The sequence below is a fragment of the Dactylosporangium sp. CA-092794 genome, from assembly GCF_050948465.1.
Taxonomy (GTDB): Bacteria; Actinomycetota; Actinomycetes; order Mycobacteriales; family Micromonosporaceae; genus Dactylosporangium.
On record NZ_CP192044.1, the window covers coordinates 6,128,307 to 6,356,767 of the forward strand.

The 228,461-nt window shown below is 73.3% G+C and carries 204 protein-coding genes and 2 riboswitches (2 of these 206 cut by a window edge); of the genes, 123 read left to right on the top strand and 81 right to left on the bottom strand.

The window, feature by feature from the left end; translation table 11 throughout:
• The 3 genes in view from kdpB to kdpF are tightly spaced (each overlapping or abutting the next) and all read right to left on the bottom strand, a layout consistent with a single transcriptional unit that may run on beyond the window.
• Positions 1–1,574, bottom strand: the 5' portion of a protein-coding gene (kdpB, locus tag ACQPXD_RS25830; RefSeq protein ID WP_432842866.1) for a potassium-transporting ATPase subunit KdpB. The gene continues 463 nt to the left of window position 1, outside the view; 1,574 of the gene's 2,037 nt are visible here — the first part of the coding sequence; the start codon lies at positions 1,572–1,574; the stop codon falls past the left edge of the window.
• The gene (gene kdpA / locus ACQPXD_RS25835) at positions 1,571–3,232 is read right to left on the bottom strand and encodes a potassium-transporting ATPase subunit KdpA (RefSeq protein WP_432842868.1); all 1,662 of its coding nucleotides are present in this window, start codon (positions 3,230–3,232) and stop codon (positions 1,571–1,573) included. Before kdpA ends, kdpB begins: the two co-directional genes overlap by 4 nt.
• Positions 3,232–3,321, bottom strand: coding sequence for a K(+)-transporting ATPase subunit F (gene kdpF, locus ACQPXD_RS25840; RefSeq protein ID WP_432842870.1), 90 nt, complete (start codon positions 3,319–3,321; stop codon positions 3,232–3,234). Before kdpF ends, kdpA begins: the two co-directional genes overlap by 1 nt.
• A gap of 231 nt (positions 3,322–3,552) precedes the next feature.
• Here kdpF and ACQPXD_RS25845 point away from each other — a divergent pair, with 231 nt between their 5' ends.
• Complete coding sequence (locus tag ACQPXD_RS25845) at positions 3,553–3,813, top strand: hypothetical protein (protein ID WP_432842872.1); 261 nt, start codon at positions 3,553–3,555, stop codon at positions 3,811–3,813.
• Positions 3,814–4,373: 560 nt separating this feature from the next.
• Here the strand turns inward: ACQPXD_RS25845 and ACQPXD_RS25850 are convergent.
• The 3 genes from ACQPXD_RS25850 to ACQPXD_RS25860 are packed head-to-tail and all read right to left on the bottom strand — an operon-like array spanning position 4,374 to position 8,334.
• Complete coding sequence (locus tag ACQPXD_RS25850; protein ID WP_432842874.1) at positions 4,374–5,051, bottom strand: response regulator; 678 nt, start codon at positions 5,049–5,051, stop codon at positions 4,374–4,376.
• Positions 5,048–6,382 (bottom strand): sensor histidine kinase, encoded by a 1,335-nt coding sequence (locus ACQPXD_RS25855; protein ID WP_432842876.1) that lies wholly within the window; start codon positions 6,380–6,382, stop codon positions 5,048–5,050. Before ACQPXD_RS25855 ends, ACQPXD_RS25850 begins: the two co-directional genes overlap by 4 nt.
• Positions 6,379–8,334 carry an APC family permease gene (locus ACQPXD_RS25860; RefSeq protein ID WP_432842877.1) on the bottom strand — a complete coding sequence of 652 codons (1,956 nt, stop codon included), beginning with the start codon at positions 8,332–8,334 and terminating at the stop codon, positions 6,379–6,381. The genes ACQPXD_RS25855 and ACQPXD_RS25860 overlap by 4 nt, the downstream gene beginning before the upstream one ends.
• Before the next feature lie 139 nt (positions 8,335–8,473).
• On the opposite strand from ACQPXD_RS25860, the gene ACQPXD_RS25865 reads away from it, so the two are divergent.
• Entirely contained in the window at positions 8,474–9,865 is a 1,392-nt protein-coding gene (locus ACQPXD_RS25865; RefSeq protein WP_432842879.1) for a serine hydrolase, read from the top strand.
• A gap of 1,218 nt (positions 9,866–11,083) precedes the next feature.
• On the opposite strand, the gene ACQPXD_RS25870 is transcribed toward ACQPXD_RS25865, so the two are convergent.
• Entirely contained in the window at positions 11,084–11,713 is a 630-nt protein-coding gene (locus ACQPXD_RS25870; protein ID WP_432842881.1) for a hypothetical protein, read from the bottom strand.
• 460 nt (positions 11,714–12,173) lie between these two features.
• Between ACQPXD_RS25870 and ACQPXD_RS25875 the strand changes: the two genes are divergently transcribed.
• The 4 genes from ACQPXD_RS25875 to ACQPXD_RS25890 all read left to right on the top strand — a co-directional run bounded on the left by ACQPXD_RS25875 (position 12,174) and on the right by ACQPXD_RS25890 (position 16,412).
• Entirely contained in the window at positions 12,174–13,706 is a 1,533-nt protein-coding gene (locus tag ACQPXD_RS25875) for a Na+/H+ antiporter (protein ID WP_432842883.1), read from the top strand.
• A 31-nt stretch (positions 13,707–13,737) separates the two neighbouring features.
• Positions 13,738–14,271, top strand: a complete 534-nt coding sequence (locus ACQPXD_RS25880) for a SigE family RNA polymerase sigma factor (RefSeq protein ID WP_432842885.1) — start codon at positions 13,738–13,740, stop codon at positions 14,269–14,271.
• Positions 14,252–15,322 carry a hypothetical protein gene (locus ACQPXD_RS25885; RefSeq protein ID WP_432842887.1) on the top strand — a complete coding sequence of 357 codons (1,071 nt, stop codon included), beginning with the start codon at positions 14,252–14,254 and terminating at the stop codon, positions 15,320–15,322. Before ACQPXD_RS25880 ends, ACQPXD_RS25885 begins: the two co-directional genes overlap by 20 nt.
• Positions 15,323–15,431: 109 nt before the next feature.
• Positions 15,432–16,412 carry a D-2-hydroxyacid dehydrogenase family protein gene (locus ACQPXD_RS25890; protein ID WP_432842889.1) on the top strand — a complete coding sequence of 327 codons (981 nt, stop codon included), beginning with the start codon at positions 15,432–15,434 and terminating at the stop codon, positions 16,410–16,412.
• Here the strand turns inward: ACQPXD_RS25890 and ACQPXD_RS25895 are convergent.
• The 3 genes from ACQPXD_RS25895 to ACQPXD_RS25905 form a co-directional block, all read right to left on the bottom strand.
• Positions 16,381–16,932: a sensor histidine kinase gene (locus ACQPXD_RS25895; RefSeq protein ID WP_432842891.1), complete on the bottom strand. Its 552-nt coding sequence runs from the start codon at positions 16,930–16,932 to the stop codon at positions 16,381–16,383. The two genes, ACQPXD_RS25890 and ACQPXD_RS25895, sit on opposite strands and share 32 nt — an antisense overlap.
• A gap of 381 nt (positions 16,933–17,313) precedes the next feature.
• Positions 17,314–18,639, bottom strand: a complete 1,326-nt coding sequence (locus ACQPXD_RS25900; RefSeq protein ID WP_432842893.1) for a sodium:proton exchanger — start codon at positions 18,637–18,639, stop codon at positions 17,314–17,316.
• A 21-nt stretch (positions 18,640–18,660) separates the two neighbouring features.
• Positions 18,661–20,286: an FAD-binding dehydrogenase gene (locus ACQPXD_RS25905; RefSeq protein ID WP_432842895.1), complete on the bottom strand. Its 1,626-nt coding sequence runs from the start codon at positions 20,284–20,286 to the stop codon at positions 18,661–18,663.
• A gap of 69 nt (positions 20,287–20,355) precedes the next feature.
• Here ACQPXD_RS25905 and ACQPXD_RS25910 point away from each other — a divergent pair, with 69 nt between their 5' ends.
• The 7 genes from ACQPXD_RS25910 to ACQPXD_RS25940 all read left to right on the top strand — a co-directional run bounded on the left by ACQPXD_RS25910 (position 20,356) and on the right by ACQPXD_RS25940 (position 26,620).
• Positions 20,356–20,784 (top strand): MarR family winged helix-turn-helix transcriptional regulator, encoded by a 429-nt coding sequence (locus tag ACQPXD_RS25910; protein WP_432842897.1) that lies wholly within the window; start codon positions 20,356–20,358, stop codon positions 20,782–20,784.
• On the top strand, positions 20,781–22,202 hold the full coding sequence (locus ACQPXD_RS25915) for an MFS transporter (RefSeq protein WP_432842899.1): 1,422 nt from the start codon (positions 20,781–20,783) through the stop codon (positions 22,200–22,202). Before ACQPXD_RS25910 ends, ACQPXD_RS25915 begins: the two co-directional genes overlap by 4 nt.
• A 25-nt stretch (positions 22,203–22,227) precedes the next feature.
• Positions 22,228–22,791 (top strand): cysteine hydrolase family protein, encoded by a 564-nt coding sequence (locus tag ACQPXD_RS25920; protein ID WP_432842901.1) that lies wholly within the window; start codon positions 22,228–22,230, stop codon positions 22,789–22,791.
• A 742-nt stretch (positions 22,792–23,533) separates the two neighbouring features.
• Positions 23,534–23,962 (top strand): hypothetical protein, encoded by a 429-nt coding sequence (locus ACQPXD_RS25925; protein ID WP_432842903.1) that lies wholly within the window; start codon positions 23,534–23,536, stop codon positions 23,960–23,962.
• A gap of 53 nt (positions 23,963–24,015) precedes the next feature.
• On the top strand, positions 24,016–24,189 hold the full coding sequence (locus ACQPXD_RS25930; RefSeq protein ID WP_432843950.1) for a helix-turn-helix transcriptional regulator: 174 nt from the start codon (positions 24,016–24,018) through the stop codon (positions 24,187–24,189).
• On the top strand, positions 24,186–25,157 hold the full coding sequence (locus ACQPXD_RS25935) for an NAD(P)-dependent alcohol dehydrogenase (RefSeq protein WP_432842905.1): 972 nt from the start codon (positions 24,186–24,188) through the stop codon (positions 25,155–25,157). Before ACQPXD_RS25930 ends, ACQPXD_RS25935 begins: the two co-directional genes overlap by 4 nt.
• A gap of 68 nt (positions 25,158–25,225) precedes the next feature.
• On the top strand, positions 25,226–26,620 hold the full coding sequence (locus tag ACQPXD_RS25940; RefSeq protein WP_432842907.1) for a pyridoxal phosphate-dependent decarboxylase family protein: 1,395 nt from the start codon (positions 25,226–25,228) through the stop codon (positions 26,618–26,620).
• 112 nt (positions 26,621–26,732) lie between these two features.
• On the opposite strand, the gene ACQPXD_RS25945 is transcribed toward ACQPXD_RS25940, so the two are convergent.
• Positions 26,733–27,662, bottom strand: coding sequence for an NADP-dependent oxidoreductase (locus ACQPXD_RS25945; protein ID WP_432842909.1), 930 nt, complete (start codon positions 27,660–27,662; stop codon positions 26,733–26,735).
• Positions 27,655–28,167 carry a MarR family winged helix-turn-helix transcriptional regulator gene (locus tag ACQPXD_RS25950; protein ID WP_432842911.1) on the bottom strand — a complete coding sequence of 171 codons (513 nt, stop codon included), beginning with the start codon at positions 28,165–28,167 and terminating at the stop codon, positions 27,655–27,657. The genes ACQPXD_RS25945 and ACQPXD_RS25950 overlap by 8 nt, the downstream gene beginning before the upstream one ends.
• 162 nt (positions 28,168–28,329) lie before the next feature.
• Here ACQPXD_RS25950 and chvE point away from each other — a divergent pair, with 162 nt between their 5' ends.
• The 6 genes from chvE to ACQPXD_RS25980 all read left to right on the top strand — a co-directional run bounded on the left by chvE (position 28,330) and on the right by ACQPXD_RS25980 (position 34,449).
• Positions 28,330–29,448 (top strand): multiple monosaccharide ABC transporter substrate-binding protein, encoded by a 1,119-nt coding sequence (gene chvE, locus ACQPXD_RS25955; protein ID WP_432842913.1) that lies wholly within the window; start codon positions 28,330–28,332, stop codon positions 29,446–29,448.
• Between the two features lie 90 nt (positions 29,449–29,538).
• The gene (mmsA, locus tag ACQPXD_RS25960) at positions 29,539–31,092 is read left to right on the top strand and encodes a multiple monosaccharide ABC transporter ATP-binding protein (protein WP_432842915.1); all 1,554 of its coding nucleotides are present in this window, start codon (positions 29,539–29,541) and stop codon (positions 31,090–31,092) included.
• Positions 31,089–32,318 carry a multiple monosaccharide ABC transporter permease gene (gene mmsB / locus ACQPXD_RS25965; RefSeq protein WP_432842917.1) on the top strand — a complete coding sequence of 410 codons (1,230 nt, stop codon included), beginning with the start codon at positions 31,089–31,091 and terminating at the stop codon, positions 32,316–32,318. The genes mmsA and mmsB overlap by 4 nt, the downstream gene beginning before the upstream one ends.
• A 101-nt stretch (positions 32,319–32,419) precedes the next feature.
• On the top strand, positions 32,420–33,646 hold the full coding sequence (locus ACQPXD_RS25970; protein ID WP_432842919.1) for an endo-1,4-beta-xylanase: 1,227 nt from the start codon (positions 32,420–32,422) through the stop codon (positions 33,644–33,646).
• A 263-nt stretch (positions 33,647–33,909) separates the two neighbouring features.
• Entirely contained in the window at positions 33,910–34,275 is a 366-nt protein-coding gene (locus ACQPXD_RS25975) for a hypothetical protein (RefSeq protein ID WP_432842921.1), read from the top strand.
• Between the two features lie 18 nt (positions 34,276–34,293).
• Positions 34,294–34,449, top strand: coding sequence for a glycosyltransferase (locus ACQPXD_RS25980; RefSeq protein ID WP_432842923.1), 156 nt, complete (start codon positions 34,294–34,296; stop codon positions 34,447–34,449).
• Between the two features lie 63 nt (positions 34,450–34,512).
• Here the strand turns inward: ACQPXD_RS25980 and ACQPXD_RS25985 are convergent, their stop codons facing one another.
• The 6 genes from ACQPXD_RS25985 to ACQPXD_RS26010 all read right to left on the bottom strand — a co-directional run bounded on the left by ACQPXD_RS25985 (position 34,513) and on the right by ACQPXD_RS26010 (position 39,586).
• Positions 34,513–35,490 carry a hypothetical protein gene (locus ACQPXD_RS25985; protein ID WP_432842925.1) on the bottom strand — a complete coding sequence of 326 codons (978 nt, stop codon included), beginning with the start codon at positions 35,488–35,490 and terminating at the stop codon, positions 34,513–34,515.
• 66 nt (positions 35,491–35,556) lie between these two features.
• The gene (locus tag ACQPXD_RS25990; protein ID WP_432842927.1) at positions 35,557–35,931 is read right to left on the bottom strand and encodes a hypothetical protein; all 375 of its coding nucleotides are present in this window, start codon (positions 35,929–35,931) and stop codon (positions 35,557–35,559) included.
• 135 nt (positions 35,932–36,066) lie between these two features.
• Entirely contained in the window at positions 36,067–37,191 is a 1,125-nt protein-coding gene (locus tag ACQPXD_RS25995) for a glycosyltransferase (RefSeq protein WP_432842929.1), read from the bottom strand.
• Between the two features lie 73 nt (positions 37,192–37,264).
• Complete coding sequence (locus tag ACQPXD_RS26000) at positions 37,265–37,852, bottom strand: TetR/AcrR family transcriptional regulator (RefSeq protein WP_432842931.1); 588 nt, start codon at positions 37,850–37,852, stop codon at positions 37,265–37,267.
• A 297-nt stretch (positions 37,853–38,149) separates the two neighbouring features.
• Positions 38,150–38,989, bottom strand: a complete 840-nt coding sequence (locus ACQPXD_RS26005) for a fumarylacetoacetate hydrolase family protein (protein WP_432842933.1) — start codon at positions 38,987–38,989, stop codon at positions 38,150–38,152.
• A 33-nt stretch (positions 38,990–39,022) separates the two neighbouring features.
• Complete coding sequence (locus ACQPXD_RS26010; protein ID WP_432842935.1) at positions 39,023–39,586, bottom strand: TetR/AcrR family transcriptional regulator; 564 nt, start codon at positions 39,584–39,586, stop codon at positions 39,023–39,025.
• A gap of 127 nt (positions 39,587–39,713) precedes the next feature.
• Between ACQPXD_RS26010 and ACQPXD_RS26015 the strand changes: the two genes are divergently transcribed.
• Positions 39,714–41,285 (top strand): CocE/NonD family hydrolase, encoded by a 1,572-nt coding sequence (locus ACQPXD_RS26015; protein ID WP_432842937.1) that lies wholly within the window; start codon positions 39,714–39,716, stop codon positions 41,283–41,285.
• A 14-nt stretch (positions 41,286–41,299) separates the two neighbouring features.
• Here the strand turns inward: ACQPXD_RS26015 and ACQPXD_RS26020 are convergent, their stop codons facing one another.
• Complete coding sequence (locus tag ACQPXD_RS26020; protein ID WP_432842939.1) at positions 41,300–42,154, bottom strand: hypothetical protein; 855 nt, start codon at positions 42,152–42,154, stop codon at positions 41,300–41,302.
• Between the two features lie 86 nt (positions 42,155–42,240).
• Here ACQPXD_RS26020 and ACQPXD_RS26025 point away from each other — a divergent pair, with 86 nt between their 5' ends.
• Together ACQPXD_RS26025 and ACQPXD_RS26030 are read left to right on the top strand one after the other, a co-directional pair.
• Positions 42,241–42,735: a YcxB family protein gene (locus ACQPXD_RS26025; RefSeq protein ID WP_432842941.1), complete on the top strand. Its 495-nt coding sequence runs from the start codon at positions 42,241–42,243 to the stop codon at positions 42,733–42,735.
• A gap of 368 nt (positions 42,736–43,103) precedes the next feature.
• On the top strand, positions 43,104–43,817 hold the full coding sequence (locus ACQPXD_RS26030; RefSeq protein WP_432842943.1) for an alpha/beta fold hydrolase: 714 nt from the start codon (positions 43,104–43,106) through the stop codon (positions 43,815–43,817).
• Positions 43,818–43,858: 41 nt separating this feature from the next.
• Here the strand turns inward: ACQPXD_RS26030 and ACQPXD_RS26035 are convergent, their stop codons facing one another.
• The gene (locus tag ACQPXD_RS26035) at positions 43,859–45,331 is read right to left on the bottom strand and encodes a cellulase family glycosylhydrolase (RefSeq protein ID WP_432842945.1); all 1,473 of its coding nucleotides are present in this window, start codon (positions 45,329–45,331) and stop codon (positions 43,859–43,861) included.
• A gap of 240 nt (positions 45,332–45,571) precedes the next feature.
• Here ACQPXD_RS26035 and ACQPXD_RS26040 point away from each other — a divergent pair, with 240 nt between their 5' ends.
• Positions 45,572–46,039 (top strand): hypothetical protein, encoded by a 468-nt coding sequence (locus ACQPXD_RS26040; RefSeq protein WP_432842947.1) that lies wholly within the window; start codon positions 45,572–45,574, stop codon positions 46,037–46,039.
• A gap of 16 nt (positions 46,040–46,055) precedes the next feature.
• On the opposite strand, the gene ACQPXD_RS26045 is transcribed toward ACQPXD_RS26040, so the two are convergent.
• Both ACQPXD_RS26045 and ACQPXD_RS26050 read right to left on the bottom strand, forming a co-directional pair.
• Entirely contained in the window at positions 46,056–46,565 is a 510-nt protein-coding gene (locus ACQPXD_RS26045) for an N-acetyltransferase family protein (RefSeq protein ID WP_432842949.1), read from the bottom strand.
• Between the two features lie 56 nt (positions 46,566–46,621).
• Complete coding sequence (locus ACQPXD_RS26050; RefSeq protein ID WP_432842951.1) at positions 46,622–47,116, bottom strand: molybdenum cofactor biosysynthesis protein; 495 nt, start codon at positions 47,114–47,116, stop codon at positions 46,622–46,624.
• Positions 47,117–47,189: 73 nt separating this feature from the next.
• Here ACQPXD_RS26050 and ACQPXD_RS26055 point away from each other — a divergent pair, with 73 nt between their 5' ends.
• A complete protein-coding gene (locus tag ACQPXD_RS26055) occupies positions 47,190–48,107 on the top strand; it encodes a DMT family transporter (RefSeq protein ID WP_432842953.1) in 918 nt (305 codons plus the stop codon).
• Here the strand turns inward: ACQPXD_RS26055 and ACQPXD_RS26060 are convergent.
• The 5 genes from ACQPXD_RS26060 to ACQPXD_RS26080 form a co-directional block, all read right to left on the bottom strand.
• Positions 48,065–49,852, bottom strand: coding sequence for a hypothetical protein (locus ACQPXD_RS26060; protein WP_432842955.1), 1,788 nt, complete (start codon positions 49,850–49,852; stop codon positions 48,065–48,067). The two genes, ACQPXD_RS26055 and ACQPXD_RS26060, sit on opposite strands and share 43 nt — an antisense overlap.
• Positions 49,849–50,256 carry a hypothetical protein gene (locus tag ACQPXD_RS26065; RefSeq protein ID WP_432842957.1) on the bottom strand — a complete coding sequence of 136 codons (408 nt, stop codon included), beginning with the start codon at positions 50,254–50,256 and terminating at the stop codon, positions 49,849–49,851. The genes ACQPXD_RS26060 and ACQPXD_RS26065 overlap by 4 nt, the downstream gene beginning before the upstream one ends.
• Positions 50,253–50,627: a hypothetical protein gene (locus tag ACQPXD_RS26070; RefSeq protein ID WP_432842959.1), complete on the bottom strand. Its 375-nt coding sequence runs from the start codon at positions 50,625–50,627 to the stop codon at positions 50,253–50,255. The genes ACQPXD_RS26065 and ACQPXD_RS26070 overlap by 4 nt, the downstream gene beginning before the upstream one ends.
• A 67-nt stretch (positions 50,628–50,694) precedes the next feature.
• Positions 50,695–51,813 (bottom strand): glycosyltransferase, encoded by a 1,119-nt coding sequence (locus ACQPXD_RS26075; RefSeq protein WP_432842961.1) that lies wholly within the window; start codon positions 51,811–51,813, stop codon positions 50,695–50,697.
• Entirely contained in the window at positions 51,810–52,538 is a 729-nt protein-coding gene (locus ACQPXD_RS26080) for a DUF2334 domain-containing protein (protein ID WP_432842963.1), read from the bottom strand. The genes ACQPXD_RS26075 and ACQPXD_RS26080 overlap by 4 nt, the downstream gene beginning before the upstream one ends.
• Positions 52,539–52,854: 316 nt before the next feature.
• Here ACQPXD_RS26080 and ACQPXD_RS26085 point away from each other — a divergent pair, with 316 nt between their 5' ends.
• Positions 52,855–53,547, top strand: a complete 693-nt coding sequence (locus tag ACQPXD_RS26085; protein WP_432842965.1) for a FadR/GntR family transcriptional regulator — start codon at positions 52,855–52,857, stop codon at positions 53,545–53,547.
• Between the two features lie 163 nt (positions 53,548–53,710).
• Positions 53,711–55,036 (top strand): EAL and HDOD domain-containing protein, encoded by a 1,326-nt coding sequence (locus tag ACQPXD_RS26090; protein WP_432842967.1) that lies wholly within the window; start codon positions 53,711–53,713, stop codon positions 55,034–55,036.
• Here ACQPXD_RS26090 and ACQPXD_RS26095 read toward each other — a convergent pair.
• Positions 55,018–56,088 carry an alkene reductase gene (locus ACQPXD_RS26095; RefSeq protein WP_432842969.1) on the bottom strand — a complete coding sequence of 357 codons (1,071 nt, stop codon included), beginning with the start codon at positions 56,086–56,088 and terminating at the stop codon, positions 55,018–55,020. The genes ACQPXD_RS26090 and ACQPXD_RS26095 overlap by 19 nt on opposite strands.
• 109 nt (positions 56,089–56,197) lie before the next feature.
• Here ACQPXD_RS26095 and ACQPXD_RS26100 point away from each other — a divergent pair, with 109 nt between their 5' ends.
• Both ACQPXD_RS26100 and ACQPXD_RS26105 read left to right on the top strand, forming a co-directional pair.
• Complete coding sequence (locus ACQPXD_RS26100) at positions 56,198–56,722, top strand: MarR family winged helix-turn-helix transcriptional regulator (RefSeq protein WP_432842971.1); 525 nt, start codon at positions 56,198–56,200, stop codon at positions 56,720–56,722.
• Positions 56,719–57,180: a nitroreductase/quinone reductase family protein gene (locus ACQPXD_RS26105; protein ID WP_432842973.1), complete on the top strand. Its 462-nt coding sequence runs from the start codon at positions 56,719–56,721 to the stop codon at positions 57,178–57,180. The genes ACQPXD_RS26100 and ACQPXD_RS26105 overlap by 4 nt, the downstream gene beginning before the upstream one ends.
• Positions 57,181–57,183: 3 nt before the next feature.
• On the opposite strand, the gene ACQPXD_RS26110 is transcribed toward ACQPXD_RS26105, so the two are convergent.
• Together ACQPXD_RS26110 and ACQPXD_RS26115 are read right to left on the bottom strand one after the other, a co-directional pair.
• Positions 57,184–57,981 (bottom strand): hypothetical protein, encoded by a 798-nt coding sequence (locus tag ACQPXD_RS26110; protein WP_432842975.1) that lies wholly within the window; start codon positions 57,979–57,981, stop codon positions 57,184–57,186.
• A 166-nt stretch (positions 57,982–58,147) separates the two neighbouring features.
• Positions 58,148–58,291: riboswitch (cyclic di-AMP (ydaO/yuaA leader) on the bottom strand.
• A gap of 130 nt (positions 58,292–58,421) precedes the next feature.
• Positions 58,422–59,807 (bottom strand): diguanylate cyclase domain-containing protein, encoded by a 1,386-nt coding sequence (locus tag ACQPXD_RS26115; protein WP_432842977.1) that lies wholly within the window; start codon positions 59,805–59,807, stop codon positions 58,422–58,424.
• An 81-nt stretch (positions 59,808–59,888) separates the two neighbouring features.
• Here ACQPXD_RS26115 and ACQPXD_RS26120 point away from each other — a divergent pair, with 81 nt between their 5' ends.
• The 11 genes from ACQPXD_RS26120 to ACQPXD_RS26170 all read left to right on the top strand — a co-directional run bounded on the left by ACQPXD_RS26120 (position 59,889) and on the right by ACQPXD_RS26170 (position 73,750).
• A complete protein-coding gene (locus tag ACQPXD_RS26120; RefSeq protein WP_432842979.1) occupies positions 59,889–60,239 on the top strand; it encodes an ArsR/SmtB family transcription factor in 351 nt (116 codons plus the stop codon).
• A complete protein-coding gene (locus tag ACQPXD_RS26125) occupies positions 60,223–60,696 on the top strand; it encodes an SRPBCC family protein (RefSeq protein WP_432842981.1) in 474 nt (157 codons plus the stop codon). Before ACQPXD_RS26120 ends, ACQPXD_RS26125 begins: the two co-directional genes overlap by 17 nt.
• A gap of 152 nt (positions 60,697–60,848) precedes the next feature.
• Positions 60,849–61,418: an RNA polymerase sigma factor gene (locus ACQPXD_RS26130; RefSeq protein WP_432842983.1), complete on the top strand. Its 570-nt coding sequence runs from the start codon at positions 60,849–60,851 to the stop codon at positions 61,416–61,418.
• Entirely contained in the window at positions 61,411–62,160 is a 750-nt protein-coding gene (locus ACQPXD_RS26135; RefSeq protein ID WP_432842985.1) for a hypothetical protein, read from the top strand. The genes ACQPXD_RS26130 and ACQPXD_RS26135 overlap by 8 nt, the downstream gene beginning before the upstream one ends.
• Before the next feature lie 453 nt (positions 62,161–62,613).
• Positions 62,614–64,188, top strand: coding sequence for an aminotransferase class V-fold PLP-dependent enzyme (locus ACQPXD_RS26140; protein ID WP_432842987.1), 1,575 nt, complete (start codon positions 62,614–62,616; stop codon positions 64,186–64,188).
• A 15-nt stretch (positions 64,189–64,203) separates the two neighbouring features.
• Complete coding sequence (locus ACQPXD_RS26145; protein WP_432842992.1) at positions 64,204–66,138, top strand: protein kinase domain-containing protein; 1,935 nt, start codon at positions 64,204–64,206, stop codon at positions 66,136–66,138.
• A complete protein-coding gene (locus tag ACQPXD_RS26150; RefSeq protein WP_432842994.1) occupies positions 66,135–67,190 on the top strand; it encodes a hypothetical protein in 1,056 nt (351 codons plus the stop codon). Before ACQPXD_RS26145 ends, ACQPXD_RS26150 begins: the two co-directional genes overlap by 4 nt.
• On the top strand, positions 67,190–68,311 hold the full coding sequence (locus ACQPXD_RS26155) for a hypothetical protein (protein WP_432842996.1): 1,122 nt from the start codon (positions 67,190–67,192) through the stop codon (positions 68,309–68,311). Before ACQPXD_RS26150 ends, ACQPXD_RS26155 begins: the two co-directional genes overlap by 1 nt.
• Positions 68,308–70,248, top strand: a complete 1,941-nt coding sequence (locus ACQPXD_RS26160) for a hypothetical protein (RefSeq protein ID WP_432842998.1) — start codon at positions 68,308–68,310, stop codon at positions 70,246–70,248. The genes ACQPXD_RS26155 and ACQPXD_RS26160 overlap by 4 nt, the downstream gene beginning before the upstream one ends.
• Complete coding sequence (locus tag ACQPXD_RS26165) at positions 70,245–72,005, top strand: Hsp70 family protein (RefSeq protein WP_432843000.1); 1,761 nt, start codon at positions 70,245–70,247, stop codon at positions 72,003–72,005. Before ACQPXD_RS26160 ends, ACQPXD_RS26165 begins: the two co-directional genes overlap by 4 nt.
• A gap of 107 nt (positions 72,006–72,112) precedes the next feature.
• Positions 72,113–73,750 (top strand): methyl-accepting chemotaxis protein, encoded by a 1,638-nt coding sequence (locus ACQPXD_RS26170; protein WP_432843002.1) that lies wholly within the window; start codon positions 72,113–72,115, stop codon positions 73,748–73,750.
• Between the two features lie 71 nt (positions 73,751–73,821).
• Here ACQPXD_RS26170 and ACQPXD_RS26175 read toward each other — a convergent pair whose 3' ends face one another.
• Both ACQPXD_RS26175 and ACQPXD_RS26180 read right to left on the bottom strand, forming a co-directional pair.
• Positions 73,822–74,829, bottom strand: coding sequence for an NAD(P)-dependent alcohol dehydrogenase (locus ACQPXD_RS26175; protein WP_432843004.1), 1,008 nt, complete (start codon positions 74,827–74,829; stop codon positions 73,822–73,824).
• A 242-nt stretch (positions 74,830–75,071) separates the two neighbouring features.
• Positions 75,072–76,196, bottom strand: coding sequence for a sensor histidine kinase (locus tag ACQPXD_RS26180; protein WP_432843006.1), 1,125 nt, complete (start codon positions 76,194–76,196; stop codon positions 75,072–75,074).
• A 139-nt stretch (positions 76,197–76,335) separates the two neighbouring features.
• Here ACQPXD_RS26180 and ACQPXD_RS26185 point away from each other — a divergent pair, with 139 nt between their 5' ends.
• The 10 genes from ACQPXD_RS26185 (at position 76,336) to ACQPXD_RS26230 (ending at position 92,546) form a co-directional block, all read left to right on the top strand.
• Positions 76,336–78,570 carry a propanediol/glycerol family dehydratase large subunit gene (locus ACQPXD_RS26185; RefSeq protein ID WP_432843008.1) on the top strand — a complete coding sequence of 745 codons (2,235 nt, stop codon included), beginning with the start codon at positions 76,336–76,338 and terminating at the stop codon, positions 78,568–78,570.
• Entirely contained in the window at positions 78,567–78,923 is a 357-nt protein-coding gene (locus tag ACQPXD_RS26190) for a diol dehydratase small subunit (RefSeq protein ID WP_432843010.1), read from the top strand. Before ACQPXD_RS26185 ends, ACQPXD_RS26190 begins: the two co-directional genes overlap by 4 nt.
• Positions 78,920–81,205: a diol dehydratase reactivase ATPase-like domain-containing protein gene (locus ACQPXD_RS26195; protein WP_432843012.1), complete on the top strand. Its 2,286-nt coding sequence runs from the start codon at positions 78,920–78,922 to the stop codon at positions 81,203–81,205. Before ACQPXD_RS26190 ends, ACQPXD_RS26195 begins: the two co-directional genes overlap by 4 nt.
• 9 nt (positions 81,206–81,214) lie before the next feature.
• The gene (locus ACQPXD_RS26200; protein WP_432843014.1) at positions 81,215–84,103 is read left to right on the top strand and encodes an Hsp70 family protein; all 2,889 of its coding nucleotides are present in this window, start codon (positions 81,215–81,217) and stop codon (positions 84,101–84,103) included.
• Between the two features lie 424 nt (positions 84,104–84,527).
• Positions 84,528–85,505, top strand: coding sequence for a LacI family DNA-binding transcriptional regulator (locus ACQPXD_RS26205; protein WP_432843016.1), 978 nt, complete (start codon positions 84,528–84,530; stop codon positions 85,503–85,505).
• A gap of 77 nt (positions 85,506–85,582) precedes the next feature.
• A complete protein-coding gene (locus ACQPXD_RS26210; RefSeq protein WP_432843018.1) occupies positions 85,583–86,779 on the top strand; it encodes an ABC transporter substrate-binding protein in 1,197 nt (398 codons plus the stop codon).
• Entirely contained in the window at positions 86,776–87,642 is an 867-nt protein-coding gene (locus ACQPXD_RS26215) for a carbohydrate ABC transporter permease (RefSeq protein ID WP_432843020.1), read from the top strand. The genes ACQPXD_RS26210 and ACQPXD_RS26215 overlap by 4 nt, the downstream gene beginning before the upstream one ends.
• Positions 87,639–88,442 carry a carbohydrate ABC transporter permease gene (locus ACQPXD_RS26220; RefSeq protein ID WP_432843022.1) on the top strand — a complete coding sequence of 268 codons (804 nt, stop codon included), beginning with the start codon at positions 87,639–87,641 and terminating at the stop codon, positions 88,440–88,442. Before ACQPXD_RS26215 ends, ACQPXD_RS26220 begins: the two co-directional genes overlap by 4 nt.
• 19 nt (positions 88,443–88,461) lie before the next feature.
• On the top strand, positions 88,462–90,411 hold the full coding sequence (locus tag ACQPXD_RS26225) for a glycoside hydrolase family 31 protein (protein ID WP_432843024.1): 1,950 nt from the start codon (positions 88,462–88,464) through the stop codon (positions 90,409–90,411).
• Positions 90,411–92,546, top strand: a complete 2,136-nt coding sequence (locus tag ACQPXD_RS26230; RefSeq protein WP_432843026.1) for a hypothetical protein — start codon at positions 90,411–90,413, stop codon at positions 92,544–92,546. Before ACQPXD_RS26225 ends, ACQPXD_RS26230 begins: the two co-directional genes overlap by 1 nt.
• A 56-nt stretch (positions 92,547–92,602) precedes the next feature.
• On the opposite strand, the gene ACQPXD_RS26235 is transcribed toward ACQPXD_RS26230, so the two are convergent.
• The 5 genes from ACQPXD_RS26235 to ACQPXD_RS26255 form a co-directional block, all read right to left on the bottom strand.
• Complete coding sequence (locus tag ACQPXD_RS26235) at positions 92,603–92,821, bottom strand: hypothetical protein (RefSeq protein WP_432843028.1); 219 nt, start codon at positions 92,819–92,821, stop codon at positions 92,603–92,605.
• Positions 92,822–93,201: 380 nt separating this feature from the next.
• On the bottom strand, positions 93,202–93,981 hold the full coding sequence (locus tag ACQPXD_RS26240) for a GntR family transcriptional regulator (RefSeq protein WP_432843030.1): 780 nt from the start codon (positions 93,979–93,981) through the stop codon (positions 93,202–93,204).
• On the bottom strand, positions 93,978–94,736 hold the full coding sequence (gene fabG / locus ACQPXD_RS26245) for a 3-oxoacyl-ACP reductase FabG (protein ID WP_432843032.1): 759 nt from the start codon (positions 94,734–94,736) through the stop codon (positions 93,978–93,980). The genes ACQPXD_RS26240 and fabG overlap by 4 nt, the downstream gene beginning before the upstream one ends.
• A 10-nt stretch (positions 94,737–94,746) precedes the next feature.
• Positions 94,747–95,709, bottom strand: coding sequence for a phosphotransferase enzyme family protein (locus tag ACQPXD_RS26250; protein ID WP_432843034.1), 963 nt, complete (start codon positions 95,707–95,709; stop codon positions 94,747–94,749).
• The gene (locus ACQPXD_RS26255) at positions 95,706–97,001 is read right to left on the bottom strand and encodes an aspartate aminotransferase family protein (protein ID WP_432843036.1); all 1,296 of its coding nucleotides are present in this window, start codon (positions 96,999–97,001) and stop codon (positions 95,706–95,708) included. Before ACQPXD_RS26255 ends, ACQPXD_RS26250 begins: the two co-directional genes overlap by 4 nt.
• A 127-nt stretch (positions 97,002–97,128) precedes the next feature.
• Between ACQPXD_RS26255 and ACQPXD_RS26260 the strand changes: the two genes are divergently transcribed.
• Together ACQPXD_RS26260 and ACQPXD_RS26265 are read left to right on the top strand one after the other, a co-directional pair.
• Entirely contained in the window at positions 97,129–98,718 is a 1,590-nt protein-coding gene (locus ACQPXD_RS26260; protein WP_432843038.1) for an APC family permease, read from the top strand.
• A gap of 8 nt (positions 98,719–98,726) precedes the next feature.
• A complete protein-coding gene (locus ACQPXD_RS26265) occupies positions 98,727–99,734 on the top strand; it encodes an acetamidase/formamidase family protein (protein ID WP_432843040.1) in 1,008 nt (335 codons plus the stop codon).
• 48 nt (positions 99,735–99,782) lie between these two features.
• On the opposite strand, the gene bluB is transcribed toward ACQPXD_RS26265, so the two are convergent.
• Positions 99,783–100,403: a 5,6-dimethylbenzimidazole synthase gene (gene bluB, locus ACQPXD_RS26270; RefSeq protein ID WP_432843042.1), complete on the bottom strand. Its 621-nt coding sequence runs from the start codon at positions 100,401–100,403 to the stop codon at positions 99,783–99,785.
• Positions 100,404–100,453: 50 nt separating this feature from the next.
• Positions 100,454–100,640, bottom strand: a riboswitch (cobalamin riboswitch).
• Between the two features lie 647 nt (positions 100,641–101,287).
• Between bluB and ACQPXD_RS26275 the strand changes: the two genes are divergently transcribed.
• From ACQPXD_RS26275 to ACQPXD_RS26295, 5 genes are all read left to right on the top strand, one after another.
• Positions 101,288–101,986, top strand: a complete 699-nt coding sequence (locus tag ACQPXD_RS26275) for a GntR family transcriptional regulator (protein WP_432843044.1) — start codon at positions 101,288–101,290, stop codon at positions 101,984–101,986.
• A 131-nt stretch (positions 101,987–102,117) separates the two neighbouring features.
• Complete coding sequence (locus tag ACQPXD_RS26280) at positions 102,118–103,674, top strand: MFS transporter (protein ID WP_432843046.1); 1,557 nt, start codon at positions 102,118–102,120, stop codon at positions 103,672–103,674.
• Complete coding sequence (locus ACQPXD_RS26285; RefSeq protein WP_432843048.1) at positions 103,671–104,045, top strand: hypothetical protein; 375 nt, start codon at positions 103,671–103,673, stop codon at positions 104,043–104,045. The genes ACQPXD_RS26280 and ACQPXD_RS26285 overlap by 4 nt, the downstream gene beginning before the upstream one ends.
• The gene (locus tag ACQPXD_RS26290) at positions 104,042–105,826 is read left to right on the top strand and encodes a substrate-binding domain-containing protein (RefSeq protein WP_432843050.1); all 1,785 of its coding nucleotides are present in this window, start codon (positions 104,042–104,044) and stop codon (positions 105,824–105,826) included. The genes ACQPXD_RS26285 and ACQPXD_RS26290 overlap by 4 nt, the downstream gene beginning before the upstream one ends.
• Positions 105,826–106,404: a hypothetical protein gene (locus ACQPXD_RS26295; protein WP_432843052.1), complete on the top strand. Its 579-nt coding sequence runs from the start codon at positions 105,826–105,828 to the stop codon at positions 106,402–106,404. Before ACQPXD_RS26290 ends, ACQPXD_RS26295 begins: the two co-directional genes overlap by 1 nt.
• A gap of 40 nt (positions 106,405–106,444) precedes the next feature.
• On the opposite strand, the gene ACQPXD_RS26300 is transcribed toward ACQPXD_RS26295, so the two are convergent.
• From ACQPXD_RS26300 to ACQPXD_RS26310, 3 genes are all read right to left on the bottom strand, one after another.
• Positions 106,445–107,356 carry a hypothetical protein gene (locus ACQPXD_RS26300; protein ID WP_432843054.1) on the bottom strand — a complete coding sequence of 304 codons (912 nt, stop codon included), beginning with the start codon at positions 107,354–107,356 and terminating at the stop codon, positions 106,445–106,447.
• 331 nt (positions 107,357–107,687) lie between these two features.
• On the bottom strand, positions 107,688–108,722 hold the full coding sequence (locus ACQPXD_RS26305) for a hypothetical protein (RefSeq protein WP_432843056.1): 1,035 nt from the start codon (positions 108,720–108,722) through the stop codon (positions 107,688–107,690).
• Between the two features lie 116 nt (positions 108,723–108,838).
• Entirely contained in the window at positions 108,839–110,266 is a 1,428-nt protein-coding gene (locus tag ACQPXD_RS26310) for a hypothetical protein (RefSeq protein ID WP_432843058.1), read from the bottom strand.
• Positions 110,267–110,327: 61 nt separating this feature from the next.
• Between ACQPXD_RS26310 and ACQPXD_RS26315 the strand changes: the two genes are divergently transcribed.
• The 7 genes from ACQPXD_RS26315 (at position 110,328) to ACQPXD_RS26345 (ending at position 116,798) form a co-directional block, all read left to right on the top strand.
• Positions 110,328–110,762 (top strand): DUF6158 family protein, encoded by a 435-nt coding sequence (locus ACQPXD_RS26315; protein WP_432843060.1) that lies wholly within the window; start codon positions 110,328–110,330, stop codon positions 110,760–110,762.
• Between the two features lie 33 nt (positions 110,763–110,795).
• Positions 110,796–111,404, top strand: a complete 609-nt coding sequence (locus tag ACQPXD_RS26320) for a TetR/AcrR family transcriptional regulator (RefSeq protein ID WP_432843062.1) — start codon at positions 110,796–110,798, stop codon at positions 111,402–111,404.
• The gene (locus tag ACQPXD_RS26325) at positions 111,401–112,186 is read left to right on the top strand and encodes a maleylpyruvate isomerase family mycothiol-dependent enzyme (protein WP_432843064.1); all 786 of its coding nucleotides are present in this window, start codon (positions 111,401–111,403) and stop codon (positions 112,184–112,186) included. Before ACQPXD_RS26320 ends, ACQPXD_RS26325 begins: the two co-directional genes overlap by 4 nt.
• Before the next feature lie 84 nt (positions 112,187–112,270).
• Positions 112,271–112,561, top strand: a complete 291-nt coding sequence (locus ACQPXD_RS26330; protein ID WP_432843066.1) for a hypothetical protein — start codon at positions 112,271–112,273, stop codon at positions 112,559–112,561.
• 167 nt (positions 112,562–112,728) lie between these two features.
• Positions 112,729–114,393 (top strand): lectin, encoded by a 1,665-nt coding sequence (locus tag ACQPXD_RS26335; protein WP_432843068.1) that lies wholly within the window; start codon positions 112,729–112,731, stop codon positions 114,391–114,393.
• A gap of 129 nt (positions 114,394–114,522) precedes the next feature.
• Positions 114,523–116,046, top strand: coding sequence for an NCS1 family nucleobase:cation symporter-1 (locus ACQPXD_RS26340; protein ID WP_432843070.1), 1,524 nt, complete (start codon positions 114,523–114,525; stop codon positions 116,044–116,046).
• A 2-nt stretch (positions 116,047–116,048) separates the two neighbouring features.
• Positions 116,049–116,798: an aspartate/glutamate racemase family protein gene (locus ACQPXD_RS26345; protein ID WP_432843072.1), complete on the top strand. Its 750-nt coding sequence runs from the start codon at positions 116,049–116,051 to the stop codon at positions 116,796–116,798.
• A gap of 103 nt (positions 116,799–116,901) precedes the next feature.
• Here ACQPXD_RS26345 and ACQPXD_RS26350 read toward each other — a convergent pair whose 3' ends face one another.
• Positions 116,902–117,300: a hypothetical protein gene (locus ACQPXD_RS26350; RefSeq protein ID WP_432843074.1), complete on the bottom strand. Its 399-nt coding sequence runs from the start codon at positions 117,298–117,300 to the stop codon at positions 116,902–116,904.
• Positions 117,297–119,327: an Hsp70 family protein gene (locus ACQPXD_RS26355; protein WP_432843077.1), complete on the bottom strand. Its 2,031-nt coding sequence runs from the start codon at positions 119,325–119,327 to the stop codon at positions 117,297–117,299. Before ACQPXD_RS26355 ends, ACQPXD_RS26350 begins: the two co-directional genes overlap by 4 nt.
• Positions 119,328–119,505: 178 nt before the next feature.
• Between ACQPXD_RS26355 and ACQPXD_RS26360 the strand changes: the two genes are divergently transcribed.
• From ACQPXD_RS26360 to ACQPXD_RS26380, 5 genes are all read left to right on the top strand, one after another.
• Positions 119,506–120,051 carry a TetR/AcrR family transcriptional regulator gene (locus ACQPXD_RS26360; protein WP_432843079.1) on the top strand — a complete coding sequence of 182 codons (546 nt, stop codon included), beginning with the start codon at positions 119,506–119,508 and terminating at the stop codon, positions 120,049–120,051.
• Between the two features lie 56 nt (positions 120,052–120,107).
• On the top strand, positions 120,108–120,680 hold the full coding sequence (locus ACQPXD_RS26365; RefSeq protein WP_432843081.1) for a TetR/AcrR family transcriptional regulator: 573 nt from the start codon (positions 120,108–120,110) through the stop codon (positions 120,678–120,680).
• Positions 120,677–121,465: a maleylpyruvate isomerase family mycothiol-dependent enzyme gene (locus ACQPXD_RS26370; RefSeq protein ID WP_432843083.1), complete on the top strand. Its 789-nt coding sequence runs from the start codon at positions 120,677–120,679 to the stop codon at positions 121,463–121,465. The genes ACQPXD_RS26365 and ACQPXD_RS26370 overlap by 4 nt, the downstream gene beginning before the upstream one ends.
• A 217-nt stretch (positions 121,466–121,682) precedes the next feature.
• Entirely contained in the window at positions 121,683–122,567 is an 885-nt protein-coding gene (locus ACQPXD_RS26375) for a dioxygenase family protein (RefSeq protein ID WP_432843085.1), read from the top strand.
• Between the two features lie 271 nt (positions 122,568–122,838).
• The gene (locus ACQPXD_RS26380) at positions 122,839–123,552 is read left to right on the top strand and encodes a GntR family transcriptional regulator (protein ID WP_432843087.1); all 714 of its coding nucleotides are present in this window, start codon (positions 122,839–122,841) and stop codon (positions 123,550–123,552) included.
• A 138-nt stretch (positions 123,553–123,690) separates the two neighbouring features.
• On the opposite strand, the gene ACQPXD_RS26385 is transcribed toward ACQPXD_RS26380, so the two are convergent.
• Entirely contained in the window at positions 123,691–124,083 is a 393-nt protein-coding gene (locus tag ACQPXD_RS26385) for a hypothetical protein (RefSeq protein ID WP_432843089.1), read from the bottom strand.
• Positions 124,084–124,225: 142 nt separating this feature from the next.
• On the opposite strand from ACQPXD_RS26385, the gene ACQPXD_RS26390 reads away from it, so the two are divergent.
• Both ACQPXD_RS26390 and ACQPXD_RS26395 read left to right on the top strand, forming a co-directional pair.
• The gene (locus ACQPXD_RS26390; protein WP_432843091.1) at positions 124,226–125,119 is read left to right on the top strand and encodes an ADP-ribosylglycohydrolase family protein; all 894 of its coding nucleotides are present in this window, start codon (positions 124,226–124,228) and stop codon (positions 125,117–125,119) included.
• A gap of 367 nt (positions 125,120–125,486) precedes the next feature.
• Positions 125,487–130,952, top strand: a complete 5,466-nt coding sequence (locus ACQPXD_RS26395; protein WP_432843093.1) for a biotin carboxylase N-terminal domain-containing protein — start codon at positions 125,487–125,489, stop codon at positions 130,950–130,952.
• Positions 130,953–131,143: 191 nt separating this feature from the next.
• Here ACQPXD_RS26395 and ACQPXD_RS26400 read toward each other — a convergent pair whose 3' ends face one another.
• Both ACQPXD_RS26400 and ACQPXD_RS26405 read right to left on the bottom strand, forming a co-directional pair.
• A complete protein-coding gene (locus ACQPXD_RS26400) occupies positions 131,144–131,605 on the bottom strand; it encodes a PPOX class F420-dependent oxidoreductase (RefSeq protein WP_432843095.1) in 462 nt (153 codons plus the stop codon).
• An 85-nt stretch (positions 131,606–131,690) separates the two neighbouring features.
• Entirely contained in the window at positions 131,691–132,461 is a 771-nt protein-coding gene (locus ACQPXD_RS26405) for an SDR family oxidoreductase (protein WP_432843952.1), read from the bottom strand.
• Between the two features lie 62 nt (positions 132,462–132,523).
• Here ACQPXD_RS26405 and ACQPXD_RS26410 point away from each other — a divergent pair, with 62 nt between their 5' ends.
• The 4 genes from ACQPXD_RS26410 to ACQPXD_RS26425 are packed head-to-tail and all read left to right on the top strand — an operon-like array spanning position 132,524 to position 137,325.
• Complete coding sequence (locus ACQPXD_RS26410; protein ID WP_432843097.1) at positions 132,524–134,044, top strand: AMP-binding protein; 1,521 nt, start codon at positions 132,524–132,526, stop codon at positions 134,042–134,044.
• 12 nt (positions 134,045–134,056) lie between these two features.
• The gene (locus ACQPXD_RS26415) at positions 134,057–135,277 is read left to right on the top strand and encodes an acyl-CoA dehydrogenase family protein (RefSeq protein WP_432843099.1); all 1,221 of its coding nucleotides are present in this window, start codon (positions 134,057–134,059) and stop codon (positions 135,275–135,277) included.
• Positions 135,278–135,316: 39 nt separating this feature from the next.
• The gene (locus tag ACQPXD_RS26420; protein WP_432843101.1) at positions 135,317–136,516 is read left to right on the top strand and encodes an acetyl-CoA C-acyltransferase; all 1,200 of its coding nucleotides are present in this window, start codon (positions 135,317–135,319) and stop codon (positions 136,514–136,516) included.
• A gap of 11 nt (positions 136,517–136,527) precedes the next feature.
• Positions 136,528–137,325 carry an enoyl-CoA hydratase-related protein gene (locus tag ACQPXD_RS26425; protein ID WP_432843103.1) on the top strand — a complete coding sequence of 266 codons (798 nt, stop codon included), beginning with the start codon at positions 136,528–136,530 and terminating at the stop codon, positions 137,323–137,325.
• Positions 137,326–137,335: 10 nt separating this feature from the next.
• Here ACQPXD_RS26425 and ACQPXD_RS26430 read toward each other — a convergent pair whose 3' ends face one another.
• Entirely contained in the window at positions 137,336–138,490 is a 1,155-nt protein-coding gene (locus ACQPXD_RS26430) for a serine hydrolase domain-containing protein (protein ID WP_432843105.1), read from the bottom strand.
• Between the two features lie 152 nt (positions 138,491–138,642).
• On the opposite strand from ACQPXD_RS26430, the gene ACQPXD_RS26435 reads away from it, so the two are divergent.
• Together ACQPXD_RS26435 and ACQPXD_RS26440 are read left to right on the top strand one after the other, a co-directional pair.
• Positions 138,643–139,653, top strand: a complete 1,011-nt coding sequence (locus tag ACQPXD_RS26435) for an NADP-dependent oxidoreductase (protein ID WP_432843107.1) — start codon at positions 138,643–138,645, stop codon at positions 139,651–139,653.
• Positions 139,654–139,716: 63 nt separating this feature from the next.
• Complete coding sequence (locus ACQPXD_RS26440) at positions 139,717–140,376, top strand: TetR/AcrR family transcriptional regulator (RefSeq protein WP_432843109.1); 660 nt, start codon at positions 139,717–139,719, stop codon at positions 140,374–140,376.
• Here the strand turns inward: ACQPXD_RS26440 and ACQPXD_RS26445 are convergent.
• Positions 140,373–140,969 carry a QsdR family transcriptional regulator gene (locus ACQPXD_RS26445; RefSeq protein ID WP_432843111.1) on the bottom strand — a complete coding sequence of 199 codons (597 nt, stop codon included), beginning with the start codon at positions 140,967–140,969 and terminating at the stop codon, positions 140,373–140,375. The genes ACQPXD_RS26440 and ACQPXD_RS26445 overlap by 4 nt on opposite strands.
• A gap of 74 nt (positions 140,970–141,043) precedes the next feature.
• Between ACQPXD_RS26445 and ACQPXD_RS26450 the strand changes: the two genes are divergently transcribed.
• On the top strand, positions 141,044–142,846 hold the full coding sequence (locus ACQPXD_RS26450; protein WP_432843113.1) for an acyl-CoA dehydrogenase: 1,803 nt from the start codon (positions 141,044–141,046) through the stop codon (positions 142,844–142,846).
• Between the two features lie 37 nt (positions 142,847–142,883).
• Here ACQPXD_RS26450 and ACQPXD_RS26455 read toward each other — a convergent pair whose 3' ends face one another.
• The 3 genes from ACQPXD_RS26455 to ACQPXD_RS26465 form a co-directional block, all read right to left on the bottom strand.
• Positions 142,884–143,912: a medium chain dehydrogenase/reductase family protein gene (locus tag ACQPXD_RS26455; RefSeq protein WP_432843115.1), complete on the bottom strand. Its 1,029-nt coding sequence runs from the start codon at positions 143,910–143,912 to the stop codon at positions 142,884–142,886.
• A gap of 71 nt (positions 143,913–143,983) precedes the next feature.
• Positions 143,984–144,529: a TetR/AcrR family transcriptional regulator gene (locus ACQPXD_RS26460; RefSeq protein WP_432843117.1), complete on the bottom strand. Its 546-nt coding sequence runs from the start codon at positions 144,527–144,529 to the stop codon at positions 143,984–143,986.
• A gap of 67 nt (positions 144,530–144,596) precedes the next feature.
• Positions 144,597–145,334: a DUF427 domain-containing protein gene (locus ACQPXD_RS26465; protein ID WP_432843119.1), complete on the bottom strand. Its 738-nt coding sequence runs from the start codon at positions 145,332–145,334 to the stop codon at positions 144,597–144,599.
• Between the two features lie 114 nt (positions 145,335–145,448).
• Between ACQPXD_RS26465 and ACQPXD_RS26470 the strand changes: the two genes are divergently transcribed.
• Both ACQPXD_RS26470 and ACQPXD_RS26475 read left to right on the top strand, forming a co-directional pair.
• Entirely contained in the window at positions 145,449–147,716 is a 2,268-nt protein-coding gene (locus ACQPXD_RS26470; RefSeq protein WP_432843121.1) for a catalase, read from the top strand.
• Positions 147,717–147,718: 2 nt separating this feature from the next.
• Positions 147,719–149,521, top strand: a complete 1,803-nt coding sequence (locus tag ACQPXD_RS26475; protein WP_432843123.1) for a glycoside hydrolase family 15 protein — start codon at positions 147,719–147,721, stop codon at positions 149,519–149,521.
• Between the two features lie 951 nt (positions 149,522–150,472).
• Here the strand turns inward: ACQPXD_RS26475 and ACQPXD_RS26480 are convergent.
• Both ACQPXD_RS26480 and ACQPXD_RS26485 read right to left on the bottom strand, forming a co-directional pair.
• Entirely contained in the window at positions 150,473–151,342 is an 870-nt protein-coding gene (locus ACQPXD_RS26480) for an NAD(P)-dependent oxidoreductase (protein WP_432843125.1), read from the bottom strand.
• A 186-nt stretch (positions 151,343–151,528) separates the two neighbouring features.
• Positions 151,529–152,806, bottom strand: a complete 1,278-nt coding sequence (locus ACQPXD_RS26485; RefSeq protein WP_432843127.1) for a YbiU family protein — start codon at positions 152,804–152,806, stop codon at positions 151,529–151,531.
• 88 nt (positions 152,807–152,894) lie between these two features.
• Here ACQPXD_RS26485 and ACQPXD_RS26490 point away from each other — a divergent pair, with 88 nt between their 5' ends.
• Entirely contained in the window at positions 152,895–154,232 is a 1,338-nt protein-coding gene (locus ACQPXD_RS26490) for an ROK family protein (RefSeq protein WP_432843129.1), read from the top strand.
• A gap of 274 nt (positions 154,233–154,506) precedes the next feature.
• A complete protein-coding gene (locus ACQPXD_RS26495; protein ID WP_432843131.1) occupies positions 154,507–155,649 on the top strand; it encodes a glutathione-independent formaldehyde dehydrogenase in 1,143 nt (380 codons plus the stop codon).
• Positions 155,650–155,697: 48 nt separating this feature from the next.
• Here the strand turns inward: ACQPXD_RS26495 and ACQPXD_RS26500 are convergent, their stop codons facing one another.
• On the bottom strand, positions 155,698–156,159 hold the full coding sequence (locus tag ACQPXD_RS26500; protein WP_432843954.1) for a CoA-binding protein: 462 nt from the start codon (positions 156,157–156,159) through the stop codon (positions 155,698–155,700).
• Between the two features lie 144 nt (positions 156,160–156,303).
• Here ACQPXD_RS26500 and ACQPXD_RS26505 point away from each other — a divergent pair, with 144 nt between their 5' ends.
• Positions 156,304–157,164, top strand: a complete 861-nt coding sequence (locus ACQPXD_RS26505) for a universal stress protein (protein ID WP_432843133.1) — start codon at positions 156,304–156,306, stop codon at positions 157,162–157,164.
• A gap of 6 nt (positions 157,165–157,170) precedes the next feature.
• On the opposite strand, the gene ACQPXD_RS26510 is transcribed toward ACQPXD_RS26505, so the two are convergent.
• The gene (locus ACQPXD_RS26510; protein WP_432843135.1) at positions 157,171–158,679 is read right to left on the bottom strand and encodes a DUF1996 domain-containing protein; all 1,509 of its coding nucleotides are present in this window, start codon (positions 158,677–158,679) and stop codon (positions 157,171–157,173) included.
• Between the two features lie 132 nt (positions 158,680–158,811).
• Here ACQPXD_RS26510 and ACQPXD_RS26515 point away from each other — a divergent pair, with 132 nt between their 5' ends.
• From ACQPXD_RS26515 to ACQPXD_RS26530, 4 genes are all read left to right on the top strand, one after another.
• Positions 158,812–160,026: a sensor histidine kinase gene (locus ACQPXD_RS26515; RefSeq protein ID WP_432843137.1), complete on the top strand. Its 1,215-nt coding sequence runs from the start codon at positions 158,812–158,814 to the stop codon at positions 160,024–160,026.
• The gene (locus ACQPXD_RS26520) at positions 160,026–160,685 is read left to right on the top strand and encodes a LuxR C-terminal-related transcriptional regulator (protein WP_432843139.1); all 660 of its coding nucleotides are present in this window, start codon (positions 160,026–160,028) and stop codon (positions 160,683–160,685) included. Before ACQPXD_RS26515 ends, ACQPXD_RS26520 begins: the two co-directional genes overlap by 1 nt.
• Positions 160,682–161,245 carry a hypothetical protein gene (locus ACQPXD_RS26525; protein WP_432843141.1) on the top strand — a complete coding sequence of 188 codons (564 nt, stop codon included), beginning with the start codon at positions 160,682–160,684 and terminating at the stop codon, positions 161,243–161,245. Before ACQPXD_RS26520 ends, ACQPXD_RS26525 begins: the two co-directional genes overlap by 4 nt.
• 92 nt (positions 161,246–161,337) lie before the next feature.
• On the top strand, positions 161,338–162,837 hold the full coding sequence (locus tag ACQPXD_RS26530) for an endo alpha-1,4 polygalactosaminidase (RefSeq protein WP_432843143.1): 1,500 nt from the start codon (positions 161,338–161,340) through the stop codon (positions 162,835–162,837).
• 244 nt (positions 162,838–163,081) lie between these two features.
• Here the strand turns inward: ACQPXD_RS26530 and ACQPXD_RS26535 are convergent, their stop codons facing one another.
• Genes ACQPXD_RS26535 through ACQPXD_RS26545 form a run of 3 tightly spaced genes read right to left on the bottom strand, consistent with a single transcriptional unit; the run spans position 163,082 to position 166,474 of the window.
• Positions 163,082–164,017, bottom strand: coding sequence for an alpha/beta hydrolase (locus ACQPXD_RS26535; RefSeq protein ID WP_432843145.1), 936 nt, complete (start codon positions 164,015–164,017; stop codon positions 163,082–163,084).
• Between the two features lie 6 nt (positions 164,018–164,023).
• Positions 164,024–165,193 carry a glycoside hydrolase family 1 protein gene (locus tag ACQPXD_RS26540; protein WP_432843147.1) on the bottom strand — a complete coding sequence of 390 codons (1,170 nt, stop codon included), beginning with the start codon at positions 165,191–165,193 and terminating at the stop codon, positions 164,024–164,026.
• Positions 165,194–165,226: 33 nt separating this feature from the next.
• Entirely contained in the window at positions 165,227–166,474 is a 1,248-nt protein-coding gene (locus ACQPXD_RS26545) for an MFS transporter (RefSeq protein ID WP_432843149.1), read from the bottom strand.
• Between the two features lie 110 nt (positions 166,475–166,584).
• On the opposite strand from ACQPXD_RS26545, the gene ACQPXD_RS26550 reads away from it, so the two are divergent.
• The 3 genes from ACQPXD_RS26550 (at position 166,585) to ACQPXD_RS26560 (ending at position 169,174) form a co-directional block, all read left to right on the top strand.
• A complete protein-coding gene (locus ACQPXD_RS26550; RefSeq protein ID WP_432843151.1) occupies positions 166,585–167,166 on the top strand; it encodes a TetR/AcrR family transcriptional regulator in 582 nt (193 codons plus the stop codon).
• Between the two features lie 494 nt (positions 167,167–167,660).
• Complete coding sequence (locus ACQPXD_RS26555; RefSeq protein ID WP_432843153.1) at positions 167,661–168,137, top strand: hypothetical protein; 477 nt, start codon at positions 167,661–167,663, stop codon at positions 168,135–168,137.
• Between the two features lie 83 nt (positions 168,138–168,220).
• Positions 168,221–169,174 carry an aldo/keto reductase gene (locus tag ACQPXD_RS26560; RefSeq protein ID WP_432843155.1) on the top strand — a complete coding sequence of 318 codons (954 nt, stop codon included), beginning with the start codon at positions 168,221–168,223 and terminating at the stop codon, positions 169,172–169,174.
• An 85-nt stretch (positions 169,175–169,259) separates the two neighbouring features.
• Here the strand turns inward: ACQPXD_RS26560 and ACQPXD_RS26565 are convergent, their stop codons facing one another.
• The 7 genes from ACQPXD_RS26565 to ACQPXD_RS26595 are packed head-to-tail and all read right to left on the bottom strand — an operon-like array spanning position 169,260 to position 177,041.
• Positions 169,260–170,450 carry a mandelate racemase/muconate lactonizing enzyme family protein gene (locus tag ACQPXD_RS26565; protein ID WP_432843157.1) on the bottom strand — a complete coding sequence of 397 codons (1,191 nt, stop codon included), beginning with the start codon at positions 170,448–170,450 and terminating at the stop codon, positions 169,260–169,262.
• A complete protein-coding gene (locus tag ACQPXD_RS26570; protein ID WP_432843159.1) occupies positions 170,447–171,826 on the bottom strand; it encodes a GH1 family beta-glucosidase in 1,380 nt (459 codons plus the stop codon). The genes ACQPXD_RS26565 and ACQPXD_RS26570 overlap by 4 nt, the downstream gene beginning before the upstream one ends.
• Complete coding sequence (locus ACQPXD_RS26575; RefSeq protein ID WP_432843161.1) at positions 171,826–172,773, bottom strand: aldo/keto reductase; 948 nt, start codon at positions 172,771–172,773, stop codon at positions 171,826–171,828. Before ACQPXD_RS26575 ends, ACQPXD_RS26570 begins: the two co-directional genes overlap by 1 nt.
• Positions 172,770–174,281 carry an aldehyde dehydrogenase (NADP(+)) gene (locus ACQPXD_RS26580; RefSeq protein ID WP_432843163.1) on the bottom strand — a complete coding sequence of 504 codons (1,512 nt, stop codon included), beginning with the start codon at positions 174,279–174,281 and terminating at the stop codon, positions 172,770–172,772. The genes ACQPXD_RS26575 and ACQPXD_RS26580 overlap by 4 nt, the downstream gene beginning before the upstream one ends.
• On the bottom strand, positions 174,278–175,147 hold the full coding sequence (locus ACQPXD_RS26585; RefSeq protein WP_432843165.1) for a fumarylacetoacetate hydrolase family protein: 870 nt from the start codon (positions 175,145–175,147) through the stop codon (positions 174,278–174,280). Before ACQPXD_RS26585 ends, ACQPXD_RS26580 begins: the two co-directional genes overlap by 4 nt.
• A complete protein-coding gene (locus tag ACQPXD_RS26590) occupies positions 175,144–176,310 on the bottom strand; it encodes a mandelate racemase/muconate lactonizing enzyme family protein (protein ID WP_432843167.1) in 1,167 nt (388 codons plus the stop codon). The genes ACQPXD_RS26585 and ACQPXD_RS26590 overlap by 4 nt, the downstream gene beginning before the upstream one ends.
• Positions 176,307–177,041, bottom strand: a complete 735-nt coding sequence (locus ACQPXD_RS26595) for a hypothetical protein (protein ID WP_432843169.1) — start codon at positions 177,039–177,041, stop codon at positions 176,307–176,309. Before ACQPXD_RS26595 ends, ACQPXD_RS26590 begins: the two co-directional genes overlap by 4 nt.
• Positions 177,042–177,428: 387 nt before the next feature.
• Here ACQPXD_RS26595 and ACQPXD_RS26600 point away from each other — a divergent pair, with 387 nt between their 5' ends.
• Genes ACQPXD_RS26600 through ACQPXD_RS26615 form a run of 4 tightly spaced genes read left to right on the top strand, consistent with a single transcriptional unit; the run spans position 177,429 to position 182,976 of the window.
• On the top strand, positions 177,429–179,021 hold the full coding sequence (locus tag ACQPXD_RS26600) for an ABC transporter substrate-binding protein (RefSeq protein ID WP_432843171.1): 1,593 nt from the start codon (positions 177,429–177,431) through the stop codon (positions 179,019–179,021).
• A 39-nt stretch (positions 179,022–179,060) separates the two neighbouring features.
• On the top strand, positions 179,061–180,092 hold the full coding sequence (locus ACQPXD_RS26605) for an ABC transporter permease (protein WP_432843173.1): 1,032 nt from the start codon (positions 179,061–179,063) through the stop codon (positions 180,090–180,092).
• 2 nt (positions 180,093–180,094) lie between these two features.
• The gene (locus ACQPXD_RS26610; RefSeq protein WP_432843175.1) at positions 180,095–182,023 is read left to right on the top strand and encodes a dipeptide/oligopeptide/nickel ABC transporter permease/ATP-binding protein; all 1,929 of its coding nucleotides are present in this window, start codon (positions 180,095–180,097) and stop codon (positions 182,021–182,023) included.
• Entirely contained in the window at positions 182,020–182,976 is a 957-nt protein-coding gene (locus ACQPXD_RS26615) for an ABC transporter ATP-binding protein (RefSeq protein WP_432843177.1), read from the top strand. The genes ACQPXD_RS26610 and ACQPXD_RS26615 overlap by 4 nt, the downstream gene beginning before the upstream one ends.
• A 124-nt stretch (positions 182,977–183,100) precedes the next feature.
• Here the strand turns inward: ACQPXD_RS26615 and ACQPXD_RS26620 are convergent, their stop codons facing one another.
• A complete protein-coding gene (locus ACQPXD_RS26620; RefSeq protein ID WP_432843179.1) occupies positions 183,101–184,213 on the bottom strand; it encodes a LacI family DNA-binding transcriptional regulator in 1,113 nt (370 codons plus the stop codon).
• A 102-nt stretch (positions 184,214–184,315) separates the two neighbouring features.
• Between ACQPXD_RS26620 and ACQPXD_RS26625 the strand changes: the two genes are divergently transcribed.
• Genes ACQPXD_RS26625 through ACQPXD_RS26645 form a run of 5 tightly spaced genes read left to right on the top strand, consistent with a single transcriptional unit; the run spans position 184,316 to position 189,859 of the window.
• Positions 184,316–185,431: a zinc-binding dehydrogenase gene (locus ACQPXD_RS26625; protein WP_432843181.1), complete on the top strand. Its 1,116-nt coding sequence runs from the start codon at positions 184,316–184,318 to the stop codon at positions 185,429–185,431.
• Positions 185,428–186,195: an SDR family NAD(P)-dependent oxidoreductase gene (locus ACQPXD_RS26630; RefSeq protein ID WP_432843183.1), complete on the top strand. Its 768-nt coding sequence runs from the start codon at positions 185,428–185,430 to the stop codon at positions 186,193–186,195. Before ACQPXD_RS26625 ends, ACQPXD_RS26630 begins: the two co-directional genes overlap by 4 nt.
• Positions 186,192–187,925, top strand: a complete 1,734-nt coding sequence (locus ACQPXD_RS26635; RefSeq protein ID WP_432843185.1) for an IlvD/Edd family dehydratase — start codon at positions 186,192–186,194, stop codon at positions 187,923–187,925. The genes ACQPXD_RS26630 and ACQPXD_RS26635 overlap by 4 nt, the downstream gene beginning before the upstream one ends.
• A 12-nt stretch (positions 187,926–187,937) precedes the next feature.
• The gene (locus ACQPXD_RS26640) at positions 187,938–188,954 is read left to right on the top strand and encodes an NAD-dependent epimerase/dehydratase family protein (RefSeq protein ID WP_432843187.1); all 1,017 of its coding nucleotides are present in this window, start codon (positions 187,938–187,940) and stop codon (positions 188,952–188,954) included.
• The gene (locus tag ACQPXD_RS26645; protein WP_432843189.1) at positions 188,951–189,859 is read left to right on the top strand and encodes an SMP-30/gluconolactonase/LRE family protein; all 909 of its coding nucleotides are present in this window, start codon (positions 188,951–188,953) and stop codon (positions 189,857–189,859) included. The genes ACQPXD_RS26640 and ACQPXD_RS26645 overlap by 4 nt, the downstream gene beginning before the upstream one ends.
• A 694-nt stretch (positions 189,860–190,553) precedes the next feature.
• Here the strand turns inward: ACQPXD_RS26645 and ACQPXD_RS26650 are convergent.
• The 3 genes from ACQPXD_RS26650 to ACQPXD_RS26660 are packed head-to-tail and all read right to left on the bottom strand — an operon-like array spanning position 190,554 to position 193,490.
• On the bottom strand, positions 190,554–191,318 hold the full coding sequence (locus ACQPXD_RS26650; protein ID WP_432843191.1) for an enoyl-CoA hydratase/isomerase family protein: 765 nt from the start codon (positions 191,316–191,318) through the stop codon (positions 190,554–190,556).
• Between the two features lies 1 nt (position 191,319).
• Positions 191,320–192,339 (bottom strand): LLM class flavin-dependent oxidoreductase, encoded by a 1,020-nt coding sequence (locus ACQPXD_RS26655; RefSeq protein WP_432843193.1) that lies wholly within the window; start codon positions 192,337–192,339, stop codon positions 191,320–191,322.
• Between the two features lie 11 nt (positions 192,340–192,350).
• Complete coding sequence (locus tag ACQPXD_RS26660; protein WP_432843195.1) at positions 192,351–193,490, bottom strand: acyl-CoA dehydrogenase family protein; 1,140 nt, start codon at positions 193,488–193,490, stop codon at positions 192,351–192,353.
• Between the two features lie 71 nt (positions 193,491–193,561).
• On the opposite strand from ACQPXD_RS26660, the gene ACQPXD_RS26665 reads away from it, so the two are divergent.
• Positions 193,562–194,311, top strand: a complete 750-nt coding sequence (locus ACQPXD_RS26665) for an SDR family NAD(P)-dependent oxidoreductase (RefSeq protein WP_432843197.1) — start codon at positions 193,562–193,564, stop codon at positions 194,309–194,311.
• Here ACQPXD_RS26665 and ACQPXD_RS26670 read toward each other — a convergent pair.
• The 4 genes from ACQPXD_RS26670 to ACQPXD_RS26685 are packed head-to-tail and all read right to left on the bottom strand — an operon-like array spanning position 194,286 to position 199,191.
• On the bottom strand, positions 194,286–195,497 hold the full coding sequence (locus tag ACQPXD_RS26670; protein WP_432843199.1) for a CaiB/BaiF CoA transferase family protein: 1,212 nt from the start codon (positions 195,495–195,497) through the stop codon (positions 194,286–194,288). The two genes, ACQPXD_RS26665 and ACQPXD_RS26670, sit on opposite strands and share 26 nt — an antisense overlap.
• Positions 195,494–196,363 carry an HpcH/HpaI aldolase/citrate lyase family protein gene (locus tag ACQPXD_RS26675; protein WP_432843956.1) on the bottom strand — a complete coding sequence of 290 codons (870 nt, stop codon included), beginning with the start codon at positions 196,361–196,363 and terminating at the stop codon, positions 195,494–195,496. The genes ACQPXD_RS26670 and ACQPXD_RS26675 overlap by 4 nt, the downstream gene beginning before the upstream one ends.
• 2 nt (positions 196,364–196,365) lie before the next feature.
• Positions 196,366–198,006: an ATP-dependent acyl-CoA ligase gene (locus ACQPXD_RS26680; RefSeq protein ID WP_432843201.1), complete on the bottom strand. Its 1,641-nt coding sequence runs from the start codon at positions 198,004–198,006 to the stop codon at positions 196,366–196,368.
• 12 nt (positions 198,007–198,018) lie between these two features.
• Positions 198,019–199,191, bottom strand: coding sequence for an acyl-CoA dehydrogenase family protein (locus ACQPXD_RS26685; protein ID WP_432843203.1), 1,173 nt, complete (start codon positions 199,189–199,191; stop codon positions 198,019–198,021).
• A gap of 52 nt (positions 199,192–199,243) precedes the next feature.
• Here ACQPXD_RS26685 and ACQPXD_RS26690 point away from each other — a divergent pair, with 52 nt between their 5' ends.
• From ACQPXD_RS26690 to ACQPXD_RS26700, 3 genes are read left to right on the top strand one after another with little or no spacing between them, the layout of a single operon-like run.
• Entirely contained in the window at positions 199,244–200,419 is a 1,176-nt protein-coding gene (locus tag ACQPXD_RS26690) for a thiolase family protein (RefSeq protein ID WP_432843205.1), read from the top strand.
• A 13-nt stretch (positions 200,420–200,432) separates the two neighbouring features.
• Complete coding sequence (locus tag ACQPXD_RS26695) at positions 200,433–201,191, top strand: SDR family NAD(P)-dependent oxidoreductase (protein ID WP_432843207.1); 759 nt, start codon at positions 200,433–200,435, stop codon at positions 201,189–201,191.
• Entirely contained in the window at positions 201,188–201,955 is a 768-nt protein-coding gene (locus ACQPXD_RS26700) for a crotonase/enoyl-CoA hydratase family protein (protein ID WP_432843209.1), read from the top strand. The genes ACQPXD_RS26695 and ACQPXD_RS26700 overlap by 4 nt, the downstream gene beginning before the upstream one ends.
• Here the strand turns inward: ACQPXD_RS26700 and ACQPXD_RS26705 are convergent.
• Entirely contained in the window at positions 201,918–202,730 is an 813-nt protein-coding gene (locus ACQPXD_RS26705) for an amidohydrolase family protein (protein ID WP_432843211.1), read from the bottom strand. The two genes, ACQPXD_RS26700 and ACQPXD_RS26705, sit on opposite strands and share 38 nt — an antisense overlap.
• A 275-nt stretch (positions 202,731–203,005) precedes the next feature.
• Here ACQPXD_RS26705 and ACQPXD_RS26710 point away from each other — a divergent pair, with 275 nt between their 5' ends.
• Positions 203,006–203,239, top strand: a complete 234-nt coding sequence (locus ACQPXD_RS26710) for an FAD-dependent monooxygenase (protein ID WP_432843958.1) — start codon at positions 203,006–203,008, stop codon at positions 203,237–203,239.
• Positions 203,197–204,297: an FAD-dependent monooxygenase gene (locus tag ACQPXD_RS26715; RefSeq protein ID WP_432843213.1), complete on the top strand. Its 1,101-nt coding sequence runs from the start codon at positions 203,197–203,199 to the stop codon at positions 204,295–204,297. The genes ACQPXD_RS26710 and ACQPXD_RS26715 overlap by 43 nt, the downstream gene beginning before the upstream one ends.
• A 10-nt stretch (positions 204,298–204,307) precedes the next feature.
• Here ACQPXD_RS26715 and ACQPXD_RS26720 read toward each other — a convergent pair whose 3' ends face one another.
• The 4 genes from ACQPXD_RS26720 to ACQPXD_RS26735 form a co-directional block, all read right to left on the bottom strand.
• Complete coding sequence (locus ACQPXD_RS26720) at positions 204,308–205,507, bottom strand: pyridoxal phosphate-dependent aminotransferase (RefSeq protein ID WP_432843215.1); 1,200 nt, start codon at positions 205,505–205,507, stop codon at positions 204,308–204,310.
• A gap of 694 nt (positions 205,508–206,201) precedes the next feature.
• On the bottom strand, positions 206,202–207,743 hold the full coding sequence (gene aceB / locus ACQPXD_RS26725; protein WP_432843960.1) for a malate synthase A: 1,542 nt from the start codon (positions 207,741–207,743) through the stop codon (positions 206,202–206,204).
• Positions 207,744–207,843: 100 nt separating this feature from the next.
• Positions 207,844–208,578 carry an IclR family transcriptional regulator gene (locus ACQPXD_RS26730; RefSeq protein ID WP_432843217.1) on the bottom strand — a complete coding sequence of 245 codons (735 nt, stop codon included), beginning with the start codon at positions 208,576–208,578 and terminating at the stop codon, positions 207,844–207,846.
• Complete coding sequence (locus ACQPXD_RS26735; RefSeq protein WP_432843219.1) at positions 208,571–209,242, bottom strand: TetR/AcrR family transcriptional regulator; 672 nt, start codon at positions 209,240–209,242, stop codon at positions 208,571–208,573. Before ACQPXD_RS26735 ends, ACQPXD_RS26730 begins: the two co-directional genes overlap by 8 nt.
• Before the next feature lie 99 nt (positions 209,243–209,341).
• On the opposite strand from ACQPXD_RS26735, the gene ACQPXD_RS26740 reads away from it, so the two are divergent.
• The 19 genes from ACQPXD_RS26740 (at position 209,342) to ACQPXD_RS26830 (ending at position 226,614) form a co-directional block, all read left to right on the top strand.
• Complete coding sequence (locus ACQPXD_RS26740; protein ID WP_432843221.1) at positions 209,342–209,536, top strand: ferredoxin; 195 nt, start codon at positions 209,342–209,344, stop codon at positions 209,534–209,536.
• A 20-nt stretch (positions 209,537–209,556) separates the two neighbouring features.
• Entirely contained in the window at positions 209,557–210,816 is a 1,260-nt protein-coding gene (locus tag ACQPXD_RS26745; protein ID WP_432843223.1) for a cytochrome P450, read from the top strand.
• A 15-nt stretch (positions 210,817–210,831) separates the two neighbouring features.
• Complete coding sequence (locus ACQPXD_RS26750; protein ID WP_432843225.1) at positions 210,832–211,674, top strand: acetoacetate decarboxylase family protein; 843 nt, start codon at positions 210,832–210,834, stop codon at positions 211,672–211,674.
• Between the two features lie 92 nt (positions 211,675–211,766).
• On the top strand, positions 211,767–213,065 hold the full coding sequence (locus ACQPXD_RS26755) for a cytochrome P450 (protein ID WP_432843227.1): 1,299 nt from the start codon (positions 211,767–211,769) through the stop codon (positions 213,063–213,065).
• Between the two features lie 23 nt (positions 213,066–213,088).
• Entirely contained in the window at positions 213,089–214,279 is a 1,191-nt protein-coding gene (locus ACQPXD_RS26760; RefSeq protein WP_432843229.1) for a cytochrome P450, read from the top strand.
• Complete coding sequence (locus tag ACQPXD_RS26765; protein ID WP_432843231.1) at positions 214,276–215,475, top strand: NAD(P)/FAD-dependent oxidoreductase; 1,200 nt, start codon at positions 214,276–214,278, stop codon at positions 215,473–215,475. Before ACQPXD_RS26760 ends, ACQPXD_RS26765 begins: the two co-directional genes overlap by 4 nt.
• Positions 215,476–215,501: 26 nt before the next feature.
• Entirely contained in the window at positions 215,502–215,723 is a 222-nt protein-coding gene (locus ACQPXD_RS26770) for a ferredoxin (protein WP_432843233.1), read from the top strand.
• Entirely contained in the window at positions 215,720–216,556 is an 837-nt protein-coding gene (locus tag ACQPXD_RS26775) for an SDR family oxidoreductase (protein ID WP_432843235.1), read from the top strand. Before ACQPXD_RS26770 ends, ACQPXD_RS26775 begins: the two co-directional genes overlap by 4 nt.
• Before the next feature lie 7 nt (positions 216,557–216,563).
• Complete coding sequence (locus ACQPXD_RS26780; RefSeq protein WP_432843237.1) at positions 216,564–217,490, top strand: ketopantoate reductase family protein; 927 nt, start codon at positions 216,564–216,566, stop codon at positions 217,488–217,490.
• A gap of 201 nt (positions 217,491–217,691) precedes the next feature.
• Positions 217,692–218,531 (top strand): branched-chain amino acid ABC transporter permease, encoded by an 840-nt coding sequence (locus ACQPXD_RS26785; protein ID WP_432843239.1) that lies wholly within the window; start codon positions 217,692–217,694, stop codon positions 218,529–218,531.
• Positions 218,528–219,487: a branched-chain amino acid ABC transporter permease gene (locus tag ACQPXD_RS26790; RefSeq protein WP_432843241.1), complete on the top strand. Its 960-nt coding sequence runs from the start codon at positions 218,528–218,530 to the stop codon at positions 219,485–219,487. The genes ACQPXD_RS26785 and ACQPXD_RS26790 overlap by 4 nt, the downstream gene beginning before the upstream one ends.
• Before the next feature lie 5 nt (positions 219,488–219,492).
• Positions 219,493–220,323: an ABC transporter ATP-binding protein gene (locus ACQPXD_RS26795; protein WP_432843243.1), complete on the top strand. Its 831-nt coding sequence runs from the start codon at positions 219,493–219,495 to the stop codon at positions 220,321–220,323.
• Entirely contained in the window at positions 220,310–221,047 is a 738-nt protein-coding gene (locus ACQPXD_RS26800) for an ABC transporter ATP-binding protein (RefSeq protein WP_432843245.1), read from the top strand. The genes ACQPXD_RS26795 and ACQPXD_RS26800 overlap by 14 nt, the downstream gene beginning before the upstream one ends.
• A 293-nt stretch (positions 221,048–221,340) precedes the next feature.
• Entirely contained in the window at positions 221,341–222,372 is a 1,032-nt protein-coding gene (locus tag ACQPXD_RS26805; RefSeq protein ID WP_432843247.1) for an ABC transporter substrate-binding protein, read from the top strand.
• 86 nt (positions 222,373–222,458) lie between these two features.
• Positions 222,459–223,811, top strand: coding sequence for a phenylacetate--CoA ligase family protein (locus ACQPXD_RS26810; protein WP_432843249.1), 1,353 nt, complete (start codon positions 222,459–222,461; stop codon positions 223,809–223,811).
• Complete coding sequence (locus ACQPXD_RS26815) at positions 223,811–224,488, top strand: VOC family protein (RefSeq protein WP_432843251.1); 678 nt, start codon at positions 223,811–223,813, stop codon at positions 224,486–224,488. Before ACQPXD_RS26810 ends, ACQPXD_RS26815 begins: the two co-directional genes overlap by 1 nt.
• A 4-nt stretch (positions 224,489–224,492) precedes the next feature.
• The gene (locus ACQPXD_RS26820; protein ID WP_432843253.1) at positions 224,493–225,701 is read left to right on the top strand and encodes a CaiB/BaiF CoA transferase family protein; all 1,209 of its coding nucleotides are present in this window, start codon (positions 224,493–224,495) and stop codon (positions 225,699–225,701) included.
• Entirely contained in the window at positions 225,698–226,192 is a 495-nt protein-coding gene (locus ACQPXD_RS26825; RefSeq protein ID WP_432843255.1) for an FAS1-like dehydratase domain-containing protein, read from the top strand. Before ACQPXD_RS26820 ends, ACQPXD_RS26825 begins: the two co-directional genes overlap by 4 nt.
• Positions 226,189–226,614: a hypothetical protein gene (locus ACQPXD_RS26830; protein ID WP_432843257.1), complete on the top strand. Its 426-nt coding sequence runs from the start codon at positions 226,189–226,191 to the stop codon at positions 226,612–226,614. Before ACQPXD_RS26825 ends, ACQPXD_RS26830 begins: the two co-directional genes overlap by 4 nt.
• A 1-nt stretch (position 226,615) precedes the next feature.
• Here the strand turns inward: ACQPXD_RS26830 and ACQPXD_RS26835 are convergent, their stop codons facing one another.
• From ACQPXD_RS26835 to ACQPXD_RS26845, 3 genes are all read right to left on the bottom strand, one after another.
• Positions 226,616–227,371 (bottom strand): FadR/GntR family transcriptional regulator, encoded by a 756-nt coding sequence (locus tag ACQPXD_RS26835; RefSeq protein ID WP_432843259.1) that lies wholly within the window; start codon positions 227,369–227,371, stop codon positions 226,616–226,618.
• A 77-nt stretch (positions 227,372–227,448) separates the two neighbouring features.
• Positions 227,449–227,913: a nuclear transport factor 2 family protein gene (locus tag ACQPXD_RS26840; protein WP_432843261.1), complete on the bottom strand. Its 465-nt coding sequence runs from the start codon at positions 227,911–227,913 to the stop codon at positions 227,449–227,451.
• Between the two features lie 80 nt (positions 227,914–227,993).
• On the bottom strand, positions 227,994–228,461 hold the 3' portion of the coding sequence (locus tag ACQPXD_RS26845) for a MarR family winged helix-turn-helix transcriptional regulator (RefSeq protein WP_432843263.1). 3 nt of this gene lie beyond the right edge of the window; 468 of the gene's 471 nt are visible here — the last part of the coding sequence; the start codon falls outside the window, past its right edge; its stop codon occupies positions 227,994–227,996.

The window sequence follows — 228,461 nt, forward strand, 5'->3', positions numbered from 1 at the left end:
TCGGCCTGCGCCAATGCCGGGGCGTCATTGGTACCGTCGCCGGTCATCGCCACCAGCTTGCCGCCCTGCTGCTCCCGTTTGATGAGGGCCATCTTGTCCTCGGGCGTGGCCTCGGCGAGGAAGTCGTCGACGCCGGCCTCCTCGGCGATGGCCTTGGCGGTGAGCGGGTTGTCGCCGGTGATCATCACCGTGCGGATGCCCATCCGCCGCATGGCGTCGAAGCGCTCCCGCATGCCCCGCTTGACCACGTCCTTGAGGTGGATGACGCCCAGCGTGCGGGCCGGCTCGCCGTGGAGGTGCTCGGCCACGACCAGCGGGGTACCCCCGGCCGTGGAGACCGCGTCCACAATGGACCCGACCTCGGTCGTGGGGCGGCCGCCGTGGTTGCGGACCCACTTCATGACGGCGGTCGCCGCGCCCTTGCGGACCTCGCGGCCGTCGACGTCCACCCCCGACATGCGGGTCTGCGCGGTGAACGGCACCCAGCTGGCCCCGGACACCTGGCGCTCGCGCAGGCCGTGGTGCTCCTTGGCGTACACCACGATGGAGCGGCCCTCGGGGGTCTCGTCGGCGAGGCTGGACAGCTGTGCCGCCTCGGCGAGGTCGCCGGAGGTCACCCCCTCGACCGGCAGCAGGTCGCCGGCCTGCCGGTTGCCCAGCGTGATGGTGCCGGTCTTGTCCAGCAGCAGCGTGTTCACGTCCCCGGCGGCCTCGACGGCCCGGCCGGACATGGCCAGGACGTTGCGCTGCACCAGGCGGTCCATGCCGGCGATGCCGATCGCGGACAGCAGCGCCCCGATCGTGGTCGGGATCAGGCACACCAGCAGCGAGACCAGCACGATCCCGGTGACGCCGTCGGCGGTCAGCGCCGCGCTGTCCGGCGCGAACGCCTGCACCCCCTTGGAGTAGATGGCCAGGGGCTGCAACGTGGCCACGGCCAGCAGGAAGATGATGGTGAGCGAGGCGAGGAGGATGTTCAGCGCGATCTCGTTCGGGGTCTTCTGCCGGTTGGCCCCCTCGACCAGGCCGATCATCCGGTCGATGAACGACTCGCCGGGCCGCTGCGTGATCTTCACGACGATCCGGTCGGACAGCACCTTGGTGCCGCCGGTGACCGCCGACCGGTCGCCGCCGGACTCGCGGATGACCGGGGCCGACTCGCCGGTGATCGCCGACTCGTCGACCGAGGCGATGCCCTCGATCACGTCCCCGTCGCCGGGAATGATCTGCCCCGCCTCGACGATGGCGACGTCGCCCTGCTTGAGCTCCTCGGCCGGGACGGAGCTGCCGTCGGCGAGGTGGGCCATGGTGTCCTGCTTGGCCTTGCGCAGCGTCTCGGCCTGGGCCTTGCCCCGGCCCTCGGCGACCGCCTCGGCGAGGTTGGCGAACAGCACCGTCAGCCACAGCCACACGGTGATCGTCCAGGCGAACCCGGTGGGCCGCGCGACCGCGAGCACGGTGGTGAAGACCGCGCCGACCTCGACGATGAACATGACCGGACTGCGCCACAGTGTCGCCGGGCTGAGCTTGCGCAGCGCGTCCGGGGCGGCCCGCAGCAGGGCGGCGGGAGTCATCGCACGCCCTCCGCGAGCGGGCCGAGCGCGACGGCCGGCAGGTAGGTGAGCAGGACGACGATGACCGTGACGCCAACGACCATGCCGATGAAGAGGGGTTGGTACGTCTTGAGCGTCCCCGTCGACGCCGGCACCGGCTGCTGCCGCGCCAGGGAGCCGGCCAGGCCGAGCACGAAGATGATCGGCAGGAACCGGCCCAGCAGCATGCACAGCCCCAGCGCCGTGTTGTAGAAGTCCGTGTTCACGGAGATGCCGGCGAACGCGGAGCCGTTGTTGTTCGACGCCGACGTGAACGCGTACAGCACCTCGGACAGCCCGTGCGCGCCCGGGTTGGCCATCGACGCCCGCGCCGTGGCCGAGCCCATCGCGACCGCCGTGCCCACCAGCACCAACGCCGGGGTGGTCAGCAGGTACAGGGACGCGAACTTGATCTCCCGCGCGCCGATCTTCTTGCCCAGGTACTCCGGCGTCCGCCCGACCATCAGCCCGGCCACGAACACGGTGATGACGGCCAGGATGAGCATGCCGTACAGCCCGGAGCCGACCCCGCCGGGCGCGACCTCGCCGAGCATCATGTTCAGCATCGTGATCATGCCGCCCAGCGCGGTGTAGGAGTCGTGGAACGAGTCCACCGCCCCGGTCGACGTCAGCGTGGTGGCGGCGGCGAACGTCGCCGACTGCGGCACCCCGAACCTCGTCTCGGTGCCCTCCGTCGCCGCCCCGGCCGCGGTCGGCACGGTACCGGCGTGGTGGAGCTGCAGCGCGGTGATGGTGATGACGCTGCCGAGCGCGAGGATCGCCATGATCCCGGCGATGGCCAGGCCCTGGCGCTGGTCGCCGACCATCCGGCCGAACACCCGCGGCAGGCAGAACGGGATCAGCAGGATCAGGAGGATCTGCAGCCAGTTCGTCCACCCGGTCGGATTCTCGAACGGATGCGCGCTGTTGGCGTTGTAGAACCCGCCGCCGTTCGTGCCCAGCTCCTTGATCACCTCCTGGGAGGCGACCGGCCCGCCGGTGATGTGCTGGGTACCGCCGGCGAGGGTGGTCACGTCGGTGCCGCCGGAGAGGTTCTGCACCATGCCCGCGGCGATGAACACGATCGTGCCGAGCACGGCGACCGGCAGCAGGATCCGCACGCACACCCGGACCAGGTCGACCCAGAAGTTGCCGAGCCGGTCGGTCCGGGAGCGGGCGAAGCCGCGCACCAGCGCCATGGCGACGGCCACACCGACGGCGGCGGAGGCGAAGTTCTGCACCGCCAGGCCCGCCATCTGCACCAGGTGGCCCATCGTCGACTCGCCCGAGTACGACTGCCAGTTCGTGTTCGTCGCGAAGCTGACCGCCGTGTTCCACGCCTGGTCCGGCGCGACCGGGGCGAAGCCGAGGCTCAGCCACAGGTGGTTCTGGACCCGCTGGAACAGGTACAGGAACAGGATCGACACCGCCGAGAACGCCAGGACGCTGCGCGCGTACACGCTCCACGACTGCTCGCCGTCGGGGTTCACGCCGACGGCGCGGTAGAGCAGCCGCTCCGCGCGCAGGTGCCGCCCGGAGGTGATCGCCCGGTACATGTAGTTCCCGAACGGCCGGTGCAGCACCACCAGGACCACCACGAGCGAGACGATGAACAGCACCCCGGCTGCCGTGGTACTCATCAGAACCGCTCCGGGAACAGCAGGGCGGCGATCAGGAACGCGGTCAGCAGTACCGCGAGCACAAGACCGGCGAGATTCTCGGCGTTCACAGCCGTCCCACCGCCCGCACCGCCAGGCCGAGCACCACGAACGCCGCGATCGTCAGCAGCACGTACACCAGGTCAGCCACCGGGCATCTCCCTCCGGCTCTTCGGCCAGTCAAGGACGGACGCCGGTTACTGCCCAGCCACGTAGGCGAAATCCCCTCCTTTCTCGACGCGTTCTGCACGCCATCCGCCTGACCGTCCCGCCGGGTCCGGCTTGGTCTAGGCTGGTACGCCGTGTCCGGGTTCGATCGGGTGAGCGCCGTCGCGCTGCGCAGCCGTGCCCTGCGCCGGCTCCCCGCGGCGCCGCCGCCCGAGCCGGGAACGGTCCGCCAGGGCCACGACACGCGTGTGCTCTCGCACGGCGGTCGCCGTCCGCGATCGGTGTTGCTGCTGCACGGGTACACCCACATGCCGGCCCAGCTCGACCCGCTCGCGGAGCGCTTCTTCGCCCGCCGGTACAACGTCTACGTCCCCCCGCGCCCGGCCACGGCCTGACCGACGAGGCCGCGCACGCCACCGTCACCGCCGCCGGCCTCCTCGCTGCAGCTCGACACCCTGCCGGCCGACCTGGGCCTCGGGCACGACATCGTCTCGGCGCACCGACACTCTGACCGACCGCTACCTAGCCCTGTACGAGGGCGGCCCCCGCTGAGGACTCCGTCCCAACGCCCCGGCACGACACGCCGGGCGCCGCTCGGCGCGGGGACCGGAAGTCTCCGTGATCATGCGCCTCTGGTGCTGGCACCAACGGTTTTTCATGATCACGGAGCGCTGATGTACTCCCGTGTACCGCAAGTCTCCGGGATCATGGCAAACCCGTGGTGCGGCCGTTGCGGGCATCATGATCACGGAGACATTCGTCCGGCCGGGGCCGCGCGGATCGGATGCTGCGCCCGATCGGCGGGCGTTCTGACGTGCATTATCGGGATAAATCATGATATGTCCGATAAGTCGGGCGCGCCAGCGCCCGACTTATCGGATGGGGCCCTCGCCGCCGGTCGGACGGGACGTCACCGCCACGGCCGCAGTGGGCGTCACCGCCACGGCGACCGGGCTCACAGCTGCAGGCGGTAGCCGATGCCCGGCTCGGTGACCAGGTGGCGGGGGCGGGACGGGTCGGCCTCGAGCTTGCGGCGCAGGTTGGCGAAGTGGACGCGCAGGTAGTTGGTCTCCGTCTCGTACTGCGGGCCCCACACCTCGCGCAGCAGCCGCCGGTGTTCGACGAGCTTGCCGGGGTGGCGGGCGAGGACCTCCAGCAGGTGCCACTCCGTCGGGGTGAGCCGGACCGGGGCGCCGTCCGGGCCGGTGGCCTGCTTGGTGGACAGGTCCAGGCGGAACGAGCTCGCCTCGACGACCGGGGCGGCCTCGGGCGGGGCGGCGCGGCGCAGGGCGGCCCGCATGCGGGCCAGCAGCTCGTCCATGCCGAAGGGCTTGGTGACGTAGTCGTCGGCGCCGGCGTCCAGGGCGGCGACCTTCGTCGGGCCGGCGTGCCGGGCGGAGAGCACGATGATCGGCACGGCGCTGTAGCCGCGGATGCCGGCGACCACGTCCAGGCCGTCCAGGTCCGGCAGGCCCAGGTCGACGATGACCAGGTCGGGCGGGTGGTGGGCGGCGGCGGCCAGGCCGGCCGCGGCGCTGGTGGCGGTCAGCACCTGGTAGCCGCGGGCGGCGAAGTTCAGCCGCAGGGCCCGCAGCAGGGGCTCGTCGTCGTCGACGATCAACACCTTGGTCATGCTCGCGGTAGCTCCACCGTCATCGTCAGGCCGCCGCCGGGGGTCTCCGACGGGGTCACCGTGCCGCCCATCGCCTCGGTGAAGCCGCGCACGATGGCGAGGCCCAGACCGAGGCCGTGGCCGCCGTGGTCGCCGCGGCGCTGGAACGGCTCGAACATGCGGGCGCGGTCGGGCTCGGGCACGCCCGGGCCGTCGTCGGTGACCAGCAGGCGGACCCGGTCGCCGGCCGGCTCGCCGGTGATCCGGACCCGGCCGGCGGCGCTCAGCGCGTTGGCGACCAGGTTGGCCACCACCCGCTCCAGCAGGCCGGGGTCGGCCCGGGCCAGCGGCAGGTCGTCCGGCACGTCGACGGCGACGCGCGAACGGTCCGGCAGGTGGAGTACCACCTCCGCGGCAACGGCATCCAGGGCGGTCGGCTCCGGCGTCGCCGACAGCACGCCGGCCCGCAGGCGGCTCAGCGACAGCAGGTTCTCCACCAGTGCGGTCATCCGGTCGGTGGCGTCCTCGATGGTGGCCAGCAGGTCGGCCTGGTCCTCCGCGGAGAACTGTACGTCGGGGCTGCGCAGGCTGGAGGCGGCCGCCTTGATCCCGGCCAGTGGCGTGCGCAGGTCGTGGCTGACCGCGTCGAGCAGGGCGGTGCGCAGCCGGTCGACCTCGGCCAGCTCGCGGGCCCGCGCGGCCTCGTCGGCGAGCTGCCGCCGCTCGTGCAGGCGGGCCGCCGCGGCGGCGAGCCGGCCGAGGGTCTGCCGGTCCTCGGCGAACACGGCCGGGCCCCAGGCATCCAGGTGTACCCCCAACGCGGCCTCGACGCTCAACGCCGGATCGCCGCCGGGCACCGCGCCGACCACCGCGACCCGGGCGCCGTGGTCGACCAGCGCCACCGCGTCCATCCGGTAGGCGTCGCGAACCTGGGCCAGGATGCCCTCCAGCGCGTCACCGGCCGACGGCGCGGCGCTGAGCTGGGCGAGCAGGCCCGACTCGACCTCGCGCCGGGCGACCGCGGCCCGCTGCCGGGCGACCACGTCCACGGCGAGCGCTACGGCGGCCGCGACCAGCGCATAGACGACGAGCACGATGACGTTGTCCGTGCTGCCGACTCTCAGGGTGTGGTACGGCGGGACGAAGAGAAAATTGACCACCGCATCGGCGATGACGGCGGCGACGAGCGCGGGCCACAGCCCGCCCGCGGCCGCGGTGGCGGCGACGGGGACGAGGAACAGCAGCGCCACCGACGCGAGCGACAGGTGCCCGCGCAGCGGCTCGAGCGCGGCCGCCGCGACGGCCGGCCCGAGAACGGCCACCGCGACCCCGACGCCGCTGCGCTTGCTCACCCGGCCATTGTGGCAGCGGATGAGCTCGGTGCCGGGCTGGAATGCAGCTGCCACGGTACGCTGATCACCATGACCTGCGGCTGGAACAGCAGCCGCGCCTTGAGCCGCAGCGCGCTCTGGTTGTGCAGCAGGTTCTCCCACCAGCGGCCGACGACGTACTCGGGGATGTAGACGGCGACCGCGTCGCGGGGCGCGCCGGCGCGCAGCTCCGCGACGTACTGCAGGATCGGGCCGGTGATCTCGCGGTACGGCGAGTCCAGCACCGCCAGCGACACCGGGATGCCGCGCTCCGCCCAGCCCTGCTGCAGCGCCCGGGCCTCGTCGGGCGCGGTGGCCACGGTGACCGCGGTCAGCGTGTCGGGCCGGCCGGCCCGGGCGAACGCGAGCGCCCGCAGGGCCGGGCGGTGCAGCCGGGACACCAGCACGACCGCGTGCACCCGGGCGGGCAGCACCTCGCCGTGCGGCTCCGGTTCCAGCTCGGCGCTCACCCGGTCGTAGTGGCGGCGGATGGCGCTCATCATCAGGTACAGCACCGGCATGGCGATCACCACGAGGTAGGCGCCGTGGGTGAACTTGGTGGCCAGCACCACGGCGAGGACCAGGGCGGTGCATAGCGCGCCGACGCCGTTGATCGCCCGGGCGCGGTGCAGCCGCCGGCGCGCCACCCGGTCCCGCTCCCGGGCCAGCAGCTCGTTCCAGTGCCGGACCATGCCGGCCTGGCTGAGCGTGAACGAGGTGAAGACGCCCAGGATGTACAGCTGGATGAGCCGGGTCACCGAGCCCTCGAACGCCCAGATCAGCGCGCCGGCGACCAGCGCCAGCAGCAGGATCCCGTTGGAGTAGGCGAGCCGGTCGCCGCGGGTGTGCAGCTGCCGCGGCAGGAACCGCTCCTGGGCCAGGATCGCGCCGAGCAGCGGGAAGCCGTTGAACGCGGTGTTCGCGGCCAGGATGAGGATGAGCGCGGTGGTGGCCTGCACGAAGTAGAACCCGGCCGAGTGCGGCCCGCCGAAGACGGCGGCGGCGACCTGCGCGATGACGGTGCGCTGCGCCCCGCTCGCGCAGTCGCCGGGGAACCCGGCCAGGTCGCAGGCGTTCTCGGCGACGTGGACCCGGGAGATCAGCGCGACCGCGGTCAGCCCGGCGAACATGGTGATGGCCAGCGTGCCCATGGCGGCCAGCGTGCGGGCCGCGTTCTCGCTCTTCGGCGGCCGGAACGCGGGCACGCCGTTGGAGATCGCCTCCACGCCGGTGAGCGCGGTACACCCGGAGGCGAACGCGCGCAGCGCGAGCAGCAGCAGCGCGAGCCCGGTCAGCCCGGAGTGCTCCGCGCGCACCTGCCAGCCGGCCGACTCGGCGACCGGGGCGTGCCCGATCGCGGCCTCGACGAGCCCGGCGACGACCATGACCAGCACACCGGCGACGAAGAGATAGGTCGGTACGGCGAACGCCTTGCCCGACTCGCGCACCCCGCGCAGGTTCATCGCGGTGAGCACGGCCACGAACAGCAGGTTGAGCCCGACCCGGTAGGGGTTCAGCCCCGGCGCCGCGGAGATGATGTTGTCCACGCCGGCCGCCACCGACACCGCGACCGTCATCACGTAGTCGACCAGCAGCGCGGCGGCGACGACCAGGCCGGCGGAGCGCCCGAGGTTGCGGGAGGCGACCTCGTAGGAGCCACCGCCGCTGGGGTACGCCCGCACGACCTGCCGGTAGGACAGCGTCACGACGGCGAGCAGCACCGCGACGGCCAGGGCGATCCACGGCGTGAGGTACAAATACGCCAGGCCGCCGATCGCGAGCACGAGCAGGATCTCCTGCGTCGCGTACGCCACCGACGACAGCGGGTCACTGGCGAAGATCGGCAGGGCCAGCCGCTTGGGCAGCAGCGTCTCGCCGAGCCGGTCGCTGCGCAGGGGCCGGCCGACCACCAGCCGCTTGAGCCAGGTGAGCACGTCCGAATCCAAGCGCGGCGCCCGGCCCCGGCCCGGTGCCGATACGCGTCCTTAGCGCCGGCGGCCCGGATATTGTCGCGTTCTTAACGCCGGGCGGGCGGGGCCGCGCGGGAGCCGCGGGAGTGCGAGAATCGCGCGCATGTCTGCTGATCGCCGGCTGGGCCGGCGCGCCGTGCTCGGGGCCGGGTTCGCCGCGTCCGTGGCCGCGCTCGCCGGGTGCGGCCAGGACGCCCCGGCCGCGACGGACGGCACGCCGTCGCCCGGCGCGTCCGAGGGCGAGGCGCCGCTCGCCGCCGGCGGCGAGGACGGCGGGTCCGCCGGGCTGGCCGCGGGCTCGGCCGGCCCCAGCGCGTCGGGCGCGGCCGGGCAGGTGCTCTCCGCGCCGTATAGCGCCAAGCTCGTCGACGCGCTGAAGAAGTACCTCGTGCCGACCTCCGACAACCCGAAGCACCCCGGCTACGCGGGCGCCGTGGTCCTGGTCAACGCCGGCGGCAAGGTCGTCACCCACGCCGCCGTCGGCGACGCGCTGCGCTACGGCGCCGGCCCGGTCGAACTGCCGGCGAACAAGCGCGTCGCGATGCGCCCCGACTCCATTTTCGATGTGGCGTCGGTCACCAAGGTCTTCACCACCGTCCTCGCCCTGCAGCAGGTCGACCGGGGCAAACTGGACCTGTCCGCACCGGTCGCGCAGTATCTGCCGGCGTTCGACGGCCCCGGCAAGGCGGCCGTCACGGTGGGGATGCTGCTCACGCACACCAGCGGCCTGCCGGTCGGCCCGCCGATCCCGGAGACGTCGAAGAAGCCCGACGTCGCGGCCCGGTGGGAGTTCATCCTCTCGCTGCCGCTCGCCGACGGGGTGGCGCCGGGCAGCCTGTTCCGATACACCAGCCTCGGCCTGCTGCTCACCCAGCAGATCCTGGAGAAGCTCACCGGCAAGCCGCTCGACCAGCAGGTCAAGTCCGAGATCACCGGGCCGCTGGGCCTGCGCGACACCGGGTTCAAGCCGCTGGGCTGGCTCAGCGCCGCCGACAAGGCCAACCGCCTCGTCGCCACCGACGCCCGCACCTCCCGCGGCCTGCTGCGCGGCACCGTCCACGACGACATCTGCAACGTGCTGGGCGGCGTGGCCGGCTCGGCGGGCATCTTCACCACCGCGTCCGACCTGTCGGTCATCGGCCTGATGCTGCTCGGCGGCGGCCAGTACAACGGCAAGCGGATCCTCTCCGACGCCATCGTCAAGCAGGCCCTCACCAACCACAACGCCGGCCTCCCCGCGACCGACGTCGACCGGCCCAACCGCAGCTCGACCCACGGCCTGGGCCTGGAGCTGGACCAGCCCTGGTTCATGGGCCGCCTGGCCTCGCCGGGCTCGTTCGGCCACACCGGCTTCACCGGCTGCGAGCTGGTCGTCGACCCCCGCCGCAAGCTCGTGCTGGTGCTGCTCACCAACCGCGCCCACCCGAACTGGAACTGGGCCAACCCCGACCCCACCCGCGTGGCGATCGCCAACATCATCGCCGACGGCAGCTAACGCGTGTCTGGTACGTCGTCGGCCCGCCGATCGTTGGTCACGTCCGCCGGCGCGGTGGATGAGCCTGGCGTGTCCGCCACAGATCGGCACCGGCACACCCCCTGATGCGCCGCGTGCGGTCCGGGGTGGCCGGCCCGCAGCCGCCGCGCTCACCCGCACCCCGGCGCCGCCCAGGAACCGGCGCCGCCCGGAAACCGGCGCCGCCCGGAAACCGGCGCCGCCCGGAAACCGGCGCCGCCCGGAAACCGGCGCCGCCCGGAAACCGGCGCCGCCCGGAAACCGGCGCCGCCGGCCGCCATGCCCGCCGGCGACCAAGCGGTGGCCGCCCCAACACGCTCGGGGCGGGCGCGATCGCACCCGTCGTGCGCTACACGCCGCGCGGCATGGCGCCGCGACCGGAAGTCTCCGTGATCATGCGCACCCGGGCATCGACACCAAGGGTTTTTCATGATCGTGGAGTGCTGATGTACCCCTGTGTACCGCAAGTCTCCGGGATCATGACAAACCCGTGGTGCGGTCACCGCGGACATCATGATCACGGAGACATACGTCCGCCCCCGGCCGCACGGATCGCCGGTTGCGCCCGCCTGGTGCGACGTCCGCACCGCACCGCACCGCGCCGCCCCGGGGCCGGCGCTGACCGCTTGTGCCCCCACCGGTGGCCACCGATGCCCAGCCCGCGACGCGGCCGCCTGACGATCAACTAGCACGATCAGGGCACTTGCCTCATACACCACACCAGCGGACGTGACCCCGCCCGCCGCGGCGCCCCGCCGGCCCTGCGCCGCGCTCGGCCCGGTGGCAGGGCGTCGGCGTCGGCATCGGCTCGGTCCCCGTCCGCCACAGCGCACCGCCGGCCCTGCGCCGCGCTCGGCCCGGTGGCAGGGCGTCGGCATCGGCCCGGTCCCCGTCCGCCACAGCGCACCGCCGGCCCTGCGCCGCGCTCGGCCCGGCGGCAGAGCGTCGGCCGCGGCACCGGCTCGGTTCCCGCACCGCCGCAGCGCACCGCCGGCCCTGCGTCCCGGTTCGCGTGAGCCCGGGCAGGCGCGAGCGGACATCCTCGCGGAGTTGCCGGCGCTGGCCGCGGTGCCGTGGGGCGGGGCGAGATCGACGTGCGGGCCCGCGCCGTGCCCCCCGCCCGGATCTCGCCGGCGTGGACCGACCGGATCGTCCTCCGTGGCCTGAACCGCCGCCGGGCGGGCTGCGGGGCGGCCGGGGTCAGGTCAGGCCGGCGGAGACCAGGGGGCGGCGGGCGGCGACCGGCTCGGCGCGGCGTAACAGGGCGCGCAGGCGGGGGACGGAGAACACGGCCGGGTCGATGAGCGCGGCCAGCTCGCCGAGGCGTCGCCGCTGCGGCCAGGTGCAGGACAGCCGGGGCACGCGGCCGGTGCGGTCGCGGGCGGCGAGCAGCACGGCGGCGACGGCCGGCACCACGTCCGGAGCGGTCACCCGCAGCGTCGCCGCGCCCCAGGCGGCCTCGCCGCGCACGAACAACACACGCCCGGCAGCCGCTGCACGCACCACCGCCGGGCGCCCGCGGGCCGGTTCGAGCAGGACCGGCGGGTGGCCGGCGGGCTCGCCGCGCGCGGCCATCGGGCGGGCGGTGGCCTCACCGTGCGCGGGCATCGGGCGGGCGGTGGCCTCACCGCGCAGGACTGTTGGGCGGCCGGGGGCCGGTTCGTGCAGGACCGGCGGGCAGGCGGCGGACGGGCCGCCGGGGGTGACGATGAGGCGCAGCGCCCCGTCGGGGAGCTGGCCGTCGCCCAGGACGATCCACGGGGTCGGGGTGCCGGCCAGGCCGTCGAGCAGCCAGGCGGCCGCCGGGTCGAGCGTCACGGTGTTGTGCATGCCGGTCACGCTGCCACCGGCCGGGCGTCGGCGTCCCGGGGCTTGACAGGATCCATACGACGGCTCGCCCGTTCTTGACGGAGCCCTGACGCCGCAACGGCTCGCGCCTGCGGATCGCATCGGGGAACCCTGGCGGCGGCCCTGGGCGGTGCCGGCGTCGCCCGTCGCTGCCCGCCCGCGTGCCACCCCCTGCGGTGACGGCCACCGCGAACCCGGGCCGTGGCCACACTCCAGCGATGGGCACACGCGGCAGGGCGGTGGTGGGCCGGCCCGCGCGCTGAGGCGTCGAGCGAGGAGGACGGCCGAGCGGATCAGGGACGTGCGGGTGAGCAGAGCGCCGAGTTTCTTGAGCACGGCGGGGACGCTACCGCGGGGGTACGACAAAAACCGGATAGGCTGAGATCCGGTGCGCCGGGAAGTCTGGTCGGCATTCGTTGCGGGCTGGGCGGAGGCGGCTGGAGTGCGAAGCGTCGAGACTGTGCTGGCGTTGATGGCGCTGGCGACCGTCGTGGCCGTGTCGGCGCGCAGGCTGAGCGTGCCGGCGCCGTCGCTGCTCGTGGCCGCGGGGGTGGCGGTCGGCCTTCTGCCGTGGGTACCCCGGATATCCATAGACCCTCAGGTGGTCGCGCTGGTGGTGTTGCCGCCGCTGCTCTACGCCGCCGGTGAGGACCTGTCCTGGCGCGAGCTGCGCCGGGTGTGGCGGCCGGTGACGATCCTCGCGTTCGGGCTCGTGCTGGCCTCGGCGGCGGCGGTCGGAGTGGTGGCGGCGGCGGTCACCGGGCTGCCCGCGTCGATGGCGTTCGTCCTGGGGGCGATCCTGGCCAGCACCGACCCGGTGGCGGTCACCGCGCTCGGGCGGCGGCTGCCGCTGCCGGCCAGGGTGCACACGCTGCTGCAGGGCGAGAGCCTGTTCAACGACGCCACGAGCCTGGTGCTGTTCCGGGTCGCGGTGGGCGGTGCGGTGGCCGGCGGCGCGCTGTCGGCGCCGGTCGCGGTGGGGCAGTTCGTGCTGCTCGCGGGCGGGGGAGCGGCGGTCGGCGGGGCGGTCGCCGGGTGCGTGGCGATCGTGCGCCGGCGCACCGAGGACCCGGTGCTGGAGACGGTGATCGCGCTGCTCACACCGTATGTGGCCTATGTCGCCGCGGAGACCGCGCGGGTCTCCGGCGTGACCGCGGTCGTGGTCGCCGCCGTCATCCTCGGCGGGCTGTCCGAGCGGCTGACGAACCCGGGCATCCGGTTGCAGTTGCACGCGGTGTACGGCACCGTCGTCTTCCTGCTGGAATCCGTCGTGTTCGCGGTCATCGGGCTGATGCTGCCCGGCCTCGTGGCCGACGTCGCCGCCGATCCGGGGTGGCTGGCGGTGGAGGTCGTCGCGGTCGCGCTGACGCTGCTGGCGATCCGGTTCCTGTGGGTGCTGCCGCTGGCCGCGTTCCTGCCGTCGCCGCCCGGGCGGCGGCTGTCCTGGCGTACCGCCGCCGTCGTGTCCTGGGCCGGAGCCCGAGGCGTGCTGCCGCTGACCGCCGCGCTCTCGCTGCCGCTGGTGACCGGCGCGGGCGGCGCGCTGCCCGGGCGGGAACTGGTCGTCACCATCACCGCCGCGGTCGTCGTGCTCACCCTCATCGTGCAGGGTTTCACGCTCGGTCCCCTGGTCCGCCGCTCCGGCGTCGTGGCCGACGGCGCCGGCGTGCGGGCCGAGGAGGTCCTCGCCGACGTGCGCACGGCCCGGGCCGCCCTCGCGAGGCTTGATGAGTTGGCGGCGGTACCCCCGGAAGCCGCAACGGCACTCCGCCGCGCCCTGCAGCGGCGCATCGACGAGCATCCGGAGCCGGGCGAGGAGCACCTGTCCCTTCGTGCGGTGCGGCGCGAGCTCATCGAGGCCGAGCAGCGCGAGCTGCGGCGCCTGCACGAGCGCGGCGAGATCGGCGACGCCACCCGCCGCCGGGTGCAGCGCACCCTGGACCTGCGGGACTCCGCGCTGGGCGAGGAACAGTAACCGTGGAGGAGCCGCGCCCCGTCATACGTGTGTGAAGGACGATGAGGCCAAGTTCCGGGACTTCGTCGGCGTGCAGCTCGAACCGCTGCGCGGCCTGGCGTACCTGACCTGCGGCGACTGGCAGGCCGGCGAGGACGCGGTGCTCACCGTGCTCGCCCGGCTGTACGTCAAATGGCGCCACATCGACAACCCGATCGCCTACGCCCGCACCGCCGTGGTGCGGGCGGCGATCGACGAGACCCGGCGGCCCTGGTGGCGGCGCGAGGAGGCGGCCGGCGACGCGCTGCCCGACCGGCCGCTGCCCGACGACCTCACCGGCGAGGTGGACGAGCGGCTGCGCGTCCGGGCGGCGCTGCTGCGGCTGCCCGCCCGGCAGCGGGCCGTGCTGGTGCTGCGGTTCCTCGAGGGGCTCGGCGTCCAGCAGACCGCCGAGGCGCTGCGCTGCCCGGCGGGGACGGTCAAGGCGTACACCTCGCGGGGCCTCGACGGGCTGCGCCAGATCCTCGGCACCGACGTGTCCATCGACGACCAGACGGAGGGTCTTCATGAGGTCCGATCTAGCTGAGCTGCTGCGGGATGCGCGGTCCGCGGTCCCGCCGCCCCGCTTCGACGTCGAGGAAGCCGTCGCGGCCGGGCGCCGGCTGCGCGCGCGGCGCCGGGCCGGCTGGGCGGCCTCGGTCACCGTCGCCGTCGTGGCCCTGGGCATCGGGGTCGCGGTGAGCCTGCCGCGGGCCGGCGGGGTCACGGCGGAGACGCCCGGTTCGGTCGCGCCGCAGTTCGACTACCCGGCCGACCCGATGACCGGCAACATCGCGCCGTACCAGACCAACGGCGTCCTGGTCACCGGCACCCTCCACGTCACGCCCGGGTACCAGGCCGCCCAGGTGGTGCGCCCGGGCGACCTCGGCCCGCCCACGGGTGTCCTCGTGGTGTACCGCCCGGGCGCCTTCGACCCGTCCGGCTTCGGCCGCGGCGAGGCGGTCACGGTCGCCGGCCACCCCGGCCGCTTCATGCCCGTCACCACCCTCACCAGCACCGGGCGGTCCGGCCCCGCGCTGGCCTGGCAGTACGCCGACAAGGCCTGGGCGGTCGTCTCCTCCAACAACCCCGAGCGGGACCTGACCCGCGACGAGCTGCTCGCCGTCGCCGCCGGCCTGCGCTCCGGCCCGGCGCGGGTCCCCGCGGTGGGCTTCAGGCTGGGTTTCGTGCCCGCCGGCTTCACCGCGCAGGACGCCGGTCGGGCCGACGAGGGGCTCGGCTCGTCGGCGCCGGGGGAGTCGTTCGTCCGGCTGGTGCAGGGCGGCGGGGGGTACACGAAGCTGCAGCGGCCGGTGATCGACGCGCCCGTGGTGCACGGTGACAAGCTGCCGACGATCGACCTGAACCTATACCCGTCGTGGTGGTTGGCGCACCCCGGTACCCCCCGGAAATCCGTCTGCGCCGAGACGAGCGTCTGCTCGGTCGCCTCGCCCGACGGCGCGTGGGTGGTCCAGGCCCGCGGCGGCGGGACCGTGCCGGACGCGCAGCTGCTCAAGGTGCTCGACTCGGTCACCTTCGCCGACCCGAACCGGCAGACGACCTGGTTCCCGTTGGCCACGGCGGTGCCGCAATCCTGACGCCGCGTGGTTGACCGCGTACGGACGGTCCCGGGTCGGCGGCCCGGGACCGCTCGCGCCCGCCGGAGTGGTTTGATGCCAGAGGACACGCACTACCGACGGGACGGCCATGCGCATCGCGATCCTCGACGACTACTCCGACACGCTCCGCACCCTGCCCTGCTTCACGAAACTGGCCGGCCACGACGTCACCGTGTTCACCGACCACGTGCAGGACGCCGGCGCCCTGGCCGAGCGGCTGCGCGACATCGAGGCGCTAGTGCTGATCCGCGAGCGGACCAGGATCGAGGCGGCGCTGCTGGAGCGACTACCCGGGTTACGACTGATCAGTCAGTTCGGGGGGTACCCGCACATCGACGTCGCCGCCTGCACCCGCCACGGCGTCGTGGTGAGCTCCGAGCTGAGCGGCGGCGGGACGTCCCACGGCACCGCCGAGCTGACCTGGGGCCTGCTCATCGCCGCCGCCCGCCGCATCCCGCAGCAGATGGCCTCGCTGCGCGCCGGCGGCTGGCAGGAGAGCGTCGGCACCACCCTGCACGGCAAGACGCTGGGCATCCTCGGCTACGGCCGGATCGGGACCGCCGTGGCCGGCTACGCGACCGCCTTCGGCCTGCGGGTGGTGGTCTGGTCGGGGGAGGAGAGCCGGCGCCGGGCCGCGGCCGACGGGCACGCGGTCGCCGAGAGCCAGCGGGCGCTCTTCGCCGGCAGCGACGCCGTCAGCCTGCACGTCAAACTCACCGACGCCACCCGCGGCATCGTCACCGCCGCCGACCTGGCCGCGATGGCGCCGAGCGCGATCCTGGTCAACACCAGCCGGGCCGGGCTGATCGAGCCGGGCGCGCTGCCCGCCGCCCTGCGCGCCGGTCGCCCGGGCGTGGCCGCCGTCGACGTGTTCGACGCCGAGCCGCTGCACGACCCGCAGGACCCGCTGCTCAGCCTCGACAACGTGGTCGCCACGCCGCACATCGGCTACGTGACCCGGGAGGACTACGAGCGCCAGTTCGCCAGCGCCTTCGAGCAGATCGTCGCCTTCGCCGGCGGTGAGCCGATCAACGTCGTCAATCCGGAGGTGCTGGCGATGCGACAGTGACCGATGCCAGGCCCGGCTCGCCGTCGGTCACCGGCGGCGGCGCCGGGAGCGTGAAACAGATGCGGGCGCCCGAGGTGTAGGACGCGTCGAGCCAGATGCGGCCGCCGTGGTGCTCGACGATGCGCTTGCAGATGGCCAGCCCGATGCCGGTGCCCGGGTACACGTCGCGAGGGTGCAGCCGCTGGAAGATGACGAAGATCTTCTCCTCGAACTGCGGCTCGATGCTGATGCCGTTGTCCTGCACCGCGAAGCGCCACATCGCGCCGTTCGGCTCGGCGGTGATCTCGTTCCCGCTCGCGCCGCCCGCCCGCCCGCGCCGCCCGCCCGCCCGCGCCGCCCGCCCGCTCGCGCCGCCCGCTCGCTCGCGCCGCCCGCCCGCCCGCGCCGCCCGCCCGCGCGGCCCGCTCGCGCCGCCCGCCGGCGCGGCCCGCTCGCGCCGCCCGCCCGCCGGCGCGGCCCGCCCGCCCGCGTCGCACCCTGCGGTGCCCGCTGCGGTGCTCGCCGCGCCCCCGCGTCGCACCCTGCGGTGCTCGCCGCGCCGCTCCCTGTTGGTTGCGAGTCTGCTCGCGTCGAGTTGGCTGGCGGCCGCCCGTCAGTTGCCGCGGGTCCGGTCGCTGGTGCGGTCGCGGGCGGCGTTGCGGCAGAAAGTCTCCGCGATCATGCGCTGGTCGTCGCGGTTGCGCCTGTTTTTCATGATCGTGGAGTGTGAATGTACTGATAGGTACCATAAGTCTCCGTGATCATGAAAAACCCGTGGTGTCGAGGCGCTGAGTGCATGATCTCGGAGACTTTCTGCCGCGCCGCCGCCGCTGTCTGGCGCCTATCGCGTTAAATCGTGAAATGTCCGATAAGTCCGGTGACGGAGTCGTCGGACTTATCGTGATCGAGGGAACGGGCGGGGTTAGGCGTGGACCTTTGACTTCAGGCGTTCGCGTAGGCGGAGGCGGCCGCCGCCCGTGGTGGTGCAGTGCATGTCCTCGCCGAGGTGGGAGTACGGGGTCAGCAGGCCGTCGCGGAGCATCGGCAGTAGCTGGGCGCGGTGGCGGATCAGGGCCGCGACGGCGGCCAGCAGGTAGACGGCCGACAGTGCGAGCAGCTCGCGCTCGTGCCACGCTCTCGGGACGACGGCGCCCAGGGCGAACTGCACGAAGAACAGGCCGGCCAGCAGGGCGGCGGCGCGGACGCTCAGCGTGAGGCCCAGCAGCAGGGCGATGGCCAGCAGGGACTGGGAAGCCGTGAGCAGCAGCTCGCCGCGCTGGGCGGGGGCGATCGGCAGGCCCGACCAGCCGCCGCTGGAGGCGGCGAACACCGCCGGCAGCGTGCCGACCAGCAGGGTCCACTGGTTGACCTTCGAGGAGACCAGCGCGCCGAGGGCCTCCGTGGTGTGCAGGCGCCAGGCGTACAGGCCGGCGACGAGCAGCTCCGGGGCCTCCGAGGCCAGCGGCGCGACCCACTGCACCAGCAGGAACTGGCTCATGCCCAGCTCGGAGCCGGTGTCGACCAGGGCGTCGGCGAACGGCTCGGCGGAGAGCAGGATGACGACGGCGGCGACGATGAACAAGGTGGTGACCGTCAGCCGGCGAGGGACGCGGGGCATGGCGCCGACCCAGGCGGACGGGCCGATCAGGTCGGGCTCGCCGGCCGGGGCGCGCGACACGCGCCAGCTGTAGGCGACGAACACGGCGACCAGGACGGCGGTGTCCCACAGGGTGAGGGTGCGCTTGAAGGGCAGCAGCAGGCAGTAGAGCGACGCGATCGTCAGGAATGCCAGGGGTACCGCGTCCGCGCGGCCCAAGCGGATCCCGCGCGCCTTCGAGCGGTGCCAGGCGATGAGCACGACCAGGACCCAGCCGACGCCGACCAGGATGCGGTTCGCGCCGGTCATGTTGGCCAGGGCCAGCGAGCACGCGGGGGTCGGGTCGCCCGGTGGCGCGCAGGCGGCGCCGTGCTGCTGCGCGGCCGCGCCGCCGCGCCAGGTGAACACGAAGTCGACCGAGTACTCCGGCAGGACGGCGATCAGTGCGAGTACCGCCACCGCCAGACCGGCCGACACGTCGACCTGCGCCGCCTCGGCCGCCCACGCCAGGATGAAGGCGGCCCCGACGATCGCGCCGCCGAAGCAGAGCGCGGCCAGCGGGGCCGGGGGATCGACGCCGGCGATGGCGATGACCACGCCCGGCACCGTGGCCGCGAGGGCGAGCAGGCCGGAGACCGGCGGTCGTCGCATGTGCTGGGACTCTACCGGGCGCTACACCGCCGCGGCCGCGGCGCGCCCGGCGGTGCGGCCGGAGAACAGGCAGCCGCCCAGGAAGGTGCCTTCGAGGGAGTTGTACCCGTGCATGCCTCCGCCGCCGAAGCCCGCCACCTCGCCGGCCGCGTAGACGCCGGGTAGCGGGGTGCCGTCGGCGCGCAGCACGCGGGCGTCGAGGTCGGTCTGCAGGCCGCCGAGCGTCTTGCGGGTCAGGATGTTCAGCCGTACCGCGATCAGCGGGCCCGCCTGCGGATCGAGCAGCCGGTGCGGGGCGGCGACGCGCACCAGCCGGTCGCCCCGATAGGCCCGCGCGCCGCGGATCGCGGTGATCTGGGCGTCCTTGGCGAAGCCGTTGACCACCTCGCGGTCGCGGGCCTCGATGACCTCGCGAATCGCGGCGGCATCCAGGGGTACCTCCGGCTCGAGCCGCTGCATCCCGGCGACCAGATCGTCCAGGGTCGCCGCGACCACGAAGTCCTCGCCGTTGCGCTTGAACGCCTCGACCGGGCCGGGCGCGCCGGGGCGCACCCGCTGCAGCACCTGGCGGACGCTGCGGTTGGTGAGGTCGGGGTTCTGCTCGGAGCCCGACAGCGCGACCTCCTTCTCGATGATCTTCTGCGTGAGGACGAACCAGCTGTAGTCGTACCCCGTCGCCATGATGTGCCGCAGGGTGCTCAGCGTGTCGAAGCCCGGGAAGCACGGCGCCGGCAGCCGGCGGCCGGTCGCGTCCAGCCACAGTGACGACGGGCCGGGCAGGATCCGGATGCCGTGGTTCGGCCAGATCGGGTCCCAGTTGCGCAGGCCCTCGGTGTAGTGCCACATCCGGTCCGGGTTGATGACCCGGCCGCCGGCCGCCTCGGTGATGCCGAGCATCCGGCCGTCGACGTGGGCCGGCACGCCGGCGACCATCCGCCGCGGCGGGGTGCCCAGCCGGGCCGGCCACGCCTGGCGCACCAGGTCGTGGTCGCCGCCGATGCCGCCGGAGGTCACGATGACGGCCGAGGCGGACAGCTCGAACTCGCCGACCGCGACCCGCGAGCTCGTCTGTCCACGTTGGACATCGCTGGGCTCCAGGATCGTGCCGCGGACCGCGCCGCCGGGGAGCAGTTCGTCGACCCGGTGCCGGAAGCGCAGCTGCACGCGGTCGCTGGCGAGCACCCGGCGCGCGAACGGTTCCACGACGCCGGGGCCGGTGCCCCAGGTGATGTGGAAGCGCGGCACCGAGTTGCCGTGGCCGTCGGCCGGTCCGCCGCCGCGCTCGGCCCACCCGACCACGGGGAAGATCCGGTGCCCCATGGCGCGCAGCCAGGCACGCTTCTCGCCGGCGGCGAAGTGGACGTACGCCTCGGCCCAGCGCCGTGGCCATTCGTCCTCGGGCCGGTCGAACTGCGCGCTGCCCAGCCAGTCCTGCCAGGCCAGCTCCACCGAGTCGCGGACTCCCATCCGGCGCTGCTCCGGCGAGTCCACCAGGAACAGCCCGCCGAACGACCAGAACGCCTGCCCGCCGAGGGACTGCTGCGGCTCCTGGTCCAGCAGGATCACCCGTTTGCCCGCGTCGGCCACTTCGGCCGCGGCGACCAGCCCGGCCAGGCCGGCCCCGACGACGATCACATCCGCATCCACGTCGATGAGGCTAATCGCCGCGAGTACGTAGGCTTGTTACGTAGGAAACCTACGTAGTATGGTTACGTAGTGACTACCCCAGACGCGGCATCGACCGCCCGGGATCTGATCGTGGTGTTCCGCCGGCTGCGCGTCCGCCTGCGGCAGGTGTCGTCCGGCGGGCTGACGCCCTCCCAGGCGGCGGTGCTGATCCGCCTGAACCGCGACGGCCCGTCCTCGACCACCGTGCTGGCCCTCGCCGAGGGTGTCCGCTCCCAGTCGATGACCGCGACGCTGAACGCGCTGGAGGAGCTCGGCCTGATCGAGCGGGCCCCCGACCCCGAGGACGGCCGCCGGCAGATCATCACGCTCAGTGAGTCCGGCAAGCGGCGGGCGGTCGAGGAGAAGGCCGGGCGCAACGAGTGGCTGGTCCAGGAGATGGACCGGCGGTACACCCCGGCTCAGCTCGCCACCATCACCGAGGCGGTCGCCCTGCTCGGCGAGCTGGTGGAGGAGTGACGGCCGCGGCGCCGCCGGCCGGCGCCCGGTTCGACCGCAAGCTGATCGCCCCGATGATCCTGGGGTCGATCCTCAACCCGATCAACTCCTCGATCATCGCCGTCTCGCTCGTCCCGATCGGCAACGCGTTCGGCGCACCCACGTCGCAGACGGCATGGCTCGTGTCGGCGCTCTACCTGGCCACCGCGATCGGCCAGCCGGTGGTGGGGCGCCTGGTCGACCTGTTCGGCCCCAAGCGGCTGTTCCTGGCCGGCGCGGTGCTCACCGCCATCGCCGGGGTGCTCGGCACGCTCGCGCCGAGCCTGATCGTCCTCATTATCGCCCGGTTCATCCTGGGCCTGGGTACGTGCGCCGGATACCCGTCCTCGATGCTGCTGATCCGGCTCGAGTCGCAGCGCACCGGCCTGGCCAGCCCGGCCGGCGTGCTCACCGCACTCTCGGTGTCCAGCCAGACCATCGTCGTGATCGGCCCCACCCTCGGCGGGCTGCTGATCAACCTGGGCGGCTGGCGGACCACGTTCGCGATCAACGTCCCGCTGGCCGTGGCGAGCTTCGTCGTCGCCCTGGTGTACCTGCCCAGCTGGACCCGCCCCACGCCCGAGCGCACCTCGCGGGCCGCCTCGCTGGACTATCCCGGCATCGGACTGTTCGCGGTCACGATGGTGGCGCTGCTGCTGTTCCTGATGAACCCCGGCCTGAGCCACGCCTACCTGGCGGCGGTCACCGTCGCGGCCGCGACCGCGCTGGCCTGGTGGGAGCTGCGCACCGCGGAGCCGTTCATCGACCTGCGGCTGCTCGGCGGGAACAAGCCTCTCCTGGCCACCTACGCCCGCAACCTGCTGGCGTTCACCGTCAGCTATGCCTTCCTCTACGGGTTGACCCAGTGGATGGAGGACAGCCGCGGGCTCAGCGCGGCCGGCACCGGTCTGCTGCTGATCCCCATGTCCGTGGTGGCGATCGCGACCTCGGCGCTGACCGGGCGGCGCCCCGAGATCCGCGGCAAGCTCATCGTCGGCGCGGCGACCCAGCTGATCGGCTCCGCGCTGCTGCTCCTGCTCGACGGCGGCTCCCCGATCTGGCTGCTCGTGCTCACCGCCGTGGTCATCGGCATCCCGCAGGGCCTCAACAGCCTCGCCAACCAGAACGCCGTCTTCCACCAGGCAGACCCCGACCGCCTCGGCTCGTCGTCCGGGCTGTTGCGCACCTTCATGTACCTCGGCGCGATGGTCGCCGGCGCGGCCAACGGCGCGTTCTTCGGGCACGCCGCCGACACCCGTGGCCTGCACCGCATCGGCATGCTGCTGGTCGTCGTCGCCACCCTGTTCCTGGTGCTCACCGTCGTCGACCGTTCGCTGGCCCGGATCGGCCGGCCCGCCGAGCAACCCGAAACCGAACCCGGTCTCGCCCCCGCGCGCTGACCAGCCAACCGCAGAAAGGCACTCCGTGTCCGACTCCCGCACCGTACTGCTCGTCATGGACTTCCAGCACGGCATCGTCGAACGCCTCGGCGACCGGTCCGTCCTCGACGCCGCCGGCCGCGCGGTCACGGCCGCCCGCGCCGCGGCCGTCCCGGTCATGTTCGTCCGGGTCGCCTTCCGCCCCGGCTACCCGGAGGCGGCGGAGTCGAACCGGACCTTCGGCAGCATCCACCAGAACGGCCACGCGATGACCCAGGACCACCCGGCCACCCAGATCCACGCCGACCTCGAGCCCCGCGCCGACGAGCCGGTCATCGTCAAGCACCGCGTCAGCGCCTTCAGCGGCAGCGACCTCGACGTGCTGCTGCGCGGCGCCGGCGCCGACAGCCTCGTCCTGGCCGGCATCGCCACCAGCGGCGTGGTGCTCTCCACCCTCCGCCAGGCGGCCGACCTCGACTACCGGCTCACCGTGCTGGCCGACGCCTGCGCCGACGCCGACCCCGAGGTGCACCGCGTGCTGACCGAAAAGGTCTTCCCGCGCCAGGCCCTGGTCACCACCACCGACGAGTGGATCCAGACCCTCTCCTGAGCCCCGCGAGCGCCGGCCGTGGTCCGCCGCGGCCGGCGCGGACGTTCCGGCGGTCGCGGCCGTGGCGGGTGAAATGTCTCCGTGATCATGATGCCCGCGCTGGCCGCACCGCGGGTTTGCCATGATCCCGGAGACTTTCGGTACACAGGGGTACATCGACACTCCGTGATCACGAAAAACCGTTGGTGTCGGCAGCGGGTTCGGCATGATCGCGGAGACTTCCGGTCGCCGCGCTGTGCTCCGCGGCGTGCAGCGCCCGCCGCTCAGCAACCACCACGATCAAGCGCTCGCCACCGCGTAGACCGCGCCGCCGGACTGACCGAACCGCGCCGCGCCGCGCCGCGCCGCGCCGCGCTGGGCCGCGCCGCGCCGCGCTGGGCCGCGCCGCGCCGCGCTGGGCCGCGCCGCGCCGCGCTGGGCCGCGCCGCGCCGCGCCGCGCTGGGCCGCGCCGCGCCGCGCTGGGCCGCGCCGCGCCGCGCTGGGCCGCGCCGCGCCGCGCTGGGCCGCGCCGCGCCGCGCTGGGCCGCGCCGCGCCGCGCTGGGCCGCGCCGCGCCGCGCTGGGCCGCGCCGCGCCGCGCTGGGCCGCGCCGCGCCGCCGCGCAAACGCAGAGCTGTGGCGTGCCGGGTTGGCCGCGTTGGGTCACGGTGGGGCGCGTGGCGGTGTAAAGATTTCTAGACATGAGGTCAAAGATTTGCTACCTTCGGGATGTCAAAGATTGCTGACATCCGGAAGGTTCGTCATGACGCACGAAGAGAAACGCGCGTGGATCAGGCTGGTGGTCGCCGTGCTCGGCTACTGCGCATACGTGGCCGTCATCGCGAACCGCATCGATGGGCGGGCGCTGGTCGGCGTGCCGTATGCGGGCGTCCTGCTGTGGACGGTCGGCGGGGCCATCGTCGCGGCGATCGTGGCGGAGATCGGCGTGGCGATCGTCCAGCCGGGGGCGTCCCGGGTCAAGGACGAGCGGGACCGCGAGATCGGGCGGCTCGGCGACTACGTCGGCCAGTCGTTCGTCATCATCGGGGCGGTCGCCGCGATGCTCATGGCGATGGCCGGCTGGGACCGGTTCTGGATCGCCAACGTCATCTACCTCTGCTTCGTGCTGTCGGCGATCCTCGGCGGCATCACGAAGGTCATCGTCTACCGGCGAAGCTTCCCGCTGCTGTGAAGCCCACCCAAGTCACCAACAACATCCGCGCGCTGCGCTTCGCGCACGGTGAGATGACCCAGGCCGACCTCGCCGAGCGCATCGGCGTGACCCGGCAGACCCTCATCGCCATCGAACAGGGGCGCTACTCGCCGTCCCTGGAGATGGCCTTCCGGATCGCCCGCGTGTTCGGCGTACCCCTCGACGACGTGTTCCAGTATCCCGACTCCCCCGAGGAGCAGTCATGAAAGCGATCGTCCACGACGTGTACGGGCCGGCCGACGTGCTCCGCCTGCGCGAGGTCGACAAGCCCCCGATCGGCGACGACGAGGTGCTCGTCGAGGTGCGCGCGGCCGGCGTGGACCCGGGCGTGTGGATCTTCATGACCGGGCGGCCGATGGCCGTGCGGCTGGCGGTGGGGCTGCGCCGGCCGCGGGCGGCGGGGCTCGGGCGGGCCGTGGCCGGCACGGTGGTGGAGGTCGGCGCCGGGGTGAGCCGGCTGCGGCCCGGCGACGAGGTCTACGGCACCTGCCACAGCGGCTCGTTCGCCCAGTTCGCCACGGCCCGCCAGCACCGCCTGGCGGTCAAGCCGGTCAGCCTCACGTTCGAGCAGGCGGCGGCGATCCCGATCTCCGCGGTGACGGCGCTGCAGAGCATCCGCGACGCGCACGTGCGGGCCGGGCAACGGGTGCTGGTCACCGGCGCGGGCGGTGGCGTCGGGTCGTTCGTCGTGCAGCTGGCCACGGCGCGCGGGGCGAGCGTGACCGGCGTGTGCAGCACCTCGAAGCTCGAGCTGGTGCGTTCCCTCGGCGCCGAGCACGTCATCGACTACACCGAGCACGAGATCGACCACGACGGCATGCGGTACGACGTCATCATCGACACCGCGGGCAACCGCTCCGTGCCGTTGCTGCGCCGGGCGACCGCGCCCCGCGGCACGATCGCCCTCGTGGGCGGCGGCCACGCGACCGGCTGGCTGCTCGGCGGCTTCCAGCGCCAGATGGCCGCGCCGCTGCTGTCGCTGTTGGGCAGCCAGCGGGTGTGCGGCGTGACCGGGCGGGAGCGGCACGAGGACCTGGACGAGCTGACCGCCCTCATCGAGGCGGGCTCGCTCGCCCCGGTCATCGACCGTGCGTACCCTCTCGCCGCCGCGCCCGACGCCATGCGGCACCTCGCCCAGGGCCACCCCGCCGGGAAGATCGTCGTCACGGTGTAGCCCGCGGCCGGGAACGCGTCACCGTGAAAGCGCGTGAAGCCCCGGGCCGGCGGGCCTACGGTGTCGGCATGAGCGCACACAAGGATGCCTACGCCGAAGCGCTGGACACGGCGAGCGCGCACGCGCGGGCCTGGCTGGCGACCCTGGCCGACCGCGCGGTCCCGCCCCGGACCGGCGCGGACGAGCTCGCCGCCGCGGTCGGCGGGGAGTTACCGGACGGGCCGGACGACCCGGCCGAGGTGGTCGGCCTGCTGGCCCGCGCCGCCGAGCCCGGGCTGATGGCGATGCCGTCCGGGCGGTTCTACGGCTGGGTCATCGGCGGTACCCTGCCCGCCGCGCTCGGCGCCGACTGGCTGGTGAGCGCCTGGGACCAGAACGCCGCGATGCGGTTCCCGACCCCGGCGGTGGCGGCGCTGGAGGAGGCGGCCGGCGCCTGGGTGCTCGACCTGCTCGGCCTGCCCGCCGGCGCCGACGTCGGCTTCGCCACCGGCGCCACGATGGCCAACTTCACCGGGCTGGCCGCCGCCCGCCGCCAGGTGCTCGCCCGCCGCGGCTGGGACCTCGACCGCGACGGGCTCTGCGGAGCGCCGCGCGTCCGGGTCCTCGTCGGCGAGGAGCGTCACGACACGCTCGATCTCGGGCTGCGGTACCTCGGGCTGGGCGCCCCGACCCCGGTCGCCGCCGACGCGCAGGGCCGGATCCGGCTCGACGCGCTGGCCGCCGCGCTGGACGACGGCGGCGACGCGCCCACCATCGTCTGCCTGCAGGCCGGGAACGTCCACAGTGGAGCGTTCGACCCGATCGGCGAGGCGACCGACCTCGCCCACCGCCACGGCGCCTGGGTGCACGTCGACGGGGCGTTCGGGCTGTGGGCCGCGGCCGCGCCCGGGCTGCGGCACCTGCTGGCCGGCTTCGAGCGCGCCGACTCGTGGGCGACGGACGCGCACAAGACGCTGAACGTGCCGTACGACTGCGGGATCGTCATCGTCGCCGACCCGGCCGCCCTGCGCGCCGCGATGGGCGTGCGCGCGAGCTACCTCATCGAGCCGGCCGGACCCGGCGGCCCGGCGGACCCGCTGGAGAAGGTGCCGGAGCTGTCCCGCCGGGCCCGCGGCGTGCCGGTCTGGGCCGCGCTGCGCTCCCTCGGCCGCAGCGGCGTGGCCGACCTGGTGACCCGCCTGACCGGCCACGCCCGCACGCTGGCCGAGGGCATCGCCGCGCTGGACGGCGCCGAGGTCCTCAACGACGTGGTGTTCACGCAGGTGTGCGCCGCGTTCGGCGACGACGCCCGCACGGAGGCGGTGACCCGCGCCCTGCTGGCCGACGGCACGGCCTGGATGTCCGGCTCCCGCTGGCGCGACCGGGCCGTGCTGCGCGTCTCGGTCAGCAACTGGTCCACCGACGAGACCGACGTGGCCGCGTCGCTGGCCGCCGTCCGCCGCGCCGTCGCCGCCACGGGTTGACGACGGCCCGGTCGTCGCAAAAGGTCGCAACCGTCCGCCGCGCGGTCGCGGCGGCGGGTTGGCGGCGGCCGGGTCGTCGCGGAAAGGTCGCCGCCGCGGGCTGACTACGGCATTACGGCAGCAAGACTATCTTGCCGCGGGTGTGGCGGTGGTCGAGGACGTCGAAGGCGTCGGCGACGCGGTCGAGGGGGTAGGTGGCGGCGATCGGGATCTCGATGGTGCCCGCGGCGGCCAGGCCGGCCATGTGCTCCAGGACGTCCACTGTGGACGCGTCGCCGCTGCCCTCGGCCTTCACGCCCAGGCGGGCGGCGGCCTCGAAGGCGATGATGGTCTCGATGCGGTCCTTCGGTATGTCCAGGGCGAGGGCCAGGTCGACGTACTCCGGGCCGAACAGGTCGATGAAGGCGTCGATGCCGTCGGGGGCGGCGGCGCGCAACCGGTCGGCGAGGCCGTCGCCATAAGGGATCTGGGTGGCGCCGTGCGCGGCGAGCCAGTCGGCGTTGGCGTCCGACGCGATGCCCAGGACGCGCACGCCGAGGTGGTGCAGCAGTTGCACGGTGACCGTGCCGACGCCGCCGGCCGCGGCCGACACGGCGACCGTCTCGCCCGGCTTCGGCGCGATCGCGCGGACGGCGGCGTAGGCGGTGCAGCCCACGACGTAGAGCGCGCCGGCCTCCTCCCAGGACAGCTCGGCCGGCTTGCGGATGAGCTGGGTGACCGGGACCGCGGTGTGGGTGGCGTGGCTGGAGCGGGTCCAGGAGAAGCCGAGCACCTCGTCGCCGGGGGCGAACCCGGTCACGTCCGGGCCGGCGGCGGTGACCACGCCGGCCAGGTCGCTGCCCTCGCCGCACGGGAACGTGGTCTTGTACATCCGCTCCAGGGCGCCGCGGCGGATGCCGCTCTCGCCGGGGTTGATGCCCGCGGCGCGCACGGCGACCACGACCTCGCCCGGTCCGGGGGAGGGCATCGGGATGTCGGCCAGGTAGTAGACGTCTGTTCCGCCGAATTGGTCGAACCGCACGGCGCGGGCGGTCTCAGGCATGGTCGCCTCCAGGCTTGGACTGGGCCTCTGGTGTGGACTTGGCATCTGGTTTGGATTGGCCCGGCGCGCGGCGGCGGGCGACGCCGGCCGTGCGCAGGGTGGACAGGGTGCGGGCGAGGTTTCTCAGGGCGCTACCCGGTGCGGCCGGCCCGAACCACACCAGCAGATCCGCGTCGAACACCGCCTGGGCGGTGGCGAGCGCCTCGGCGCCGGCCGGGGTCAGCTCCACAATGGACGAACGGCGGTCGCCGGGGTTGGGCCGGCGCGCGCACAGCTCGCGCGCCGCCAGCCGGTCCACCGCCTGGCTGGCGCCGCCGATGGTGATCGACAGCGCGTCGGCGATGTCGTTGACCCGGCAGGCCGGGGTGCGCCCCACCACCCGCAGCACCTCCAGGCTGCCCAGCGACACCGCGCCGGCCTGCCGCAGCCGGGCGTCCACGCCGTTCCACAGGTCGGTCTCGAAGCGCACCAGGTCGTCGAAGAGCTGCCGCAGATCCACGCTCACCCGAAGTACATTAGCACTAATTACATTAGCGCTAAGGCAACACTGTAGCCGATGGTGTTACCGATCTGTTACGCCCGCTCCCGGCTCGGGACAGGTATGTTCGCGCCCATAACAAACCCCTGCGCGACGCACCCCATCCCGATACGAAAGGAGGCGTCGAGGATGTCCAAGACACTCAGGCTCCTGGCCGCCACCGCACTGGCCGCCCTGCTGGCCACCACGTCCGCGTGCAGCAAGACCCGCACCGAGACCGGCGGCGACTCGGCCGACAGTGGGCCCGCCCTGGTCGGCATCGCCATGCCGACCCGCAGCCTGGAGCGCTGGAACAACGACGGCTCGCACCTCGAGGACCTGCTGAAGAAGGCCGGCTACAAGACCTCGCTGCAGTATGCCGACAACAAGGTCGACCAGCAGATCACCCAGATCCAGAACATGATCAACGACAAGGCGAAGATCCTGGTCATCGCCTCGATCGACGGCACCGCGCTCGCCCCGGTGCTGCAGACGGCGGCGGACAAGAAGGTCAAGGTCATCGCCTACGACCGGCTGATCAACTCCACGCCCAACGTCGACTACTACGCGACCTTCGACAACTACAAGGTCGGCCAGTTGCAGGGCCAGTTCATCGTGTCCAAGCTGGGCCTCGACACGGGCAAGGGCCCGTTCAACCTGGAGCCCTTCGCCGGTTCGTCCGACGACAACAACGCCAAGTTCTTCTTCGCCGGCGCCTGGGACGTGCTCAAGCAGTACGTCGACAGCGGCAAGCTGGTGATCCCGTCGGGCAAGAAGCTGGCCAGCAACGACGACTGGAAGACGGTCTCGATCAACGGCTGGAAGACGGAGACGGCCCAGTCCGAGATGGACAACCGGCTCAACTCCTTCTACACCGGCGGCAAGAAGGTCGACGTCGTGCTCTCGCCGAACGACTCGCTGGCGCTGGGCATCGAGCAGTCGCTGGACTCGCACGGCTACAAGCCGGGCGGGGACTGGCCGATCATCACCGGGCAGGACGCCGACCTGGCCAACACCAAGAACATCCTGGCCGGCAAGCAGTCGATGACGGTCTGGAAGGACACCCGCACCCTCGGTGACCAGGTCGCCAAGATGGTCGACTCGATCTCCAAGGGCAGCACGGTTGAGACCAACGACACCAAGACGTACAACAACGGGGTGAAGGTCGTCCCGTCGTACCTGCTCCCGCCCGTCGTGGTGACCAAGGACGACGTCAAGTCGAAGCTGGTCGACTCCGGCTTCTACAAGGCCTCGGACCTGGGCCTGTAACTGCCCAGCCGCGCCCGGAGGGCCGGGTCCGCGCCGCCACGGCGCGGGCCCGGCCCCTCGTCGCGAGTCGCCACGAATCGAGGAACCCCCATGTCATCCCCGACCACCCCGATCCTGCAGATGATCGGCATCACCAAGTCGTTCCCCGGCGTGCGGGCGCTGCAGGACGTCACCATGAGCGTGGCGACCGGCGAGGTGCACGCGATCTGCGGTGAGAACGGCGCCGGAAAGTCGACGCTGATGAAGATCCTTTCCGGGGTGTACCCGCACAGCAGCTACGACGGCGAGATCGTGCTCGACGGCGAGCCGTGCCACTTCCGCTCCATCCGCGACTCCGAGCAGCGCGGCATCGTGATCATCCATCAGGAGCTGGCGCTCAGCCCGTACCTGTCGATCGCCGAGAACATCTTCCTGGGCAACGAGCGGGCCACCCGCGGCATCGTCAACTGGCCGCAGACCAACAAGCGCGCGGCGGAGCTGCTGGCGCGGGTCGGGCTGCGCGAGGCGCCGGACACCAAGATCCTCGACATCGGCGTCGGCAAGCAGCAGCTGGTCGAGATCGCCAAGGCGCTGTCCAAGCGGGTCCGGCTGCTCATTCTCGACGAGCCGACCGCGGCGCTCAACGACGCCGACTCCGCGCACCTGCTCGACCTGATCCGCCAGCTCAAGGGCCAGGGGATCACCTCGATCATCATCTCGCACAAGCTCAACGAGATCGCGGCGATCGCCGACACGACCACCGTCATCCGCGACGGCCGCACGGTCGCCACGTTCGACATGCACGGGCCCACGCCGGTCACCGAGGACCAGATCATCCGCGCGATGGTCGGCCGCGACCTGGCCCACCGGTTCCCCGACCACACCCCGCACATCGGCGACGAGGTGCTGCGGATCGAGGACTGGACCGTGCACCACCCGATCGACCGCGGCCGGGTCGTGGTCGACGGCGCGAACCTCAGCGTCCGGGCCGGGGAGATCGTGGGCATCTCCGGGCTGATGGGCGCCGGGCGCACCGAGCTCGCGATGAGCGTCTTCGGCCACAGCTACGGCACCGGCATCAGCGGCCGGCTGTTCCTGCACGGCAAGGAGGCGCGGGTGCGCAGCGTCGACGACGCGATCGCGCACGGCATCGCCTACGCCACCGAGGATCGCAAACGGTACGGCCTGAACCTCATCGAGGACATCAAGCGCAACATCACCGCCGCGAAGCTCAGCGCGGTGGCCCGCCTCGGGGTGGTCAACGCGGGCGAGGAGGTGGCCAAGGCCGAGCGGCTGCGCAAGGAGATGCGGGTGAAGGCGGACAGCGTCGCCGTGCTCGCCGGCAAGCTCTCCGGCGGCAACCAGCAGAAGGTCGTGCTGAGCAAGTGGCTGTTCACCGAGCCCGAGGTGCTCATCCTCGACGAGCCGACGCGCGGGATCGACGTCGGCGCGAAGTACGAAATCTACGAGATCATCAATACGCTGGCCGACGCCGGCAAGGCGGTCGTCGTCATCTCCTCCGAGCTGCCGGAGCTGCTGGGGATCTGCGACCGGATCTACGCGATGAGCCAGGGGCGGATCACCGGCGAGGTGCCCCGCGCCGAGGCGACCCAGGAGGGCCTGATGCGGTACATGACCATGGACAAGAGCGGAGTCTCGCGGTGAGCGCGCCCAGCACCCTCGACGCGGTCCAGCAGGACCCGAAGCCGACCGACACCTCGTCGCTGCGCGGCTACCTCGGGCAGAACCTGTGGCAGTACGGCATGCTGACGATCCTGCTCGCGATCGTCGTCACGTTCCAGATCCTCACCGACGGCCGGCTGCTCTACCCGGACAACGTCGCCTCGCTGGTCCAGCAGAACGCCTACGTGCTGATCCTCGCCATCGGCATGGTCATGGTCATCGTCGCCCAGCACATCGACCTGTCCGTCGGCTCGATCGTGGCGTTCATCGGCGGCTACTGCGCCCTCATGATCACCGAGTGGCACTGGCCCTGGCCGGTGGCGGTGCTCGCGTCGGTCGGCATGGGCATCGTCGTGGGCTGCTGGCAGGGCTTCTGGATCGCGTACGTCGGGATCCCCGCCTTCATCGTCACGCTCGGCGGCATGCTGCTCTTCCGCGGCCTGGCGGTGCTCGCGGTCAGCCAGACCGTGCCGGTGCAGGACAAGGGCTTCGGCGCCATCGCCGCCAAGTCGCTGCCCAACGCGCTGGGCTTCGTGGGCAACCTCGACGGCATGACGCTGCTGGTCGGCGTGATCGCGATCGGCGGGCTGGTCCTGTCGCAGGTGCGCTCCCGGCGCGAGCTGATCCGCTACGACCTGCGGCTGGAGCCCTCCGCGGCGTTCTACGCCAAGCTCGTGGTGTTCGTCGCGCTGACCGCCTTCATCACCTATCTGCTCGCGGAGAGCACCGACGGTACCCCCAATGTCCTCATCATCGTCGGCGCGCTCGTCGTGCTGTACACGTACATCATGGGAAACACGGTTTTCGGCCGGCACATCTATGCGATGGGCGGCAATCTCGCCGCGGCGAAGCTGTCGGGCGTGAAGACCCGCCGTGTAACGTTCCTCATCTTCGTCAACATGGGCATCCTCGCCGGTATCGCCGCGGTCGTCACCACCTCCCGCGCGGGCGCCGGTGTGGCGGGCGCGGGCACCAACTACGAATTGGACGCGATCGCCGCGGCGTTCATCGGCGGTACCGCGGTGACCGGCGGCATCGGCAAGATCACCGGGGCCGTGATCGGCGCGCTCATCATGGGCGTGCTCAACATGGGCCTGTCCATTCTCGGCGCCGACGCGGCCTGGCAGCAGGCCATCAAGGGCCTCGTGCTGATTGCCGCAGTGGCCTTCGACATCGTGAGCAAGCGCTTGTCGAACTCGTCCCAGTAATGTTTCGATAACGGCAAATTATTGACGTGGTTCTACGTGCGGAATAGCGTCGATGTCACGGCGAATCCTCCGTTGTTTCGAAACATTCAGGAGAAGCGCTCATGACATTACGCAGAATGGCCACGGCCGGCGTATTGGCGGCCGTGGTCGCCGCCACGCTCGGCGCCGTGTCCGCCTCCGCCGGCGGTCCCCGCCCGCCGGCCACGCAGGACCAGAGCCTGCGCGGGCTCGCCGCCCGCAACGGCCTGTACTTCGGCACCGCCGTCGACGCCGCCGCCTACGCCGGCGCGAGTGACCCGCAGTACACGTCGATGGTCGACAGCCAGTTCTCCACGGTCACCCCGGAGAACGTGATGAAGTGGGAGAGCCTCGAGCCGACCCGCGGCACCTACGACTGGACCGCCGCCGACACGTTCGTCGAGAACGCCGCCCGCAACCACCAGCTGGTCCGCGGCCACGTGCTGACCTGGTACAGCCAGCTGCCCGGCTGGCTCACCACCGGCATCCAGGACGGCTCGATCGACGGCCCGCAGCTGCGCGCCCTGCTGCACAAGCACATCACCGACGTGGTGGCCCACTTCCGCGGCAAGATCTGGCAGTGGGACGTGGTCAACGAGGCGGTCAGCGACCCCTGGGAGACGCCGCCGGCCATCCACCTCGGCGGCAACACCGGCTCCCTCAAGCAGAAGTTCGCCGACCTGCTCGGGCCCGGCTACGTCGCCGACGCGTTCCGCTGGGCCCGCGCCGCGGACCCGAAGGCGCTGCTGTTCTACAACGACTACAACATCGAGGCGTTCGGCGACGGCGGCCCGGGGGACAAGACGCAGTTCGTCTACGACCTGGTCAAGCGCCTGCGCGCGCAGGGCGTGCCGATCGACGGCGTGGGCAGCCAGGGCCACCTGAGCACGCAGTACGGCAACTACGACGTGCTCGCCGTGGCCGACGCGCTGCGGCGCTTCACCGACCTGGGCGTGGCCGTCGCGCTCACCGAGGTCGACGCCCGCAGCCTCACCAAGGACGCCGCCGACCCGGCGAAGGACGCGGCCGGCGCCGACCTCAACGCGCGCGATCAGGCCTCGGCCTACAACTACCACGTGCTGCTGCAGGCGTGCCTGCTCAACGCGCACTGCCTGTCCTTCACGGTGTGGGGCTTCACCGACAAGTACTCGTGGATCCCCAACTGGTTCAAGAACCCGCCCGAGGGCTCCGGCTGCCTGTGGGACGCCGCCTACCACCCGAAGAAGTCCCTGCGCACGGTCCAGGGCGACCTGGCCGCGGCCGGGCCGCCGCTGGTCCAGCCGCGCGTGCCGCAGAAGCCCCGCCGCTGACGCTTTCTTCCGGGATGGGGTATGGGGCGGGCGTCTGACCGGCGCCCGCCCCGTCGTCCCGCCTCAGTTCGCCGGGACCGGCTCCAGATCGCCCTGCCCGCCCACGACGCCGGGCTGACCGGCTGATTCGCAACCCGGCGCAGCCGTCTTTTCGGACAATTGCGGGGTATTCGTCGACTTGTTGCAAGCGCATGTCGTGAAAGCTACGATCACCGCAACGTATCGACGACGGCGATTTCGCCGACCGTACGAATGGTGGACTCATGAAGCTGAAAGCCATCGCCATGGCTGCCGTCGCCGCCGCCACGGCCGCGGTAGCCCCCGCCCCGGCCGCCATGGCGAGCCCCGCCGCCGCCTCCTGTTACGGCTTCTCCTACTCGTATTCGATCAGCAGCTCAGCGATCCAGGTCACCGCGACCAACGCGTGCCCCGGATCGAGCACCGCCTACCTGGTGCTGGAGCGCTACAACGGCGTGCCCGGCTATCCGTGGGCGTTCGTCGCGTCCGGCAACGGGTCGCTGACCTACATCTGCAACGGCAGCACGCCCAACACGTACCATGTCGGCCCGATCTTCACGCCGGGCAGCAGCGGCTACACGTGGTACCAGTTCACGGACAACTGCGGCTGAGGCACTCCGTTCGGTGGGATGCGGGTCCTGATCGCCGGTGCGGGGTCGCGCGGTGACGCGGCCCCCTACCTCGGCCTCGGGCAGCGCCTGCAGAGCGCGGGCTGCCGGGTGGCCAGCGCCACGCACGACGAGTTCGCGGACATGGTCCGCGCGATCGGGCTGGAGTGGCGGTAGCTGTCGGGCGACCCGCGGGCGCCGATCCGGGCGCGGATGCGGCCGGACACCGACCGGCGGCGGTCACACCTCGCCCTGGCCCACCTCGCCGGGGAGCCCGTAGCCCCCGAACTCGGAGAGCATCGTGTCGGGGGCCTCCTCGGTGGTCTCCGCGCGCACGACGTGCTCGGGGCCGTCGAGCACGGTCACCGTCGCGTCCGGGTACAGCGTCGTGAACGGCACGCTGCCCGTCGGCGCGCGGCCGGTCGCGAACCCCTGCCGCAGCGTCTCGGCGGTGGCCGCGGCATCGGCGCCCGAGCCCGTCGCGGCGCACAGGACCGCCCGTGGCTTCGCGCCGGCCGTGTCCGGGCGGCGGACCCCGGTCGCGGCCACCGCCAGGTAGCCGGGGCCCGCGAACCGGGCCCGCGCCGCCACGACGTCGCCGAGGCAGGCGGCCAGCGCGGCGATCACGGGCCGCACGGCGAGCGTCGGGCGGCCCGCCGGCACGGCGTCGGCGAGGTCGGCGGTCTGGCCGCCGACGAGGAGGTCGCCGCCGCTCGACCGGGCCTGACCCCCGGGCACCAGCCCGCCGTCGTTCGGCGGCGCCGGGGTCATGGGCATCGGCGGCGCCAGGAATCGGTCGCCGTCGGGCTTCCAGCCCAGCCGCCGCAGCCCCGCCGCGACCGTGGCGTCGTCCTGGCCGCCGGCGAACACGATCACGTGCCGCGGCTCGCGGCCCGCCGAGATCGCGTAGCCGGCGGCGTCGATGCGCAGCCCGGCCTCCAGCGGCAGCTTCGGGGAGATGCGCCGCGCGCCGGCATACCGGATGCCGGCCCAGCCCCCGCCGCCGAGGGCCCCGAGGGCGGCGACGTCGGAGAACTCGAACGCCGACCGGGTGGCGTCGGTGTCCGCGACGTGGGCGAGCGCCTCCAGCAGGCGCGTGCCCGGCGCCGCCGCGCCGGTCGCCGGCGCCGCGGTCGGGGCGGCCGTGGCGCACCCGGCGAGCAGCAGCACCGCGAGCGCGGGACCGAGCGCGAGCCGGCAGAGGGGGCGGGGAGGCATGGCCGGGAGCGTACCGGCGCCGCTGCGGCGCCGCTGCCCCTCCGGCTCGGCGCCGATCCGGGCCGGCTAACCCGGCGGCTGGTCCAGGCGGACGGTGACGCTCACCCGGCCCCGCTCGTCGCGGCGGGCGAGCGCGTGCCCGGTGCGGTCGGCGCCATCGAGGTGCAGGGTGATTGGGCCGCCCTCGCCGAGGAAGTTGCGCCACCACGCCTTCGCGTTGGCCGCCTGGACGCCGATCGTGACGGTGTCGCCGGCGCGCTTGTAGGCGACGGGGGTACTGAACGTCCGTCCCGAGCGGCGCCCGGTGTAGGTCACCACCGTCAGGTGCCGGCGCACCATCGGCCCGAAGCGGGGCGACGAGCGCAGCGACATCACCCACCCGTTGAAGCGATCGATCGCCGCCTTGGGCAGCGGCCCGGCAGAGCCCACGAAGACCTCCATCGTTTCCCGGATCCCGTCGCGGCGAACGTACCACGCTACATGGAAAGCCCCGGCCCACGACGGTGCCGCCGCCGGCCTCGCTCGCCCTGGACCGGCCGCTGCCCCGCTGACCGGGCGATCCACTGTGGACGGCGGTCAGGAGCGGAGCCGGTCGCGCAGGGCGGACCACACCTCGGCCGGGGCGGGCGCCCGGCGGATCTGCTCGGCGACCCGCTCGGCGCCGCCGCGGTAGGACGCGTCGTCGAGCAGCGCGCGCACCGCCGGCGCCGAGTGGGCCGGCTCGTCCACGACGATGCCGGCCCCGGCCGCGGCGACCCGGTTGGCGTTCATCGGCTTCTCGGCGCCCTTGGGCCACAGCACCATCGGGATGCCGTGGCTCATGGCGGCCAGCACCGTCCCGGCGCCGCCGGCGGCCACGACGACGGACACGTCGGCGGCGAGCAACTGAGCCATCGGCACGAAGCCGACGAAGTGCACGTTGTCCCGGCCGTCGGCGAGGGGGTGCGCCGCGCCCGGCGCGACCGTGGCCACGACGTCCACATGGTCCAGTGCGGCCACCACGTCGACGACCGCGTCGAGCATCCCGGCGTCGAGCAGGACGGTCCCCAGGGTGACCAGCACCCGGGAGCGCGCGCCGGGCGGGGGCAGCGGCGGCGCGCCGTCGGGGGCGGGCCCGGTGTACGCCCGGGGCCGGATCGGCAGCCGCTCGGCCGACGGCTCCCACTGCGGGCAGTGCAACGCCGGCGGCCACGGGTCGATCAGGGCCGCCCGCGCGGGCCGGGCCAGGCCGCGCTCGGCGTAGCGGGGCGCGAGCAGCTCCGCCATCGCCGGCACCAGCGGCGGCGGCGACACCGGCAGCCCCACGGCGTGCTGGACCAGCGGCACGCCCAGCGTGGCGGCCACCATCGGGCCGACGGCGTCGTACTCGTCGGCGACGATGACCTCGGCGCCGAACTCGCGCGCCCGGGCCAGCGTCTCGTCGAAGGCCAGGTCGACCCGGGCGCCCGCGAAGAACGAGGCGATCGGGAAGATGTCGCGCAGGTCGGCGAGGTCGGCGCCGCCGGTGCGCCGGTCGTTCTCCGCCAGCAGGTCGTCGGCCTCCGGGCCGGTCGGGTGCACCGGGACCGAACCGACCAGATGGGTCATCGACGCCGGCACGGCGACGACGACCTCGTCGCCGGCGGCGGCCGCCGCCTCCGCCAACGGGATCAGCGGCAGGAGATGGCCATAGATCGGGACCGCGGTGAAGAACACACGCACGGCGCCGATTATCCGGTGCCGCCCGGTGACCGTCCAATCGGGAGGACCACCACGCGGACGGTGCCGCGGCGAGTCAGCGCCGGCGCAAGCCGGCGATGAGCAGTGCGACCATGCGGCGCGGGTCGTAGCCCGGGCCGCTGTCCGCGCCGATGCAGAGGTTGCCGACGGCGCGCAGCAGCTGGTAGCCGTCCAGGTCGGGCCGGATCTCGCCGGCCGCGGCGGCGGCCCTGAGCAGCTCGTCGCACACCGGCACGAGGCGGTCGAGGAAGTAGGCGTGCAGCGTCGCGAAGCCGGCCTCGTCGGACCGCAGCGCCGCGGCGAGGCCGTGCTTGGTGACCAGGAAGTCGACGAACATGTCGATCCAGGTCGCCAGCGCGGCGTGCGGCGTGGTGGCGCCGGCCAGCAGCGCCGGGCCGGCCTCGGCGCAGGCCTCGACCTGGTGCCGGTACACGGCGACGATGAGGTCCGCCCGGGTCGGGAAGTGGCGGTAGATCGTGCCGACACCGACGCCGGCCTTGGCGGCGATGTCGCGCACCGGCGCATCGACGCCGGACGCGATGAACGCCGCGGCCGCCGCGTCCAGCAGCGTCTGCTCGTTGCGCCGGGCGTCGGCCCGCTTGCGCGGGGCCGGCGTCGCCGGTCCGCCGTCGGTGCCGCTCACCACGCCGCCGCCTCCGTCGCTATGCGGAACGCCACTCCGATTTTCCAGGATGCCAGATCGGAGCCGCCGGGACCAGGCTGCCGCCGGTCAGGCGGCCAGGAACGCGGGCCGGACAGACGGCCGCGGGACGCGGCAGCATGCCCTCATGGACCTGGATCTCGACGCCGCGATCTCGTTCGTGGCCACCCACGCGCGCGTCCTCGAGCGGCGCCGGCCGCACCTGGCGCTCGGCGGCGCGGCTACGCGACGGTCCGGGCCGTCGCCGCACTGCGCGGCGCCCCGCTGTGACCGGCGGGCTCAGCGCAGCCGCTGGCGCTGGTGGCCGAGGCCGTCGATCTCCAGCTCGACCACGTCGCCGGGGCGCAGGTAGGGCTGGCCGGGCCGGCCCATGGCCACGCCGGCCGGGGTGCCGGTGTTCACCACATCGCCCGGGTACAGGACCATGAACTGGCTGAGGTACCAGATGAGGTGCGGCACGCCGAAGATCATGTCGCCGGCGAGCTCGTCCTGGCGCGGCTCGCCGTTGACCCAGGTGCGCAGTCGCAGGGACGGCACGTCGACCGCGTCCGGGGTGACCAGGTAGGGGCCGAGCGGGTTGAAGGTCTCGCAGTTCTTGCCCTTGTCCCACTGGCCGCCGCGCTCCAGCTGGAACTCGCGCTCGGAGACGTCGTTGCTGACGGCGTACCCCGCGATGTGCGCCGCCGCGTCCGCCGGCGCGTCGAGGTAGCGCGCGGTCGTGCCGATGACGACCGCGAGCTCGGCCTCGTAGTCGGTCTTGGTGCTCGCCCGCGGGATCAGCACGTCGTCGTCGGGGCCGACGACGGTGTCCGGCGCCTTCATGAAGACCACCGGCTCGGCCGGCGGCGCGGCGCCCGTCTCGGCCGCGTGCCGCGCGTAGTTGAGCCCGATGCACACGATCTTCCCGGGGGTCGTGATCGGCGGGCCGAACCGCGCGCCGGCCGGCGCGTCGAGGCGCGGCAGCGTGCCGAGCGCCGCGCGGACGCGCTCGACGCCGCCGGAGCCGAGAAACGCCCCGTCGATGTCGGCGGTCACCCCGGACAGGTCGAACAGCGCGCCGTCGTCGCCGACCACCACGGGTCGTTCGGATCCTGACGGGCCGAGCCGCGCGAGTCTCATGCACCGCAACCTAGCGACGCAGAGGCCAAGTGGTCAAGCCAATCGCGGCTCGGGGCAGACGCCGTCGAGCAGGAGGGCGATCGAGCGCTCGGCGGCCGCGGCGGTCAGGCCGCCGGCGGGCTCGGCGGCGTCCGCCGCGCCGGCCAGCATCGCGAACAGCAGGGCGAGGTCCTCCGCGGCCAGGTCGGCCCGGGCCTCGCCGCCGGCCTGGGCCCGGCGCAGCGGCGGCGCCAGGGCCGCCACCGCGCGGCGGCGCGCCTCGCGCTCCAGGCCGCCGGCCGGCCGGACCAGCGGGCGCAGCGCCAGCTGGGTGCGCAGCACCTCGCCGAGCAGGTCGCGGAAGCCCGACGGGCGGCCGGCGCCGGCCGCGACGAAGGCCTCCAGGCGCTCGAGCCGGTCGGCGACGACGGCGGCGACCAGGGCGTGGCGGTCGGGGAAGTGGCGGTACAGCGTCGCCTGCCCGACCCCGGCGCGCCGGGCGATCTCGGGCATGAGGACCGCCGCGCGGCTCAGCAGCAGCTCGCCCGCGGCTTGCACGATCGCCGAGCGGTTGCGCTGGGCGTCGCGCCGCCTGGGTGTCGGGACCCCGTAGAGCACGGCCACCGCCTCCCCAAGCGACACATGTTACCGACCGGTAATGATAATGTCACGAACTTCTCTTTCTCGGTACCGCCTCCTACGCTGCCGCCACCACAGCGCAGCCACCCCGCCAGGAGGAGTGCGTATGTCCCGGATCCGTTCCACCCTGCTCGCCCTCGCGGCCACCGCGCTCGTCGCCGCCGGCGGCGGTGCGGCCCCCGCGGCGGCCGCCGCCCCAGCCACGACCGGGGTGCGCTCCGTCGACATCCCAGGCGCCGGCGTCACCTTGAAGGCCAACGTCGTCGCGCCGGCGGCGGCCGGCAGCCACCCCGCCATCGTGTTCCCGTCCAGCTGGGGGCTTAACGACCTGGAGTACCTCGCCCAGGCCGGCACCCTGGCCGCGAAGGGATACGTGGTCGTGTCCTACACCCCGCGCGGCTGGTGGTCCTCCGGCGGCGAGATCGACACGGCCGGCCCGCTGGACATGGCGGACCTGTCGAAGGTCATCGACTGGACCATCGCCAACACCGCCGCCGACCCGGCCCGCATCGGCGCGGCCGGGATCTCCTACGGCGCCGGGATCAGCCTGCTCGGCGCCGCCAACGACCCGCGTATCCGGGCCGTGGTCATGATGAGCGGCTGGTCCGACCTGGTGTACAGCCTCTACGGCGACAACACCCGCCATCGGCAGTCCGCGGACCTGCTCGGGCTGGCCGCGCAGCTGGTCGGCCACCCCGGCCCCGACCTGTCGGGCAAGCTCGCCGACTTCGCCGCCAACCGCAACGTCGACGCCGTCAAGGCCTGGGCGCGGGCCCGCTCGGCGGCCACCTACGTCGACGCGCTCAACGCCAACCGGCCGGCGGTGCTCATCGCCAACGCCTGGGGCGACTCGTTCTTCCCGCCCGACCAGCTGGTGGACCTCTTCGGCCGGCTCAGCACGCCCAAGCGGCTCGAGCTGCGCCCCGGCGACCACGCCATCGCGGAGCTCACCGGCCTGCTGGGACTGCCCAACGACGCGTGGACCAGTTTGTACCGCTGGTTCGACGAGTACCTCGCCGGGACCGGCACGGGCATCGGCGCCGAACCGCCGGTGGTGGTCAAGCCGTGGAACGCGGCCGGCGAGCAGTACCCGAGCTGGGCCGCGCTGAACACGTCCACCCGCCGCTACGGCCTGGGCCAGATCCGCTGGCTCGACGGCACCGGCCTGCTCGGCGGCGCGCCGGGCGGCGGCTGGACCAAGACGATCCCGACCGGCCTGGACACCATCGCCGACGGCGGGGTCGTGCTGCTGACCAACGGCGCGGCCGCGTTCACCGGCGTGCCGCCGCAGGTCTGGCTGCCGGCCGTGGACCGGCTGCGGGCGGGCGTGTGGGCGGCCGAGCGCCCGGCCACGGCGCTGCGCATCCGCGGCATCCCGCGGGTGCACCTCGAGCTGACCGGCACGGCCGCGCAGGGCACCGTCATCGCTTACCTGTACGACCTCGACGCGCTCGGCAACGCCGCGCTCATCACGCACGCCCCGGTCGGCTGGCTCGGCACCGCGCCCGGCGCCCGCGGTGTCGACGTCGCGCTGTCGGCAACGGCCTACGATGTACCCCCGGGACATTCCCTGACCCTGGTCGTGGACACCGTCGATCCGTTGTACTACGACGCCAACGCCGCGGGCGGGTCGGTCACCATCGCCGGCGGGTCCTATGTGGACGTGCCGGTCCGGTGAGCGCCGTCGCGGGCTCAGCCCTGCTTGAACCGCCAGGTCTTGCTGTCGAAGAGCACGCAGATGCTCGGGGACATCACGATGACCCGCAGCGTGCCGTCGGTCTCCTGGTAGTCGATGCCCTCCACCTCGAACTCCCCGGAGCAGCCGCTGGAGAGCGGGAGCTGGCGCAGGGCGGTCACGTGGCCGGTCACGTCGGCGCCGTCGGGCGCGCGGGACAGGTCGACCTGCAGCAGCGGTTTGGTGGTGCCGAAGAGGGTACCGTCCGGGTCGTCGGAGGAGCAGAGCAGTACCGTCGCGGAAGAGAAATCGCAGCCCTGCACGTCGCGCACCGGGTGATCGAGGCGCACGGTGAAGGCGAGGGGCAGGGTGGCGCCGGGGACGGCGGCCGGGTTGAGCCCCGGGGTGGCGAAGCCCAGCAGTCGGTCCATCGTGCCCCACTCGCCGGCCAGCATCCAGGTGCCGTTGGGGGTGATCGCGTCCCAGGAGTTGTTGTACGCCTCGCCGGACGCCAGCGGGTGGGCGTATTCGGTCCAGGCGCCGCTCGGCGACTGGGCGCGGAACATCTTGCCGTTCTGGTCGCCGCGCTGGTAGGGCTCGACGTACCAGCCGGAGGCGGAGTCGGGGTCGCCGACGTGGTCGTAGCCGCGGGCCGCCACGTCGGCCGGGATGGTGCCGACGCCGGTGTAGCGGTACTCGACGGTGCCGCCCCGGCGGATCACGGTCAGGCCCTGGCTCTCGTCGAGCGGCCGGGCCCGGTCGGACCCGACGGTGACCCAGCCGGTCGCCGCGTACGCGGGCGCGGCGAGCGCGAGCGTCGCGGCGAGCAGGGTGGCGACGACGACGCCGCGGCGCAGGATTGAGGATCGCATACCGCGGAACATGCCATAGATAGATGTACATATCTAGGCATTCCGGTGAGCGATCTTCGAACGCCCCGCCGAGGTATCGTGTCGGCGTGCACATCCGATTCGACGTGCCCGCCGACCCCGCCTATCCGGGCCAGGTGGCCGCCGTGCTCAGCGGCGTCCGGCTGCGCCGCTACGGCTACATCGGCGCGGTGCTGGCGGCCGCCGGCATTCTCGGCCTCGCCGCCGCGCGGGTCGCCGGCTGGGGCGAGCGGCTGTCGCCGCTGTACATCGCGCTGCTCCTGGGCGGCGCGCTGTCGATGCTGTACTCACCGTGGGTGCGGTTCAACGCCCGGCGCCGCTCCGACCGCTACGCCGTCGAGGGCGACTACGACATCACCGACGACAACATCATGATGCGCAGCGGCTCGGAGGAGGGCGGCATCGCCTGGGACGGCGTCTCCCGGGTGGTGGACACCCGCGACTTCTGGGTCGTCTACGTCGGGCGGATCCCGGCCACGGTGATCCCCCGCCGCTTCATGTCCGCCGAGGACGCCGACACCCTGGCCGCCTTCATGACCGACCGCGGCCTGCTCGGCGCCTGACCCGGACCGCCCTCCCATTCGCGGTCGGCGCCGCCCACGGCGGTGCGGGGCGGGGTGGGGCGGACGTAAGTCTCCGTGATCATGCTGTGCGTGGTGGCCGCACCGCGGGTTTGCCATGATCGCGGAGACTTTCGGTACACGGGGGTACATCACCGCTCCGTGATCATGAAAAACCGTTGGTGTCGGTGCCAGTTGCGCATGATCGCGGAGACTTCCGGTCGCTGCGCCGTGCTGTGCCCGGCGGGTGGGATCGCCGCCGCCGCTGGCCGCCCGGTCGTCCAGCCTGAGGGGCGGTGCTATGGTGGCGCCTATTCGTCAGAGTCAACTCTGGTGAATTGAGTTGACTCCACCAAGCGGAGGATCGATCAGTGGACTATGTGTTCGTACCGGGGGCCTGGCACGGTGGCTGGTCGTGGCATCCGGTCGCGCGGCGGGTGGCCGGCGCCGGTCACCGGGCGGTCGCGCTGACCATGCCCGGCCTGTCCGCCGGCGACGACCCGCGCGGGCTGCGCCTGGCCGATGCCGTGGCGCACCTGGTCGGCGAGGTGGAGCGCCGCGACCTCAGCGACGTCGTGCTGGTCGGCCACAGCTGGGGCGGCATCCCGATCGCCGGGGCGGCGCGGCGGCTGGCCCCGCGCCTGCGGGCGATCGCGTTCGTCAGCGCGTTCGTCCCGCGGGCCGGCGAGTCGATGGCCGAGGCGATGGGCCCGGAGGTCGGCGCCTACGTGCGCGCGGCGATCGAGGCGTCGCCCGATCACACCATCGCGGTGGACTTCGCCGCGTTCCGCGAGTCGCTCATGCCGGACGAGCCGGAGCCGCTGCAGCGGCTCGTCCACGACCTGCTGGTGCCGCAGCCGGGCGGCTACATGCTCGACGCCCTCGACGTCGTCGACCTGGACGGCCCGGGTGTGCCGATCGCCTATCTGCTGGCCGAGCGCGATCGGGCGCTCGCCGCGCCGGGCGCCGAGCTCGCCGCGCGGGTCGGCGTGGAGCCGGTGCTCGTGCCGGGGTCGCACGAGGCCATCCTCACGCACCCGGACGACGTGGCGAAGGCGCTGCGCGACCAGGTGGAAGGCGGTTGACGCCGCGGCGGGGGAGTGGCCCCGCCGCGGCGCCGGAAACGCTAGAAGCTGTCCGCGGTGCGGATGCGGTTGCGCACGTACGTGCCGGACTCGGTCAGCTGGGCCGGGTTGGTGTATGAGCCGGCGGAGCAGGTGCCGGGCTTGAAGGCGGCGCTGCTCTCGTTGGCGTCGGAGTAGGTCCAGTTCGCGTAGCTGATCTTGTTCTGGTCGAGCAGGTCGAGCCAGGCGGTGGTGCTGGCCAGGTCGGTCGCGCCGCCGCCGGTGGCGCTCACCGTGCCGAACTCGGTCACGAACAGCGGCAGGGTGCGGGCGGCTCGGGCCACCACCGTGCGGTAGTTGTCCTTGTGGGACGCGGCGTAGAAGTGGAAGGCGTACATGATGTTCGTGGCGTTGACCGGGTTGTTCGCGATCTCGGTCTCGCTCGAGCCGTCCGAGACGCCCAGCGACGACCAGCCGCGGGTGCCGACGATGACGATCCCGTCCGGGTCGGCCGCGCGGATGACCGGGATGACCTGCTCGGCGTAGCTCTTGATGGACTGCCAGCTCACGCCGTTGGGCTCGTTGGCGATCTCGTAGATGACGTTCCGCTTGGCCGCGTTGCGGGCCGCGACGGCGGCGAAGAACGTCCTGGCCCGGTCGAGGTTGTAGTTGGGGTCGCCGGGCGTGAGGATGTGGAAGTCGATGATCGCGTACATCCCGCGCGCCTCGGCCAGGTCGACGTAGCTGTTGACCTGGGCGGTGAACGCGGCCGGGTTGGTCTCGTAGCCCTGCTCCTGCACGTACATCGCGATCCGCAGCACGTCGGCCTTCCAGTCGCCCGCCAGGGCGTCCAGCGACGCGCCGTTGACGCAGGAGGCGAACCACTGGATGCCGTGGGTGCTCATGCCGCGCAGCTGGATCGCCCGGTTGCTCTGGCTGCACAGGTTGACGCCGCAGACGTGCAGCTGGCCGTTGGTGCTCAGCGGCGTGCCGCCGGGCGGGGGCGGCGTGGACGGCGACGGCGAGGGGGAGGCCGACGGTGACGGGGAGGCGGAGCGCGACGGCGATGGCGATGGCGAGGCGGTGGTCGGCGACGGGGTGCTCACCGAGCCGGTGCAGGCCACGCCGTTGAGCGTGAACGCGGCCGGGTTCGGGTTGGCGGTGGTCCAGGTGCCGTTGAAGCCGATGCTCGTCGAGGCGCCGGTGGCCAGCGCGCCGTTGTAGTCCATGTTCTTCGCGGTGACGTTCGTGCCGCTCTGGGTGAACGTGGCCGACCAGCCCTGGCCGACCTTCTGGCCGGCGTCGGGGAACGCGAAGCCGAGCGTCCAGGCGCTCACCGGGTCGCCGAGGTTGGTGATCGCGATGTTGGCGGTGAAGCCGCCGGGCCACTGGTTGGTGGTGTACGTGACGCGGCAGCCGGCGGCGGCGGACGCGTTGACCGTCGGCGCGAGGATCAGGCCGCCGGCCACGAGGGCGCCGACGGCCCCGGCCACCCCGAGGGTGCGGCCGCGGGGCAGGCGTTGGAGCAGGCTCATAGGGGGTTCCTCCGGTTGCGGGAGCGGCGCGGGCGGCGGGCCCGTCCGGCAGGGGATCCTCACGTGCCGGTGGCGGGTGGCTCAACCACACGCTCGCCCCGCGCCCGCAGGGCCGGAGCTGACCAGGGGATTTCCGCGCGGTGGCGATGAAATGTACAGGTTCGAGCGGCTTCGAGGAAGCCGGAACGCGGCGGCTGAACGCCGATGTTGTGCCGGGCCGCCGCGCCCCACAATGACAACGTGGCCGATCCCGATCTCGAACTCGCCGCGCTGCGCGCCGCGATCCTGCGCCGCGGCCGGCCGGATGTCGACGCCGCCGCGCGGGTGGTCGAGGACTACCTCGCGGGCGTGCTGGACGATGCCGGCGCGGCCGGGAACGCCGGAGCGCGCCGCTGGGCCCGCGACCGGCTGCGGCTGTTCATGGTGGTCAGCTGGGGCAACTGGTTCGGCGTGCTGGAGCGGCTGCCGAGGGAGTACCCGATGCTGCGCGACGAGTGGCGGGAGCTGGTCGGCGACCCGGCGCGGTTCGGCCCGGAGGACCTGGTGGCCTGGTGGTGGTGCCTGCAGCCGGCGATGTTCGAGCCGCTGGTGGCCGCGCAGCTGCGGGAGATGGGGCCGCCCCTGCGCGACGGCGTGGCGGGCGTGCTCAAGGACGGCGGCAACTTCGACGCCCGGATGGTCGACTGGCCCGCCTTCGGCGCCGTCTGACCGGCGCCGCGCAGCCCTACGGGACGGCGGCGGCGAGCGGGGCCGGCTCCGGCGGTACCGCCGCCAGATCAAACGTGAAATGCAGCAGGCCGTCGGCGAAGAACGGCCGTGCGCCGGAGCCGGCGAGGGAGCGCACCAGGCCGTGTGCGGCCGCGTTGGACCCGGCCACGTCGGCGTGGATGGTCCGCACGCCGGCCGCGATCATGCGGTGCGCCAGGGCCCGGACGAGCGCCGAGGCGAGGCCGGTGCGCTGCCACGGGTCGGCGACGAGCACCGCCAGGTCGGCGTCGGGGCCGTCGGCGGGCCGGCGGCCGTACTCGGCCCAGCCGCACAGCTGCCCGCCGTCGACGGCGACCTGGGCGTCCCACTCGGGGCGGGCGCCGGCGGCGATGTGCGCCAGGTAGGCGCCCGGCAGGCGGCCGCCGCAGCCGACGAGGAAGCGCCGGTCGAGGCTGCGGCAGGACAGGTGCCGCTGGGCGGCGGCGACCAGGCGCCGATCGTCTTCCTGCCACGGTCTGATCAGCATCGCTACCCCCTGGGGACGGCCTGAGTCCAGACACTAGACCCAGACCGTGCCCGGCACTAGCCTGAGTCTGGAATCGAGACCGTGAACGTGACCGGGCCCACACGCAGCACCCCGTCGTCCAGCGGGACGCACCGGACGCCGCCGTGGCCGCGCAGCGCCCGCCACGCGCCCGGGCCGATCGTCACGTCCATCCAGGCGCACGGGTTGGCCCGGCGCCGGACCCGCAGGCGCACTGGCCCGTCGCCGGAGTCCAGGGTCAGCACCGCGCCGAGCAGCTCATCCACCGCGATGCCGGACACCAGCACGTTGCGCCGCACCTCGGCCAGCCCGGCGCCGGGCGGCAGGGACTCCTGGGCGATCACGGTGATCGCCGCGTCGCGGTGGGCCGGGTGGCCGAAGTACCGATCCCAGACGATCCCGAGGCCGGCCCGGATCTCCACCCGGTCGACCAGCTCTCCCGGCGGGGCGGGAGCCGGGCCGTCCTGCGGCCGGCCCTCGAAGCGGTGCGCCGGCGAGGCGAGCAGCTGCACGATGCGTGACTCCTGACTCACCCGCCAATTGCAACACCGCCGCGCCATACCCCGGTCGCCGTGGCGCCACGCGGATGCGGTACAAACCCGGATCATGCTTGCCGTCGCCCTCGCCATCTTCGCCGCCGCGACGTTCGCCGGATCGGCGGCGGTCCAGCAGCGGGCGGCGCAGCGCGCGGTGGCCGGCGTGCACCACCGGGCCCTGCCGATCCGGGTCGCGCTGCTGGTCCGCCGGCTGGCGCGGGACCGGTGGTGGCTGATGGGCTGGGTGCTCAACCTCGCCGCCTTCATCGCGCACGCGGTGGCGCTGCACCTCGGGTCGCTGACCGTGGTGCAGGCGCTGCTGGTGACACAGCTGCTGTTCGCGATGCTGACGATCCGGCGGCCCCCGGCGGCGGCGTGGCTCGGCACGGCCGCGGTGTGCGCCGGGCTCGCGCTGCTGGTGATCGCTCGGCCGGCGGTACCGCAGCAGCTCGAGCGCGCCGACGTGCCCCCGGCGGTCGGGGTCGCCGCCGTCGTCATCGCCGTGTTCATCGCGGTGGCGCACCTGCTGCCCCGCCGCACCGAGGCCCGCCTGCGCGGGGCCCTGGCCGGCGTCGCGGCCGGCGTGTGCACCTGCCTGACCGCGGTCTTCGTCGTCCTGGTCACCGACACGCTGGCCCACCACGGCGTGGCCGGGCTGTTCCACGACTGGTCGACGCTCGCCCTGATCGCCTCGACCACGACCAGCAGCCTGCTGACCCAGGACGCGTTCGCGGCCGGCTCGCTGCCCACCGCGCTGACCGCGATCAGCATCGCCGACCCGGTCAGCAGCGCCGTGTTCGACGCGACGGTGTTCCACGCCGGCTGGCGCAGCGCCACCTGGTGGCCGTGGAGCACGATGGGGGTGGGCGCGCTGCTGCTGGCCGGCGTGGCGCTGCTGGCCTGGGCCCGGGCGGGCGCGGTCCCGCCGCCGGTCGCCGCGCCCGATCACAGCAGCCAGCTGACCGGCGCCTCCGGGTCGGGGTCGTAGCGGCAGGCGGTGCCGGTGCTGACCCGGTCGTACAGATGCCGCCCGAGCGCCGGGTCGAGCTCGGCGACCCGGGCCAGCGCGGCCACGATCGCCTTGCGGACCGCGACCCGGGCCCGCTCCGCGCTCGCGCCGTCCTCCCGGGCCCGGCCGCCGAGGCCGGTGACCGAGCGCAGGTGTGCGCGCAGCGCGTCGCGCTCCTGCGCCAGCCGCCGGGCGGCGGGACCGGACGGGACGGCGTCGGCGAGCCGGTCGTCGAGCTCGGCGAGGCGGCGGCGGTAGGCGGCGAGCGCCCGCGCGTCGGCAGCGGGCCCGGTGCCGGGCTGCTCGACGGTGCCGGCGCCGGTGTGCGCGGCGACGAGGTCGAGCGCGGCGACGTCGGTGCCGGGACGGGCGAGCAGGTGGTGCAGGTACGACAGCCCCCGCATCGGCGGTAGCGCGGCGGGCCCGCCGTCCGGGCCGATCGTCCACAGCCCGCCCGGGCCGGGCTGGAAGCGCACCGCCGCGGCGCCGGGCGCCGGTCCGGCCGGGGCCGCCTCGAGCCGCCGCCGCCACCAGACGGCGCCGATGCGCCGGTAGGCATCGAGGGCCTGGCGGCGCAGCCGGTCCGCGGCGGGGGCGTTGCCCAGCAGCGCGTTGCCGCGGGCGAGGGTGTCGTCGGTGACCCCGTGGAACATCACGGCACCGGCGTTGACCACGGCCCGGCCCTCGTACGGCGTGAGCAGCTCGACGGCGGCGGCGACCGTGTCCCGGGCGCCGCAGGCCAGCGCCGCCTCCAGCACGCACTGGACGGTCAGCAGCCAGTCGGCGTCGCGCGGCAGGCCCTGCAGGGTGGCGCCGCCGAGGTGGCCGACGAGCGTGGCGGCCCGGTCCGTGCGGCCGGCCTCGGCCCAGATCCAGGCGGCCTCGGCGAGGATGGCCGGCGCGCCCTCGGCGTAGCCGAACTCCTCGTAGACGGGGGCCTCGGCGGCGCAGGTGTCCCGGTCGCCGCGCATCAGGGCCGGGTAGCTGGTCATCGCGTGCAGGACCGCCTCGTGGTCGGCGATGAAGGCCCGGCCGGCCGCCTCGCGGGCCAGTTCGCGCAGGTACGCCGCGGTGTCCAGGCGGCCCAGCATGAGGTCGAGGGCCAGGCGGCGGGAGGCGGCGAAGAAGCGGGCCTCGGCCGACTCCTCGCCGAGGATCTCCAGGGCGCGCAGGTGCCGGTGCATCCGGGGCAGGTCGAGGACCTCGTAGGCGACGGTGAGCCCCCAGATGTGGGCCTGCAGCCGGGCCCGCGGATCGCGCAGGTGGGCGGCGGCGTCGTCGAGCTGGGCCGCCCAGTCGCGGCGGCGCTGCAGGTCGTCGGGGCCCCAGTGGGCGGCCAGCACCGCGTCGAGGCAGTCGGCGAGCAGCACCGGGTCGCCCAGGCCGCGGGCCAGGCTCAGGGCGGTGTCGGCGAACGGCACCGCCCGGCCCGGCTGCCCGGTGTACGCCCAGGTGCGGGCGAGGGCGGCGGCGAGGCCGGCCCGGGCGGCCGGGTCCTCGACGCGGCTGTACACCTCGTGCAGCCGGGCCGGCAGCAGCCCGGCGGTGGCGTCGAAGCGCTGCCCCCGGGCCAGCGCGAGCACCGCCCGGGTGGCCGCCTCGAGGTCGCCGCCGGCCAGCGCCGCCTCCGCCGCCGCGGAGTACAGCGCGACGGCGTGGGCTCCCCGGCCGGCGGCGGCGTGGCCGTCGGCGCGGTCGAGGAGCTCCCGCACGGGTTCGTTCACGGCCGGGACAGCCGCACTTCCGCCGCGTGCCGGTGCACGGTCGCCTCGTCCCAGTCGCCGGTGCAGTAGACGGCGAAGTCGGTGATCGCCCCGTCGGTGACGTCGGCGCGGAACATCTCCCGGCAGTACCACCGCGCACCCTGCTCGTCGGTCCACCGCTCGACCATCTGCATGACCCACCCGCGCGGGGTCGGGTCGAGCCGTTCGACGGTGACCCGCCCGGGCCACGGGTGGCTCTTCGCCCGGATCTCGGCGAGCTCGCCGGCACTGGCGGCCTGCAGCCGCCACTGGGGCAGCGACAGGTCGGCGAACGCGTCCGGCGCGAACAGGTCGCCGGGGTCGCCGCCGGCCTCGAGCCAGGCGACGAACCGGGCCGCGGTGTCCGGGCCCTCGGCGCCGGTCATGACGCGGCCTTGGCGAGGTTGGCGCCGATCACGGCCTGCACGGCGGCCAGGCCGTCGGTGGGGCTGAACTCGACGACACTGGTGCCGGCCGCGACCAGCGGCAGGTGGCCGGGCGGCGCGTAGTAGGCGTCGCCCTCGCCGTAGGTCTCCTCGCGGTCGGGCCACCGGAACGTGACCTGGCCGCTGGTCACCACGCCCCAGTGCGGGCAGGTGCAGCGGTCGCCGGGCAGGCCGGCGAAGTACGGCGCCGGGTCGACGTCCTTGGGGAACCGCTCGAAGGCGACGGTGTACCCGCCGAGGTCGGCGTAGCGCCCCTCGATCATCTCGTGGTCGACGGCGACGGGTGTGGTCATCTGGCGTGCGCTGGGCATCGCGACCTCCATACGAAGATGCTGACACCCCTGCGGCGTGACGTCCGGCGTCACACCCGTTCCGCCGCTACGGCACGGCCGGCTCGGGCCGGGTGCCGGTGGCGCTGCCGAAGATCTTCAGCAGGCCGTCGACCGTCGCCGACCACGGGAACTGCTCGGCGACCGCGCGCGCGTCGGCCCGGCGCCGCTCGGCCGGCACGGCCAGCAGCGACTCCACGCCGTCGGCCAGGCCGGCCGGGGTGCCGTCGGTGACCCGGCCCGCCTCGGGGCGCAGCAGCAGCTCGCCCGCGGCGCCGCGGGACGGCACCACCACCGGCACGCCGCACGCCAGGGACTCCAGGGTGGCCAGCCCGAACGTCTCGGCCGGCGACGGGGACAGCGACACGTCCGCGCCCGCCACCAGGCCGGCGAGGCGCTGCCGGTCGGCGACGTGGCCGACGAAGCGCACCGGCAGGCCCTCCGCGAGCTTCTCCAGCTTGCGCAGGTTGGGGCCGGTGCCGATCACGTCGAGGGTGGCCGGGACGCCGCGGCGGCGCAGCTCGCGCAGCGCCTCGACGGACAGGTCGGGGTGCTTCTCGGTGGACAGCCGGCTCACGGTCACCAGCCGCACCTCGTCGCCGCCGGTGCGCGCGGCCGGGCGGAACATCTCGAGGTCGACGCCCAGCGGCACCCGATGCGTCTTGGCCGGCTGGAACTGGTTGAACTCCGCGGCCGAGAAGGCGGAGGCGAGCACGATGTGGTCGACCCGGCGGTGCAGCCGGCGGTTGACCGCGGTGGCGGCGGAGTCCAGCGGGAACCACCGCGGCACGCGGGTGCGCAGGATCGCGTTGATGCGCTCGTGCGACACGAGCACCAACGGCACGCCGCGGCTGCGCGCCCACGGCGAGAGCCAGCCGATGCTCAGCTTGTCGTTGGCCTCCAGCACGTCGGGGCGCACCAGGTCGAGCAGCGCGCACACCTTGGTGCGGGCGGTGAGCACCCGGTAGCCGCCGGATCCGGGCAGCAGCGGGCTGCGCACCGTGAGGTGGCGCCCGTCGGGCAGCGTGATGTCGCGGTCCTCGGTGCCCGGCACCAGCGTGACTCGCTCGTGACCGGCCGCGATGTAGCCGCGGCCGGTCTGCTCCACGCAGGTGCGTAACCCCCCGGACACCGGCGTGTAGAAGTTGGCGAGCTGGACGATCCTCACGACGCCGCCGCGTCGAGGACGGCGCCGTAGGTGGTGGCGCGCGCGCCCGCCTTGAGCGCGCCCTCGATGGCCCGCAGCGTGTCGTCGCGCAGGCCGGGGCGGTGCAGGTCGTCGGGGTGCAGCGCGACGCGGACCAGGCCGCGGCGGCGGGCCGCCCAGGCGGCGCCGGCGCGCAGCACGGCCGCGCCGAGGCGCTCGCCGGTGCCGCCGGGGCGGTGCGACAGCGCGAAGCCGCGGCGGGCCCGGGTCGCCCGCCCGGCGCCGGGCCGCAGGTCCTTCACCCCGAAGTGGTCGGTGGTGTATCGGAATCCGGCGCCGGCCAGCGCCCGCTCGGCGGCCGGCGAGGCGAGCCAGCCCGGCGGCGTGAAGCCGGTGGTATGCAGCCCGAGGCGATCGAGCACGGACCTGGCCGCGTCGAGGCGCTTGGCGGCCTGCGCCTCGTCGAGCGCGGCGAACTCGGCGGCGCCGCGGGCCACGGCCCGCCCGACCGCGCGCCGCACCGCGCCGCCCTCGGGTCCGGCCTGGTGGCACCAGCCGTGCAGGACCAGCTCGTCGCCGTGCGCGGCGCGCTCGCGCAGCACCTCGGCGTAACCCTCGTGCCCGGACAGCTCCATCCCGCGCCACGGCCCGGGAATCACCAGCAGCGACACGGGGATGCCGAGCGCGTCGGCGTCGGCGCACCAGCGGGCGGTCTCATCGGCGGTCGCCGGCGCGACGTCGTGCACGCTCACGACCATCAACGGCTCGTGTGCTGGTCCGGGGTCCTCAGCGGACGGTTCCACACCCATCACCAATGCCCATCACACCAGGTCAAGGCGGCGTTGCGCTGCCAGTCGGGGTACCTGTCGCCGGACGGTAGCACGGACCGCGCAACCGCCTGGGACCGCTGGCGCCCGCCGCCCCGCAATGCGGCGCACGTCACGGTGATATTGATGAATCCCGGGCCGCCGGAGCGTGAACCCCGAGTGTACGAATTCCCCCGCCGGGCCCGTGCGCGGGCACCGTAAACTGGTCTGGTCACCAAACATCTGGAGACCACACATGACCGGCCCGGCGGAGTTCCCCAGGTTACGGCGCTCCTCCGCGGCCGCGGACGCGGCGCGGCAGATCCGGGAGATGATCGTCGACGGCCGGCTCACGCCCGGCCAGCGCCTGCCAGCTGAGAGAGAGCTCAGCGAGATGCTCGGCATCAGCCGCCCGACCCTGCGCGAGACGATCCGGTCGCTGGTGAGCATGAACATTCTGCGCAGCCGGCACGGGGCGGGCACGTTCGTCGCCGAGCTGGACACCGCGACGCTGCTGGAGCCGCTGGGGTTCGTGCTGGCGCTCAACCCCCGCACGGTCGAGGAGCTGTTCGAGGCGCGGCTGCTGCTGGAGCCGGCGCTGGCCGCCCTGGCCGCGGAGCGCGCCGACGCCGAGCGGGTGGCCGCGATGCGGGCGGCGCTGTCCGGCCCCGACCGGGTTGCGGCGGACGAGGCGCTGCACCGGCTGGTCGCGGAGGCGGCCGGCAACGCGCTGCTCGCCACGATGCTGCAGACCCTGTCCGGCCTGGGCCGGGCCAGCCGCGCCCTGACCTCCTCCCGGCCGGGCGTGCTGCGCCGCACGGCCGCCGAGCACGCCGCCATCGTCGACGCGATCGAGCGCCGCGACGCCCCGGCCGCGCGCGAGGCGATGGCGGCCCACCTGCGCCGCATCGCCGCGGTCGCCAAGCGGGAAACGGCGGCGGGGCGCTAAGCCGGGACGGCCAGGGCCGGCAGCGGGCGGGGAGTCGGGATGGTGCACAGGGCGGTGAACGCCGTCATGCCGGCCGCGAGGACGAGCATCGGCAGGACCGGGTATTTTCCTGATCTGCGGCGGTTTTGCCGTATTACGGCGGATTTGGCGGAGAATGAAGCGCGTGGAGCCAGCTGAACTCGCCGAGGTGGCCGGCGGGGCCACCGCGCACGTCGGACGCCAGCCGATCTACGACCGCGACGGCGCGGTCGTCGGCTACGAGTTGCTGTTCCGGGCCGGCACCGAGGCCGACAGCGCCGCCCGCGTGGACGAGCACGCCACGGCCCGGGTGCTGGTCGCGGCGTTCACCGAGTTCGGCCTGGACGAGCTGACCGGCGGCCGGGTGTGCTTCCTCAACGTGACCCGGTCGTTCCTGACCGGCCGGCTGCCGCTGCCCTTCGACTACAGCCAGGCCGTGCTCGAGGTGCCCGCCGAGCTCGACGTCGACGAGGAGCTGGTGGCCGGCCTGACGGTCCTGGTCGAACGGGGCTTCACCGTGGCGCTGGACCACTTCACGGCCGGCAGCCCGCGCGAGGCCCTGCTGCCGTACGCCACCTACGTGAAGATCGACATGCTGGCCGCCGACGAGGCCGGCGTGTGCGCCTGCGTCGAGCTGTGCCGCCGGTACAACCACGTGCAGCTGGTCGCCGTGCGCCTGGAGACCACCGAGGCCCTGCGCCTGGCCTTCGAGCTGGGCTTCAACCTGTTTCAGGGCCACATCCTGGGCCGCCCGCACGTGGACTCGGCGGTCGCGCTGACCCCCGGCCGGGTCGCCCGCCTGCGGGTACTGTCCGCCCTCGGCGCGGACGACGTCGACCTCGCCGAGGTCGTGGCCCTCGTCAGCCAGGACGCCGGCCTGAGCACCCGGCTGCTGCGCGCCACCAACGCGGCCACCTTCGGCCTGACCCGCACCGTCTCGTCGGTCCGCGAGGCCATCATCGCGATGGGCCTGAACCGGCTGCGCCAGTGGGTGACCCTGATGCTCGTCTCCGACCTGGGCACGGCCGGCCACGAGCAGCTGGCGAGCATCCTGGTCCGGGCCCGGCTGTGCCAGTTGCTGACCGACGACCCGGCCTTCCCGGCCGCGCGGGGCCACGCCGACGAGGCGTACCTGGGCGGCCTGCTCACCGCGATCGCCGACCACTTCGGCGTGCCGATGGACAAGGTCGTCGCCGGCCTGCCGCTGAGCGGCGAACTGCTCCGCGCCCTGCGCGGCGACGACAGCCCGCTGAGCGCCGTGCTGGCCGCCGCCCGCGCCTGCACCGCGCCGGCCGCCGCGGCCTCGCCGGCCGACCGGGCCGCCATCGGCGCGACCTACCTGTCGGCGCTGCGCTGGACCAACGCCGTGCTCGCCGAGCTGGGCCCGGACCTGCCCGACCGCCCCGAGACCCAGCTGCGCGCGCTGGCGTTGTCGGGGCCGGACCGGGGCGCTCAGGCCAGCGGCGGGTAGTCGGTGTAACCGCGGTGGTCGCCGCCGAAGAACGAGGTCCGGTCCGGGGTGTTGAACGGGCCGCCGGCGGCCAGCCGGGCGGGCAGATCCGGATTGGCCAGGAACAGCGCGCCGAAGGAGATCAGGTCGGCGGTGCCGTCCTCGACCAGCGCCAGCGCGTCGGGGCCGGTCGGCGCCGGGTGCGTGTTCGGGTTGAGGATCAGCGCGGCCGGCCACTGGGCGCGCAGGCCGGTGGTGAGGGCCCGCCGGCCGGGGGACTCCATGATGTGCAGGTATGCCAGGCCCAGCTCGGCGATGCCGGACACCAGGGTCTTGTAGGTCTGCTCCAGGTCGTCCTCGGCGATGTCGTGCAGCGGGTTGCCGGGCGAGACGCGCAGCCCCACCTTGTCCCCGCCGATCGCGCCGGCCACCGCGGTGGTGACGGCGGCGGCGAACCGGACCCGTCCCTCGATCGTGCCGCCCCAGCCGTCGGTGCGCCGGTTGGCGTTCGACGACAGGAACTGGTGGATCAGATAGCCGTTGGCGCCGTGCAGCTCGACGCCGTCGAACCCGGCGTCAATGGCGTTGCGGGCGGCCCGCGCGAAGTCGTCGATGGTCTGCGCGATGTCCGCCTCGGTCAGCGCCCGCGGCGCCTGGAACGGCTTGGGCCCCTCGTGGGTGTAGACCTCGCCCTGCGGGGCGACCGCCGACGGGCCGACGGGGACCAGGTCACCGGGCAGCAGGCCGGCGTCGCCGATCCGGCCGGTGTGCATGAGCTGCGCGAAGATCACGCCACCGGCCCGGTGCACGGCGTCCGTGACCTGCCGCCAGGCGACGACCTGCTCGGCCGAGTGCAGGCCGGGCGTGTCGGGGTAGCCCTGCCCGACGACCGAGGGCTGGGTGCCCTCGGTCACGATCAGACCGGCGCCGGCGCGCTGGGCGTAGTACTCGGCCATCAGGTCGGTCGGGGTCGTGCCCTGGCCGTGGGCCCGGCTGCGGGTCATCGGGGCCATGACGATCCGGTTGGCCAGGTCCACGCCGCCCAGGCGGAACGGGTCGAATGCGGTGGTCACTGAGCTTCGCTCCTTGACTCGATCGATTGTTGAGTGAGTCACGCATCTGCCACTGTAGTGGGATGCGTGAGTGAGTCAACTATTGAGCCGGTGCAGTAATGTGGGGTACATGACAGACCACGAGGCCCGCTTCGCCGAGGCCGGTCGGCTGGCGCAGCTGCTGGTCGACATCGCCGAGCGGGCGAAGGCCGACTTCGCCGCCACGGTGGCCTCGTTCGGTCTGCCCGTGCACCTCGCGCGGGCGATCGTGCAGCTGCGCACCCCGGCCCCCATGCGGGACCTGGCCGAGCAGCTCGCCTGCGACCGCTCCTACATCACCAACCTGGCCGACCAGATGGAACAACGCGGCCTGGTGACCCGGGTTCCGGGCGAGGACCGCCGGGTCAAGCTGCTCGCCCTCACCGACTCCGGCGCGGCCCTGCGCGACCAGATCTCCGCGGCGGTGGCCGAGGACAACATGATCCTGCGCCGGCTGACCGACGCCGAGCGTAAGATCCTCGCGCCGCTCCTCGAGCGCCTCCTCGACGACAGCGTGGACGGCCGCCGCCCCGATCCGTATGCCGCACACCGAGACGCCACCTGCCCCCAGCCATCCCAATCCGCTCCGACACACTGCCGAGGAGAAACACCATGAGCTTCGACGCCCGACGAGGAACCCGCGGCGGCCGTCAGCCCAACGGCCGGCTCATGCGCTGGATGAACACGCTGATGGCCAGGCGCATGCGCCGCTCGAGCGGCGGCACGATGATGGGCTTCAACGCCCTGGTCCTCACCACCATCGGCCGCCGCAGCGGCGTCGAGCGCACCAACCCGGTCGGCTGGTTCCCCGGACCCGACGGCAGCTGGCTCATCGTCGCGTCCGCCAACGGCGCCGTGGACAACCCGGCGTGGTATTACAACCTCGCCGCCGACCCCGGCAACGTCCGCATCGAAGTCGGCGGGCAGGTCATCGCCGTGACCGCCGAGCAACTCCACGGAGCGGAGCGCGAGCAGGCCTGGCAGCAGATCACCACCGCCGCGCCCCGGTTCGGCCAGTATCAGCACAAGACCGACCGCGAACTGCCGGTCATCCGCCTGACCGCCCAGGAGTAAGACCTATCCGGGCACGACGGCGGCGACGATCTGCTCGGCGAGCGACTGCCATTGGGCGTAGGCGTCCGGGAACGCCGACACCTGCACCGTCTGCGCCGCCACGGTCACCGCCAGCTGCTCCCAGCCGGAGACCTGGACCAGCGCCGCGTAGAACCGGCGGGCGGCCTCGGCCGGGTTCATCAGCTGGGCGACGGTGCCCCAGCTCGGCCGCTGCTGGAACAGGCCGACCGAGTCGTGGTCGCTGCCGACCCCCTCGTTGGGCAGGCTGAGCGACGCCGGAACGTTGGCGTTGGCCAGGTTGTGCAGGTGGCTCTCCTGCAGCGCGGTGGCGATGGCCACGACGAATCCCCGCTGTGGCAGGTCCAGTGCCTGCCCGGCGCGGATGATCGTGACGGCGTTGTTCATCTCGGCCCGGGTCAGCCCGCCGACCGCGGCGATGACGGCCGGCGGCGAGGCCGATCCCGGCGCCGCGGGCGTCTTGCCGCCGGTCGGCGACGCGGTCGGTGCGGCCGACGGTGAGCGGCTGGGCTGATCGCCGGTGCGGCCGCCGCCGCGGGACGCGCGGCGCTCGGCCTCCAGGACCCGCTCGGTGTCGCTGCGCACCGCCGGCTCGGCCCGGGCCGCGATGTCCGGCGGGCCGCCGGGCGAGCCGATGACGAACAGCGCGCCGATGGCCGCGAACACGACGAGGGCCGCGGCCCGGTGCCGGCCGATCCGCGACCGGACCGCCGTGTGCCGGCCGCGCCGGCCGTGACGCAGGTGGCGGGGGGCTCGCCGCCCGCCGGATGGTGGGGTTTGCACGGGTACCTCGACAGACTGTTCAGGGCACGACCCATCGACCGTCCACAGGGGACGGTTGCGGTGCGGTGGGTGCCGCGGTTACCGGAGCGGGCGGTGTCCCTGACGGGCCGGCCGGTCGGCGGGGTCGCGGGTCGAGGCGTGGCGCCACTCGAGGGGCTGCATGTGGTGCTCCTTCCGATGCCGCCTACCGGGTTAGCTGACGGATTCGGGCGGGAGGATCGCCCTACCTCGCGGCGCGTGGCCGCTCGGATTCACCCCAGTGGTGCCTGGTTCCCCGGCTCGTTCGAGCACGACTCGGCGGGTCCGCCGCGCCGTCACCCTCGATCGGCGACAACCAGCGCAGCGAACCCCATGACCATAACGGTTACATAACCGCAGGTGAAGCCCTAGATCGGAACTGCCACGACGCCACCCGCACCCCGGCATTGCGCAGTGCGGCGTCAGCGGCCGGGAGTCTCCTCGAGCCACTGGGCGTCGCGCTTGTCGTCGGCGAAGGCGACGCGGCCCGGCCGGCGCTTGGCGCGGTACATGGCCTGGTCGGCGAGTTCGACCAGGCGCTCGGGGTCGACGGCGGCCTCGTCGGCCGTTTCCACCACCATGACGCCGATGCTGGTGGCCACGCTGACCTCGGTCGACGAGGACAGGGTCACCGGCTCGGCGACGGCGTCGAGGATGCGGCCCAGGACGGCCGGAATGCGGTCGGCGGAACCGATCTGCTCCAGCAGTACCACGAACTCGTCACCGCCCACGCGGGCCACGAAATCCGTGCCGCGGACCGTGTTGACGAGGCGGCCGGCGACGACGACGAGCAGCTCGTCGCCGGCGGCGTGGCCGTGCCGGTCGTTGACCGGCTTGAAGCCGTTGAGGTCCAGGAACAGCACCGCCATGGGACCGCCGCCGCGGTGGACCCGGCCGGCGGCGTCGTGGATGCGGTTGACCAGGCGGCGGCGGTTGGGCAGGCCGGTCAGGGCGTCGTGGGACGCGGCGTGCTCCTGGAGGCGCTGCTCGGTGACGTCGCGGTTGACGTAGACGAAGCCGGCGCGGCCGCCGTCGGGACCGGTGAGGGTGGAGACCGAGGACAGGACCGTGAGCGGGGCGCCGTCGTAGCGGCGCTCGCGCAGCTCGCCGCTCCAGCGGCCGGCGGCGTCGAGGTCGTCGAGCACCTGGCGTATCCCGATCTCGTCACCGTCCTCGGTGCAGCAGGTGGTGGCCAGCAACGCGAACAGGTCGCAGCCGACCGCGTCGCCGGCCGGGTAGCCGTAGAGGCGTTCGGCGCCCGCGTTCCACGAGTCGATGACGTTGTCCGGGCTGCACGAGATGACCGCGTCGGAGATGGCGTCGAGCAGGTCGCTCTGCCGGCGGGCGTCGTCGAGCAGCTCCAGCGTGGCCAGCAGCGCCCGGCCGTGCTCCAGGCCGGTCGCGGCCACCGCGGCGACCGCCTCCACGAACTCGGCGTCGCCGGCCGCCATCGGGCCGCTGCCGGGGGCCTGCACCGCGAGCGTGCCGACGATCCGCCCGCGCGTCAGGATCTTCGCGATCACCGCGCCCGCCGCCCGGTTCTCCGCGGGGGTACGAGTCATGGCCCGCTCGTCCAGCGCGGCCACGGCGGCGCGGCGCAGGGCCATGGCGGTGGCCGAGTTCTGATCCGGGCCCGCCACGCGCACCAGCGGCTCGGTCCCGTCGGCCGGCACCAGCGTGCCCGCCACGCAGCGGTGGGGCACCTCGGCGGCGAGCTGGCCGATCAGGTACTCCAGCGCCCGGCCCTCGTCCTGCGCGACGTTGTGCAGCCGCGCCCCGACGGCCGCGACCACAGCGAAACGGGACACGCCATTCCATCGGCCACGGGCCGCGAGGCTGAAGAGAACCGCTTGTCGGCGGCCTTGGTAAGTGGTAGCTTACGGTTCGTCATGGCGAACATAACCGCGATGCTGGTCGCGCTCGGTGACCCGATGCGGCAGTCGATCCTCGATCGGCTCTCCGACGGGCCGATGCCCGTCGGCCGGCTGGCCGAGGTGCTGCCGATCAGCCGGCCCGCCGTCTCGCAGCACCTGAAGGTGCTCAAGGACGTGGGGCTGGTGACCGACCGCCAGGAGGGCACGCGCCGGCTCTACCAGGCCGACCCGGAGGGCGTCGCCGCGCTGCGCGCACACCTGGACGGCATGTGGGCGCGCTCCCTGGCGGCATTCCAGCAGCGGGTCGAGCGGGAGACGGCGCAGGACGAGGCAGGGGAAGGCGACACCGATGATCGAGACAGTTGAGGCCGTCCGCCGCGAGGTCGTGGTCGGCGCCGGCCGCGAGCGCGCGTTCGAGATCTTCACCGCGGACATGACGTCGTGGTGGCCGGGCAGCCACCACATCGGCGACGCGCCGATCGAGCGGGTCATCATCGAACCGCGCAGCGGCGGCCGGTGGTACACCGTGCACCAGGACGGCTCGGAAACCTGCACCGGCGTCGTGGCCGTGTGGGACCCGCCCGCCCGGCTGGTGGTGACCTGGCAGATCGGCGCCGACTGGAAGTACCACGACGACCTGGTGACGACGGTGGACGTCCGGTTCGAGGAGGTGGCGCCCGGCCGGACCCGCGTGCGGCTGGAGCACCGCGACCTCGCCGCCTTCGGCGCGGACGCGGCCAAGATGCGTGAGACCTTCGAGCAGCCCGGCGCCTGGACCGGCATCCTGGAGACGTTCGCCCGGGTGGCGGGACAGCCCGCATGAAGACCGTGGTCCTCTACACCTCCGCCGACGACGTGGTTGAACCGCGCCTCACCCCCTGAGTGGCGGTCTGGTGCATGACGTACGTCACAGCAGTGGACAGTATCGGTCGCTCATCGCTCCCACCGGCACAGACCTCGACCGAGGGAGCGTGGATGATCGACGATCGGCCGCAAGCCGTCGAACTGCCCGACGCCGGGCTCGCACCGCCCGGCTTCACCGAGTTCTACGCGGCCAACGCGGCCTCCGTGCTGCACGTGATGACCGCGTTCGCCGGGGCCGAGCTGGGCCGGGAAGCGGTCGCCGAGAGCTTCGCCCGCATCCTGGAGCGCTGGGCCGGCCTGCCGCACCTCGACAACGTGCAGCGCCGGGCGTACGTGCTGACCACCGCCAAGAACTACGTGCGCCGGGACGCGCTGGCCCGCGCCCGGCTCGAGCCGCTCGACGAGGCCCGCGAGGTCGCCCGGGAGGACCCCGGCCTGGACCGCGTCACCGACCGGCTCAGCCTGGAACGGGCCGTGCGGGCGGTCATCGACGCCCAGCCGGTGCGCCGGCGGCAGGTGGCGCTGCTGTACTTCCTGAACGACGACAGCTACGCGCAGATCGCGAGCTACCTCGACATCGCCGAGTCCACCGTGCGCAGCCACGTCGCCGAGGTGCGGCGGCTGCTGCAGCCCTACGTACGCCGGTACCAGCAACTGACGGAGGCGAGCGACGATGCCTGACCAGACCGACCCCGCCCGCGCCCTGCTGCGCCGCGCGTACGGCGTCGACGGCGGCGGCGACGCGCCCGCCGGCCTGCTCGACGAGGTGCACCGCGCCGCCTCCGGCCCGGCGGACCCGCGCCCCATCGAGCTGCGGCCCGACCGGCCCGCTCCGCGGCCGCACGGGCACCGGCCGCCACGCCGCCGCGGCGGCTTGGTGATGGCCGGCGCGGTCGCGGCGGCGATGCTCGTGGTCCTCTCCGGCGCCACGATCGCCACCCGCCTGCTCGGCGCCGGCGGCGGGGCGCCGGTCGGCGGACGGCCGTCGACGCTGCCGAGCGTCATCGCCTCGCCGGGCGGGTCGCCGGCGTCGACGGTCACCGCGGGCCCGGTGCTGCCGGTACCGTCGCAGTGCGCCGTCGCCTGGGAACTGGCCCTGCAGGACCGGTCGTTCAGCGTCTCCGACCGGGATTCCGGCTGCCCGCCGCTGGCGGTCGACGGGCTCTACCTGGTCGACGTGGCGGAGGGCAACGGCCGGTTCGAGCCGGGCTTCGCGACGGTCTGGCCGATCACGCCGGCCGGAGCCGCCGGCCCGACGATCACGGCGCCGTTCACGTTCACCGCCGCGGGCTGGCCGGGCCGGACGCCCGGCCACTTCTACGAGATCTGGTACTCCGCGAGCGTGCGACCGCCCGCGGGGAGCGACGCGATGTCCATCTACGAGCATGCCCTCACCATCTCGGCGCCATTGCTGGCGAAGTAGGGCGATCCGATAAGTCGGGCGCTCCGCGCCACGACTTATCGGATTTATCCGGCGTCGGGGTATAAATCCGTATCACCGACCGGAAGTCTCCGTGATCATGCCGGGCTCAGTCTCGTTCACCCCGGTTTTTCATGATTGTGGAGACAAAATGTACCTATGTGTACCGTAAGTCTCCACGATCATGGAAAACCGCCCGTGTCGGCGGCGACGGGTGATGATCACGGAGACTTACGACCGGTCCGCCGGGCTGAGCGCTGCGGGACGGCCGAAGCCGTCTGATCGGGCCGTTCGTCGAGGGGTCGTCGATGGCTGCCGCCGGAAGGCGCACCTCACGGCGGAGCGGGGTCGGGGTGCCCATGGCGCTGTTGGTCGGGTCGGATTCCTGACGACGCCGGGCCGCGGGCCGGGTGGGGTGCGTGGCCCCGGTCAGACAACGTCTGCCGGGGAGCCGTCATGGAGCTGGAGGAGCCGCCGCTGGTGCGGCGGGTGCGCGAGAGCGCGGTCGGGGACGGAGCCGGGGTGCCCGGGCCGTTCGGGGTCCGGCCGCTGGTATATGCCGACCACACCGCCTCCGGGCGGGTGCTCGGGTTCGTCGAGGATCACCTGCGTTCGCACGTCATGCCGTGGTACGCCAACACGCACACCGAGGCGTCGGCGACCGGCCGGCACACGACGGCGCTGCGGGAGCAGGCCCGCCGGATGGTGCTCGAGGCGGTCGGCGGCGGGGACGAGCACGCGGTGATCTTCTGCGGGTCGGGGGCGACGGCGGCGATCGACAAGCTGCTGCGCATCCTCACCGGCGCCGGGACGCCGCGGCCGCTGGTGTTCGTCGGGCCGTACGAGCACCACTCCAACGAGCTGCCGTGGCGCGAGTCCGGCGCCGAGGTCGTGCGCATCGGCGCCGACCCGCAGGGGCGCATCGACGCCGGCGAGCTCGAGCGGCGGCTGCGGGGAGCCCGCGGCGCCGGGCGGGACCGGCTGATCGGGGCGTTCTCGGCCGGCTCCAACGTCACCGGGGTGCGCTCCGACGTCGACGCGCTCAGCGACCTGCTGCACCGCCACGGCGCGCTGGCCTGCTGGGACTACGCGGCCGCCGGGCCGCACGGCGAGCTGTCGGCCGGCGGCGACGGCCGGTTCCCGCTCGGGTACCGCGACGCGATGTTCCTGTCCCCGCACAAGTTCCCCGGCGGCCCCGGCACCCCGGGCGTGCTGGTGGTGCGCCGGGAGTTGGTGAGCAACCCGGTGCCGACCGTGCCCGGCGGCGGCACCGTCGTCTACGTCCACGACGGCGCCCGCCACTACCTCGGCGACGTCGAGCACCGCGAGGAGGGCGGTACCCCGGCCATCCTCGAGTCGATCCGGGCCGGGCTGGTCTTGCAGCTGCACCGGGCGGTCGGCGCGGCGACCGTGCGGGCCCGCGAGGACGCCTACGTCCGCCGGGCCCTCGAGTCGTGGCGGCGCGACCCGGCGATCGAGGTGCTCGGCGACCCGCGCGCCGACGGCGACCGGCTGCCGATCGTGTCGTTCACCGTCCGCGGCCCGGACGGCGGGCGGCTGCACCACAACTTCGTCGTCGCCCTGCTCAGCGACCTGTTCGGCATCCAGGCCCGGGGTGGCTGCTCGTGCGCCGGGCCCTACGGCCACGACCTGCTCGGCATCGGGCCGGACAAGGCCCGCCGGCTGGCCGCGGCGGCGGTCGCCGGGTGGCTCGGGGTCAAGCCGGGGTGGGCCCGGGTGAGCTTCGCGTACTACCTGTCGGAGGAGGAGTTCGCCTACATCGTCGAGGCCGTCCACCTCGTCGCCGCGCACGGCGCCCGGCTGCTGGCGCAGTACCACTTCGACCCGGTCTCCGGCCGGTGGACGCACCGCGAGGATCCCGGCCCCGCCGCCGGGCTCGCCGGCGTCACCTACGACGCCGCCGGTGTACTGCGCCACCCCGGCGGCGGGCTGCTCGAAGTACCCCCGCGGCCCTTGAAGGATTTTCTCGACGAGGCCCGGGAGATCAGTTGCGCGGTGGCGTCACCATAGGGGTCGTGAGCTGCCGTGGTTGAGCCGTTACGGCGCGAGGACCCACGCCGCCTCGGGCCGTACCGGATCCTCGGGCGGCTCGGTGCCGGCGGGATGGGCCAGGTCTTCCTGGGCCGGGACGGCTCGGGCGCGCCGGCGGCGGTGAAGACCCTGCACGTCGGGGCCGGCCACGACGCGGAGCTGGTCGGGCGGTTCCGGCGCGAGGTCGACCTGGTCGCGAAGATCCACTCCCAGCACACCGCCCGGCTGCTCGACGCCGACCCGGCCGGGACGCCGCCCTGGCTGGCCACCGAGTACCTGCCCGGCATCACCCTCGCCGAGGTCGAGCATTCCGCCGGGCCGCTCGCCGAGCACCAGGTCCGGCGGCTCGGCGCGGCGCTGGCCGACGGGCTGGCCGCCATCCACGCCGCCCGGGTCGTGCACCGCGACCTCAAGCCGAGCAACGTGCTCGTCCTCGCCGGTGGCGTGCGGATCATCGACTTCGGCATCGCCCGGCCGGAGGACTCCGGGCGGCTCACCGCCTACGGGCACATGCACGGCACGGTCGGGTACATGGCGCCGGAGCGGTTCAGCGGCCGGCCCGGCACCCCGGCCTCCGACGTGTTCGCGCTCGCGGCCGTGCTGGTGCGGGCCGCGACCGGGCGCCTGCCCTTCGAGGGTGACTCCATGGAGCGGTACCTCTACGCGGTGCAGTACAGCGCCCCCAACCTGACCGGCGTCCCGGTCGGCATGACGTGGACGCTGCGCAAGTGCCTGGAGGCGGCCCCGGAGGACCGGCCGACCGCCCGGCAGGTGCGCGACCGCCTCGCCGCCGGCCTCGGCGAGCCGGGCGGGCCGTGGCTGCCGGCGGCCGCGCTCGCCGCCATCGAGGAGCGGGCCCGCGAGGTGGCGCGGCTGCTGTACGGCGACGGCGGCCGCAAGCCGTGGCGCGCCCCGCGCCGGGCGATGGCCCGCGGCGAGACGGTGGTCGCCGGCGACGCGGTCGTGGTCGGCGCCGACGACGGCGTGCACGTGCTCGACGCCGCCGACGGCGCCGAGCGCTGGTCGCACCCGGTCGCCCCGGCCCCCGGGTACCGCCCGGCCGTCACCGGCGACGTCGTGCTCACCCCGGCCCCGTCCGGCGTCCTCGCCCACGACCTGCGCACCGGCGCGCCCCGCTGGCAGCTGCCGGTGCCGCCGCACGGCGAGCCGCTCGCCGCGCACGGCCTCGTCCACGTGCTCGGCCCCGGCCTGCGCAACCTGCACGCGGTCGACGCCGCCACCGGCGAACCGGCCTGGCGCACCACGTCGGCGGCGCTCCGGCCGGTCCCGGTCCCCGGCGGGGTCGCGCTGGTGCAGGGCACCTTCGTGCGCGAGCGGCGCGCCGACGGCGGCGAGGGCTGGCGGTACGGCGAGCTGAGCGGCCCGGCCGGCGGGCTGTCCGCGGCCGGCGACCTGGTCCTGGTCCGGGTCGGCGACGAACTGCTCGGCATCGGCGCCCGCGACGGCGGGCTGCGGTTCCGCCGGGCCGGCCTGCCGCCGCGGGTGCCGCCGGCCGCCACCGCCGAGATCGTGGTCCAACCGGCCGGCGGGGAGCTGCTCGGCCTCGACCCGGCCGACGGTTCGGCGCGCTGGCGGTGGCCCGGTGACGGCACCCCGCACGCCGTGCCCGGGGCGATCTTCGTGGCGGAGCCGTCCGGGCTGACCGCGCTCGGCGCCGACGGGCGGGTACGCTGGCGGGTCCCCGGCGTGGCCGTGTGGCCCGACGTGCGCGTGGGTCCGACACTGGTCTGCGTGGTCGACGCCGGCATCCTGCACGCGTACTCGCGCCACGACGGCACGGCCCGCTGGTCCGCGCCGGACATCGTCGCCCTGCGCGCACCGGTGGTGGGCGACGGCGTGGTGTACCTCGACAACGGCTACACACTGTTCGCGATCAACGCCGACGACGGGGAGCGACTGCCCACATGACGGTGCACATCGAGTTCGATCCCGACCGGCGCTTCACCGACCGGTTCGAGCTGCAGTGGGGCCGGCTGGCCGCGACCGGCGAGCGGGTGCTGCGCAAGACCACCCGCACCGCCGACGCGCACCGGCTCGTGCACGCCGAGGTCAACGCCGGCAAGCTGATCTGGGCGCTGGGCGACACGATGTACCCCCCGCAGCTGTGCCGGGTGATCGACAGCGACCTGACCGGCGAGCGGCCCTGGGTGGTCACCACCTACCGCGGGGCGCCGGTGGCCGGGCAGCCCGGTGCGCCGCTGCCCGAGACACTGCTGACCATCTTCGCCGACCTGCTCACCGCGATCCGCACCCTGGCCAAGGCCGGGCTCACCCACGGTGCCATCCTTCCGGATTTCGTACTGTGGGACGGCGGTCACGCCCAGCTGGTCAACCTCGGCGAGGCGGTCGCCGTCGGCGAGCCGGCCCGGGCCGCCCTCGACCCGGTCTGGCAGCCGCCGCCCGGCCCGGACGGGCTGCGCCTGGCCACCGAGGCGCATGACGTCTACCAGGCCGGCATGGTGGTGTACTGCATCGCCCTGCAGACCCCGCCCGCCGACGCGCCGACCGTGCGGGCCGCCCTCGCCCACGGCGGCGGCTCGGCCCTCTCCACGCTGCTCGACGGCGTGTTCGCCGACGACCCGCGGGACCGGCCCGACGTGCACCTGCTGCTGCGCCGGGTCGAGGAGGCCCGCTACGAGCCGGTGTGGCAGAGCCCCGACCCGGCCGACGCCACCACCGCCACCGTGCACATCCCGCAGCAGTACGCCCCGCCGATGGCGCCGGCGAGCCCGGCCCGGGAGGAGTACCGCCGGCTGGTCGCGGCCAAGCGGGACTACCGCCTGCAGCGCTCGGCGCCGCAGGCCGTCGCCTGGCGCTACGCGCGCGGCCTGTTCGACGTGCTGTGGTACAGCCGCGACGAGCTCTCCAGCAAGATCCTGCTCGGCGCCGGGGCGCTGGTGATCGCCGGCCTGCCGCTGCTGTTCGTCATCTTCGTCGTCACCCGGTTCGGAGGAGCCTGATGAGCGTCCCGAGCCCCAGCCGGCTGCTCGGCCGGGTCCTGTGCCCGATCTGCCTGCAGTGGATCCACTGGCGCAAGGCCCAGCGCGTCGAGGTCGACGTGGAGACCCAGCAGCACCGCCCGTTCCGCCCGCGCGGCGCCGACGAGACCCGGGAGGCGTTCGCCGAGCGCCGCCTCGGCGCCCAGCGCGCGTGCACGCTCATGCGCGACGGCATGGCCACCACCCACTACCTGCCCGACCGCTACGGCGACTACGGCGACCCGATCGTCATCGGCCTGGTCGGCCACCGCGCCGCCGGCAAGACGCTGCTGCTGGCCGCGATGGTCGAGGCCCTGCGCAACAACCTCGAGCTGGCCGACCTCGGCCTGCGCGTCGAGCGGCTCGACGAGGGCATCGAGCACAACTACATGACCCGGTTCGTCGAGCCGTTCTGCCACCGCCGCGAGCAGCTGCCGCTGACCCAGATCAGCCCGATCGCGTTCAGTTACGTGGCCAAGGTGTACAGCGCCCACGCCCGCCGCGACTTCGCCGTCGCGTTCTTCGACGTGGCCGGCGAGCAGCTGCGGCGGCGCCGCTCCGGCGACCGGTTTCTCGACACGTCGTTCCTGTCCGCGGTCAACGCGCTCATCTTCGTCGTCGACCCGGAGAAGGCGCTGCCGACCGTGCTCGGCGAGCCGGCCACCGTCTACGGCGACCCGGCGTTCAACGCGGTCATGGACCGCCTGGTCGAGGTCCGCGGCGAGTCCGGCACCCAGTTCCTGCCGATCCCGGCGGCCGTGGTGGTGGCCAAGTCCGACCTGCTCGCCCCGCGCCGCACCGAGGTCGCCCGCTGGCTGTCCCGCGACGACACCCGGGCGCTGCACACGGTCGCGCAGGAGAGCGAGGAGGTGTACGAGTTCCTCGCCACCAACGGCGCCGAGCGCTTCCTGCCGCCGGTCAACCGGGTCAGCGACGTCAGCCTGCACTTCGCCTCCGCGGCCGGCGTCGCCCCGGTCGACGGGCACTTCCCGGCCGAGGGCTTCGGCCCCAAGCGGGTGCTGCGCCCGCTGCTCTCGCTGTTCGCCATGACCGGAGTCCTCGACCGCTCGATGCTGGGGGAGCAGGAGGTGTTGGTTCGGTGAGCCGGATCGACCAGATCGTCTTCCGCTGGCGGGCCCGGCCGCAGCCGGGCGCCCACGACGGCGTCGGCCCCGACGCCTGGTCCCTGCCGGAGTCGTCGGTGGCCTGGTGGGACGAGCGGCTCGCGCTGCGCATCACCCGGGCGCCCGGCCGCAACGACCGGCCGTCCCTGGCCTACCTGCGCATCGACGGATCCGGCGTCGTGCTGCACAAGGTGCCCGCCCGCGACGACAAGAACCGCCCCGGCGCCGCGATCGCCCACGCCCTCATCGGCCCCGACGACCTCGTCACCGTGCAGCTCGCCCTCGGCCTCGAGGACTGGCCCGGGTGGGCGGGCCGCAACGGCACCGAGGCGTACCCGCCGGGCCGGCTCGCCGCCGTGCCGCACCAGGCCCTGCGCGAACACGCCGACGCCGCCCTGGCCCGCCCGGTCACCGACCCCGGCCCGGTCTTCGACGAGCTGCTCGGCCGGGTGATGGACAACCCGGCCGCCCCGCTGACCGTCGTGCTGCCCAGCGCCCCCGCCACCGCCCTGGTCCGCGGCCTGACCGAGGTGCTCGGCTCCACCCGCGACCTCACCTTCGCCGCCAACGAGGACGACGACACCGACCCCGACCTGCCCCGGCTCGTCTTCCTCGACGCCGTCGCCGGCGGCACCGGCTACGCCGCCACCCGCTTGCGGCTCTACCCCGGCCAGCCCGGCGCCGCCGTGCCCGACTTCGCCCGCCAGCTCGCCGACGTGTGGCGCCGCGGCGGCGCGGCCGCGGTCGCCCCGCTGCGCGCCGGGCGCAGCCTGGCCGGCGCCGCCGAGCTGCGGCAGTGGCAGAGCGACGTGCTCGTCGGCGGCCGCATCCTGGCCACCACGCTGCTCGACGCGGTCGCCGGCGGCCACGCCGCGCCCGAGCACCTCGCGCTGCTGCGCACCGAGGACGGGCTGCGCCAGATCGAGTCCGAGCTGACCAAGCTCAACGACACCGACCTGCGCGCGGCGTACCTCGCCTGGCAGTCCGGCACGCCGCTGGCCGCCCAGCACCCGGCCGCCGCCGGCGTCGTCACCCGCTACATGGTGCAGCGCTGCCTGCGCGCCACCGCCGGCAAGCAGCTGCGCGAGGCACTGCGCACGTCCGCCTTCGACCCCGGCCTGGTCGACGCGCAGCTGCGCGACTGGGCCGCCCGCTCCCGCAACGCCACCGCCGGCCCCGCCTCGGTCGTCGAGCTGGTGCAGCTGGCCGTCTCCTTCGGCGTGCCGCCCGCCCTGCAGTCGCCGGGCATCCGCGCGCTCATGGACCGCATCGGCCTGGCCGACCTCATCGAGCTGGCCAACCGGCACACCGGCTCCGACGTGCACGTCACCGAGCTGCTGCTCAGCGCCGCCGAGCAGCGCCCGTTCGACCCGGCCGCCCTCGCGTCGGCGCACACCGCGCTGGAGCGCACCGACTTCCTCATCTACTGCATCCCGTTCCTGCCCGGCGACGCGCAGGTCGCCCAGGACCGCTGGTTCCGGGTGCTGCGCGCCGCCTTCGGGCCGCAGCTGTCCGCGCCGGACGGGCGCGTGCTGGGCGACGTGCTCAAGTTCCTTGCCCGCCAGGAGGCTCCGGAGGTACCCGCGGCGCTGGCTTTTGCCCTGCGGCGCTTTCCGCGGACGCTGCCGGGCAAGGCGGCGGCCGACCAGCTCGCCGCCCGGGAACAGTATCTCGCCGCCGGGCTCACCGACATCTGGCCCGAGCGCACCGAGCTGCTGCTCGCCGAGCGCCGCACCCACGTCCGCCCCCGGCCGGGCCCGGCCGAGGGCGGCGCGGTGACCCGCTCCGCGGCGGCGCTGCCCGGCCCGGCCGGCCGCCTGCCGCAGCGCACCGTCATCGCCCTGGCCGCGATCGCGCTCGTCATCGTGGCCCTCGTCGCCGTCGTCGTGTTCAGCCTGCAGGGAGGTTCCCAGTGACGGAATTCCGGCTGAGCATCGACTACGGCACCACCAACACGGTCGCCTACCTGCAGCCGCCGGGGGAGGCGCCGTTCGCGCTGCAGTTCGACGGCACACCGCTGCTGCCCTCGGCGGTGTGGGCCGACGAGCACCGCTCGCTCATCACCGGCAACGCCGCGGTCCGCTCCGCCCGGCTGGACCCCGGCCGCTACGAGCCCAACCCGAAGCGGCGCATCGGCGAGCGGCGGGTGCTGCTCGGCGGCGACGAGCACGACGCCGCCGAGCTCATCGGCGCCACCCTCGGCCTGGTCGTCGCCGAGGCGACCCGGCTGGCCGGCACCGACCGGCTGCGGGTCGTGCTCACCCACCCGGCCGCCTGGCCCGCCGACCGGCAGTCCGTGCTGCGCGCCGCCGCCGGCCACGCCGGGCTGCACCAGCCGGCCCTGCTCAGCGAGCCCGAGGCGGCCGCCGCCTACCTGCTCGCCACCGGCGCCACCGTCGCCGACGGCGACCCCCTCGTCGTCTACGACCTGGGCGCCGGCACCTGCGACGTGACCGCCGTGCTGCGCACCGGCCGCGGCTTCCAGCAACTGGCCAAGGCCGGCCTCGACGACGTCGGCGGCCTCGACCTCGACGAGGTCGTGCTGCGCCACATCGGCCGGGGCGTGGCCGCCGCCCACCCCGACGAGTGGGCCCGCCTCATCGAGCCCGAGGGCCCGGACCGCTGGTCGGCCCGGCTGCTGTGGGACGACTGCCGGCTGGCCAAGGAACGGCTCAGCACCGAGCGGGTGGCCCGGGTCGGCGTGCCGCTCGTCGACCAGGACGTCTCGGTGACCCGCGGCGACTTCGAGCGCGACGCCCGCGCCCTGCTGCAGCGCACCGTCATGATGACCCAGGACGTCCTGCGCCGGGCGAAGATCGGCCGCGACGACCGCGCCGAGCTGTTCCTGGTCGGCGGCGCCACCCGCACCCCGCTCGTCGGCACGCTGCTGGGCCAGGCCACGGGCCGCTCGCCGCGCCGGGTCGAGCACCCGGAGCTGGTCGTCGCCGAGGGGGCGCTGCAGTACCTCGCGATGGTCGCCGACGAGCCACCGCTCCGCCCGCGCACCGCGCCCGTACCGGCCCCGGCCCCGGCTCCCACCCCGCGCGACGGCCACACCCTGCGCGAACCGGTGTTGAGCACCACCCCGCCCGGTTCGCCGGCCGCGCCGACCCGGGTGGAGTCGGTGACGGTGAAGATGCCGCCCGCGCCGGCGCCGGTGCCTCCCTACGGCCGCCCGCCCCAGGCCGACAAGCGCAAGCTCATCGCCAACCCGTACCGCCACCACTCCGGCGCCACGTTCCGCTTCGGCGCCCTGTTCGTCGCCGGTTTGATCCTCGGCGTCTTCGACGGCGCGCTGTGGACGGCGCTGAGCTGGCTACTGCTCCTGGCCGGCGGCGCGGGCCTGGCGGTGAAGCTGTTCCAGTGGGCGATGTGCGCGCGCGACACCCGCCCCACGACCATCGACGCCACCGGCATCACGATCACGCACGACGGCCACGACACGACCTTCCCGTGGGCGCAGATGTCGACGGTGTACTTCCTGTCGCACCGCGGCAGCCGCTGGCTGGTCTGCACGCCGGCCTCCAACACGGCCCTGGGCAGCGACCACCGCACCGCCCGCTTCTGGTCCCGCCCGCACAGCGTCTTCTTCCTGACCAGCATCAGCGGCTTCGGCGACCGGCTGGTCCGCGAGTCGCTGGAGACCTACGCCGGCGACCGTTACCAGCGCTGACCGGTTCTTCCTCAACCCCTGGCGGTGGCGGCCGATGAGCCGATCGTCCGGCTTGGTGCGGGGCTCTACTGGCGATGGGACGGGAAACGGCAATGAGCGCGAACACGATGCCGATCGAAGTGACCGTACGGCGCAACGCGCTCGCCGGGTGGGTCGCCGACCGGCCGGTCGGCGTCAAGAACCTCATCGGCGTCGGGCTGGTCGCGCTCGTCGCCGTCGTGGTCGCCGTCCTGTCGATCAGCAGCATGGGGCGGATCAACGACCGGCTCGACGAGCTGCAGTCCCGGCACCTGGACAGCATGGCGCAGCTGGTCGTGATCCGGCAGGGCGTGAGCGAGAACTACCGGGCGCAGTCGCTGTTCGCGTGGGCGCCGACCGACGCGACGCTCGTCCCGCGGGCCATGCAGGCGCGCAACAACGGCGACCAGCTGGTGCAGCAGGCGCTGGCGCAGTACCGGCAGGAGGCCGCCGATTCCCCGGCCCGGGAGGCGGCGGTCCAGGCGTTCACCACCGCCTGGACCAACTACAGCAACCTGCGCAACGTCGTGGTGTTCCAGGAGAAACCGGCGGCCGGCGTGACGATCCCGACCGATTCGGCCGCGCAGACCAAGCTCTGGACCGACCTCGAGAACCAGATGAACACCTCGCTGCAGCAGCTGCAGCAGCTGGAGGGCACGGAGGCGGCGGCGACCGCGGCGTCGGCGCTGCGCGCGTACCACTCCGCCCGCAACTGGACCATCGGGTCGCTCGTCGTCGGCCTGGTGCTGTCGCTGGCCCTGGTTGTGGCCATCGGCCGGCGGATGAGCCGGCAGCTGCACGCGGTCGGCGACGCGCTGCTCGCCGCCGCCGACGGAGACCTGACGCACCGCGCCGACGTGCTGTCCCGCGACGAGCTGGGCGCCATGGCGGTGGCGGTGAACCGGGCCAATGAAGGCATTGGACGTACCGTGCAGACATTGGCCGCCGCTGCGGGCACCCTGGGCGACAGCACCGGCCGGCTCAACGGCGTGACCGCCCGGATCGCCGACAGCGCGCAGACGGCCGCGGCGCGGGCCAACGTGGTGGCCGGGGACGCCGGAACCGTGTCGCACAACGTGCAGACCGTTGCGGCCGGCTCGGAGGAGATGGGCGCGTCGATCCGCGAGATCGCGCAGAACGCCAACGACGCCGCCCGGGTCGCCTCCGAGGCGGTCGGGGTCGCCGAGACGACCAACCAGACCGTCTCGAAGCTCGGCGACTCGTCCACGGAGATCGGCAACGTGGTCAAGGTGATCACCTCGATCGCCGAGCAGACCAACCTGCTGGCGCTGAACGCGACCATCGAGGCGGCCCGCGCCGGCGCGGCCGGCAAGGGCTTCGCGGTCGTCGCGAGCGAGGTCAAGGACCTGGCCCAGGAGACCGCCCGGGCCACCGAGGACATCTCCCGCCGGGTTGAGGCGATCCAGTCCGACACGGCCAACGCGGTCGCGGCGATCGGCGAGATCAGCCGGATCATCGCGCGGATCAACGACTACCAGCTCACGATCGCCTCCGCGGTCGAGGAGCAGACGGCCACGACCAGCGAGATGAGCCGCAGCGTCACCGACGCCGCCCACGGCGCGTCGAACATCGCCGGCCACATCTCCGGCGTCGCCGACGCGGCCCAGAGCACGACCGCGACGCTGGCCGAGGTGGACCAGACCGTCGCCGAGCTGACCCGGGTCACCGGGGACCTGCAGCAGGCGGTCGGCCGCTTCCGCGTCTGAGCGTTGCACCGGGTCTCGGTTCCGGCCCGGGTCTGCGCGCCGTGGGAACGGTGCGCCGGCCCGGGCCGGGATCAGACCGTGATGACGACCTTGGCGCGCGCGTGCTCGATCTCCAGGTAGCGGACCGCATCGGCGGCCTTCTCCAGCGGAAAGGTCCGGTCGACCGCCGGGGCAACCTCGCCCGACTCGATCAGCTCCCGCAGCGTGGCCAGGTTCTCCGCGCTCGGCGCCACGTTGAGCATCGGCACCACCCGGGTCCGCCCGCCGAACCGGGCGGCCAGCGAGCCGCGGATCGTCAGTCCCATCGGACCGAAGACGCTGGGCCGGCCCCCGCCGGAGGTGCCGCCGCCGGAGAGCACGAGCCGCCCGCCGTCGGCGAGCGCCCGGCGGTACTCGGCCAGCGTCCGGTTGCCGACCAGGTCGAAGATCACGTCGTACCGCCGGGCGGACCGGGTGAAGTCCTCCCGGGTGTAGTCGACCACGTGGTCGGCGCCGAGCTCGGCCACCAGCCCCGTGTTCCTGGTGCTGCACACGCCGGTCACGGTCGCGCCGAACGCCTTGGCCAGCTGGACCGCGAACGTGCCCACGCCACCGGACGCGCCGTTGACGAGCACGTGCTCGCCGGCCCGCACCTTGGCCACGTCGCGCAGGGCGGCCAGCGCCGTCGAGGCGGCCAGCGGCACCGCGGCCGCCTGCTCGAAGGTCAGCCCGGCCGGCTTGCGCTCCATCATGCCGACGGGCACGCACGCGTACTCGGCGAACGCGCCGTCGTCCTCGCGCAGGTCGCCGTACACCTCGTCGCCCGGCGCGAACCGGGTCACGCCCTCGCCGAGCGCCTCGACCACGCCGGCGAAGTCGCTGCCCCGGATGGGCCGGCGCGGACCGTTGCGGCCGAACATGGCCGGCATCGCGAGCCGGGCCAGATAGGGGTCGCCGCGCATGATGTGCCAGTCGCGGGCGTTGACGGCCGCCGCGCGGACCCGGACGAGCACCTCGCCGGCCGCGGGCACGGGCCGCTCGAGGTCGCGGAGCTGCAGCGTTTCCGATGAGCCGTACCGTTGCTGAACGATCGCCTTCATGCCATCGATGGTGGGCGTTGCGGTCGCCGCGCTCATCGGAACTTGGGCCTGCCCGATTCCGTACTTTCGGCGCCGCCCCTTCGAACCATGGCGCTCCAGCGCGCTTCGCCGGACGGACCGATCGCGGCGTCGGCGGCAGTGGCCGTGCCGTTCGGTCGCCGGACGGACCGATCGCGGCGTCGGCGGTCGTGGCCGTTCAGGTCGCCGGACGGACCGATCGCGGCGTCGGCATTGGTGGCGGTTCAGGCGCGGGGGAGGACCGCGGTGACCGTCCAGCCGCGAATCGGTCCGGGCCCCGCCTCGCAGGTGCCGCCGACCAGGCCCGCCCGCTCGGTCATACCGACTAGGCCGAATCCTCCCGAGGTCGCCGCGCGGACCGGCGCCGCCTCGCCGTCGTCGCTGACCCGCAGGCGGACCGATGCGGCGTCGGCGACGACGTTGACCTCGATCCTGGTCGCGTTGCGGGCATGCCGCCGGGCGTTGGTGACCGATTCCTGCGCCAGCCGGTAGAGCGCGGTGCCGATCGGCGCCGGCAGGTCGTCGAGGTCGCCGGCGATGTCCACGTCGACCGACGGGCCGATCCGGTGCCGCCCGGCCAGCCCGTGCAGGTCGGTGATCCCGGGCGTCGGCGCCAGGTCGAGGGGCTCGTCGGTTCGCAGCACCCGCACGATCCCGCGCATCTCGGCCAGCGCCCGGGACGCCTCGGCCTCGATGACCCGCAGCGCGTCCGTCGCGGCGTCCGGGTTCATCGGCGCGGTGGCCAGCCCGGCCTGCGCCCGGATGATCATCGCGGACACGTGGTGGGCGACGGTGTCGTGCAGATCGCGGGCGAGCCGCTCCCGCTCGAGCAGCTTGACCTGGTCCAGCTCCCGCTGGCGGGCCCGGTTGCGGTAGCGCAGCGCCGCCCCCAGCGCCGTGGCCGCGAACAGGATACCGAATCCGCCGACGGTGTCGCCGGTCCCGAGAAACCCCATGACCAGCGAGAACAGCAGCTTCACCGCGATGATCGTGGCGCCGATGACCGCCGCCCGCCCCGAGCCCCACCGGAACAGCGCATACGCGAGCACCAGCACGAACACGAACGAGTTCAGCCCCAGGTCGTGCCCGGTCACCAGGGGCGCGAGGCCGCAGGCCCCGAACGCGACCGCCACGGCGAGCAACGGTCTGGTCCGCCGCCACAGCACCGTCGGCAGCACCGCCAGCGCCACCGCGCCGGCGAACCAGCGGTACGGCAGCTCGGGGCGGCTCAGGACCTCGCCGACGATGACCAGCGTGAAGCCGGCGAGCATCACCCAGTCGCGCCACACCCGAGCGGGTGGATCGGCCGGGCCCGGCTCGTCCCAGACGGACCGCAACAGACCGAGCATCCCGTCCATCGTACGGTCCGACCGGCCGTACCGGATCCGACCAAAGTACGACCGCTGCGCCGTGGCCTCGCGCTATTGGTCTGCTCCGGGGCCCGGCGCGTTCATACCGTTGAAACACCGGTCGGCCTATCGTAGGGCGATGATCGGCCGGATCCGGTTCATGGACCAGCAGCGGGTCAACCTGGACGGGTTCGCCCGGGAGGACCCGGCGCTCGGCCTCGTCGCCCTGCGCAGTCCGGAAGACCCCGAGCCGTCGCTGCGCATCGCCGGCGGCCGGGTCGTCGAGCTCGACGGCCGGGCCGAGGCCGACTTCGACGCCATCGACACCTACATCGCCGCGCACGGCCTGGACCTTTCGGTCGCCGAGGAGGCCATGGCGCTGCCCGACGTCGCGGCCGCGCGGCTGTTCGTCGATCCGGCGGTGCCGCGCACCGAGGTCGTCCGGCTCGTCGCCGGCATGACCCCGGCCAAACTGGCCCGCGTCGTCGCCCTGCTGCGCCCGGCCGAGCTCATGCTCGCCATGACGAAGCTGCGTGCCCGGCGCACGCCGAGCAACCAGGCGCACGTCACCAACCTGCTCGACGATCCGCTGCTGCTGGCCGCCGACGCGGCGACGGCGGCCGCTTACGGTTTCCGCGAGCTGGAGACGACCGTACCGGTGCTGGCCGACGCGCCGTCCAACGCGGTCGCGGTGACGATCGGCGCCGCCGCGGCCTCGCCGGGCGTGCTGGTCCAGTGCGCCGTCGAGGAGGCCCTGGAGCTGGAGCTCGGTCTGCGCGGTCTGGTCTCCTACGCCGAAACGGTCAGCCTGTACGGCACCGAACAGGTCTTCGTCGACGGCGACGACACACCCTGGTCCAAGGCGCTGCTCACCTCGGCGTACGCCAGCCGCGGCATCAAGATGCGGGTCTCCTCCGGCGCGGGCGCCGAGGTCCTCATGGGCGGCGCGGAGGGCCGCTCGATGCTCTACCTGGAGTCGCGCTGCGTCTCGCTCGCCCGCGCGATCGGCAGCCAGGGCGTGCAGAACGGCGGCATCGACGGGGCCAGCGTGGCCGGTTCGGTCCCGAACGGTGTGCGCGAGCTGATGGCCGAGAACGTCATGGTCATGGCCCGCAACCTGGAGTCCTGCTCGGGCAACGACGCGCTCATGTCCGAGTCGCACGTCCGGCGCACGTCGCGCACGCTGCCGATCCTGCTCGCCGGCAGCGACTACATCTGCAGCGGATTCGGTTCGATCCAGCGGTACGACAACATGTTCGGTCCGTCCAACTGGAACGCCGAGGACCTCGACGACTGGCTCGCGATCCAGCGGGACTGGGGCGTGGACGGCGGGCTGCGGACCGCCGACCCGGCCGGCCTGGAGACGCTGCGCCGGCGCGCCGCCGAGGCCGTCCGCGACGTCTACCGCCACCTCGGGCTGGCGGACTTCACCGACGACCAGGTCGAGGCGGCGGTGGACGCCGCCGGTTCCAAGGATCTCGCCGCCGAGGATCCTTTGGTGGTACCGCAGGCCGCCCGCGCCATCCGCGCCGCCGGACTGACCGCGCTGGACGTCGCCGCCGCGCTGCGCGACACCGGCTACGACGAGGAGGCGGAGCGGGTCCTGGCCATGCTCGCCGAGCGGGTCCGCGGCGATCACCTGCAGACGGCCGCCATCTTCGACGACGGCATGCGCGTGCTGTCGCTGGTCACGGACCCGAACGACTACGCCGGCCCGGGGACCGGCTACGCGCCGGATCCGCGTCGCCAGGCCGAGATCGACGCCATCCGCCAGCAGCGCGGCGTCGCCGACCTGCGCCGCGATCAGGCGGCCTTCGTCTCCGCCCGGCTCGCCGTCCGCGGCCCGGCGACGTTCGGCACCGATCCGCGCGAGGTCGTGGTCGGCGTCTCGCCGGGCGTCGGCCGTACCGTTTGGAAGACCCTCAGCGGCCTGCTCGTCACCGAGGTGATTCAGGAACTGCTCTACGGCCTCGAGGAGGAGGGCTGCGTGGCCCGGATCGTGCGGGTCAACGCCACCATCGACGTGGGCATGGTCGGCCTGACCGCGGCCCGGCTGGCCGGCTCCGGGATCGGCATCGGCCTGCAGGGCAAGGGCACCGCGCTCATCCACCGCCGCGACCTGCCGCCGCTGGCCAACCTGGAGCTGTACTCCATCGCCCCGGTCCTTACCGCGGACCTTTACCGCCGGCTCGGCGTCAACGCCGGCCGGCACGCGAAGGGCGCGACCCCGGTGCCGGCCAGGAACCCTTACACCGACGAGGCGATCGAGGCCCGCTACCACACCAGCGTCATCTCGCTGGTCGCGCTCGAACGCGACTGCGCCGACCCGGCCGCCGGCCCCGAGGAATTGGTTCTGGCGGGCGAGGCCGCATGAAGTCGTTCAGCGGCAAGGAGATCGGCGCCCTCACCGTCGAGGCGCTGCGGCGCGGCGAGCTGTCCCCCGACGACGTGCGCATCCATCCGTCCACACTGGAGCATCAGGCATCCGTCGCCGCCGCGCACGGCAACCCGCAACTGGCCGGCAACCTGCTCCGCGCCGCCGAGCTGACCGCCTTCGCCGAGGACGAGATCCTGGCGCTCTACGAGGCGCTGCGCCCGCACCGCTCCACCGCCGCGGACCTGTCCACATTGGCCTCCGGCCTCGACGCGCGCGACGCCCCGCGCTGCGCCGCCCTGGTCCGCGAGGCCGCGGCCGTCTACGCCCGGCGCGGCCTGCTCAAGTCATGATCGTCGCCGGCCTCGACATCGGCAACGCGACCACCGAGGCGGTACTGGCCCGGCTCGCCCCGACCGGACCGCAGATCCTGGCCGCCGACCGGGTACCCACCCGCGGCCCCAAGGGCGGCAAGGCCAGCCTGGAGGCGGCGGCCCGGCTGCTGCGCCGGCTCGCCGCCACCCACGGCCTCGACGCCGTCGTGGTGGCCCCGCTGCGCCCGGTGACGACGTCCACGGTCGTCCTGCCCGAACCGAATCCCTCGACCGGCCGCCTGCGCGCCTTCCCGGCCGGCGGCACGACCCACGACTCGGGGGGCGGCCGCGCGTTCGCGGCGGGCAGCACGACCCACGACTCGGGGGGCGGCCGCGCGTTCGCGGCGGGCAGCACCACCAACGACTCGGGGGGCGGCCGCGCGTTCCCGGTCGGCGGCACCGCCCACGACTCGGCGGGCGGTTTCGCGGTCGGCCGCCCGTACCCGGTGCCGTCAACCACAACGCCGGCGGCCGTTCCGCACGGAGGGGACGGCACCGGCGCGCCGGTCGTGGCCGTCGTCGCGGCCGGGTTCCGCGAGGCGTTGCCGCACCTGCTCGACCTGGCCCGCCGGGGCGGCCTGGCCGCGGTCGTGACCGCCCGCGACGAGGCGGTCCTCATCGGCAACCGACTCCGCGACGCCGGCCACGATGTGCCGGTCGTGGACGAGGTACCCGTCGCTGAACTGGCCGACGCGCTGCTGCTGGCGGTCGAGGTCCGCTCGGCCGGGCGGCCGCTGCGGGACCTGACCGACCCGCTGCGACTGGCGAGCGCACTCGGCGCCCCGGCGGTGGCCGGCGACGCCGCGAGGCTGGCGCTGTTCGACCGTTCGGCGGCAGTGGTCGCGCTGCTGCCACCCGCCGCGGCCGAGTCCGCCTTGCCCGGTCGGCCCTCCGCCTCGCCCGGTGAGGCCACGACCGTGTTCGGTCGGTCCTCCGCCGTTTCCGGTCAGTCCTCGGCCGTCGCGGGCGAGCCCATCGCCGTTTCCGATGGGTCCTCCGCTGTGTCCGGCCGGGCTGCGGCCGTTTCCGGTCAGTCCTCCGCCGTTTCGGGCGAGCCCATCGCCGTTTCCGGTCGGTCCTCCGCTGTGTCTGGCCGGTCCTTTGCCGTTTCCGGTCAGTCCTCCGCCGTCGCAGGTGGCGGACCGAATACCGGATTCGGTGCCTGGGGCGCGGACGGCGAGCCGGTGACCGGGTTGACCGGACCGCCCGGTTCCGTGCGCGCGTACGCTCCGCCGGGCGGTGACCCGGTCGCCGTGGACGACGTATTCGGTCTGGACCTCGCCGCGGTGGCCGACGCCCAATTGGCCCGCCGTTCGGCGCTCGCGTCCCGCACGACCGTTCTCGCTGCGTTGCGCGCCGATGCGCTCACTGTCGATCCGGCGGCGGTACTGGCCGATCTGGTCGGCGTTCCGGTACGGACCGTTTCGAGCGAAGCGTCCGCCGCCCGGCTCGGTGCGCTGTCCACGCCGGGGGCGCCGCCCGACGCCGTGGTCGTCGACCTCGGCGCCGGCACGCTCGATGTGGTGGCTCCCGGCCGCACCGTGACGCTCGCCGGGGCGGGCGAACTGCTGACCGTATCGGTTGCGGCGTTGCTGGGCATTGGTCGTACCACTGCGGAGTGGGCCAAACGGGGGCCGTCGTTCCGGGTGGACGCGCCGCAGCTCCTGGTGGCCGAGGACGGCGCGCGGACCTTTACCGACCGCCCGGTCCGGGGCGACGCGGTCGGGGCGCTCGTCACCGCCGGTCCGGCCGGCTGGATGCCGTTCGACCGGGCGCTCGCTCCGGCCGAATGGCGCGCGCTGCGGTTAAGGCTCAAGGCGGCGGTCCTCGGCGGCAACCTTTCGCGAGCCGGAATGCACGACCGCGGCGGTGGCAACCTTTCCCGAGCCGGAACGCAAGGCCGCGGCGGTGGCAACGTTTCCCGAGCCGGAACGCAAGGCCGCGGCGGTGGCAACGTTTCCCGAGCCGGAATGCAGGGCCACGGCGGTGAAGCCGGCGCGGCCGGACGTGCCGGCGTCGGCAGCGGCCGGGTTCGACCCGATCGCGGAGCGGCGGGCCAGGGCCCTGATGACGGCCCAGCGGATGGTGGCATCGGCCTCGGCGGCGCGGTGATCGTCGTGGGCGGACCGGCCGGCGACGACGAGATTTTGGGCGCTTTGTCCCAGGTACTGCCCGAAGGTACCATTGTGGCCCGCGGAAATGTCGCCGGGACCCTGGGTCATCGCCATTCTGTGGCCTTTGGGCTGGTTTTGTCGTATTAGCCTGAAAGGGTGGGCGGATACCACCTCGGCATCGACTTCGGCACGGCGCGCACCGCCGCGGTGCTGGTCAGGCCGGACGGACGGCGCGAGCAGTTGCTGCTCGAGCCGTCCGCCGTCTGCCTGGACAACGCGCCCCACTTCGCCGCCGGGCGCGCGGCGGTGGAGGCCGGCGCGGCGAATCCGGACCGTTTCGAACCGTATCCGCGGCGGACCATTGGGCAGGGCGCGGTCGTGCTCGGCGGCGTCGAGTGTCCGGTGCGCAGCCTGTTCGCCGCGGTGCTGTCGCAGGTCGCCACCGCCGCCCGGCGCGTCGCGGGCGGACCGATGGCCGGCGTCAGCCTCACCCACCCGGCGGCGTGGCACCGGCCGCAGACCAATGTGCTGGAAAAGGCCGCGGTGCACGTGGGCCTGCGGCCGGCGCGGCTCGTCCCGGAGCCCGTCGCCGCCGCGCTCTACGCGGATGAGGCCGGGCTGTTAACGGTTCCCGACGGGGCCTGTGCGGTCGTCGTGGACGCCGGCGCCGGTTCGTTCGACGCCGCGGTGGTACTCCGCGCCGGCCCAACCTTTACCGTTCTGTCGTCGGTAACGGTCGCGGAGGCCGGCGGCCTAGCCCTGGACGCCGCCATCGTCTCCCACCTCGGCTCGACCTTTGCGGGCCGAAAGGTCTGGCGCTGGAAACCCGACCGCGCCCTCCTCGAGGCCGCGCGCGCGAGCCGCGAGGACCTCACGACCGGCAATGCCGCCATCGTCCCCGTGCCGTGGTCCGCCTCCGGCATGCCGCTGACCCGCACCGAGTTCGAGGCAGTCGCCCGCACGCCCCTGGAACACGCGATGCGGGGCGTCGCATCGCTCGTCGCGGAGCCGGACGCGCCGAACCTGGTCGGCGTGCTGCTCACCGGAGGTCTCGCCCGCACCCCGCTCATCACCGAGCTATTGGTCGGCACACTCGGTCTGCGGCCCGTACCGATCGATGACCCGGTGCTGGCCGAGGGCGCCCTGTTGCAGGACCCATCGCCGATACCGCGCAGACCACGCGTCGAGCCCGAGCCGCCCGCCTCCCTGGCGCCGAACGGTCCGCACGTGGGTGGCCCGAGTGTGGACCCGAACGACCTTTGGGCCGCGCTGCAGCAGTCCCCGGTCCGGCCCGAGCCGACCGGCGACCGGCCCCGGTTCCAGGCGCAGGCCTCCTGGCCGTCGCACCAGGACCCGTGGGCGGCTCTCCAGCGCGACCGGTCCGGCGCGACCGGTCCGGCGACGCCGGCGTCGCCGCCGGTTCCTTCGCGCGGGGCGCTGTCGGCCATTCGGTCCTCTTCCGGCCCGTTGCCGGAACCCGCTTCGCCGGCTGCCGACGCGTCGAAGGCTGATGGGCCCGCTCGCGGCGGGGGATTCGGTTCGTTCCCGGTGTCGCCGCCGGCGACGATGTCCGCCGCCCGACCGGTACAGCTCGAAGCCTGGGAGGTCCGGGCCGAGCTCTGGGCGCTGCAGCAGGACAAGCCGTGGCGGTACGTCGCGGAACTGCAGGCGGTCCGCGCGGAGTGCCGGGCCGCCGAGGCCGAGTACCGCACGCTCAAGGCCGACCTGGTATCGGTCGCGACCGACCTCATATCGGTCCGGGGCGAGGTGACGAAGGCCGCCGCGGACCTGAAGGCGGCCGGCCGGAGCCTGCTCGTGTCCGGCGCCGAACTGGACGAGTTCGAGGCCGAGCTGGAGCTGATGGCGGCGAGGTTCCGTTCGCTGCGGGTGCTGGAGGCCGGCGACGACCTGCCGCAAGAACGGCCGAACGGCGAGCTGCCAGAGGAACAGCCGGACGACGAGCGACCACAAGAGACGCCGCTCGGTGAGCCGTTTCAGGATCAGCCGGATGGCGGGCTGCTCCAGGAGCGGCCGGATGGCGGGCTGCTCCAGGAGCGGCCGGATGGTGGGTTGCCGCAGGAGCAGACCGATTTCCAAACCGAATCGGCTGCGGAACCGGATGTTGTCGCCGCGCTCAGGGCCTTCATGGCGGCCGTGCCGCAGACCGTTACCGCGCCTGAGGGGGACCCTCCAGCGGACCAAGACCTTGAGGATCCGGACGCCGGACCGAAGGCGTCCCTGGTGCCGGTACCCACGCCGAAAGCAGCCGCCGTGGTGCGGCCGGAGCCCGAGCCGGAGGTCGAGGACTTCGGCGCGCTCGTGCGGGTCGTGCGGCAGTACATGCGAGCGGTTCGGCGGGATGCGTTGGCCGAGCGTACGGCCAATGGTCCGGAAGACGAACCGTTCGGTGGGACCGATGCCGGCGAGAAGCCGCTGTCCGACGTCGCCGTCTCGCCGGCGCCAAGGTTTCCGGCGCCGAGGCTGACCCTTGCCGACCGATCGCGGGCCGAGCACGATCGGTCGCGGGCAAGCCGGTGGCGGCGGTTCGGGCGCCGGACCGACGGCGCGCCGGGGACCGACCGGACCGCGACCACCGACCGGACCGCAACCACTGAGCAGACCGCAACCACCGAGCAGACCGTAAAGACCGAATGGTCCGCCGGCACCCAGTGGCCCGGAGGCGCCGAGGCGAATGGCGCGAGGACGCGGCCCGGTCCGGCACGGCCGCGGGCGCACCGGCGGCAGGCGCGGCGCACGGTCAGCGCCGCGGTCACGCTGTTCGTCGCGCTGGTCACGCTCGGCACCGGAACCATGGTCGCGTTGAAGATGACCGGTTCGCTGCCGAGCCGCGCGTTCCAGGTCGGCGACTGCGTGGCCCAGACCGCCGACCGCGCCACCGTGGTCGACTGCGACGCCCGCGGGGCATTCGAGATCACCCAGCGGGTCTCGCGGGCAGACCATTGCCCGGAAGCGGACCAGCCGTTCGTGATCCAGGATGGGACGCTGTTCTGCCTCGTCCCGGTCGCGGGCAGTCACCGCCCGTAGCCGCGGAGTGCACCAGCGAACGAAGGTCTTGTCCGCGGAAAACGCCGGTGTTACGGTTCGCCCATTACGAAATCGTCGAATCAGTTCGACACGGGCGAACGGTCGCTGGCTGCGGAAACGGGCACCGGTGCGGAGCCGCGACCAGCGATGCGCCGGTGGTGCGGCGACCGGCACGGCACGGCGACCGGCACGGTGTGGCGACCGGCACGGTGTGGCGACCGGCACGGTGTGGCGACGGCAGCCGAACGGGGGCACTGCGACGGGTCGGCGCCGCAGCAGGGCGGCGGGATGGCCGGGATGACGCGGGCGCTGCGACGGGTCGGCGCCCCAGTAGGGCGGGGCACGGCGGGGCGGGGGCTACAGAGGGGACCGGCGGCAAGACAGAGGGCCAGCGGCAAGACGGTGGAAGGAGGAGACTCGGACAATGGCAGTGACCATCGCGGACGTGGCCAAGCACGCCGGCGTGTCGCGTAGCACGGTGTCGTACGTGCTCAGCGGCAACCGATCCATCTCGCCCGAGACCATCGCCCGGGTCGAGGCCAGCATCGCCGAGCTGCAGTTCCGCCCGCACGCCGGCGCGCGGTCCATCCGGACCAAACGGACCGGAGTCATCGCCATGGCCCTGCCGCTGGTGCACGGTCCGCACAACCAGGTCCAGATGCCGTATGTCTGGGCCGCCCTCACCGCCGCCCAGGACGCGGGGCTCAAGCTGCTCATGCTGACCGACGACGACGGTACGTCGGCGATCCGCGACGCGGTCGGCACGGCGCTCGTCGACGGCGTGATGCTCATGGAGGTGCAGCAGAAGGACCCGCGGGCCCGGCTGCTGCGCTCGCTGCACTGCCCGGCCGTATTGGTCGGCACGCCCGACAACCCATACGGTCTGCCGTACGTCGACTTCGACTTCGCCGCCTGCGGCCGGGCCTCGGCCGAGCACCTGCTGGCGCGCGGGCACACCCACGTCGGCTTCCTCGGCCAGCATCCCGAAACGTACCGCCGCGGCGTCGCGTACGCCGCCCATGCCCGCGACGGGGCCCTCGACGCGCTGCGCGAGCAGGGCGCCCGGGCCACCTGGACCTCCTGCCAGCCGTCGGCCGGCGGGGTGGCCGACGCGCTGAGCGACCTGCTGACCCGCGACCCGGGCGTCACCGCGATGATCGTGTACAACGAGTGGGCCCTGCCGCTGGTCGTCGACCGGCTCGCCGGGCTCGGCCGGTCCGGCGTCGACATCGTCGCCATCTGCCCCGACGACGCCGTCGACCGGCTCGCCCGGCCGGTCACCTCGGTCTCCCTGCCGGTGGAAGAGCTGGCCCGCACCGCGGTCCAGCGGCTCGCCGGCGTGCTCAACGGCGAGGCCCAGCCGTCCGTCACGATGCTGGCCCCCGTCCTGAAGGTCCGCTGACGCGACCACACCCCTGGAAAGAACGACACCCCATTCGGTCTGTCGAATCAGTTCGACAGCCAGAGAGGCGCCCCGACATGAAAAGACTCGCAGTCGCCCTCGCCGCCGTCCTCACCCTCGCCGCCTGCGGGGACGGCGCCGGCGGCGGCCGGCCGGACGCCGGCACCCTCACCGAGATCGACTACTACGAGGCCGCGCCGCAGAACACGCAGCTGCCGAAGATCCTCGACGAGTGCGCCGCGCAGACCGGCGTGAAGATCGAGCACCAGCAGGTGCCGCGCGCCCAGTTCATGCCCAAGCTGCTGCAGCAGGCGTCGAGCCGCTCGCTGCCCGATCTGGCCCTCGTCGACAACCCCGACCTGCCGCAGCTGGCCGCCACCGGCGGACTGGTCCCGCTGAAGGACTTGCCGACCGAGGGTTTGTACCCGTCGATCGTGGCCGCCGGCAAGTACAAGGGCGACACGTACGGTATCGCCCCCGGCGTCAACGGTCTGGCCCTCTACTACAACCAGGACCTCTTCACCCAGGCCGGGCTGCAGCCACCGAAGACCTGGGACGAGCTGACCGCGGCCGCCAAGGCGCTGACCAAGGGCAACCGTTACGGCGTCGCGTTCTCCGCCGTCGGCACCGAGGAGGGCAGCTTCCAGTTCGAACCGTTCTTCTGGACCGCGGGCGCCAGCCTGTCCAAACTGGACTCGCCGGAGGCCGTGCGGGCGCTGAGCCTGTGGCAGGACCTCGTCCAAGCGAAGGCCGCCTCGAAGTCGGTGGTCACCTGGACCCAGGCCGACGTCAACGACCAGTTCATGGCCGGCAACGCGGCCATGATGGTCAACGGTCCGTGGCAGCTGCCCACGCTCGACAAGAAGGCGGACCTGAAGTTCGGCATCGTGCCGATCCCGATCCCGGCGCCGACCGCCAAGCCGGTGACCCCGCTCGGCGGCGAGATGTGGACGGTCGGGCACAGCGACCCGCAGCGCGAGGCCAAGGCGCTCGCCGTGCTCAAGTGCCTGCTGGGCCCGGACAAGAGCCTCGAATGGTCCAAGGACGCCGGCTACATCCCGAGCAACCAGGCCGCCGCGCGGCAGCTCGCGCAGGGCGACCCGCGGCTGGCCGCCTTCGTCGAGGAGGTCGCCACCGCACAGGCCCGCACCGCCGAGCTCGGCACCGCGTACCCGAAGGCGAGCGAGGCCCTGTTCAACGCGATCCAGGCGTGCCTGGCCGGCGGCAAGTCGCCGGAGGAGGCCCTCAAAGCCGCCCAGGCCTCGCTGGGATGAGCCTGCGCAGGCTGGGCTTCGTGCTCCCGGCGTGGTTGTACCTGGTCGTGTTCTACCTGTACCCGCTCGCGACCAACGTGCGAATGGGCTTCCAGGACTTCACGGTCTCGTCCTTCTACACCGGTGTCGCACCGTTCGCCGGGCTGCGGAACTACCGCGAGGTGTTCCGCGACCCGGCGTTCGCCGGAACGGTCATGAACACGGTCCTGTTCACCGCCGGATCGCTGGCGTTGCAGTTCGGCGTCGGGCTCGCGCTGGCGGTGTTCTTCCGGCGGACCTTTCCACTCAACGGTCTGCTGCGCTCGCTGCTGCTGGTCCCGTGGCTGCTGCCGCTGGTGGTTTCCGGTACGGCGTGGCGGTGGATCCTCGAGACCGATTCCGGCGTGCTGAACCAGACGCTGCTGGGGCTGCACCTGATCGGCGAACCGATTCCGTGGCTCGCCAGCACGAGCGTGGCGCTCGCCGCGGTCACGCTGGTCAACGTCTGGGTCGGCATACCGTTCAACATGGTGATCCTCTACGGCGGGCTGCAGGCGATCCCGGCCGAGCTCTACGAGGCGGCGCAGCTCGACGGCGCCGGCGCGGGGCAGCGCTTCCGGCACCTCACGCTGCCGCTGCTGCGGCCGGTCACCTCGGTCGTGCTCACGCTCGGCCTGATCTACACGCTGAAGGTGTTCGACGTCATCATGGTGCTCACCCAGGGCGGCCCGGCGGACTCGTCGCAGACGCTGACCACCTACTCCTACGACCTTTCCTTCCAGCAGCTCGCGTTCGGCCGCGGCGCGGCGGTCGGCAACCTGCTGATCCTGGTCGCCGTGGTGTTCGCGTTCGGCTACTTGCGCGCGGAACGGCGCGCATCGTGAGGCGCGCGCTGAACACCGCGGTCGGCGTGCTGGTGCTGGCCGTCATGTTGTTTCCGCTGTACTGGATGATCAACGCGTCGCTGCTGCCGTCCACGGAGCTGGTTCGGTCCACGCCGGTCTGGCTGCCGATCCACGGCACGCTGGACGGCTACCGCAACGCGCTGGGCAGCCAGGGCCGCCACCTGCTCACCAGCGTCTACGTGGCGCTCGGGACGGTCGCGGTCACGCTCATGGTCGCCGTGCCGGCCGCTTACGGTCTGGCCCAGGCCGGCGCGCCGCTGCGCCGTCCGCTGCTGTTCGGTCTGCTCGTCGCGCAGATGATCCCGGGCATCGTGATGGCCAACGCGTTCTACGTCGCCGCCAACCGGCTGTACCTGCTCAACACGCCGCTCGCGCTGATCCTGGCCGACTCCACGCTGTGCGTGCCGTTCGCCGTGCTCATCCTGCACGCGTTCATGCGCGGCATCCCCGGTGAGCTGCGGGAGGCGGCCCAGCTCGACGGCGCCTCGGCGCTGCGCACGCTGAGGTCGGTGATCCTGCCGGTCAGCCGCAACGCGATCATCACCGCGAGCCTGTTCTCGTTCCTGTTCGCCTGGGCGGACTTCCTCTTCGCGGTCACGCTGACCACCCGCGACGAGGCCGCCCCGATCACCGTCGGCATCTACCGTTTCATCGGCGCGCACCTGAGCGACTGGAACAGCGTGATGGCCACCGGCGTCATCGCCTCGCTGCCGGTCGCCGCGCTGCTCGTCCTCGCCCAGCGCTACGTCGCGGCCAGCATCACCAGCGGCAGCGTCTAGGATTAGGAGACCGTCCACTGTGTCCACTCAGCTGACCTGGCGGCACGGCCACCACGTGCTCGTCGCCGAGCCGTGGGGCGCCGACAGCGTCCGGGTCCGGGCCGGCCTGCACCGGGTGCGGACCGATCTGCCCGGCGCGCTGCTGCCCCGCCCGCCGGCCGCGCCCACCGCCACCGTCGAGGGCAACGCGCTCGTCAACGGGCGGCTGCGGGTCGAGGTGAGCCCGGGCGGGCTGCTCACCGCGTCCCGCACCGACACCGGCGCCGAGCTGCTGCGCGAGCAGCCGGCCCACTTCTGGTGGCCGGGCGCGCGGCACTTCGACGCCTCCGCCGACGGGCTGCACCGGGTCGAGCAGCGCTTCGCCGCCTACCCGGGCGAGCGCTTCTACGGCCTGGGCCAGCACGGCCACGGCCGGTTCGACCAGAAGGGCATGGTGCTGGACCTGCAGCAGCGCAACGGCGAGGTGACCATACCGTTCACGGTCTCCAGCCGCGGATACGGTCTGCTGTGGAACAGCCCCGCGATCGGCCGGGTCGAACTCGCCGAGAACGGCACCCGCTGGGTCGCCGACCGGGCTCACCAGATCGACTACTGGCTCACCGCGGGCGCGCCCGCGGACGTGCTGCGCCGCTACGCGGAGGTGACCGGGCCCGCGCCCGAGCTGCCGGCGTGGGCGTCGGGCTTCTGGCAGAGCAAGCTGCGGTACGCCGACCAGGCCGAACTGCTGGCGGTGGCCCGCGAGTACCATCGCCGCGGCCTGCCGCTGTCGGTCATCGTCGCCGACTACCTGCACTGGCGCCACCTCGGCGACTGGGACTGGGACACCGAAGCCTGGCCCGACGCCGCCGCCATGGCCGAGGAGCTGCGGGCGCTCGGCGTCGAGCTGGCCGTATCGGTCTGGCCGTCGGTCAGCCCGCTGTCGGCGAACCACGAACCGATGCGCGCCGCCGGGCTGCTCGTCGCGACCGACAACGGCGCGGCGGTACACGCGGAATGGCCGGACGGGCAGACCGATGCGCCCATCGGGGTGTCGTTCTACGACGCCACCGACCCGCGGGCCCGGGAGTTCCTCTGGTCGCGGGTGCACGACTCCTACGGCAAGGACGGCGTGCGGGCGTTCTGGCTGGACGCCTGCGAGCCGGAGATGCGGCCCGGCCACTTCCACAACCTCAGCCTCGCCGCCGGTCCGGGCGCCGAGGTCGCGAACCTTTACCCGCGCGAGCATGCCCGCGGCGCCTACGAGTACCTGCGCGGCCGGGGCGAGACCGAGGTGCTCACCCTGGTCCGCTCGGCGTGGGCCGGTTCCCAGCGCTACGGTGCGGCCCTGTGGTCCGGTGACATCCCGGCCACGTTCGAGGCGCTGGCCATGTCGGTGCGGGCCGGGCTCAACGTGGCGCTGAGCGGCATGCCGTGGTGGACCACCGACATCGGCGGCTTCCACGGCGGCGACCCGGCCGACCCGCGGTACCGGGAGCTGCTCGTGCGCTGGTTCCAGTTCGGCGCGTTCTGCCCGCTGTTCCGGTTGCACGGCCACCGCGAGCCGCGGACCGAAAAGGCCGGCGTCGGGGTCGCCGGCGGACCGAACGAGGTCTGGTCGTACGGCGCGGAGGTCTACGCCGTGCTCACCCGCTTCCTGTGGCTGCGCGAGCGGCTCCGCCCGTACCTGCACGAGCAGCTGCGCACCGGCCTGCCGCTGCTGCGCCCGCTGCTGCTGGAGTTCCCCGGCGACCCGGCCGCCTGGGACGTCGACGACGCGTTCCTGTTCGGCCGCGACCTGCTGGTCGCGCCGGTGACCGCGGCCGGCGCCCGCGAGCGCGCGGTGTACCTGCCGGCGGGCGCCACCTGGACCCATACCGATTCCGGCACCACGTTCCCGGGCGGGCGGCGCGTCACCGTCGACGCGCCGCTGGCCCGGATTCCCTTGTTCCTGCGAGACGACGCCCGTCTCCCGATCAACCAGGAGGACTGATGTCCCGCGCAGCTCCGCCAGGCCGCCTCATCGCCGTCCTGCTCCTCGGCCTGTCGCTGGCGGCGGTGCCGTCCGCGGCGCACGCCGCCGACACCACCGTCACCGTCGACCTCGCCGCCACCGGCAAGACCCCCACCGGCGCCGGCGCCGGGTTCCTCTACGGTCTCAGCCAGGACGGCTCCGCCCCGGCCGACAACCTGCTGCAACCGTTGCGGCCCACGCTGTTCCGCGGCGGCGGCGCCCGCATCGCCGGCCACGGCTGGATCGGCGACGGCTACGCCGCCGGCAGCGGCTACCGGGTGCGGATCGACTCGGCCGTCGCCCAGGCCCGCCGGGTCACCGCCGCGCCCCACAACGCCACCTACCACCTGCTCGTGTCCGACGTGTGGGGCGCCGACACCGAGCAGCCGGCCAATACGGTCTACCCGTGCGACAACGGCGACTGCACCAACTGGCGCTCGTTCATCACCCGGCTCGTCGGTGACGTGCGCGCGTCGGGCGTGCGCGTGCGGTACGATATCTGGAACGAGCCGGACGGCACCGGCTTCTGGCCGCGCGGCGTCAACAGCGCCCAGTACTACCAGATGTGGGACACCGCGGTCACCGAGATCCGCCGGCTCGACCCGTCGGCCGTCATCGTCGGGCCGTCGTACTCCGGCTACAACCACGGCTGGCTGGACGCCTGGGTGGCCCGCACGAAGGCCGACGGCACCCTGCCGAACGTGCTCAACTGGCACTTCGGCAACGACCCGCTCGCCGACGCGGCCGACGCGCAGGCCGTCCTCGCCGCGCGCGGTGTCGCCCAGCTGCCGCTGACCATCGACGAGTACCTGTTCGCGCAGCAACAGCAGCCGGGCTACCTCGCGTGGTTCCTCGACCGGCTCGCGGCCTCCGGCGTCTCCGCGGCCGCGCACGCGATCTGGTCCGACTGCTGCACCGCCGGCACGCTCGACTCGGTCCTGTGGAACGGCCAGCCGACCGGCCAATGGTGGGTCTACCGGGCGTACGCCCAGATGACCGGCAACCTGGTCGGCGCCAACGGTTCGGGCCCGATCGGAGTCGCGGCGACCATTGACCGCACCGCCGGGCGCGCGGTCGCCCTGCTGGGCAACCAGACCGGCCAGACCGGAACGACCACGGTCGCGTTCAGCGGCGTGCCGTCCTGGCTGGTGACCAACGGCCGGGCCCGGGTGACCGTCCAGCGCATCGTCAACCAGTCACCGCTGAGCGGCCCGGCCGTCGTCAGCAGCGGCGACGTGACGGTGAGCGGTGGCGCGCTGAGCGTGGCCGTGCCGATGACGTCGGGCAGCGACGCCTACACGGTGACGCTCGGCACCCCGCTCGACGGCGGCACGACCGGCGGACCGACCATTGTGGACGCCAACGGCCCCGACTTCAGCTACGGAGCCAACTGGGGCGTGACGACCGGCGTGCCGGACATGTACGCGGGCACCGCCAACTGGAGCTTCGTAGCCGGCGCGACGGCCACGTTCCGCTTCACCGGCACGCAGGCCGCCCTGCACGCGGTCCGCGACGTGGACCAGGGCCGGATGACGGTGGCGGTCGACGGGGGAGCGGCATCCACGGTGGACAACTACGCGCCGGCCCGCAACGCGTCGGGCGTCGTGTGGACCAGCCCGGTCCTGGCCAACGGTCCGCACACCCTGACCATCGTCAACACCGGCCAGCGCAACCCGGCCAGCACCGGCACCAACATCGCGCTGGACCGCGCCGACGTCACGACGGCGGCGGTGTCCACGTTCGACGGTACCGACGGACGGTTCTCCTACGGCGCGAACTGGGGCCTCACCACGGGCGTGCCGGACATGTTCAACGGCACCGCGAACTGGAGCTTCACCGCCGGGGCGACCGCCACCTTCACCTTCACCGGCACCGGCGTCGCGCTGCACGCGGTGCGTGACACGGACCAGCAGATCATGGCCCTGTCGGTGGACGGCGGCGCGGAGTCCCTCATGGACAACTACGCGCCGGTGCGCAACGCCTCCGGGGTGGCCTGGACCAGCCCGGGGCTGGCCGCCGGCACCCACACCCTGCGGATCCGGGTCACCGGCACGAAGAACCCGGCCAGCAGCGGCTGGAACGTGGCGCTGGACAGCGCCGACGTGACGCCCTGACCGGGTAAAGGTTCCGGTCCGCCCGCGGCCGGGCGGACCGGAACCGAAACGCCGGGTTACGGTACGGTCTTCTCGATCGCGGCGGGCCCGAGCTCGTCGAGCTCGTGCTGGGCGCGCTGGACGTTCTTCGGCGTCGGGTCGTGCCCCTCGGCCTCGGCCAGGTCCTCCGCTGTCCACTGCTGGTCCGCTCCGGTGCGGACCTCGTGCCGGCCGTTGGCGTCGACGGTGCGCGCAGCGGCCGGCGTTCCCGAAATGATCGGTGTCTCCTCGTCCATACCATTATTCGTACCCGCCCGGGGACCGGGTAAGCCAGAGCCCGGGCCGCCGGGCGCCGGACGGCGGCCCGGCAGTGTTCACGCTGGTCGCGAGCGGTCCGCACGGTGGCAAGGCGGCCAAGCCGCAGCCTCGGGCCCGGCGGTTACGGTCCGGCACGGGCGGTGGCAGGGTGTGGCCGCGCGGTGGGCACGATGCGTGCGCGGTGGCCCTAACGGCCGTAATCGCCGGGTTGCCACATGTGCTCACGCCGGCCCCACGGCCGTAACCGCGGGGGTCGCCACATCTGCTCACGCCGGCCCCCACGGCCGTGACCGCGGGGGCCGCCGGATGTGCTCGCGGCGGCCGCCGCGGCCGTAACCGCGGCGGCCGCCGCCTGTGCTCACGCCGTGACGACCGTCTCCGGAACGTCGACGGTCAGGCGCACCGTGAGGCTGATCCGGTCGCCGCGGAACAGGTCGTGCGAATACTCGAACGGCACGCCGTCCGCGTCCCGGGTCGTGCGGACCACGGACAGCAGGGGCGCGTCCTTGGCCAGCCCGAGGACGCCCGCCTCGTCCGCATCGGCCAGCACGATCTCGATGTTCTCGATCGCGGTGTCCGGCCGGGTGTCGAAGTTCTCCGCCAGCAGGTCGTAGAGCGATCCGACCAGCGGCAGTTCGAGCAGGCCCGGGAAGCGCGCGGCCGGCAGCCGGGCGTGCTCCAGCGACATCGGCTCGCCGTCGGCCAGCCGGATCCGCACGATGTCGAACACGTGCGAGCCCTCCGGCAGGTCCAATGCGGCGGCCGTCGGGGTGTCGGCCATGACGAGCGCGGTGCCCAGGACCCGGGTGCCCGCGTGCATGCCCTGACGGCGCAGCAGTTGCGGTACCCCCACAATCCGGGACAGGTCGCGGTCGACCTTTGGCAGCCCGACGAACGTGCCGCCTCCCCGACCCGGCACCCGGCGGACCGCACCCGTGCGCTCCAGCGTGGCCAGCGCCTGGCGGACCGACGAACGGCTCACGCCGAAGGTCTGGGCCAGATCCCGCTCGCCGCCGAGGCGTTCACCGGGCGCGAGGCCGCGGTCGCGGATGTGGTCGAGGATGCGTCTGTGCACGTCGGCGGCGACGGCCCCCCCGCTGGCCGTGCCGCCGTTGATGACGATCGCGGTGCTGCTCATGCCAGCGCCGCCAGTGATTCGGGCAGCACCTGGCCGCCGTCGACGACCAGGGTCTGGCCGGTGATGAACCCGGCCTCGTCGCTGGCCAGGAACAGGCACGCGTGGCCGATGTCGGCGACGTCGCCGAGCCGGCCGAGCGGGATGGATGCGGTCATCTGGTCGATGTAGTCCTCCCCGAGGGCGGCGAGGCCCTCGGTCAGCACGTTGCCGGGCAGCACGGCGTTGACCGTGATGCCCTTGCGGGCCAATTCGATGGCGGCGGTACGCACGAAGCCCAGCTGCGCCGCCTTGCTGGCCCCGTAGTGGGACCAGCCCGGAAACCCGGTCACGGGGCCGGTGATCGAGGACGTGACGACGACCCGGCCGTGGCCGCTCGAGGCCAGGGCCGGCGTGCACGCCTGCACGCTGAACACGGTACCTTTGACGTTGACGCCGAACACCCGGTCGAATTCGGCCTCGGTCATGGTGTCTAATGTGGACTCGGGAAAGATCCCGGCATTGGCGCACAGCACGTCAATGCCGCCGAACTGTTCCACGACGGCGGCCGCCATCGCGTGGCATTCGTCCACGTTGGACACGTCGGCGACGCAGACGGCCGCCTTCAGCTCGGTCGCGGCCGCGTCCAGGGCGGCCCGGTCCCGCCCGACGATCGTGACATTGGCCCCGGCCGCGGCGAAGACGGCGGCGATACCGCGGCCGATGCCGCGGCTGCCGCCGGTCACGACGACGGAGCGCCCGGCGACTGATGTGAACACACGAACTCCTTCAGAACTTGGACAGATACGACTCGGCCAGCGCGCAGGTGCCCGCGGTGAACTCCGCGCCCGTGGACAACGCGAGGTCGGTATCGCCGTGCGACCCGATCCAGGCGACCAGCAGTAGCCGCCGCATCAGGACGAACGTCGATATCTCCGCCTCGTCCGCCCCAGGCATCGGACGCACTGCGCGATATCCGTCGACCCACGCCGCGATCAACTCCGGCGCCCGTGGGTCGTGCTCGAGGAACGATAGCGCCGAACCCAGGTCATACAGAAACCAGCCAAATCCACAGTCGTCGAAGTCAATGACGAAGGTGTCCGAATCATCCACAAGCAGGTTCGCCAGCCGCAGGTCGGCGTGGATGAGGCCATAGCGGTCCCGACCCTTGCCGAAGACCGCCAAACGGTGACGCAGAGTAGCGTCGAGGCGACCGAGTATTTTGATCTCCGCCGGACCGATCCCGGGGCCGTCCTGCCACCGCCCCCAGCGCGCCGCGGGGCCGAACGCGGCGTCGTAGTCCCACGCGAACCGGGTGAACCGGGGCGGCCGGCGCCAGCGCAGGGCGTGCTCGTGCATCCGGGCGGTGATCCTGCCGAGCGTGCCGAAGGCCCGCGGCAGGTCGGTGTCGGGCGGCTCGGTGCCGGGCAGGTGCTCGAACATCACCACCCGGCGCGGCTCCTCCGGCGGCCCGGCCGGCACGGTGACCACCCGCCGGCCGTAGACGCTCGGCAGCACCTGCGGGGTGCGGATCCCGGCCTCCGTGCGCAACGCGTTCAGCCACGCCAGCTCGGCCTCGATCGCCTCGAGCGTGTGGTACCCCGTGCGGTGCACCCGCAGCACCGTGCGCCGCCCGGCCGGGTCGTCGACCGCGAACGTGGCGTTCTCGCTCACGTTGAGCAGGGTCAGCGTCGCGGCGGGGTCGACCGGGTAGTGCCGCAGGGCGGCCCGGGCCACCTCCAGCGGGGTCACCGCGACTTGCCGATCGCGGTCGCGGTGCGGTCCAGGATCTCGTCGGCGAGCTCGTCGCTGAGCAGGATGCCGGGCTTGTACTGCAGCACCCGCGGGTCCAATGTGGAGAAGATCGCCCAGATCCCCTGCTCGTACAGCCGCCGCATGACCAGTTTGGCGCCCTCGGGGTGGTTGAACTCCAGACCGATGACCAGACCGTTCTGCCGGATGCCGACGAGCCAGTCCGGATAGCGCTGCCGGATCTCCTGCAGACCGTTGGCGAACCGTTCGGTCAGCGCCGCGACCCGGTCCTTTGTGGACGGTCGCAGGGTGATCTCCAGGGTCTTCAGCGCGGCGACGCAGCCCAGTTCCGCCCCGCCGAACGTGGAGATGTGCCCGAAGCCGTCCTCGGTGAGCCAGCCGGCGGCGCGCTCGCCGACGAGCACCGCGGTGATCGGGTACACCCCGCCGGACAGGCCCTTGCCGGTCACCAGCAGGTCCGGGGCGATGCCGTGCTTGGTGATGCCCCACAGCTCGCCGGTGCGCATGAGCCCGGTCTGCACCTCGTCGGCGATGTAGAGGGTGCCGTGGCGCTCGCACAGCGCCTTGACCCCCTCCAGGTAGCCGGGCTCGGGCAGCGGGAAACCGTACGTGGCCGGAATGGTCTCCATGATGACCGCGGCCACGTCACCGTTGCGCAGCGCCTGCCGCATCGCGTCGAGGTCGTTGAACGGCACCTGGGTGAACTCGTCGGGCCGGTCGGCCAGGAACATCCGGGTGAACCGGTCGTCGCCGGCCGCGACGGCGAGGCCGGTGTGGCCGTGGTACGCCTTGATGACCGAGACGATCCGCCGGCGCCGGGTCGCGTGCCGGGCGGTCTTCAGCGCGATGTCGACCGCCTCGCCGCCGCCGCTGCCGTAGATCACCTTGCCGATGCCCGGCGGCGCGCTGGTGACCAGCGCCTCGGCCAGCGCCGCGCGGGCGATGGACGGGAAGTGGTGGTTGCCGACGTCGAAATGGTCGAGGCCGTCGCGGACCGCGGCGACCACCTCGGGATTGCGGTGGCCGAGGTTGTAGGTGCCGCCGTTGAGGTGCACGTCGATGAGCCGGCCGCCGTCCATGTCGTAGAGGAAGTACTCCTCGCGGCGGTCGATCACCAGCGGCACGCCGGCGTCGGACCAGAAGTTCGTCTTCCCCGGGTTCCAGTAGCGGCGCGACGCGTCGAGGACCTCGGACTTGTCGGCGAAGTTGAAAATGGTGCGCCTCCTCCGGACCGAATCGGCGTATTGGTACGGAGGTGTAGCAGCGCCCATGGGGCCCGGTCAATCGGCGTCACATGGTTTTTACCTGGCCGTAGCGGGCCGGTGCGCAACCGAATGGTCTGGTTCCCTTCACCGTTTCTCCAGACCTTTTCGCGCAGCGGAGACGAAGGGCACTGCCGTGACCACTCAGGAGAATCTCAGCGCCGAGGCGATCGAGGAAGCCCCGGTGCCCCGTGCGGGCAACACGCTCAAGGTGGGTGCGGTCGGGCTGGCCGGCGTGCTGTTCATGGCCGTCGCCAACGCCGCTCCCATCACGGCCATGACCGGCAACGTGCCGATCGCGGTCGCGTTCGGCAACGGCATCGGCGCCCCGGCCGGCTTCCTCGTCGCGACCGTGGTGCTCACCCTGTTCAGCGTCGGTTTCGTCGCGATGGCCCGGCACATCACCACCGCCGGTGCGTTCTACGGCTTCGTCACCCACGGGCTCGGCCAGGTGTGGGGCATGGCCACGGGCCTGCTCGCCACCGTCGCCTACGTGGTGTTCGAGGGTTCGCTCATCGGCATCTTCTCGTACTTCGCCCACGACGCCCTCGACAAATGGTTCGGCTGGGACGTCAACTGGTTGCTGCTCGGCGCGATCGGCATCGTCGTCATCGGGCTGCTCGGCTACTTCGACATCAACATCGCCGCGGTGTTCCTCGGCGTGATGCTCATCGCCGAGGTCATCCTGCTCACCGCGCTCGCGCTATCGGTGCTGTTCCACGGCGGCGGCCCCGACGGCTGGCTCGCGACGGCGGTCAACCCGTTCTCGGCGTTCAAGGACCTGCCCGCGGGCGGCGGCTTCGACCTCCAGGCCGCCGGCGCGCCGCTGGCCGCCGGCACCGCGGCGCTCGGCCTGTTCTTCGCGTTCTGGTCCTGGGTCGGCTACGAGACCACCGCGGTCTACGGCGAGGAGTCGCGCAACCCGAAGCGGATCGTGCCCCGGGCCACCCTCATCGCGGTCGTCGGGCTCGGCCTGTTCTACACCTTCGTGTCCTGGATGGTCATCGCCGGCGACGGCCGCAAGGACGCCGTCGACCTGGCCGCCAATGACTCGATCGGCATGTTCACCAAGCTCGCCGAGAAGAACCTCGGCGGGTCGTGGGTGACGTACCTGTACCTCTTCCTCATCGTCTCCGGCTCGTTCGCCTGCGCACTGGCGTTCCACAACGCCGCCTCGCGCTACATGTTCGCCTTCGGCCGCGACATCCCGGCGCTGCACGGCAGCCTTGGCGCCACCCACGCCAAGCACCGCTCGCCGCACATCGCCTCGCTGGTGCAGAGCATCATCACCGCGGTCGTCACCGTCGGGTTCTACTTCCTGACCGTCAAGGGCGACGACCCCTACACCGGCGGCTACGTCTACCAATACGGTCTGCTCGCCCTGGTCGGCACCATGGCCATCCTGCTCGTGCAGTCCATCACGTCGGTGGCGGTCATCTGGTACTTCCACGTCAAGAAGACCCACCCGGGCAACCTCGTGACCACCGGGATCATCCCGGCCCTCGGCGGCATCGGTATGCTCTACGTCGTCTACCTGCTGTTCAGCAACCTCGAGTTCGCCGGCGGCGGCGCGGCCGGCTCGCCGTTCTTCCACGCCATCCCGTATCTGGTCTTCGGCACGTTCGCGGTCGGCCTGGTGCTGGTGTTCGTGCTGAAGATGCGCAGCCCCGCCACCTACGCCGCGATCGGCCGGCACGTCTTCGACGAAGCCAAGGAACGGGAGTAACGCGCCCCATGGACTGGAACCCGGACGCCGAGGCCGACCCGGCGACACTCGTGTACACGTTCGGCGGCACGGCCCCGGTGGCGTCGCTGGCCCCCGGCACCGTGCTGTACACGTGGACGCGGGACTGCTTCGGCGGCCGGGTCCGGTCCACATCGGACCTCGCCAGCCAGGTGTGCGACCCGCGCTACCTCAACCCGCAGACCGGACCGTTTCACATCGAGGGCGCCGAGCCCGGCGACACGCTGGTCGTGCACTTCCTGAGCATCGAACCACGGTACGACTGGGGCGTGAGCACGACCGTACCGTTCTTCGGCTCGCTGACCGCGACCGGGCTCACCGCGATGCTGCACGAGCCGCTGGCCGAGCGCACCTGGTACTACGAGCTCGACCTCACCGAGCGGCTCGTGCGCTACAGCGCGCTGGACTCCGCCTTCCGGGCGGACCTGCCGCTGGACCCGATGCACGGCACCGTCGGCGTCGCGCCGCCGCTGAGCGAGGTGCGCTCGTCGCTGACCCCCGGCAGCTGGGGCGGCAACATGGACACCCCCGAGATGCGCGCCGGCACCACGTGCTACCTGGGCGTCAACGTCGAGGGCGCGCTGTTCAGCCTCGGCGACGGGCACGCCCGGCAGGGCGAGGGGGAGACCTGCGGCGTGGCCGTGGAGTGCGCGATGGACACCGTCGCGGTGGTCGACCTGCTCAAGGGCGTCCCGACGCCGTGGCCGCGGCTGGAGGACGACACGTACCTCATGACCACCGGCTCGGCCCGGCCGCTCGAGGACGCCTTCCGCATCGCGCACACCGAAATGGTCCGCTGGGTGGCCGAGCTCACCGGCCAGTCCACATTGGACGCCTACCAGCTGGTGTCCCAGGCCGCGCTGACGCCGGTCGCCAACGTGGTGGACACCAACTACACGGTCGTCGCCAAGTTCCCGAAGGCGTTGCTGCGCGGCGCGGAGGCGATGGGCGGCGCGCACCACCGCCTCCGCGCGACGCCGTTCCGCCGCCCTGCCTGACGGCCGCGACGCCGTTCCGCCGCCCTGCCTGACGGCCGCGGCGTGCCGTTACCAGCGGTCGCGGTGGACCACCTCGGCCAGCGGCGTGCGCCGGCGCCAGCCGTGCCGCTCCAGGTCGGGGACCGTTTCGAGGTGGGTCACCGGGCCCAGGCAGAGCCATGCGACCGGACGTACCGTATCCGGGATGTGCAAAAGGTCGCGGAGGAACGCCTCGCGGTAGAAGGAGACCCAGCCGATGCCGAGGTCCTCGGCCGTCGCCGCCAGCCAGAGGTTCTGGATCGCCAGGCAGACCGAATAGAGCCCGGCGTCGGCGATCGCGTGCCGGCCGAGCACCGCCGGGCCGCCGCGCCGCGGGTCGTAGGTGACGACGACCGAAAGGCTGGACTCCAGCACCCCGTCGATCTTGATCCGGGCGAACCGCCGCGCCGCGTCCGGATCGAGGCTCGCCGCGAACGTGTCGCGCTCGCGCTGGACGTGCTCGAAGAACGCCCGCCGGGTCGTTTGGTCCCGAACGAGGATGAAGTCCCACGGCTGGGACAGCCCGACGCTGGGCGCCGCGTGCGCGGCGGAGAGGATCCGTGCCAGCGCCGCGTCGGGCACCGGCGCACCGGTGAACTGGGCGCGCACGTCGCGCCGCCGGTGGATGACGTCGTACAGGTCGTTGCTCATGGTGACGGGCAGGCTCCCGCTGCCTCGGGCCGCCCCGGCCGGAGCGGCGCACGGTACGCGAGGCCGGTCTTCGGACTCTCGGATCGACGCCGGCCCGCCCGCCTTCCCGGCCGGTCGGCCAGTGGCTGTCCGCGTCGGACGTGGGCGGCGGCTCCCCGATCACCGCGGCGGGCCCGTGCCGGACTCGCACCGGCTTCCCAGATTCTCCCCGTCGCCGGGGCACCTCGCGTCAGTTCGCTGGCGACACTCTAGCCGAGCCGGCCGGGTCACGTCCGCCGGCGTGGTGTAGGAGGCCAGCGCGCTGGTCGTGCCGGTTGACGTCGGGCGGCCGTCGCCGGCCGGGCGTCGGTGGCCACCGATGGTGCACCGGCGATCATCGGCGTCGCCCCCGACCGGCGCGCCGGACCGGTGCGGTTGTCGCACCCGCCGGGCGCAACCTGCGATCTGCGCGGCGGACCGGTGCGGATGTCGCACCCGCCGGGCGCAACCTGCGATCCGCGCGGCCGGGCCGGACGTATGTCTCCGTGATCATGATGCCCGCGGTGGCCGCACACCGGGTTTGCCATGATCCCGGAGACTTGTGGTACACGGGGGTACATCAGCGCTCCGTGATCATGAAAAACCGTTGGTGTCGATGCCGCGATGCGCATGATCACGGAGACTTCCGGTCGCCGCCTGTACCGCGCGGCGGCCGACGGGCGGGACGTGATCGCCGACCGTGCCCGCCCCAGATTGCTGGGACGCGCAGACCGGGCGCCACATAACCGACGGCAGGCCGGCGGCGCCGGTCGCGGTGAGCCGCAGTTCGGGTGCCCCGGCGCCGGGCGCGAGTCGGCAGGGCGCCGGATTGTTCAACGATCCGGCATTGTGCGATGCTGCAGAGCGTGACGCGTGCTACCGCTCCCGGTGACTGGGCCCTTCGGCTGGCCGATGATCGTGCGCAGCTCGATCGGGGTGGTTACGGCGAGCGGGTCGCCGAGGTGCTGCGGGATCGGATCACCGAGGGGCTGTTCCCGCCCGGGACCCGGCTGAGCGAGGAGGCGCTGCGCGAGGCGCTCGGGGTCTCCCGCAACACGCTGCGTGAGGCGTTCCGGCTGCTCTCGCACGAGGGGCTGCTCACCCACGAGTTCAACCGCGGCGTGTTCGTCCGCGAGCTCACCGCCGACGACGTGCGCGATCTCTACGCGATCCGGCGGATCCTCGAAGGCGCGGCGGTGCGGGGCGTGAACGCGGCGCCGGCCGGGGCGATCGAGCGCATCCGCGAGGCGGTGGAGTCGGCGGAGGAGGCCGCCCGCCGCGGGGCCTGGGTCGAGGTGGGTACCGCCAACATGCGCTTCCACCAGGCCGTCGCCGGGCTGGCCGGGAGCCGGCGGGTGAGTGAGACCGTGCGCCGGCTGCTGGCCGAGCTGCGGCTGGTCTTCCTGGTGATGTCCGCGCCGCGGGAGTTCCACGAGCCGTACCTGCGCACCAACCGCGAGATCTACGAGCTGCTCGCCGCCGGGGACGCCGCGGCGGCCGACCGCGCCCTGGCGACCTACCTCGACGTCGCCGAGCGCCAGCTCCTGGACGCCTTCCAGTCGTAGGCGGGCCCGCGCCGGGGCGGTAGGGGCGACGCGATCCATAGATGGTCTTGGCATTGTCTATTGCTGAATCGTTGAACAATCCTCTACCTTGGGCTGTGAGCCAGCTCTCACGATCCGTTAGGAGCCCACCCATGGCAAAGCGGACAACGGCGACACAGCCCCACGTTTCAGCGCCCCGGCGGGTCATTCTGGCCAGCCTCGTCGGCACCTCACTGGAGTGGTACGACTTCTTCCTCTACGGGTCCGCCGCGGCCCTCGTGTTCGGCAAGCTGTTCTTCCCCACCTTCGCCTCGGTGACCGCGACCCTGCTCGCGTTCGCCACCTACGCCGTCGGCTTCGTGGCCCGGCCGCTGGGCGGCATCGTGTTCGGGCACTTCGGCGACCGGGTCGGGCGCAAAGGCGTGCTGGTGGCGACGCTGCTGCTCATGGGCGGCGCGACGTTCGCGATCGGTCTGCTGCCCACCTACGCGCGGTGGGGCGCCGTGGCCCCGGTCCTGCTGGTCACGCTGCGGTTCCTGCAGGGACTCGGGCTCGGCGGCGAGTGGGGCGGTGCCGTGGTGATGACCATGGAGCACGGCGGCGACGAGCGGCGGGGACTCAACGCGTCGTGGCCCCAGGTGGGGGTGCCGGCCGGAAACCTTTTGGCGGCGGGGGTCCTCTGGGTGCTCAACGGGGCGCTGTCCGACGCGGCATTCCTGTCGTGGGGCTGGCGGGTGCCGTTTCTGCTTTCGGGGGTACTCGTGGTGGTCGGCCTCTGGATCCGTGTGGCGGTCACCGAGTCGCCGGCCTTCGCCGAGGTCGAGGGGGCTTCGGCGACGGCGCGGATGCCGCTGGTCGAGGTGCTCACCCGGCACCCGCGCAGCCTGCTGGTGGCCATGGCCGCGCGGGTGGGCACCGACGTCGCGTTCTACACCTTCACGCTGTATGTGCTGACGTACGTCACCGGCACGGTCAAGCTGCCGCGGGGCTACGCGCTGTCGGCGGTGCTCATCGGTTCGGCCGTGCAGCTGGTGCTCATACCGTTGTTCGGCGCGCTGTCGGACCGGGTCGGGCGGCGGCCGGTGTACGCGGCCGGCGCGGTCGCGGCGGCGGTGTGGGCGTTCGCGTTCTTCCCGCTGCTCGACACCGGCAACCGGGCCGCGATCGCGCTCGCCGTCGTGGTCGCCCTCGTCGCGCACGCCGCCATGTACGGTCCGCAGGCGGCGTTCGTGGCCGAACAGTTCCCGGCCCGGTTGCGCTACTCGGGTGCGTCGATGGGCTACCAGATCGCGGGCATCCTGGGCGGCGCGCTGGCCCCGATCATCGCCGTGCAGCTGGTCGCGGCGACCGGCACGGCGCTTTCGGTCTCGGCCTACGTCCTCGTCGCGCTGCTGCTCACCGGCGTGGGCCTGGCCTTCGCCCGCGACGAACGGTCCGCGAACCGGACCGAATCCGCGAACCAAACGGACTCCGTGAGCCGGACCGGGTCCGCGGACCGGACCGATTCCGCGGGCCGAACCGGCTCCGTCAACCGGACCGGGTCCGCGGGCCGGACCGATTCCGCGAGCCGGACCGGCTCCGTCAACCGGACCGGGTCCGCGGACCGGACCGATTCCGCGGACCGGACCGGCTCCGTCGACCAGGCCGGGTCCGCGGGCCAGGGTGAGGCGCGGACCGTCGCGGCGCGGACCGCCGAGGTGACCCCGTGAACCAGCGTCCCCGCGATGTCTGGACCGCCTCGCTCATGCTCGCGTTCTTCGGCCTGCTCGGCGTGATCGTCAGCGGTTTCCTGCTCAGCCTCTTCGGCTCCGACGACGACCTGCCCGGCGCCGTGTTCGCCGCGCTGGTGGCCGGCGCCGTGCTCGCCGCCGCCGAGATCGTCGCCGCGGTCTTCGTCTTCCTCGGCCACGAGTGGGCCCGCTGGTCCGCGATCGGCCTGTGCGTGCTCAACGGTCTCAGCGGTCTGCTCACCCTCACCGCCGGGGTCGTACCGCAGGCGTGTCTCGGCGTCGTGACCAACATCGCGCTGATCGTCGTGCTCAACAAGGACGATGTGAGGTCCTGGTGCCAACCGGCGTGAGGCGGGCGCCGCTGGTGATCGCGGTCGTCGTCGGCCTGGTCGCGGTCGCCGGGACATACCTGTGGCTGCGCCCGAAGGGGGCCGACGGCAACCTCGGCCGCGACGACTGCGTGAAGATCGAGGTCAGCGCCTCGACCGAGAAGGGCGACCTGCTGGCGGAGCTGGCCTCCCGGTACAACACCGCGGGACGGACCTTCGACGGGCACTGCGCCGGCGTCTCGGTGCACAAGAAGACGTCCGGCGCGGCCATGGACGCGCTCGCCGCCGGGTGGGACCCGGCCCGCGACGGCGCCCCGGCGCCGCAGGTGTGGACGCCGTCGTCGTCGCTGTGGCTCGGGCTGCTGCGCGAGCGCACCACGGCGCTGGACCGGGCGGCGCCGCTGGACGACGCGGCCGACGTTCCCTCCATCGCGCAGAGCCCGCTGACGATCGGGATGCCCCAGCCGATGGCCGAGGCGCTGGGCTGGCCGGACAAGCCGCTCGGCTGGGCCGACGTGCTGGCCCTGGCCTCGGATCCGCGCGGCTGGGGCGCCTACGGGCACCCGGAGTGGGGACGGTTCACGCTCGGCAAGGACAATCCGCACCTGTCGACGTCCGGGCTGGCCGCGACCGCCGCGGCGTACTACGCGGCCAGCGGCAAGTCCAGCGACCTGACCGTCGAGGACCTCAACCGGCCGCAGGTGACCGACTTCGTGCGGGGTGTCGAGGCGAGCGTCGTGCACTACGCCGACGACGCGGTGAAGTTCCTGGCGAACCTCGCCGAGGCCGACGCGCAGGGCCGCAGCACGTCCTACGTCAGCGCCGTGGTGATGCAGGAGCAGCTGCTGTTCCTGTACGACGAGGGCGCGCCGGACGGTGACCCGGCGAACATCGGCAAGGGCCGCAAGCCGCGGGTGCCGCTGGTGTCGGTGAGCCCGAAGGACGGCACGCTGATGTTCGACCACCCGTATGTGACGCTCGCGTCGGCGACGCCGGAGCAGCGGGCCGCGGCCGCGGACTTCCTGGACTTCCTGCGCCAGCCCGCGCAGCAGCAGCGGTTCGCCGCCACCGGGTTCCGCGACTACCAGGGAAAGGCCGGGACGGCGTTGTCCACGGCGATCGGCCTGCCCGGCGGCCAGCCGCCGTTGACGCTCATCGACCCGCCGTCGCCGCAGGTGCTGGCCCAGATGCTGACCGGGTGGGACGACCTGCGCAAGAAGGCGCGGGTGCTGCTGGTCATCGACGTGTCCGGGTCGATGGACGAGCCGGCCGGCGGCGGGCGCAGCCGGCTGGAGGCGGCCAAACAGGCGGCCATCGACGGGCTGAAACGGTTGCACCCCGACGACGAGGTGTCGCTGTGGAAGTTCTCGACACCGGAGCGGGGCGAGACCCAGCCCTACACCGAGGTCGTACCGTTCGCGCCGATGCGGGCCAACGACGGCCCGCTCACCGCGGCGATCAACGGTCTGCACCCCGAGGGCGGCACCGCGCTCTACGCGACCGTGCGGGCGGCCCAGCAGAGCATGGCCGGGCAGTACCAAAGCGACCGGATCAACGCGGTCGTGGTGCTCACCGACGGCAAGAACGAATATCCGCAGGACAACGACCTCGACGCGCTGCTGCGCGACGTCAACGCCGACAACCTGGAGCGGTCCGTGCGCGTGTTCGCCATCGCCTTCGGCGACAAGTCCGATCTCAAGACGCTGTCGCGTATCGCCCGGGCGTCCCGGGCGGCGGCCTACGACGCGCGCAACCCGTCCACCATCGACGACGTGTTCGTCTCGGTCCTGAGCAACTTCTGATGCGCTACCTGCGGGCGTGCATCGCCGCGGCGACCGTCCTGGCCGCCGCGGGACTCAACGTGGCCGCCGGCCAGGTCGGCACGGCGTCGTGGCAGCGGGTGCTGGTGGGGCTGGCCCTGGGCGCGCTCGCGTGCGCGCTGCTGTGCTTCGCCGCGCCGGCGCTCGCGCTGGGCGAGCCGGAGATCGGCTGCGGGCTGTTCATGCCGGCGGTGATCCTGGTCGTGGCCACGAGCATCTTCGCCGGCGGCGACCTCGAGGCCCACCGCGGGGTGTGGACCGACGTGGTCGTGCTGGACAAGGACTGCCAGCTCGACGACAGCGGCAACTGCGACTACCGCTACCGGGTGAGCGACGCCAGGACCGAGCACGACTTCGGCTGGGTGTACTGCGACAAGGCCGAGCTGTCGGCGGGCAGCAGTGCCCGGCTGCACACCGACCCCAAGGGGCACCTGGAGCCCAACCTCGAGGCGTGCGCGCGCACGTCGGGGGGCTGGCGGATCGCGCTCTACGTCGCGCTCGGCATCTACGGCCTGATCGCGCTATTCACCTTCGGACTCACGGTCCAGGAGAACTATTGACGCGGGCGGGGGTCCACAGTGGACTCCCGCCCGCCCCGGCTCAGCCCTTCGGGGCCTCGAAGACCAGCATCGCGTCCTCCGGCGGGGCGCCGTAGAGCTCGACGACCGTCTCCTCGGCGAAGCGGGACTCGTCGGCGACGTTGACGAAGTCGCGGATCGCGGTGCCGGTGCAGTAGGTGTCGGCCAGCGGCGCGCCGCGCTTGGCCAGCACGTCGGGCACGTGCACGGTGCGGAAGTCGATGCTGTAGCGGGCCACGCCCGAGGTGTTGGGCGTCGAGCGGTGCAGGTGCGCGCCGGAGAACATGAGCACCTGGCCCGGCGCGGGCAGCACGACGAGCTCGTTCGGCGGGGTGTGCTCGTAGGCGCCCGGGCGGACCTGGGCCTCCTGCTTGACCGAGGAGGCGGTGGTGAGCCGGCCGACGTTGTTGCGGTAGTAGTCGAAGTCCCCGGAGTTGTTCTCCACCGGCGCGTTGAACCGGTCCAGGTCGAAGGACATCGCGTTGGTGTCGCGCACCGGGAACACCGGCAGCCACCAGTTCAGCTGCTGGTTCGGGGCGGAGTACCACACGTCGCGGTGCCACGGGAACGCGAAGGCGACGCCGGTGTTGAGGTGCCCCATCGGGAACGAGGTGCGCGGCTTCGGCACGTCGAAGTGCGTCTCCTCGGCGTTGAAGCCGGCCTCCTCGATGATGTTGCGCACCAGCTTCTTGGACTGCGGGTCGTGGATGAAGCGCGGCTTCCACGGGCCGAGCAGCTTCGCCATCTCGTCGGGCGGGATGTGCTCGTGGGCGTGCTCCGGGTCGTACGGCGAGAACAGCTCGGTGAGCTGGTTGCGGGCGTGCTCGACGAAGGCGGCCACGGAGGGCAGCTTCGTCATCACCAGCAGGTGGCCGTCGTAGAGCTTCTGGCGCAGCTCGTCTGCGGGTGCTGCAAGGTCCACGTGGACAGCCATGTGATATTCCTCCAGGGAGACGACGTGCAGAGCCTAGGCACCCGAATAGGGCCTGCGGTACCCCGGCAGTGTCAGCTACCCGTCGCTTCGCCGATATTTCGGCTGTACGGGCAGGCGGCCCCCGGTCGAACGGCCACCCCGGCGGCCGGCAACGAAACGTTGACATCGGTTTAATATCGACGTACAACTATGTGAGAGCGCTCTCACGAGACTCCGCCCGGGAACGGCCGCCACCGGCCCCGGGCGGGCCGGCGCTCGGCCGGACCCCTGCAACGGGCGCGGCGGCGCGGGCGGCAACCCGCCCGGCACCGCCGCTGTGCGGCTCCGGTCGTCAGCCGATGTTGCTGTACGTGTTCGAGGTGTACGTCCGGGACAGGTTGCCCGGCACCGTGAAGTAGGCGGCGGCCACCCGCGCCGGGTCGGTGGCCAGCTCGCCGCGGGCCGGCACGTCGTTGCCGTCGTCCCAGCCCCAGGGCGCGTTGGCCGAATCGGTCGTGCAGTCCCACGTACCGTTGCCGCAGCTGTCCGAACCGGTGTTGGTGTCGTCGCCGGCGAACGTGCCGTAACCGGCGAACAGGCTCGCGTTCGCGCGCTGCGCCCACAGGCCGTTCGGGGCGAAGATGTCGATCAGCTGGTACTGCACGTCCCGGTCGTTGCCGGTGGAGGGCACCTCGGCGACCGTGGACGGGTAGTAGACGACGCCGTCGCCGGTGCCGTTGTTGTCGATGTTGTAGTACGGCCACGCCTTGAGCCCGTGACCGTGCGTCTCCTGCGCGGTGACCGGGTGCTGCAGCGAGTCGTGCGGGTTGGTCTGCAGCGACAGCGTGCCGTCGACCGTCTCGCCGCCGCTGGTCCAGGTGCTGCCGGCCGGGGTGAACGAGTAGAAGTCGGTGTGCGCGACGGTGACCGCCGCGCGCAGCACGCCGTAGGCCGAGCCGTCCTTCTCCACCGCGAGCAGCACGCCCTCCGCGTCGTTCTCGTGCTCGGTCTCGAAGAACGGGTGGTCGATCCAGTCCCGCGGGTGGAAGAACATGTAGGTGAGGTACCAGTGGGTGCTGGTCTCCACGACCGAGTAGTAGACGTAGGCGCGCAGCGCGGAGTTCGGCGCGTGCTCCCAGTTGTTGCGCCCGACCAGGTCGCCGTCGTAGTCGACGTTGGTGACGTAGTCGGCCTTGCCGCCGATCGCGTGCGCGCCGGTGGCGTCGACGTCCTGGTAGTGGATCGGCGCCCAGCGCAGCGCGAGCGCGGCGGGGGTGACCGCCGCGTGCGCCGCGGTCGGCACCAGGGTCACTGCACCGATCGCGGCCGCCGTGGCCAGCGCGAGGCCGGCCGCCTTGATCCGGTGGATGCTGCTCGACACGAGCATGTTGGAGCTCCCACGTTCGAAACGTCGATTGACGAGTGCGAATGTAGGCAATGCATCAACGATGGTGAATGGCCGCCGGTTGTACAGCAGACGAAGCCTGCGGATCGAGAAGTTGATCAGCGACCCAGGGCGCGGCTCGCGCCGGCCACGACCGTGGTCGCGAGGACCCAGCCGGCGGCCATGATCAGCACGGCCACCGCCTTGTCCGGGCCGACCGGATTCCAGGCGCGCTCGTGGCCCAGGTCGACCAGGGGCACGAGCAGGTCCAGCGTGTACAGCACCGGATCCCACGACGGCGTCTCGCCCGCCTTGATCGGCAGCAGCGGGTCCCGCAGCGCGAACCACGTGCTGCCCGCCGCCAGCACGCCGACCAGCCACAGCAGGGCCCGCGCCGGGCGGTAGCCGAAGCCGATCGTGGCGTCCTGAATCGCGCCCCAGACCGCGCCGAGGCGGCCCATCGCCCGGTGCCGCAGCCGCTCGCGGACCCGCAGGACCTGGCGGGCCTCCTCCTCCCGGCCGTCGCGGCGCAGCGCGGCGGCGAGCTGGTCATACGGTCCGGGCGCGAAGCCGGTGGCGTGCCGGGCCATCCAGTCCAGCCGCTGCCGGGCGGACCATTCGGTGGTGTCGCCGGAGCGGCGGCTGATCCGGTCGTACGTCAGGCCGGTCAGCTCGACCCGGCAGGCCTCCGGCCAGTGGACCGGATCGTCGACGAGCCGGCCGACGTGGGCGTCGCGCAGCACGATCTCGCCGGCCGAACCGGCCGCCGGGCGCAGCGTGAGCATCGCCGTCTGCGCCTCGATGAGCAGCAGCGCGGCGCCGTCCGGGCAGCGCAGCACGCTGCGCTGGAACGTGATCGCGGCGGCGGCCCGCAGGCCGATGAGCATGACCGTACCGTCGGCAACCAATTCGTGCGCCCAGACACCGCCGCCGACCGTTACCCCGCTCGCGTCGACCGCCCAGCCCTTTTCCGGTGCCCGGAATGCGGCCTGGGCCAGGTTGAGGTCGCCGGCGATCCGGGCGCCGTCCAGCCGCAGCCCGGCCGCGTAGTCGGCGCCGTGCCCGAGCCGCGCGTCACCCTCGACCACCGCCCGCTGCACGTTGACCGCGCCGGCGAACCGGGTGCCGGAAAGGTCCAGCCCGCCGCCGACCCGGATGTGGTGCAGCCACGCCGCGCCGGCCACCCGGGCGTCGCGCAGCCCGAACCACCGGCGCACCCGCAGCGACTCCGCGTCGAGGCCCGGCAGCTCGCACCCGTCGAGGTTGACCGAGCCGAGCTCCGCGTGGTCGAGCGTCACCGGCTCGTCGAAGACGCAGTGGCGCAGCCGCAGCGGCGCGTCGACGCGCGCCCCGGTGAGGTCCAGCCGGCCGGTGATCCGCGCGCCGGAAAGGTCCACCCGGGCCGTGTGCCCCGGCCGCGCGGGCGGCCCGGCCAGCAGCAGATGGGCGACCACGGCCGCGCGCACCCGGACCGCGCCGCCGCCGAGATCGAGCGGTGCGCCGGCGCGGTAGGCCGCGCGCAGGGCGCGTTCGGCACGGTTCCACATACCGTGATCTATACCAGCACGCGGGGGTGTCGGCGGGCCGCGGGCGGGTAACCCCAAGCGCATGTACGACATCGAGGAACTGCTGGACGAGGTGTACACCGGGCAGGAGCGGATCAGCAGCGGTGAGATCTACCGCCGCGCGGTCGCCCTGGACCTGCCCACCGACGTCGTCACGGCGCTGGAGACGCTGCCCGAGGGGGAGTACGCGCAGGAGGAGGCCGGCGAGGCCCTGCGGCAGCTCAACGCGGCGACCGCCCTCGGCGCGGGCGTTCCCGCCGCGGAGCTGTCCGACGAGGACCTCGCCCGCGAGCTGCGCCACCTGCACGAGACCCGCGACGACGCGCTGCGGCACGCCTCGTCGCAGGCCCTGGCCCATCACGACGAGCGCAGCGCGGAGCTCGAGGCGGAGTACCTGCGCCGCTTCCCGGATCGCGAGGTCGACCCGCGCCGCCTGCGCCCGCCGGAGGGCGGTGTCGAAACCCGGCGGACCGCTTGACGGCGGGCCCGCCCCGCGCGCAGACTCCTAATCGTGTTAGGCGAACCAAAACGCGATAGGAAGGCCGAACGCCGTACGGCGACGCGCCGGGAGATCGTCGACGCCGCCTGGCAGGTCGCGCGCGAGAAGGGGATCGCCCAGGTCACGCTGCGCGACGTGGCGGACCTGGTCGGCATGCGCGCGCCCTCGCTCTACACCCATTTCGCGTCGAAACACGCCATCTACGACGCGATGTTCGGCGACGCGTGGACGCAGTTCCGGGAGGCGGAGAAGGTCGCCGAGCCCGGCGTCCCGCCCGGCGACCGGGCCGCGCTGCGCTACTACGCCCGGTTCTACTTCGACTTCGCCGTCGCGTTCCCCGCCCGCCACCAGCTCATGAACCGCAGCGTCATCCCGGGCTTCGAGCCCGGCCCCGACGCCTACGCACCCTCCGTCGCCGCCCTGGAGTCGTTCGTGTCCCGCATGGCCGGGCACGGCATCCGCCGCACCGAGGACGTCGACCTGTTCATCGCCCTCGTCGGCGGTCTCGCCGACGCCCAGCTCGCCAACGACCCGGGCGGTGAGCGCTACGCGCGCCTGCTGGACCGGGCCGTCGACATGTACGCCGACAGCCTCGGCATCCACGACGGGAGCGGTTCATGACGACGTCCACCACCACGACCATTCCCCGCCGCGGGTCGGCGCCCCGCACCCCCGCGATCGGGCGCGACGAGGCCATGGCCCTGGCCGCCGCCGAGTATGAGCGCGGCGCGGAGCTCCTGCAGGGCCTCGAGCCCGGGCAATGGTCCGCCCCGACCGTCAACACCGGCTGGGACGTGCGCGCCACCGCCGGCCACGTGCTCGGCATGATGGAGATGATGAGCAGCGTGCCCCAGATGGTGGGGCAGACGCTCGCCGCGCAGCGGGCCGCCCGCCGCCGCAAGGCCCCGACCTCCCTCGACGAGCTCACCGCGCTGCAGGTGCGGCGAAACGCCGGGCTCGGCACCGGCGAGCTGGTGGCCAAATGGCGCGCGGTCGCCTCGAAGGCGGTCCGCGGCCGCCGCCGCCTGCCCGCCCTCCTGCGCCGGCGCGCCATGCCCGAGCTGCAGCTCATCGGCGGGCAGCTGGAGCCGTGGACGTTCGGCTACCTCGCCGACGTCATCCTCACCCGCGACCCGTTCATGCACCGCCTGGACATCTGCGCGGCCACCGGCCTGCCGCCGCACGTCACCGCCGAGCACGACGGCCGCATCGTCGACGACATCGTCCACGAGTGGGCCGACCGCCACGGCCGGCCCTACCGCCTCGAGCTGGCCGGCCCGGCCGGCGGCACCTGGGGCACGGGCGAGGGCGAGCCGATCCGCCTCGACGCGCTGGACTTCTGCCGCGTTCTTTCCGGCCGTGGTACGGCCACGGGCCTGCTGACCACCGCCGTAGCCTTCTGACCACGCGGTCGCGCGCGGCCGGTGCCGGACGGTCGATCGGTCACGGGGCAATGGTCCGCGCCGCGGACCGTTAGCATGGCGGCGGTGATCGACCTCGACCGCTATTCCGCGCCCGACCCGGACGAAAGGTCCGCACCGGCCCCGGCTCGGCGGCGCCTCCGGCCGCGCGCGCTCGCCGTGCTGCTGCTCGCGATGCTGGCCGCGGCGCCGCCGGTCTCCCCGCATACGGTCGCGCTGGTCCGCGTCCGGCCGTCCTACTGCGACCGGTTCGACGCCCACGTGCGCCTCCGGATGGTCCCCAACGCCCAGACCGACACATACCACGTGGTGGACCCGGATTCGTCCGCGTTGGCAGACCTTTGCCGCCGGCGCTGACATCGGAGGAATCGGCCCCGTCAGCGCCTTAAGCGGCCCTTATTTCTCGACAGTACCGCCGAGTCATCCGATGAAACGGTTGACAAGCACATTGACGTCGGCGAAATTCTGGGGTGAGACCCGCAGGTGCGATCGGCGCGCTCCTGTCCCGCGCCGAAAGGGACCTCATGAGCCTCACACGACGTCAGGTGCTCGCATCCGGGCTGGCCGCCACCGGCCTGGGTGCGGTCGGCTCCCTCACCGCCGGCACGCTCGCCGCCGGCCCCGCCGAGGCGGCCAGCGCCCCGGGTGACGTGGTCGGCAAGATCACCGTCGGTTACCAGGGCTGGTTCGCCTGTCCGGGCGACGGCGCCCCGATCAACTCGTGGTGGCACTGGAGCCGTAACGGTGGCCAGCCGCCGTCGGCGTCCAACACCACCATCGTCTCGTGGCCGGACCTGCGCGAGTTCACCAAGGGGTACACCACCGCCTACGCCAACCTGGGCAGCGGGCAGCCCGCGCGGCTGTTCTCCTCCTACGACCAGCAGACCGTGGACACCCACTTCACGTGGATGCGCGACTACGGCTGCGACACCGCCGCGCTGCAGCGGTTCAACCCGTTCGGGGGCGAAGGACCGACCCGCGACGCGATGGCGGTGAAGGTCCGCGGCGCGGCCGAGGCGACCGGCCGGAAGTTCTACATCATGTACGACGTCACCGGCTGGACCAATATGCAGTCGGAGCTCAAGACCGACTGGACGCAGAAGATGTCGGCCTACACCGCTTCCCCGGCGTACGCCCGGCAGAACGGCAAACCGGTCGTGTGTATCTGGGGCTTCGGGTTCAACGACCCGGGCCGGCCGTTCGCACCGGCGCCCTGCCTGGACGTGGTGAACTGGTTCAAGGCGCAGGGCTGTTACGTCATCGGCGGCGTGCCGACCTGGTGGCGCACCGGCGTCAACGACTCGCGGCCCGGGTTCCTGGACGTGTACCACGCCTTCAACATGATCTCGCCGTGGATGGTCGGGCGCACCGGCGACATCGCCGGCCTCGACTCGTATTACACCAACGCCAACGTCGGCGACCAGGCCGACTGCAACGCGCGGGGCATCGACTACCAGCCCTGCGTCATGCCCGGCGACCTTTCGGCGGGCGCCCGCGCGCACGGCGACTTCTACTGGCACCACATCTACAACATGACCCGGCTCGGCGCGCAGGGCCTCTACGTGTCGATGTTCGACGAGTTCAACGAGGGCAACCAGATCGCCAAGACGGCCGAGAACGCGTCGATGCAGCCGACCGACTTCGGCCACCCGGCGCTGGACGCCGACGGCGTCGCCTGCTCGTCCGACTACTACCTGCGGCTGACCGCCGACGGCGGCCGCATGTTCAAGGGCCAGACCCCGCTGACCGCCACCCGCCCGACCCAGCCGATGCCCGGCACCACCCCGCCGCCGACCGGTGCGGTCGCGCTGCGCTCCCGGGCGAACAACCTTTTCGTCTCGGCCCGGGACGCGGGCAACTCCCCGTTGCTCGCGACCGCCGCCACGGTCGCCGCCTGGGAGCAGTTCGACCGGATCGACCTCGGCGGCGGCACCATCGCGCTGCGGGCCCGGGTCAACAACCGTTTCGTGTGCGCGGAGAACGCGGGCGCCGCCGCGCTGATCGCCAACCGCGCCACGGCCGGCTCGTGGGAGACCTTCCGGCTGGTGACCAATGCCAACGCAACGGTCAGCCTGCTGGCCACGGTGAACAACCGTTACGTGTGCGCGGACAACGCGGGCGCCGCCGCGCTGATCGCCAACCGCACCGCCGTCGGCCAGCGGGAGCAGTTCGACCTCGTCGCCGCCTGATCCGCGCCGGCCCCGCCCCGCCGCTCGAACGTCCGGTCCGGGGCGGTGGCGGGGCCGCCGTCGCAGTGACCGGGAAGAATATATATCTGCGAACATCCCGCGGAAACAGCCCGTTCTTAGCGTGTTGGCATGGCCGACACCATTTCAGGCTCGCAGGAAGCCACGGCACAGCATCAGGATCTCGTCGAGGCCGCCGGCATGCCCGTCGGCAGCGGGGAGATGCGGCCCGGGTACGACCCGCGGCTCACCAACGAGGACCTCGCGCCGCTGCGCAAGCAGACGTGGGGTGCCTACAACATCTTCGCGTTCTGGATGTCCGACGTGCACAGCGTCGGCGGCTACGTCACCGCGGGCAGCCTGTTCGCGCTCGGGCTGTCGAGCTGGCAGGTGCTGGTGTCGCTGCTCGTCGGCATCAGCATCGTGTACGTGTTCTGCAACCTGGTCGCCCGGCCCAGCCAGGCCACCGGCGTGCCGTACCCGGTCATCAACCGCGTCGCGTTCGGCGTGCTCGGCGCCAACGTGCCGGCCATCATCCGCGGGTCGATCGCGGTGGCGTGGTACGGCATCCAGACCTACCTCGCCTCCGCCGCGCTCGACGTGGTCGTGCTCAAGCTGTGGCCCGGCCTCGCGCCGTACGCCGACGTGCACCAGTGGGGTTTCCTCGGGCTGCCGCTGCTCGGCTGGTGCTCCTACGCGCTGCTGTGGGTGCTGCAGGCCGCGGTGTTCTGGACCGGCATGGAGACCATCCGCCGGTTCATCGACTTCTGCGGCCCGGCCGTCTACGTCGTGATGATCGTGCTCGCCGGATACCTCATCTACAAGGCCGGCTGGGGCAACATCGACCTGAAGCTCGGCGACGTGAAGTACACCGGCCTCGACGCCGTGCCGGTCATGCTCGGCGCGATCGCGCTCGTGGTGTCGTACTTCTCCGGACCGATGCTGAACTTCGGCGACTTCTCGCGCTACGGCCGGTCGTTCCGGTCCGTCCGGCTCGGCAACCTGCTCGGCCTGCCGCTCAACTTCCTGGCCTTCTCCATCCTCGTCGTCATCACCGCGTCGCTGACGATCCCGGTCTTCGGCACGCTCATCACCGACCCGGTGCAGACCGTTGCCCGCATCGACAGCACGTTCGCGATCGTGCTCGGCGCGCTGACGTTCACCATCGCCACCATCGGCATCAACATCGTGGCGAACTTCATCTCGCCGGCGTTCGACTTCTCCAACGTCAGCCCGCAGCGGATCAGCTGGCGGGCCGGCGGGATGATCGCCGCGGTCGGCTCGGTGCTCATCACGCCGTGGAACCTTTACAACAACCCGGACGTCATCCACTACACCCTGGAGATCCTCGGCGCCGCGATCGGCCCGCTCTTCGGGGTGCTGATCTGCGACTACTACCTGCTTCGCCGGCAGCGGGTCGACGTGGACGCGATGTTCACCATGGCGCCCGACGGCCGGTACTGGTACCGCAAGGGCTACAACCCGCCGGCGATCATCGCCACCGCGGTCGGCGCCGTCGTCGCGGTCGTGCCGGTGCTGTGGACGCACGGGCCGGGCATGCACACCACCGCGCAGTACAGCTGGTTCATCGGCATGGGTCTCGGGCTGCTGAGCTACCTGGCGCTCACCGCCCGGGCCCGCACGAGCGCCGTCTAGCGATGCGCATCCGGGTCGTCAACCCCAACACCACCGCGGAGATGACCGCCAGGATCGAGGTCAACGCCCGGGCCGTCGCCGGTCCGGGCGTCACCGTCGAGGCGGTCACCTCCGCGATGGGCCCGGCCTCCATCGAGAGCCACTACGACGAGGCACTCAGCGTGCCCGGGGTCCTGGCCGCGGTCGCCGACGGCGAGGCGTCCGGCGTGGACGGTTACGTCATCGCCTGCTTCGGCGATCCCGGCCTGGACGCCGCCCGCGAGCTCGCCCGCGGCCCGGTGGTCGGCATCGCCGAGGCCGCCATGCACGCCGCCACGCTCGTCGGGCGCGGGTTCAGTGTGGTGACCACATTGGACCGTACCCGCGGCCGGGCGTGGGAGCTGGCCGCCCGCTACGGCGCGGCCGGCGCCTGCCGCGGCGTGCACGCGTGCGACATCCCGGTGCTGGAACTCGACCGGGATCCGCACCTGGCGGACCGGGTCACGGCCCTGGCCGGCCGGGCCCTGGAGCGGGACGACTCGGACGTCATCGTGCTGGGCTGCGCCGGCATGGCGGACCTTTGCGCGACCGTTGCCGCCCGCCTGGGCGTGCCGGTCGTGGACGGTGTGGCCGCGGCGACCCTGTTCGTGCAGTCGCTGGTGACGCTGGGCCTGCGCACGTCGCCGCGGGGCGAGTTCGCGCCGCCGCCCGCGAAACGGTACTCCGGCCCGCTCTCCGGTTTCGGTCTGCCGGTGCCGTCGCGCGTTGCCTAGGCTCCGGCCGGCCGGTCCGGTCGCGGGTTGCTCATGCCTTGGGCAGGCGGCGGCGCGGGACGAGTTGCCTGGGGTTCGGCCGGCCGGTCCGGTCGTGGGTTGCTCACGCCTTGGGCAGGCGGCGGCGCAGGACGAGCAGCGTGGCGGCGCCGGCCAGGGCGGCGGCGGTGACCAGGGCGCCGGTAACGGTCGCGGCCGGGCTCACCTCGTTGACCGTGTCGCCGTTGAGGGTGGCCGGGACGCGGGCGCCCGGGTCCTCGGCGTAGGTCTTGACGAACCCGACCGAGTCCTTGACGACCGTGCCGTCGGCCGTGGCGAAGGTGCCCGTGCACTGGTAGCGGGACCTGGGCGACTCGTTGTCGTGGCTGCAGGCCCGCACGGTGATCGTGCCCCGGCGGCCCGTGGCGTAGTGCACCACGTCGGTGACGACCGCGCCGCCCGCGCACACCGCCAGGAGAGCCAGCAGGCCCGCCGTGGTCAGCAGTGCGCGGGCGCGGGTCATCTGGCCATGCCGGCGATGGTCTTGGCGAACGCGGCCTTGCCCGAGGCGACGAGCTTGTCGCGGAGGCTGTCCTTGTCCTTCTGGCTCCAGCCGGCGCCGTCCTGGCGAGACCCGATGTAGTAAACGGTCAGGCGGACGTTGCTGTCGCGGACCACCAGCGTCAGGTGCAGCTCGGTCTTCGCTTTGTCGTCGGTCTGGGTGGTCTCGAAGACGATGGCCTCCTCGCCGAGGCCGGCCACGGTGCTGAGCGGACCGGCCAGCTTCGCGGTCGCCAGGTCGCTGTTCTGAAAGGTGACCGCCAGGGCGACATTACTGTACGCCAATGCGATGAACAGCAGTGTCCCGAGCTGGATATTGCTCGGATCGGCTCCGGCGTGCTCCCGGGTGAGGGTGCAGGTGGACTGGTTGACCGTGGCATTCGGGTTCCTGGCCGAGGTCGGTGCGCCGAGCTCGGCTTCGTACACATCCTTGAACGGGCTGATGTCCGCAGCGGCGCACTCGTCGGCGGGGATCTTGGCCAGGTCATACTTGCCGGGGTCCGCGGTGCCGGCCGTGCCCTGGCCACCCGCCGCGCCCGGTCCGGTGCCGCCGTTCGCGGTCGGGTTCGTGCCGGACCCGGCGCTCAGGAAATGGTTCGCGCCGACGACCGCACCGGTGACCAGGAGCAGGGCGGCGACGACGAGCACGGCGATCAGCGCCGGCGACAGGCCGCGCCGGCGGGTCGCCGGGACGGCCGGTGGATGCGGTGGCGGATACGGCCGGCCGGCCGGGACGGGCGGCTGCGGGTAGGCGCTCGGGCCGGCGTAACCGGCCGGGCCGGTATAGCCGGGCGAGGGCGGGGAGACCGGAGCCGGACCGAATGGCTGCGTCGAGACCGGGGACGGCACCGGCGGGGCGGCAAAGGTCTGCGTCGACGGGTACGGCGCGGTGGAGACCGGCTGGGCCGGGCCCGGCGTCGCGGAGATCGGTGCCGCGGTCGGCGGCGCGGCCGAGACCATTCGGTTCACGTACAGCGCACCCTCGGCGACCACCAGCTCCGGCTGCTCGGCGACGGCCGGCGCGATCCCCAGCGTCTCGTGCAGCATCGTGGCGACCAGCGGGATCCGGCTGGAGCCGCCGACCAGGAACAGCCCGGCGATCGCGGCCGTGCCCACACCCGACTCCTGGACCAGCGCCCGGGTCATCGAAACGGTCGGCCGCAACACCGGCCGGGCCAGACCTTCGAGCTGCTCCCGGCCCAGCGGCACCTCCTTGCCCAGCGCCGGGACCATGACCACCGTGCCGCTGGCGCGCGAGAGCATCTCCTTGGCCGAGCGCACGTCGTCCCACAGCTGGCGGCGCGTCGCCGCGGAGGTCCACAGCTCGCCGTAGGTGGCCTGCAGGAACGCGATGACGGCGGCGTCGACGTCCAGCCCGCCGACGTCGTTGAGCCCGTCGGAGGCGACCTGCTCGAAGCCGGTCGGGGTGCGGCGCAGGAGGGTGACGTCGCAGGTGCCGGCGCCCAGGTCGTACACCAGCACGCAGGAACCGGGCGGTAGCGCGCCGGCGCGGGTGTGCGCGAGGTAGGTGGCGGCCGCGGTCGGCTCGCCGACCAGCTCGACGTTGACGAATCCGGCCTGGCGGGCCGCGTCGGCGAGCAGCGCCCGGCGGTTCTGGCCCCAGTTGGCGGGGTGGGTCAGCGCCGCGTCGCGCACCGGCCCGGCGACCCGGCCGGCCTCGCGGGCGACCCGGGCGAGCACCGAGACGATCAGGTCGCGCACGGCGACCTCGCGGTCCCCCAGCAGCACCGCGACCTCGTCGATGCGGCGCTTCGGGTTCGGTTCGAGCCGCTCGGGCGCGCTGCGGGCCAGGTGCGCCGCGTCGCGGCCGGTGTGCAGCTGCCCGTCGGGGCCGAGCAGCACGGCGGAGGACAGCAGCGGCGAACCGTCGAACAGCAGCGGCTGCACGCGGGCGTCGAGCCGTTGCAGCATCGCAATGGTCGTAGAGGTGCCGAAGTCGATCCCGAGGCGCTGACGCGCAGCTGTCATGGTCGGCGAGAATAACAGCCCGTCACCTGGCCGATCGCCAGCATTCCGCGCTCGTGCGGCCGGATCGCCCTCCTCGTGTTCGCCGGCATGGCTTCCTCGTTCCGGCGCCGCTCGGCTACGCTCACCGGAGCGGTGCTCCGAATATCTGGAGCGCCGCTCCGATCGTCAAGGTGGGCAGATGCGGGCTGACGCCAGGAAGAACTACGACCAGTTACTCGCGGTCGCGCGCGTCGTCGTGGCCGAGCAGGGCGCCGACGCGTCGCTGCGCGATATCGCCCGCAAGGCCGGCGTCGGGCTCGGCACGCTGTACCGGCACTTCCCGACGCGGGAGGCATTGCTCGAGGCCTTGCTCCGTGCGGGCTTCGACCAGCTCGCGGCCAGGGCGAGCGAACTCGAGTCGTCGAGCTCACCCGGGGATGCTCTCGCGTCGTGGCTCCGCGAGTTCGTCGCGGGCGCGGCCGGCTATCGGGGCGTCGTGGCCTCGATGATGGCCGCCATCGAGGACCCGGAGTCCGCACTGCATGCCTCGTGCGTCACGATGCGCGCGGCGGGCGCGCGCCTGCTGGCCCGCGCTCAGGCCGCAGGCGTGGCGCGGACCGACATCGACGGCGCCGACCTGTTCGCGCTGGCCGGGGCGCTCGCGTGGCTCGGTGACCAACCCTCGGTCGCGTCCCGCGCCGATCATCTCGTCGGCGTCATCGCCGGCGCGATCCTGACGAACTGACGGTCCGAGTCGGACAACACTTGTAGTTGATTTCACTACGGGTGTAGTCTGACGGCGTGAGCGTGACACGGCGTGAGCGGCTGCTCGACGCGGCCATCGAGGTCATCGGCACCGGCGGCATCCGGGCGCTGACGCACCGCGCCGTCGACGCCGCCGCCGGGCTGCCCGCCGGGTCGGCGTCGAACCTTTACCGCACGCGGGACGCGCTCATCGACGGGGTGGTCGAGCGCTTCGCCGAGCGCGAGCGGTCCAACTGGGAGCAGATCGCCTCGGGGGTACTGCCGACCGGCCCCGAAGAGCTCGCCGAGGTCCTGACCCTGGCGGCCCGGCTGAGCACGGGTCCGCAGCGGGCGCTGACCCTGTCGCGCTACGCCATCCTGCTCGAGTCGGCGATCCGGCCCGAGCTGCGCGCGCAGCTGCTGGCCACCGGCGCCCGGGTCAACGCCTGGGCGACGAACTGGGTGCGGGGCAGCGGCTCGGCCGACCCGGCCCGCGACGCCCCGATCATCATGAACCACTGGACCGGCATCGTCCTGCACCAGCTGGCCATGCCCGACCCGGCGTTCGACCCGTCGGGCCAGATCCGGGTCCTGGTCACCGCCGTCATCCGAGCGGAGGTACCGCAATGACCGTCACGATGGACCGCCAGGCGCTCTGGTCGGCGGTGGACCACCAGCGCGCCGCCGTGGCAGACCTTTTGGCCTCGCTGGAGCCCGCCGAGTGGAGCGCGCCGTCGCTGTGCACCCGGTGGACGGTCCGCGAGGTGGCCGCCCACCTGACCCTGCAGGAGCTGCGCCCGCGCGACATGCTCGCCCGCCTGCCGATCATGCTGCGCGCCCGCGGCGACCTCGACCGGGCGATCCACGACATGGCCGTCGCCCGGGTCGCGGAGGCCGGCGACGCCGAGCTGGTCGCGCGGATCCGCGCCACCGTCGGCTCACGCCGGCACAACCCCGGCGTCACCCGGCTGGAGACGCTGACCGACATCCTGGTGCACGCGCAGGACATCGCCATCCCGCTCGGCCGCGAGCTGGCCATGCCGCCCGGCCCGGCCGCGGTCGCCGCCACCCGCATGTGGACGATGCGCTGGCCGCGGCCGTTCCCGATCAAGCGGACCCTGCGCCACTTCCGCCTGACCGCGACCGACGCGGACTGGTCGAACGCCGCCTGGTCCGTCCACCCCGCCCCGGCCTCCGCCTCCCCTTCCGCCTCCGCGTCGGCCCCGACCCCCGCGTCGGCCGCGGCCGCAGCCTCCGTCGGCACCGCGGGCGAAGTGCCGTCCGTCGAGGGCCCGATGGGCGCTCTGCTCATGCTCACCTGCGGGCGCACGGCGGTCCTGCCGCTGCTGTCCGGACCCGGGCTGGCGCAGCTCACCGCCGCGTTGACCCCGGCCGCCGGTCCCACCCGCGGATAGCTCCCGTCCCGAGGCGGCAGCACACGGCGCCGCCGCCGGCTCGTCGAGCGGCCGCGTCCCGGGTCCGCCGGGGAATGTCCGAACGGTACGAACGGTTCCAGGTTTCGGTCGGCCTTTGGACCGAAGCTCGGCAGCGATGGCCGCGCGCGGCCGACCGGCGCGTCACGTGTACGGTCGACCGGCCGGACCGTTGCCTCGAACCGCAAGGCGGGGAAGCATGACCTCGATCCTCAACCCGGCCGTTCCGGCCGGTGCCTACGACGAGTTCCTCACTGAGGCGCTGCCGCGCGCCCGGGACCACCGGCCGTGGCGCCCGGAGGACGGGCCGCTGCCGACGCTGTACCTGAGCCACGGCGCCCCGCCGCTGTTCGACGACGGCCCGTGGATGCGCGAGCTGTTCGCCTGGGCGCGGTCGCTGCCCAAGCCGCGGGCCGTCCTCATCATCTCCGCCCACTGGGAGACCGCACCGCTGGCCCTGTCCGCACCGGCGGCGCACACCCCGCTGGTGTACGACTTCTACGGCTTCCACCCGCGCTACTACGAGCTGACCTACGCCACGCCGGACGCCACCGACCTGGCGAAGCGGGTCGCGGCCGCGATGCCCGCCACGGAGCCGGTCCACCAGCACCCGAGCCGGGGGCTCGACCACGGCGCCTGGGTGCCGCTGATGGCCATGTACCCGCTCGCCGACGTGCCGGTGCTGCAGCTGAGCCTGCCGACCCATGACCCGGACCGTCTGCTGGCCATCGGCGAGCGCCTGCGACCGTTGCGCGAGGAGGGCGTCCTGGTCATCGGCTCCGGCTTCATGGTCCACGGCCTGCCGTTCACCACCCGCGAGATGCTGCTGCACGGCGCCGTGCCGGCCTGGTCCGCCGACTTCGACGCCTGGGCCGCCGACGCCCTGGCCCGCGGCGACGTGGACGCGCTCGCCGGCTGGGCGAAGCGCGCACCCGGTATGCCCTACGCTCACCCGACGCCGGACCATTTCATCCCGCTGTTCGTCGCCCTGGGCGCGGCCGCCGACCCGTCGGCGCCCGCCCGGACCGTCATCGACGGCTACATGATGGGCTTCGCCCGCCGCTCGGTCCAGACCGCCGCGTAACCGCCGGACGCACCCCGGCGCGCCCGAGTGCGGCACCGGACGGTTGTAAACCCGGCGCGGATCTCGCACGGGGTCGGTGCCGGACCGTTTCAAACCCGGCGCGGATTTCGCCCGAGTGCGGCACCGGACCGTTTCCAGACGCGGTGCGGATCTCGCGCGGGTCGGCGACGGACCGTTTCAAACCCGGCGCGGATCGGCGACGGAGCTGTGAAACGCGCCGATAACCGGCGCGTCTTACGCTCGGGGTTCGGTCGACTCCGCGGAGGTGCCTATGCCCGGTCCCCGGCGGCGGTCGGTGCTCGTGTCGCTCCTCGCGGGCCGGCCGGGCGGCAGCTCGCAGGGTGAGATCCTGGAGGAGCTGCGCGCGTGCATCCTCGACGGCGAGGTGCCGCCCGGCACGCCGATCCCGGTCGACGGGGTGGCCGCGTCGTTCGGGGTGTCCCGCATCCCGGTGCGGGAGGCCCTGATGACCCTCATCGGCGAGGGCCTGGTCGACCACCGGCCGCACCTCGGGTACCGGGTGGCCAAGCTGACGGCGCAGGAGTTCGGCGAGATCTACCTCGTCCGGGAGGCCCTGGAGACGGCCGCGCTGCGGGTCGCGATCGGCCTCGCGCGCGGCGACGACGACGAGCGCGCGGGCGCCGCGCACGCGGCCCTGGAGGTCGCGGTCCGCGCCGGCGACGGGCGCGCCTACCACCGCGAGAGCCGCCGTTTCCACCTCGCGCTGATCCGCCCCTGCCGGATGCGGCGCCTGCTGCACATGCTCGGCACGGCCTGGAACATGACCGAACCGCTGCAGCCGATGACCCATCTCGGCACCGCCGACCGGGAACTGCTGCACCGCGACCACGCCGAGATGCTGGCGGCCTTCACCGCCCGCGACGCCGACGCGCTCATCACGGTCTGCGGGGCACACCATCGGCGGCTGCAGTCGTGCATCGCGCTCCTGCCCCGCGACACGGGCCTGTTCGCCGACCCGGTCTGACCGTTTCCCCCGCCAGACCGGACCGTTTCCCGGCCGGTTCGGACCGGTACGGTCCGGACCCGGGCGGGCCGGGACGCGCGACGGCCGGCCACCCGTGCGGAGGTGGCCGGCCGTGGTGGCGGGGTGTGATGCGGGTCGTCAGCTGACCGGACCCAGCTCGGCGGGGCCGCCGCGGTACTCGGTGCCCTCGGCGAAGGCGGTGTCGAAGCGCTGCTGCAGGGCGTCGAGCTCGGAGAACTCGGCCTGGTGGGCGTGCTCGCTGCCCTCGGCGGCGAAGACGTGGTCGTCGACCTCCGCGTTGTGGCTGTAGTTGGTGTAGTCGTCGGCCTCGTAGTGCACGGCCGCCGGGGCGTCGTACTCCACGTGGTGGCCCTGCGAGAAGTCGGTGCTCTCGGCCGCGTGGTGGTCGGCCTCGTACACGCCGTACTGGTTGTCGTAGTCGGCCTCCGAGCCCTGCGCCTGGTGCAGCTGGTCGAGGCCCTCGGACTCCTGGCCCTGCTCGTAGTGGCCGTAGTCGACGTCGTCGCTCATGTTCGTTATCCCTCGCTGTGATTGGTGTTCGTCGCTGTTGAGAAGAACGGTACGGTCCGGGGGAGCGGGTCGAATCCCGGAAAAGTGCCAGCGGTGGGGCGGGGCGACGCGGACCGATTCGTGGGGTAATGTCGCCGCAGACATGGCCGACTTCGCACTTTGCCACGACAGCCTCGACGGGCTCAGCGTGGGCGACGCGCTCGGGGCGCAGTTCTTCGTCCCTGGAACAACCTTCGAGGACCTTTTCGACGGCACGGCGCCCGCCGGCTCCTGGCCGTGGACCGACGACACCGAAATGGCCTGCACGCTGGTCGCGCAGCTGCGCCGGGCCGGCGGCATCGACCAGGACCGGCTCGCCCGGGCGTTCGCGGAGCGCTGCGAACCGTATCGCGGCTACGGCGCCGGTGCGGTGGTGATCCTGCGCCGGATTCGCGAGGGTGAGCCGTGGCGCGAGGTCACCCGCGACGCCTTCGGCGGGCAGGGGTCGATGGGCAACGGCGCGGCCATGCGGGTCGCGCCGCTCGGCGCGCTGCACGCCGGGGACTCGCGGACCGCCGCGCTCGAGGCGATGCGCTCCGCCGAGGTCACCCACGCCCACGCGGAGGCCATCCTCGGCGCGGTGGCCGTCGCGGTCGCCGCCGCCGAGGCCGGCTGGGCGCGGCTGGTCCGCAACCGGCCCGCGCCCGCGGAACTCCTCGACGCCGTGCTCGCTTACCTGGTCGAGGGCCGGGTCCACGACGGGATCCGGCGGGCGCGGCGACTGCTGCGCGCGAGCGTCGCCGAGGCTGCCTACGAGCTCGGCAACGGCTCCCAGGTGCTGGCCGAGGACACCGTACCGTTCGCGCTGTGGGTCGCCGCGACCCGTCTCGACGACTACCCGGCCGCGATCCGCGCCTGCATCGAGGCGGGTGGCGACGTCGACACGACGGCGGCGATGGCCGGCGGGATCGTCGCCGCCCACACCGGCCGGTCGGGGATCCCGCCGGCCTGGCTCGAGCAGCGCGAGCCGCTCGCCGCCTGGGCATTCTCGGACTGACCGTTTCCCGCAGCGGTCGCCGGCCCCAGGGGGCCGGCGACCGCGGTCTGGCCCGGATCAGGCTGATCGCTTTCGGTCACCCGGCGCACGCCGACGCCCATCACGGGCGGCCCACCAGCGAAAACCGCCAAAACCGGCAAAGGTCCGCAGCTATCGCGCGCGGGGTGTCGCCGGTGTGGCTAGGGTGGTGACGGAGCCGGGGGCACGAATCATGATCGCGACCGTTTGGTAAAAGTCCACAACTTTTGCGCGTACCAATTGCCGGGTACAACGGTTCTCAAACCAGGCGGTAGCGTCAAAGGTTGTCTACGGGGACCCCCGCCCGGCAGGGGCGTCCCCGTTCTGTTGTGATCGGAGGGGTTACCCGGTGTTCAGGCGTATCGCCATCGTCAACCGCGGAGAGGCCGCCATGCGGCTCATCCACGCCGTCCGCGAGCTCAACGCCGAGGCCGGTGCCCCGCCGATCGAGACGATCGCGCTCTACACCGACGCCGAACGTACCGCCACCTTCGTTCGTGAGGCGGACGACAGCTACTGCCTCGGGCCCGCCTCCGCGCGACCGTATCTGGACCACGCCGTCCTCGAGCGTGCGCTGGTCGAGTCCCGCGCCGACGCGGCCTGGGTGGGCTGGGGCTTCGTCGCCGAGGACCCGGCCTTCGCGGAGGTCTGCGAGAAGATCGGGGTGACCTTCATCGGCCCGAGCGCCGAGGCGATGCGCAAGCTCGGCGACAAGATCGGCGCGAAGCTGATCGCCGAGGAGGTCGGCGTGCCGGTGGCCCCGTGGAGCCGGGGCGCGGTGGAGAGCCTGGAGGCGGCCAAGCGCGCGGCGGCCGGGATCGGCTACCCGCTGATGCTCAAGGCGACCGCGGGCGGCGGCGGCCGGGGCATCCGCGTGGTCCGCAGCGACGAGGACCTCACCGAGGCCTACGAGCGCACCAGCCTGGAGGCCGCGCGCGCGTTCGGCAGCGGCGTGGTGTTCCTGGAGCGGCTGGTCACCGGCGCCCGGCACGTCGAGGTGCAGGTGATCGCCGACGGGCAGGGCACCGCCTGGGCGCTGGGCGTGCGGGACTGTTCGGTCCAGCGGCGCAACCAGAAGGTCATCGAGGAGTCCGCCTCGCCGGTGCTCGCCCCCGAGCAGGCCGGCGAGCTGAAGGCGGCGGCCGAGCGGCTGGCGCTGGCCGTGGGCTACTGCGGCGCCTGCACCGTCGAGTTCCTCTACCATCCCGGCGATCGGCTGTTCGCCTTCCTCGAGGTCAACACCCGGCTGCAGGTCGAGCACCCCATCACCGAGGCGACCACCGACTTCGACCTGGTCAAGGCCCAGATCCACGTGGCCGGCGGCGGACGCCTCGGGCACGGCGAGCCATCGAAGACGCCGGTGGAGGTCGGGCACGCCATCGAGGCGCGGCTCAACGCCGAGGACCCCGACCGCGACTTCGCGCCGTCGCCCGGCCGGATCGTGCGGCTGGCGCTGCCCAGCGGCCCCGGCGTCCGGGTCGACACCGGGGTCAGCGAGGGCGACGTGATCCCGGCCGACTTCGACTCGATGATCGCCAAGATCATCGCCTACGGCCGGACCCGCGACGAGGCGCTCGGCCGGCTGCGCCGGGCGGTCGCCGAGACCACCGTGATCATCGAGGGCGGCGCCACCAACAAGAGCTTCCTGCTCGACCTGCTCGACCAGCCCGAGGTGATCGACGCGAGCGCGGACACCGGCTGGATCGACCGGGTCCGGGCCGAGGGCCGGCTGGTCTCCACCCGGCACTCCGGCGTCGCGCTGGCCGCCGCGGCGATCGAGGCGTACGAGGACCAGGCGGCCGTCGAGCGCCAGCGGCTGCTGTCCACCGCACACGGCGGCCGCCCGCAGGTCCAGCACGAGAGCGGCCGGCCGATCGACCTCAAGCTGCGCGGCGCGAGCTACCGGGTGACGGTCGCGCAGACCGGGCCCCGGCGGTTCCGGGTCGGCATCGGCGACGCCGCCACCCTCGACGTGGAACTGGAAAGGTTCGACGAGCACACCGGCCGGATCCTGGTCAACGGCCGGCGGTTCCGGCTCGTCACCGACACGCACGGACCGACCCACCTGGTCGAGGTCGACGGCACCACGCACCGGGTCAGCCGCGACGAGGGCGGCGTGCTGCGCTCGCCCGCGCCCGCGCTGGTCGTCGCGACGCCGCTCACCGTCGGCGACGAGGTCGAGCCGGGCGCACCCGTGCTCGTGCTGGAGAGCATGAAGATGGAGACCGTGCTGCGCGCGCCGTTCAAGGCGAGGCTGCGCGAGTGCCTGGTTTCGGTCGGCAGCCAGGTGGAGACCGGCGCACCGTTGCTGCGCCTGGAGCCCATCGGCGACGAGGAGCCCGGCGAGGCGGCGGCCCAGAGCGAGGCCATCGATCTCGACCTGCCGCCCGAGCCGACCGGCCTCTCGGCCGAGGCCCGGGTCGCGCGGGGGATCGCCGACCTGCGCAGCCTCCTGCTGGGGTACGACCTGGATCCGGCCGACGAGCGCCGCGCCCTGTCGAACTACCTGACCGCCCGGGCCGAGCTGCGCCGCCGCCCGCTGGAGGCCGAGGTCGGCCTGCTGCGGCTCTTCGCGGACCTTTCCGAGCTCAGCCGCAACCGGCCGGCCGGCGAGGAGGGCCGCGCCGACAGCCGGGTGCACAGCCCGCGCGAGCACTTCCACACGTACCTGCAAAGCCTCGACGTCGAACGGGCCGCCCTGTCGGAGACGTTCCGCACGCGCCTGGCCCGGGTGCTCGCGCACTACGGCGTCGAGGACTTCGAGCGCACGCCCGCGCTCGAGGAGGCGGTGTTCCGCATCTTCCTGGCGCAGCAGCGGGCCTCGGCCGACGTGACGGTGATCGTCACGTTCCTGCAGCAGTGGCTGACCGAGCCGCTGCCCGCCAACGGTCTGCGCGACCTGGTCGGCCAGGCGCTGGAGCACCTCATCTTCGCCACCCAGCTGCGCTTCCCGGTCGTGGGCGACCTGGCCCGCAGCGTCGTGTTCCGCTGGGCCGCCCAGCCCATGCTGCGCCGCAAGCGGGCCGAGGTCTACGCCGACGTCCGCGGCCATCTGCGGTACCTCGACACCAACCCGGACGCGCCCGACCGGGCCGAGCGGATCGCGAAAATGGTCGCCTCGCCCGAGCCTCTGGTCCGCCTGCTCGGCCAGCGCATCGGCAAGCCGGGCGCGGACCACGGCCCGATGCTCGAGGTGCTCAGCCGCCGCTACTACGGCAACCGCGGCGCCAGCGAGGCGGGGTCCGTCGAGGTGGCCGGGCAGTCGTTCTTCACCGCGGCCTACGACCGCGACGGCGAGCGCTTCCGGCTCGTCGCCGCCGCCACCGACTTCGCCGACCTGGCCGTGACGCTGGAGCGGGTCGCCGGGCTGGCCGGACCGGACTCGGTCGCCGACGTGTACCTCACCTGGACCGATCAGCCCGACCCGGACGCGATGGCGGCCACCCTGCGGGAGGTCCTCGACCGGGCCGGCCTGCTCGACGGGCTGCAGCGGGTGACCATGTCGGTGGCCGGGCGCACCGGCGCGGAGATGCACCACCACTTCACCTTCCGGCCCGGCCTGGGCGAGGACCGGGTGATCCGCGGGCTGCACCCGCTGATCGCCGAGCGGCTGCAGCTGCCGCGGCTGCGCCACTACGACCTCACCCGGCTGCCGTCCGCCGACGAGGAGGTGTATCTCTTCCACTGCGTCGCGCCGAACAACCCGGGCGACGAACGGCTGGCGGCCATGGCCCAGGTGCGCGACCTTACGCCGCTGCGGGACGCCGACGGCCGCATCCTCGCGCTGCCCGCGATCGAGGGCGCGCTGGACGCGTGCCTCGATGCGATCCGGAAGGTTCAGGCGCAGCGGCCGGCCCGGCAGCGCTTCGACACGAACCGGATCACCATCTACGTCTGGCCGACCAGCGAGCTGACCGTCGCGGAGCTCAACGCCATCGCCCAGCGGCTGCTGCCGATCACGGCCGGGGCGGGCGTGGAGGAGGTGCTGTTCCTGGGCCGCCAGCGCGACCGCGCCACCGGCGAGCTGACCGAGATCGCGGTGCAGATCTCCTACGACCAGGGCATGCGCATGTCGGTCACCGAGCCCACGACCGAGCCGATCCTGCCGCTCGACGACTACCGGCGCAAGGTGCTCTCGGCCCGCCGGCGCGGCACCACGTATCCGTACGAGCTGACCGAGATGCTCGCCGGCCAGCGCGGCGGCTTCACGGAGTACGACCTCGACGACAGCGGCACCCTCCGGCCGGTCGAACGACCCAGGGGGCACAACAAGGCCGCCATCGTCGCCGGGGTGGTCAGCACGCCGACCGAGCGCTACCCCGAAGGCGTCACCCGGGTGGTACTGCTGGGTGACCCGACCAAGTCGCTGGGCGCCCTGTCGGAACCCGAGTGCGCGCGGGTGATCGCCGCCCTGGACCTCGCCGAGCGGATGCGCGTGCCGGTCGACTGGTTCGCGCTGTCGTCGGGCGCCCGGATCTCGATGTCCTCCGGTACCGAGAACATGGACTGGGTCGCCGCCGCGCTCAAGCGGATCGTCGAGTTCACCCAGGCCGGCGGCGAGATCAACATCGTGGTCGCGGGCATCACGGTCGGCGCCCAGCCGTATTGGAACGCCGAGGCCACGATGCTCATGCACACCAAGGGCATCCTGGTGATGACCCCGGAGTCGGCGATGGTCCTCACCGGCAAGCAGTCGCTGGACTTCTCCGGCGGCGTCTCGGCCGAGGACAACTTCGGCATCGGCGGCTACGACCGGGTGATGGGCCCCAACGGCCAGGCGCAGTACTGGGCACCGGACCTGCGGGGTGCGCGCAACCTGTTGATGTCGCACTACGACCACACCTACATCGCGCCCGGCGAGGCCCGGCCGCGCCGCGCGGCCACCAGCGACCCGATCGACCGGGACATCTCGCCGTATCCGCACGCGGTGCCGGACAGCGACTTCACGACCGTCGGCGATATCTTCTCCCGGGAGAGCAACCCCGACCGGAAGAAGGCGTTCGACATCCGCACGCTCATGCGCGCGCTGTCCGACCAGGACCACGCGGCGCTCGAGCGCTGGGCCGGCATGGCCGACGCCGAGACCGCGGTCGTGCAGGACGTGCACCTCGGCGGCATCCCGGTGTGCCTGCTGGGCATCGAGTCCCGGTCCGTGCCGCGGCGCGGGTTCCCGCCCACCGACGGCCCCGACACGTACACCGCCGGCACGCTGTTCCCGCGCTCGTCCAAGAAGGTCGCGCGGGCGATCAACGCGGCCAGCGGCAACCGGCCGCTGGTCGTGCTGGCGAACCTTTCCGGTTTCGACGGGTCGCCGGAGTCGATGCGCAAGCTGCAGCTGGAGTACGGCGCGGAGATCGGCCGGGCCATCGTGAACTTCCGCGGCCCGATCGTGTTCTGCGTGATCTCCCGCTACCACGGCGGCGCGTTCGTGGTGTTCTCCAAGGCGCTCAACCCGAACATGACCGTGCTGGCCGTGGAGGGCTCGTTCGCCTCGGTCATCGGCGGCGCGCCGGCCGCGGCGGTGGTCTTCGCCGGCGACGTCGACGCGCGCACCGCGAAGGACCAGCGGGTGGCCGAGCTGCGGGCGCGCGTCGCCGAGGCCACCGGCGGGGAGCGGGCCGCGCTGGTCACGCTGCTGGCGGAGGTGCGGGCCGCGGTCCGGGCGGAGAAGCTGGGCGAGGTGGCCGCCGAGTTCGACGCCGTGCACAGCATCCAGCGCGCGGTCGAGGTCGGCTCCGTGGACGCCATCGTCCGCCCCGAGCAGCTGCGCCCGGAGATCATCGCCGCGGTCGAGCAGGGCCTGGCGCGGGCCTGACGGCCTGGTCGAGCACGGCCCGGCGCGGGCCCGAGCGCCTGGTCGAGGAGCCTGGCGCTGGCCTGAGGGCCTGAGACGCGGCCGGTCCCTCGCGGCCTCACGGTCGAGTGAGCGGCCTCACGGTGGCGTGAGGCGCGGGGGACCTGCGCGGCCTCGGGCGGTCGTGACGCGGTGGGCCGGGCGCTGCCGGGTCAGGCCAGGCGGGCCGGGAAGCCTCCGGTGGCGACCGGCCCCCACCGCTCCACCGTGATGCGGATCAGCGACTTGCCCTGCGCCACCATCGCCGCGCGGTACTCGTCCCAGTCCGGATGCTCGCCCGCGATGCAGCGGTAGTACTCCACGAGCGGCTCCAGCGCCTCGGGCAGGTCGAGGACCTCGGCCGTGCCGTCGACCTGCACCCAGGCGTCGTTCCACTCGTCGGACAGCACGAGCACCGAGGCCCGCGGGTCGCGGCGCAGGTTGCTCACCTTGGCGCGCTCCGGGTAGGTCGAGACGACCACGCGGCCCTCGGCGTCCACCCCGCAGCTCACCGGCGAGGCCTGCGGCCGGCCGTCGGCACGGTTGGTGATGACGATGCCGTGGTGGCGCTTGGCGAGGAACTCCACCAGCGCGGCGCGGTCCACCCGCTCATTGGTTGCGATTTTGCGTGCCATGGTCAGACCGTACCGCGCACGCCCCGCCCGGATCGCGGTCCGCCGGCCGGACCGGATCCGCCCGACCGGACGGACCGGATGGTGGTCAGCGGGCGATGGCGACGCCGCCGTCCACGGTGATGGTCGAGCCGACCACGTAGTCGCCGGCCGCGGAGGCCAGGTAGATCGCGGCGGCGGCCATGTCCTCGGCGACGCCGATGCGACCCAGCGGCACGCGCCGGCTCACCTCGTCGGGAGCGTCGCGGACCTCGCGGTTCATCTCGGTGGCGAAGGCGCCCGGGGCGATCGAGCTGACCACGATCCGGTCGCGGACCAGGCGCAGGGCGAGCTGGCGGGTCAGGTGGACCATCGCGGCCTTGCTCGCGTGGTACGAGTACGTCTCGCCGGGGATGATCACCAGACCGTCGATCGAGGCGACGTTGACGACCTTGGCCAGGTGGTCCGCCGTGGCCGCGGCGAGCATCGGGGTGAGCCGCTGGGTCAGGTAGAACGGCGACTTCACGTTGAGCGTCATCACCTTGTCCCAGCCGCTCTCGGGGAACCGCTCGAACGGCGCGCCCCACGCCGCGCCGGCGTTGTTCACCAGGATGTCCAGGTGGGGCTCGCGCTCGCGGAGGCGGGTCACGAGGTCGTCGATGCCGGCCAGGGTGGACAGGTCGGCCGGCAGCGAGACGCACTCGCCGTGGCCGATGGCGGTGAGCTCGGCGGCGGCGCGGTCGCACTGCGCGGCCTTCCGGGCGCAGATGTACACCTTCGCCCCCTGGGCGAGGAAGCCCTCGGCGATCATCCGGCCGATGCCGCGGGAGCCGCCGGTGACGAGGGCGACGCGGCCGTGGAGCGAGAACAGCCTGGCGATGTCCATGGCGGCGATCGTAAGCACACTTGAGTCCGAATTCAACTTCAACTAATGTGCGGGGTATGACGAATGCGGTCGCCGCCATCTGGGCGCACGCCGCGGCCGCACCCGACCGGCCGGCGGTGCGCACCCCGGAGATCACGTGGTCCTACGGCGAGCTCGTGCGGCGTTCGGCGGCGTTCGCCGACCGGCTCGCGCGGGCCGGGATCGACGCCGGAGACCGGGTGCTGCTGTGCGCGCCGACGGAGCCGGGTTTCGTCGCGGCCTACCTGGGCATCCTGGCCCGGGGCGCGGTCGCGGTGACGGTGAACACCCAGTGCGCGCCCGCCGAGCTCGAGTACTTCCTGCGCGACGCCGGCTGCGCCCTGGCCGTCGCCCACGCCGAGGTGACCGGGCGACTGGGGCCGGCGGCGGAGGCGACCGGGACACCACTGTGGACACTGCCGCTCGCCGAAGCGCCGCCCGGCGGCGACGTGCTCCCGGCGGAGCGGGCGGACGACGACCTGGCCGTCCTGCTGTACACCTCGGGCACGACCGGCCGGCCGAAGGGCGCCATGCTGGGCCACGGCAACCTTTCCGCCGCCGCGGACGCCTACTGCGGCCTGCTGAGCATCACCGCCGAGGACCGGATCGGCACCGCGCTGCCGCTGTTCCACGTGTTCGGCCAGGTCGGGGTCCTGCTCACCGCGCTGCGCGCCGGCGCCGGGATGTCCCTGCTGCGGCCGTTCTCCGCGGCCGGGCTGCTGGCGATGGCGGCCGGGCACCGGCTCACCATGGTCTCCGGCGTCCCGACGATGTGGCTGGAGATGCTGCACGCGACGACCGGCGTTGGGCGCGAGGAACTGGCCGGGCTGCGGGCCGCCTGCTCCGGCGGGGCGGCGATGCCGCTGGAGGTGGCCCGGGCGTTCCGGGACCGGTTCGGTCCGGAGATTCTCGACGGCTACGGGCTCAGCGAGACCGCGTCCGCCGGCGCGCTGCGCGACCCGGCGTGGCCGGCGAAGGAGGGCAGCGTCGGCCCGGCCGTGCCCGGCCTGCGCCTGGCCATCCTCGACGACGGCGGCGAACCGCTGCCGAGCGGCGCGGTGGGCGAGGTCGCGATCCACGGGCCCGCGGTCGGCCAGGGCTACTGGGGACGGCCGCAGGACACCGCCGAGGTCCTGCGCGACGGCTGGTTCCGCACCGGCGACCTCGGCCGGATGGACGACGAGGGCTACCTGTGGATCGTCGACCGCAAGAAGGACATGATCATCCGCGGCGGCTACAACGTCTACCCGCGCGAGGTCGAAGAGGCGCTGTACGAGCACCCCGAGGTGCGGGAGGCGGCCGTGATCGGCGTGCCCGACCCGCGGCTCGGCGAGGAGGTCGCGGCGGTGCTCGTCGTGGCCGGGCCGGTCGACCCGGACGGGCTGCGGGCCTGGCTCGAGGAGCGGCTCGCGGTCTACAAGGTGCCCCGGCTGTACCACTTCGTCGACGCGCTGCCCCGCGGCGCCACCGGCAAGCTGCTCAAGCGCGACATCGACCGGTCCGCCGTGCTCACCCGGGCCCGGCGGGCGCACCGGCCGGCGCGACCCGCAACCAATTGAAAGGAGCCCGCCATGGACTTCGGCTTCGACCAGACCACCACCGACCTCATCGCCCGGATGGACGCCTTCATGCGCGAGTGCGTGTACCCGGCCGAGGAGCGCTTCGAGGACGAACTGCGGCAACGGCCCGGCGCGTGGGGACCACCGCCGGTCGTCGAGGAGCTCAAGGCGGAGGCGCGCGGCCGCGGGCTGTGGAACCTTTTCCTGCCCGGGGAGGCCGGCGCGGGGCTGACCAACCTGCAGTACGCGCCGCTGGCCGAGCTGTCCGGGCGCAGCCCCGCCATCGCCCCGGTCGCGACGAACTGCGCGGCCCCCGACACCGGCAACATGGAGATCCTGCACCAGTTCGGCACGCCCGAGCAGCGCAAGGAGTGGCTGGAACCGTTGCTGGACGGGCGGATCCGCTCCGGCTTCGCGATGACCGAGCCGGCCGTCGCATCCTCCGACGCCACCAACATCGGCACGTCGATCGAGCGCGACGGCGACGAGTACCGAATCAATGGTCGTAAATGGTGGACCACCGGTGCGATGAACCCGGCCGCGGCGGTGTTCATCGTGATGGGCAAGACCGATCCCGCCGCGCCCCGGCACCGCCAGCAGTCCATGGTGCTGGTGCCGCGGGACACCCCCGGCGTCACCGTCGTGCGCCCGCTGCAGGTGTTCGGCTACGACGACCGCGACCACGGCGGCCACGCCGAGATCGCCTTCACCGACGTGCGCGTGCCGGCGGCCAACCTGCTGGGCACCGAGGGCGACGGTTTCGGTATCGCCCAGGCCCGCCTCGGCCCGGGCCGGATCCACCACTGCATGCGCGCGATCGGCACGGCCCAGCGCGCCGTCGAGCTGATGATCGACCGCGCGTCGGCCCGGGTCGCGTTCGGCCGGCCGCTGGCCGAGCAGGGCGTGATCCGCGAATGGATCGCCGATTCGGTGGTACGCCTGGAGCAACTGCGGCTGCTGGTCCTCAAGACCGCATGGCTCATGGACCAGGCCGGCAACCGGGCCGCGCACAAGGAGATCCAGGCCATCAAGATCGCGACGCCGCGGGTGGTCGAGTGGATCCTCGACAAGGCGATCCAGGTCCACGGCGCCGCCGGCGTCTCGCAGGACTTCCCGCTCGCCCGGTACTCCGCCGGCGTGCGCGGCCTGCGCATCGCCGACGGCCCCGACGAGGTGCACACCGGTGCCCTGGCCCGCGCGCTGATCAAGGACCGGTCCGCGGCCCGCGGCTGAGCGGGACCGACCAGCTGACAACGCAGGAAGGAAGTGGTTATGCGGCAGGCGGTCATCGTCTCCACCGCGCGGACCCCGATCGGCAAGGCGTACCGCGGGGCCTTCAACGACACCTCGGCGCAGGAGCTCGCCGGGCACGCCGTCAGCGCCGCCGTGGCGCGGGCCGGCCTCGACGGGGCGGAGGTCGAGGACGTGGTGCTCGGCTGTGCGATGCAGGAGGGCACGTCCGGGTTCAACATCGGCCGGCAGGCCGCGCTGCGGGCCGGGCTGCCCGAGACGGTGCCCGGCATGGCCGTCGACCGGCAGTGCGCCTCCGGGCTGATGGCGATCGCGACCGCCGCCAAGCAGGTCGTGGTCGACGGCATGGACGTCGTCGTTGCCGGCGGTGTCGAGTCGATCTCGCTGGTGCAGAACGAGCACCGCAACGGCCATCGCGGTACCGACGGCTGGCTCGGCACCAACCGGCCCGGCCTGTATCTGCCCATGCTGCACACCGCCGAGATCGTCGCCGAGCGCTACGGCGTGAGCCGGGAGCGGCAGGACGAGTTCGCGCTGGAGTCCCAGCGGCGCACCGCCCGGGCCCAGGCGGACGGCCGGTTCGACGCGGAGATCGTGCCGCTGCCGAGCACTAGGCGGCTCGTCGATCCGGACACCGGGGCGGAACGGCACGAACCGGTGGAGCTGACCCGCGACGAGGGCAACCGCCCGGCGACCACCCCGGAGGACCTGCGGCGCCTGCGGACCGTGCTGGCCGACGGGACGGTGGCGGCGGCGTCGAGCGTCACCGCGGGCAACTCCTCGCAGCTGTCCGACGGCGCCGCCGCGGTGGTGCTCATGGAGGCGGCCCAGGCGCAGCGGCGCGGGCTGGCGCCCCTCGGGGCGTACCTGGGGCTGGCCGTGACCGGCTGCGCGCCGGACGAGATGGGCATCGGCCCGGTGACCGCCGTGCCGGCCCTGCTGCGCCGCCATGGGCTGCGGGTGGACGACATCGACCTGTGGGAGCTCAACGAGGCCTTCGCCGCCCAGGCGGTGTACTGCCGCGACGCGCTGGGCATCGACCCCGACCGGTGCAACGTCGACGGCGGCGCCATCGCGATCGGCCATCCGTACGGCATGAGCGGCGCCCGCATGGTCGGCCACGCGCTCATCGAGGGCCGCCGCCGCGGCGCCCGCCGGGTCGTGATCACCATGTGCGTCGGCGGTGGCATGGGCGCCGCCGGCCTCTTCGAGGTCCTGTGAGGCGGCGAGGTATGCCTACCGATGCGAATCCCGTGCTCGCCGAGCGCCGCGGGCCGGTGCTGGTGCTCACCCTCAACCGGCCCGAGCGGCTCAACGCCTGGACGGACGCGCTCGAGGAGCGGTACTTCGACCACCTCGACGCGGCCGAGCGCGATCCGGACGTGCGGGCGATCGTGCTCACCGGCGCCGGGCGCGGCTTCTGCGCCGGCGCCGACCTCGACGACCTCGCGGCGGTGGGCGAGATGGGCCTCGTCCCGGCGCGGATCCGCCCGCGGGCCCGCCCGCTGAGCCTGCGCAAGCCGATGGTCGCCGCCATCAACGGTGCGGCCGCCGGCCTGGGCCTGGTCGAGGCGCTGTACTGCGACGTGCGGTTCGCCACCCCGCAGGCCAAGCTGACGACCTCGTTCGCGCAGCGCGGGCTCATCGCCGAGTACGGCATCGCCTGGCTGCTGCCGCGCGTCGTCGGGCTCAGCCGGGCGCTGGACCTGTTGCTGTCGGGCCGGATCGTCACCGGCGCCGAGGCGCTCGCGATGGGGCTGGTCGACCGGGTCGTCGACGGCGACGAGTTGCTGGAGGCGGCCGTCGGCTACGCCCGCGGGCTCGCCGAGGCCTGCTCGCCGTGGTCGATGGCGCAGATCAAGGCGCAGGTGTACGCCGCGCTGGACGCCGATCTCGTCGCGGCCGTGGCCGACGCCGACCGGCGCATGGCGGTGTCGTTCGCCGGCCCCGACCTCGCCGAGGGCGTGCGCAGCCATCTGCAGCGCCGGCCGCCCGCCTTCCCCGGCCTGCCGCCGCAGGCCGGGGAGTAGGGCGATGGTGTCAGCCGGTCGCGCCGAGGCACTCGTAGATGGTGTCGACGTAGGCGGCCGAGACGTCGGAGCCGATGACGCCCGGCTGCATCTGGTTCATCATGTAGCTGATCGTGAGGCGCCGGTCGAGGTCCATGATGATGAGCGAGCCGCCCCAGCCGCCCCAGAAGCAGGTCCGCTCGCCGCGCACGAACGGCACGCCCGCCGACGGCAGGGCGAACCCGATGCCCCAGCGCAGCGGCAGGCCGAGGAACAGGTCCGGTCCGCTGGCCTGCTCGTCGAAGATCAGGTCGATGGTGGCGGGGGAGAGCAGGCGTACCCCGGACGAGCTGACCCCGTCCAGGGCCAGGGCGGAGAGCATCAGCGCCATCGCGCGAGCGTTGGTGTGCCCGTTGACCGCGCCGTTCTCGGAGCGCCGCCAGTCCGGCGTGTTGGCGATCAGCGGGTCGCTGACCGAGCCGGCCAGCGTCTTGTAGAACACGCTGTCCTCGTCGATCGGCCCGGTGGTGTCGACGTCGGCTCGTACCTCCGGCGGAACGATCTCGGCCACCCGGGGCCAGTCGTGCTCGGCCGCGCCGAGCTGGAAGTCGGCGCCGAGCGGGCCGGCGATCTCGTCGTGCACGAACTGGCCGAGCCCGCGGCCGGAGACCCGCCGGACCACCTCGCCGATCAGGTGGCCGTAGTTGCTCGCGTGGTAACCCGACGCGCTGCCGGGCGTCCACCACGGCGGCTGGGCGGCCAGCCTCGCGGTCGAGACGGCGAGGTCGTAGGCGACCTGCGGGGTGTACGGCTGCTCGAACGCCGGGACGCCGGAGGTGTGGCTGAGCAGGTGGCGGACCAGCACGCCCTCCTTGCCGCCGGCGGCGAACTCGGGCCAGTAGCGGTGCACCGGCGCGTGCGGGTCGAGCTCGCCGCGGTCGATCAGCAGCAGCGCGGCCAGGCTGGTCACGGTCTTGGTGCTCGACCAGACGTTGACGATCGTGTCGCGGGTCCACGGCCGGGTCCGGTCCTTGTCCTGCCAGCCGGCCCACAGGTCGACCACGTCGGTGCCGTCGATGTTGACGACGAAGCCGGCGCCGACCTCGACGCCCTTGTCCACGTTCGCCGCGAGTTCGTCGGCGAGCCGGTCGAAGCGGTGGTCCCAGGTTCCCGCAACGTCCGTCATGGTGGTTCACCCCTTGTGTGTCTCCCGGAAATGCAACGAATGAACGATGTGTTGCACAGCATGCATGACCTGGGTCACACCGTCAACGTCCGGTCGTTCGCGCGGCCGGCGGCAGCCGGCGGCCTGGCCGCCGCGAGGAGAGGAGTTCGTCGATGGAGGATACGCTGACCGGCCGCGAGGTATGGCTGGTGTCCCGCCCGGTCGGGCCGGCCCGGCCGGAGAATTTCGAGATCCGGCGGGTACCGGTGCCGCAGCCCGGCCCGGGGCAGGTGCTGGTCCGCAACGCGTGGATGTCGGTGGATCCCGCCATGCGCGGGCGGATGCGCGGCGTGCGCACCTACATCGACGGCTTCGCGCTGGACGCGCCGATGTCGGGCAACGCGGTCGGTACCGTCATCGCGTCGGCCGACCCGTCCGTGCCGGTCGGCGCCGTGGTGCTGCACCAGCTCAGCTGGCGCGAGTACGCCCTGCTGGCGGCGTCGGACGCGACCGTACTCGACCCGGCGGCGGGCGACCCGGCGGACCATCTGGGCGTGCTGGGGCTGACCGGACTGACCGCGTACGTCGCGCTGACCCGCATCGCCGCGGTGCGCGAGGGCTCGGTGGTCTTCGTCTCGGGGGCGGCGGGCGGCGTCGGCAGCGTCGCCGGGGGCATCGCCCGCGCGCTCGGGGCCGCCACGGTCATCGGCTCGGCGGGCGGCGCCGAGAAGTGCCGGCTGCTCGTCGAGGAGTTCGGCTACGACCACGCCCTGGACTACCGGGCCGGGGACCTCGCGGGCGGGCTGGCCCGGGTCGCCCCGGACGGGATCGACGTCTACCTGGACAACGTCGGCGGCGAGCACCTGGAGGCGGCGCTGGCGGCCCTGCGCACCGGCGGGCAGGTCGCGCTGTGCGGGGCGATCTCCCAGTACGACGCGACCGGGCGGCAGGCCGGCCCGGCAAACCTGGCCCTGGCCATCTCCAAGCGGCTCACGCTGCGCGGCTTCATCGTCTTCGACCACGCCGACCTCCGCCCGGAGTACCAGGCGCGGGCCGCCGAGTGGCTGCGCAGCGGCGCGCTGGTCAACCGTAAGACCGTGGTGGAGGGCATCGATCAGGCCGCGCAGGCGTTCCTCGACCTGATGGCCGGCCGCAACGTCGGCAAGATGCTGGTACGCCTGTGACCGCCGCGACGCCGCGCGGCCGGTCGGGCGGCGCGCCCGGCGGCGTTCCGGTAGAACGAACGCATGCCACGCCGCGCTGACCAGGAACCGCAGCCGCCCGCGCACCGGCCGCCGCCGCAGACCGCCCGGGGCGCGCGCACCCGGGCGGCGCTGGTCGCGGCGGCCCGGGTGGTCTTCGAGCGCGACGGCTTCCTCGACTCGCGGCTGGTCGACATCACCGCCGAGGCGAGCTGCGCGGCGGGCACCTTCTACACGTACTTCGACACCAAGGAGGACATCCTCGAGGCGGTGCTGGAGCAGGTGCGCGACGACATGCTGCACCCCGGCCTGCCGCACGTCGAGGACGCCGGGGACGCGTCGGCGGTCATCGCGGCCAGCAACCGGGCCTATCTGGAGGCGTACCGGCGCAACGCCGCCCTCATGGGCGTGCTGGAGCAGGTGGCGGCGACCAGCGAGCGGTTCGTCAAGATCCGCGAGGACCGGGCCGACGTGTTCATCGACCGCAACGCGCGCAGCATCGCCCGGCTGCAGGCCGAGGGCCGGGCCGACCCGGCGCTGGACCCGATGGTCGCCTCGCGCGCGCTGTCGGGCATGCTCAGCCGCCTGGCGTACACGTACTTCGTCTCCGGCTTCGTGCCGGCCGACGTGCCCTACGAGACGCTGGTCGCCACCGCCAACCGCCTGTGGTGCAACGCGCTGGGCCTGCCCCCGCCGCCGGACTAGTCGGCGTGCAGCAGCGCGGCGATGGCGGCGCGCACCTTCGTGGCGTCGGGCGGCTCGCCGATGATGATGTCGGAATAGATGAACGACTCGATGATCCGCACGATGAGGTACGCCAGGTCGTGCAGCGCCATCGTGTGCTCGAGCGCCCCGCCGTCGCGCTCGCGCTCCAGCAGCCACTCGAACGAGCGCACGATGAATCGCTGCACCGGGCTGGCCGCCGAGGTCAGCAGGCGCAGCGAGCGCTCCGGCTCCCGGCGCACGAACGTCTGGAAGAACGGCGAGTCGATGAGCACCTGCGCGTAGTCGCCCGCGACCGCGGCGATCCGCGCACCGCCGGCGCCCTTCGCGGCCTCGGCGGCCCGGCGGATGGTCGGGTCGGCCAGCGAGATGATGACGTCCGCGGTGAGCTGGTCACGGTTGCCGACCCAGCGGAACAGCGTCACCCGGTCGACGCCGAGCTCGCCGGCGAGCTGGCTCATGTCCAGCCGCTCGCCGGCGATGAACCGCCGCCGCGCCAGCCGGAACGCGTCCCCGGCGCGCCCCTCCGGGAACGCGGCGCGGGGCCGGGTCGAGACGACGGCCGGTTCGGTCATGCGCCGATCGTAGCGGTCTGCAACACTCAACAAAAATGTTGCGCTCTTGGGTGGCCGTGGGGCAGCCTATTGGCATGGCTCGTTCGCTGATCATGTCCCGGCCGGATCTCGATTTCTGCCTGTACGAGTGGCTGCGCGTCGAGGAGCTGACCAAGCGGGACCGGTTCGCACAGCACGACCGCGCGACCTTCGACGCGCTGCTCGACCTCAGCGAGCAGGTCGCCACCGAACGGTTCGCTCCCATCAACCGCGCGACGGACCTTTGCGAGCCCGAGGTGGACGCGGACGGCCGGGTGGTCCTCGCGCCCGGCGTCGCCGAGGCGGTCGCCGCCTACACGCAGACCGGCCTGCCCTCGGCCGTCTTCGACGACGACCTCGGCGGCCTGCAGCTGCCGCTGGCCGTGCGGGCCGCGTGCGGCGCGTGGTTCCAGGCGGCCTGCCTGAGCGCGTACTCCTACGCGTTCCTGGCCGAGGGCAACGCGAGCCTGGTCGCCGCGCACGGCACCCGCGAGCAGGCCGAGACCTACGCCCGGCCGATTGTCGAGGGCCGCTGGTTCGGCACCATGTGCCTGTCCGAACCGCACGCCGGCTCGTCGCTGACCGACATCACGACCCGCGCCGTGCGCGGGCCGGACGGCACGTACCGGATCACCGGCACCAAGATGTGGATCTCGGCCGGCGACCACGAGCTCGGCGAGAACATCGTCCACCTGGTTCTGGCCCGCACCCCCGGCGCGGCCGCCGGGGTCAAGGGGATCTCGCTGTTCATCGTGCCGCGGTTCCTGCTCGACGAGCGGGGCCGCCCGGCGGAGCGCAACGACGTCGCGCTCGCCGGGCTCAACCACAAGATGGGCTACCGCGGCACCGCCAACACCGTGCTCGCCTTCGGCCAGGGCGCCTGGACGCCCGGCGGCCACCCCGGCGCGGTCGGCTTCCTGGTCGGGAAGGAGGGCGCCGGGCTGGCGCTGATGTTCCACATGATGAACGAGGCGCGCATCAGTGTGGGCGCCGGCGCGATGGCGCTGGGGTACACCGGATATCTGCACGCCCTCGACTACGCCCGCGAGCGCGTCCAGGGCCGCCCGCTGGGCGCCAAGGATCCGGCCGCGCCCCCGGTGCCGCTGGTCGAGCACCCCGACGTGCGCCGGATGCTGCTGGCCCAGAAGTCCTACGCGGAGGGCGCGCTCGGCCTGGTTCTCTACTGCGCGCGGCTGATCGACGAGGAGCGCACCGCCCCCGGCGAGGCGGAGCGCCGCACCGCCCACGACCTGCTCGACATCCTGACCCCGATCGTCAAGTCGTGGCCGGCGCAGTGGTGCCTGGCCGCCAACGACCTGGCGATCCAGATCCACGGCGGCGCCGGCTACACCCGCGACCACCCGGTCGAGCAGTTCTACCGCGACAACCGGCTCAACGCGATCCACGAGGGCACGCATGGCATCCAGGCCCTCGACCTGCTGGGCCGCAAGGCGGTCCGCGACGACGGCCGGGCCCTGGCCGCGCTCGCCGCGGCCGTGCGCGACACGATCGGCCGGGCCGCGGCCGCGGGCGGTGACGCCGCGACCTACGCCGGCGAGCTGGGCCGGGTCCTCGACGACCTGCTCGATGTCACGCAGGCCCTGTGGCGCGCCGGCGATCCGCGGATCGCCCTGAGCAACGCCACCGCCTATCTGGAGGCGGCCGGCCATCTGGTCGTCGCCTGGATCTGGCTGGACCAACTGGTCGCGGTCGGCGCCGCGACCGGACCGTTCGCCGCGGGCAAGCGCGCCGCCGCCCGGTACTTCTTCCGGTTCGAACTGCCCGCGGTCGGGCCGCGGCTGGACCTTTTGCGCTCGCTGGACGCCACCACCCGCGACCTGGACCCCGACGTCCTCTGACCGTTGTGCCGGTGCTCCGGTCCGGTGCGCCGGGCGCTCACGCGACCAGGACGACCTTGCCGGCAACGGTGCCGGACTCGGCCAGGCGCAGGGCCTCGGCGGCGCGCTCCAGCGGGATGCGGGCGGCGACCTGCGCCGTCAGCGAACCGTCGGCCAGCAGCGCGAAGACCGACGTGAGGTCGCTGCGCAGCCGGGCCTGGAAGCGGGCGCGGTCGCGGCGCCCGGCCCACAGGTTGTAGAAGTGCGCGCCGCGGCCGTTGGGCAGGATGTTCCACCACAGCAGGCGGGCGAACAGGCCCAGCACGGGCAGGCGCGCGTTTCCGGCGTCGTTCTTCGTGGCGGCGGTACCGTATGAGACCAGCGTTCCGCCCCGCGCGACCAGCCGCCACGAGTCGGCGATGCCGGCCCCGCCGACGTGGTCGAACACCGCGTCGTAGCCGCCCGGCGACAGGGCCCGGGCCTGTGCGGCGAGGTCCGGGGAGCGGTAGTCCAGCGGCTCGGCGCCGAGCGCGCGGACCGCGTCGTGGTGGCGCGGCGAGGCCGTGCCGACGACCCGGATGCCGGCGTGGCGGGCCAGCTGGGTGAGGGTGGAGCCGACGCCGCCGTTGGCGCCCAGGACCAGGATCGTGCCGCCCGGGCGGACCTGTGCGGTGCGGTGGAGCATCTGCCAGGCGGTGACGCCGTTGACCACGACCGTCTCGGCGGCGGCCGGGTCCACGCCGTCGGGGACCGGGACCAGGTCGCCGGCGTCGACGGCGACCGCGGTGGCCCAGGCGCCGGTCTTCGTCACGGCGGCGACCCGGGTGCCGATCAGCGCCTCGTCGACGCCGGGGCCGGCCGCCTCGACCCGGCCCACCAGGTCGTAGCCGGGGGTGAAGGGGAACGGCGGCTGGTCGTAGTACTTGCCGCGGCGCATCTGCTGCTCGGCGAACGACACGCCGCTGGCCTCGACGCGCACCACGGCCTGGCCGGGGCCCGGGGCGGCCAGGGCGCTCTCGCGGACGAGCAACTCCTCGGGCTCGACGATGCCGGGCAGGACGATCCGGGTGGTGGTGAGCTGGCTCATGACGGACGACTCCCTCTCGGTTTGTAAGTGTGCACTCACTGACAAAATTGGTCACAAAAACGGCGCGCGGCTCACGGCACGTGCCGCATGCCGTTGGTGAGGGCGCGCGCCCACGACTCGTCCACGCCGTCCAGGCCGGCGGTGACGATCAGGTGGCAGAGCTGGCCGTAGGCGACGAACTGCTGGATCTGCTGGTCGTCGGCGTCGGCGGTGGTGCGCAGGAAGCTCACCAGGCGCTTGTAGCCGGCCTGCACCGCCGCGCGGACCTCGGGGATGTCGCTCACGCTCTGCGCGTGAACCTGGAACAGCAGCAGGTCGCGGTCGGCGATGAGCTCCGCGTAGGCGTCGCCGAGCCACTCCAGCAGCTTGGCCGGCTCCCGGTCGGGCGCCGCCTCGGCCGCGGCCTCCAGGGTGGCCAGGATCTTCTCGTAGCACGCCTCGACGGCGGCCACGAACAGCCCCTGCTTGCCGGAGAACAGCCGCAGCGCATACGCCTCGGAGATGCCGGCCGCCGCGGCCACGGCCGTGACCGGTGTCGCGTGGTAGCCGTTGCGGGCGAACGCGGAGACGGCCCGGTCGAGCACGACGGCCCGTCGGGCCTCGGCGGTGCTTCGCATGTAAGTCAGTACACACAAACAAACTTCCGCTGTCAAGCACGCTCCCGCGTGACGCCGCCCGGATGCGTCAGGGCCGCGGCTGTGGAACGTCGTCGACGTAAAGGTCGACCTTTTCGTTGTAGAAGCAGACCAGGCCGGCGATCGGGCGGCTCTCCGGCAACGGCGTGCGGTAGGACCAGGCGATGTCGGTGTGGACCGTTTCCCCGGTCCGCGCCGACCAGTACTCCGCCGTGCCCTTGTACGGGCAGCCCGTCGAGCTGTCGGTGTGCTCCAGCAGGTCCATCCGCACGTGCGGCTTCGGCAGGTAGTACCGCACCGGCAGCCCGGTCTCGAACAGCAGCCGCGGCGCGCCCGACTCGGCCACCACCACGCCGTCGAGCTCCACCCGCACCCGTCGCGAGCTGGCCAGGATGTCGACGCGCGTGTACGGGTCGCGGGGGTGGACGAAGATCTCCTCGTCCTCCTCGAACCAGGCGTCCATCGCGCCCCACTCCAGGCGGTAGTGCTCGCGCAGCTCGGGAATCGGCGAGTCGGCGTAGTGCAGCGCGGCGCCGGGTGCGGTCCGGTCGCCGGCCTTGACGGTCAGCTGCGCGGCGTCGCCCCGGCTGGGGGAGTGCCCGGTCGCGCCGTCGGGCGTCAACAGGTCGGTGCGCACGTCGGCGGCCGGGAAGTAGTACGTCGGGGCATACGGCCGCTCCCACACCAGCAGCGGGCGGACCGTATCGGCGACCGGCACGCCACCCAGGTAGGCGCGCACCCGCTTGGCGCCCGGCTCGACCCGGACGCGTCCTCGGTTCGTGGTCATGCCTCCATCCTGCCCGCCGCCGGCCGAACCGGCGAACAGCGGCGTTGTTTGCCCCTTGAGGGGTCGGGTAGCGGGTCGGCGCAGGCACCCGTCGCCGCCGGAGGGACGCAGCACATGGAACGGCACAACCCCGCCAAGGTCGTCAAGGACGTCATCGAGGCGGCCCGGACGAAGCTCGCCGACGCGCTGACGCCCGAGGTGCCCGGCGCGCCCGGTATCGCCGAGCCGCCGGTCGCGGAGCCGACGGCGCCACGGGAGCCGGCGCCGCCCAAGCCGGAGCAGGCGGCGCCGCAGACCCGGACCCCGACCGGGGCCGAGACCGGGGCGCCGGCGCCCGCGTTCGCCCAGCAGGGTGCGCTGCTCACCACCGCGCAGGGGGCGCGGCTGCGCGACACCGACCACTCGCTGAAGGCCGGGCCGCGCGGACCGGTGCTGCTGCAGGACCACCACCTGCGGGAGAAGATCACCCACTTCGACCACGAGCGGATCCCGGAACGGGTGGTGCACGCGCGCGGCGCGGGGGCGCACGGCGTGTTCATCGGTTACGGGACCGCCGCGCGCGTCACGCGGGCCGGGTTCCTCAAGGAGGGCCGGCAGACGCCGGTCTTCGTCCGCTTCTCCACAGTCCTGGGCTCGCGCGGCTCGGCGGACACGGTGCGCGACACCCGCGGCTTCGCCACCAAGTTCTACACCGACGAGGGCACCTTCGACCTCGTCGGCAACAACATCCCGGTCTTCTTCATCCAGGACGCGATCAAGTTCCCGGACGTCATCCACGCCGCCAAGCCGCACCCCGACCGCGAGGTCCCGCAGGCGCAGAGCGCCCACGACACGTTCTGGGACTTCGTGTCGCTGCACACCGAGGCGCAGCACCACACCATGTGGAACATGTCCGACCGGGGCATTCCCCGCTCGTTCCGCACCATGGAGGGCTTCGGCGTCCACACCTTCCGGCTGGTGGACGAGGCCGGCGCCACGACGCTCGCGAAGTTCCACTGGAAGCCCAAGCTCGGCGTGCACTCCCTCACCTGGGAGGAGGCCCAGCTGCTCGGCGGGCTCGACCCCGACTTCCACCGCCGCGACCTTTACGACGCCATCGAGGCCGGCGCGTTCCCCGAGTGGGAGCTGGGCGTGCAGCTGTTCCCGGACACGCCCGACGAGACCTTCGCCGGCATCGACCTGCTCGACCCGACGAAGATCGTGCCGGAGGAGCTGGCGCCGGTGCAGCCCGTCGGCCGGCTCATCCTCAACCGGACGCCGACGAACTTCTTCGCCGAGGTCGAGCAGGTCGCGTTCCACGTCGGCCATCTGGTCCCGGGTATCGACGCCACCAACGACGCGCTGATGCAGGGCCGGCTCTTCTCCTACGTGGACACGCAGCTCACCCGCCTCGCCGGGCCGAACTTCGCGCAGATCCCGATCAACCAGCCGCACGCGCCGGTCAACGACATGCTCCGCGACGGCTTCCACCAGCACGCCGTGCACGGAGGCGTCGCGCCGTACCGCCCGAACTCGCTCGACGGCGGCAACCCGTTCACCGCCGGCGACGCCGAGCACGCCTTCCTCGACGTGCCCGTCACGGTGGCCGAGGCGCCCAAGGTGCGGGCCGCGCCGGCCTCGTTCGACGACCACTTCAGCCAGGTGCGCCTGTTCTGGCTGAGCATGTCGCCGGTGGAGCGGGAGCACATCGTCGCCGCCTACACCTTCGAGCTCGGCAAGTGCTTCCACCAAGCGGTCAAGGAGCGGCAGCTGGAGTGCCTGGCCAACATCGACCCGGTGCTGGGCGAGCAGGTCGCGGCCGGCCTCGGCCTGCCGGCGCCGAAGGCGACGCTGCCGCTCGCCGACGTCGCGCCCAGCCCGGCGCTGTCGCAGCTGGGCCAGGAGTGGCCGGCCGACGGCCGCGTCATCGGGATCGTCGTCGCCGACGGCAGCGGCACCGACCAGGCCGGCCTCGCCGAGCTGCGGCTGTCCGTCTTCGGCGCCGGCATGGTGCCGCTGCTGATCGCCCCGCACGGCGGCACGATCGGCGAGATCCCGCTGCAGCGCAGCTTCGCCACCGCGCGGTCGGTGGAGTACGACGCGCTGCTCATCGCCGCGGCGCCGCCGCCCGCCCCGGACGCCCTGCCGGCCCGCGACGCGAAGGCGGGCGCGGCCGAGTCCGTCTCCGTCGACCCGCGTGTGCTGCTGATGGTCGACGAGTGCTGGCGGCACGCCAAGGCGATCGCCGCCTGGGGCCCGGGGATCTCGGTGCTGGAGGAGTCCGGGGTGGCCGGCACGACCGGGGTCGTGAGCGCGGATTCGGCCTCCCGTGCTTTCGGCGAGGTCCAGCGGCTGCTCGCCACGCACCGGGTCTGGGAGCGATTCCCGGTCTCGCTGGGCTGACCGTGGATTGCTACCTGCCGATCGCCGATCACGGGCTGATCGGCGACCTGCGCACCGTGGCGCTGGTCGGCACGGACGGCACGATCGACTGGTACTGCTGCCCCCGCTTCGACGCGCCGAGCGTCTTCGCCGCCGTGCTCGACGCCGAGCGCGGCGGCGCGTTCCGGCTCGGCGCCGACGTGCCGGCGACGACCAAACAGTTCTACTTCCCCGACACCAACGTGCTCATCACCCGGTTCTTCACCGACGACGGCGTCGGCGAGGTCCAGGACTTCATGCCGGTCACCGACCGCGGCGCCGAGGGCGGCCGGCACCGGCTCATCCGCCGGGTGGTCTGCGTGCGCGGCGAGATGGGGTTCCGGGCCCGGGTGGCGCCGCGGTTCGACTACGGCGAGCGGCCGCATACCGTTTCCCGGCGGGACGACCTGACCGTTTTCGCCGCGCCGGACCTGACCCTCGCGCTGAGCGCCAGCGTGCCGGTCGAGCTCGACGGCCCGGACGCGACCGCCGGGTTCCGGCTGGCCGAGGGGGAGTCGGCGGTGCTCGCGCTGGACCGGATCGAGGACGGCGTCCCGCCCCGCGGCTGCCGGCTCGCCGAGGCCGAGCGGGAGTTCGCGGCAACGGTCGCGTTCTGGCGCCGCTGGCTGTCCAAGTCGCGGTACCGGGGCCGGTGGCGGGAGACCGTGCACCGCTCCGCGCTCACGCTCAAGCTGCTCACCTACGCGCCGACCGGCGCGATCGTCGCCGCTCCGACGACCAGCCTGCCCGAGCAGTTCGGCGGCGAGCGCAACTGGGACTACCGGTACGTCTGGATCCGCGACGCGGCGTTCTGCGTCTACGCGTTGCTGCGGCTGGGCTTCACCGACGAGGCCGAGGCCTTCATGACCTTCCTGGACCGCAACGTCGGCCCGGTCCGCGGCGCCGAGGGCCCGCTGCAGATCATGTACGGCATCGACGGGCGCACCGACCTGACCGAGCGCGAGCTGGACCATTTGGCGGGCTACCGCGGCTCGGCCCCGGTCCGCGTCGGCAACGCCGCCGCCGGCCAGCTGCAGCTGGACATCTACGGCGCGCTCATCGATTCGGTCTACCTGTACGACAAGTGGGGCAGACCAATTTCCAGCGACCAGTGGGACCGGGTCTGCGAGGTGGTCGACTGGGTGTGCGCGCACTGGAACCAGCCCGACGAAGGCATCTGGGAGACCCGCGGCGGCCGCCGGAACTTCCTGTATTCCAGGCTGATGTGCTGGGTCGCGATCGAGCGCGCGATGCGAATGGCCCACCACCGCGGCCTGCCCGCGGACCTTTTACGCTGGGGCGAGGCCCGCGACACGATCTACCGCCAGATCATGCGCGAGGGCTGGTCACCGCGCCGGCACGCATTCGTCCAGCACATCGGCGAGCGCGACGACGTGCTCGACGCGGCCGTGCTGATGATGCCGCTGACCAAGTTCATCGCGCCGACCGACCGAAAATGGCTGGAGACCCTCGACGCGCTGCGCGCCGGCCTGGTCTCCGACTCATTGGTCTACCGCTACGACCCGTCCGCCAGCCCCGACGGCCTGCGCGGCGCGGAGGGCACCTTTTCGGTCTGCTCGTTCTGGTACGTCGAGGCGCTCACCCGGGCCGGCCGCCTGGACGAGGCGCGGCTGGCCTTCGAGAAGATGCTCAGCTACGCCAACCACGTGGGCCTCTACGCCGAGCAGATCAGCCGCACCGGCGAGCAGCTGGGCAACTTCCCCCAGGCATTCACGCACTTCGCGCTCATCAGCGCCGCCTTCAACCTTGACCACGCTTTAGGCTGACTCGGGCCGCGTCACTTGCCGACCGTTCCTCCCGCGAGACACCGCACCGGGCCTGCCCTGAACGGGCGCCCCGGCGCTGCCACGCCCGCCGTGCCAAGCCCCGGATAAATCCAGCCACTCCGTGGCCGGATTTATCCGACATTTCGTATATGTCGCGATCGTGTCGACGGCCCGGCTCGCCCTGAACGAGCAAGCGCCCGCGGCAGGTGCGCCCGCGGCAGGCGTGCTCGCGGCAGGCGTGCCCGCGGCCGGTGTGCGCGCGGCCGGTGCCCGCAGCCTGAACGAGCGAGCGCCCGCGGCAGGTGCGCCCGCGGCAGGTGCGCCCGCGGCAGGTGCGCCCGCGGCAGGTGCGCTGGTGGCAGGTGCCCGCGGCAGGTGTGCCCGGGCCCCGCGTGCCGAGACGCACGGCGGGCGCGATTCGCGATCACGTTCCACGCGGCGGGCGCCGCACGCCTCGGGGCGGAGCGCGGCGCATGCGACCAAAAGTCTCCGTGATCATGCGCATCCGCCAGCGACACCAACGGTTTTTCGTGATCACGGAGTGGTGATGTACCCCTGTGTACCAGAAGTCTCCGGGATCATGAGAAACCCGTGGTGCGGCCGCGGCAGGGATCATGATCACGGAGACATTCGTCCGCTCGGCCGCGCCGATTGGTGCGGAGTGGCAGGCTACGCCCGACCTCGCATATACGAAATGTCGGATAAATAGGCATCTGGTAGTGGCTGATGCGGTGAGGGGGCGCACAGTGAACGTTCCGCGCCGCGCTCGTGCGGGCGGCGCCGCCGCCGCGTCGGAGACGGCCGGCGACTCCGACCCGCCCGTGACGCGACGCCGGCGGTTGGTTCCCACCGGCGAGCAGCGGCAGGGCCGGCGCGATGCCGGAATGTCGCGTTGTCGTTGGACCGGTTCGGAGCCGACTCCGCCGGGGCGGTGCGGCACCGTGGGCGGGGTTATGCGCGGCGGCCCGCGGTCGCGGCGGTGGGGTAGAGGCGGGCGACGGCGGCGATGTCGGCCCGGTTCAGCCCGGACTCCGCCGCGGTCAGGTAGCGCCGCTGCACCGCCGACGCGTCCGGCAGCTCGACGCCGGCCGCGCGCGCCATGTCGAGCGCGAGGCCCGCGTCCTTGGCGCCGAGCGCCGTCGTCCACCACGGCTCCTGCTCGCCGCTCAGCACGCCCTCGAACCGGTTGCGCACGCCCGGCGCCACCAGCGGGCTGTCGGCCAGCAGCTCCCGCAGCTGGTCGTCGGAGAGCCCGCCGCACCGGCCGACGGCGAACGACTCGGCCAGCGCCACGACATCCGACAACAGCAGCAGGTTCGTGGCCAGCTTGGCCGCACCGGCCAGCGGCGCGGAGCCGTACCGGCGAACCTGCGACGACAGCGCGTCCAGCACCGGCCCCACGCGCTCGGCGACCGCCGCGTCGCCGCCGGCCAGCAATACCGCCTGCCCGGCGCGCACGGCGACCTGATTGCCGACGATCGGCATCGCCAGGAACCGCCCGGCGAAAGCCTCGGCGAGCGCGGCGCTCAACGACGGCGACACCGTCGAACAGTCGATGTAGACGAGGCCCTCGCCGGTGGCCGGGCGTAGCTCCCCGAGCGCCACGGCGCGCACCGCCTCGTCGTTGGCCAGCATGGTGATCGCGGCCTCGGCACCCGCCACCGCCTCGGGGACCGTGCGGGCCTCCCGGGCGCCGGCGGCCACGACCTCGTCCGCCTTGGCGGGGGAGCGGTTCCAGACCGTCACGCGGTGGCCGCCCTGCAGCAGCCGCATCGCGATCGCGCGACCCATGGTGCCCATGCCGAGCACGGCGATGTCCATGGCGCGCCGCTACCCGCGCCACCGGCGCCCAAACGACCCCGCGCGGGTCCATCGGCCCGCGCGGGGATGCCGGCGGCGACCCCGGCAACGACGTCGCCGGCGGCGCACCACGCGCGACGAGCACCGCGATGCCGCCGCCGGCTCGGGTGCTCCATCGCGCGGTCGTGTTGCGCGTCCCGGACGGGACTACGCCGGGAGGCCGAGGCCGCGGCGGCCGGTCGCGTTGAGATCGGCGGGGCCGAACCGGTCCGGCCAGGTGCGCTCGTAGTGCTCCTCGGGGAAGTCCGACGGGCTGGAGCCGGTCTCGAACGCCGCGCGCACCGACGCCGCGTAGTGCTCGTTGCGCGGGCACCACGGGGCGGCCGGGATGTACATGACGTTGCCCCAGCCGCGCTGGTCCCGCACCGGCGCGACACTGTGGATCATGTCGCAGTGCCACCAGACCGAGTCGCCGGCGCGCACGTCGGGGATGCCGGCCAGGGCGCGCAGCAGCAGGGAGTGCCAGCGCTCGCTCGCCGGGAACACCTGGTTGACCGTGACGCCGCACATGTCGTCCTCGGGGACGTCGGGCAGCAGCGGGCGCAGCATCAGGTACGCCATCGCGGCGGGAATCGGCACCGTGTGCAGCACGCCCTGGTCGTGGTCCATGTCCGACAGCGCGGTCCAGCCCTGGAAGGTCCGGAACGCGGAGCACATCGTCGTGCCCGGATACTGCGGGCCGTCGGTGCGAAACGCGGCGTCCCACGGGTCGTAGCGCTCCACGCTGCCGTCGAACAGGTGCCGGAACGCCCGCTGGTAGGCGCTCGTCATCCACAGGTCCAGCGTGCCGGGGTCGAGGTGCGTGCCGAGCCCGCCCGAGTCGGCGCCCTCCGGCCGGCGGCGGATGCGGTCCGGGTAGAGCGAGTCACGGTCCGGGTCGAACCACCGCTCGCCCTGCGAGTCGTAGGTCCACAGCCGGTTGAGGAACGCCTGCACCGTGGCCATCCGGTCGCTCTGCCGGGCCTGCATCTGCGCCGGCGACCAGTAGATCGGGTAGATCTCGGGCCGCGAACCGACGCTGCCGAAGAAGTCGTCGCCGGGCCCACGGTACCGCTCGAAGAACCGGTTGCCCTCCACGTAGCGCACGATGTCGCGGTCCCACTCCAGGGCCTGCTCGCGCTCGAAGTGCCCGCGCACGACCAGGCACCCGCGCCGGCGCAGCCGCTCGACGACGTCGGCGCCGATCCGGCCGGCCGCGAGGTCGGCGTAGTCGATCTCCGGCCACACCTGCTCACCGTTCTTGAGCTCGGCCTCGACCGCCTCGACCTCGGCGGCGAGCCGCTCCTCGACGGCGGCGAACACCTCCTCGACGCTGCGCCCGGACGCGGCGATGCGCGCCCGGATCGCGGCCTTGACCTCGCGGATCGCGCCCGGCAGATCGGCCGGGGTCTCTTCCCAGTGCGGCAGGGCGGGTGCGGCGGACACGGCGCCTCCTTCCAGTCAGGACTCTTTACTTGATTGGACGGTACGCCCGGCAGACCTTCTAGGCAAGGCTCTTGACTAGAATCGGCACGTGCCCCTTCCCACGCTGGACCTGGTCCGCTCGGCAACGGACGAGCAGGTGCTGCACACGCTGATGCGGCGCCGCCGGCTGACCCGCGCCGAGCTCGCCGCCGAGACCGGCCTGTCGAAGCCGACGGCGGGCGAGAGCGTGCGCCGCCTGGCCGAGCGCGGCCTGGTCGAGGACACCGGCGAGCGCACCCCCGGCGGCCGTGGCCGGGGCCGCGTCGGCTCTTATTACGCCCTGACCCCGGCCACCGGCACGGCCCTGGCCCTCACGATCGCCCCGTCGGGCGTAGTGGGCGAGGCCGTCGACGCCTACGGCGACGTCGTGGCCCGCGCCGAGCGCACCCTTGGCCGCCCCACCGCCCCCGACCGCGTCGCCGCCGCCTTGACCGCCGTCGCCGCCCAGCTCACCTCGGCAGTCGCCGCTCAGTTCACCGGATCGGCCGCCTCCGGCCGCGCGGCGGGCGGCGCGACCGCGGTTGCGGCGGAGCTCGGCGATCCCGCGGTGCCCGCCCGCGTCGCGGGCGCCGCGACCGCCGCCTCCGGGCGCGGGGCGGGGGCGGCGATCGCCACGTCGGGGCGCGGGGCGGGCGATCCGGCTGCGGGTGTGGGTGTGGGTGTGGGTGTGGCGGAGCGTGGCTGGTTGCCGCGGCTGGCGGTGGTGAGCGCCGCGGACCCGGTCGACCGTGCCACCGGCCGCCTGGTTCACCTGCCCGACGCCCCGTTCCTGGTCGGCGAGCTCGACCCGGTCGCGCTGCTGGGGCCGTACGTGGCCGGGCCGGTGACCGTCGACAACGACGTCAACTGGGCCGCGCGGGCGGAGGCCGAGCACGCCGGCCCGGACTTCGCCTACCTCCACCTGGGCGAGGGGCTGGGCTGCGCGATCGTCGGCGACGGTGAGGTCGCCCGGGGCCGCACCGGCCTGGCGGGGGAGATCGCCCACGTCGTGACCACCGGCCCGCACGGCCGGGCGGTCCGGCTCATCGAGGTCTTCGGCCGACTCGGCCTGCGCCTGCCCGGATCCACGGCGATCGACGCCGACGCCCTGCTGGCCGCGGTTGCCGCGCCGTCGCCGCTCGCCGCCGTGAACCGCCGCACGATCGCGGTCGCCGTGGCGGGGGTCGTCGCCGCGGTCGTCGCCCTGGCCGACCCGGGCCGTGTCGTCGTCGGCGGCACGTGGGGGCCGGTGCTCGTCGACGCCATCCGTGACGCCACCGCGGACCTGCCCCGCGGCGCGGCCGTGGAGGCCGCCACGGTCACGCACGAACCGTCACTGTCCGGCGCCCGCCGCGCCGCCCTGACCCGCCTCCGCGCCGCGATCGTCGCCACCGTCCACGGCGCATGACCCGGTTCCGTCCGGCGTGGCCGGGCGGGCGGCAAGGTCGAGCAAGGTCGCGGCCGCCAAGAGGGGCGCGGCGCACCGGCTCGCCTCCGCGCCGGTTGAGCCCGTTTTGTCCCCCGCGCCGCGCCGTGGCGCTTCGATCGCGGCGGGCGCGCGGTCCGGTTTGTCCCGAGCTCGCGGCGCGAGAGTAGCCGGTTGTTCACGCCGGGTGAGTCCGTTACGGGGCGGTAAGGGAGGGTACGGGGCGGAGCGGAGCTCACAATTCGGAGGTCAAGCCATGAAAGCTGTCGTCTACGAGGGACCGCGCGAAGTAGCGGTCAAGGACGTGCAGGACCCGACGATCCAGGCGCCGACCGACGCGATCGTGCGGATCACCACCACCAACATCTGCGGCTCCGACCTGCACATGTACGAGGGCCGCTCCACGGTCGAGCAGGGCAAGATCCTGGGCCACGAGAACATGGGCGTCGTCGAGGCGGTGGGCGAGGGCGTCGACCGGATCAAGGTCGGCGACCGGGTCTCGGTGCCGTTCAACATCGCGTGCGGTACCTGCCGCAACTGCGTGTCCGGCTGGACCAGCTACTGCCTGCGGACCAACCCGATCAACGGCGTCGACGGCGCCGCGTACGGCTACGCCAACATGGGCCCGTACGACGGCGGCCAGGCCGAATTCCTGCGCGTGCCGTACGCCGACTTCAACCTGCTCGAGCTGCCGCCCGGGACCGACCACGAGAACGACTTCACCATGCTGTCGGACATCTTCCCGACCGGCTGGCACGGCACCGAGCTGGCCGGGCTGCGGCCGGGCGACCGCGTCGCCGTCTTCGGCGCCGGGCCGGTCGGCCTGATGGCCGCGCACAGCGCGTTGATCCGCGGGGCTTCCGAGGTGTACGTCGTCGACAAGGAGAAGGACCGGCTGAGCCTGGCCGGGAAGATCGGCGCCACCGCGGTCGACTTCTCCGCCGGCGACCCCGTGCAGCAGATCCTCGACGCCACCGACGGCCGCGGCACCGACTGCGGCGTCGAGGCCGTCGGGTATCAGGCGCACGACCAGTCCGGGCAGGAGCACCCCGAGCTGGTGCTGGACAACCTCGTCAACGTGGTGCGCTCGACCGGCGGCATCGGCGTGGTCGGCGTGTACGTGCCGCAGGACCCGGGCGCGGCCACCGGCCCGGCGAAGGAGGGCCGCGTCGCGTTCGACTACGGCACCTTCTTCAGCAAGGCCCAGCACATGGGCACCGGCCAGTGCCCGGTCATGCGCTACAACCGCCACCTGCGCGACCTCATCATCACCGGCCGCGCCACCCCGTCGTTCCTCGTCTCGCACGAGATGCCGCTGGCCCGCGCGGCCGAGGGCTACCAGCACTTCGACCAGCGCGACAAGGGCTGGACGAAGGTCGTCCTGCGCCCCGCCGCGTAGCGGCCTCCCGGCGCCCGTCGGCCGCGGCGGCGGGCGCCGGCACCGATCTCAGACCCGCTTGGGCACCGAGCGCGCGAACAGGCAGCGCATCACCTTGTGGCCGGTGTCGGCGGTGGGGCCGTACATCAGCGGGCAGCCGCCGTCGAGGACCGTCACGCCGTGCTCGCGGCCGTAGCGCGCCGCGGCCGGCGAGACACTGCCCGCGCCGTACAAGCGGTGCATCCAGACGTGCCCGATGCCGAGCTCGACGCACTCGCGGACGGTCTCCTCGGCGGTCTCCGGCCGGGTGCCGATCACCACCGCCTCGACCCCGCCCGGCACCGACTTCAGGTCCGGGTAACACGCGTCGCCCTCGACCGTGCCGGCGTTGGGATTGATGGCGTACACCTGGTAACCGCGCTCCCGCAGCCGCTGGTACACCACGTTGGCCCCGTGGTCCTTGCCGCTGCGCGACACCCCGGTCACCGCGATCCGCCGCTTCGCGAGGAACTCCTCCGCCGCCTGCTTCATCGTCTGCACGGCCGCCTCCCTGCGCCGTCGCCCATGTCGGCCCAAGCGTGCGGCGGAAGCGCCGGCGCCGGACAGGCCGAAGGTCCCGCCGCGGGCGCTCCAACGTCACTGTTCGCGGGCCGCCCGGCCGGTCAGGCTGGGCCCATGACCGCAGCGCAGATCGTTGCCGGCTACGACGGGTCCCTCGAGGCCCGCACGGCGGTGGATTGGGCGGCCGCCGAGGCCGCGCGCACCTCGGCGCCGTTGCTGATCGTGTACGCCTACCAGTTCGCGTGGCCGTCCTCGCCCTCCGTGGCCGGCCCGGGCCCGATCGCCGTCGAGGCCGGCGAGCGCGCCGAGCACATCATCGACGAGGTCGTCGAGCACGTGCGCAAGGGCTGGCCCGGGCTCGCCGTCACCGGCACGTCCGTGCACGCCGCGCCCGCGTCGGCCCTGCTCGACCTGGCCGGGCACGCGCGGCTGCTCGTCGTCGGCAACCGCGGCGCCGGCGGCGTGGCGAACCTGCTGCTGGGCTCGGTGAGCCAGCAGGTCGCCACCCACGCCCGGGTGCCGGTGGCGGTGATCCGCGGCCAGGCGACGGCGACCAGGGGCCCGGTCGTCGTCGGCGTCGACGGCTCACCGTCGACGGACGCGGCGCTCGCGCTCGCCTTCGACCTGGCCGCGACCCGCGGCACCGGGCTGGTCGCGATCCGGGCGTTCACGCCGCCCAGCCCGGTGCTGGTGCCGCTGCAGACGGTCGAGGCGGCCGAGCACGAGGCGCTCGACGCCGCCCTGACCGGCTGGCCGGAGAAGTACCCGGGCGTCGCGCTGCACGCCCGCCCGGTGCCCGGCCGGCCGGCCCGCGTCCTGATCGGCGCCTCGCACGCCGCCCAGCTGATCGTGGTCGGCAGCCGCGGCCACGGCGGCTTCGCCGGGCTGCTGCTCGGCTCGGTCGGCCAGCAGCTCATGCACCACGCCGACTGCCCGGTCCTGATCGCCCACCGCCCCGATCCCGGCACCGCCTGAGGGCCGTCAGAAGCCGCCGTTGGTACGGCACGCGACGGCCTGGATGACGCAGTTCTTCACCCGCTGGTTCATGGCGGCGGTCTCCCAGGCGAAGAACGCGTCGCCGTGCATCGACGAGGCCAGGCCGGAGGAGAGCTTCATGTCGGCGCCGCCCGCGGTCGGGTAGGCGATGGAGAACGTCACCGCCGGGATGCGCACCGGGTGGGAGGCCGGGCAGGTGTTGTTCTGGCCGAAGGTGACGTGGTCCTTGTGGTTCGGGCTGTCCAGGTGCTTGCCGTCCCAGCAGTCCGGGAACCGCAGGGTGAAATGCACGGTACCGCCGCTGCAAATGGGGAAATTGCCGTCGGCGCTGCGCCCCGCGCCGTCCTGCGGGCCCCCGGCGCAGTAGAACTGGTTCACCGCGCCGACCGGGGTCGGCTGCTGCCGCTTCGCGTCGCCCTGGACCATGCGCAGCCCGTTGGGCATGGGCACGGTCTTGGTGGTGTCGGCCATCAGGGAGCCGTAGTAGACGATGAACTGGTCCGGCTCGACCGCCTTGCCGTCGACGGAGAGGGTGGGCACCCAGTAGGCCGAATGGTCCTCCACCGGCGCGCAGCTGGACGCCGTGAACCGCATCAGGTCGTCGAACGTGGTGCTGGCGTCCGTGCGGTCGTTGCCGACGAACGAGTGCCGGTGCGAGGCGCCGGCCAGCCCCGGGAAGACGATCGGGTCGTCGGGCTTGGCGTGGCTGAACGCGCAGGTGGCATTGAACTCCGGGTTGCGGCCCTTGCCGGCCGGGGCGGGCTGGACGGCGGTGGCGTCGAACGCGGCGAGCTGGGCCTGCCAGGCGGCCGGGTCGACGTCCAGCCAGCCGGCCGGGGCGGCGGGCGGGGTGGAGGCCGCGGGGACGGACGCCGTGGGGGAGGGGCCGGTGCCGGAACTCGCCGGCGCGGGCGCCGAAGCGGTCCGCGGCGCCGCCGAGCCCCCGGCGGCGAACGCGAACCAGTTGATGTTCACGAAGTCGTTCGGCTGCGGGCTCCTGATGACCAGGAACACGTCCTGCCGGCCGCCCGGGGACGTGCCGGCCGTGGTCCGGGTCTGCCACGCCTGCCAGCCTCCGGTCGAGGTCACCGGCAGCGACCCGACCAGCGGCCCGGTCGCCGACCCGGTGTGCACCTCGACGGTGCCGGTGCGGTCACGGTACGCTGCGGCGACGCGTACGGACGTGGCCAGCGTCCCCGCCGGGCCCAGGTCGACGCCGTCGTACCGCAGCCAGTCGCCGTCGGCCAGCCAGCCCACGTTCTTGCCGCCGCCCGCGTCGCCGGTGTTCTCCGTCCGGGCGCCGGACTGCTCGGCGAAGCCGGCGGCGCGGATCGCGTTGGCGGGCACCGGGTCGCCGGTCGCCGCCTCGGCCAGCGGTACCCCGACGGCGATGGCGGCCGCCGCGGTGACCGCGCCGAGGGTCGTGGCCAGCGCGGGGTGGCGGCGGGCGAAGCGGCGCACCCGGGCCGGGCGCGACAGCGGTGTCTCAGACACGATGCTCCTCCGAAAGATGCGACGAATCGGGCGGTACGGTAGGAGCGCGCCCGTCGCGGCCGTTAGGCCGAAAGGCCCAGAGCGCCAAGATCCGGGTTCCCGCCGGTCCGGCGGTCGGCTATCGTCTACGGCTTGAAACCGGCTGGCGAGGACGTCGTGACCGAAGCGTTGACCGAATCCGCCGACGGCCGGCTCGGGCCCGTCGTCGCGGCGGCGCTCGGCCGGGCGGTGCTGCTGACCCGGGCCGCGGTGACCACGATCATCACCGCCGCCGGGCTGGCGTTCGCCGAGGACCGGTCACGCATCGTCGCCCTGCTGGTGCTCGTCGTGGTCGCCTCGGCCGCGCAGGTCCTCGCCCTCGGCCGCTGGCCCGGCCTCGCCGCGCACGGCGTGGCCGCGCTCGCCGTCGACACCGCCGTGCTGCTCGGCGTGCTGGCGCTGAGCCGGGGCGGCCTGCCGTATTTCGGCTACGCCGCCGGCGCCGCCGCCCTGGCCGGGGTGCTGCTCGGCGCCGCCGCCGTGCCGGTGTGGCTGGCCCAGTGCGCGCAGGGCGCCGTCGTCTGCCTGACCGTGCTGCGCGACACCCGGCCGCCCCCGGCTCTGGCCACGCTCCTGGTCGCGGCACCGGTCGCGCAGCTGCTCGCCGGGATCGCGGCGCTGGCCGTGTCCCGGGCGCTGGTCCGCCAGATGCGGGCCAACCTGCACCGGGTCGCGCTCGCCCAGCGCGACGCGGCGGCGCTGGAACGGGCCCGGCTCGCCCGCGAGCTGCACGACTCGGTCGCCAAGACGCTGCGCAGCATGTCCCTGGCCGCGGTCGCGCTGCCCGGCTCGGTGCGCCGCCAGCCGGCCCTGGCCGAGCAGCTGGCCGGCGCCATCTCCGCCGGCGCGGCCGCCGCCGACCTGCAGGCCCGGGAGCTGCTGGAGGGCCTGCGGCTGGAGTCGCCGGACGAGCCGCTCGAGGCCACCCTCGACCGGCTGTGCGCCCGGTTCTCGGCCCGCACCGGCATCGACGCGGATGCCGAGGTCGCCGTCGGTGAGCTGCCCATCGCGGTGCGGTACGAGCTGATCCGCATCGCCTACGAGGCGCTGACCAACGTCGAGCGGCACGCCGGCGCCACCCGGGTGTTCGTCGCGCTGACGGCGACCCGGCGCGGCCGGGCGGCCGGGCTCACCGTCCGCGACAACGGCCGGGGCTTCGCCGTGCCGGGCGATCTGCTGGCCCTGCAGTCGCTGGGCCACCACGGCATCGTGGGCATGGCCGAGCGCGCCCGGGCCGTGGGCGGCCGGCTCGAGGTGACGTCCCGTCCGGGCCGCGGGACCGTCGTGCACGTGCAGGTACCCCTGTGATGATCACCGTGCTGGTCGTCGACGACAATCCGGCCGTGCGGGCCACCCTGCGGCCGCTGCTGGAGTCCGACGGCACGATCGCGGTGGTCGCCGAGGCCGGCAACGGCCGCACCGGCCTGGCCGCCGCCCTGCGCCACCGGCCCCGGGTCACGCTGCTGGACTACCGCATGCCGGTCGCCGACGGCCTCTCGGTCGTGGCGGAGCTGTCCCGCTGCTCCGCGGTGCTGGTGCTGACCGGCTCGGCCGAGCCGGAGCTGATCGCGCCGATGCTGGCCGGGGGCGCGAGCGGCTATCTGGTGTACGGCCAGTTCGACCCGCCCGAGCTGCTGCGCGCGGTGCACTCGGTCGCGGCCGGCCTGGGCTGGCTCACTCCGACCGCCGCCTCCGTCGCGGTGGGCTCGATGCGCGACGCCCTCGCCCGGGAGCGGGCCGCCGCCGAGCGCGCCGAGCAGCGCCGGGCGGTGCGACGCGGCTTCGGCCTCACCGACCGCGAGCGCGAGGTGGTCATGCTGCTGGCCGAGGGCCTGTCCAACGCCGCCATCGCGCGGCGGCTCGCGGTGAGCGAGAAGACGGTGAAGAACCACCTCGCCAACCTCTTCGCCAAGCTTGGCGCCGCCAACCGCACCGAGGCCGTGACCCGCTGGCAGGGCTGGCGATGAGCCGCGCCCGCTGGTGGGGCGTGGGCGCGCTGAGCGCGGCGATCCTGGCCAGCTCCCTGCTCGTGCCGCCGCTGGTCGCCACCGGCGGGCCCCCGGCCGCCGCGTCGTCGCCCACGGCCACCGCACCGGACCCGTCCCGGCCGGCCCGGTCACCGTGGGTGGCGTCCCAGCCGCCGGAGCCGTTCGCGCCGATCCGCATCGCCGCGACCGACCCGGGCAACGAGCTGATCGACGTGGCGGCCACCGACTGCCCGACCTGCGCGTCCGGCAGCCGGATCCGGTACGTCGGGCAGGGCCACGCGCTGATCGTCCACGTCCGCGGGGTCACGGCCGCCGGCCGGCGCACGCTCACCGTCTTCTACGAGACCGACGGCGAGCGCCCGCTCGACCTCATCGTCAACCACGGCAGCACCGTCTCGCTGCGCCTGCCGGGCAAGGGCAGCTGGATCCGCCCGGCCGAGGTGGCGCTGCCGATCGACCTGCCGGCCGGCGACAGCACGATCCGGCTCTTCCACGCCACCAAGCCCGCCCCCGACATCGACCAGCTGGTCATCGCCTAGCGACCGGCCGGCGCCGGGCCCGTCGTGAACGCCGCGGCGCCCGCAGCCGTTAACCGCGCGCCGAAACGTTTCCCTCGACGCTCGGAGGCTCGATGTCGCATCGAAACCGTCACCCTCTGCGAACGGCCGCGCTGGTCGCGGCCGCCCTGCTGGCCGCGGGCGGCCTGGCCGTGGTGCTCACGCCCACCGCCCAGGCGACCACCACGACCACCCTCACCCCGGTCGATCTGACCACCACCACCGGCACGGTCGGCAAGGACCAGCCGGTGTCCAACCTGGCGACCCTGGACCTGTCCGGCAAGTCGGACCGCTGGAACCGCTACGTCGAGCTCATCGGGCGGTACAGCGGCCACCTCACCTTCGCCGCGCCGGCCGGGCTGAACGCCGGCGCCCTCGCCTCCCTGCGGGTCGAGCTGAACTACCGCGGCCCGGCCGCGTCGACCCAGCCCTGGACGCTGCGGCTCTACCGCTGGTCGTCGCGCGAGTGGGTGACCGTGGGCAGCAACGCGGCGGCGCCCGACTGGGGCGACTGGAAGCTGCTCGCCTTCGACGCGCCGGGCCGCCCCGCCGACTACGTCTCGGCCGAGCACCAGCTGCGCCTGCGGCTGGAGTCCGCCAACGACAACGACGCCGCGGACCTCGACTACGCGGCGCTGCAGCTCGTCGGCCCGGGCAGCGCCCCGGCGACCACCGCGCCGGCGTCCGCCCGGCCCACGACGGCCGCGCCGACCGCGAGCCCCCGGCCGAGCGGGCCGAGCGCCGCCCCGACCAGCCGGAAGCCGGCGTCCACCACCCCCGGCCGCACGCCCACCGCGGCGCCGCCGCCCACCGTGCGCCCGGGCAACCTGCCCGCGCCCGTGGCCTGCCCGGACTGCTGGCATCCGCCGCTGCGGGTCAGCTGGGACTGGGTGATCAACGTGGTACCCAAGGCGCCGTTCCGCAACGTCGACATGTACGACATCGACGGCTTCGACGCCTCCGCAGACGACGTGGGCGCGCTGACAAAGGCCGGCAAGAACGTCGTGTGCTACATCAGCGCGGGCACCTACGAGGACTGGCGCGACGACGCCGGCCGGTTCCCGTCGGCGCTGCTCGGCAGCGATCTCGACGACTGGGAGGGCGAGCGGTACCTCGACATCCGCGACGTGCAGCGGCCCGGCAGCGTACTCGCCCAGATCATGACCGACCGCATCGAGATGTGCCGGACCAAGGGCTTCGACGCCGTGGAGTTCGACAACGAGGACGGCTACGGCAACCCGACCGGCTTCGACCTCAGCCCCGACGACCAGCTGGCGTACAACGTCTTCCTGGCCAACGCCGCCCACGCCCGCGGGCTGAGCGCGGCGCTGAAGAACGACAGCGACCAGATCGCCCAGCTGCTGCCCTACTACGACATGGCGCTGAACGAGGAGTGCAACACCGAGCGCGCCGGGTGCGGGGCCTACCAGGCCTTCATCCGGGCCGGGAAGCCGGTCTTCAACGCCGAGTACGGCTCCTCGACGGCCTTCTGCAGCGCCGACATCGCCGCCGGGATCAACGGCGTCCGGTTCTCGCTGAAGCTCAACGGCTCCGTCTTCGATCCCTGCAAATGAGCCGGCGGGTGGGGCCGTCCGCCGCGCGGCCCCACCCCGCCGCGAAGCGCGGCACGGCGACCGGAAGTCTCCGTGATCATGTGCGACCCGGCACCGACACCAACGGTTTCTCGTGATCACGGGGACATACGTCCGGCCCGGCAGGACGCGTGCCGGGAGCTCGCCCGCACCGACCGGGGGCATCCGCTCCCGGGTCGAGCCGGCCCGCATCGTCGCCGCCCGCGAGCCCGGCTGACCGGCCCGGTCAGAGCGTGCGGAGGGCGGCCACCGCCGCGTCCTGCCACGCCTTCGCCTGGGGCAGCAGCAGGGTCAGCGAGTCGGCGCCGTGCAGCAGCCCCTCGAACGTGCGGTTCGTGGCCGGGACGCCGGCCTCGGTGAGCCGCTGGGCGTAGCGGGCGGCGTCGTCGCGGGCCGGGTCGACCTCGGCGCTGAGGATGACGGCCCGCGGCAGGCCGCTCAGGTCGGGCGCGCACAGCGGCGACACGTAGGGGTCCCGGGTCTGCTCCTCGGTGCCGACGTACCGCCAGCGCAGCATCTCGGCGATCTGGCCCAGCGCCGGGAACTCCGCGTCGAACTCGTGGATCGACGGCGAGCCGTTGGTCAGGTCCAGCGCGGGCACCTCGAGCAGCTGCAGCGCGATGGCCGGGCCGCCCCGGTCGCGGGCCATCAGGCAGGCCGCGGCGGCCAGGTTGCCGCCGGCGCTGCCGCCGCCGATCGCGAGCCGGGCCGGGTCGATGCCGAGCAGGTCCGCGTTCTCGGCGACCCAGAGCAGTGCGTCGTAGACGTCGGTGAGCCCGGCCGGGTACTTGTGCTCCGGCGCGAGCCGGTAGTCGACGGAGACCACCACCGCGCCCGCGTCGTGGGCGAGCCAGGCGCAGTGCGGCTCGGCGGACTCGATGTCGCCGACGGACCAGCCGCCGCCGTGGATGAACAGCAGCCCGGCCCGGGCGGTGCCGTCATGGTTGGTGCGGTACACCCGGAGCCGGATCGGCGCGCCCGGGTCCTGCCCGGCGATCCAGAACGTCGCGGCGCGCACCGACTCCGGCGGCGCGGCGATCAGCGTGCCGACCGGGTCGGTGCTGGTGGCCCGGGACGAGGCGCGCTCCTGCTCGATCGGGATCGGCACGAAGTCGTGGCGGAGGTACTCGACGAACGGGTCGAGGCGGGGGTCCAGCGGCATGGGCGCTCAGTCCTTCGGCAGTCGGTTGTCGCGGGCGACCCGGCCGAGCCAGGCCAGGGAGGGCTTGGGGGTGCGGCGGAACGTGGTGCGGTCGACGGCGACCAGCCCGAACGTCGGCGTGTAGCTGCCCCACTCGTAGTTGTCCAGCAGGCTCCAGTGGTAGTAGCCGCGCACGTCCGCGCCGTCGGCCATCGCCGCGGCCAGGCCCGTAAGCGCCGCGGCGGTGTAGGCGACGCGTTGCGCGTCGTCGCCGGTGGCGATGCCGTTCTCGGTCACCAGGATCGGCAGGCGGGACCGCTGCCAGGTGCGCCGGACGCATTCGCCGAGGGCGGCGGGGTACACCTCCCATCCGGTCAGCGTGCGCGGCGCATCGGGGTCCGCGGCATACACCGGCCGGCCGTCCTTCGCCGTGATCTTCTGCCGGGTGTACGCCTGGACGCCGATCCAGTCGTCGCCCCGCGCCGCGTCGACGAAGACGTCCTCGGCGACGGCCTGATACCGCGCGGCGAGGTCGGCCGCGGTGTCGTCCGGGTGGTAGGTCTGGCTGGCGATCGACCAGCCCAGCGCGATCCGCGGCCGCAGGCGGCGCAGCACGTCCCGGCCGGCGTCGTGCGCGGCGATCAGCGCCTCGACGGCGGCCGGGTCGGGCACCGGCAGCCCGTCCTTGAGGGTCTCCAGGCCGCGCTCGGCGATCACCGGCATGATGGCCACCATGTTCGGCTCGTTGATCAGGCACGCGTGGCCGACGCCGTCGAGGATGGCGGCCACCCGCTCGCAGTAGCGGGCGAAGGCCGGCACCGCCTCCGGGGTCCGCCACGTGCGCAGCCAGGCGGGCAGCGTGAAGTGGTGCAGCGTGACCATCGGGGCCAGCCCGAGCTCCAGCGCGAACTCGATCATCCGGCGGTAGTGGGCCAGCTCGGCCGCCGAGTAGGCGCCGGGCGCCGGCTCGATGCGGGCCCACTCGACGGAGAAGCGGTAGGCCCGCAGCCCGGCGCCGGCGGCCAGGCGCATGTCGTCGCGCCACCGGTGGTACGAGTCGCAGGCGTCCCCGCTCGGCTCGCTCAGGAACGAGCCGGGCCGGTGCTCGAGGTGCCACCAGTCGGAGCCGACGTTGTTGCCCTCGGTCTGGTGGGCCGAGGTGGCGGCCCCCCAGATGAAGCCATCGGGGAAGGTCATCGATGTCCTTTCGTGAGTTGCCGGCGGCCGGGGTCAGCGCACGCGACGGACGGCGGCGATGCAGGCGACGGCGACGAGCGCCAGGGCGATGCCGGCCACGAACAGGGCCGGGTAGCCCAGCGTGGCGACCAGCACGCCGGCCAGGCCGGGTGCGACGATGCCCGGCGCGGTGTTGGCGACGGTCAGGAAGCCCAGGTCGCGGGCGCTGTTGTCGCGGCTGGGCAGGACCTCCACCATCAGCGCCTGGTCGACGGAGATGAACGTGCCGTACGCCAGCGCCACGACCCCCAGGAAGGGCAGGAACACGCCGGCGCTGTGCACGAACAGCGGCACCAGGCTGGTGACCGCCATGAACCCGGCGGCGCCGACGAGGAACGGCTTGCGCCGCCCGGCCCGGTCCGACAGGAAGCCGGTCAGCACCGTGGCCAGGCCCGCGCCCAGCGCCAGCACCAGGCCCGACGCGCCGATCATGGCGGCGGTCTGCCGCTGCGTGGCGTGGAAGTAGTCGGTCAGCAGGTACAGCTGGTAGGCGAAGACGACCAGCAGCGCGAGCAGGAACGCGACCCGGCCGAGGAAGACCAGCCAGAAGTCGCGGTCGGCGGGCGGGCGCAGCGATCGCCACAGCCCGCTCAGCGGCGGCCGGGGGACGTCGGTGTTGGGCCGGCTCGGCAGGTACCCCCAAAAGATGAGCGCGACGGCGACCATCGTCCACGGGGCGAGGGCCAGCCCCAGGCGCGGCGCGCTCAGGAACCCACCGGCGACGGCCGCCCCGACGGCGTTGCCGAGCAGGTTGCCCAGGCCACCGAAGGCCGAGGCGCGCCCGAGCAGGGAGGCGCCGACGCGGTCCGGCAGCAGCGCGGAGAGGGCGGCCACCATGCAGTTCAGGCCGAGCTGGAACAGTGCGTAGCACACGACGATCCACCACAGCCGCTGGACCGCCGCGGCCAGGCCCAGGCTGACCGCCCCGGCCAGCGCGCCGCCGAGGATCCAGGGCTTGCGCGGCCCGAACCGCGACCGCGTGCGGTCGGACAGCGCCCCGGCGACAACCACGGCCGCGGCGCCCGCGATCGCGGCGACGGTCGACACGATCGCCGTCATCTTGATCTTGTCGGCGGCGTCCATTCGGGCGAACAGGGCCTGCAGGAGCGTGCCGCTGGCGGCCGCGGGCAGCGCCCAGGACAAGGCCCCGAGCAGGGTGAGCGGCCCGAACCGGCGCAGCCCGGTGAGGTACATACCCGGCGGATCTGGCGCCGGCACGACGACGGTGCCGGTTTCGGTCACGAACAAACTCCTCTGCTCGGCATCGTGGCAGCGAAAGTCGAGTGGTACGCGGGTTTCAGTGTGGCCCGCGGCTGGGCTACCGTCAACGGGACATTTCACGGAGGAGAACGATGGGCACCCAGGGCAAGCGCGGCCCGTACGCCAAGGGCCTCGAGCGGCGCAAGGCCATCCTCGCGGCGGCGCTGGAGGCCTACGCGGAGTCCGACGCCGGCGGCCCCACCCTCAAGGCCATCGCCGACCGCGCGGGCATCCCGGAGACGAGCCTGCTGCACTACTTCGGCAGCCGCGAGGAACTGTTCGTCGCCATCGTCACCGCCCGCGACGAGGCCGACCGAGCCTTCATCGGCGACCGCGCCTCGGACGCCGCCGACCTGGCCGAGCACCACAAGATCGTGACCCACAACATCCAGACCCCCGGCCTGGTCAAGCTCTTCGCCGAGCAGTCGGTGGCCGCCGCGAGCCCGAGCCACCCGGCGCACGAGTACTTCAGCCGGCGGTACCCGCGCTACATCGAGGCCCTGTCCCGCTCGCTGCGCGACAACCGGGGCCTGGACGAGGCGACCGCCCGCTGGTTCGCCCGCATCCTGATCGCCGCTGCCGACGGCCTGCAGATCCAGTGGCTGCTCGACCCGTCGATCGACATGGACGCCGACCTGGCCCGCCTCACCACCGCGTTGCTCGGCCCCGCCTAGCCTCTCCTGGCCCGCCCAACCGCGAGTCCGTATGTGCCGGGCAGCCTCATCGTGGTGCCGTCGGGCACCGGTGGGGCACGAGCGGTCATCGGCGTCGACCCCTCCGGGGGCGGGGCGGATTGATGCGGATGTCGCCCCCGCCGGGCACACCTCCGATCTGCGCGCCCTGGCCGGCTGAAAGTCTCCGTGATCATGATGTTCGCGGTGGCTGCACCACGGGTTTGCCATGATCCCGGAACCTTTCGGTACACAGGGGTACATCAGCACTCCGTGATCATGAAAAACCGTTGGTGCCGTTGCCGGGTTGCGCATGATCGCGGAGAGTTCCGGTCGCTGCGCCGTGCTGCGCGGCGTCCAGCCGCCCGACAGGTGGCTGGGCGCCTGAGCCGAGTCGTGACGGGGGCGGGGGCGGTAGGGTCGGTCGTATGCGGGTTGGCATCGCTCATCATCTCGGGTGGGCGGTTGCGGTCACGGCGGCAGGGAACCACCGGGTCGTGGACCGGCGGCGGATCGAGCTGATCGAGCCGGGCCTGCCGGTGGCGCCGGTCGAGCACGACACCAAACTCCTAGACGATGCCGCGGCGGCGGCGCTCGTGGCGCGGGTGCGGGCATCCGTGGTCCGGGCGGCGTCGGCCTCGCTGGACGGGCTCGCCGCCGCACTGCCCGGAACGATCGAGTCCATGTCGCTGCGGTCCTGGCCGCTCGACTTCCCCGACGATATCGCCGTCCAGCGGCGGGTGCCCTACGACTCCCGGGCCGACTCCGTCATGTACCGGCAGGTGCTGGCCGACCTGGCGCACGACCGCGGCTGGGCGGTCCACCTCTACGACGCCAAGGACGTGGAGGGGCAGGCGGCCAGAGTTCTCGGGGCGCGGGCCGGCGAGGTGCTGCACGGGCCGCGGGCCGAACTCGGGGCGCCGTGGGGGAAGGATCACAGAATCGCGCTCGCGGCGACGATCATCGCCCGTTGACAGTGTGCTGGGGTCTCCGTAGCGTCGAGCTCGTGCTGCGCAACGGCGTCCGGGTGACGCTCCACAAAGGACAGAGGTAGGCGATGAGTGAGGTTCCCGCCGACTGGCTGCGACCGCTGGGGCAGACCGGGTTGACCGTTTCGATGATCTGCGCCGGGGGTGGGCCGCTGGGCAGCATGCCCGGCAACTTCGGCTACGAGGTGCCCGCGGATCGGGGCATCGAGACCGTGCGGCGGATCCTGCGGGGGCCCATCACCTTCCTGGACACCTCCAACAACTACAGCGGCGGCGAGAGTGAGCGGCGCATCGGGGCGGTGCTCGCGGAGACCGGCGGCGTGCCCGAGGGCTTCGTGCTGGCCACGAAGATCGACCGCGACGCCGGCAACAAGTTTCCCGCGGCGCGGGTGCGGCGGTCGCTCGAGGAGAGCCTGGAGCGGCTCGGCATGGAGCGGATCCCGCTGCTGTATCTGCACGATCCGGAGCACGTCAGCTTCGAGGAGGGCATGGCCGACGGCGGGCCGGTGGGGGAGATGCTGCGCATCCGCGACGAAGGGCTCGCGCTGCACCTCGGGGTCGCCGGCGGGCCGGTCGACCTGCTGCGCCGATACGTCGCCACGGGGGCGTTCGAGGCGCTGATCACCCACAATCGGTACACCCTCGTGGACCGCTCGGCGGGTGAGCTCATCGACTTCGCGCACGGGCGCGGTGTCGCCGTGGTCAACGCGGCCGTCCTCGGCGGCGGGATCCTCGCCAAGGGCACGGCCGGGTCGTCGAGGTACGCCTACCGGGAGGCGCCGGCCGAGGTGGTGGCCGCGGTGGCGGCGATGGAGGAGGCGTGCGCCCGGCACGGGGTGCCGCTCGGCGCGGCGGCGGTGCAGTTCTCCACCCGCGACCCGCGGATCGCCTCGACCATCGTGGGCTTCTCCCGGCCCGAGCGCGTCGACGAGGTCGTCGCGCAGGCGTCCTGGCCGATCCCGGACGAGCTGTGGGGCGAGCTCGAGGCGCTCACCCCACCCGCGACCACGTGGCTGAACTGAAAACCCGCGACCACGTGGCTGAACTGAAACCCCGCGACCGCCTGGCTGAACCGAGACCCGGTCAACCACCTGGCTGAACTGAAGGTCAGTCGAAGAAGCCGGCGTCCTCAGGGCGCAGGTGCGGCTTCGCGGCCTCGGGAATGATGCGCACCCCGAGGCCGGGGCCGGTCAGCACGTCGATGTGGCCGTCGCGCACGATCGGTGCGGGCAGGCCCTCGACGATGTCGTACCACCACGCGGGGCTCGCCACCGGATACTCGAAGGCGATGAAGTTCTCCGGCAGCACCGCGCCGAGCTGGATGTGGGCGGCGAGGCCGATGAGCCCGTCCCACACACCGTGCGGGGCGACCGCGATGCCGTGCAACTGGGCGAACTCGGCGATCCACTTCAGCTCGGCGAGCCCGCCCACGTCGGCGGGGTCCGGGCCGATCACCCGGACCGCCTGCCGCTCGATCAGCTCCTTGAAGTTCTGCCGCAGGTACAACTGCTCGCCGGTGTGGATCGGGGTCGACGTGGCGAGCGTGACGTCGCGGTAGGCCGCCGCGTCCGTGTAGGGCGTGTAGTCGCCGGTGAGCAGGTCCTCCAGCCACATCAGGTTGAGGTGCTCGACCCGGCGCGCGAAGCGGATGGCGTCGGCGACCATCCACCCCGGGCCGCAGTCCAGCGCGAGCCCGATGCCGTCGCCGAGGACCTCCTTCATCGCCTCGACGCACGCGACCGCGTGGGCCAGGCCCCGCTCGGTCAGCGGGCCGGCGTCGGGGTGCGGCGGCCCGGTCCGCAGGTCGCCGTAGAAGAAGCCGGGCGTGCGGGCGGCCATCGGGCCGTGAAACCCGACGCCCTCCTTGACGATGGTGAACCCCTCGGGGGCGGCCTTCATGAACTCGGCGGCCCGCGCGTAGTCCTCGGGGTCGTAGCCGGTCATCGGCGCCCGCACCGCGCCGTCGTAGACCCGCACCCGGTCGCGGACCTTGCCGCCGAGCAGCTTGTGCACGGGCAGCCCGGCCGCCCGGCCGGCGAGGTCCCACAGCGCCATCTCGATCGCGCTGACCGCGCTGCCCCACGGCTTCATCGCGCCGATGCGGCGGATCCGCAGCATCACCCGCTCGACGTCGGTCGGGTCCTGGCCGAGGATGTACGGCTCGTAGTGCGCCACGATCGGCGTGAGCCAGGGTTTGTACGACTCGATCTGCCCGAAACCGTCGACGCCCTCGTCGGTGGTGATCCGCACCGTCGGGTGCTGCCCGATCAGCGCGCACTTCAGCGCGGTGATCCTCATCGGGGCTCGACCGTGTTGCTCGTCGCGACCCGCGCGAACCAGTGACCGCTGTCCTTCACGGTCCGCCGCTGGGTGGCGTAGTCGACGTGGACCAGGCCGAACCGTTTGCGGTAGCCGAAGGCCCACTCGAAGTTGTCCATCAGCGTCCAGACGAAGTAGCCGCGCAGGTCGACGCCGGCCTCGATGGCGCGGTGCGCGGCCCGGAAGTGCCGGTCCAGGTAGTCGATCCGCTCGGGGTCGTGGACGTGCCCGTCGGGGCCGGCCCGGTCGTCGAACGCCGCGCCGTTCTCGGTGATGTAGATCGGCGGGCAGTCGTAGCGCTCCGAGACGTACCGCAGGATGTCGAACAGGCCGTCGGGGTCGATCTCCCAGCCCATGTGCGTCGTGGGGCGCCCGGTGGGGACCTTCACCACCCGCTGCGCGCCGACCCACCCGGTGTCGGCCGGCGGGTCGTCGTCGCTCTGCCGGGCGCGCACCACGTGCCGCGCGTAGTAGTTGACCCCGAGCACGTCCAGCGGCGCGCCGATGGTCTGCTCGTCGCCGTCGCGGACGAACGACCAGTCGGTCACCGCGGCGACGTCGTCGCGGACGTCCGGCGGGTAGGCGCCGCGCAGGATCGGATCGAGGAACAGGCGGTTGCAGATCCCGTCCACCCGCCGGGCCGCGTCCACGTCGGCGGCGGCGGGCGTGGCCGCGTCCACCGGGTAGAGGTTGAGCGTGACGCCGTAGCGCAGGTCCGGCCGGGCGGCGCGCATGGCCCGCACGGCGAGGCCGTGCCCGAGCATGAGGTGGTGCGCCGCGGCCATCGCGGCGGCGGGCTCGCGGCGGCCGGGCGCGTGCTGGCCGCCGGCGTAGCCGCGGAAGGCCGAGCACCACGGCTCGTTGAGCGTGGTCCAGTCGGGGATCCGGTCGGCGAACCGGGCGTGCACCGCCGTCGCGTAGTCGGCGAAACGGTGCGCGGTGTCCCGGTGCGGCCAGCCCCCGGCGTCTTCGAGGGCCTGCGGCAGATCCCAGTGGTAGAGCGTGACCCAGGGCTTGATGCCCCGGTCCAGCAGGCGGTCGAGCAGCCGGTCGTAGAAGTCCACGCCGGCCGGGTTGAGCCCGCCGGCGCCGCCGGACTGCAGCCGCGGCCAGGCGAAGGAGAACCGGTACGTCCCGACGCCGAGCGCCGCCATGAGCTCGACGTCCTCGGCGTAGCGGTGGTAGTGGTCGTCGGCCACCGCGCCGGTCGAGCCGTCGGCGATGGTGCCGGGGCGGTCGGCGAAGGTGTCCCAGATGGACACTCCGCGGCCGCCCTCGCCGGCGGCGCCCTCGATCTGGTAGCTGGCGGTCGCCGTTCCCCAGGCGAACCCTTCCGGAAACACCAGTGCGTTCATCAGTCCAGCCAGTGTGTGCGGTCGGGGACGAGCCGCTCCAGCCGCGGCCAGAGCGTCTCGGGCAGCGGCACGGTCGCCTGTTCGAGCAGCTGCGCGAGCCGCTCCGGGCGGGTGATGCCGACGACGGTCGCGGCGATCCGCGGCTCGCGCAGCGAGAACTGCAGCGCCGCCGCGGCCAGCGGCACGCCCTCGGCCGCGCACAGCCGGGCCATCTCGCGGACCCGGTCACGGATCAGGTCCGGCGCGTCGCGGTAGGCGTACCGTGGCGCGTCCTCGGGGCCCTTGACGAGGATGCCGCCGCCGAAGGGCGCGGCGTTGAGCACGGCGACGCCCGCGTCCGCGCAGTCGTCCAGCAGCGGCTCGGCGGAGCGGTCCAGCAGGGTGTACCGGTTGTGGGTGATGACCGCCTCGAAGTGGCCCAGCCCGACGTACCGCCGCAGCATCTCGACCGGTCCGCCGGCGACGCCGAGGTGGCCGATGCGGCCCTCGTCACGCAGCGCCAGCAGCGCCCGCACCGGGCCGTCGGGCCCGGTCGCGTAGCCGAAGTCGATGCGCTCCGGGTCGTGCAGATAGACCAGCGGGAGGTGGTCCATCCCCAGCCGCTCGCGGCTCTCGTCCAGCGAGGCGCGGACCCGCCGCCCGGAGAAGTCACCGGTGGCGTCCGGGTCGACCTTGGTGCTGAGCAGGAAGCCCGGCGGCAGGCCGCCGATCTCGCGCAGCACCGCGCCGATGCGCCGCTCGCTCTCCCCACCGCCGTAGCTGTTGGAGGTGTCGACGAAGCGGATCGGCCCGGCGAAGACCGCCCGCAGGGTCTGCCGGGCCTGCTCGGCGCCGACCTCGTAGCCGTAGATGCGCGGGATGCTGCCGAGGCTGCTGGTCCCCACGCACAGCGCCGGCGCCGGCAGGCCGGTGCGGCCGAGCGGGCGGGGGGTCAGGACGTCGCTCATCGCGCCACCGGCGCCCCGTCGACGCGGCGCGGCACCCGGTCGGGCCCGGCGGGATCGTCGCGCAGCTCGCCGGGGAGCAGCTCCGCTGGGACGTCCTGGAAGCAGACCGGGCGCAGCCAGCGGCGGATCGCGCTCGCGCCGACGCTGGTGTGCAAAGGGTTCGTCGTGGCGGGGTAGGGGCCGCCGTGGTGCATCGCCCAGGCGACCGCCACCCCCGTCGGGTAGCCGTTCCACACCACCCGCCCGGCGGTCCGCCGCGCGTGGTCGAGCAGCCGGGCGGCCAGCGGCCGGTCCCCGTCGTCGGCGTGGATGGACGCGGTGAGCGCCGGGCCGAAGCGGCGCAGCACGGCGAGGGCGTCGTCGTCGGTGTCGTACTCCACGACGATCAGCTCCGGCCCGAAGCACTCCTCCAGCAGCGGGCCCGCCAGCGCGTCCGGCCGCGCCCGCAGCAGCAGCGGCGTGCCCCAGAAGCCCTCGGCCGGCCCCTCGCCGCCGCGGGCGAGCACCTCGACGCCGGGCGCGGCGAGCAGGTGCGCGACGCCCTCGGTGTACCCGGCGGCGGTGCGCTCGCTCAGCATCGTGCCGGCGCCCGCGGCGGCGACCCGGTCGGCGAGCGCCCGGACGAGGTCCGCGCCGTCCGCGCCGGACGGCACGACGGCGACCCCGGGCTTGGTGCAGAACTGCCCGACACCGAGCATGAAGGAGCCCGCGAGCCCCTCGCCGATCCGCGCGCCGCGGGCGCGGGCGGCGGCGCGGCCGACGACGAGCGTGTTGACCGCGCCGAGCTCGCCGTAGAAGGGGATCGGCGCCGGCCGGGCGGCGGCGAGGTCGGCGAGCATCCGGCCGACGCGCAGCGAGCCGGTGAAGCCGACGGCGGTGATGTCCGGGTGCTGCACGAGCCGGGCCGCGGCCTCGTTGCTGTGGACGAGCGACACCACGTCGGTGGCCAGGCCCGCGGCCCGGGCGCCGGCCAGCAGCGCGTCGCGAGAGAGCAGGGAGGTGACCGGGTGGGCGGGGTGGGCCTTCGCCACGACGGGGCAGCCGGCGGCCAGCGCGGAGGCGGTGTCACCGCCGGGCACGGAGAAGGCGAACGGGAAGTTGCTCGCGCCGAAGACCGCCACCGGGCCGAGCGGGTCGAGCATGCGGCGCAGGTCGGGCCGCGGACCCATCGGCGTCGGGCCGGCGTGGTCGATGGTGACCTCGAGGTACGCGCCGTCGTCCAGGACGTCGGCGAAGAGCCCGAGCTGGAACGCCGTGCGGGTCAGCTCCGTGTTGAGCCGCTGCGGGCCCAGGCCCGTCTCGCGGTCGGCCGCCGCCACCAGCTCCGCGCGGCGCTCCTCCAGCGCCGCCGCCATGGCCCGCAGCATCGCCGCCCGGCCGCCGCGCCCGGCCCCGGCGAGCTCGCGGTGCGCCGCGCGGGCGCGCTCGCCGAGCCGGTCGAGGTCCTCGGCGGGGACGTCCAGCTCCTCGGCGGTGGTGCCGGTCCTCGGGTCGATGCTGGCGATCATGCCGGGTGCTCCTCGGGTACTCCGCGCCGCACGGTGTTGGTCAGGGTGCCGATCGCGCCGATCGAGATGCGCACCGTGTCGCCCTCCGCCAGCGTGAACGGGGCCGGCGGCACGAGGCAGGTGCCGGTCGACAGGACCACGCCGTCGGGGTGGACGTCGCCGCGCATGAGGTAGGCGACCAGCTCGTCGAGGCGCCGGTGCAGCAGCGAGGTGCTGGTGCTGCCGGACCAGTGCTCGCCGCCGTCCCGGTCGACGGCGAGGCCGATCGGCAGGTCGTAGGGATCGCCGACCTCCCAGGCGGGCGTGATCCACGGGCCGAGGGCGCACGAGCCGTAGAAGATCTTCGCCTGGGGCAGGTACAGCGGGTTCTCGCCCTCGATGCTGCGCGAGGACACGTCGTTGCAGATCGTGTAGCCGACGGTCTCGCCGAACCGGTTGACCACGAGGGCGAGCTCCGGCTCCGGGACGTCGATGTCGGAGTCGGCCCGGATGCCGATCGGCTCGCCGGGGCCGCGGACCCGCCACGGCACCGACTTGAAGAACACCTCCGGCCGCTGCGCGTCGTAGACCAGCGCGTAGACGTCGGCGGCCCGCTCGCTCTCCTCGATGCGGGCCTCCCGCGACACCTGGTAGGTGACGCCGCACGCCCAGACCTCGGTCGTGGCGTCGACCGGGGCGAGCAGGCGCACGGCCGACGCCTCCGCCGTGCGGCCCGGCCCGGGCGAGGCCAGCCGCTCCCGCAGCCGCGCGGCCGGCAGGCGCCACAGCTGCGCCAGCGTCGAGACGCCCTCCAGTTCGGTGATCGTGCCGCCGGCGTGGAGTCCGATGCGGACGTCGCCGTCCTGCTCGTACCTGACGATGTTCACGCTCGCTGCTCCCCGAAGTCGTACGTGCGGTTGGCGTGCAGGTACTCGAGGTTGAAGTCGATGCCCAGGCCGGGCCGCGGTGCGAGGCGGAGCCGGCCGCCGGCGTTGTCGAGCGGGGTCTCGATGAACTCGTTGTACTTCGCCAGGTCGAAGGCGCTCGACTCGAGCCGGTAGAAGTTGGGCACGGTGAGCATGACGTGCCCGCCCGCGACCAGGTTGACCGGCCCGCTCGCGTCGTGCGGTGAGACCGGGACGTAGTACGCCTCGGCCATCGTGGCGATCTTCTTGAGCTCGCTGATGCCGCCGGTCCAGGTGACGTCGGGCATGATGAAGTCGGCCAGCTGCCGCTCGAGCACCGGCACGAACTCCCAGCGCGTGTGGAGCCGCTCGCCGACCGAGATCGGGATCGGCACCTTCTCCCGCACCTGGCTCAGCGCGTGGTAGCTCTCCGGCGGCACCGGCTCCTCGTACCAGTGGATCGGCGCCGCCTGCGCCAGGCTGTTGCCCAGCCGGATGGCGGTCGGCACGTTGAACCGGCCGTGCGCGTCCACCAGCAGCTCCACGTCGGGCCCGGCCGCGTCGTGGATCAGCGCGGTGAGCTCCATCGCCCGCCGCTCCAGGCCGGGGTCGAGGTGGCCGTCGAGGTAGCGGTCGTTGTCCGCGGAGACGCCCGTGCCGTGCGGGAACGGGTCGAACTTGATCGCGGTGTGGCCGGACTCGACGATCGCGGCGATCTCGGCGCGGACCGCGGCCTCGTCGGTGAACCGGCTCTGGTCCGGGTGGGTGTAGAGCGGCAGGTCGTCGCGGACCGCGCCGCCGAGCAGGTCGTAGACCGGCCGGCCCAGCACCTTGCCGCGGATGTCCCACAGGGCGATGTCGATCGCGCTGGTCACGTTGGCCGTGGCGCCGCGGCTGCCCATGTAGGTGAAGGCGCGGAACAGCTTGTGCCAGGTGTGCTCGATGCGCTCCGGGTCGTCGCCGGCGAGCAGCTCGTTGAGCTGCAGCAGGATCGCGCCGAGGGCGCGGTTGGCGGCGTGGGTGGTCGTGGTGATCTCGCCCCAGCCGGTGACGCCCTCGTCCGTGCGCACCTCGACGAAGAGGAACTCGCCCCAGTACGAGGCGCGTGAGCGCACGAGCCAGGGCACGATCCGGCGGATCTTCACGAAGCGATCTCCTCGCTGCGGTCCGGCCGGGCCAGGCCGTCGAGGCGGGTCGCCCGCCACTGCTCGTACTCGGGCCGGGCCTCGTCGCTGAGCGGGTAGTAGCGGCGCAGGTCCCCGCCCTCGGCCAGGCGGATGCGGGCGAAGTCCTCCCACTCCGCGTGCCGGCTCGCCGCCTCGACCAGCCGCGGCGCCAGGGCGATCGGCACGACCACGGCCCCGTCGTCGTCGGCCACGATGATGTCGCCCGGCTCGACCACGGTGTTGCCGCAGGCCACCGGCACGTTGACCGCGGTCGGGAAGATGTCGGTCTGGGAGTGGAAGTTCGGGGTGACGCCGCGGATCCACAGCCCGAGGCCGAGGGTGCGGGCCCGGCGGACGTCGCGGATGCAGCCGTCGACGATGATTCCCCGGCCGCCGCGGCCGGCGAAGTAGCTGAGCATCATCTCGCCGAAGACGCCGCTGGACATGTTGCCGCGGGCGTCGACCACGACCACGTCGCCGGGCTGCGTGTGGTACAGGACGTGGCGGTGCAGCTGCTTCTCGGGCTCGGCGTACTCGTCGACCTGGTAGAGGTCCTCCCGTTTGGGCATGAACTGCAACGTCAGCGCGGGCCCGGCGACGCTCACGCCGGGGGTCCAGGACACCGGTCCCGAGATGTGCGCGTTGCGGATGCCCAGCCGGTTGAGCTCGCTGCTCGCCGTCGCGCTGCCGATCGCGGCGAGTCCACGCACCAACGCTGGGTCTGGACGAACAATGTCCGGCGTCTGGACCAATGGTGCGCTCCTTCACGACGTGCCACGACCGCCCCTGAACGGGTGTCGGCTCTCGGCAAAGTTTCGACCGAGTTTCGATTTGCTAGGGAGCAGCGTAGCGTCCGGTCTGTCCGAACGCGAGAGGGATGTGGCCGCCGAATGTCCGCCGTGATTCGACCTCACGCCCCTGCTTGACGCGCGCATGTCGGGGACGTAACTTTGCTTCACTTATCGAAACATCATGACAACGCTCATACTTTCGAAGATGTTTCGCAAGGTCGGCCACGTTTCGACCGTGCGCCCACACCCCACGAAGACACCCCGCACACACCCCATCACCGGCATCCGAAGAAGGTGGCAGCTTCCGTGAGACCGAAGTATTCCGCGTTGCTGGCGACGGCCGCGGTGTCGTCGCTGCTCGCGGCCTGCGGCGGCGCAGGCACCGACAGCTCGACCGGCACCCAGCAGTACGTTACCGGCGGCACCTTCGTCATGGACCTGGGCAGCGACCCGGGCAGCGTCAACCCGTACAAGAGCACCGGCGGCCTCAACCGGCAGATCTACGCCTTCGCCTACGACACCCTCGTCGGCCGGGGCGCGGACGGCAAGGCCGTGCCGCAGGTGGCCACCAAGTGGACCGAGACCCCCACGTCGGTCACCTACACGATCCGCAAGGGCGTGCAGTGCGACGACGGCAGCGAGCTCAAGCCCAGCGACATCGCCGCGGACTTCAAGTACATCGCCGACCCGAAGACGCTCTCGCCGTGGGTGCAGTTCTCCGTGCCGGTCAAGTACACCGCGACGGCCGACGACACCGCCGGTACCGTCACCATCACCTCCGAAACGCCGTTCGGCACCCTGCTGCAGGGCGCCGGCGCGGTACCGCTGATGTGCCCGTCCGGCCTGAAGGACATGAACGCGCTGGACCACACCTCGGCCGGCACCGGGCCGTTCAAGATCACCGAGTACACCTCGGGCGACCACTACACCCTGCAGGCGCGTGACGGCTACGCGTGGGGGCCCAGCGGCGCGACGACGGCCACGCCCGGCGTGCCCAAGACCGTGCGGATCAACTTCGCCGCCAACGAGTCCACGATGGCCAACCAGCTCGTGAGCGGCCAGATCAACGCCGCCCAGATCACCGGCCCGGACCGGGCCCGGCTGGACAAGACCCCCGGCGTCAAGCGGTTCGACATCCCGGTCATCGTCGGCGAGGTCAACTTCAACGAGGCGTCGGGCCGGCTGTTCGGCGACGAGCAGATGCGGCTCGCCGTGGCCTCGTCGCTCAACCGCGACGAGATCAGCCCGGTGAGCACCAGCAACCAGGGCACCCTCGCCAACAACCTCATCGTCGAGGCGCCCGTGCAGTGCCCCGGCGACGAGGCCACCGGCGCGCTGCCCGGCTTCGACGTGGCCAAGGCCAACCAGATCCTCGACGCCGCGGGCTGGACCAAGTCCGGCAACGTACGCCAGAAGAACGGCCAGACGCTGAAGATCAAAATCATCTACCAGACCGGCGCGCCGCAGACGGCGTCGGCGGTGGAGCTGATCGGGCAGCAGCTGGGCGCGGCCGGCATCGGCACCGACCTGGTGGGCCTGACCAACGCGGCCTTCCTGCAGAGCCTGTACCAGACCGCGGACTTCGACATCTACTACAGCGCCATCAACGTCGACTTCCCGTACATGATGACGACGTTCTTCGGCGGAGCCACGCCGGCCAAGGGCGGCCGCAACGCCGGCGACATCCACAACCCGGACTTCGAGAGCCTCTCGGCGCAGGCCGCCGCGACGCCCGCCGCGGACTCGTGCCCGCTGTGGAAGCAGGCGCACCAGGCGCTGCTGAAGCGCGCGGACGTCATCCCGATCTCCGCCGGCGACCGGCCGTTCTACGCCCGCAAGGCGGAACTGGCCACGGTCGGGCTCTTCGCGGTACCGATGAGCATCCGGCTGCTGCAGTAGCGTGACCGACGGGTTGACGGGCGAGAAAGCGAGCGGCAGATGAGCACTGACCTGGTGGACATCGCGGGGGAGGCGGCGCCCGCGGAGGGGTCCGGCCCGCCCGCCGCCGCTCGCCGCCTCGCCGGCGGCCGATGGATCGTCTTCATCGGCCGCCGGCTGGTCCGGCTGCTGGTGTCGCTGCTGGTCCTGGTGAGCGCCACCTTCGCGATGATCCATCTGATCCCGGGCGACCCGGTGGCCGCGGCGCTGGGCTCGTCGGCGACGCCGGCGATGATCGCGGACCGCACCCACGAACTGGGCCTGGACCGGCCGCTGTGGGACCAGTACGTCACGTACCTGCGCGACGTGGTGACCCTCGACTTCGGCCGGTCCATCTCGACCGAGTCGCCGGTCTCCGACCTGATCCTGCAGCGGTTCCCCAACACCCTGCGGCTCGCGATCCCGGCGTTCGTGCTGGTGATCCTGCTGGCGCTGCCGATCGGGCTGCTGACCGCGGTGCGCACCCGGGGCGGCCGGGGCCGGGTCACCCGCGGGGTCTTCGTCGGGCTCACCGGCCTGCTCAACTCGATCCCCGACTACGTGCTCGGCACGCTGCTCACCCTGATCTTCGTCATCGGCCTCAAGGCCTTCCCGGCCGCCGGCGACCAGGGCGCGGCCTCCTACGTGCTGCCGATCGCCGCGCTGGTCGTCGCCCCGGTGGCGTCGCTGTCGCGGATCGTGCGGGTGGAGGCGCTCAAGGTGCTCGACGCCGAGTACATCCGGGCGGCCAAGGCGCGGCGCCTGCCGACGCTGCTGCGCTACTGGCGCCACGTCCTGCCCAACATGGTGACCGCCACGCTGACCTACGGCTCGCTGATCCTGTCCGGCCTCATCGCCGGCACCGTCCTGGTCGAGAACGTCTTCGGCTGGCCGGGCGTCGGCACCGTCATCACCCAGGCCGTCGTCCAGAAGGACTATCCGACCATCCAGGGGGTACTGCTGGTGCTCGGCGCCGCGGTCCTGCTGATGAACCTCATCGTGGATCTCGCGCTCGCCGCCGTCGATCCGCGCTCGCGCGTGGGAGAGCTGTAGCCATGACGACGACCACACCGGCCCGCCGCCGGTCGGCGGGCCGCCTGGCCGCCGGAGCCGTCCCGCTGATCCTGCTGCTGGGCTTCGTGTTCCTCTGCGTGGCGGCGCCGTCGATCTGGGGCGACCGGGCCGCCGCCAACAACATCGCCCAGGCCGGCCAGGGGATGTCGGCGGCGCACTGGGCCGGCACCGACGACCTCGGCCGCGACATCTTCGCCCGCACGCTCGTGGCGACCCGCAACTCCCTCGTCCTGGCGGTGCTGGCCACCCTCGTCGGCGGCGCCGTCGGCGTCGCGCTGGGCCTCGTGTCGGGCTCGTCGCGCCGGCTCGGCCGGTTCGTCGGCGCCGTGATCAGCGTGCTGCTGGCGTTCCCGGCCATGCTGCTGTCCATCTTCTTCGCGGTACTGTTCGGCATCGGCTCCGTCGGCAGCGTGCTCGCCGTCGGGGCGGCGTTCATCCCCGGCTTCGCCCGGATCACCCAGACCCTCACCGCGTCGGTGGTCGGCCGCGAGTACGTCGACGCCGCCCGCGTGCTCGGCAAACGCCCCGCCTCCATCGCGCTGCGGCACATCCTGCCCAACATCGCCGAGCCGATCCTGCTCTACGCGACCATCCACATCGGCACGGCGATCCTGTCGCTGGCCGGGCTGAGCTTCCTCGGCCTGGGCCTGCAACCGCCCAGCTTCGACTGGGGCCGGCTGCTCAGCGACGGGCTGACCCGGGTGTACATCTCACCGGGCGCCGCGCTCGCCCCGGCGGTCGCCATCGTCCTGGCCGGGCTCACCTTCAACATGTTCGGCGAGTGGCTGTCCGACCTGGTCGCGGGGCGCGCCGGCGCTGCCCGCCGGGTGGTGCCCGCCCCCGTGCCCGCCGCGGACGGCGCCGCCCCGGCGCCGGCCAGGGGCGGGCACCTGCTGGACGTGCGGCACCTGCGGGTCACCTACGCGGGGCACCGGGGCGCGGTGTCCACGCCGGTCCGCGACGTCTCGTTCACGCTGGCGCCCGGCGAGACGATGGGCATCGTGGGGGAGTCGGGCTCGGGCAAGAGCATGACCACCTCCGCCATCGCCCAGCTCGTCGACGGTACCGGCGTGGTCGACGCGCAGACGCTGCGGTTCCTCGACGTGGACCTGCTGGCCCCGGACCGGCACAGCGACAAGGTGCTCGGCCGCAGCATGTCGATGGTGTTCCAGGATCCCGGCGAGGCGCTCAACCCGGCGGTGAAGATCGGCACCCACCTGCTCGAGCCCGCGGTGATCCACCTCGGCGACCCGAAACGGGTCGCGCGGGGCAAGGCGCTGGAGGCGCTGCGGGCGGTCGCCATCGACGATCCGGCCCGCCGGTATCGCCAGCACCAGCACGAGCTCTCCGGCGGCATGAAGCAGCGGGTGTGCATCGCCATCGGCCTCATGGGCGAGCCCAAGCTGCTCATCGCCGACGAGCCCACGACCGCGCTGGACGTCACCGTGCAGCGCCAGATCCTGCGCCTGATCTCCCGAGTCGGCCGCGAGACCGGCGCCGCCATGCTCTTCATCTCGCACGACGTGGCCGTGGTCGCCGAGGTCTGCGACCGGGTCCTGGTGATGTACGCGGGCTTCGTCGTCGAGGACGCGCCGACCGCGGCGCTGCTCGCCGGCCCGGCCCACCCCTACACCGCGCTGCTCGTCGCGGCCAGCCCGACGATGACGATCGACACGACGGCGCCGCTGCCCACGCTGGACGGCCGGATGCCGCCCGCCGACGTCGAGCTGCCCGGCTGCTACTTCGCCGACCGGTGCCCGCGCGCCGACGCGACGTGCACCGCCCGGCGGCCGCCGCTGCTGGACATCGGCGCGCCCGGCGACGGGCACCGGGCCGCCTGCTGGCACCCGCTGGTCGGCGCCGACCGGGCCGCCGACGCCAACCCGGTCCACGAGGAGGTGGCGCCGTGACGCCGGCGTTGTCGGTGCAGGACCTGACCGTGCGCTACGGCGCGTTCACCGCGGTGCGGGGCGTCTCGTTCGAGGTGCCGCACGGCTCGGTGCTCGGCCTGGTCGGCGAGTCCGGCTCGGGCAAGAGCACGGTCGCCCGGGCGATCGTCGGCCTGGCCCCCGCGCAGGGCGCGATCCGGCTCGGCGACGCCGACCTGACCGGCCGCCGCGGCCGGGCCGCCCGGCGCCGGGTGCAGCTGGTGTTCCAGGACCCGCGCGGCTCGCTCGACCCGCGCCGCAGCGTCGGCGACAGCATCGCCGAGGGGCTGCGCGGCACCGGCCGGCGCTCGGCCCGCGTCGCCGAACTCCTCGAGCTCGTGTCGCTGGACCCGAGCCTCGCGGTGGTGCGGCCGCACCAGCTGTCGGGCGGCCAGCGGCAGCGGGTCGCGATCGCCCGCGCCCTCGCCGCCGATCCCGAGGTGCTCATCGCCGACGAGGTGACCGCGTCGCTGGACGTCTCCGTGCAGGCGGTCGTGCTCAACCTGCTGCGCCGGCTGCAGCGCGAGCTCGGCCTGACGATGGTGTTCATCAGCCACAACCTGGCCGTGGTGCGGTACATGAGCGACGAGATCGCGGTGATGTTCAACGGCCGCGTCGTCGAGCAGGGGCCGGCCGGCGAGGTCATCTCCGCGCCGGAGCACCCGTACACCCGCTCGCTGCTCGCCGCGATCCCCGAGCTCGGCGCGCACCGGCTGCTGTCGGAGGAGGCGGTCGAGGCCTCCGTGACCGCGCGACCGGCGCCGCCGCCCGGATGCGACTACCGGCTGCGCTGCCCGGTCGGCCCGGCAGTGCGGGAGGACCGGGCGATCTGCCGCACCGACGACCCGGCCGCGCAGGCGGGGCAGCGGCTGCACCTGGCCGCCTGCCACTTCGCGGCCGAGCGGACGGCGCTCGCCCCGGTCAACCCGGGCTGAGCCGCCCGGTCAGCCCCGGCTGAGCCGCCCGGTCAGCCCCGGCTGAGCCGTCCGGTCAGCCCCGGCTGAGCCGCCCGGTCAGCCCCGGCTGAGCCGCCCGGTCAGCCCCGGCTGAGCCGCCCGGTCAGCCCCGGCTGAGCCGCCCGGGCGGGGCGGTGCTGCCGCGCACGACCAGCGTCGTGGGCAGCTCGGTGCGGCCCTGCGGCAGCGGCGCCTCGCCGGCTGCGGCCGCGAGCACGGCCCGGGTGGCGAGCTGACCCAGCTCGCGGATCGGCTGGTGCACCGTGGTCAGCGCCGGCAGTACCCACTGCGACATCGGCACGTCGTCGAAACCGATGATGCTCAGGTCCTCGGGCACCCGCAGCGACCGCTGCTGGGCCGCGGCGTAGACGCCCAGCGCCTGCTCGTCGTTGCCGGCGAAGATGGCCGTCGGCGGCTCGTCCCGCTCCAGCAGCGCGAGCGCGGCCGACTTGCCCGCGTCGTAGTGGAAGTCGCCGTGCGCGACCAGCGCCGGATCGCTGGGCAGGCCGGAGCGCTCCAGCGCGGCGCGGTAGCCGGCCAGCCGCGCCTGGCTGCACAGGTAGCGCATCGGCCCGGTGACGGTGCCGATGCGCCGGTGGCCCAGCTCGATGAGGTGCGCGGTGGCGATGAGGCCGCCGCGCCAGTTGCCCGCGCCGAACGCCGGCAGGTCCGACTCGAAGTCGCCGACCTGCTCGACGAGGACCATGGGCAGGCCGGCGCCGACGAGGCGGCGGTGGTCGGCGCTCGGCAGGTCGGACAGGGCCAGGATGGCGCCCAGCGAGCCGCGCTTCTCCACCTGCCGCAGCCACGCGCTGGTGTCGTCCACGCCGGGCTCGTGGGTCGCGACCACCACGCCGACCTGCGCCGGCCGCGCCTCCGCCTCCACGCCCCGGATCAGCTCGGCCCCCCACGGGGAGCCGGCGTCGTTGAGGAGGATCTCGATGAGGTCGCTGCGCTGGCGCTTGCGCCGGTTGACCTTGGCCCGCGGCGGCTTGACGTAGCGGTGCTCGACCAGCGCGGCCTGGACCAGGGCCCGAGTGGAGGCCGCGACGTCCGTGCGGTCGTTGAGCACTTTCGAAACTGTTGCGACCGAAACTCCGGTCAGCCGGGCGATGTCGGCGATCGTCGCCCGGCCGTCGGATTCGCCCTGCGCGGTGGCCGAGCCCGGCCGGACCTGCCGGAGGACCTGCGATCTGCTCGGGTCGGCCTGCTGCATACACGTCTCCGAAACGTTGCCGAAACTATTGACTGAAACGAACCGTAATTCTAGTGTTTCGGTGCGCGGATTACACTAGCGCACGGCGGGAAGGATCCCAGGTTGCGGATATCAGGGGCCGTTTCGAGTGTCGCCGGAGCCAAGCTCGTCGTCGAAGAGCTCGAGCTGGCCGGCCCCGGCCCCGCCGAGGTCCTGGTCCGCATCGAGGCCGCCGGGGTCTGCCACAGCGATTATCACTATCTGCGGGGCGACCTGCCGACCCGGCGGCCCGTGGTGCCGGGGCACGAGGGCGCCGGCGTGGTCGAGGCCGTCGGCGAGCGGGTGAGCGTGGTCCGCCCCGGCGACCATGTCTGCCTGATGTGGCGGCCCCGCTGCGGCCGGTGCGAGTTCTGCCTGACCGGCCGGCCCGAGCTCTGCCAGTCCGGCGCGGTCAACGGCGCCACCGGCGGGCTGCTGGACGGCACCACCCGCCTGCGCCGGCCGGGCGGCGAGCCGGTCCACCACCTGCTCGGCGTGTCGTGCTTCGCGCAGTATGCGGTCGTCGCCGAGCAGGCCGTGGTGCCGATCCCGCCGGACGTGCCGCCCGAGATCGCGGCGATCACCGGGTGCGCCGTCATCACGGGCGTGGGCGCGATGCTCAACGTCGCCGGATCCTGCGCCGGGCAGGGCGTCACCATCTTCGGCATGGGCGGCGTGGGCCTGGCCGCCGTGATGGGTGCGGTACTGTGCGGTGCCCACCCCATCATCGCCGTCGACGTCGTGCCGGAGCGCCTGGACGCCGCCGCCCGGCTCGGCGCGACCCACCTGGTCGACGCGCGCACGCAAGACGTGGCCACGGCCGTCGCGGCGGCCCGGCCGGGCGGCGTCGAGTGGGCCGTCGAGGCGATCGGCCGCCCGGCGACCCTGGCCCAGGCCTTCGACGTGCTGCGCCCCGGCGGCACCCTCGTCGCGGTCGGGCTGGCCGCCAGCGGCGAGACCCTGCAGATCCCCGTCAACCTGCTGGTCCAGCGGGAGAAGCGGATCGTCGGCAGCCTGTACGGTTCGGCCAACCCGCTGGTCGACGTGCCGCGCCTGCTGGCGCTGCACCGGGCCGGGCGGCTGCCGATCGACGCGCTGGTCGGCGCGCGGTATCCGCTCACCGCCATCAACGAGGCCTTCGCCGACCTGGTGGCCGGCGGCGTCGGCCGGGGCATCGTCCTGCCGGGAGCGCCGGCATGACCGGCGGCGCGATCTACCCCAGCCTCGCCGGCCGGGTGGTCTTCGTCAGCGGCGGGGCGACCGGGCTGGGCGCCGAGTTCGTCGCGCAGTTCGCGGCGCAGGGCTGCGCGGTCGGCTTCGCCGACATCGACGAGGCCGGCGCCCGCGCGCTGGTCGACCGGCTCACGCCCACCGCCGCCGTCGCGCCGATGTTCGTGCCGGCCGACGTGTGCGACATCCCGCGGTACACCGCGGCGATCCGGGCCGTGGCCGGCGCGCTCGGGCCGATCGGCGTGCTGGTCAACAACGCGGCCAACGACGAGCGGCACCGCACCGCCGAGGTCACCGAGGCCTACTGGGACGCCAGCATCGCGGTCAACCTGCGCCACCACTTCTTCGCCTGCCAGGCCGTCATCGACGGGATGCGCGCGGCCGGCGGCGGCTCCATCATCAACCTCGGCTCGATCGCCTCGCACGCGCAGTTCACCGGGATGCCGGCGTACATCACCGCGAAGGCCGGGATCGAGGGGCTGACCCACACGCTCGCGCGCGAGCTCGGTCCCGACCGCATCCGGGTGAACTGCGTCGTGCCCGGCTGGGTCATGACCGAGCGGCAGCTCGCTGCCCGGCTGGATGCCGCGGCGGAGACGACCATCGAGCGCAATCAGTGCCTGCGGGAGCGCGTCATGCCGAGCGACGTCGCCGCGCTCGTACTCTGGCTGGCGGCGCAGGACAGCGCACTGGTGACCGGACAGATGCTGGCCGTGAACGGAGGCTGGGTATGACCGACGCGCAGACACGGCGCAGCCGGCAGTGGTTCGGCGCCGAGGGACGCTCGGGGATGCTGTACCGGTCCTGGATGCGCAACCAGGGCTACGGGCCCGAGGTGTTCGACGGCCGGCCGGTCATCGGGATCGCCTCGACCTGGTCGGAGCTGGCGCCGTGCAACGCCCACCTCGACCGGGTGGCCGAGGCGGTCAAGCGCGGCGTGTGGCAGGCCGGCGGCTTCCCGCTGGTCTTCCCGGTCGTGTCGACCGGCGAGACGCTGATCCGCCCGACCGCGATGCTCTACCGCAACCTGATCGCCCTCGTCGGCGAGGAGCTGATCCGGGCCAACCCGCTCGACGGCGTCGTGCTGCTCTCCGGCTGCGACAAGACGACCCCCGGGCTGCTCATGGCCGCGGCCAGCGTGGACCTGCCGGCCATCATGGTGACCGGCGGCCCCATGCTCAACGGGAAGTTCCGCGGCACCGACGTCGGCTCCGGCACGCACGTGTGGAAGTTCGAGGCCGAGATCAAGGCCGGCCGGATGAGCGTGGCGGACGGCCACTTCGCGGAGGGTTGCATGGCCCGGTCGGAGGGCCACTGCATGACGATGGGTACGGCGTCCACGATGGCCTGCATGGCCGAGGCCCTCGGCCTGCAGCTGCCCGGGTCGGCGAGCTGGCCCGCGGTCGACGCCCGGCGGTACGAGACGGCCCAGGCGGCCGGCCGGCGCATCGTGGCGCTGGTCGACGACGACGTGCGGCCCAGCGCCATCCTCACCCGCGGCGCGTTCGAGAACGCGATCCGCACCAACGCCGCGATCGGCGGCTCCACCAACGCCGTGCTGCACCTCACCGCCCTCGCCCGCCGGGTCGGGGTCGACCTGCGCCTCGACGACTTCGACCGGCTCGCCCGCGACGTGCCCACCCTCGCCGACCTCATGCCGTCGGGCCGGTTCCTCATGGAGGACTTCTGCTACGCCGGCGGCCTGCCGGTGGTGATGCGCCGGCTGGCCGAGGCCGGGCTGCTCAACGCCGCGGAGCCGACCGTCACCGGCCGGACCGTCGGCGACAACGTCGCGGACGCCGAATGCTGGAACGACGAGGTGATCCGGCCCGTCGAGGCGCCGCTGCAGCCGGCCGGCACCGGCACCGCGGTCCTGACCGGCAACCTCTGCCCCGGCGGCGCGGTGATCAAGCAGTCCGCGGCGTCCCCGCGGCTGATGGTGCACGAGGGGCGCGCCGTCGTCTTCGACTCGCCGGAGGACTACCACGCGGTCTGTGATGACGAGGACCTCGAGGTGAGCGCCGACGACGTCATCGTCGTGCGGGGCGCCGGGCCGAAGGGCTATCCGGGGATGCCGGAGGTGGCCAACGTGCCGATCCCGGCCCGGCTGCTGCGGCAGGGCGTCACCGACATGGTGCGCATCAGCGACGGGCGGATGAGCGGTACCGGCTTCGGCACCGTCGTGCTGCACGTCGTCCCGGAGTCGGCCGTCGGCGGCCCGCTGGCGCTGGTGCGCACCGGCGACCGGATCCGCCTCGACGTCCCCGCCCGGACACTCAGCGTCGACCTGCCCGACGAGGTGCTCGCCCAGCGGGCCGCGGACTGGGAGCCGGTGACCCGCCCCGAGGACCGGTCCGGCTACCGGTGGCTCTACCGCGAGCACGTGCTGCAGGCCGACGCCGGCGTCGACTTCGACTTCCTCGCCGGCGGCCGCGGCGACGCCGTGCCGCGCGACTCCCACTGACCGGAGGCTCGCGTGAAAGTGCTTTACCTCGGGGGTACCGGCGCGATCAGCGCCGCCTGCGCCGCCGCGTCGCTGCGGCGCGGACACGAGGTGTGGCTACTCAACCGGGGCCGCACCCGGCTGCGCCCGGTGCCCGCCGGCGTCACCGCCGTGACGGCCGACCTCGCCGACCCGGCGTCGGTGCGCGAGGCGCTCGCCGGGCAGCGCTTCGACGCCGTGGTCGACTTCCTCGCCTTCACCGCCGCCGACGCCGCGCGCGCCGTCGAGGGGTTCGCCGGGCGCACCGGGCAGTACGTCTTCATCAGCTCCGCCTCGGTCTACGACCGCGCCGGCCGCCGGATCCCGATCGACGAGTCGACGCCCCGGGGCAACCGGCACTCGGCGTACTCCCGCGACAAGATCGCCGCCGAGGACGCGTTCCTCGCCGCGCACGCGTCGGCGGCGCTGCCGGTCACGATCGTGCGGCCGTCGCACACCTACGACGAGGCCAAGCCGCCGCTGCCCGGCGGCTGGACCGAGGTGGACCGGCTCCTGCGCGGCGACGAGCTGGTGGTGCCCGCCGACGGCACGTCACTGTGGACGCTCACCCACGCCGCCGACCTGGCCGTCGGGCTGACCGGCCTGCTCGGCGACGTGCGTACCCTGGGCGAGACCTTCCACATCACCTCCGACGAGGTCCTCGCCTGGGACGACATCTACCGCATCCTCGCCGCCGCCGCGGGCGTGGAGCCCCGGCTGGTGCACGTCCCCGCGGAGCTGCTGGCGCTGGCCGCACCCGACTGGCGCTGGACCCCCTTGATCCTGGGCGACCTGCGCTTCAGCTCGATCTTCGACAACGGCAAGATCCGCCGCTTCGTGCCGGACTTCCGCCCGCGGGTCACCTGGTCCGAGGGCGCCCGCGGCATCCTGCGCTGGCGCGCCGAGCATCCCGGCGCGGCGGCCGCCGACCCGCCGACCGACCGGATACTCTCCCGTCTCGTGACGGGATACCACCGGGCCGCCAAGGCGTTCGAGGCGCTGGCCGGATGAGCGCCGATCTCACGCTCACCAGCCCCTGGCTGCACGTGCGCCCGCACCACGGCGAGGGGGTCGGGTGGGACCACCGCAGCGGGGTGCTCGCCTTCGTCGACGTGACGCACGGCCGGATCTGGCAGACTGAGCCGGCGACGGGCCGGCTGTGGTCCTTCGAGGTACCAAGCACGGTCGGCGCGGTACACCCGACCGAGGACGGCGAATCGCTGATCATCGCCGACTCCGACGGCATCGCGCTGTGCCGCGGCGGCACCGTCGTGTCCCGCCTCGCGGCCCCGCTGGCCGGCCGCGACGACCTGCGGATGAACGACGCCAACGTCGACCCGGCCGGCCGCTACTTCGCCGGCAGCATGGCCTTCGACGCCCGCCCGGCCGCGGGCGACCTCTACCGCCTCGACCCGGACGGCACCCTCACCACGGCCGTGGCCGGCACGACGATCAGCAACGGCATCGACTGGAGCCCCGACGCGAGGCTGTGCTACTACGTGGACAGCACGCTGCGCCGCATCGACGTCTTTGACTACGATGTCGCGACCGGAGCCCTGGCCGGCCGCCGCCCGTTCGCCGACGTCTCCGACCTGCCCGGCGTCCCCGACGGTCTGACCGTCGACGCGTCGGGCGGCGTGTGGGTCGCCTTCTTCGGCGGCGCGCGGGTGTGCCGCTTCGACCCGACCGGCGCGCGGACGACCACCGTCCACCTCCCGGCCGGCCTCGTGACGTCGTGCTGCTTCGGCGGCCCGGACCTCGACGAGCTGTACATCTCCACCTCGACCGAGGGCATGTCCGCCGCCGAGGTCGCCCGCGAGCCGGCCGCCGGCGGCGTGTTCCTCGCCCGCCCCGGCTGGCGCGGCCGCCCGGCCACGCCCTTCCGTCTCCCGGCCGAGCGGCCCGGCTCCGGGTAGTCCGGCTCCGGGTAGTCCGGCTCCCGGATCTCGTGGACGAACCGTCGGCGCCGCGGTCCGCCCCGGCCGGGTCGCTCAGCTGAACGACGGCTTCGGCCTGTCGGCCAAGGCATGCCTGTGCAACTCGAGCACCGGCAAGACGGACCGCACCATCTCGTTCTGAGTGGGACCGGCGGCAAGTCTCCGTGATCATGCTCGGCCGGCCACTGACACCACGGTTTTTCATGATCGTGGAGTACTTGTGTACCCATAGGTACCATATGTCTCCGTGATCATGAAAAACCCGGGTATCGGGCGGAGTGCCATGCATGATCACGGAGACTTCCGGTCCCTGCGCCGTGCCGCGTGACCACGCGGCCTTCGTGCGGGCCCGCGTCGCGCTGGCCCGGCTCGGCCTGGCCCCGCGCCCCGTGGTCGCTGCGCTCCCCGTTCTTGGCGCCGCGGGCTGTTTCCTAGCCTGGCGGCGACTTCGTCGCGGCGCGCCGGGGGGTTCCCACCCCGGACCCCCCATGGCCGCTGCGCGGCCACTGGTCCCGCGCCCCGTGGTCGCTGCGCTCCCCGTTCTTGCACCGCGGGCCTGGCAGCGCCGGGCCGCCCGTTCAGGGCAGGCCCGGTGCGGTGTCTCGCGGGAGGAACGGTCTGCAGGTGACGCGGCCCGAGTCAGCGGCGGCAATGACCACCGGGGACCGTGACGTCAGGCGGGATCGGGGAAGCGCGGCGGGCGGCGCTCCAGGAAGGCGTTGGCGCCCTCGATCATGTCCGGGCTGCCCACGGCCTGCACGAGCATGCCCAGGCCGGTGCTGAAGGAGTCCCGGGCCGCGTTCCACCAGACGTTCGAGCTGATCTTGGTGATCTCCAGGTAGCGCGGGCTGAGCGCCTCGATCTCGGCGCAGACCTCGCCGACCCGCTGCTCGAGCCGGTCGTCGTCGACCACCTCGTTGACCAGGCCCAGGGTCAGGGCCTGCTCGGCGGTGTACCGGCGGCACAGCATGGCCATCTCCTTGGCGCGCTTCTCGCCGATCTGCGTCGCCAGCACGTTGGTGGCGCCGGTGACCGGCGCGCTGCCCACCCGCGGGCCGGTCTGGCCGAACGTCGCCGAGCGGGCCGCCACGGCCAGGTCGCAGGCCACCACCAGTTCGTTGCCGCCGCCGGCCGCCGCCCCGCCGACGGCGGCGATGACCGGGCGCGGGCACTGCCGCACGGCGTCGAACAGCCGCAGCGACGCCCGGTACAGCCCGCGCATCGTCTCCACGGTCGGCCGGGCCAGGTCGGTGAGCGCGCCGCCGGCGCAGAAGCTGCCGCCGGAGCCGGTGATGACCACCGACCGGGCCGCGGACGACGCCTCCAGGGCGTCGGCGATCGCGTGGGCCATCGGGCCGTCGTACGCGTTGCGCCGCTCGGGCCGGTTGAGCCGGATCCACACCGACGAGCCCTTGCGCTCGACCTCGACATCGGCCACGTCAACCTCCGGTTCGCGGGAAGTGGGGCAGCACCTCGGCCCGGAACAGCTCGAGGGTCGCGAGCATCTGCTCCTGCGGCAGGTCGTGCCACTGCATGCGCAGGATGACGTACGTGACGCCCAGGTCCTGCAGCAGGCGCAGCCGGCGCACGCACTCGCCGGGCGTGGTGAAGACGTAGGAGGCGTCCGCCACGTCCTCGGCCGCCTGCGCGTCGGTGAGCTGCCGGTAGGTGGCAGTGCCGTCCGGGGCGTTGAACGCGCTGTACGCGCGGGTCAGGTTGCCGCGCGCCCGCCGGCCGATCGCCATCGCCCGGTCCGGGTCGGGGTCGAGCACCAGCTCCCGGCGGACCACGACGTCGCGGTCCGCGGACGCGCCGGCCGCCTCGATCTCGGCCCGGTACCAGCCCAGCACCTTGCCCAGCCGCTCCGGCGTGACGTGCGGCGGGACGATCCAGGCGTCGCCGAGCCGGGCGGCCCGCCGGGCCCCGGTGCGGTGCGCGCCGGCGCCGACCCAGATCGGCGGCCCGCCGGGCCGCACCGGCGTGAGGCTGATCCGCTGGTCCTTGAGCGTGTAGTGCCGTCCGGCGAAGTCGACGGGCGAGCCGGACCACAGCCCGCGGACGATCGCCACCGACTCCTCGTAGCGGGAGACGCGCTCGTCGAGCGGGATGCCGAAGGCGTCGAACTCGTTCTCGCGGTAGCCCAGGCCGAACCCGGCGATCGCGCGGCCGTTGCTGATGTGGTCCAGCGTCGCGTACAGCTCGGCCACCTCGACCGGATGGTGCAGCGGCAGGATCAGCATGTTGGTGCCGATCGCCATGTCGCCGGCCTCGGCCGCGACCGCGGCGAGCGTGGGGATCGGCTGCAGGGTCGGCATGTTGCCCAGGTAGTGCTGCAGCATCCAGACCGACGAGAACCCGGCCGCGGCGGCCGCGGCGACCTGCTCGCGCATCGGCGCGATCCGGTCGGCCGGGCGCACGTCCGGCGGGAAGTCGTTCTGGACGGCCAGTCCGAAGCGCATGGGTACCCCCTTCACCGTTCGCGTTTCACCAGTTGCTTGGCGAGCGAGTCGAGCAGGACCTCGGTGGAGCCCTCGTAGATGCGCATCGGCCGGGCCTCGCGGTACAGCCGCTCGATCACGGAGCCGCGGACCAGGCCGAAGCGGCCCATCACCTGCACACACCGGTCGACCACCCGGCCGGCGGTCTCCGTCGCGCCGGCCTTGGCCATCGACGACAGGTGCAGGGCGGCGCGCGGGTCGCGGGACGCGGCGGCGGCCGCGCGGTAGGTCAGCGCCCGCGCCATCTCGATCTCGACCCAGCAGGTGGCCAGCAGGGCCGGCACCGGGCCGAGCCGGGCCAGCGGGGTGCCGAACTGCTCGCGGCCGGACGTGTGCCGGACGGCCTCGCGCAGCGCGGACTCGGCGAGCCCGACGGCGGCGCCGGCCACCGAGACCCGGAACGTGGCCAGCGTCGCGAGCATCAGGGCGAAGCCCTGGCCGGCCGCGCCGACGAGGTGGCCGGCCGGGACGCGGACGCGGTCCAGGACGACGTCGCCGAGGACGTGCGGCGCGATGATCTGGTGCGGCTTCTCCACCGAGACGCCGGGGGTGTCCGCGGGCACCAGCACGAGCGAGTACTCGTCGCCGGCGCGGGCGAGCACGGTGTACACGTCGGCGTCCCCGGCGTTGGTGATGAACGACTTGCGGCCGTCGAGCACCAGCTCGTCGCCGTCGCGGGTCAGTGTGGTGGCGATGGCCCGCAGATCCGAGCCGACCTGCGGCTCGGTCAGCCCGAGCGCGGCGATGGCCTCGACCCGGCCGATCGGGCCGAGCCAGCGCTCCTGGACGTCGGGCGCGGCGCCGACGCCGAGGGCGTAGCCGCCGATGCCCTGCATCGCGAAGAGCGAGTCGAGGTGCGCGCTGACCGCGGCGAACTGCTCGCGCACGACGGTGACGGCCAGCGAGTCGACCCGCTCGCCGCGGCCCCCGAACCGGGCCGGGACCATCAGCCCCGCCAGGCCGCTGCCGGCCAGCGCCGCGCGCATCCGCGGGTCGATGTCGTCGCGCTCGTCGGCCTCGGCGGCGTGGCCGCGCACCGAGTCCGCCAGCGACCGGGCCTCCTCCTGCAGCGCGAGGTAGCGCTCCGGGAGTTCGAAGAGCGCGTCGGACACGAGCACCTCCAGGCTGCACTGGGTCTGAATTCATGATTACCATAGCAAGGAATCACCGTGGAGGGAGAGCCATGAACCCGTTCGACCTGACCGGGAAGGTCGCGCTGGTCACCGGCGGCAGCCGGGGCCTGGGCGCGCGGATCGGCCTGGGGCTCGCGCGGGCCGGCGCGGACATCGTGGTGGCCAGCCGCGACCTCGACTCGTGCCGGCAGCAGGCCGGGCGGATCACCGGCGAGACCGGCCGCGCGGCGCTGCCCTACGGGGTGCACGTCGGGCACTGGGACGAGCTGCCGGGCCTGGTCGACGCCGCCTACGAGCGGTTCGGGCGGGTCGACGTGCTGGTCAACAACGCCGGCATGTCACCGCTCTACGACCGCCTGGAATCGGTCAGCGAGGAGCTGTTCGACAAGGTGGTGGCGGTGAACCTCAAGGGGCCGTTCCGCCTGTCCGCGCTCGTCGGCGCGCGGATGGCGGCCGGCGACGGCGGCAGCATCGTGAACATCTCCAGCGGCGTCGGGGTCCGCCCGCGCGCCGGCGTCCTGCCCTACGCGGCGGCCAAGGCCGGGCTGAACAACCTCACCGTCGGGCTCGCCCACACCTACGGGCCGAAGGTGCGCTGCAACGCCGTGGTCTGCGGGACCTTCCTCACCGACGTCAGCCGGCACTGGGACGCCGAGGCGTTCGCCGCCCGCGCCGCCACCTTCGCGCTCGGCCGCGGCGGGCAGCCGGAGGAGGTCGTCGGCGCGGTGCTGTACCTCGCCTCGGCGGCGTCGAGCTACACCACCGGGGCGCTGATCACCGTGGACGGCGGGCAGCCGTGACCCCGGCGGCGCGCAGCCCGGCGCGGGCCTCGTCGTCCAGGCCGAGGACCTCGGCGAGCACCTCGTCGGTGTGCTGCCCGATGGCGGGCACGCCGGCGTAGACCGGGTCCGCCGAGCCGGCCAGGTGCAGCACCGGCCCGGGCATGAACACCCGGCCCAGCACGTCGTTGCCGGTCAGCTCGACCAGGGTGCGCTCGCGGAAGTGCGGGTCGGCGAGGATGTCCCGGGCGTCGTTGACCCCGGAGGCGACGACCTCGTGCCGCTCCAGCACGGCGAGGATCTCCTCGCGCGGCCGGGTCGCCACCCACGCGCTCACCTCCGCCTGGATCGCGTCGTTGTTGGCCATCCGGGCGACGTTGGTGGCGAAGCGGGGGTCGGCGAGGATGTCCGGGCGCCCCATGGCGGTGAACAGCCGCTCGGCGATCGTCTGGTTGGAGGCGGCGATGGACAGCCATCCGCCGTCGGCGGCCCGGTAGACGCCGCGGGGCGAGGCCGATCCGGTGCCGTTGCCGACCCGGCCCTGGATCTCGCCGCTGGTCTGGTACTTGAGGATCATGTCGCCGACGATGAACATCAGCGGCTCGTAGAGGGCCACGTCGACCACGTCGCCGGCCCCGGTGCGCTCGCGGCGGTACAGCGACATCGCGGTGCCCATCGCGGCGGCGATGCCGGCGATCGAGTCGGCGAACCCGAACGGCGGCGAGGTCGGCGGCGTCTCCGGCCAGCCGTTGATGAACGCGAAGCCGCTGCCGGTCTCGGCCACGGTGCCGAAGCCGGGCCGTTCGCGGTACGGCCCGGTCTGGCCGAAGCCGGAGACCCGGGTGAGCACGAGCCCCGGATTGGCGGCGCTCAGCACGTCGTAGCCCAGGCCCCAGCTCTCCAGCCGCCCGGGGCGGAACGACTCGATCACGACGTCGAACCCGGCCGCGAGCCGGCGTACCAGGTCGCGCCCCTCGGCCCGGCGCAGGTCGACGGCGACGGAGCGCTTGCCGGCATTGAGCCGGCTGAAGCCGAGCGACAGGCCGTCCTGCTGCGGCGTCCAGTGCCGGGCGTAGTCGCCGGTGTCCGGGTCCTCCACCTTGACCACGTCGGCGCCGAAGTCGCGCAGCATCCGGCCGGCGGTCGGCGCGGCGTACATCGTGCCCAGCTCCAGCACGCGAATGCCGGTCAGCGGCCGCTCGTTCATCGCGCACCCCTTGCCGCGAGCCACTCCAGCGCGGTCTCGTAGTGGGCCTTGTCGATGTGCACACCCCGGTAGCGCACGGCGCCGGCGCCCTCGGCGCTCGCCCGCTCGTACGCCTCGGCCAGCCCCCGGTAGAAGCCGGCCTGCTCGGCGTCGGGGCCGAACACCTCGTTGATCACGGGCACGTGGCTGGGATGGATCGCGATCATCCCGCGGAAGCCCAGCCGCCGGCCGCGGGTCGCGAAGGCGCGCAGGCCGTCCAGGTCGTCGACGCGCTCCCACAGGCCGGTCAGCGGATGGATGCCCGCGCCGCGGCAGGCCAGCAGGATCCGGCTGCGCAGGAAGAGCGTCTCGTCGCCCTCCGGCGTCCACTCGAAGCCCACGGCCCGCGTGATGTCGGCGTGCTCGGCGGTCGGCCCGACCATCGCCGCGACGCGCGGGCCGGCGGCGATCGCCTCGCAGTGCTGGATCGCCGCCACGGTCTCCGCCGGTACGACCAGCTCGAGCCCGGCCACCCCGTTGCGCCGCTCGAAGTGGTCCAGCAGCGCGTCGAACCGGATCACGTCGTCCGGCCCGCTGATCTTGGGCGCGAACACGAAGTCCAGGCCGGGCACGACGACCCGTTCCAGGTCCGCGCCGGCGAAGCCGGTGGCGAGCGGGTTCACCCGCACCCCGACCGCGCTGGGCGCGCCGGCCGCGCGCAGCCGCTGCACCGTCGCGGCCACCGCCGCCCGGGCCGCGGGCTTCTCGCCGTCCGGTACCGAGTCCTCGAGGTCCAGCACGATCGCGTCGGCGCCGCTGGCGACCGCCTTCTCCGCCCAGCCCGGCCGGTGACCCGGGACGAACAGCACCGAGCGGTACGGCCGCATCGTCACGCCACCGCCGACTTCGTCCGGTCGCTGGTGTCCGCGGTGATGCCCGCCTCGCGAAGGGCCGCCTTGCGCACCTTCTCGCTGGGCGTCTTGGGCAGCGCGTCGACGAACCGCACGAACCGGGGCGTGGCGAACGACGGGATCCGGCCGGCGCAGAACTGCCACAGCTCGTCGGCCGTGACCGGCTCGACGGTCACCACGACCGCCATCACCTCGTCCTCGCCCGCCTCCACGTCGGCCGGCACGCCGATCACCGCGCACTCGGCGACCGCCGGGTGCTGCAGGATCGCTTGCTCGACCTCGTAGGAGCTGACGTTCTCGCCGCGGCGGCGCAGGGCGTCCTTGTACCGGTCGACGAAGTAGTACCAGCCGGTCTCGTCCCGGCGCAGCGCGTCGCCGGTGTGGAACCACAGGTTCCGCCACGCCTCGACCGTCTTCTCCGGCATGCCGTAGTAGCCCAGGCTGCACGTCCACGGCTGCTTGTACCGCACGACCAGCTCGCCGATCTCGCCGACCGGCACCTCGCGGTCGGTCTCGGGGTCCACCAGCCGGGCCTCGAACCACTCGCCGGCCAGCAGGCCGGCCGCGCCGGGCGGGCGGATCTCGCCGTAGGGCGACAGGATCGGCGCGCTGGTCTCGGTGAGCCCGAACGCGTCGACGAACGCCTCGATGCCGAAGCGGTCCATGAACTGCCGCAGGATCGAGCTCGCGGTGGGCGCGGCGTAGACGCAGCGCAGGCGGTTGTCGGCGTCGTCGGGGCGGGGCGGCTGCTTCCAGACGAAGTCCATCATCACGCCGACGAAGTTGGTCACGGTGACGGCGTCGTCGCGGACGTGGTCGATCCACCGGCTGGCGCTGAACCGGCGGCGGACCACCACCCGCGCGCCGGCGACGATCGCCGGGTACGCCGCCATGAACTGGGCGTTGCCGTGGAAGAGCGGCGTGGTGGTGAGGTACGTGTCGGCGGCGGTGAGCCGGGTCAGCCAGACCACCTCCTGGCCGAAGAAGTACATCTGCGAGTGCGGCATCGCCACGCCCTTGGACGGCCCGGTGGTGCCGGAGGTGAAGAAGATCGAGGCGAGGCTGGTCGGCGACGGGTCGGGCAGCACGAGCCGCTCCCCGCCGAGCAGGCTCTCCCACCGCTCGGCCCGCCAGCCGTGGGCGCGCAGCAGCTCGACCGCCGGGCCGGCCTGCCCGTTGTCGATGACCCAGAACTGCTCGATGCCGCGGGTGTGCTCGGCGACGGCGACGAACCGCTCGGCGAACACGTCGTCGATGACCGCCCAGCGCGGCCGCACGGTCTGGCTCTGGTGGCGCAGGAACTCGCCCTCGTAGGCGGTGTTGATCGGCACCTCGACCAGGCCGCCGACGGCCGTGCCGAACCAGCTGCGCACGAACTGCGACGAGTTGGCCGCCATGACCAGGACGCGGTCGCCGGCGGTCGCGCCCGCCGTGTACCAGGCGCCGGCGATGCACTCGGCCTCGGCGAGCGCCTCCGCGTAGGTCCAGCTCGCCCGCTCGTCCGGGCAGACCAGCACGGTCGCGTGCGGCGTGTCCCGGGCGTGCCGGCGCAGCACGGTGGCCAGCGACCACTCGTCCGGGCCGAAGTTCGGGGTCGTGCCGGTGTATTCCCTCACCATGAGTCTGCGCCCCTACCGCCGCTGGTCGAACGAGCGTCCCAGCATCTCCGAGACGATCCTGATCCGCTGCATGGTCGGCGTCCCGCCCGCCAGCGCCCACCCGTGGGCGTCGCGGTGCAGCCGCTCGATGCCGTACTCCTCGGTGTAGCCGTTGCCGCCGTGCAGCTGCATCGCCAGGTCGCTGACCCGCTTGGCCATCTCGTTGGCGGTGCACTTGGCCAGCGAGACCTCCAGCGAGACCGGCAGCCCGGTCCCGGCGTGGTGCGCGGCGCGCAGCAGCAGTTGCCGGGCCGCCTCCACCTGCAGCATCATGTCGGCCAGCGTGAGCTGGATGTTCTGGAACTCCAGCAGCGGCTTGCCGAACTGCATCCGGTCCTGCACGTAGCGCACGCTGCGGTCGAGCGCGGCCTGACCGATCGCCAGGCTCATCGTGGCGTTGCCGAGCCGCTCGATGGAGAACGCGGTGAACAGGCTGCGGAAGCCGCCCGGCCCGATCAGGAGGTTCTCCTCCGGCACCCGCACGTCGTCGAAGACAACGTCGGCGCTCGGGATGCCGCGGAAGCCCATCAGGCGCTCGGGCGAGCCGAAGCTGACGCCGGGCCGGTCGGCCTCGACGATGATCGCGCCGATGCCCTTGGCGCCGGGCTGGTCGGAGATCCGCGCGTACACGAGATAACTGTCGGCCTCGCTGCCGTTGGAGATCCAGCGCTTGGCGCCGTTGACCGTGTACATGCCGTCGCTGAGCTTGGCCCGGGTGGTCATGTCGGTGGCCGCCGAGCCGGCGTCCGCCTCGGAGATGGCCACCGCCATGGTCGTCTCGCCGCGGATGATCGAGGGCAGGAAACGCTCCCGCTGCTCCTCGGTGCCGAGCTGGTTGACCACCTGCGCCGGGCCGGTGTTGGCCTCGAAGACCTGGAAGGCGGCCGGGCGGCACTCCTTGGCCAGCTCCTCGATCACCACGAGCGCGTCGATGATCGGCCGGGCCGAGCCGCCGTACCGTTCCGGGTGCGTGATGCCGAGCAGGCCGAGCGAGCCGAGGTAGCGCCGCTCGTCCTTCGGGAACCGGGTGCGCTCGCGGTCCCAGGCCTCCGCCTGCGGTGCGTACCGCTCGCGGGCCAGCTGCCGCGCCGCGTCCCGGATCTCCTCGCGCCCGTCGGTCCAGGACGTTCCGTCAAGATTTGTCACGTCACCCTCCCTGCTATTGATGCTATTCGTATGCAGAGATACTTTGTCAAGCATGGGAGCTACCGCGCCACAGACCGTGATCGTCGACGCCGTGAGATCCCCGATGGGGCGGGGCAAACCGGGCGGTGCGCTGTCCGGGACACACCCGGTGGAGCTGCTGGCCGGCACGCTGCGCGCCCTGGTGGAGCGCACCGGCATCGACCCCGCCGACGTCGACGACGTGCTCATCGGGTGCGTCGGGCAGAACCTCGAGCAGTCCGCGACGCCGGGCCGGCAGGCCTGGTTGGCCGCGGGCTACCCGGAGCACGTGCCGTCGGTCACGATCGAGCGCAAGTGCGGCTCCGGCCAGCAGGCGATCGAGTTCGCGCACTGGGGTGTCGCCGCCGGGGGGTACGACCTCGTCATCGCCGGCGGCGTCGAGTCGATGAGCCGGGTCCCGATGGGCTCGGCCCGCGGCGACGCGGACCCGTTCGGCCCCTCCGTCCGGGCCCGCTACCCGGGCCTGGTGCCGCAGGGCGTGTCGGCGGAGCTGGTCGCGCGGCGGTGGAAGCTGTCGCGCACGGACCTGGACGAGTTCGCGGCCCGCTCGCACCGCCTCGCGGCGCAGGCCGCCGCGTCCGGCGGCTTCGACCGGGAGATCGTCCCGATCGGCGGGGTCACTGCGGACGAGACGATCCGGCCCGCCACGACGGTCGACGGGCTGGCCGGGCTGCGTACGTCGTTCGGCACCGAGCGATACCGCGAGCAGTTCCCCGACCTCGACTGGAAGATCACCGCCGGGAACAGCTCGCAGCTCACCGACGGCGCGGCCGCGCTGCTGCTGACGACCGCGGACCGGGCCGCCCGGCTCGGGCTGCGGTCGCGGGCCCGCATCGTCGCCTCGGCGGTCTGCGGCGACGACCCGGTGATGATGCTGACCGGCCCGATCCCCGCCACCCGCAAGGTGCTGGCCCGGGCCGGACTGACCATGGCCGACATCGACGCCGTCGAGGTGAACGAGGCCTTCGCCAGCGTGCCGCTGGCCTGGCTGGCCGAGTTCGACGCGGACCCGGCCCGGCTCAACCCGCGCGGCGGCGCGATCGCGCTCGGGCACCCGCTCGGCGCCTCCGGCGCCCGGCTGATGACCACGCTGATCAACCACCTCGAGCAGACCGGCGGGCGCTACGGGCTGCAGACCATGTGCGAGGCCGGCGGCATGGCCAACGCCACCATCATCGAACGTCTCTAGGACAGGAGCCCTCATGAACATCGACCAAGGCGCCGCCGTCGTGACCGGGGGCGCCTCGGGGCTCGGGCGGGCGACGGCCGAGCGGCTCGTCGCCGCGGGCGCGCGGGTGGTCATCGTCGACCTGCCGGCGTCCGACGGCGAGGCGGTGGCGAAGCAGATCGGCGCGGTGTTCGCGCCGGCCGACGTCACCGACCCGGCGGCGGTCGAGGCGGCCCTCGACGCCGCCGAGCGCGGCGGGCCGATCCGGGCGCTGGTGCACTGCGCCGGCCGGGGCGGGACGGTGCGGCTGGTCAACCGCGACGGCAGCCCCGGCGACCTCGAGCTCTACGAGACCCTGGTGCGCATCAACCTCGTCGGGACGTTCAACGTGCTGCGCCTGACCGCCGCCCGGATGGCCCGCAACGAGCCGCTCGACGGCGAGCGCGGGGTCTGCGTGCTCACCGCCTCGGTCGCCGCCTGGGAGGGCCAGATCGGCCAGATCCCCTACGCCTCGGCGAAGGCCGGCGTCGTCGGCATGACCCTCGTGGCCGCCCGGGACCTGGCCGGCAAGCTGATCCGGGTGGCCACCATCGCGCCCGGCATCTTCGACACGCCGATCCTCGACCGGTTCTCCGACGAGATCAAGGCGGGGCTGGCCAAGTCGATCCCGCACCCGGCCCGGCTCGGCCACCCGGACGAGTTCGCGCGGCTGGCGGCGCACATCGTCGACAACCCGATGATCAACGGCGAGACGATCCGGCTCGACGGCGCGGTACGGATGCAGGCCCGATGAGCGACGGCCCCGTGCGCACCGAGGAACACGGCCGGGTCCTGCTCGTCACCATCGACCGGCCGGAGGCCCGCAACGCGATCAACGCCGCCGCGGCCGAGGGCATCGCCGCCGCCCTGTCCGAGCTCGACGCGCGCGACGACCTGAGCGTCGGCGTGCTCACCGGCGCCGGCAAGGGCTTCTGCGCCGGCATGGACCTCAAGGCGTTCCTGGCCGGCGAGCGCCCCGCCGTGCCCGGCCGCGGCTTCGCCGGCATCGTCGAGGCGCCACCGGCCAAGCCGCTGATCGCGGCCGTCGAGGGCTTCGCGGTGGCCGGGGGTTTCGAGATCGCGCTGGCCTGCGACCTCATCGTGGCCGCCGAGGACGCGAAGTTCGGCCTGCCCGAGGTGCGGCGCGGGCTGCTGCCCGGCGGCGGCGGGCTGCTGCGGCTGCCGGCCCGCATCCCGTACGGCACCGCGATGGAGTGGATCCTGACCGGCGCCCTCGTGAGCGCCGCCCAGGCGCACGCGGTCGGGCTGGTGAACCGGCTGACCCCGGCCGGGGCCGCGCTCCCGGCCGCGCTGGAGCTCGCCGGGGAGATCGCCCGGAACGCGCCGCTGGCGATCCGGGCGGCCAAGCGGATCGTGGTCGAGTCGGCGTCCTGGGCGCCCGCCGAGGCGTTCGCCCGCCAGCAGGCGATCTACGAGCCGGTCCGGTCCTCGCACGACGCGATCGAGGGGGCGCGGGCGTTCACCGAGAAGCGGACGCCGCAGTGGCAGGGCCGCTGAGCAGCCGTTCGAGCGTGCCGCCGAGGATCGCCCCCTCCTCGGCGGCGTCCAGGCCCAGCGAGCGGATCGTGGCGATCTCCGCGCCCGGGTCGGCCATCGGCCAGTCGGACCCGAACACCATCCGGTCCGCCCCGTGCCGCCGGATGATCGCGCGCAGCCGGTCGGGCTCCAGGTCCGCCAGCCGCGGCGGCCAGGAGGTCTCGAGCACGACCGGCGAGCCGAGCACCTCGGCCTCGGCCTCGTCGAGGCGGTGGTAGCCGCCGTAGTGGCAGGCGATCAGCCGCAGCCCCGGCACCGCCCGGTGCAGCACCATGACGTTGCGCGGCGCGCCGCGCTCGTTGGCCGCCGCGTCGCCGCCGGCCCCGGCGTGCGTGATCACCACGACGCCGGCCTCGGCCAGCCCGTGCGCGATGTCGATCACGCGCGGGTCGGCGAGCGACAGCTCCTGGAACAGCGGATGCAGCTTGACGCCGCGGATGCCGTTGTCGGCGAGCGAGCGCAGGTTCTCCTCGACCGGGAGGTCCGGGTGCACGGTCCCGAACGGGATCAGCCGGTCGCGGTCGATCGAGCCGATGAACTCGTTGGTCCGGTGCACGGTCCGCGCCGCGTTGGCGATGCCCAGGCCGGCGGCCCGCTGCACACCGGCCGCGTCCATGGTCTTGAGCAGCCCCGCGACCGTGCCGTCGAAGACCGGGTCGAGCGAGGCCGGCCGGCTGGCCAGCACCCGGGGCGCGATGTGGTCCGGCCACACATGACAGTGCACGTCAATGATCATGGGCCACCCTTTCAAGGCTAATCAATCGCATAGATTGTACGCCCTCGCCCCCCGGTGACGGGCGGCCCGCACGTCCTGCCGTGCCGCTGAGCGGGACTCGCCCCTCGTGCCGGCCGCCGGGCGGCCACAACACTGGTACGAACGTCGCGCGGGATTCATGCCCGCGCACCCCGGCCCGCACCGGCGCCGCCACCACGGCGGCGCAGGTCGACCGCTGGCGCCGGGCCACCGCGGCGCCCTTCGCGGCGGGCCCGCCGGCCGGCTGCGAGGTGCTCGTGGTCGGCGCCGGGCCGAGCGGGCTGATGACCGCCGCGCTGCTGATCCGCCGTGGCGTCGCGGTGCGCATCATCGATGCCAACACCGGGCCGTCCACGCAGTCGCGGGCCTTCGCGGTCCAGGCCCGCACCATCGAGCTGTTCCGGAGCATGAACCCTACGAGCAGCACTTCCTGCTCGCGGACTGCCGGGTGGAGTGGCCGTTCGACCACACCCAGTTCCGGATCTTCATGAACGGCGACCGCATCGCCCTGTTCCTGCCGCTGCAGGGCGCCACCCGGTCCCGGGTGATGACCACCGACCCCGCCGCCCGCGACGGCACCGCCCCGGCCGGACCGCTGACCCTGCCCGAGCTCCAGGCAGCGCTGCGCGAGGCGATGCGGGTCCCCGTCACGCTGTCCGAGCCGGTGTGGACCACCCGCTACAAGGCGCACCTGCGCCAGGTCGAACGCTACCGGGTGGGCCGGGCGTTCCTGGTCGGCGACGCCGCCCACATCCACTCGCCCGCCGGCGGGCAGGGCATGAACACCGGTCTGCAGGACGCGGCGAACCTCGCCTGGAAGCTCGCCGCCGTGCTGCGCACCGGCGCGGACGACGCGCTGCTGGACACCTACCACGACGAACGGCACCCGGTGGGTGAGCAGCTGCTGCGCTTCACCGACCGGCTGTACAAGGTGGCCGCGGACCTGCACGGCTGGCGGGCGTCGTTGCGGGACGCCGTCGGCCCGTTCCTCCTGGGCCGCATGTCGGCGATGCCGGCGCCGCACCGCAAGGCGTTCCGCCGGCTGTCACAGATCGGCCTGGCGTACAAGCCGGGCGCGTTCACCGTCAACGAACGGCTCTACTCGCTCAAGGGTCCGCACGCGGGCCACCGCGCACCGGACGCCCGGATCGGCACCGGCCGCCAGATGTTCGACCTCCTCCAGGGCTACCAGCTGCATGTCGTCGCCATCTCGCGCAGGCACCTCGACGACGGCGAGATCGCGGAACTGACGGCACAGCTGCACAGCATCGAGGCGTTCGGGGGCCGGATCGCCACGCACCTCGTCGGCCGCGTGGCCGGCCGGCGCGACGAGCGCGTGGAGCACGTCGACTCGGTGGACGTGTTCGAGCGGTACGGCCTGCCGCACGAGGACTCGCAGGCCCTGTTCGTCGTCCGCCCGGACGGCTACGTCGCCTGGCGGATGGACGACATCGACTTCGACGCCTGCCGGCGGTTCCTCGCCGGGCTGCACGGCGGCCTCGCCGCCGCCTGCGAAGCACGACGCCGGGCGCCCGCGCTGACGCCGTAGGCCGGCCGGGCTACGCCAGCTCCGCGAAGAGCTCACCAACCCGGGTCAGACCGGTGACGAGGTCGTCGTCGCCGAGCGCGTACGACAGGCGGAAATATCCCGGGGTACCGAAGGCCTCGCCCGGCACGACCGCGACCTCCGCCTCCTCGAGCACCAGTTCGGCCAGCTCGGCGCTCGTGGCCGGGCGACGCCCGCGCAGGGACCGGCCCAGCAGGCCCTTGACCGACGGGTAGGCGTAGAACGCGCCCAAGGGCTCCGGGCACACCACGCCGGGAATCTCGTTGAGCATGCGCACCATGATCTGCCGGCGCCGGTCGAACGCGGTGCGCATGGCCGCCACGGCGGACAGGTCGCCGCTGACCGCCGCGAGCGCGGCGGCCTGGGACACGTTCGCGACGTTGGAGGTGGCGTGTGACTGCAGGTTGGTCGCCGCCTTCACCACGTCCGGCGGGCCGATCATCCAGCCCACCCGCCAGCCCGTCATGGCGAAGGTCTTGGCCACGCCGTTGAGGACGACCACCCGGTCGGCCAGCTCCGGCACCGCCGCGGCGATGCTCTGGAACCGGGCGCCGCCGTAGACCAGGTGCTCGTAGATCTCGTCGGTCACCACCCAGAGACCGTGCTCGGCGGCCCAGCGGCCGATCTCGGCGACCATCTCGGCCGGGTACACCGCCCCGGTCGGATTGGACGGCGAGACGAACAGCACCACTTTCGTGCGCTTCGTGCGGGCCCGCTCCAACTGCTCCACCGTGGCCAGGAAGCCGCTGCTCTCGTCGGTCGGCACATCGACCTGAACACCGCCGGCGAGCTTGATCGCCTCGGGGTAGGTCGTCCAGTACGGCGCCGGCACCAGCACCTCGTCGCCCGGATCGAGCAATGTGGCGAACGCCTCGTAGACGGCCTGCTTGCCGCCGTTGGTGATGAGCACCTGCGAGGGGTCGACGCGGTAGCCGGAGTCGCGCAGCGTCTTGGCCGCGACGGCCTCCCGCAGCGCGGGCAGCCCGGCGGTGGGCGTGTACTTGTGCATGGCGGGGTTCCTGCAGGCCGCCTCCGCCGCGGCCACGATGTAGTCGGGCGTGGGAAAGTCGGGCTCACCGGCCCCGAAGCCCACCACGGGCCGGCCGGCCGCCTTCATGGCCTTGGCCTTGGCGTCGACGGCCAGGGTCGCGGATTCGGCGATGGCCGCGATGCGGCTCGAAACACGTTCCACGACCGCCATGCTTTCACACGGCCCCCGCCACGATCGCCGAACCCGCACGCCCGGCCGCAGGACCAGTGACCGCAAGTCTCCTTGAGGATTACGTCTTTGCGGTGGTTGTGGCTTTGGGGTGGCCGGTGCCGGCGGGTCCGCGGCCCGGCGGCGGCGTGGACGTGGGCGGCCACGTCCACGATCTGCGCGGCGGCGATCTCGTCGGCGTTGCCGGCGGTGCCGACCCGCCGCACGTCCACCGGCGGGCCCCACGACCCCCGCCCCGCTGCGGCACTGGCGCGAACGTCAACTCCGCCGCCGGCCAGGACGTCGACCCGTCTCGAACGAGGTGTCCGCCCACCGGCCGAAACACCGGTAGACAGCCGCCCGTTTGCACCCCCGCAGCCACGACCGCCAATGGCCGCTGAAATCGCCAAAAGTCTCCGTGATCATGCACGGCGCCCGGCCCGATACCGGCTTTTTCATGATCACGGAGACATAAGGTACCTATGGGTACACAACTACTCCGCGATCATGAAAAACGCGTGGTGTCGGTGGCCGGTCGAGCATGATCACGGAGACTTGCTGCCGGGTCCCACTCAGCACGAGATGGTGCAGTCCGTCTTGCCGGTGCTCGGGCTGCGGCGATGGGGGGTCCGGGGTGGGACCCCCCGGCGCGCTGCGACGGAGTCGCCGCCAGGCTAGGAAACAGCCCTTACGGCATGCGCTCGTAGGCGGGGACGGTGAGGAACTCGGCGTAGTCGTCGGACAGGGCCATCTCGGTGAACAGGGCGCGGGCGTCGGCCCAGCGGCCGCCGTCCGCCCCGATCGCGGCCAGCTCCTCGTCGAGCAGGCGCTCCACGAGCGCGCGGTCGACGAGCGGCCCGTCCGCGAGCCGGATGCCGTTGTGCAGCCACTGCCACACCTGGGAGCGGGCGATCTCGGCGGTGGCCGCGTCCTCCATCATGTCGTTGATGCCGACCGCGCCGGTGCCGCGCAGCCACGACTCGAGGTAGCGCACCCCGACGCCGATGTTGTTGCGCAGGCCGGCCTCGGTGACCGCGCCCGGGGTGCTGCGCACGTCGAGCAGCTGCTCGGCGGTGACGTGGACGTCGTCGCGGGTGTTGTCCACCTGGTTGGGCCGCTCGCCCAGCACGCCGTCGAAGACCTCGGTGCACAGCCCGACCATCGCCGGGTGCGCGACCCAGGACCCGTCGAAGCCGTCGCGCGCCTCGCGGGTCTTGTCGGCGCGCACCTTGTCGAACGCGGCGGCGTTGACCGCCTCGTCGCGGCTGGGGATGAACGCGGCCATGCCGCCGATCGCGTGCGCGCCGCGCTTGTGGCAGGTGCGCACCAGCAGCTCGGTGTAGGCGCGCATGAACGGCACCGTCATCGTCACCGAGTTGCGGTCGGGCAGCAGGAAGTCGGTACCCCGGGTGCGGAACTTCTTGATGACGCTGAACATGTAGTCCCACCGGCCGGCGTTGAGCCCGGCGGAGTGCTCGCGCAGCTCGTAGAGGATCTCCTCCATCTCGAACGCGGCCGGGAACGTCTCGATCAGCACGGTGGCCCGCACGGTGCCGCGGGGGATGCCGAGCGCCTCCTGGGCGTGGACGAAGACGTCGTTCCACAGCCGTGCCTCGAGGTACGACTCCATCTTGGGCAGGTAGAAGTAGGGGCCGGCACCGGCGTCGAGCTGGCGCTGGGCGCAGTGGAAGAAGTACAGCCCGAAGTCGACCAGCGCACCGGAGAGCCGCTCGCCGTCCACCAGCAGGTGCTTCTCGGTGAGGTGCCAGCCGCGCGGGCGCACCACGATTGTGGCCACCTCGTCGCCGAGCCGGTAGACCTTGCCCTCGGGCGAGGTGAAGCCGATCGTGCGGTCGATCGCGTCGCGCAGGTTGAGCTGGCCGTCGATGATGTTCTGCCACAGCGGGGTGTTGGCGTCCTCGAGGTCGGCCAGCCACACCCGGGCGCCGGAGTTGAGCGCGTTGATGGTCATCTTGCGCTCGGTCGGGCCGGTGATCTCGGCCCGGCGGTCGACCAGGCCGGGCGCGGGCGGCGCGACGCGCCAGGAGTCGTCCTCGCGGACGTCCTTGGTCTCGGCGAGGAAGCCGAGGCTGCCGCCGGCGGCCAGCTCCGCGTAGCGGCGCTCGCGGGCGGCGAGCAGCTCCCGGCGGGTGGGTTCGAAGCGGTGGTGCAGCTCGGCCAGGAACGACAGCGCTGCGGGCGTGAGGATCTCGTCGTAGCGATCCTGCATCGGGGCGACAACCTGAGCGGACAAGACAGACCTCCTCCGGGATCGCCGCCATCCTGACGCACCCCGGGTCTTTTCCGCAATACGATGAATCTTTTCCGCTCTACGGAAAGTTGCCGGAGAGATCGGCGGCCAGCGCCGCGGCGGCGGCGGTGAGCACCGGCACCGCCGAGCGGACCAGCTCATCGGTCATCCGGGTGACCGGGCCGGAGATCGACACGGCCATGGGGACCGACGGGCCGGACGGCGGCAGCGCGACGGCCACGCACTTGACCCCGGCCTCCTGCTCCTCGTCGTCGAGCGCGTACCCGTCGCGGCGCACCCGGTCCAGCTCGGAGCGCAGCGATTCGGGTGAGCGGGGCAGGTGCTCGGTGAGCGCCTGCAGCCGGCGGTCGGGCAGTTGGGCCAGCATCGCCTTGCCCACGGCGGTCGAGTGCGCCCCGGCCCGCCCGCCGACCTCGGTGAACATGCGCATCGAGTGCCGGCCGGGCACCTGGGCGACGTACACCACGTGCAGCCCGTCGAGCTTGGCCAGGTTGGCGCTCTCGTCGAGCCGATCGACGACGCGCTGCAGGTGCGGGGCGGCCCAGCGCGCCGTCAGCTGGCCGGACGCCTCGCCGAGCCGGATCAGCCGGGCGCCCAGGGTGTACGTCCGGTTCGCCTCCTGCCGCACGTACCCGGCGGCGACCAGCGTCCGCAGCAGGCGGTGGATCGTGGCGACCGGCAGCTGCGCCGCGTCGCGCAGCTCGCTCACCGACGCCGTCCCGCCCGCGGCGGCGAGGGCCTCCAGGAGCCCGAACGCGCGCAGGATCGACTGGACCGGCGCGTCCTCAGGCATCGGCGACGCCCGGGTCGAGGTGCGCCCGCGGGACGCGGTGCGGTGGCAGCAGCGCCTCGGCGACGCCGAGGCCGATGAGCGCGAGCCGCGCGGTGCGCCGCCAGTCCTGCGGGGCCGTGGTGTGGTCGGCGGCCAGCCGCACGGACAGCCCGCCGGTGAACCGCGCGACGTCCTCGTCGGTCACCTCGGCGCGGATGACGCCGGCCGCGCGGGCCTCGTCGGTCAGCTCGGCGATGGTGCGCCGCGACGCCGTGTGGACGTCGCGCATCTCGTCGGTCGGGCGGCCCGAGAACAGCTCCAGGTAGAGCCGGTTGGCCTGGTTGTACTCGAAAGCGCCGAACACGAAGTCGATCAGCCCGACGCCGGTGCCGCCCGAGTGGGCCTGCGCGTCGAGGGCGATCCGGTGGATCTGCAGGAACTGGCTGGTCGCGACGGCGACCTGCAGCGCCTGGCGGGTGGGGAAGCTGCGGTAGACGGTCGTGCGGCTGACGCCGGCGCGCTCGGCGATCTTCTCCACGGTGCCCATCATGCCGTCCGCGGCGAAGATCTCGAGCGCGGCGCGGACGACCAGGTCCCGGTTGCGCTGCCCGTCACTGCGCAGCACGCGGCCGTCGCCGCCGGCGATGCTGCGCACGACGTCGTCGGCCGTGGCGCTGTGTCTCATGCCGTGCAGTATGGCCCGGCGGTCGCCTATTGCCATGAGCTGCTCCTCACTCGTACGCTCCGAAACGTACACTAGTGTTCGTTTACGCGGGAGGTGCCGGTGAAAGCGCAGGTTGATGCCGGGCGGTGCCAGGGGCACGGCGTGTGTGTCGTCACCGCCCCGGATCTGTTCGAGTTCGCCGACGACGGCAAGGCGGTGGCCGTGGCCCGGGAGCTGAGCCCCGCGGACCTCGACGGCGCGCGAGCGGCCGAGGCCAGCTGCCCGGAGCTCGCCATCGTCCTTTCCGGCTCGTGACGAGGGGAGGCCGAGGACTTATGACCCAGACGCAGGTGATCGCGGACCACGGCGAGATGACCCGCATCGTGGACTACCACGAGGTGCAGGAGGTGCTGCGCTCCTCCGGCTTCTGGCCGTCGATGTTCGTGCGGGTCAGCGGGCCGCTGCTGGAGGGCACGCTGATGACGCTCAGCGTCGAGGAGCACCTCAAGCGCCGGCGAACGGAGGTGGTGATGTTCTCCCGCGCGCAGCTGATGGACTACGAGCTGCGCACGGTCGTGCCGGCGCTGCGCGAGCAGCTCGAGGCGGCGTTCGCCGGTGGCGCGGCGGCGCCGAAGGTCGACATCATGCGGATCATGCGTGACGCCCTGCTGCGGGTCACCGCGAAGATCGTCGGCATCGACGACCTGTCGGAGCCGGGCGCCGTCGACGAGCTGCGCGAGCTGGCCGAGCACTTCGGCGAGGGCTCGTCGGCCGAGTGGGCGATCCACGACCGGGAGGCCGTGGTCGCCGCCGCGGTGGCCGCCAAGGACCGCTTCGGCGAGCGGTTCTTCCTGCCCGCCCTGCAGCGGCGCCGGGCGCTGCTGGAAGCCGGCGAAGAGGCCCCGAACGACCTCACCACGCTGCTGCTGCGCAACTACGGCGACTGGGAGACCGAGAAGCTGCTGCGCGAGGTCATCTTCTACGTCACCGCCTCGGCGAACACCACCACCCACCTGGCCCCGCACGTGCTGCAGGAGGTGCTGCGGCACTTCGAGCGGCATCCGCAGGACCGGGACCGCGCCGCCGACCTGTCGTTCCTGCAGCGGGCGGTGAGCGAGGGCCTGCGCCTGCACCCGACCGTCCCGGCCCTGCTGCGGCTGGCGCTGCAGGACGTCACGCTGCCCAGCGGGCGCACCTTCACCGCCGGGGAGCAGCTGCTGCTCGACCTCAACGCGGCCAACCGGGACGAGCGGGTGTTCGGGCCGACGGCGGGGGAGTACGACCCGCACCGGCCGCTGCCGGCGCGCACCACCGCCTACGGGCTGGCCTTCGGCGACGGCGCGCACACCTGCCTCGGCCGGCAGGTGGCGGTCGGCGCCGGCAACGGCTCGATCGACCGCGACGACATCCCGGCCGGCGTGCTGATCCGGCTGCTGCAGGAGGTGCTGCGCTACCAGCCCGCGATCGACCCGGCCGACCCGCCCGTGTTCCGGGACAACACCGCGACCATGCGCTTCGCCCGGTTCCCGGTCGAGCTGCGCGGCCGGCCCGCCGCCGGCGACGCCGGTGCCGGCCGCTGCCCCGTCCACGTCTAGCCACGAAGGTGCGCCATGACCGAGATGTACCGCATGCCGATCGGCTTCGGCCCGTCGCTGGGACCGCGTCAGGGTCCCGGCGGCCGGCGCTTCACCGGTGAGCCGATCCGCACCAACCTGCTCACCTGCTCGTACCGTACCGACCCGCAGCGGCTGGCCACGGTGCTCCCGGCGCCGTTCGTGCCCGCCCCCGACCCGCTGGTGACCGTCCGGGTGCTGCACAACCTGGGCTTCCCGTGGCTGGCCGGCCGCGCCTACAACTACTTCGAGGTGCTGTTCCGGGCCGTGCACCGCGGCGCGGCCGGCGAGACCACCGGCGAGTTCGTCGCGGTGATGTGGGAGAGCATGGCCGACCCGATCATCGTCGGCCGTGACGAGGCCGGGCACCCGAAGCTCTTCGCCGACGTCCCCGCGCCGCGCAACGTCGACGGCGGCGTGCTGTGCACGGCGAGCTGGGAGGGCTTCGAGTTCGCGCGGCTGGAGGCCGACGGCGTCACGCTCGCCGACTGGCCCTACGACCTCGAGGAGCAGACCGGGTTCGCCGACCCGGCGACCGGCATGTCGCCGCTGCCGCGGTTCAACTACAAGTACATCCCGAGCACGACCGAGGTCGGCAAGGCCGCCGTCGACGAGGTGGTCATGATTCCGGCCGGGGTGTACCAGCAGAAGACCCTGAGCAGGTGGAGCGGGACCGGCCGGGTCTGCTGGCAGCGGGCCCGCTGGGAGGACCTGCCGACCTTCGCCCAGGTGGTCAACGGCCTGGCCGGCCTGCCCCAGGTGGAGCCGGCCGGCGCGACGCTCACGCAGGTGGTCAAGCTGACCAACGACCTGCGCGACGACATGCGCATCCTGATCTGAGCCCTGCGCGGGGCCGCCGTCCGCGGCGATCCCTTGACCCGATTCTATGTGCATCATTAACCTGGACTGGCACCGTTGGAAGGGGGGCGGCCGTGACGTTCGCGATCGACGCCGACCGCAACACGGCGAACATCGCCGGCAACGTCCTGCCGCGGTTCAGCCTCGCGCTGGACCACGCGCAGGACCCGTTCGCCCTGTTCGCCCGCTACCGCGCCGAGGACCCCGTGCACTGGGGGCTGCCGAGCGACCCACGCCTGCCCGGGCTGTGGTACCTGTTCCGGCACGCGGACTGCTCGGCGCTGTTCCGGCTCAGCGTGGAGCGGCCCGAGGTCCTCGGCGCCACGCCGGCCGGGCTCGGCATCGACTTCGGCGCCGGCGCGCCGCCCGAGACCCAGTCGTACTTCACGCTGCGCAAGTCGTTCCTGACCGCCATGAACGACCCGGACCACGCCCGCGTCCGCGCCGTCATTGCCGGGTACTTCACGCCCAAGCGGGTGGCCGAGTTCCGCCCGCGCCTGGAGCAGATCGTCGCCGGGCTGTTCGACGACCTCGAGGCCGAGGCGGCCGCCACCGGCCGGTTCGACTTCGCCGCCCGGGTGGCCCACCGTCTGCCGCTGATCGTGATGTCGGAGCTGATGGGCGTGCCGGCGGAGGACCGCGACACCGTCCTGGGCCTGTCCGACCGGCTCATGCAGGGCTTCGACGTCGACGGTTCGTTCGACCGCGTGCTCGTCGCGGCCGAGGGGGCGGAGGGTTTCGCCCGCTACCTCGACGCGCTGTTCGCCGACCGCCGCCGCGGCGGCGCCGACGACGTGATCGGGGCGATCGTCGCCGCCGCCGACGAGGACCGGATGAGCGAGCCCGAGCTGTACGGCACCATCTCGACGCTGCTGCAGGCGGGCCAGTCCCCGGCGATGGGCCTGCTCGGGGTCGGCACGCTGGGGCTGCTCCAGCAGCGGGACCGGTTCGAGGAGCTGGCCGCGGACGTCGAAGGGCTGGTCGTGCCGGCCACCGAGGAACTGCTGCGCTGGGTGAGCCCGGCGCAGGCCCCGCCGCCGCGCTGGATCTACGACGACGTCGAGATCGGCGGCCGGCTGCTGCGCCGGGGCGAGGCCGCGGTGGCCCTCATCGGCGCGGCGAACCGGGACCCGGAGGTGTTCCCCGACCCCGACCGCATCGACTTCACCCGCCGGCCGAACCCGCACCTGGCCTTCGGCGGCGGCATCCACCGGTGCCTGGGCTCGACCCTGGCCCGGCTCGAGGGCCAGGTCGTGCTGCGCCAGCTCGTGACCCGCTTCCCGACCGTCGACCTGGAGCCCGGGGGCGAGCTGGCGTTCCAGGACCGGCACATCGCCCGGGCCCTGATCAAGCTGCCCCTGGTCATCCGCTGAAGCACCGACGAGACAGGTGACCCGTGACTACCACCGAACCGCGTTGCCCGGTCAGCCACACCGACTACCGCCACGACGGCCCGATCCTCTCCCACTACGCGATGGCGTCCGCGGAGCGCGAGGCCGAGCCGTTCTACCTCAACGACGCCACCAGCCACCCGTTCTGGATGCTGACCCGCTACGAGCACGTGCTCGAGGCGATCCAGATGCCGGAGTACTTCTCCAACTCCGTCTCCAACGCGCTGAGCCCCGACCGGAAGGTCCGGTTCATGCCGAACAACCTCGACGGCGAGGAGCACCTGCGGCTGCGGCGCGTGCTCAACCGCTGGTTCTCCCCGGCCGCGGTGCGCGGCCTCGACGCGGTCGCCAAGCGGCGGGCGCGTGAGCTGATCGAGGAGTTCGCGCCGGACGGGCGGGCCGACCTGGTCGACGGGTTCGCGCTGCGGTACCCCACCGAGATGTTCCTGGCCACGATCGGCATGCCGGTCGAGGACGGCCCGAAGTTCCTCGGCTGGGTCGGCGCGCTGTTCGCGAACCTGTACAAGGGCCCGGAGGCCGAGGCGGCCGTGGTGTCGATCCGGGGGTACTTCGCCGACGCGATCGAGGACCGCCTGCGCAGCCCCCGCGACCCCGAGACCGACTTCCTGAGCCGGATGCTGCACCCGGAGCACGGCCCGCGCTGGCTCAGCCACGACGACCTCACCACCGTCTGCCTGTCGCTGGTCACCGCCGGGCTCGACACCACCCGCAGCGGCCTCGGCTACGTGTTCGCCCACCTCGCCACCCACCCGGAGGACCGCCGGACGCTGGTCGGCGATCCGGACCTGGTGCCCAAGGCGATCGAGGAGTTCATGCGGCTGTACTCGCTGATCCTCCAGGAGGGCCGGCTGGTGCTCAAGGACATCGACTTCCACGGCCTGCCGATGAAGGCCGGCGACATCCTGTGGCTCGGGATCGCCTCGGCCAACCGCGACCCGCGCAAGTTCTCCTGCCCCGAGGAGTTCCGCATCGACCGGCCGAACACCGGCCACCACCTCGGCTTCGGCGCCGGGCCGCACCGCTGCCTCGGCATGCACCTGGCCCGCCACGAGCTCGAGGTCGTCGTCCGCGAGTGGCACCGGCAGATCCCGGAGTACTCCCTCGCGCCCGGCGCCGAGCTGATCGAACGCGGTCACCAGCTCAGCCTGCGCTCGCTGCCGCTGGTCTGGTCGTGACCGGCATCGTCGTGGTCGGCGGGGGGCTCGGCGGGCTGCGCACCGTCGAGTCGCTGCGCCGCCTCGGCTACGCCGGCGCGATCACCCTGATCGGCGACGAGCGGCTGGCCCCGTACGACCGCCCGCCGCTGTCCAAGCAGCTGCTGGACCGCGACCGGCTGCGCGAGCCGCCGTTCCTGTGCGAGCCGGCCGCCTGCGCGGCGATGTGCGAGCTGGTTCTCGGCCGGCGCGCCGCCGGCCTCGACGCGGCCGGCAAGGCGGTGCTGCTCGACGACGGCACCGAGGTGCCGTACACGTCCGCCGTGCTGGCCACCGGGACGAGCCCGCGGACCCTGCCGCTGCTGGACGGGCTGTCGCACACCGTGCGCACCTACGACGACGCCGTGCGGCTGCGCGACGCCGTCCTGCGGCACGAGCGGCTGGCGGTCGTCGGCGCCGGGTTCATGGGCTGCGAGATCGCGTCGGCGGCCGCCGCGGCCGGCACCCCGGTCACGCTGATCGAGACGGCGCCGACGCCGCTGTACGGCGCGCTCGGCGCCGCGGTCGGCGCGCACGTGCGCGACCTGCACGCCGCCGACGGCGTCGACGTGCGGTGCGGGGTCTCGGTCGCCGAGGTCCGCCACGACGCCGCCGGCCCGCACCTGGTCCTGTCCGACGCGACCACGGTGGACGCGACCGTGGTGGCCGCCTGCGTCGGCGTGCGCCCGGCCGTGGACTGGCTCGCGACGTCGGGCATCGCGCTCGGCGACGGCATCGTCTGCGACGGGTTCGGCGAGACCTCCGCCCGCGACGTCTACGCGGTCGGCGACGCGGCCGCGTGGCGCTACCCCGGCTCGGACGTGCCGGTGCGCGTCGAGCACTGGACCACCACCACCGCCCAGGCGCTCGCCGTGGCCCGCAACCTGCTGGCCGCCCGCGACGAGCGGCAGCCGCTGGACCCGCTGCACTACTTCTGGAGCGACCAGTGCGGCGCGAAGCTGCAGTGCTTCGGGCTGCCCCGGCCGGGCGACGAGGTGGAGGCGCGCGCCGGCGCGGACGGGCGGTCGCTGCTGGCCGCGTACGGCGACGGCCGGCGTACCACGGCCGTGCTCGGCATCGGCCGGCCCAAGCAGGTGCTGCAGCTGCGCGCGCGGCTGGCCGCCGGAGCCCCGTTCGCCGAGGCCGCGGGTGCCGTCCGCGAGCTGGCCGCGGCCTGATGGAACCGCTGAGGAAGGGAACAGCCATGACGACGGATGGCGGCCTGCAGGTGGAGGTCGACCGGGTGGCCTGCGAGGGCCACGCGCTGTGCCTCGTGTACGCCCCGGAGGTCTTCGACATGGACGACGAGGAGCGCGCCGTCGTCCTGCTCGACCCGGTGCCCGGCGAGCTGCACGCGGCCGTGGAGGAGGCGGCGGGCAACTGCCCGGTGCAGGCCATCCGGCTGCGATCGCGGGCCGCGTCGTGAGCGAGGCGGCCGGCGACGTCGCCGTGATCACCGGCGCGGCCAGCGGCATCGGCGAGGCCACCGCCCGGCTGCTCGCCGGGCGGGGCTGGCGGGTCGTGCTGGCCGACGTCCAGGCCGGCCGCCTCGACGAGCTGGCCGGCGAGATCGGCCCGGCGGCCCGGCCGCTGCGGGTGGACGTGGCCCGGGAGGCCGACGTCGCCGCCGCGGCCGACCTGGCGGTCGAGGCGTTCGGGCGGCTGGACCTGATGTTCGCCAACGCCGGGGTGTTCGGCGCCTACGGGCCGATCCACACCGCCGACATCGCCGCCGTGGACGCCACCTGGGCGGTCGACCTGCGCGGGGTGTTCCTGTCGATGAAGCACGCGGCGCGGGTCATGCGGCCGCGGCAGCGCGGCGTCATCGTCGCGACCACCAGCCCGGCCGCGGTCGTCGGCGGCGTGGGCAACCACGCGTACAGCGCGGCCAAGGCCGGCATCCTCGGGCTGATGCGCTCGGTGGCGGGCGAACTGCGCCCGCACGGCATCCGGGTCAACGCGGTCATGCCCGGCCCGACCGCCACGCCGATGAACGCCGACCTCGCCCTCGGCGACGCCACCGCGATGGACCGCGCGATCGAGCTGCTGCAGGCGCGCACCGACGGCAAGCGCCCGGTGTTCGCCGACGACATCGCCGAGGCGGTGGCGTTCCTGGCCGGGCCGGCCGCCGAGATGATCACCGCCCACACGCTCGTGGTCGACGGCGGCTTCACCGCGGTCCCGGGCGACTCGCGCTGGACCAAGGGCGAGCACGCGTCCGGCGGCGCGATCTTCGAGGCCGGCCGCCGGGCGTCCTGAGGCCGTCGTGGACACCCGGCAACGCGTCGCGGTCGTGGGCGCCGGCGCGCTCGGACAGCTCGTCGGCGCGCTGCTCGCGCACGCCGGCCAGGTGGCGGCGACCATCGTCAGCCGCCGGCCCGAGGCCGTCGCGGCGATCCGGGCCCGCGGCGTCGAGGTGCGCCGGCTCGTCACGGACGAGCCGCCGCTGCACGCCCGCCCGGCGATCGTCGCCGCAGACGAGGCGCCGGCCGGCGCGTTCGACGTGGTGCTGCTGCTGAACAAGAGCTACGACACCGGATGGGCGATCGGGCTGGCCCGGTCGATCGCCGCACCCCGGGGCGCCATCGTCGCCCTGCAGAACGGCCTGACCTCGGCGGAGCGGGTGGAGCGCGCGGATCCGCGCGGGGTCGCCGGCGTGATCTACACCGGTGCCGCCTACGTCGGCGCCGGGATCGTCGATCACACCGTGCACGGCCCGCTGGTGGCCGCGCCGCCGCCGGGCCGGGCCGGGCACGTCACGCGGCTGCTCGAGGCGCTGCGGTGCCCGGGGCTCCCGGTGCGCATCGACGCCGACCGCGATGCGATGCTCTGGGAGAAGGCCGTCGGGGCCATGTCCAACGCCGTCTGCGGCGCGCTCTTCCTGCCGGTGCGGGAGATCACCCGCAGCGCCGCGGCGTGGGAGGTCATGGAGCGGGCCCGGGCCGAGGTGCTCGCGGTCGCCGAGGCCTGCGGCGTGCGGCTCGACCGTGCGGTGCTGGCCGCCCGGTTCGACGGTCGGCCGCCGGCCAGGCACAACCTGGGCTCGACGTTCCAGTCGCTGCGCAGCGGCCGCGACACCGAGATCGGTGAGCTGGTCGGCGAGGTGGAGGCGCGGGCCGCCGAGCGCGGTGTGCCCACGCCGGTGCTGGCCACCCTCCGCCTGCTCGTGCGGGCCCGCGAGGAGCTGGGCTGATCCGTCAACCGGCCGAACGTCCGAGCCGGGGCCGGTCATCCTGATCAAGGCAGTTACGGGGCTGTGTCGTTTCCTTGACACCCGTGTTTCCTTCCTACCATTATCAGTAATTACGAGATCGCCCCCAATCGACGTGGCAAGGGGAAGCCGGATATGACCCAGCAGTTGATCAACGGAGCTGTGCTCTGTGCGATATATGTCTTGTTCAGCCTGGGTCTCACGCTGTCCTGGGGTGCGCTGGACGTGCTGAACCTGGCGCACGGTGCGCTGATGATGTTCAGCGCGTTCACCGCCTACGTGGTGACCCAGTACGTCGCGCTGCCGCTGTGGCTGCTGTTCGTCGTCGGTGTCGGCACGGCCGGCGTGTGCACCCTGCTGCTCGACGTCGTCGTCTTCCGCCACATCCGGGCGAGAGTCGCCGACAAACGGCAGGCTGAGCTGCTCACGCTGATCGCCGGCGTCGGCGCGGCCGGCATCCCGGTGACGCTCGCCATCGTCTACACCCACGACAGCCCGTTCGGCATCGGCCACCTGGACCGCAGCGCGTACCACCTCGGCGACCACGCCCAGATCTCCACCGTGCAGGCCGTGATCATCCTGGCCGGCGCGCTGCTGTGCACGGCGCTCGCGCTGTGGGTGTCGCGCAGCCGGACCGGCCGGGCGCTGCGTGCGGTCGCCTACGACGGCGAGACCTCCGAGCTCATGGGCGTGAACACCCGGGCACTGTCCGCGATGACCATGCTCATCGCCGGCTCGCTGGCCGGTCTCGCCGGGATGCTGCTGGTGATCTACCTCGGCGCCCTGACGCCCGGCAGCGGCGAGCCGTTCATGCTCAAGGGCTTCGCGATCATCATCCTCGGCTCGGTCGGCAGCGTCTGGGGCACGGCCATCGGCGCGGTCGTGCTGGCCGGCACCGAGACGATCGTCATCTCACAGACCTCGGGCACCTGGGTCGACGCGATCTCGTTCGCGATCATCCTCCTGGTCATCGTGCTGCGCCCGCAGGGCGTGGTCGGCAAGGGATTGGCAGAGCGGGTATGAACGACTGGTACTTCGGTCACCTCACGCTCATCCAGGGCATGCTGATCAGCATCCCGCTGGCGATGAGCGTCCAGATCGCCCTGCGCTCCGGGGTCTTCAGCTTCGCCAGCATCGGCTTCTACGGCATCGGCGCCTACGGCACCGGCATCCTGGCCATGCGGGGCTGGCCGGTGCTGCCGACGATCGTGCTGATGGTCGTCGCGTCCGGGCTGATCGGCTACTTCATGTCGATCCCGCTGATCCGGCTGCGCGGGCTGTACCTCGGCATGGTCACCTTCGCGTTCGACCTCATCCTCACGGTGGTGGCGACCAACGGCGGCGACCTCACCGGCGGGGCGCTCGGCCTGCTCGGCGTGCCGCTGGGGATCGGCACCGGCGGGCTGCTCGCCGCCGCGCTCGTCGCGATCCTGCTGGTCAGCCAGCTCGAGCGGCGGGCCGTCGGCCGGGCGCTGGTCGGCATCAAGGCCAGCGAGGAGCTGGTGATGAGCGTCGGCGTGGACCTCAAGCACCGCAAGCGGATCGTCTTCGCGCTCTCGGCCGCCCTGGGCGCGCTGTCGGGCTCGCTGTACGTGCTGACGTTCAGCACCGTCCAGCCCACCTCGGCGGGCTTCTCGCTGATCATCACCACGCTCACCATGGCGGTCATCGGCGGCACCTCGTCGTGGATCGGCGCGGTCGTCGGCACGATCATCATCACCTGGCTGCCCTCCCTGGCCGCCGCGATCGGCCAGTACCAGCAGCTGGTGTACGGCGTCGTGCTCGTCCTGGTGGTGATGTACGCCCCGGAGGGCGTCCTCGGCGCCCTGCGCTGGCTGTGGACCAGGTTCTCCCCGCGCGGCCGGGGGGTCCGCGCGGGCGGGCCGGGCACCGCCGTCGCGCCGGCCGGCGGCCCGTCGCCCGGTGGCGGCGGGGCGGCGACGGCCGAGCCGGTGTCCGCCGACCGGGTGAAGGGCTGACGACGATGACCGACGCGACCACACGTCCGGCCCCGCCAGCCGGGACACCGGCCACGGCGGTGGCGAGCCTCGAGGTCCGTGACGCCGCGGTGAACCTCGGCGGCGTGAGGGCCCTCGACGGGGTGTCGCTGACCGTCGACAACGGCCGGCTCTACGGCCTGGCCGGCCCGAACGGATCCGGCAAGAGCACCATGCTGGCCGCGATATCCCGGCTGCTCGACCTGACCAGCGGCAGCATCCTGATCGGCGGGCAGAACGTCATGCGCCGCTCGTCGTTCCAGGTCGCGCAGATGGGGCTGGCCCGCACGTTCCAGACGGTCCGGCTGATCCCGCAGTTCTCCGTGCTGGAGAACGCGATGTTCGGCGCGGACCAGGCGATCTACGGGTCCTCGTTCGCCCGGCAGTGGCTGATGCCGTGGTGGACCCGCGGGCGGGAGGCGCAGGCGCGCGCCCGGGCCGAGGCCGCGCTGGAGCGGCTGCACCTGACGGACGTGCGCGACGAGTCACCGCTGAGCCTGTCGTACGGCACCCAGCGCAAGGTGGAGATCGCCCGCGCCCTCGCCGCGGAGCCGAGCCTGCTGCTGCTCGACGAGCCGACCGCCGGCATGAACCGCGCCGAGCGCGACGAGATCGGCGGGCTGCTGCTGCGCCTGCGGCACGAGGGCGTCACGCAGATCCTGGTCGAGCACGACCTCAAGATGATGGTCGACATCTGCGACCACCTGTACGTGCTGGACTCCGGGCACCTGATCGCCTCCGGCCCGCCGGTCGAGTGCATCCGCGATCCGAAGGTGGTCGAGGCATACCTGGGGAGGGGTCGCCGTGCCGCTGCTTGAGATCTCCAACGTGGTGGTCCGCTACGGCGCGGTCACCGCCGTGCAGGACTTCTCCGGATCGGTCCACGACGGCGACATCGTCGTCGTGCTCGGGCCGAACGGCGCGGGCAAGACGTCCCTGCTGCGCTCCGTCGTGGGCCTGGCGCCCAAGGCCGGTGGCCGGGTCGTGTTCGACGGCGCCGACGTGACCAACTGGCGCACCCACCGGATCAGCCGGGCCGGCATCGCCCTGGTGCCCGAGGGCCGGCGGATCTTCAGCCCGCTGTCGGTGGAGGACAACCTGCTGATCGGGGCCTACGCGCGCACCTCGAAGCGGGACAAGTCGCAGCTGCTGAGCGACATCTTCGACCGCTTCCCGGTGCTGGCCGAGCGCCGCCACCGGCAGGCGGGCCTGCTCAGCGGCGGCGAGCAGCAGATGCTCGCGTTCGGCCGGGCCCTGATGAGCTCGCCCAAGCTCATGATGATGGACGAGCCGTCCATGGGGCTGGCACCCGTGGCGGTCGACATCGTGATGAGCACGGTGCAGTCGATCGCCGCGTCCGGCATCGCCGTGCTCATGGTCGAACAGAACGCGGCCATGGCCCAGGAGCTGGCCACGAGCGCCATCGTGATGGAGCGCGGCGAGATCATCGAGTCGGCCGCGTCGGGGAAGATCAGCACCGGGGTCGGGACGCTCAGCGGATTCGTGGATCTGGACATCCCGGACGAGCCGGCCCGCCGCTGACCGGTGTCCGCGCAGGGCCGCGGTCTTGGCCCGAATCTATGCGCATGTTACGACCGATTAACCATTGTCTCGCGCTCGTAACCAGCTCTATGATCCGAATCATACGCCTAGATTGGGCCCGGGGGCCCTCAACGATGAGGACGGTGCTCGTGGAAAGGTTCGTAACATCCGCATGGCGGCCAAAGGCGCTGCTTGCCCTCGGTGCCGCTGTTGCGCTGACCGCCGCCGGGTGCGGCGGAGGCAGCGGCGGGGGAGCCGCCAGCAACGGCGGGCTGCCCGCCACCATCAAGGTCGTGGCCATCTCGGAGACCACCGGGTTCGCCGGCCCGGCCGGTACGGCCAGCCAGAACGGCCAGAAGGTCGCGCTCGAGGAGATCAACAACAGCAAGTTCCTCGGCGACTCGAAGCTCGAGATCGACTTCAAGGACACCGGCAGCCAGCCCGCCCAGGGCGTCGCGCTGCTGAACCAGGCCGTGCAGTCCGGCACCAGCGTGGTGCTCGGCTCGATCCTGTCGACGGTCGTGGCCGCCGAGGGCCCGCTCGCCGAGCGCGCCAAGGTGCCGATGATCTACCTGTCCAGCAGCGGCGAGTTCGCCCAGGGCACCCAGTACGTCTGGGCCGCCACGCCCCCCGCCGACCAGTACTTCCACTGGGAGACGGAGTACCTGCGCGACAAGAACGCCAAGAACGTCGCCATCATCTACAACTCCGACGTGTCGAGCACCCAGAAGTGGGCCGACTCGGTGTGGCCGCCCCTGGCCCAGCAGGCCGGCCTCAGCATCGTGGCCAAGGAGGCCTCGCCGACGTCGGCGACCGACGCGTCCGGCGTCGTCTCCAAGGTCGTCGCCAAGAGCCCCGACGCCGTCGTCGTGCTGGCCTCCGGCACCGCCAACAACGCCATCGTGCTGGCGCTGCGCCGGGCCAACTACAACGGCATCATCGCCGGATCGATCGGCATGGCCGGCGCGGTCAACCCGCTCAAGGAGCAGGGCTACGGCGTGATCTGGCCGACGAACTTCAGCAACCTGGTGCAGACCCAGGAGGCGAAGAACTTCGTGGACCTGTACCAGAAGATGTTCAACGCCCTGCCGAACAACTACGCCGCCGCCGCGTACGACGAGGTGTGGTTCCTGGCCCGGGCGCTCAAGCAGGCCAACAGCACCAACCGCGAGGACATCAACAAGGCCCTGAAGACCGTCGGCGCGGCCGGCTTCAACGGTTCCCTCGGAAAGATCAGCTACTCGAACAACGTCTCGCAGGCGCCCGGTCTGCTGATCGAGTGGCGTGACGACAAGGAAGTCCCGGTCAAGGGCTACGGCAGCTGACCCGCTGCCCGAGCCCGGCGCCGGTGGTGCCCGTGCCCGCACGCACGGGCACCGCCGGCCGCGAGTATGGAAAGGAGCCGGGCCACATGCCCGCTGCCAATCCGGTCATCGAGGGAATGGACCGGGCCGAGCTGCTCGGCTTCGTCTCGCGGGCGGCCATCGCGGCCGTCCGGCGCGCGGCCGCCACCTCGCCGCTGTACCGCTCGATCTACGCCCGTGCGGGCCTGCGGCCCGAGCGCCTCGCAACGCTCGACGACGTGCGCGCACACGTGCCGACGGTCACCAAGCTCGACCTGCTGGAGTTCCAGCAGACCCTGCCCGGCGGCGGCACCACGCCCACCGACGCCTCGGTGCGGCAGCTGCACCTGACCAGCGGCACCAGCGGCGTGGGCCGCGAGGTGTACCCCCGCGGCAGCCACGACGTCGCGGGCCTGGGCACCCCCGGCGCCTACGAGTACCTCTGGGCCGGCCTGGTGCCGGGGGATCGCCTCATGCTCACCATCCCCTACAGCCAGACGATGGCCGGGCCGTACTTCCAGGAGACCTGTGCGGCGGCGGGGCTGGTGCCGGTCAACGCGTTCGCCGGCAACACCGCCGACCGCCTGCGCGACCTGGCCCGCTTCGGCTGCGCCGGCATCTCCGGCACGCCCTCGTACGTGCACCGGCTGACCCTCGAAGCCCGCCAGGCCGGCCTGAGCCTGCCGTCGCTCAAGGCCATCTTCCTGTCCGGCGAACCCTACGGCGCGGCCTGGGCGCACGACACCGCCGAGTTCTGGCAGGCGAAGGTCTGCGAGGGCTGGGGCGCCACCCAGACGCTGGGTGTCGCGATGTGTACCTGTGAACGCGGCACGGTGAGCGTCGACGGCGACGGCACCCCCTGGCACGCGATACTGCACGGCCTGGACCACCGCTGCTGGATCGAGGTCCTCGACCCCGACGGCCGCCCGGTCCAGCCGGGGGAGACCGGCGAGATCGTGGTGACCATGCTGCGGCCCAGCGCCCAGCCGACGATCCGGTTCCGCATGGCCGACAAGGTCCGCCTGCTGGAGCCCGGCTCCTGCCCGTGCGGCCGCGCGCTGTCGTGCTACGCCGCCGGCTCGATCGGCCGGGTCGACGACATGATGAAGATCCGCGGGATGAACGTGTGGCCGGACGCCGTCGACGCGGTGCTGCTGCGATCCCCCGTCGTGGACTACCGCGGCCGGGTGTACAGCGACGAGCGCGGCCGCGAGGCGGTCGACGTGATGGTCGCGCTGGAGGCCGGCACGCCGGCGGAGTCGGCGGCGGCACTGCGGGGGACGCTGCGGCACGCGCTCAAGAGCGCCGTCGGCATCAGCGTCGAGGTCTCCGTCGTCGACGTCCGGCAGATGCCGGAGGAGCAGTTCAAGTCCCGGCGCTGGCGCGACGACCGGGCCGTGCGGACGGCGGGAGTTTCGTGATGGCCGATCGTCTGCGGGACGCGACCGTGGAGGCGTGGCGGGCGGTCGAGCGGGTCCGCGGGCTCCTCGACGAGCTCGGCGAGCCCGGCGTCCTGGCGGTGCTCGGCGAGCGGGTCGCCGCGCTGCTCGGCGAGCTGGCCTGGGAGCTGGGCGTGATCGACCCGGCCGCCGAGGCGGCCGCCGGCGGCCGGCTCGACCACGTCGGCGTCGTCGTGCGCGACCTGCGCGCGGCCGCCGGCCTCTACGGCGACCTGCTCGGCGGGGCGCTGGTCGCCGGCGGCGTCCACCAGGGGCTCGGCGTCCGCAGCATGCACTTCGCCTACCCCGGCGGCGGCAAGGTGGAGCTGCTGCAGCCGGTGCAGCCCGGCCCGATGGCCGACTTCCTCGAGTCCCGCGGCGGCGGCATGCACCACCTCACCTTCTTCACCGCCGACCTGACCACCTCCATCGAGGGCTTCGACCGCGCCGGCCTGAAGGTGGTCGACGTCGACCGGAGCGCGCCGGAGTGGCACGAGGCCTATCTCAGCCCGCGCGGCACGCAGGGTTGCGTCATCCAGGTCGTGCAGAGCGTGGATCTCATACCGGTGACCGGCATGACCGTCGCGTCGGTGCTCGCCGACGAGTGGCAGTGGCGGGACCACCGGCCCCATCGGATCACCATCGAGGCAAGGCGGTGAGGGCATGTACGACATCCTGAGCGGTGTCCGGGTGGTCGAGCTGTCCACCTGGACCATGGTCCCGTCCTGCGGCGCGGTCTGCGCCGAGTGGGGCGCGGACGTCATCAAGGTCGAGCACCCCAAGGGCGACCCCCAGCGCAAGATCCGGTTCACGCCGTCCGCGACCGAGCCGGCCGCGATGACCATGACCCACCTGCCCAACCGCGGCAAGCGCAGCATCACCCTCGACCTGCACGCCGAGCGGGGCCGTGACGTGCTGCTGAGGCTGGTCGAGACGGCCGACGTGTTCCTCACCAACTTCCTCGCCCCGGCCCGGCGCAAGCTGCGCATCGACGTGGCGGACCTGCGCCGGGTCAACCCCGGCCTGGTGTACGCCAAGGCCACCGGCCAGGGCCCGCAGGGACCCGACGCCGACCTGGGCGGATACGACATCTCGGCCGGCTGGGCGCGGCCCAGCATGGCCCACCAGATGATGGCGTTCGGCGCGGACGAGCCCCCCGCGATGCCGCCCGGCCTGGTCGACCTGCAGGCCGGCTTCAACCTCGCGGCCGGCATCGCCGGGGCGCTGTTCAAGCGCGAGCGCACCGGCCGGCCGTCGGTGGTCGACGTGTCGCTGCTGTCGGCGGCGCTGTGGATGCTCGGGCCGAACCTCTCCGCAGCCTCCTACGACTCGGAGATCCTGCACGCCACGGGCCGGTACGACCCCGCGCACGGCCCCCTCACCAACAGCTACCGCACCCTGGACGGCCGCTGGCTCTACCTGGTGTTCATCGAGCCCGACCGGTACTGGCAGGACTTCTGCCGCCGCATCGACCGGCCGGACCTGGCCGCCGACCCGCGCTTCGAGACCGCCGAGGTCCGCGCCCGGCACGTCAAGGAGTGCGTCGACGAGCTGGAGTCGGTGTTCGCCACGCGCACGCTGGCCCAGTGGCGCGACGCCTTCGACGGCATGGAGGGCCCGTGGGCGCCGGTGCAGAGCGCGGCCGAGACGCTGCGCGACCCGCAGGTGCTCGCCAACGGGTACATCGGCCGGGCCGGCACCGGCGAGCAGGAGTTCGCCCTGGTCTCCAGCCCGGTGCAGTTCGACGTCCGGCCGGTGGGCCCGGTGTCACTCGCCCCCGCGGTGGGGGAGCACACCGAGGCGGTCCTGGACAGCCTCGGCTACGACGAAGCCGCGATCGAGGCCCTGCGCGGCGAAGGAGTGCTCGGATGACCCAGGGAGAGATCGTCGCGAAGACGCTCGGCGCCGAGGAGATCTCGGCGTCGGCGATCCGCCGGTACGTCGAGGCGCACGAGATGCGGTGGCCGCTGTACAGCGATGCCGGTGCCGCCCGCGCCCACGGCCACGACGCGGTCATCGCGCCGTGGTCGATGCTGCTGACCGCGGCGATGCCGGCCTACTGGGAGCCCGGCCAGGAGCCGCTGGAGCCGGGGGTACTGCCGCCGTTCATGTGGACCAAGCTCGGCCTGCCCGGCTCCGAGATGGTGACCACCGCGGTCGACCTGGAGTTCCTGGAGCCGCTGCGGATCGGCGACCGGATCGAGACCACCTACCGCATCGTGCGCACGACCCCGAAGGCGACCCGGGTGGGCGAGGGGGTCTTCGTCGACTTCGAACTGGAGTTCCGCCGCCAGGACGGCACGCTCGTCGCGGTCGAGCGGACGTCGATCTACAGCTACTCGCCCGTTGGGAGTTCGTCGTGATGGTTCCCGCCGCCGGCCAGCAGGTCGGCCCGCTGTCGATGTACCTGTCGCTGCAGCGGCTCATCATGGTGTCCGGCGCCAACCGGGACTTCGCGCCGGCGCACGTCGACAACGAGGCGGCCCGGGAGGGCGGCGCGCCCGCCGCCTACGCCGACATCATGTTCGTCTTCACGATGATCGAGCGGCTGCTGCTGGAGTGGGCCGGGCCGTCGGCGGTGCTGCGCCGGATCGGCCCGGTCAAGATGCACGACTTCGTGCTCTGCGGCGAGCAGCTCGCGGTGACCGGCACGGTGAGCCGGGTGACCGCGGCGCCCGGTCCGGACGGCCGGCCGGGCACCGAGATCGAGGTCGAGGTCGAGTTCGCGCAGGGGGAGCGCCGCCCGGTCCGGGGCACCGGCCGGGTCTGGACACCGTCGGCCTGACTCAGCTGACCGCGCGGTCCCAGCGGATCACGTGGTCCATGACCTCGGGGAACTTCAGCTCGGCGTACTTCACGTATTCGTTGATGTGGTCGCGCATCCGGTCCTCGGCGGCCTGGGGGTCGCGGGACACCAGCGCGCGGTGGATCTCGTCGTGCGCCTTGACGATCGCGGCCCGGCGCGGGCTCGGATACTCGATGCCGATGACCGTGCCGTCGAGAATGCCGAGCAGCGAGTCGACGATGTAACCGAACAGCGTGTTGCCCGACGACCAGGCGATGATGTCGTGGAACCGCTGGTTGGCCTCCAGGAACAGGTCCTGGTTGTCCAGGTGCTCGCGCATCTGCGCGATCGTGCCGCCGAGCTCGGCCAGCGACTCCTCGGAGATCCGCTCGGCGGCCAGCCGGCTGATCATCGGCTCGAGCGCGGTGCGCACCTCGACGATGTTGCGGAACGGCGCCTGCTTGAGCTGCATCAGCAGGACCAGCGTGCTGGCCAGGTGGGAGGCGTTCGGGTCGGTCAGGATCGGGCCGCCGCGCGGGCCCGGCTTGATGACGATGACGCCCTGGAACTCCAGGAACCGCAGGGCCTCCCGCAGGGTGCCGCGGCCGGTCTCGTAGCGCTCGAGCATGCTGCGCTCGGGCTCCAGGTGGTCACCCGGCCTGAGCCGCTCATACTGCACGTCGCGAATGATTCGCTGGGCGAGGAGCATCGCTGCTTTCTGCGGGCGGTGACCGCCGTTGGCAGGCGAACTCGTCATGGGCTGCACCGCTCCTCCGGGTCACACTCTTCTATGCCAAACATTACCATTGTTAACCCGGAATTGGTGACCCCCGGTCACCGGGGCGGGATGTCGAGCGCCCACCCGGTCGCGAGATCGGTGGACAGGTGCACGGTGATTGTCTTCGATAGGAACACCGCGCGCGGGCCCGACACGTCGATGCGGTCGTCGTATTCGCCCCAGCCGATGATCGAACGGTCTTCGCCACGGCCGATGAAGTGGAAATGGGCGGTCGCCGCCACGATGTCATCAGTTTGCGCCGTCAGCCCCGGGTTGGCCACGAAGTGTCGCTTGAGCGACGGCTCCAGCTCCCACGCGGCGCGGAACGCGTCGGCGATCTGCGCCGGGCCGGTGAACACGCCGCGTGGGTTGCGCAGCACCGCCTGCTCGTGGAAGAGGGCGACCACCGCGTCGACCGCGTGCCGGTCCACCGCGGCGGCGTAGTCGTGGAAGAGGCTGCGGGCCATTTCCAGCCGCTCCAGCCGCCGGACCCGCGCAGCCAGCGCCTCGACGTCGTCCATGATCCGGGCTCCTTTCAGCAGCCGGGATCATCGTACCGGAAAACCATGCATACGATTAGTATGGTCTTCGGTGGCGTTGGCTACTCGGGATAGCGGGCCACCCAGCCGGGCGCGTCGAGCCGGATCGGCGAATCCCCGACGAACGCCGCGAGGTGCCGCTCCAGCTGTGCGAGCTGTTCGTGGCCCAGTTGGCGGCCCAGGGCGTCGCGCAGCTCGTCGAAGATGCGCTCGCCCTCCCGCATGACGTCGTGGCCGAGCGCGGTGACCCGGATCCGCTTCCGCCGGCCATCGGCGGGGTCGTCCTCGATGACCGCGTATCCGCGCTCCACGAGCGCGGCGATGGTCTTGGCCGCGGCTTGCTTCGACACGGACAGGGCGCGCCCGAGCGCGGAGGCGGTGTCGGCGCCGGAGCCGATGGCCCGCATGGCGAATTCGTGCGAGGGCCGCACGTCGTCGTAGCCGCGCGCGGCGAGCTCCAGCACCACCGCGTCCAGCAGCTTGCGGTAGCTGCCCAGCAGCAGGAGCGCGAGGTTCGGTCCGGCGCCAAT

Excerpts from the sequence above, each read along its gene's own strand:
- ACQPXD_RS26350 (WP_432843074.1), bottom strand. The coding sequence starts at position 117,300 with ATGACCCGCGCCCGCGCACTGCTGACCACGGCGGGCCTGCTGGCTCTC.
- ACQPXD_RS26505 (WP_432843133.1), top strand. The coding sequence starts at position 156,304 with ATGACCGCAGCGCAGATCGTTGCCGGCTACGACGGGTCCCTCGAGGCC.
- ACQPXD_RS26580 (WP_432843163.1), bottom strand. The coding sequence starts at position 174,281 with ATGATCGCCAGCATCGACCCGAGGACCGGCACCACCGCCGAGGAGCTG.
- ACQPXD_RS26265 (WP_432843040.1), top strand. The coding sequence starts at position 98,727 with ATGGACTGGAACCCGGACGCCGAGGCCGACCCGGCGACACTCGTGTAC.
- ACQPXD_RS25930 (WP_432843950.1), top strand. The coding sequence starts at position 24,016 with ATGACCCAGGCCGACCTCGCCGAGCGCATCGGCGTGACCCGGCAGACC.
- ACQPXD_RS26240 (WP_432843030.1), bottom strand. The coding sequence starts at position 93,981 with ATGAGCAGCACCGCGATCGTCATCAACGGCGGCACGGCCAGCGGGGGG.
- ACQPXD_RS26380 (WP_432843087.1), top strand. The coding sequence starts at position 122,839 with ATGCCCGGTCCCCGGCGGCGGTCGGTGCTCGTGTCGCTCCTCGCGGGC.
- ACQPXD_RS26835 (WP_432843259.1), bottom strand. The coding sequence starts at position 227,371 with ATGACGAGTTCGCCTGCCAACGGCGGTCACCGCCCGCAGAAAGCAGCG.
- kdpA (WP_432842868.1), bottom strand. The coding sequence starts at position 3,232 with ATGAGTACCACGGCAGCCGGGGTGCTGTTCATCGTCTCGCTCGTGGTG.
- ACQPXD_RS26390 (WP_432843091.1), top strand. The coding sequence starts at position 124,226 with ATGGCCGACTTCGCACTTTGCCACGACAGCCTCGACGGGCTCAGCGTG.
- ACQPXD_RS26335 (WP_432843068.1), top strand. The coding sequence starts at position 112,729 with ATGAGCCTCACACGACGTCAGGTGCTCGCATCCGGGCTGGCCGCCACC.
- ACQPXD_RS26700 (WP_432843209.1), top strand. The coding sequence starts at position 201,188 with ATGAGCGACGGCCCCGTGCGCACCGAGGAACACGGCCGGGTCCTGCTC.
- ACQPXD_RS25980 (WP_432842923.1), top strand. The coding sequence starts at position 34,294 with ATGCGGGTCCTGATCGCCGGTGCGGGGTCGCGCGGTGACGCGGCCCCC.
- ACQPXD_RS26195 (WP_432843012.1), top strand. The coding sequence starts at position 78,920 with ATGATCGTCGCCGGCCTCGACATCGGCAACGCGACCACCGAGGCGGTA.
- ACQPXD_RS26035 (WP_432842945.1), bottom strand. The coding sequence starts at position 45,331 with ATGAGCCTGCTCCAACGCCTGCCCCGCGGCCGCACCCTCGGGGTGGCC.
- ACQPXD_RS26140 (WP_432842987.1), top strand. The coding sequence starts at position 62,614 with ATGGAGCTGGAGGAGCCGCCGCTGGTGCGGCGGGTGCGCGAGAGCGCG.
- ACQPXD_RS25970 (WP_432842919.1), top strand. The coding sequence starts at position 32,420 with ATGACATTACGCAGAATGGCCACGGCCGGCGTATTGGCGGCCGTGGTC.
- ACQPXD_RS26055 (WP_432842953.1), top strand. The coding sequence starts at position 47,190 with ATGCTTGCCGTCGCCCTCGCCATCTTCGCCGCCGCGACGTTCGCCGGA.
- ACQPXD_RS26645 (WP_432843189.1), top strand. The coding sequence starts at position 188,951 with ATGAGCGCCGATCTCACGCTCACCAGCCCCTGGCTGCACGTGCGCCCG.
- ACQPXD_RS26255 (WP_432843036.1), bottom strand. The coding sequence starts at position 97,001 with ATGGGCGCTGCTACACCTCCGTACCAATACGCCGATTCGGTCCGGAGG.
- ACQPXD_RS26425 (WP_432843103.1), top strand. The coding sequence starts at position 136,528 with ATGCCTACCGATGCGAATCCCGTGCTCGCCGAGCGCCGCGGGCCGGTG.
- ACQPXD_RS26015 (WP_432842937.1), top strand. The coding sequence starts at position 39,714 with ATGTCCCGGATCCGTTCCACCCTGCTCGCCCTCGCGGCCACCGCGCTC.
- ACQPXD_RS25850 (WP_432842874.1), bottom strand. The coding sequence starts at position 5,051 with ATGACCAAGGTGTTGATCGTCGACGACGACGAGCCCCTGCTGCGGGCC.
- ACQPXD_RS26205 (WP_432843016.1), top strand. The coding sequence starts at position 84,528 with ATGGCAGTGACCATCGCGGACGTGGCCAAGCACGCCGGCGTGTCGCGT.
- ACQPXD_RS26530 (WP_432843143.1), top strand. The coding sequence starts at position 161,338 with ATGTCGCATCGAAACCGTCACCCTCTGCGAACGGCCGCGCTGGTCGCG.
- ACQPXD_RS26370 (WP_432843083.1), top strand. The coding sequence starts at position 120,677 with ATGACCGTCACGATGGACCGCCAGGCGCTCTGGTCGGCGGTGGACCAC.
- ACQPXD_RS26695 (WP_432843207.1), top strand. The coding sequence starts at position 200,433 with ATGAACATCGACCAAGGCGCCGCCGTCGTGACCGGGGGCGCCTCGGGG.
- ACQPXD_RS26185 (WP_432843008.1), top strand. The coding sequence starts at position 76,336 with ATGATCGGCCGGATCCGGTTCATGGACCAGCAGCGGGTCAACCTGGAC.
- ACQPXD_RS26825 (WP_432843255.1), top strand. The coding sequence starts at position 225,698 with ATGACCCAGGGAGAGATCGTCGCGAAGACGCTCGGCGCCGAGGAGATC.
- aceB (WP_432843960.1), bottom strand. The coding sequence starts at position 207,743 with ATGCAGGATCGCTACGACGAGATCCTCACGCCCGCAGCGCTGTCGTTC.
- ACQPXD_RS26230 (WP_432843026.1), top strand. The coding sequence starts at position 90,411 with ATGTCCCGCGCAGCTCCGCCAGGCCGCCTCATCGCCGTCCTGCTCCTC.
- ACQPXD_RS26665 (WP_432843197.1), top strand. The coding sequence starts at position 193,562 with ATGAACCCGTTCGACCTGACCGGGAAGGTCGCGCTGGTCACCGGCGGC.
- ACQPXD_RS25925 (WP_432842903.1), top strand. The coding sequence starts at position 23,534 with ATGACGCACGAAGAGAAACGCGCGTGGATCAGGCTGGTGGTCGCCGTG.
- mmsA (WP_432842915.1), top strand. The coding sequence starts at position 29,539 with ATGTCATCCCCGACCACCCCGATCCTGCAGATGATCGGCATCACCAAG.
- ACQPXD_RS25865 (WP_432842879.1), top strand. The coding sequence starts at position 8,474 with ATGTCTGCTGATCGCCGGCTGGGCCGGCGCGCCGTGCTCGGGGCCGGG.
- ACQPXD_RS26560 (WP_432843155.1), top strand. The coding sequence starts at position 168,221 with ATGAGTGAGGTTCCCGCCGACTGGCTGCGACCGCTGGGGCAGACCGGG.
- ACQPXD_RS26535 (WP_432843145.1), bottom strand. The coding sequence starts at position 164,017 with ATGCCGCTGGACCCCCGCCTCGACCCGTTCGTCGAGTACCTCCGCCAC.
- ACQPXD_RS26445 (WP_432843111.1), bottom strand. The coding sequence starts at position 140,969 with ATGACCGAACCGGCCGTCGTCTCGACCCGGCCCCGCGCCGCGTTCCCG.
- ACQPXD_RS26215 (WP_432843020.1), top strand. The coding sequence starts at position 86,776 with ATGAGCCTGCGCAGGCTGGGCTTCGTGCTCCCGGCGTGGTTGTACCTG.
- chvE (WP_432842913.1), top strand. The coding sequence starts at position 28,330 with ATGTCCAAGACACTCAGGCTCCTGGCCGCCACCGCACTGGCCGCCCTG.
- ACQPXD_RS25975 (WP_432842921.1), top strand. The coding sequence starts at position 33,910 with ATGAAGCTGAAAGCCATCGCCATGGCTGCCGTCGCCGCCGCCACGGCC.
- ACQPXD_RS26705 (WP_432843211.1), bottom strand. The coding sequence starts at position 202,730 with ATGATCATTGACGTGCACTGTCATGTGTGGCCGGACCACATCGCGCCC.
- ACQPXD_RS26005 (WP_432842933.1), bottom strand. The coding sequence starts at position 38,989 with ATGAGACTCGCGCGGCTCGGCCCGTCAGGATCCGAACGACCCGTGGTG.
- ACQPXD_RS25890 (WP_432842889.1), top strand. The coding sequence starts at position 15,432 with ATGCGCATCGCGATCCTCGACGACTACTCCGACACGCTCCGCACCCTG.
- ACQPXD_RS26100 (WP_432842971.1), top strand. The coding sequence starts at position 56,198 with ATGACAGACCACGAGGCCCGCTTCGCCGAGGCCGGTCGGCTGGCGCAG.
- ACQPXD_RS26465 (WP_432843119.1), bottom strand. The coding sequence starts at position 145,334 with ATGACCACGAACCGAGGACGCGTCCGGGTCGAGCCGGGCGCCAAGCGG.
- ACQPXD_RS26415 (WP_432843099.1), top strand. The coding sequence starts at position 134,057 with ATGGACTTCGGCTTCGACCAGACCACCACCGACCTCATCGCCCGGATG.
- ACQPXD_RS25945 (WP_432842909.1), bottom strand. The coding sequence starts at position 27,662 with ATGCCTGAGACCGCCCGCGCCGTGCGGTTCGACCAATTCGGCGGAACA.
- ACQPXD_RS26355 (WP_432843077.1), bottom strand. The coding sequence starts at position 119,327 with ATGACAGCTGCGCGTCAGCGCCTCGGGATCGACTTCGGCACCTCTACG.
- ACQPXD_RS26565 (WP_432843157.1), bottom strand. The coding sequence starts at position 170,450 with ATGAGGATCACCGCGCTGAAGTGCGCGCTGATCGGGCAGCACCCGACG.
- ACQPXD_RS26670 (WP_432843199.1), bottom strand. The coding sequence starts at position 195,497 with ATGAACGAGCGGCCGCTGACCGGCATTCGCGTGCTGGAGCTGGGCACG.
- ACQPXD_RS26525 (WP_432843141.1), top strand. The coding sequence starts at position 160,682 with ATGAGCCGCGCCCGCTGGTGGGGCGTGGGCGCGCTGAGCGCGGCGATC.
- ACQPXD_RS26295 (WP_432843052.1), top strand. The coding sequence starts at position 105,826 with ATGCGCTACCTGCGGGCGTGCATCGCCGCGGCGACCGTCCTGGCCGCC.
- ACQPXD_RS25885 (WP_432842887.1), top strand. The coding sequence starts at position 14,252 with ATGAGGTCCGATCTAGCTGAGCTGCTGCGGGATGCGCGGTCCGCGGTC.
- ACQPXD_RS26745 (WP_432843223.1), top strand. The coding sequence starts at position 209,557 with ATGACCCAGACGCAGGTGATCGCGGACCACGGCGAGATGACCCGCATC.
- ACQPXD_RS26155 (WP_432842996.1), top strand. The coding sequence starts at position 67,190 with ATGAGCGTCCCGAGCCCCAGCCGGCTGCTCGGCCGGGTCCTGTGCCCG.
- ACQPXD_RS26620 (WP_432843179.1), bottom strand. The coding sequence starts at position 184,213 with ATGCAGCAGGCCGACCCGAGCAGATCGCAGGTCCTCCGGCAGGTCCGG.
- ACQPXD_RS26070 (WP_432842959.1), bottom strand. The coding sequence starts at position 50,627 with ATGCCCAGCGCACGCCAGATGACCACACCCGTCGCCGTCGACCACGAG.
- ACQPXD_RS26770 (WP_432843233.1), top strand. The coding sequence starts at position 215,502 with ATGACGACGGATGGCGGCCTGCAGGTGGAGGTCGACCGGGTGGCCTGC.
- ACQPXD_RS26435 (WP_432843107.1), top strand. The coding sequence starts at position 138,643 with ATGGAGGATACGCTGACCGGCCGCGAGGTATGGCTGGTGTCCCGCCCG.
- ACQPXD_RS26300 (WP_432843054.1), bottom strand. The coding sequence starts at position 107,356 with ATGGCTGTCCACGTGGACCTTGCAGCACCCGCAGACGAGCTGCGCCAG.
- ACQPXD_RS26360 (WP_432843079.1), top strand. The coding sequence starts at position 119,506 with ATGCGGGCTGACGCCAGGAAGAACTACGACCAGTTACTCGCGGTCGCG.
- bluB (WP_432843042.1), bottom strand. The coding sequence starts at position 100,403 with ATGAGCAACGACCTGTACGACGTCATCCACCGGCGGCGCGACGTGCGC.
- ACQPXD_RS26635 (WP_432843185.1), top strand. The coding sequence starts at position 186,192 with ATGACCGACGCGCAGACACGGCGCAGCCGGCAGTGGTTCGGCGCCGAG.
- ACQPXD_RS26820 (WP_432843253.1), top strand. The coding sequence starts at position 224,493 with ATGTACGACATCCTGAGCGGTGTCCGGGTGGTCGAGCTGTCCACCTGG.
- ACQPXD_RS26400 (WP_432843095.1), bottom strand. The coding sequence starts at position 131,605 with ATGGCACGCAAAATCGCAACCAATGAGCGGGTGGACCGCGCCGCGCTG.
- ACQPXD_RS26210 (WP_432843018.1), top strand. The coding sequence starts at position 85,583 with ATGAAAAGACTCGCAGTCGCCCTCGCCGCCGTCCTCACCCTCGCCGCC.
- ACQPXD_RS26020 (WP_432842939.1), bottom strand. The coding sequence starts at position 42,154 with ATGCGATCCTCAATCCTGCGCCGCGGCGTCGTCGTCGCCACCCTGCTC.
- ACQPXD_RS26790 (WP_432843241.1), top strand. The coding sequence starts at position 218,528 with ATGAACGACTGGTACTTCGGTCACCTCACGCTCATCCAGGGCATGCTG.
- ACQPXD_RS26180 (WP_432843006.1), bottom strand. The coding sequence starts at position 76,196 with ATGCTCGGTCTGTTGCGGTCCGTCTGGGACGAGCCGGGCCCGGCCGAT.
- ACQPXD_RS26315 (WP_432843060.1), top strand. The coding sequence starts at position 110,328 with ATGTACGACATCGAGGAACTGCTGGACGAGGTGTACACCGGGCAGGAG.
- ACQPXD_RS26235 (WP_432843028.1), bottom strand. The coding sequence starts at position 92,821 with ATGGACGAGGAGACACCGATCATTTCGGGAACGCCGGCCGCTGCGCGC.
- ACQPXD_RS25940 (WP_432842907.1), top strand. The coding sequence starts at position 25,226 with ATGAGCGCACACAAGGATGCCTACGCCGAAGCGCTGGACACGGCGAGC.
- ACQPXD_RS25900 (WP_432842893.1), bottom strand. The coding sequence starts at position 18,639 with ATGCGACGACCGCCGGTCTCCGGCCTGCTCGCCCTCGCGGCCACGGTG.
- ACQPXD_RS26135 (WP_432842985.1), top strand. The coding sequence starts at position 61,411 with ATGCCTGACCAGACCGACCCCGCCCGCGCCCTGCTGCGCCGCGCGTAC.
- ACQPXD_RS26430 (WP_432843105.1), bottom strand. The coding sequence starts at position 138,490 with ATGACGGACGTTGCGGGAACCTGGGACCACCGCTTCGACCGGCTCGCC.
- ACQPXD_RS26130 (WP_432842983.1), top strand. The coding sequence starts at position 60,849 with ATGATCGACGATCGGCCGCAAGCCGTCGAACTGCCCGACGCCGGGCTC.
- ACQPXD_RS26795 (WP_432843243.1), top strand. The coding sequence starts at position 219,493 with ATGACCGACGCGACCACACGTCCGGCCCCGCCAGCCGGGACACCGGCC.
- ACQPXD_RS26570 (WP_432843159.1), bottom strand. The coding sequence starts at position 171,826 with ATGAACGCACTGGTGTTTCCGGAAGGGTTCGCCTGGGGAACGGCGACC.
- ACQPXD_RS26730 (WP_432843217.1), bottom strand. The coding sequence starts at position 208,578 with ATGCCTGAGGACGCGCCGGTCCAGTCGATCCTGCGCGCGTTCGGGCTC.
- ACQPXD_RS26375 (WP_432843085.1), top strand. The coding sequence starts at position 121,683 with ATGACCTCGATCCTCAACCCGGCCGTTCCGGCCGGTGCCTACGACGAG.
- ACQPXD_RS26480 (WP_432843125.1), bottom strand. The coding sequence starts at position 151,342 with ATGGACATCGCCGTGCTCGGCATGGGCACCATGGGTCGCGCGATCGCG.
- ACQPXD_RS26305 (WP_432843056.1), bottom strand. The coding sequence starts at position 108,722 with ATGCTCGTGTCGAGCAGCATCCACCGGATCAAGGCGGCCGGCCTCGCG.
- ACQPXD_RS26045 (WP_432842949.1), bottom strand. The coding sequence starts at position 46,565 with ATGCTGATCAGACCGTGGCAGGAAGACGATCGGCGCCTGGTCGCCGCC.
- ACQPXD_RS26065 (WP_432842957.1), bottom strand. The coding sequence starts at position 50,256 with ATGACCGGCGCCGAGGGCCCGGACACCGCGGCCCGGTTCGTCGCCTGG.
- ACQPXD_RS26680 (WP_432843201.1), bottom strand. The coding sequence starts at position 198,006 with ATGGTGAGGGAATACACCGGCACGACCCCGAACTTCGGCCCGGACGAG.
- ACQPXD_RS26410 (WP_432843097.1), top strand. The coding sequence starts at position 132,524 with ATGACGAATGCGGTCGCCGCCATCTGGGCGCACGCCGCGGCCGCACCC.
- ACQPXD_RS25870 (WP_432842881.1), bottom strand. The coding sequence starts at position 11,713 with ATGCACAACACCGTGACGCTCGACCCGGCGGCCGCCTGGCTGCTCGAC.
- ACQPXD_RS26310 (WP_432843058.1), bottom strand. The coding sequence starts at position 110,266 with ATGTGGAACCGTGCCGAACGCGCCCTGCGCGCGGCCTACCGCGCCGGC.
- ACQPXD_RS26750 (WP_432843225.1), top strand. The coding sequence starts at position 210,832 with ATGACCGAGATGTACCGCATGCCGATCGGCTTCGGCCCGTCGCTGGGA.
- ACQPXD_RS26340 (WP_432843070.1), top strand. The coding sequence starts at position 114,523 with ATGGCCGACACCATTTCAGGCTCGCAGGAAGCCACGGCACAGCATCAG.
- ACQPXD_RS26150 (WP_432842994.1), top strand. The coding sequence starts at position 66,135 with ATGACGGTGCACATCGAGTTCGATCCCGACCGGCGCTTCACCGACCGG.
- ACQPXD_RS26610 (WP_432843175.1), top strand. The coding sequence starts at position 180,095 with ATGACGACGACCACACCGGCCCGCCGCCGGTCGGCGGGCCGCCTGGCC.
- ACQPXD_RS26170 (WP_432843002.1), top strand. The coding sequence starts at position 72,113 with ATGCCGATCGAAGTGACCGTACGGCGCAACGCGCTCGCCGGGTGGGTC.
- ACQPXD_RS26550 (WP_432843151.1), top strand. The coding sequence starts at position 166,585 with ATGGGCACCCAGGGCAAGCGCGGCCCGTACGCCAAGGGCCTCGAGCGG.
- ACQPXD_RS26735 (WP_432843219.1), bottom strand. The coding sequence starts at position 209,242 with ATGAGACACAGCGCCACGGCCGACGACGTCGTGCGCAGCATCGCCGGC.
- ACQPXD_RS26385 (WP_432843089.1), bottom strand. The coding sequence starts at position 124,083 with ATGAGCGACGACGTCGACTACGGCCACTACGAGCAGGGCCAGGAGTCC.
- ACQPXD_RS26450 (WP_432843113.1), top strand. The coding sequence starts at position 141,044 with ATGGCTCGTTCGCTGATCATGTCCCGGCCGGATCTCGATTTCTGCCTG.
- ACQPXD_RS26280 (WP_432843046.1), top strand. The coding sequence starts at position 102,118 with ATGGCAAAGCGGACAACGGCGACACAGCCCCACGTTTCAGCGCCCCGG.
- ACQPXD_RS26815 (WP_432843251.1), top strand. The coding sequence starts at position 223,811 with ATGGCCGATCGTCTGCGGGACGCGACCGTGGAGGCGTGGCGGGCGGTC.
- ACQPXD_RS26345 (WP_432843072.1), top strand. The coding sequence starts at position 116,049 with ATGCGCATCCGGGTCGTCAACCCCAACACCACCGCGGAGATGACCGCC.
- ACQPXD_RS26085 (WP_432842965.1), top strand. The coding sequence starts at position 52,855 with ATGACCGGCCCGGCGGAGTTCCCCAGGTTACGGCGCTCCTCCGCGGCC.
- ACQPXD_RS26325 (WP_432843064.1), top strand. The coding sequence starts at position 111,401 with ATGACGACGTCCACCACCACGACCATTCCCCGCCGCGGGTCGGCGCCC.
- ACQPXD_RS26520 (WP_432843139.1), top strand. The coding sequence starts at position 160,026 with ATGATCACCGTGCTGGTCGTCGACGACAATCCGGCCGTGCGGGCCACC.
- ACQPXD_RS26840 (WP_432843261.1), bottom strand. The coding sequence starts at position 227,913 with ATGGACGACGTCGAGGCGCTGGCTGCGCGGGTCCGGCGGCTGGAGCGG.
- ACQPXD_RS26655 (WP_432843193.1), bottom strand. The coding sequence starts at position 192,339 with ATGCGCTTCGGACTGGCCGTCCAGAACGACTTCCCGCCGGACGTGCGC.
- ACQPXD_RS26605 (WP_432843173.1), top strand. The coding sequence starts at position 179,061 with ATGAGCACTGACCTGGTGGACATCGCGGGGGAGGCGGCGCCCGCGGAG.
- ACQPXD_RS26810 (WP_432843249.1), top strand. The coding sequence starts at position 222,459 with ATGCCCGCTGCCAATCCGGTCATCGAGGGAATGGACCGGGCCGAGCTG.
- ACQPXD_RS26175 (WP_432843004.1), bottom strand. The coding sequence starts at position 74,829 with ATGAAGGCGATCGTTCAGCAACGGTACGGCTCATCGGAAACGCTGCAG.
- ACQPXD_RS26575 (WP_432843161.1), bottom strand. The coding sequence starts at position 172,773 with ATGAGCGACGTCCTGACCCCCCGCCCGCTCGGCCGCACCGGCCTGCCG.
- ACQPXD_RS25935 (WP_432842905.1), top strand. The coding sequence starts at position 24,186 with ATGAAAGCGATCGTCCACGACGTGTACGGGCCGGCCGACGTGCTCCGC.
- ACQPXD_RS26125 (WP_432842981.1), top strand. The coding sequence starts at position 60,223 with ATGATCGAGACAGTTGAGGCCGTCCGCCGCGAGGTCGTGGTCGGCGCC.
- ACQPXD_RS26495 (WP_432843131.1), top strand. The coding sequence starts at position 154,507 with ATGAAAGCTGTCGTCTACGAGGGACCGCGCGAAGTAGCGGTCAAGGAC.
- ACQPXD_RS26440 (WP_432843109.1), top strand. The coding sequence starts at position 139,717 with ATGCCACGCCGCGCTGACCAGGAACCGCAGCCGCCCGCGCACCGGCCG.
- ACQPXD_RS26455 (WP_432843115.1), bottom strand. The coding sequence starts at position 143,912 with ATGAGCCAGCTCACCACCACCCGGATCGTCCTGCCCGGCATCGTCGAG.
- ACQPXD_RS26630 (WP_432843183.1), top strand. The coding sequence starts at position 185,428 with ATGACCGGCGGCGCGATCTACCCCAGCCTCGCCGGCCGGGTGGTCTTC.
- ACQPXD_RS26500 (WP_432843954.1), bottom strand. The coding sequence starts at position 156,159 with ATGAAGCAGGCGGCGGAGGAGTTCCTCGCGAAGCGGCGGATCGCGGTG.
- ACQPXD_RS26540 (WP_432843147.1), bottom strand. The coding sequence starts at position 165,193 with ATGACCTTCCCCGATGGCTTCATCTGGGGGGCCGCCACCTCGGCCCAC.
- ACQPXD_RS25990 (WP_432842927.1), bottom strand. The coding sequence starts at position 35,931 with ATGGAGGTCTTCGTGGGCTCTGCCGGGCCGCTGCCCAAGGCGGCGATC.
- ACQPXD_RS26690 (WP_432843205.1), top strand. The coding sequence starts at position 199,244 with ATGGGAGCTACCGCGCCACAGACCGTGATCGTCGACGCCGTGAGATCC.
- ACQPXD_RS26470 (WP_432843121.1), top strand. The coding sequence starts at position 145,449 with ATGGAACGGCACAACCCCGCCAAGGTCGTCAAGGACGTCATCGAGGCG.
- ACQPXD_RS26420 (WP_432843101.1), top strand. The coding sequence starts at position 135,317 with ATGCGGCAGGCGGTCATCGTCTCCACCGCGCGGACCCCGATCGGCAAG.
- ACQPXD_RS26190 (WP_432843010.1), top strand. The coding sequence starts at position 78,567 with ATGAAGTCGTTCAGCGGCAAGGAGATCGGCGCCCTCACCGTCGAGGCG.
- ACQPXD_RS25985 (WP_432842925.1), bottom strand. The coding sequence starts at position 35,490 with ATGCCTCCCCGCCCCCTCTGCCGGCTCGCGCTCGGTCCCGCGCTCGCG.
- ACQPXD_RS26460 (WP_432843117.1), bottom strand. The coding sequence starts at position 144,529 with ATGCGAAGCACCGCCGAGGCCCGACGGGCCGTCGTGCTCGACCGGGCC.
- ACQPXD_RS26120 (WP_432842979.1), top strand. The coding sequence starts at position 59,889 with ATGGCGAACATAACCGCGATGCTGGTCGCGCTCGGTGACCCGATGCGG.
- ACQPXD_RS26675 (WP_432843956.1), bottom strand. The coding sequence starts at position 196,363 with ATGCGGCCGTACCGCTCGGTGCTGTTCGTCCCGGGTCACCGGCCGGGC.
- ACQPXD_RS26105 (WP_432842973.1), top strand. The coding sequence starts at position 56,719 with ATGAGCTTCGACGCCCGACGAGGAACCCGCGGCGGCCGTCAGCCCAAC.